Annotated in this window: 163 protein-coding genes, 5 tRNA genes and 3 pseudogenes (1 of these 171 running past the window's edge); 110 read left to right on the top strand and 61 right to left on the bottom strand. The window is 64.6% G+C overall.

The features are described 5' to 3' along the window. Positions 1 to 189 precede the first annotated feature (189 nt). The 4 genes from KVY23_RS11010 to KVY23_RS10995 all read right to left on the bottom strand — a co-directional run bounded on the left by KVY23_RS11010 (position 190) and on the right by KVY23_RS10995 (position 5578). Positions 190 to 2295: a 3-hydroxyacyl-CoA dehydrogenase NAD-binding domain-containing protein gene (locus KVY23_RS11010; protein ID WP_230556416.1), complete on the bottom strand. Its 2106-nt coding sequence runs from the start codon at positions 2293 to 2295 to the stop codon at positions 190 to 192. Further along, on the bottom strand, positions 2292 to 3551 hold the full coding sequence (locus KVY23_RS11005) for a thiolase family protein (protein WP_230556415.1): 1260 nt from the start codon (positions 3549 to 3551) through the stop codon (positions 2292 to 2294). The genes KVY23_RS11010 and KVY23_RS11005 overlap by 4 nt, the downstream gene beginning before the upstream one ends. A 72-nt stretch (positions 3552 to 3623) precedes the next feature. Continuing rightward, complete coding sequence (locus tag KVY23_RS11000; protein WP_230556414.1) at positions 3624 to 4937, bottom strand: ribonuclease D; 1314 nt, start codon at positions 4935 to 4937, stop codon at positions 3624 to 3626. Between the two features lie 41 nt (positions 4938 to 4978). Further along, positions 4979 to 5578, bottom strand: a complete 600-nt coding sequence (locus KVY23_RS10995; RefSeq protein ID WP_075840194.1) for a DUF3000 domain-containing protein — start codon at positions 5576 to 5578, stop codon at positions 4979 to 4981. A 149-nt stretch (positions 5579 to 5727) separates the two neighbouring features. Here KVY23_RS10995 and hemE point away from each other — a divergent pair, with 149 nt between their 5' ends. Genes hemE through KVY23_RS10970 form a run of 5 tightly spaced genes read left to right on the top strand, consistent with a single transcriptional unit; the run spans position 5728 to position 11892 of the window. Continuing rightward, positions 5728 to 6792 carry a uroporphyrinogen decarboxylase gene (gene hemE, locus KVY23_RS10990; protein WP_230556413.1) on the top strand — a complete coding sequence of 355 codons (1065 nt, stop codon included), beginning with the start codon at positions 5728 to 5730 and terminating at the stop codon, positions 6790 to 6792. Then, positions 6789 to 8150: a protoporphyrinogen oxidase gene (locus KVY23_RS10985; protein ID WP_230556412.1), complete on the top strand. Its 1362-nt coding sequence runs from the start codon at positions 6789 to 6791 to the stop codon at positions 8148 to 8150. Before hemE ends, KVY23_RS10985 begins: the two co-directional genes overlap by 4 nt. A gap of 4 nt (positions 8151 to 8154) precedes the next feature. Continuing rightward, entirely contained in the window at positions 8155 to 8850 is a 696-nt protein-coding gene (gene hemQ / locus KVY23_RS10980) for a hydrogen peroxide-dependent heme synthase (RefSeq protein WP_075840020.1), read from the top strand. Continuing rightward, positions 8847 to 9539 carry an HAD family hydrolase gene (locus KVY23_RS10975; protein ID WP_230556411.1) on the top strand — a complete coding sequence of 231 codons (693 nt, stop codon included), beginning with the start codon at positions 8847 to 8849 and terminating at the stop codon, positions 9537 to 9539. The genes hemQ and KVY23_RS10975 overlap by 4 nt, the downstream gene beginning before the upstream one ends. 52 nt (positions 9540 to 9591) lie before the next feature. After that, positions 9592 to 11892, top strand: coding sequence for a molybdopterin-dependent oxidoreductase (locus KVY23_RS10970; RefSeq protein WP_230556410.1), 2301 nt, complete (start codon positions 9592 to 9594; stop codon positions 11890 to 11892). Here KVY23_RS10970 and KVY23_RS10965 read toward each other — a convergent pair. From KVY23_RS10965 to KVY23_RS10945, 5 genes are all read right to left on the bottom strand, one after another. Next, complete coding sequence (locus KVY23_RS10965; RefSeq protein WP_230556409.1) at positions 11873 to 12331, bottom strand: MaoC family dehydratase; 459 nt, start codon at positions 12329 to 12331, stop codon at positions 11873 to 11875. The two genes, KVY23_RS10970 and KVY23_RS10965, sit on opposite strands and share 20 nt — an antisense overlap. A 47-nt stretch (positions 12332 to 12378) precedes the next feature. Next, on the bottom strand, positions 12379 to 12807 hold the full coding sequence (msrB, locus tag KVY23_RS10960) for a peptide-methionine (R)-S-oxide reductase MsrB (protein ID WP_230556408.1): 429 nt from the start codon (positions 12805 to 12807) through the stop codon (positions 12379 to 12381). A 9-nt stretch (positions 12808 to 12816) separates the two neighbouring features. Then, positions 12817 to 14073 carry a glycosyltransferase family 87 protein gene (locus KVY23_RS10955; protein WP_230556407.1) on the bottom strand — a complete coding sequence of 419 codons (1257 nt, stop codon included), beginning with the start codon at positions 14071 to 14073 and terminating at the stop codon, positions 12817 to 12819. Between the two features lie 85 nt (positions 14074 to 14158). Further along, a complete protein-coding gene (locus KVY23_RS10950) occupies positions 14159 to 15721 on the bottom strand; it encodes an alpha/beta hydrolase (RefSeq protein WP_230556406.1) in 1563 nt (520 codons plus the stop codon). Positions 15722 to 15734: 13 nt separating this feature from the next. Beyond that, a complete protein-coding gene (locus KVY23_RS10945) occupies positions 15735 to 16553 on the bottom strand; it encodes a pyrimidine reductase family protein (protein ID WP_371829850.1) in 819 nt (272 codons plus the stop codon). Positions 16554 to 16587: 34 nt separating this feature from the next. Here KVY23_RS10945 and zapE point away from each other — a divergent pair, with 34 nt between their 5' ends. After that, positions 16588 to 17604, top strand: coding sequence for a cell division protein ZapE (gene zapE, locus KVY23_RS10940; RefSeq protein WP_230556404.1), 1017 nt, complete (start codon positions 16588 to 16590; stop codon positions 17602 to 17604). A 35-nt stretch (positions 17605 to 17639) separates the two neighbouring features. Here the strand turns inward: zapE and KVY23_RS10935 are convergent, their stop codons facing one another. The 11 genes and pseudogenes from KVY23_RS10935 to KVY23_RS10890 all read right to left on the bottom strand — a co-directional run bounded on the left by KVY23_RS10935 (position 17640) and on the right by KVY23_RS10890 (position 22321). Continuing rightward, positions 17640 to 18170 (bottom strand): GNAT family N-acetyltransferase, encoded by a 531-nt coding sequence (locus KVY23_RS10935; protein ID WP_075840004.1) that lies wholly within the window; start codon positions 18168 to 18170, stop codon positions 17640 to 17642. After that, complete coding sequence (locus KVY23_RS10930; RefSeq protein WP_075840003.1) at positions 18167 to 18619, bottom strand: hypothetical protein; 453 nt, start codon at positions 18617 to 18619, stop codon at positions 18167 to 18169. The genes KVY23_RS10935 and KVY23_RS10930 overlap by 4 nt, the downstream gene beginning before the upstream one ends. Positions 18620 to 18684: 65 nt before the next feature. After that, entirely contained in the window at positions 18685 to 19362 is a 678-nt protein-coding gene (locus tag KVY23_RS10925; protein ID WP_230556403.1) for an alpha/beta family hydrolase, read from the bottom strand. After that, entirely contained in the window at positions 19355 to 19582 is a 228-nt protein-coding gene (locus KVY23_RS10920) for a hypothetical protein (protein WP_075840002.1), read from the bottom strand. The genes KVY23_RS10925 and KVY23_RS10920 overlap by 8 nt, the downstream gene beginning before the upstream one ends. Before the next feature lie 134 nt (positions 19583 to 19716). Beyond that, positions 19717 to 20634 carry a DUF6596 domain-containing protein gene (locus tag KVY23_RS10915; protein WP_230556402.1) on the bottom strand — a complete coding sequence of 306 codons (918 nt, stop codon included), beginning with the start codon at positions 20632 to 20634 and terminating at the stop codon, positions 19717 to 19719. Between the two features lie 93 nt (positions 20635 to 20727). Next, positions 20728 to 21039, bottom strand: a pseudogene (locus KVY23_RS25265) (sigma factor); the annotation flags it as partial. Then, positions 20982 to 21332, bottom strand: a complete 351-nt coding sequence (locus tag KVY23_RS10910; RefSeq protein ID WP_075840001.1) for a YciI family protein — start codon at positions 21330 to 21332, stop codon at positions 20982 to 20984. The gene KVY23_RS10910 and the pseudogene KVY23_RS25265, both read right to left, overlap by 58 nt. Positions 21333 to 21395: 63 nt before the next feature. Further along, positions 21396 to 21845, bottom strand: a complete 450-nt coding sequence (locus KVY23_RS10905; protein WP_230556401.1) for an SRPBCC family protein — start codon at positions 21843 to 21845, stop codon at positions 21396 to 21398. 198 nt (positions 21846 to 22043) lie between these two features. Then, positions 22044 to 22118: transfer RNA gene (locus KVY23_RS10900), tRNA-Val, on the bottom strand. A gap of 42 nt (positions 22119 to 22160) precedes the next feature. Continuing rightward, positions 22161 to 22231 (bottom strand) — tRNA-Cys (locus KVY23_RS10895). A gap of 18 nt (positions 22232 to 22249) precedes the next feature. Then, positions 22250 to 22321 (bottom strand) — tRNA-Gly (locus tag KVY23_RS10890). A gap of 236 nt (positions 22322 to 22557) precedes the next feature. Between KVY23_RS10890 and KVY23_RS10885 the strand changes: the two genes are divergently transcribed. From KVY23_RS10885 to pdxS, 9 genes and pseudogenes are all read left to right on the top strand, one after another. Continuing rightward, a tRNA-Val gene (locus KVY23_RS10885) sits at positions 22558 to 22629 on the top strand. Between the two features lie 167 nt (positions 22630 to 22796). Further along, positions 22797 to 23190: pseudogene (locus KVY23_RS10880) on the top strand (TIGR02611 family protein). A 102-nt stretch (positions 23191 to 23292) separates the two neighbouring features. Next, positions 23293 to 25386: a threonine--tRNA ligase gene (gene thrS / locus KVY23_RS10875; RefSeq protein ID WP_206511087.1), complete on the top strand. Its 2094-nt coding sequence runs from the start codon at positions 23293 to 23295 to the stop codon at positions 25384 to 25386. Positions 25387 to 25388: 2 nt separating this feature from the next. Then, on the top strand, positions 25389 to 25931 hold the full coding sequence (locus tag KVY23_RS10870) for an HIT domain-containing protein (protein WP_075838634.1): 543 nt from the start codon (positions 25389 to 25391) through the stop codon (positions 25929 to 25931). Positions 25932 to 25956: 25 nt separating this feature from the next. After that, positions 25957 to 26643 (top strand): phosphatidylinositol phosphate synthase, encoded by a 687-nt coding sequence (gene pgsA / locus KVY23_RS10865; protein WP_230556400.1) that lies wholly within the window; start codon positions 25957 to 25959, stop codon positions 26641 to 26643. After that, positions 26640 to 27545, top strand: coding sequence for a phosphatidylinositol mannoside acyltransferase (locus KVY23_RS10860; RefSeq protein ID WP_206510705.1), 906 nt, complete (start codon positions 26640 to 26642; stop codon positions 27543 to 27545). Before pgsA ends, KVY23_RS10860 begins: the two co-directional genes overlap by 4 nt. After that, on the top strand, positions 27542 to 28666 hold the full coding sequence (locus KVY23_RS10855) for a glycosyltransferase family 4 protein (RefSeq protein WP_230556399.1): 1125 nt from the start codon (positions 27542 to 27544) through the stop codon (positions 28664 to 28666). Before KVY23_RS10860 ends, KVY23_RS10855 begins: the two co-directional genes overlap by 4 nt. Further along, positions 28666 to 29691, top strand: a complete 1026-nt coding sequence (locus tag KVY23_RS10850) for an NUDIX domain-containing protein (protein ID WP_206510704.1) — start codon at positions 28666 to 28668, stop codon at positions 29689 to 29691. The genes KVY23_RS10855 and KVY23_RS10850 overlap by 1 nt, the downstream gene beginning before the upstream one ends. A 115-nt stretch (positions 29692 to 29806) precedes the next feature. Further along, positions 29807 to 30781, top strand: coding sequence for a pyridoxal 5'-phosphate synthase lyase subunit PdxS (gene pdxS / locus KVY23_RS10845; protein WP_075838637.1), 975 nt, complete (start codon positions 29807 to 29809; stop codon positions 30779 to 30781). A gap of 32 nt (positions 30782 to 30813) precedes the next feature. Here the strand turns inward: pdxS and KVY23_RS10840 are convergent, their stop codons facing one another. After that, positions 30814 to 31449 carry a hypothetical protein gene (locus tag KVY23_RS10840; RefSeq protein WP_230556398.1) on the bottom strand — a complete coding sequence of 212 codons (636 nt, stop codon included), beginning with the start codon at positions 31447 to 31449 and terminating at the stop codon, positions 30814 to 30816. A 63-nt stretch (positions 31450 to 31512) separates the two neighbouring features. Here KVY23_RS10840 and KVY23_RS10835 point away from each other — a divergent pair, with 63 nt between their 5' ends. The 12 genes from KVY23_RS10835 to KVY23_RS10780 all read left to right on the top strand — a co-directional run bounded on the left by KVY23_RS10835 (position 31513) and on the right by KVY23_RS10780 (position 44669). Further along, on the top strand, positions 31513 to 32364 hold the full coding sequence (locus tag KVY23_RS10835; RefSeq protein WP_075838638.1) for an acyl-CoA thioesterase II: 852 nt from the start codon (positions 31513 to 31515) through the stop codon (positions 32362 to 32364). Then, a complete protein-coding gene (pdxT, locus tag KVY23_RS10830; protein ID WP_230556397.1) occupies positions 32361 to 32963 on the top strand; it encodes a pyridoxal 5'-phosphate synthase glutaminase subunit PdxT in 603 nt (200 codons plus the stop codon). The genes KVY23_RS10835 and pdxT overlap by 4 nt, the downstream gene beginning before the upstream one ends. Before the next feature lie 84 nt (positions 32964 to 33047). Continuing rightward, positions 33048 to 33803 carry a YebC/PmpR family DNA-binding transcriptional regulator gene (locus KVY23_RS10825; protein ID WP_075838639.1) on the top strand — a complete coding sequence of 252 codons (756 nt, stop codon included), beginning with the start codon at positions 33048 to 33050 and terminating at the stop codon, positions 33801 to 33803. 118 nt (positions 33804 to 33921) lie between these two features. After that, complete coding sequence (ruvC, locus tag KVY23_RS10820; RefSeq protein WP_075838640.1) at positions 33922 to 34551, top strand: crossover junction endodeoxyribonuclease RuvC; 630 nt, start codon at positions 33922 to 33924, stop codon at positions 34549 to 34551. Then, a complete protein-coding gene (ruvA, locus tag KVY23_RS10815; protein WP_230556396.1) occupies positions 34548 to 35156 on the top strand; it encodes a Holliday junction branch migration protein RuvA in 609 nt (202 codons plus the stop codon). Before ruvC ends, ruvA begins: the two co-directional genes overlap by 4 nt. Further along, on the top strand, positions 35153 to 36280 hold the full coding sequence (gene ruvB, locus KVY23_RS10810; RefSeq protein ID WP_230556395.1) for a Holliday junction branch migration DNA helicase RuvB: 1128 nt from the start codon (positions 35153 to 35155) through the stop codon (positions 36278 to 36280). Before ruvA ends, ruvB begins: the two co-directional genes overlap by 4 nt. A gap of 128 nt (positions 36281 to 36408) precedes the next feature. Continuing rightward, on the top strand, positions 36409 to 36816 hold the full coding sequence (gene yajC, locus KVY23_RS10805; RefSeq protein WP_230556394.1) for a preprotein translocase subunit YajC: 408 nt from the start codon (positions 36409 to 36411) through the stop codon (positions 36814 to 36816). 176 nt (positions 36817 to 36992) lie between these two features. Beyond that, a complete protein-coding gene (gene secD / locus KVY23_RS10800) occupies positions 36993 to 38741 on the top strand; it encodes a protein translocase subunit SecD (RefSeq protein WP_230556393.1) in 1749 nt (582 codons plus the stop codon). A 1-nt stretch (position 38742) separates the two neighbouring features. Next, entirely contained in the window at positions 38743 to 39951 is a 1209-nt protein-coding gene (gene secF / locus KVY23_RS10795) for a protein translocase subunit SecF (RefSeq protein ID WP_230556392.1), read from the top strand. Next, entirely contained in the window at positions 39951 to 41627 is a 1677-nt protein-coding gene (locus tag KVY23_RS10790; protein WP_230556391.1) for an ABC transporter substrate-binding protein, read from the top strand. The genes secF and KVY23_RS10790 overlap by 1 nt, the downstream gene beginning before the upstream one ends. Continuing rightward, positions 41624 to 42178 carry an adenine phosphoribosyltransferase gene (locus tag KVY23_RS10785; RefSeq protein ID WP_230556390.1) on the top strand — a complete coding sequence of 185 codons (555 nt, stop codon included), beginning with the start codon at positions 41624 to 41626 and terminating at the stop codon, positions 42176 to 42178. Before KVY23_RS10790 ends, KVY23_RS10785 begins: the two co-directional genes overlap by 4 nt. A 100-nt stretch (positions 42179 to 42278) precedes the next feature. After that, positions 42279 to 44669: a bifunctional (p)ppGpp synthetase/guanosine-3',5'-bis(diphosphate) 3'-pyrophosphohydrolase gene (locus KVY23_RS10780; protein ID WP_230556389.1), complete on the top strand. Its 2391-nt coding sequence runs from the start codon at positions 42279 to 42281 to the stop codon at positions 44667 to 44669. A 71-nt stretch (positions 44670 to 44740) separates the two neighbouring features. Here KVY23_RS10780 and KVY23_RS10775 read toward each other — a convergent pair whose 3' ends face one another. Together KVY23_RS10775 and KVY23_RS10770 are read right to left on the bottom strand one after the other, a co-directional pair. Beyond that, positions 44741 to 45535: a peptidylprolyl isomerase gene (locus KVY23_RS10775; protein ID WP_230556388.1), complete on the bottom strand. Its 795-nt coding sequence runs from the start codon at positions 45533 to 45535 to the stop codon at positions 44741 to 44743. Next, positions 45532 to 46401, bottom strand: a complete 870-nt coding sequence (locus KVY23_RS10770; RefSeq protein ID WP_230556387.1) for a peptidylprolyl isomerase — start codon at positions 46399 to 46401, stop codon at positions 45532 to 45534. The genes KVY23_RS10775 and KVY23_RS10770 overlap by 4 nt, the downstream gene beginning before the upstream one ends. Positions 46402 to 46594: 193 nt before the next feature. Here KVY23_RS10770 and KVY23_RS10765 point away from each other — a divergent pair, with 193 nt between their 5' ends. Genes KVY23_RS10765 through KVY23_RS10755 form a run of 3 tightly spaced genes read left to right on the top strand, consistent with a single transcriptional unit; the run spans position 46595 to position 49183 of the window. Further along, complete coding sequence (locus KVY23_RS10765) at positions 46595 to 47290, top strand: MBL fold metallo-hydrolase (RefSeq protein ID WP_230556386.1); 696 nt, start codon at positions 46595 to 46597, stop codon at positions 47288 to 47290. A gap of 2 nt (positions 47291 to 47292) precedes the next feature. Then, on the top strand, positions 47293 to 48564 hold the full coding sequence (gene hisS / locus KVY23_RS10760) for a histidine--tRNA ligase (protein WP_230556385.1): 1272 nt from the start codon (positions 47293 to 47295) through the stop codon (positions 48562 to 48564). Then, a complete protein-coding gene (locus KVY23_RS10755) occupies positions 48554 to 49183 on the top strand; it encodes a hypothetical protein (protein ID WP_230556384.1) in 630 nt (209 codons plus the stop codon). The genes hisS and KVY23_RS10755 overlap by 11 nt, the downstream gene beginning before the upstream one ends. A gap of 4 nt (positions 49184 to 49187) precedes the next feature. On the opposite strand, the gene KVY23_RS10750 is transcribed toward KVY23_RS10755, so the two are convergent. Then, positions 49188 to 49655, bottom strand: coding sequence for a DUF3237 family protein (locus tag KVY23_RS10750; protein ID WP_075838648.1), 468 nt, complete (start codon positions 49653 to 49655; stop codon positions 49188 to 49190). 112 nt (positions 49656 to 49767) lie between these two features. On the opposite strand from KVY23_RS10750, the gene KVY23_RS10745 reads away from it, so the two are divergent. Further along, the gene (locus KVY23_RS10745; protein ID WP_230556383.1) at positions 49768 to 50817 is read left to right on the top strand and encodes an Rv2578c family radical SAM protein; all 1050 of its coding nucleotides are present in this window, start codon (positions 49768 to 49770) and stop codon (positions 50815 to 50817) included. Positions 50818 to 50827: 10 nt separating this feature from the next. Here KVY23_RS10745 and KVY23_RS10740 read toward each other — a convergent pair whose 3' ends face one another. Then, a complete protein-coding gene (locus tag KVY23_RS10740) occupies positions 50828 to 51757 on the bottom strand; it encodes a neutral zinc metallopeptidase (protein ID WP_230556382.1) in 930 nt (309 codons plus the stop codon). A 170-nt stretch (positions 51758 to 51927) separates the two neighbouring features. On the opposite strand from KVY23_RS10740, the gene aspS reads away from it, so the two are divergent. Continuing rightward, entirely contained in the window at positions 51928 to 53748 is a 1821-nt protein-coding gene (gene aspS, locus KVY23_RS10735; protein WP_230556381.1) for an aspartate--tRNA ligase, read from the top strand. An 89-nt stretch (positions 53749 to 53837) separates the two neighbouring features. On the opposite strand, the gene KVY23_RS10730 is transcribed toward aspS, so the two are convergent. The 3 genes from KVY23_RS10730 to KVY23_RS10720 form a co-directional block, all read right to left on the bottom strand. Further along, positions 53838 to 54752 carry a hypothetical protein gene (locus KVY23_RS10730; protein WP_230556380.1) on the bottom strand — a complete coding sequence of 305 codons (915 nt, stop codon included), beginning with the start codon at positions 54750 to 54752 and terminating at the stop codon, positions 53838 to 53840. A 169-nt stretch (positions 54753 to 54921) separates the two neighbouring features. After that, the gene (locus tag KVY23_RS10725; protein ID WP_230556379.1) at positions 54922 to 55899 is read right to left on the bottom strand and encodes a hypothetical protein; all 978 of its coding nucleotides are present in this window, start codon (positions 55897 to 55899) and stop codon (positions 54922 to 54924) included. 175 nt (positions 55900 to 56074) lie between these two features. Continuing rightward, positions 56075 to 56674 (bottom strand): RDD family protein, encoded by a 600-nt coding sequence (locus tag KVY23_RS10720; RefSeq protein WP_230556378.1) that lies wholly within the window; start codon positions 56672 to 56674, stop codon positions 56075 to 56077. 205 nt (positions 56675 to 56879) lie between these two features. Here KVY23_RS10720 and KVY23_RS10715 point away from each other — a divergent pair, with 205 nt between their 5' ends. From KVY23_RS10715 to aroB, 13 genes and pseudogenes are all read left to right on the top strand, one after another. Continuing rightward, positions 56880 to 60281 (top strand): DUF2126 domain-containing protein, encoded by a 3402-nt coding sequence (locus KVY23_RS10715; protein ID WP_230556377.1) that lies wholly within the window; start codon positions 56880 to 56882, stop codon positions 60279 to 60281. 120 nt (positions 60282 to 60401) lie between these two features. Next, complete coding sequence (locus KVY23_RS10710) at positions 60402 to 63098, top strand: circularly permuted type 2 ATP-grasp protein (protein ID WP_230556376.1); 2697 nt, start codon at positions 60402 to 60404, stop codon at positions 63096 to 63098. Continuing rightward, positions 63095 to 63994: a transglutaminase family protein gene (locus KVY23_RS10705; protein ID WP_206510686.1), complete on the top strand. Its 900-nt coding sequence runs from the start codon at positions 63095 to 63097 to the stop codon at positions 63992 to 63994. The genes KVY23_RS10710 and KVY23_RS10705 overlap by 4 nt, the downstream gene beginning before the upstream one ends. 86 nt (positions 63995 to 64080) lie before the next feature. After that, on the top strand, positions 64081 to 65238 hold the full coding sequence (locus KVY23_RS10700; RefSeq protein WP_230556375.1) for a kinase: 1158 nt from the start codon (positions 64081 to 64083) through the stop codon (positions 65236 to 65238). A gap of 8 nt (positions 65239 to 65246) precedes the next feature. Then, a complete protein-coding gene (locus KVY23_RS10695; RefSeq protein WP_230556438.1) occupies positions 65247 to 66638 on the top strand; it encodes a replication-associated recombination protein A in 1392 nt (463 codons plus the stop codon). Positions 66639 to 66726: 88 nt separating this feature from the next. Then, complete coding sequence (alaS, locus tag KVY23_RS10690) at positions 66727 to 69396, top strand: alanine--tRNA ligase (RefSeq protein WP_230556374.1); 2670 nt, start codon at positions 66727 to 66729, stop codon at positions 69394 to 69396. Further along, entirely contained in the window at positions 69380 to 69997 is a 618-nt protein-coding gene (gene ruvX / locus KVY23_RS10685) for a Holliday junction resolvase RuvX (protein ID WP_230556373.1), read from the top strand. The genes alaS and ruvX overlap by 17 nt, the downstream gene beginning before the upstream one ends. Positions 69998 to 70074: 77 nt before the next feature. Further along, positions 70075 to 71298 (top strand): annotated as a pseudogene (gene mltG / locus KVY23_RS10680) (endolytic transglycosylase MltG); the annotation flags it as partial. Between the two features lies 1 nt (position 71299). Continuing rightward, the gene (locus tag KVY23_RS10675; protein ID WP_230556372.1) at positions 71300 to 72109 is read left to right on the top strand and encodes a shikimate dehydrogenase; all 810 of its coding nucleotides are present in this window, start codon (positions 71300 to 71302) and stop codon (positions 72107 to 72109) included. A 122-nt stretch (positions 72110 to 72231) separates the two neighbouring features. Continuing rightward, a complete protein-coding gene (locus tag KVY23_RS10670; protein WP_230556371.1) occupies positions 72232 to 72810 on the top strand; it encodes an A24 family peptidase in 579 nt (192 codons plus the stop codon). A gap of 12 nt (positions 72811 to 72822) precedes the next feature. Further along, positions 72823 to 74010, top strand: coding sequence for a chorismate synthase (aroC, locus tag KVY23_RS10665; protein ID WP_230556370.1), 1188 nt, complete (start codon positions 72823 to 72825; stop codon positions 74008 to 74010). After that, positions 74007 to 74534 carry a shikimate kinase gene (locus KVY23_RS10660; RefSeq protein ID WP_230556369.1) on the top strand — a complete coding sequence of 176 codons (528 nt, stop codon included), beginning with the start codon at positions 74007 to 74009 and terminating at the stop codon, positions 74532 to 74534. Before aroC ends, KVY23_RS10660 begins: the two co-directional genes overlap by 4 nt. 61 nt (positions 74535 to 74595) lie before the next feature. Beyond that, positions 74596 to 75708, top strand: coding sequence for a 3-dehydroquinate synthase (aroB, locus tag KVY23_RS10655; RefSeq protein WP_230556368.1), 1113 nt, complete (start codon positions 74596 to 74598; stop codon positions 75706 to 75708). 87 nt (positions 75709 to 75795) lie between these two features. Here the strand turns inward: aroB and KVY23_RS10650 are convergent, their stop codons facing one another. Next, a complete protein-coding gene (locus tag KVY23_RS10650) occupies positions 75796 to 76389 on the bottom strand; it encodes a B-4DMT family transporter (protein WP_206510677.1) in 594 nt (197 codons plus the stop codon). Between the two features lie 101 nt (positions 76390 to 76490). Here KVY23_RS10650 and KVY23_RS10645 point away from each other — a divergent pair, with 101 nt between their 5' ends. The 34 genes from KVY23_RS10645 (at position 76491) to ppc (ending at position 113761) form a co-directional block, all read left to right on the top strand. Continuing rightward, on the top strand, positions 76491 to 77594 hold the full coding sequence (locus KVY23_RS10645; RefSeq protein WP_230556367.1) for a Xaa-Pro peptidase family protein: 1104 nt from the start codon (positions 76491 to 76493) through the stop codon (positions 77592 to 77594). Positions 77595 to 77702: 108 nt separating this feature from the next. Then, complete coding sequence (efp, locus tag KVY23_RS10640) at positions 77703 to 78266, top strand: elongation factor P (protein ID WP_075838659.1); 564 nt, start codon at positions 77703 to 77705, stop codon at positions 78264 to 78266. 31 nt (positions 78267 to 78297) lie between these two features. Next, the gene (gene nusB, locus KVY23_RS10635) at positions 78298 to 78843 is read left to right on the top strand and encodes a transcription antitermination factor NusB (RefSeq protein ID WP_206510675.1); all 546 of its coding nucleotides are present in this window, start codon (positions 78298 to 78300) and stop codon (positions 78841 to 78843) included. Positions 78844 to 78959: 116 nt separating this feature from the next. Continuing rightward, positions 78960 to 79577 carry a bifunctional pyr operon transcriptional regulator/uracil phosphoribosyltransferase PyrR gene (gene pyrR, locus KVY23_RS10630; RefSeq protein ID WP_075838660.1) on the top strand — a complete coding sequence of 206 codons (618 nt, stop codon included), beginning with the start codon at positions 78960 to 78962 and terminating at the stop codon, positions 79575 to 79577. After that, positions 79574 to 80554: an aspartate carbamoyltransferase catalytic subunit gene (locus KVY23_RS10625; RefSeq protein ID WP_075838661.1), complete on the top strand. Its 981-nt coding sequence runs from the start codon at positions 79574 to 79576 to the stop codon at positions 80552 to 80554. Before pyrR ends, KVY23_RS10625 begins: the two co-directional genes overlap by 4 nt. Further along, a complete protein-coding gene (locus KVY23_RS10620; RefSeq protein ID WP_230556366.1) occupies positions 80551 to 81873 on the top strand; it encodes a dihydroorotase in 1323 nt (440 codons plus the stop codon). Before KVY23_RS10625 ends, KVY23_RS10620 begins: the two co-directional genes overlap by 4 nt. A 4-nt stretch (positions 81874 to 81877) precedes the next feature. After that, positions 81878 to 82390, top strand: a complete 513-nt coding sequence (locus tag KVY23_RS10615; protein WP_230556365.1) for a transporter — start codon at positions 81878 to 81880, stop codon at positions 82388 to 82390. Beyond that, entirely contained in the window at positions 82387 to 83520 is a 1134-nt protein-coding gene (carA, locus tag KVY23_RS10610; RefSeq protein ID WP_230556364.1) for a glutamine-hydrolyzing carbamoyl-phosphate synthase small subunit, read from the top strand. The genes KVY23_RS10615 and carA overlap by 4 nt, the downstream gene beginning before the upstream one ends. Then, a complete protein-coding gene (carB, locus tag KVY23_RS10605; RefSeq protein WP_230556363.1) occupies positions 83520 to 86879 on the top strand; it encodes a carbamoyl-phosphate synthase large subunit in 3360 nt (1119 codons plus the stop codon). The genes carA and carB overlap by 1 nt, the downstream gene beginning before the upstream one ends. After that, positions 86876 to 87703 carry an orotidine-5'-phosphate decarboxylase gene (gene pyrF, locus KVY23_RS10600; RefSeq protein ID WP_230556362.1) on the top strand — a complete coding sequence of 276 codons (828 nt, stop codon included), beginning with the start codon at positions 86876 to 86878 and terminating at the stop codon, positions 87701 to 87703. Before carB ends, pyrF begins: the two co-directional genes overlap by 4 nt. Positions 87704 to 87859: 156 nt before the next feature. Continuing rightward, entirely contained in the window at positions 87860 to 88180 is a 321-nt protein-coding gene (gene mihF / locus KVY23_RS10595; protein WP_075838663.1) for an integration host factor, actinobacterial type, read from the top strand. 29 nt (positions 88181 to 88209) lie between these two features. Further along, the gene (gene gmk / locus KVY23_RS10590) at positions 88210 to 88806 is read left to right on the top strand and encodes a guanylate kinase (protein ID WP_206510670.1); all 597 of its coding nucleotides are present in this window, start codon (positions 88210 to 88212) and stop codon (positions 88804 to 88806) included. Between the two features lie 79 nt (positions 88807 to 88885). After that, positions 88886 to 89191 carry a DNA-directed RNA polymerase subunit omega gene (gene rpoZ / locus KVY23_RS10585; RefSeq protein WP_068376118.1) on the top strand — a complete coding sequence of 102 codons (306 nt, stop codon included), beginning with the start codon at positions 88886 to 88888 and terminating at the stop codon, positions 89189 to 89191. A gap of 20 nt (positions 89192 to 89211) precedes the next feature. Continuing rightward, positions 89212 to 90453, top strand: a complete 1242-nt coding sequence (coaBC, locus tag KVY23_RS10580; RefSeq protein WP_230556361.1) for a bifunctional phosphopantothenoylcysteine decarboxylase/phosphopantothenate--cysteine ligase CoaBC — start codon at positions 89212 to 89214, stop codon at positions 90451 to 90453. A gap of 141 nt (positions 90454 to 90594) precedes the next feature. Then, positions 90595 to 91809 carry a methionine adenosyltransferase gene (gene metK / locus KVY23_RS10575; RefSeq protein WP_230556360.1) on the top strand — a complete coding sequence of 405 codons (1215 nt, stop codon included), beginning with the start codon at positions 90595 to 90597 and terminating at the stop codon, positions 91807 to 91809. A gap of 43 nt (positions 91810 to 91852) precedes the next feature. Further along, a complete protein-coding gene (locus KVY23_RS10570; protein WP_374108716.1) occupies positions 91853 to 93892 on the top strand; it encodes a primosomal protein N' in 2040 nt (679 codons plus the stop codon). A gap of 85 nt (positions 93893 to 93977) precedes the next feature. Next, positions 93978 to 94637, top strand: coding sequence for a PadR family transcriptional regulator (locus KVY23_RS10565; RefSeq protein WP_230556359.1), 660 nt, complete (start codon positions 93978 to 93980; stop codon positions 94635 to 94637). Positions 94638 to 94754: 117 nt separating this feature from the next. Then, positions 94755 to 95693, top strand: a complete 939-nt coding sequence (gene fmt, locus KVY23_RS10560) for a methionyl-tRNA formyltransferase (RefSeq protein ID WP_230556358.1) — start codon at positions 94755 to 94757, stop codon at positions 95691 to 95693. Beyond that, positions 95690 to 97183, top strand: coding sequence for an RsmB/NOP family class I SAM-dependent RNA methyltransferase (locus KVY23_RS10555; RefSeq protein ID WP_230556357.1), 1494 nt, complete (start codon positions 95690 to 95692; stop codon positions 97181 to 97183). The genes fmt and KVY23_RS10555 overlap by 4 nt, the downstream gene beginning before the upstream one ends. A gap of 61 nt (positions 97184 to 97244) precedes the next feature. Beyond that, positions 97245 to 97922 (top strand): ribulose-phosphate 3-epimerase, encoded by a 678-nt coding sequence (gene rpe / locus KVY23_RS10550; protein ID WP_230556356.1) that lies wholly within the window; start codon positions 97245 to 97247, stop codon positions 97920 to 97922. Beyond that, positions 97922 to 99010, top strand: coding sequence for a bifunctional diaminohydroxyphosphoribosylaminopyrimidine deaminase/5-amino-6-(5-phosphoribosylamino)uracil reductase RibD (gene ribD, locus KVY23_RS10545; protein WP_230556355.1), 1089 nt, complete (start codon positions 97922 to 97924; stop codon positions 99008 to 99010). Before rpe ends, ribD begins: the two co-directional genes overlap by 1 nt. 65 nt (positions 99011 to 99075) lie before the next feature. After that, positions 99076 to 99696 carry a riboflavin synthase gene (locus tag KVY23_RS10540; RefSeq protein ID WP_230556435.1) on the top strand — a complete coding sequence of 207 codons (621 nt, stop codon included), beginning with the start codon at positions 99076 to 99078 and terminating at the stop codon, positions 99694 to 99696. A gap of 119 nt (positions 99697 to 99815) precedes the next feature. Next, positions 99816 to 101093, top strand: coding sequence for a bifunctional 3,4-dihydroxy-2-butanone-4-phosphate synthase/GTP cyclohydrolase II (locus KVY23_RS10535; RefSeq protein WP_075838669.1), 1278 nt, complete (start codon positions 99816 to 99818; stop codon positions 101091 to 101093). Beyond that, positions 101090 to 101587: a 6,7-dimethyl-8-ribityllumazine synthase gene (ribH, locus tag KVY23_RS10530; protein WP_230556354.1), complete on the top strand. Its 498-nt coding sequence runs from the start codon at positions 101090 to 101092 to the stop codon at positions 101585 to 101587. The genes KVY23_RS10535 and ribH overlap by 4 nt, the downstream gene beginning before the upstream one ends. Then, positions 101584 to 102039 (top strand): PH domain-containing protein, encoded by a 456-nt coding sequence (locus tag KVY23_RS10525; RefSeq protein ID WP_230556353.1) that lies wholly within the window; start codon positions 101584 to 101586, stop codon positions 102037 to 102039. Before ribH ends, KVY23_RS10525 begins: the two co-directional genes overlap by 4 nt. Before the next feature lie 48 nt (positions 102040 to 102087). Then, positions 102088 to 104340, top strand: coding sequence for an excinuclease ABC subunit UvrC (uvrC, locus tag KVY23_RS10520; RefSeq protein WP_374108715.1), 2253 nt, complete (start codon positions 102088 to 102090; stop codon positions 104338 to 104340). Between the two features lie 26 nt (positions 104341 to 104366). Further along, on the top strand, positions 104367 to 105281 hold the full coding sequence (rapZ, locus tag KVY23_RS10515) for an RNase adapter RapZ (RefSeq protein WP_230556434.1): 915 nt from the start codon (positions 104367 to 104369) through the stop codon (positions 105279 to 105281). Then, entirely contained in the window at positions 105278 to 106348 is a 1071-nt protein-coding gene (gene yvcK, locus KVY23_RS10510) for a uridine diphosphate-N-acetylglucosamine-binding protein YvcK (RefSeq protein WP_083667545.1), read from the top strand. The genes rapZ and yvcK overlap by 4 nt, the downstream gene beginning before the upstream one ends. Then, entirely contained in the window at positions 106339 to 107322 is a 984-nt protein-coding gene (whiA, locus tag KVY23_RS10505) for a DNA-binding protein WhiA (RefSeq protein WP_206510662.1), read from the top strand. Before yvcK ends, whiA begins: the two co-directional genes overlap by 10 nt. A gap of 130 nt (positions 107323 to 107452) precedes the next feature. Further along, complete coding sequence (gap, locus tag KVY23_RS10500) at positions 107453 to 108472, top strand: type I glyceraldehyde-3-phosphate dehydrogenase (RefSeq protein ID WP_075838672.1); 1020 nt, start codon at positions 107453 to 107455, stop codon at positions 108470 to 108472. Between the two features lie 4 nt (positions 108473 to 108476). Beyond that, on the top strand, positions 108477 to 109688 hold the full coding sequence (gene pgk, locus KVY23_RS10495) for a phosphoglycerate kinase (RefSeq protein WP_206510661.1): 1212 nt from the start codon (positions 108477 to 108479) through the stop codon (positions 109686 to 109688). Positions 109689 to 109691: 3 nt separating this feature from the next. Continuing rightward, positions 109692 to 110477 carry a triose-phosphate isomerase gene (gene tpiA / locus KVY23_RS10490; protein ID WP_075838674.1) on the top strand — a complete coding sequence of 262 codons (786 nt, stop codon included), beginning with the start codon at positions 109692 to 109694 and terminating at the stop codon, positions 110475 to 110477. A 170-nt stretch (positions 110478 to 110647) separates the two neighbouring features. Further along, positions 110648 to 110881: a preprotein translocase subunit SecG gene (secG, locus tag KVY23_RS10485; protein ID WP_075838675.1), complete on the top strand. Its 234-nt coding sequence runs from the start codon at positions 110648 to 110650 to the stop codon at positions 110879 to 110881. 57 nt (positions 110882 to 110938) lie between these two features. Further along, complete coding sequence (gene ppc, locus KVY23_RS10480) at positions 110939 to 113761, top strand: phosphoenolpyruvate carboxylase (RefSeq protein WP_230556352.1); 2823 nt, start codon at positions 110939 to 110941, stop codon at positions 113759 to 113761. A gap of 440 nt (positions 113762 to 114201) precedes the next feature. Here the strand turns inward: ppc and pgl are convergent, their stop codons facing one another. From pgl to tkt, 5 genes are read right to left on the bottom strand one after another with little or no spacing between them, the layout of a single operon-like run. Continuing rightward, positions 114202 to 114948, bottom strand: a complete 747-nt coding sequence (gene pgl, locus KVY23_RS10475; protein ID WP_230556351.1) for a 6-phosphogluconolactonase — start codon at positions 114946 to 114948, stop codon at positions 114202 to 114204. After that, complete coding sequence (gene opcA / locus KVY23_RS10470) at positions 114941 to 115849, bottom strand: glucose-6-phosphate dehydrogenase assembly protein OpcA (protein ID WP_230556350.1); 909 nt, start codon at positions 115847 to 115849, stop codon at positions 114941 to 114943. Before opcA ends, pgl begins: the two co-directional genes overlap by 8 nt. Then, positions 115846 to 117402 (bottom strand): glucose-6-phosphate dehydrogenase, encoded by a 1557-nt coding sequence (gene zwf / locus KVY23_RS10465; protein WP_230556349.1) that lies wholly within the window; start codon positions 117400 to 117402, stop codon positions 115846 to 115848. The genes opcA and zwf overlap by 4 nt, the downstream gene beginning before the upstream one ends. Positions 117403 to 117405: 3 nt before the next feature. Then, positions 117406 to 118530 carry a transaldolase gene (gene tal, locus KVY23_RS10460; protein WP_075838680.1) on the bottom strand — a complete coding sequence of 375 codons (1125 nt, stop codon included), beginning with the start codon at positions 118528 to 118530 and terminating at the stop codon, positions 117406 to 117408. A 3-nt stretch (positions 118531 to 118533) separates the two neighbouring features. Then, on the bottom strand, positions 118534 to 120633 hold the full coding sequence (tkt, locus tag KVY23_RS10455; RefSeq protein WP_230556348.1) for a transketolase: 2100 nt from the start codon (positions 120631 to 120633) through the stop codon (positions 118534 to 118536). A gap of 316 nt (positions 120634 to 120949) precedes the next feature. Between tkt and KVY23_RS10450 the strand changes: the two genes are divergently transcribed. Then, positions 120950 to 121984, top strand: a complete 1035-nt coding sequence (locus KVY23_RS10450) for a heme o synthase (protein ID WP_230556347.1) — start codon at positions 120950 to 120952, stop codon at positions 121982 to 121984. 65 nt (positions 121985 to 122049) lie between these two features. Here KVY23_RS10450 and KVY23_RS10445 read toward each other — a convergent pair whose 3' ends face one another. Further along, positions 122050 to 123015, bottom strand: a complete 966-nt coding sequence (locus tag KVY23_RS10445; RefSeq protein ID WP_230556346.1) for a quinone oxidoreductase — start codon at positions 123013 to 123015, stop codon at positions 122050 to 122052. Between the two features lie 71 nt (positions 123016 to 123086). Between KVY23_RS10445 and KVY23_RS10440 the strand changes: the two genes are divergently transcribed. After that, a complete protein-coding gene (locus KVY23_RS10440) occupies positions 123087 to 123464 on the top strand; it encodes a hypothetical protein (protein WP_230556345.1) in 378 nt (125 codons plus the stop codon). 114 nt (positions 123465 to 123578) lie between these two features. On the opposite strand, the gene KVY23_RS10435 is transcribed toward KVY23_RS10440, so the two are convergent. The 4 genes from KVY23_RS10435 to mptB are packed head-to-tail and all read right to left on the bottom strand — an operon-like array spanning position 123579 to position 128053. Next, positions 123579 to 124598, bottom strand: coding sequence for a heme A synthase (locus tag KVY23_RS10435; RefSeq protein WP_230556344.1), 1020 nt, complete (start codon positions 124596 to 124598; stop codon positions 123579 to 123581). Between the two features lie 55 nt (positions 124599 to 124653). Further along, positions 124654 to 125454: an ABC transporter permease gene (locus KVY23_RS10430; RefSeq protein WP_230556343.1), complete on the bottom strand. Its 801-nt coding sequence runs from the start codon at positions 125452 to 125454 to the stop codon at positions 124654 to 124656. Beyond that, a complete protein-coding gene (locus KVY23_RS10425; protein WP_206510652.1) occupies positions 125451 to 126395 on the bottom strand; it encodes an ABC transporter ATP-binding protein in 945 nt (314 codons plus the stop codon). The genes KVY23_RS10430 and KVY23_RS10425 overlap by 4 nt, the downstream gene beginning before the upstream one ends. After that, positions 126392 to 128053 carry a polyprenol phosphomannose-dependent alpha 1,6 mannosyltransferase MptB gene (mptB, locus tag KVY23_RS10420; RefSeq protein ID WP_371829769.1) on the bottom strand — a complete coding sequence of 554 codons (1662 nt, stop codon included), beginning with the start codon at positions 128051 to 128053 and terminating at the stop codon, positions 126392 to 126394. Before mptB ends, KVY23_RS10425 begins: the two co-directional genes overlap by 4 nt. A 270-nt stretch (positions 128054 to 128323) precedes the next feature. Between mptB and KVY23_RS10415 the strand changes: the two genes are divergently transcribed. Genes KVY23_RS10415 through KVY23_RS10385 form a run of 7 tightly spaced genes read left to right on the top strand, consistent with a single transcriptional unit; the run spans position 128324 to position 134728 of the window. Next, the gene (locus tag KVY23_RS10415) at positions 128324 to 129076 is read left to right on the top strand and encodes a metalloregulator ArsR/SmtB family transcription factor (RefSeq protein WP_230556432.1); all 753 of its coding nucleotides are present in this window, start codon (positions 128324 to 128326) and stop codon (positions 129074 to 129076) included. Next, positions 129073 to 130518 (top strand): Fe-S cluster assembly protein SufB, encoded by a 1446-nt coding sequence (gene sufB, locus KVY23_RS10410; RefSeq protein ID WP_206510651.1) that lies wholly within the window; start codon positions 129073 to 129075, stop codon positions 130516 to 130518. The genes KVY23_RS10415 and sufB overlap by 4 nt, the downstream gene beginning before the upstream one ends. Beyond that, entirely contained in the window at positions 130515 to 131738 is a 1224-nt protein-coding gene (gene sufD, locus KVY23_RS10405) for a Fe-S cluster assembly protein SufD (RefSeq protein ID WP_230556342.1), read from the top strand. Before sufB ends, sufD begins: the two co-directional genes overlap by 4 nt. A gap of 29 nt (positions 131739 to 131767) precedes the next feature. Beyond that, positions 131768 to 132544: a Fe-S cluster assembly ATPase SufC gene (gene sufC, locus KVY23_RS10400; RefSeq protein WP_230556341.1), complete on the top strand. Its 777-nt coding sequence runs from the start codon at positions 131768 to 131770 to the stop codon at positions 132542 to 132544. A 2-nt stretch (positions 132545 to 132546) separates the two neighbouring features. Next, positions 132547 to 133821 (top strand): cysteine desulfurase, encoded by a 1275-nt coding sequence (locus tag KVY23_RS10395; RefSeq protein ID WP_230556340.1) that lies wholly within the window; start codon positions 132547 to 132549, stop codon positions 133819 to 133821. Further along, complete coding sequence (sufU, locus tag KVY23_RS10390; RefSeq protein ID WP_230556339.1) at positions 133821 to 134324, top strand: Fe-S cluster assembly sulfur transfer protein SufU; 504 nt, start codon at positions 133821 to 133823, stop codon at positions 134322 to 134324. Before KVY23_RS10395 ends, sufU begins: the two co-directional genes overlap by 1 nt. Further along, positions 134321 to 134728, top strand: coding sequence for a metal-sulfur cluster assembly factor (locus KVY23_RS10385; RefSeq protein ID WP_230556338.1), 408 nt, complete (start codon positions 134321 to 134323; stop codon positions 134726 to 134728). The genes sufU and KVY23_RS10385 overlap by 4 nt, the downstream gene beginning before the upstream one ends. A gap of 27 nt (positions 134729 to 134755) precedes the next feature. Here the strand turns inward: KVY23_RS10385 and KVY23_RS10380 are convergent, their stop codons facing one another. Genes KVY23_RS10380 through KVY23_RS10370 form a run of 3 tightly spaced genes read right to left on the bottom strand, consistent with a single transcriptional unit; the run spans position 134756 to position 137714 of the window. Continuing rightward, the gene (locus tag KVY23_RS10380) at positions 134756 to 135745 is read right to left on the bottom strand and encodes a Ku protein (protein WP_230556337.1); all 990 of its coding nucleotides are present in this window, start codon (positions 135743 to 135745) and stop codon (positions 134756 to 134758) included. Positions 135746 to 135750: 5 nt separating this feature from the next. Next, the gene (locus tag KVY23_RS10375; RefSeq protein ID WP_230556336.1) at positions 135751 to 136929 is read right to left on the bottom strand and encodes a lycopene cyclase family protein; all 1179 of its coding nucleotides are present in this window, start codon (positions 136927 to 136929) and stop codon (positions 135751 to 135753) included. Continuing rightward, positions 136926 to 137714, bottom strand: a complete 789-nt coding sequence (locus tag KVY23_RS10370) for an SDR family oxidoreductase (RefSeq protein WP_230556335.1) — start codon at positions 137712 to 137714, stop codon at positions 136926 to 136928. Before KVY23_RS10370 ends, KVY23_RS10375 begins: the two co-directional genes overlap by 4 nt. A gap of 166 nt (positions 137715 to 137880) precedes the next feature. Between KVY23_RS10370 and KVY23_RS10365 the strand changes: the two genes are divergently transcribed. Together KVY23_RS10365 and KVY23_RS10360 are read left to right on the top strand one after the other, a co-directional pair. After that, positions 137881 to 139512: an ABC-F family ATP-binding cassette domain-containing protein gene (locus KVY23_RS10365; protein WP_206510646.1), complete on the top strand. Its 1632-nt coding sequence runs from the start codon at positions 137881 to 137883 to the stop codon at positions 139510 to 139512. A 103-nt stretch (positions 139513 to 139615) separates the two neighbouring features. Next, positions 139616 to 139876 (top strand): helix-turn-helix domain-containing protein, encoded by a 261-nt coding sequence (locus KVY23_RS10360; RefSeq protein ID WP_268994954.1) that lies wholly within the window; start codon positions 139616 to 139618, stop codon positions 139874 to 139876. Between the two features lie 13 nt (positions 139877 to 139889). On the opposite strand, the gene KVY23_RS10355 is transcribed toward KVY23_RS10360, so the two are convergent. Beyond that, positions 139890 to 140468 carry a TetR/AcrR family transcriptional regulator gene (locus KVY23_RS10355; protein ID WP_075838702.1) on the bottom strand — a complete coding sequence of 193 codons (579 nt, stop codon included), beginning with the start codon at positions 140466 to 140468 and terminating at the stop codon, positions 139890 to 139892. A gap of 130 nt (positions 140469 to 140598) precedes the next feature. Then, the gene (gene acnA / locus KVY23_RS10350; RefSeq protein WP_230556334.1) at positions 140599 to 143403 is read right to left on the bottom strand and encodes an aconitate hydratase AcnA; all 2805 of its coding nucleotides are present in this window, start codon (positions 143401 to 143403) and stop codon (positions 140599 to 140601) included. 356 nt (positions 143404 to 143759) lie between these two features. On the opposite strand from acnA, the gene KVY23_RS10345 reads away from it, so the two are divergent. The 8 genes from KVY23_RS10345 to KVY23_RS10310 all read left to right on the top strand — a co-directional run bounded on the left by KVY23_RS10345 (position 143760) and on the right by KVY23_RS10310 (position 152677). Beyond that, on the top strand, positions 143760 to 144311 hold the full coding sequence (locus KVY23_RS10345) for a DUF6676 family protein (RefSeq protein ID WP_075838686.1): 552 nt from the start codon (positions 143760 to 143762) through the stop codon (positions 144309 to 144311). A gap of 450 nt (positions 144312 to 144761) precedes the next feature. Then, the gene (locus tag KVY23_RS10340) at positions 144762 to 146375 is read left to right on the top strand and encodes an NlpC/P60 family protein (RefSeq protein WP_374108714.1); all 1614 of its coding nucleotides are present in this window, start codon (positions 144762 to 144764) and stop codon (positions 146373 to 146375) included. Between the two features lie 156 nt (positions 146376 to 146531). Next, the gene (locus tag KVY23_RS10335) at positions 146532 to 147818 is read left to right on the top strand and encodes an AAA family ATPase (protein WP_374108713.1); all 1287 of its coding nucleotides are present in this window, start codon (positions 146532 to 146534) and stop codon (positions 147816 to 147818) included. 32 nt (positions 147819 to 147850) lie between these two features. Then, entirely contained in the window at positions 147851 to 148843 is a 993-nt protein-coding gene (locus KVY23_RS10330; protein WP_230556428.1) for a DUF58 domain-containing protein, read from the top strand. Further along, complete coding sequence (locus KVY23_RS10325) at positions 148840 to 149832, top strand: VWA domain-containing protein (protein ID WP_206510644.1); 993 nt, start codon at positions 148840 to 148842, stop codon at positions 149830 to 149832. The genes KVY23_RS10330 and KVY23_RS10325 overlap by 4 nt, the downstream gene beginning before the upstream one ends. Positions 149833 to 149918: 86 nt before the next feature. Next, entirely contained in the window at positions 149919 to 150641 is a 723-nt protein-coding gene (gene fabG1, locus KVY23_RS10320) for a 3-oxoacyl-ACP reductase FabG1 (protein ID WP_075837182.1), read from the top strand. A gap of 39 nt (positions 150642 to 150680) precedes the next feature. Further along, positions 150681 to 151505 carry an NADH-dependent enoyl-ACP reductase InhA gene (gene inhA, locus KVY23_RS10315; protein ID WP_075837181.1) on the top strand — a complete coding sequence of 275 codons (825 nt, stop codon included), beginning with the start codon at positions 150681 to 150683 and terminating at the stop codon, positions 151503 to 151505. A gap of 101 nt (positions 151506 to 151606) precedes the next feature. Beyond that, a complete protein-coding gene (locus KVY23_RS10310) occupies positions 151607 to 152677 on the top strand; it encodes a ferrochelatase (RefSeq protein ID WP_230556333.1) in 1071 nt (356 codons plus the stop codon). 10 nt (positions 152678 to 152687) lie between these two features. On the opposite strand, the gene KVY23_RS10305 is transcribed toward KVY23_RS10310, so the two are convergent. Next, complete coding sequence (locus KVY23_RS10305) at positions 152688 to 153509, bottom strand: hypothetical protein (protein WP_230556332.1); 822 nt, start codon at positions 153507 to 153509, stop codon at positions 152688 to 152690. A 110-nt stretch (positions 153510 to 153619) separates the two neighbouring features. On the opposite strand from KVY23_RS10305, the gene KVY23_RS10300 reads away from it, so the two are divergent. The 3 genes from KVY23_RS10300 to KVY23_RS10290 are packed head-to-tail and all read left to right on the top strand — an operon-like array spanning position 153620 to position 156090. Continuing rightward, positions 153620 to 154396 carry a DUF3097 domain-containing protein gene (locus tag KVY23_RS10300; RefSeq protein ID WP_230556427.1) on the top strand — a complete coding sequence of 259 codons (777 nt, stop codon included), beginning with the start codon at positions 153620 to 153622 and terminating at the stop codon, positions 154394 to 154396. Between the two features lie 58 nt (positions 154397 to 154454). Next, complete coding sequence (locus tag KVY23_RS10295; protein WP_075839762.1) at positions 154455 to 154886, top strand: NfeD family protein; 432 nt, start codon at positions 154455 to 154457, stop codon at positions 154884 to 154886. Positions 154887 to 154890: 4 nt separating this feature from the next. Beyond that, on the top strand, positions 154891 to 156090 hold the full coding sequence (locus KVY23_RS10290; protein WP_230556331.1) for an SPFH domain-containing protein: 1200 nt from the start codon (positions 154891 to 154893) through the stop codon (positions 156088 to 156090). An 8-nt stretch (positions 156091 to 156098) separates the two neighbouring features. Here KVY23_RS10290 and KVY23_RS10285 read toward each other — a convergent pair whose 3' ends face one another. Genes KVY23_RS10285 through KVY23_RS10275 form a run of 3 tightly spaced genes read right to left on the bottom strand, consistent with a single transcriptional unit; the run spans position 156099 to position 158054 of the window. Then, positions 156099 to 156659 carry a hypothetical protein gene (locus tag KVY23_RS10285; RefSeq protein ID WP_230556330.1) on the bottom strand — a complete coding sequence of 187 codons (561 nt, stop codon included), beginning with the start codon at positions 156657 to 156659 and terminating at the stop codon, positions 156099 to 156101. Next, positions 156656 to 157285 (bottom strand): hypothetical protein, encoded by a 630-nt coding sequence (locus KVY23_RS10280; protein ID WP_230556329.1) that lies wholly within the window; start codon positions 157283 to 157285, stop codon positions 156656 to 156658. The genes KVY23_RS10285 and KVY23_RS10280 overlap by 4 nt, the downstream gene beginning before the upstream one ends. Before the next feature lie 31 nt (positions 157286 to 157316). After that, the gene (locus tag KVY23_RS10275) at positions 157317 to 158054 is read right to left on the bottom strand and encodes a TVP38/TMEM64 family protein (protein WP_230556328.1); all 738 of its coding nucleotides are present in this window, start codon (positions 158052 to 158054) and stop codon (positions 157317 to 157319) included. A 170-nt stretch (positions 158055 to 158224) separates the two neighbouring features. On the opposite strand from KVY23_RS10275, the gene mutA reads away from it, so the two are divergent. From mutA to meaB, 3 genes are read left to right on the top strand one after another with little or no spacing between them, the layout of a single operon-like run. After that, entirely contained in the window at positions 158225 to 160093 is a 1869-nt protein-coding gene (gene mutA, locus KVY23_RS10270; protein WP_230556327.1) for a methylmalonyl-CoA mutase small subunit, read from the top strand. Positions 160094 to 160095: 2 nt separating this feature from the next. Continuing rightward, on the top strand, positions 160096 to 162408 hold the full coding sequence (gene scpA / locus KVY23_RS10265) for a methylmalonyl-CoA mutase (protein ID WP_230556326.1): 2313 nt from the start codon (positions 160096 to 160098) through the stop codon (positions 162406 to 162408). 2 nt (positions 162409 to 162410) lie between these two features. After that, positions 162411 to 163427 carry a methylmalonyl Co-A mutase-associated GTPase MeaB gene (meaB, locus tag KVY23_RS10260; protein ID WP_230556325.1) on the top strand — a complete coding sequence of 339 codons (1017 nt, stop codon included), beginning with the start codon at positions 162411 to 162413 and terminating at the stop codon, positions 163425 to 163427. On the opposite strand, the gene KVY23_RS10255 is transcribed toward meaB, so the two are convergent. From KVY23_RS10255 to KVY23_RS10230, 6 genes are all read right to left on the bottom strand, one after another. After that, a complete protein-coding gene (locus KVY23_RS10255) occupies positions 163421 to 164437 on the bottom strand; it encodes a nucleoside hydrolase (protein WP_230556426.1) in 1017 nt (338 codons plus the stop codon). The genes meaB and KVY23_RS10255 overlap by 7 nt on opposite strands. Positions 164438 to 164526: 89 nt before the next feature. Further along, positions 164527 to 165948, bottom strand: a complete 1422-nt coding sequence (locus KVY23_RS10250) for a CoA transferase (RefSeq protein ID WP_230556324.1) — start codon at positions 165946 to 165948, stop codon at positions 164527 to 164529. After that, on the bottom strand, positions 165930 to 167213 hold the full coding sequence (locus KVY23_RS10245) for a trans-acting enoyl reductase family protein (protein ID WP_230556323.1): 1284 nt from the start codon (positions 167211 to 167213) through the stop codon (positions 165930 to 165932). Before KVY23_RS10245 ends, KVY23_RS10250 begins: the two co-directional genes overlap by 19 nt. Positions 167214 to 167261: 48 nt before the next feature. Then, positions 167262 to 168758 carry a glutamate-cysteine ligase family protein gene (locus tag KVY23_RS10240; protein ID WP_230556322.1) on the bottom strand — a complete coding sequence of 499 codons (1497 nt, stop codon included), beginning with the start codon at positions 168756 to 168758 and terminating at the stop codon, positions 167262 to 167264. 101 nt (positions 168759 to 168859) lie between these two features. Then, positions 168860 to 170344: an SDR family oxidoreductase gene (locus KVY23_RS10235; RefSeq protein ID WP_230556321.1), complete on the bottom strand. Its 1485-nt coding sequence runs from the start codon at positions 170342 to 170344 to the stop codon at positions 168860 to 168862. 129 nt (positions 170345 to 170473) lie between these two features. Further along, a tRNA-Leu gene (locus KVY23_RS10230) sits at positions 170474 to 170562 on the bottom strand. Positions 170563 to 170684: 122 nt separating this feature from the next. Here KVY23_RS10230 and KVY23_RS10225 point away from each other — a divergent pair. Then, the gene (locus tag KVY23_RS10225; protein WP_269417642.1) at positions 170685 to 172055 is read left to right on the top strand and encodes a M20/M25/M40 family metallo-hydrolase; all 1371 of its coding nucleotides are present in this window, start codon (positions 170685 to 170687) and stop codon (positions 172053 to 172055) included. Between the two features lie 52 nt (positions 172056 to 172107). Beyond that, positions 172108 to 172635, top strand: a complete 528-nt coding sequence (locus KVY23_RS10220) for a YbhB/YbcL family Raf kinase inhibitor-like protein (protein ID WP_230556320.1) — start codon at positions 172108 to 172110, stop codon at positions 172633 to 172635. A 55-nt stretch (positions 172636 to 172690) separates the two neighbouring features. Here the strand turns inward: KVY23_RS10220 and KVY23_RS10215 are convergent, their stop codons facing one another. The 3 genes from KVY23_RS10215 to KVY23_RS10205 form a co-directional block, all read right to left on the bottom strand. After that, the gene (locus KVY23_RS10215; RefSeq protein WP_075839765.1) at positions 172691 to 173758 is read right to left on the bottom strand and encodes a quinone-dependent dihydroorotate dehydrogenase; all 1068 of its coding nucleotides are present in this window, start codon (positions 173756 to 173758) and stop codon (positions 172691 to 172693) included. Positions 173759 to 173786: 28 nt separating this feature from the next. Continuing rightward, a complete protein-coding gene (locus KVY23_RS10210) occupies positions 173787 to 174005 on the bottom strand; it encodes a DUF5703 family protein (RefSeq protein ID WP_230556424.1) in 219 nt (72 codons plus the stop codon). A 76-nt stretch (positions 174006 to 174081) separates the two neighbouring features. Continuing rightward, a complete protein-coding gene (locus KVY23_RS10205; protein ID WP_230556319.1) occupies positions 174082 to 175131 on the bottom strand; it encodes a YncE family protein in 1050 nt (349 codons plus the stop codon). 149 nt (positions 175132 to 175280) lie between these two features. Between KVY23_RS10205 and KVY23_RS10200 the strand changes: the two genes are divergently transcribed. Beyond that, the gene (locus KVY23_RS10200; protein ID WP_230556318.1) at positions 175281 to 175682 is read left to right on the top strand and encodes a hypothetical protein; all 402 of its coding nucleotides are present in this window, start codon (positions 175281 to 175283) and stop codon (positions 175680 to 175682) included. On the opposite strand, the gene KVY23_RS10195 is transcribed toward KVY23_RS10200, so the two are convergent. From KVY23_RS10195 to KVY23_RS10180, 4 genes are all read right to left on the bottom strand, one after another. Next, a complete protein-coding gene (locus tag KVY23_RS10195; protein ID WP_230556317.1) occupies positions 175675 to 176520 on the bottom strand; it encodes a heme ABC transporter ATP-binding protein in 846 nt (281 codons plus the stop codon). The genes KVY23_RS10200 and KVY23_RS10195 overlap by 8 nt on opposite strands. After that, positions 176511 to 177554 carry a FecCD family ABC transporter permease gene (locus KVY23_RS10190; protein WP_374108712.1) on the bottom strand — a complete coding sequence of 348 codons (1044 nt, stop codon included), beginning with the start codon at positions 177552 to 177554 and terminating at the stop codon, positions 176511 to 176513. The genes KVY23_RS10195 and KVY23_RS10190 overlap by 10 nt, the downstream gene beginning before the upstream one ends. Next, positions 177551 to 178519 carry a hemin ABC transporter substrate-binding protein gene (locus tag KVY23_RS10185; protein ID WP_374108717.1) on the bottom strand — a complete coding sequence of 323 codons (969 nt, stop codon included), beginning with the start codon at positions 178517 to 178519 and terminating at the stop codon, positions 177551 to 177553. The genes KVY23_RS10190 and KVY23_RS10185 overlap by 4 nt, the downstream gene beginning before the upstream one ends. A gap of 82 nt (positions 178520 to 178601) precedes the next feature. Beyond that, the gene (locus KVY23_RS10180; protein WP_230556316.1) at positions 178602 to 179534 is read right to left on the bottom strand and encodes an aldo/keto reductase; all 933 of its coding nucleotides are present in this window, start codon (positions 179532 to 179534) and stop codon (positions 178602 to 178604) included. A gap of 268 nt (positions 179535 to 179802) precedes the next feature. On the opposite strand from KVY23_RS10180, the gene KVY23_RS10175 reads away from it, so the two are divergent. The 3 genes from KVY23_RS10175 to KVY23_RS10165 all read left to right on the top strand — a co-directional run. Next, a complete protein-coding gene (locus KVY23_RS10175) occupies positions 179803 to 180645 on the top strand; it encodes an undecaprenyl-diphosphate phosphatase (RefSeq protein WP_230556421.1) in 843 nt (280 codons plus the stop codon). A gap of 26 nt (positions 180646 to 180671) precedes the next feature. Continuing rightward, on the top strand, positions 180672 to 181391 hold the full coding sequence (locus tag KVY23_RS10170; RefSeq protein ID WP_230556315.1) for a histidine phosphatase family protein: 720 nt from the start codon (positions 180672 to 180674) through the stop codon (positions 181389 to 181391). A gap of 72 nt (positions 181392 to 181463) precedes the next feature. After that, positions 181464 to 181843, top strand: partial view of a DUF3090 domain-containing protein gene (locus tag KVY23_RS10165; protein WP_230556314.1) — the 5' portion only. Its footprint extends 214 nt past the window's final position; 380 of the gene's 594 nt are visible here — the first part of the coding sequence; its start codon is at positions 181464 to 181466; the stop codon falls past the right edge of the window.

Raw genomic sequence — 181843 nt, 5'->3', positions numbered from 1 at the left:
CGACTCGCCGAAGGCAAAACCAAACGCGACATCATTCGCTGCCTCAAACGAGCCGTCGCCCGCGAAATGTTCCAACTCCTCACCCACAAAACCACCGCTTGACACTCATAGGAGCATCACATGGGGAGGGAACGAGAGAGCCCGGCACTCCTGTAGGGAGTGCCGGGCTCTTCGGTCGAGCTGGGCTACCTAGACGTTGGCTACGCCCTGGGCGAGGAACCGCTTACCGGTCACCGCTTCGGATGTGCCGGTGCGGTCGAGGTACGGGGTGATGCCGCCGTTCCAGAAGCCGAATCCACCGCCGAGTAGCAGGCAGAGGTCGATGTCCTCCGGGGCCGCGACGACGCCCTCGTCGAGCATGATGCGGATCTCGTCCGCGATTGCACGACGCGTGCGATCGAGTACCTGCTCGCTGGTCGACGGAGAGTCACCCTGGGGCCACATCTCGGCGACCTCCGGGTCGACGATCTGTCCCTCGGGTCCGTAGGTCCAGACTCCAGCCTTCTTGGCCTCGACGAGCGCGCGGAACCCGGGGGAGTCCTTGAACCGGTCGGGGTAGGCCTCGGCGAGCGTCTCGGCTGTGTGCAACGCAACCGCCGGGCCCACCAGGGCCAGCAGCGTCAGCGGGCTCATCGGCATACCGAGCTCGCCGACGGCACCGTCGGCGACCTCGAACGGGGTGCCCTCGTCGATGGCGCTGATGATCTCGTTCGATGCGCGCGTCACGAGGCGGTTGAACACGAAGCCCGGCAGATCGGCGCACAGGACGGCAGACTTCTTGAGAGTCTTCGCAGTCGCGAATGCCGTTGCCAGAGTGGCATCGTCGGTCTTCTCACCCTTGACGACCTCGAGCAATGGGAGGACGGCAACGGGATTGAAGAAGTGGAAGCCGACCACGCGCTCGGGGTGCTTCAAGTCCGCCGCCATCTTCGTGATCGACAGCGAGGAGGTGTTGGTAGCGAGAATCGTCTCGGGCGAGACGAATTCCTCGACCTCGGCGAACACCTTCTTCTTCACGTCGAGGTTCTCGAACACTGCCTCGATGACGAAATCGGTGTTGGCGAACGCCGACTTGTCGATCGAGCCGGACACCAGCGCCTTGAGTCGGTTCGCGGCATCCGGGGAGAGGCGCTTCTTGCCGAGGAGCTTGTCGATTTCGGCGTGAACGTAGCCGACGCCCTTGTCGATGCGCTCCTGATCGATATCGGTGAGAATCACCGGCACCTTCAGCTGACGGACGAACAGCAGGGCGAGCTGGCTGGCCATCAGACCGGCACCGACGATGCCGACTCCGGAAACCTTGCGAGCGAGGGACTTGTCCGGTGCTCCGGCGGGACGCTTCGCGCGCTTCTGTACCAGGTCGAATGCGTACAGCCCGGCACGCAGCTCGTCTTTGACCAGCAGGGTCGAGAGCGCTTCGTCCTCGGCTGCGAACGCCTTGTCGAGCGAGGCGGGGTCGGTGATGTCGGTGTTCTTGGCGAGTTCGAGCAATTCGACGGCGGCGACGGGGCCGGGTGCGAAGTTGTTCGTCTTGCCCGCAACGATGGCCTTGGCGCGAGTGATGGCGTCGTCCCAGGCCTGACCGCGATCGATCTCGGGACGGGTCGGGATGATCTCACCCTTGATGACCTGCGCCGCCCAGGCGAGGGACTGCTCGATGAAGTCCGCGCCACCGAAGAGGGCGTCGGCGATCCCGAGATCGACTGCCTGCTGCGGCTTGAGGACCCGGTTCTGGTTGAGCGAGTTCTCGACGACGACCGTCACGGCATTGGAGGCGCCGATGATGTTGGGCAGCAACTGAGTTCCGCCCCAGCCCGGGACCAGGCCGAGGAATGCCTCGGGCAGGCCGAGTGCAGCGGCGTTCTCCGCGACCGTGCGGTAGTGCGAGTGCAGACCCACTTCGAGTCCGCCACCGAGGGCGGCACCGTTGATGAAGGCGAACGTCGGAATCGTCGACTCGCGCAGACGCCGGAAGACCCTGTGGCCGAGCTGCCCGATCTGCAGCGCCTCGTCCTTGGTCTTGATGTTCGGCACACCGTTGAGGTCGGCGCCGACGGCGAAGATGAACGGCTTACCGGTGATGGCGATTGCCACCGGGTTCGCGGCGAACGCCTCGTCGAGGGCGGCGTCGAGCCGCGCGAGGCCGGCCGGGCCGAAAGTCGACGGCTTGGTGTGATCGAACCCGTTGTCGAGGGTGACCAGTGCGATGGAGCCGTCGAGGCCGGGCACCGAGACGATCTTGGTGTACGCGTTCGTGACTACCTCGTCCGTGAACGCTGTCGTGATGTCACTCATTTGGCTGCTCCCGCTCCATGGGTCGTTCCTGCAGGCTTCACTCCCGCGTAGTCAGCGTGATTGGGGTTTTCCCAGATGACGGTGCCGCCCATGCCGAGACCGATGCACATGGTCGTCAGGCCGTACCGGACGTCGGGCGCCTCGGCGAACTGGCGGCTCAGTTGTGTCATCAGGCGAATACCCGAGGAGGCGAGCGGGTGGCCGCACGCGATCGCGCCGCCCCACTGGTTGACGCGGGGATCGTCGTCGGCAATGCCGAAGTGCTCGAGAAAGGCGAGTACCTGGACGGCAAAGGCCTCGTTGATCTCGAACAGACCGATGTCTTCGATGCTCAATCCGGTTCGGCCGAGCAGCTTCTCGGTGGCCGGGACCGGGCCGATGCCCATGACGGCCGGGTCGACGCCGGCGAAGGAGAAGCCGACCATCCGCATGCCGATGTTCAGGCCGAGCTCGTGTGCGGTGTCCTCGCCGGCGAGGATCGCGGCGGTGGCACCGTCGTTGAGGCCTGCTGCATTGCCTGCGGTGACGCGGCCGGCGGGCCGGAACGGCGTCTTGAGCTTGGCGAGGTCCGAGGTTGTCGTGCCGGGGCGGGGCGGCTCGTCCTCGGTGGCCAGGCCCCAGCCTGCTGCGGACTTGGTGGCGATGGGGACGAGCGTATCGGCGAGCAAGCCGGCCTTCTTGGCGGCGTCGTACTTGTTCTGGCTGGCGACGGCGTAGGCGTCGGTGCGTTCCTTGGTGATGGTGGGAAAGCGATCGTGCAGGTTCTCGGCCGTGTTGCCCATGACGAGGGCGCTGGGATCGACCAGTTTGTCGGCGAGGAAGCGCGGGTTGGGGTCGGCGCCCTCACCCATCGGGTGATGTCCCATGTGCTCGACGCCGCCGGCGATGACCACGTCGTACTGGCCGAATCCGATTCCCGATCCGGTGGTGGTGACCGAGGTCATTGCACCGGCACACATGCGGTCGATGGCGAAGCCCGGAACGCTGCGGGGGAGTCCGGCGAGGAGTGCAGAGGTGCGGCCGATTGTCAGGCCCTGATCACCGGTCTGCGTCGTCGCGGCAATGGCAACCTCGTCGATCCGCTCTGGCGGTAGGGAGGGGTTCTTCCGCAGCAGTTCGCGGATGGCCTTGACGACGAGGTCGTCGGCGCGAGTGTCGGCGTACATGCCCTTGGGGCCTGCCTTGCCGAATGGGGTACGGATGCCGTCGACGAACACGACATTCCGCTGTGAATTGGTGGATGCGGGTACTGACACGCTTCGATCCTCCCGAGAAGATGCGGTCGATTGGCCCGGCCGACGCCGGGCTGCCGTCCACTCTAGCCGGTATTACCCGTCGGTAACTTGTGGAGGGGTCCCAGTCGCTCGAGGAGGGGTCCCAGTCACTCGAGGAGGGGTCAATGCCTCGACGAGCACCGGTACGACCAACTCGCGTTGCCACGGACGGGCTCGTCCCTCGGCGAGTCGATCATCGACGAGCTGGTGTGCCTCGAGCGGGTCGACGGCCGTCCAGTCCCACACCAGCCGCCGCAGAACGTCAGGCAGCAGCAGGTTTTCGACGGGGACACCGACCCTCTCGCCCAGCTCTGTCATGGCGGCTCGGACGGTGGCCAGACGCTCGGCCGCCTCCGGATCGCGCCGAGACCATCTGTTGACGGGCGGGGGTCCGTCGAACGGAGCGGCCCGGGGCGGCAGTTCCCCGGAAGGCAGACGCCTGGCTCGTTCCAGCGCGGACAACCACACCTTTGACGAGTGTCGCTGGCGTGGACCACCGAACACAGGCAGCGCGCGTAGGTCGTTCTCGGACTTCACGTCGGCAGACGCGGCGGAGATGATGGCGGAATCCGGCAGCACCCGACTCGGCGCGATGTCTCGTCGCTGCGCCAGCTCGTCACGGGCGCGCCACAGTTCCCGAACCGAGGCCAGTACACGTTGGGAGCTGATCGAGTGGATGCCCGACGTGCGCCGCCACCTCTCGGGTTTCGGCTTGGGTGGCCCGAGCGTCAGAATGTGGGCGAACTCCTGAGCAGCCCAGTCGGTCTTGCCCTGCGCCTCGAGTTCGGCGGCCATCGCATCTCGGAGTTCGAGAAGAACCTCGACGTCGAGTGCGGCGTAGTTGAGCCAGATGTCGGGGAGCGGTCGGGTCGACCAGTCGGCGGCACCGTGGCCTTTCTGCAGCGATAGACCGAGTGTCCGCTCCACGATCGGCCCCAGGCCGACCCGTTCGAAGCCCGCGAGCCGCCCGGCGAGTTCGGTGTCGAACAACGTGGCCGGGACGAGTCCGAGCTCGTCGAGCCCCGGAAGGTCCTGATCGGCGGAATGCAGCACCCATTCGAGCGGATTGATCACCTCGGCGAGCGGGTGCAGTGAATCGGCCACCGGGATCGGATCGAGAAGGACTGTTCCGGCGCCGCGGCGGCGAAACTGCAACAGATATGCGCGCTGTGAGTACCGGAAACCCGACGCCCTCTCCGCGTCGACTGCGAGCGGGCCATGCCCTTCGGCCAACTGTGCTGCAGCGGCAATGACACCGGCCGGTGAATCGACGAGGGCGGGGACACCGTCCGCGGGGGCGAGTAGAGGCACCGCCGTCGGCGCGTCCTCCGCTGTCTCCGACGGCTCGCTGGAACTGGCTGTTGACATGAGTGCAGACTCTAGGCCCTCGAGAGTCGACTTTGCGCGAACTACGTACGGTTTTTCTCACGATCGCGGAGGTCGGTGATGCCTGCCGGAGGCAGTCCGGCGGCGTAGGCGAGGACTTCGCAGAACGCTTCCACGTGGGATGCCAGTTCCACCGAACCTGCCGTCCACGACGCGCGCAACTCCAACTGGTGCGCCTTCGGTGGACCGGCGATGTCGCCGTACCGCACCGAACTCGTCGACGTCACGGTGCCGCCCAGCGCGGTAAACGGCTCGGCTCGGCTCTCGAGGGCGTCGACCAACCAACTCCAACCCACCTCGGGAAGAAGTGGGTCCGACGCCAGAGTTTCGTCGACGTCCGCCTGGATGTACGCGACGAGGCGCATCGTTCCGTTCCAAGCTTCGTCGCCGTCGGGGTCGTACAGCAGAATCAGTCGTCCGAATGCATCGCCGTCGGACTGTTCCCCGACGTCGTCACCGTCAGGATGCGCAACTTCGGCTCCGATGGCATAACTGAAGGGTGCGAGTCGCTGCGGCGGCCGAATGGGCCCGATCTCGATCGACGGGTGTACGACGGCCCGGTGCATCGCCTCGATCGCCGATCGAAACGGCGCAGGCTCGGCAGAGGATCCGGGTTTGGTCACAACATCGGACGGTAGACTTCTCAGGTTCTTCATAGTCGGAGGCGCGCCGAGCCGAGACCAACCCGCCGCTGTAACGGCGCCCGAGTGGTGAAGCTGGTGTCGCACCTGCATCGAAGACTTCTCGCCGGGACGTGGCAGCATGGACGTCGATGAACATCGACACGCCTTCGCCCCGTCGCCGACTTCCCGATGCTCCGTTGCTGGCGGCCGTTGCAGGCCGGTCGCCGACGCGCCGTCCCGTGTGGTTCATGCGGCAGGCCGGCCGCTCGCTGCCGGAGTACCGAAAGATCAGGGCCGGCATCGGAATGCTCGAGTCCTGCTTCGACGCCGAACTCGTCGCCGAGATCACCTTGCAGCCTGTCAAGCGGCACGGTGTCGACGCGGCAATCTTGTTCTCCGACATCGTGGTACCGCTCAAAGCGGCAGGTATCGATCTCGACATCGTGGCCGGCACCGGACCTGTCATCGCCCATCCGGTGCGGTCGGCAGCCGACGTCGCCGCACTTCCGAAGCTCGATGCGCAGCAGGTGGCGCCGGTATCCGACGCGGTCGGCCTGTTGGTTCGCGAACTGGGCGAGACCGCACTGATCGGTTTCGCCGGAGCGCCCTTCACGTTGGCCTCGTACCTCGTCGAAGGCGGACCCAGTCGAAACCACGAGAAGACGAAAGCGCTGATGCGTTCGGATTCGGCGACCTGGCACTCGTTGCTGGACAGGCTCGCGGACACCACCATCACGTTTCTGCTGGCGCAGCTCGAGGCCGGTGTGGACGCCGTTCAGCTTTTCGACTCGTGGGCCGGGGCGCTCTCGCTTGCCGATTACCGTGAGTTCGTACTTCCGCATTCGAAGAAGGTGTTCGACGCGGTCTCTTCTGCCGGTGTGCCCAAGATTCACTTCGGTGTCGGCACAGGTGAGCTGCTCGGGGCCATGGGGGAGGCCGGCGCCGACGTCGTCGGTGTCGACTGGCGCATCCCCCTCGACGTAGCTGCGAAGCGAGTCGGCCCGGGCAAAGCACTGCAGGGCAACCTGGATCCGGCAGTGCTCTTCGCCGGCTGGGATGCGATCGAGAGCGAAACCAGGCGCATCGTGGCCGAGGCCGACCGAGCCGTCGAAGCGGGTGCGCTCGGGCATGTGTTCAATCTGGGACACGGTGTGCTGCCCGACACCGACCCGGAGATGATCACACGGCTCGTGGAGCTGGTGCACTCGCTGTGACCGATCGATCGATCAGGGCTGCAGTCGTCGGGGGCGGCATCACGGGCCTCGTCGCGGCCTATCGATTGCGCACCACATTGGGGCCCGATGCCCACATCACGGTGGTGGAGGCATCGGATCGGCTCGGAGGCGCGCTGCGCACCGTCGATCTCGCCGGCGGACCCGTCGATGTCGGCGCCGAGGCCTTCGTCGGGCGCCGACCGGAGGTTCCAGCATTGATGGATGAGCTGGGCATCGCCGATCAGCTCGTCTATCCAGCTGGAAAACGCCCGCTCATCTACGCAGCCGGTGCGCTCCACACAATGCCCACCGACACATTGATGGGCATTCCGTCGGGCGCCGCCTCGATGCAAGAGCTCGTCGACGGTGCCACACTCGCCACGATCGAGTGCGAGCCCGAGATGGAATTCACGTGGGATCGCGGCAAGGACTGCAGCGTTGCGGACCTCGTCGCAGCCAGATTCGGCGAGCAGGTTCTGCGCCGATCGGTCGACCCGCTGCTCGGCGGAGTCTATTCGGGTCTGTCCGATTCGATCGGCGTGCGTGCCGCGCTACCGACACTCGCCGCTGCCCTGGACGCCGGGGCGAGAAGTCTGACGGACGCAGTGCGCCGCTCGCTGCCCGAGCCGAGTTCGGCTCCCGTGTTCGGCACGCTCCGCGGTGGATACGGCGTTCTCGTCGACACCCTCGTCTCAGCCGCGGACGCACAGATCCTTAGGAACACCCGGGCGACGTCGATCTGCGGCGAGCGCAAGGGGTGGATGCTCGATCCGGTCGGACACGTCGATCTCATCGTGCTGGCCATCCCGGCCCCCGAACTCGCACACGTCTTGTCCGACATCGTGCCCGACGCAGCACAGTCGGCCGCGGAGATCGAGCTCGGCTCCTCTGCCGTCGTTGCCATGGCGCTACCCCCGGGAACCGAGTTGCCGGACAACTCCGGTGTTCTCGTCGCCACCGACGCAGGCCTGGCGGTCAAGGCGTTCACATTCTCGAGCCGCAAGTGGACGCACCTCGCCGAGCGTGAGGTGCCCCTGTTACGGGCCTCGCTCGGGCGGTTCGGCAACGAAGAACCGCTGGCCTTGCCCGACGATCTCCTGGTCGAGCAGGCCATGGGAGATCTCCGATCGATCACCGGCATCGACGCCGCGCCCACCGCGACCCTCGTCCAGCGCTGGTACGGCGGACTTCCCCAATATGCGCCCGGACACCTCGATCGTGTCGCCCACATCGAGGCGGCTGTGCAGCGGTTGCCCGGCATAGCCGTCGCCGGCGCCTGGAGCTACGGAGTCGGGGTGCCCGCCTGTGCCGCCTCGGGCACCAGAGCGGCCGCCGTCGTATGCGAAGTGGCACGATAGAGCCATGGCACGCCTCGATTATTCCGCGCTCAACTCCACTCTCCGCTACCTGATGTTCTCGGTGTACAAGGTCACCCCAGGTGTTCTGGGGGAGGACCGCGCTGCGGCCGCCAAGGAAGCGAGAGCGTTTTTCGAAAGCCAGGAGGAGAAGGGCGTCGTCGTGCGCGGCGTGTACGACATCGCCGGGATGCGTGCGGACGCCGACTTCATGGTGTGGACGCACGCGGAACGAATCGAGGAGCTGCAGGCCACCTACTCGGACTTTCGACGCACCACCGCGCTCGGCAAGGCCAGCACCCCCGTCTGGAGCAACTCGGCGTTGCACCGCCCCGCCGAGTTCAACAAGAGTCACGTCCCCGCATTCATCGCAGGCGAGGACCCGGGTGCCTACATCTGTGTCTACCCGTTCGTGCGGTCCATCGACTGGTACCTGCTTCCGGACGACGAGCGACGCACGATGCTCGCTGATCACGGCAAAGCTGCGCGCGGATACAAGGACGTGCGGGCAAACACCGTGCCGTCCTTCGCGTTGGGCGACTACGAGTGGATCCTGGCCTTCGAGGCGCCCGAACTCGACCGCATCGTGGACCTGATGCGCGATCTGCGCGCCACCGAAGCGCGCCGTCACGTCCGTGAAGAAATCCCGTTCTTCACCGGGCCGCGCGTCGACGTCGAAGCACTCGTTGCGGCGCTTCCATGACGGATATGTCCTTCGATGCGGTGATCTTCGATTTCTCGGGCACCCTGTTCCGCCTCGAGGAGCAAGAATCCTGGTTCGAGGGTGTCACACACGCCGACGGCACGCCGGTGGACGGCCATCACGCAGCCGAGCTCATGCGCCGAATGACCGCACCGGTGGGTGAAGTGGTCGAGTTCGACGACGTGACCAGACATGCCTGGCGGAACCGCGATCTCGATCCGGCCCTGCACCGTCAGGCCTATCTACATGTGCTGCAGAAATCGGGAGTCGACGATCCGGGCCAGGCGAGTTCTGTGTACGGCAGGGTCATCGACCCGTCCTGTTGGACCCCGTACCCCGACACCGCCGTGGTATTGAAAAGGCTCGCGACCGCCTCGATTCCGGTTGCCGTGTTGAGCAATATCGCATTCGACATACGGCCTGCCTTCGAAGCGATCGGCGCCGCGCAGTACGTGAACGAGTTCGTGCTGTCCTTCGAGCTCGGCTTCGTCAAACCTCAACCGGAGATTTTTCGTCATGCCGTCGATGCACTCGGCGTCGACCCGAGTCGGACACTGATGGTCGGCGACAGCGAGGAGGCCGACGGCGCGGCGAGGAGCATCGGGTGTTCGTTCGCGCTCGTCGATCCCGCACCGACGCAGGATCGGCCGAGTGCACTGTCGAATGTGTTGGACAGTATCGGCATCTGAGGTGGTCCCAGCGACACACGACGGTGGCGCGCCGCGTGAGGGTGCCCAACACATGGCGCACTGGGGGATGTATCGGGCGACGGTGGCCGACGGCGAGGTGACCGCCGTTCACCCGTTTGCGGGAGACTCGAGTCCGTCCCCGGTGCTCGGGAACGTGCCGGGTTCGGTGCGCCACCGTTCGAGGATCACCGGGCCGTCCGTGCGCGCGGGGTGGCTCGAGAACGGGCCCGGCCCCAGCGACCGTCGGGGTGCGGATCGATACGTCGCCGTGTCCTGGGACGAACTGACCGAACTTCTCGCCGCCGAACTGCGGCGAGTGATCGATCGCTTCGGCAACGAGGCGATCTACGGCGGATCGTACGGCTGGGCGAGCGCGGGCCGCTTCCATCACGCGCAGAGCCAGATTCACCGATTTCTGAACTGTGTCGGCGGCTACACCGGGTCGGTGAACAGCTACTCCCTTGGTGCCACCGGCGTCATCATGCCGCACGTATTGGGAGCCCACTGGAAGATGTTCTCCCGCTCGACATCCTGGGAGGTCATCGCCCGTCACACCGATCTGCTGGTTGCGTTCGGCGGCGTACCGGTGAAGAACACCGGCACCAATCACGGTGGTACATCGGATCATCCGACCGAAGCAGCCCTCGATGCTCTTCGCTCGCGCGGCGGAAAGATCGTCTCCATCAGCCCCCTGCGCGACGACATCGGTGGCGCGGCGACATGGCTGAGCCCGCGATCCGGAACCGATGTGGCAGTGATGCTCGGTCTCGCCTACGTCCTGGCCACCGAGGACCTGCACGACCTCGCTTTTCTCGACCGGTACTGCACGGGCTACCGCGTCTTCGAACGCTACTTACTCGGAGAGACGGACGGCGTCGCCAAGACTCCGCAGTGGGCTTCGGACAAGTCGGGTCTCGCGCCGGACGTCATCGTCGATCTGGCGCGGGCCATGGCATCGAAGCGCACGTTGGTGTCGGTGACCTGGTCACTGCAGCGGATCCGCGGCGGCGAGCAGGCGCCCTGGATGGGTGTAACCCTCGCAGCGATGCTGGGGCAGATCGGAATACCGGGCGGCGGATTCGGTCACGGCTACGGTTCGATGAACGAACCGGGTCGCGCCCCCGTCCCGTACCCGCTTCCCACATTGCCGCAGGGCATCAACCCCGTGAAGACGTTCATCCCGGTCGCGGCTGTATCGGACATGCTGCTGAACCCGGGCAAGAGCATCGACTACAACGGGACGCGGGTGACCTACCCGGACATCAAGCTGGTGCACTGGGCCGGCGGAAATCCGTTTCATCACCACCAGGATCTGGGGCGCTTGCGTCGCGCGCTCGCCCGGCCCGACACCGTCGTCGTGCACGAACCGTACTGGACGCCGATGGCCAGACACGCCGACATTGTCGTACCGTCGACCACCTCGCTCGAGCGCAACGATCTCAGCTGCACCCGCAACGATCCATTGCTCGTGGCGATGCACCAGGCGGTGCCGAAATACGGCGATTCGCGCGACGACTACGACACCTTCGCGGGCGTGGCCCGGGCGATGGGAGTCGGCGACACCTTCACCGAGGGGCGGACATCGGGGGAGTGGGTCGAGCATCTCTACGGCCAGTGGCGCGGGTACCTGCGGTCGGCGGGCGTCGAGACCCCGTCGTTCGAGACGTTCTGGCGTACCGGGTCCGTTGCCATGGCCACCGAGGACGATCTGACGTTCCTCGCGGACTTTCGGGCCGATCCCGTGCGGAACGCATTGCGAACTCCGAGTGGCCGCATCGAGATTTTCTCCGACGTCGTCGACGGCTTCGGCTACGCCGACTGCGCCGGCCACCCCTCGTGGCAGGAACCCGCGGAGTGGTCGAAGGGGCCGCGTGCACAACGGTTCCCGCTTTTGCTGATCGCCAATCAGCCTCGAAGTCGACTGCACGGGCAGCTCGACCACGGGGCGGTGAGCCAGGCGTCGAAGGTGCAGGGTCGGGAACCGATCCGAATGCACCCGAGTGCCGCCGCATCCCGGAACATCTCGGCGGGGGACGTGGTGCGGGTGTACAACGACCGCGGATCTTGTTTGGCGGGTGTGCTTGTCGACGACGGGATGCTCGCCGACGTCGTGCAGCTGTCCACGGGCGCCTGGTACGACCCGCTGGACCCCGAGGACACCACATCGATGTGCAAGCACGGCAATCCCAACGTGCTGACGGCCGATGTCGGCGCATCGGCGCTATCGCAGGGATGCACCGGCCAACATGTGCTGGTACAGATCGAACGCTACGACGAGGACCTTCCGCCGATCACCGCGTTCGATCCGCCCGAGTACGTCCAGGAGGACGATGTCAGAAGACGACCCGGCTGATCGTTTCGGCGATGAGAGCCGGCTTCGCTTCGTTCTCGATCTCGAGTGTGTTGGTCGCAATTACCTGCAATGCGCCGCCGGAAACCTCGTCGACGGAGGCGAGGGTGGTGTGCAGGCGTACGTGCGCACCGACCTTCACCGGGTTGATGAAACGAACCTTGTTCGAGCCGTAGTTGATTCCGAGCTTCACGTTCTCGACCGTGTATATCTGCCAGTTCAACACCGGGATGAGCGAAAGACTGAGGTACCCGTGTGCGATCGGCCCACCGAACGGGCTTTCCTTCTTCGCACGCTCGACATCGACGTGAATCCACTGGTGATCCCCGGTCGCGTCGGCGAAGGTGTTCACCCGTTCCTGGGTGATCTGCAGCCAGTCGCTGGACCCGAGATCCTCACCGACGGCCGCCCGAAGCTGCTCTGCTGAGGTGAAAGTGCGCATCGTCACAGTATGGCTCATGGGCACTTCACCGTCGGCGAGGCCACCGACTACTCGGCGGGTTTGAGAACCAGCGAAATCGAGTTGATGCAGTACCGCTGATCGGTGGGCGTCGGGTATCCCTCGCCCTCGAACACGTGACCGAGGTGGCTGTGGCAGTTCTTGCAGACCACTTCGACTCGGCGCATACCGAGGGAGCTGTCGACCTTCAGGATGACTGCATCGCTGTCGGCCGGGTCGAAGAACGACGGCCAACCGCAATGCGATTCGAACTTCTCGGTGCTGCGAAAAAGCTCGGCATCGCATGCGCGGCACAGGTAGACACCCTCGGTGGTGGTGTCGGTGTACTCACCGACGAAGGGGCGTTCGGTACCTGCTTGGCGCAGTACCGCGTACTCCTCCGGGGTGAGCTTCTCGCGCCACTGTGCGTCGGTGAGAGTAACTGCGGGGGTGGGATCGTTGTCGGTCGCGGAACTCATGCCACCAAACTAATACGTACGAGCAGTCTTCGTCGTTTCCGCTGGTGGGCGATCCTCCAGCAAGTAGTCGGGTTCGATTCCCTCATCCAGGCGGCCATCCTGACGGGCCGCGAGGTATCGGCCGATGAGAACTCCGAAGATGACGATGATCAGCAGGCTCCACCCGAAGGTGGTGCGCAGGTAGTCGAGCGCACGCCCCTCGGTGAAGAACCGTCCGGACAGCCATCGGTCGTAGGACATGAAGCCGTAGATGGCGAGCCATGCGGGCCAGTTGCGCAGCACGGAGTTCTTCAAGACCACCGTCATCAGCAGTGGGAACAGCATCATGGAGTAGTACATCTGGCCCAGCGACCCGAGCAGCCAGTGCGCCGTCAACACCAGGCCCGAGGTGGTGGCGATGAAGAAGAGCCGATCCTCCCGGCAGTACCGGTACAGAATCCACAACGAGACGAGCACCATGATGCCGAGAACGCCTCGCATCGCCAGCACCATGAGGTCCGGGAGGCCGTAGTAGAGACCGTTACCGACGATGGCGCTGTTGAAGTAATCGCGCGTTTGAAGCAGATATGGGACTGTACGCCGGACGAAGTCCATCGGATCAGCTGCGAGCGGCCACGCAATGGCGGTGGTGACCACAGGTAGTGCGATCGCCGGGATGAACACCTTCCACTGCCTGGTCATCAGCGGGATGATCAGCAGCGGAATCAGCATAGGTTTGATCACCAGCGTCAAGCCGATCGCAACTCCCGCCCACAGGTCTCTGCGCTTGAGCAGAAATGCGATGAACGCAACTTCACCGAGCAGCACGAAGCCGTTGAAGTTGGTGAACACCAGAGTGTTGGTGACAGTCTCGCTGGCGAACGCAGCAAGCAGGAGAACTGGAGCGGCAACCGACTTCAGGTCGAACCCGAAGATGCGTAGCAGGATGTACAGCGCGACCAGGATTGCGATGGTGCTGGCGATGATGAACAGCCAACGGGAGCGTTCGGGGTCGATGACCGCAATGGGCGAGAGAAGCATGGTCGCACCCGGGGGGTACAGGTAGTGCGGATCGACCGAATCGAAGTTCGCGGTGTAGACGGGCTCGCCGTTGAGAAACGCCAGCGCCGCCCGATACACCGGGTTGTAATCGTCGGTGATGTCACCGTTCACAGCTCTGACGATCACGCGGTTGAGCACGGTCATGATGGCCAGAGGCCACAGAGCGTAGGTGACTACTTCTGCGGTGGATCGACCGTTGCGTGGCTCGAGGAAGCTAAGTGACACGTGCAGCACGCTACCTTGAGCGGTGGCCCCCGATGACCGAGACACCCCCGAGGGTTCCTCGGGGCGCAACCCGGCAGATGGCCGCTCAAGCTGGGCACACGCTGCCGTCCGGTGGCAGCGAGGCCGTTTCCCAGTAAGCCGCTGCCGCGGCTTGTGCGCACTGAGATCCACCGAGTACCGGATGGCCGGATCCCTGCCACGTCATTGCCGCCGAACGGGTACCGGTCGCCGCGATCAGGCCGGTCATGGCAGCGAACCCACCGTTCCCGACGACTGGATCGGCGCCGCCGCTGAACGAGAGCACTGGAACGGTCAGGTCGGATGGCAAGGGCGGCGCGGGTGCGGTCGGCCAGGACGAACACGCCAACGCTGCGAGGGCGGCGTCGGTGCCGAATACCGGGTACTGCTCCGACCAGGCCGGCTGAACGTCCCGCACCGCCTGCGGCGTCGGCCACTGCCTGCCGTCGGTGCAGCGTGCAACGAACTGGCCGTCGGTCCCGTACGCTGCCGCCGCGCGTGTGATCAGGCCGGCGAGTTCGGAGAAGTCTCCGTCTCGCGCCGCGCTCAGGGTGTCGGACAGGTCGAGGGCGCGCCGCGACGGGTCGGTCGCTGAGGACGCCAACGCGTAGGCGATACCGTCCAGCAGTTCGTGCGTCGATACTGGTGCCAGTTCGCCGCGGTCCGCGGCCTCGATGAGATCGGTGACTGCGGTGCGCGGATCGGGTCCGAGCGAGCATTCCAGCGCGATGCAGCGCTGGGTGAACGCCGCGAACGCCGCTTCCCTGCCCTGAGTTCTGTGCTCTGCCTTGCGTAGCTGATCGGCGGTCACGTCCGTCGGCGAGTCGAGGATCATTCGCGCCACGCGATCGGGGTAGCGCGCCGCATAGGCCAGAGCTATCGAGGCCCCGTTGCCCGACCCGATGATCCCGAGGGTTTCGACACCCCAGTTCAGCCGAAGTTCCTCGAGATCGTCGGCAGCGTAGCTCACACCGAAGGCCAACTCCTGGGGTTGAAGAAGGTCGGTGCACTCGATCGTCGCGGTCCGTCCGGCGTCGACCGCTCGATCCACGGCATCACCGTCCGATGACGCGAACTGACCCAGATCCGACAGTGGGATGCGGCTGTCGGAGGTGACGCAGTTGACGGCGCTGGAGCGGCCGATGCCCCGTCGATCGATTGCGACGATCGGATGAGCGGCGAGCAGCGTCGAACTCTGTCCGGAGGTGATGTCCGCCAGCATTTCGATGGACGCACGGTCGGCGCCCGAGGTGAACACGAGGGGAGCAGCATCGTCGGGTGTTGTGTTGAGCTTGGCGCGCATCACTCCGACGGTGAACGAGCCGAACATCTCACCGGACGCGTCTACCGGGGCTTCGAACGCCGTGCACTCGAGTATCAGTCCGGGGGTTCGCGAGGTCAATCCGAAGGAGTCCAGCGTGGTCTGCGTGCAATCGTTCCACGCGAGATCGGTGCTGGGAACTTCGAGCTCGCGTAGCTCCTCGCCATCCGGATCCTCGGAATCGGCAGGCAGCCCCGGCGAATTCTGCTCGACGGCAACGTCCGGTCGGGAGGACGGTCCGGCAGAGCACGCGGCTGCCGTCACCGACAGGCATACGACGACTGCGAGGAGCGATCGATTCGGCGTCACGCTGCGAGGCTATCTACTTTTCTGCCGCTGCACTTTTGCGGTCGACCTCGGTGCGGTGCTTGACCCATCGCGTCAGCAGCGTGCCGTCCTCGTCGGCCAGCACGTGGGCGCGCGTCATCGGGCGGATCGACGCCGACTCGGAACGAGAAATCCGTCCCGCATCACCCGCAACGAGCACTGGCGAGGTGGTGAGGCACAGATCGTCGACTGCGTCGTCGTCGAGCAGTCGGCCGAACAGTCCCGGACCGCCCTCGCACAACACACGGTGTAGACCGCGCGTGTCGAGGGCGCCGAGGATGGATTCGGTCGAGACGTCGTCGCCGGAGACTTCGACGAGGTCCGCTCCGGTGGCAGCGATTGCACGTCTGGCCTCGGACGGCGCGGACGAGGAGGTGATCACGATGGGGGCGACGTCGGTGTCGGTGAAGATGCGCGCTTGTGGGTCGATGGCCGCCGAGGCAGTCACCACGACGATCACCGGATCCGGTGACATCCCCTGCGACACACGCTGTGCTCGCGCGGCCGGATTCAGCTTGGCGCCGCCGTAGTTCTCGGCTCGCACCGTCCCCGCCCCGACGAGCACGGCGTCGGCGAGCTCGCGAAGAATCGTGAAGACCCGCTTGTCTGCCGCAGTGCCCAGGCCTGCTGATACACCGTCGGCGGTGACTGCCCCGTCGATGCTGGAGACGAAGTTCGCACGTATCCATGGCCGGCGCGGGCGCGGCGGGTACGCGTAGAGACTTCGCAGGCCGGCGTCGTCGAGAGGGCCCCGCGCCACGCGTGACACATCACGTTCAGATGTGAAGTAGGTCGCAATATCGAGTAGCTGCACGAAGTAGATAAGACCACGTCGCTAGGCTCGACCAATGCCCGCACGTCTTGTCGATCGCAATCCCGTGGTTCCGTCCGATCAGTTGATCGCTCAGATGGTTCCGCCGGCCATGTTCGACGAGGTCAGCTTCGCCTCGTACATTCCTGATCCGAACGAGCCCACGCAGGCGCAAGCGGTTGCCAAGGCCGAGGAGTTCTCGCACAAGGTCGGCAAGATCGCCGGTAAGAGCGGCAAACGAGGTCTGTTCGGTAAGAAGACTCCTCCCACCGGTGCTGGCCTGTATCTGGATGGCGGCTTCGGCGTTGGCAAGACCCACCTCCTCGCTTCGATCTACCACAGTGTTCCCGAGCCGAAGGCCTTCGGTACGTTCGTCGAGCTCACGCACGTGGTGGGCGCGTTGGGATTCGTCAAGGCGCTCGACGGGCTGTCCGACCACAGCGTGCTGTGCATCGACGAGTTCGAGCTGGACGACCCGGGCGATACGATGCTCGTCTCGCGTCTGTTGTCGGAGCTGTCCGCACGTGGTGTGTCGATCGTCGCGACATCCAACACGCTGCCCGGGCAACTCGGTGAGGGCAGGTTTGCTGCCGAGGACTTCATGCGAGAAATCAAGAAGCTCGGGTCGATCTTCGAATCGATCCGCGTCGACGGCCCCGACTACCGTCATCGGGATCTGCCACCGGCGCCGGACCCGATGTCCGAGGCCGACTTGGTCGAGCGCGCCGGTCGAATCGATGGCGCGACGCTGGACGACTTCGACGAGTTGTTGGCGCATCTGAGTACGCTGCACCCGTCCCGCTACGGCAAGCTTCTCGACGGCGTCGAGGCCGTGTTCTGGAACAAGGTGCACCCCGCGTCGGATCAGGCCGTCGCGCTGCGTCTCGTCGTTCTTGCCGACCGTCTCTACGACGCGGGTATCCCGGTCACGTCCTCGGGGGGCAAGCTCGACGAGATCTTCACCGAGGAGATGCTCGCGGGTGGATACCGCAAGAAATACCTGCGTGCGACGTCCAGGTTGCTCGCGCTCTCACGTTTCGCCGCGGTCGGCTGAAGCCCCACGCTGAGGCCCCCGGCTGAGGCTCTCGATCAGAGGGCTTTTTCCATGATGTAGTCGGTGTGGACCACACCGCCGACCGCGAAGTCTCTGGTTCCCACGCGCTCGAAGCCGTTCTTGGCGTAGAACTTCTGCGCTCGAATGTTCTCTTGATTGACCCCCAGCCAGACCCCGGCGCAGCCCCGCTCGACGGCGGATGCCAACACCGATTTCATGAGTTCGGTCGCCACTTCGCTTCCGTGGTGGCCGGGCATCACGTACAGCTTGGACAACTCCATCGTGGGGGAGTGTGCGAGGAGTGGACCGATGGCAGGATCCGAAGGGGCGCCATGCACGGCCATTGCGTAGCCCACGATTGCATCATCGACGCGCGCAGCCAGAATCGTTCGAGAAGGATCGTTGAGGTATTCACCGAAGCGCTCGTTCGAGAGCACCTCGTCGACGAATGCCTCGATGGACTCGCGTGACGTTCCAGGGGGGCAGGCCAGAGGGAAAGTGTCTGCGGCAACATCGGCCAATTGTTCGGCGTCCCACAGACCGGCGGGTTCGACGGTGACTGTCATATCCGGTCGACCGCCTCTTTGGCATCCCGCAGCGACAAACCCGTTCGCGCGCGGACAAGTTTGATGGCAGTGAGCGCACGCCCCTCTGCCTTGAGTGCACGTAACTTCGGAATGATGTCCTCCCAAGCGCCGGAATCGAGTCCATTGTCGTCGTTGTACGTGCTCGGTGTCGGAAACGGATTGCCCTGTGCCACGGACTCGACGATTTCTCTCGCCTCTTTCGAACCGAACCCGGTGCGATCTCGGAGCACTTCGACGGCGTGAATCTTCTTCTTCTCCGAGATCAACTGTTGAATCTCTTCGCGTGCTTCTGTATCCAACCCTGCCAGCTTGAACCGCATCGCGACAGCAGTGTCCTCGCGTGGGCTTTTGCGAGCGAGGAACCACGCTGCCAGCACGGCTGTGTCGATGAGGACCAACGCAACCACGAACCATCCCCATGTGGGCATGGCACAAGTAGAACACTCGGCTGCCGGAGATCGAGACGGCGGCACCGACAACCAATGGCAGAGTCCTAGGTCGAAGCTCTTTCACCCGGCTCGAAACGGAACAGGGCGGCGGCTCCGTCAAGCGCTCGATGGGCGGTGCGATGCTTGGCTGCAGACAGGTCGTGCGCGGCGCCGGGGATGTCGATGAACACGGTTTTCGCTGGAATCAGGTCGATCGCATCGCACAGTTCCGCGGGTGTGCCGAACGGGTCCCGGGTGCCCGAGACGAACAGGACGGGCATCGTGATCTCCGGTAGATGCGCAGTGCGCAACTTCTCCGGCTTCCCTTGCGGGTGAAGGGGATACGACAGCAACACAAGGCCCGCAGCGAGATCAGGATCCTCAGCGGCTGCCATGGACGCCTGACGTCCACCATAGGAATGCCCTCCGACGAGCATCGGCGCGGGGCCCCGGCTGCGAAGGTACTTCACGGCAGATCGGACGCTCTCGCGATCGGCCGCAGCCTTCGACGGATGCGGGGGACCGGAGGGCTTCGCTCGCCTGAACGCCATATCGAATCGAAGTACCACGACGCCATGTGCCGACCACGTTTCGGCCAGATCCGTCAGAACCTTCGCGGTGCAATCGCCTCCCGCACCATGCGTCACAGCGAGCGTGGCCACCGGATCGACGGCGGGGACGTGCAGGAAGCCGCGTACTCCGGGTTCATCGACACACGTGGGAGGAGGAATGCGCTCAGGCATCCGTGGTCGTATCGTCCTTCAGATCACCGTTCTCGTCGACCATGTCTGCGAAAGCGGTTCCCGACACCATGCCGCCGGTTCCTGGGAGTACGACGGTGGGCCGCGAACCAGGCGCGTACTTCTGATCTATTCCGGCGACCCGTTCCTTGGCGTTCTGCGCAACCTCGTTGTCGACCGGCACATCGGTGCCGCTGTTTACCTCGTGACGCTCGTCCGCCATGGGTGGATTCCTTCCGTAGGGGGTGTCACTCCAGAGTGCACGTCTGTGAGCGCAATCACCACCGGTTCGAGCGAAGAAGTTTCGATTGCGAACAGTCGCCGACCTCGGGCGTCATGCGCTGAACACCTCGGGCGTCATGCGCTGAACGATGTCCGAGGCTGTATCGACTCGAGGTATCGGCGGCTCGGTGCATGGGTGCACAGCGCTATCGCCCGGGCGAGCGAGTGAGCCGCGTCTGCCACGGCGCCGATGTCGAACAGGAGAGCGGCGCGGGTGGCGTGGTACGGCTGGAACGCATCGAGGGTGGGATCATTTTCGTGGAGTTCGGCGAGGATCCGCAGCCCGGTCGGGGAATCGGTGGCGTGCGCGATTGCGGCTGCTCGCGCGACAGCGGCTCCCTTGCTGGGAGTGATCAGAACAAGGGCGTCGTAGAAGTGGGCAATCGTTTCCCAGGGCGTGTCTCCGTCCTGGCGGCTTCGGGACGCATGAGCGGACTGAATGGCGGCTTGGAGTTCGTACGATCCGGGCAAGGTTGTGCGTTGGGCGCGCAGCCCGACGCGAAGCAGGTCTTCGGCGACCTGGATCAGATGGTGATCCCAATCCGCGGGGTTCTGCTGTTCGGTCGGGATGAGAACGCCATCTTTGATCCGCGCGTTGCGGCGCGAGTGCAGGTACAGCAGGAGCGCGGCCAGACCACGCACCTCGGGATTATTGGGCACGGCGGTCAGCAGCAGCTGGCTGGCATGAATGGCATGTTCGGTGACGAGGTCGATTGCTGCCGGTGGCGCGACACGCAACCATTCGATGGAGTAGGCCGCGTAGATCGCGTCGAGAACAGCATCGACGCGTTCATGCGGGATTCCGTCGGGCATTTCGAGGAAGACGTGGTTCGCCCGAAGTTTCTGCTTGGCGCGGACGAGGCGTTTGGCCAGAGTTGCTTGCGGCAGCGCGAACGCCGTGGCGATGTCCTTGGTCTGTGCTCCGATGACGACCTGCAGGATTAGTGGCGCGTGAACGGCGCGGTCCAGTGATGGGTGTACGCAGGCGAGCATCAGCACCAGAGTGTCATCGTCCCGGTCAGGGTGAAGGTCAACGCTGGGATGGGGGTCGGTTGTGTCGAGCGGACGAGTACGGGTGCGTTCGGCTGAGCGCACGATATCCCGTATGCGATTCCTGGCGACGGTGCTGATCCATGACTCCGGGGCGCGAGGAACCCCGTTCGCCCAGGTCGCCAGAGCGCGCTCGACGGCGTCGGCAAAGCCGTCCTCGGCCAGCTGAATGTCGCCGCACCATCGTGCAAGCGCGCCAACGAGACGCGCCCGCTGTTCTCGAACGAGTGTTTCGAGGACAAGATGCGGCGGACGCGAATCGTCGGAAGCTGGGGTGGGGTCGATGCTGCTCAGTCCTCCATCGCCGAGGCGCGCACCTCGACCTTGCCGTACTGGGCAGCCGGGCACTTCTTTGCCCACTCCAGTGCCACATCCAGGTCCGATGCTTCGATGACGAAGTATCCGCCGAGGGTTTCCTGAGTCTCGGCAAAAGGGCCGTCATGGACCACGGCGGCGCCGTCGGCGAACGATACGGTGCTGGCAGTCGCAGTTGGCTGAAGCCAGTCGGTAGCCAAGAAGACCCCGGCCTCCTGGAGCGCGCCGATGTAGGCACCGTAGACGGCGAGCTCCTGCTCCTTCTCCTCCGCCGTGGCCTCACCTGCAGCGCTCTGGTCGCTGTACAGCAGAAATGTGTACTTCATCGCTTCCCTTTCATCGGGGTCACCGGCCGACTCGCGACCGGTACGGAGTTTAGGCCGAGTGGCCTAGCGCCAGGTCGTGGTGGCCAGATTGCGGATTCCGCTGTCGAGCGTGGGGCCCAAGACCCTGTTGGCGACCAGGCCGAAGATCCGCAGCATCGGGTTGCGTCCTGCATCGAACGTCATCGACCATTCGACGTCGCACCCATCGTGCGATGCAGGAGTGGCGACAATCCGCTGGGTCGACTGTCCCATCGACCCCATGTCGATCGCATACTCGACGTGGTGGTCGGTCACCTCCGAAACCACCTGTGTCCCTTTGCCTCCTTTGCCGGAGAAAGCAAATCCGGAACCGACGCCGTTGGATGGACCGAACGGGGTGAGTTCCAGCTTCGGATCGGCAGTGCGATGGGGATTGATGGCCGTGAAGCCCTCGGTGGACGAGACCAGTGAAAGAACTTCCGCGGCCGCGGCATCGATTCGACCTGCGCGGGAGATGGTGGTGTACCTGCTCATGATTGTCCCTCTCGTTGGACGGCGATTGCACGCTCATCAAGAGGACGAACGACGAGTGCGCGCGAGGACACAGTTCCGGAAATGTTTCTGCTGTGGTTGCTCGGGGCGGACGACGCCGCAGAGACCATGAGTTGCATGCTTATTGCATGAAACACAAATAAGGCCCCCTCGAAAGGGGGCCTCACCTGCATCTTTACGTGGTGCGCGATACTGGGATTGAACCAGTGACCTCTTCCGTGTCAGGGAAGCGCTCTCCCGCTGAGCTAATCGCGCAGGTATTTCAAAGGGAAGGCTGGGAACCTTCGCTTCGTTACGAGGTGGAGACGGGAATCGAACCCGTGTGCACGGCTTTGCAGGCCGTTGCCTCACCACTCGGCCACTCCACCATGGGCCCTAGTCCCTCGAGCGGATGACGGGATTCGAACCCGCGACCCTCACCTTGGCAAGGTGATGCGCTACCACTGCGCCACATCCGCATGCGCCTCGGAGCGAATTGCTGTCTCCGTGGTGCGGTGAAAACATTAGACTAACTTCCGGCGAACTCACAAATCGCGTGGTCAGATAGGGATTCGGTGCATCATGCGGTCCGTGCCGGTGCTTTTCGGGTCCGGAAAGCGCGGCGAAATCGATGCCGGGGGCGATTCGAGTTTCAACTCGGCAACATGTTAATGTTCTGCCTCGTTCGAACGCGTCGTCGTGAGCGTACGAAAACGGTCCCGTGGCTCAGTGGAAGAGCGTCCGCTTCACACGCGGAAGGTCGCTGGTTCGATCCCAGCCGGGACCACAGTCACAACTGCAGCACTTCAATTCTCGAGACGAGCCCCACGTCCACGGCGTGGGGCTTTTTCGTGCGTGCTCACAGCGGTGTCGGCTCGGTAACCTGGTGGCGTGATCGCAGACGAAGCTCGAACCGACGAGAAACAGCGCGAAGATGAGGGTTTCTTTCATCGCGTGGCGCAGCGTCAGCGACGGTTCCGTGCGCGGATAGCTGCCAACTCGACGCTCGATCTTGTCTATCGGATCAGTGTCGGCATCTTCGGCGCCATTGTTTCTTGCTCTGGGCATCGTCGCTATTCCGTACCCGGGGCCAGGCTGGCTGATCGTGTTCACCGGGCTGGGAATACTCGCCTCGGAGTTCACGTGGGCGCGTCGCCTGCTCAAGTTCGTGCGCAGACACTACGACCGTTTCATGGCGTGGTTCGCGCGGCAGTCGACGGTGGTGCAAGCTGCGGGTGCGCTGCTGACCACCGTTGTCGTGCTCGCGACACTGTGGGTATTGGGCGCCCTCGGGCTCGTCGGTGGGTGGTTCGGTCTCGAATGGCACTGGATGGCCAGTCCCCTCTAGTGCCCGGCGTGGTGTGCGGGTAAGACCCGCCGGTCGTAGCCGATAGGCTGTGACCGGTCTTCCCGACCATCGAGAACAACCGAGGAGTACAACGCCGTGAGCATGCCCGTAGCCGCTGTCTTGCCAGCCCGCATCATGGTGCCGGCAGGGACGACCGCCGGAACGGCACTTCGGGACACAGGCCTTCCCAACAAGGGTCCCGACGCCATCGTCGTCGTCCGAGACGCAGACGGAAAGTTGCGGGATCTGTCCTGGGCGCCAGACCTCGACGCCGAGGTCGAACCGGTGCCCGCGAACACCGAGGACGGCCGCAGCGTGATTCGGCATTCCGCGGCACACGTGCTCGCACAGGCAGTTCAGCAGATGTTTCCCAGCGCGAAGCTCGGTATCGGACCCTTCATCAAAGACGGCTTCTACTACGATTTCGACGTCGACGAGCCGTTCACGCCGGAGGATCTCGTCGCGCTCGAAAAAAAGATGAAGCAGATCGTCAAGGCAGGGCAGCGATTCTCCCGTCGGGTGTACGAGTCGATCGAGCAGGCCCGCGAAGAACTGGCCAACGAGCCTTACAAGCTCGAATTGGTCAACGACAAGTCGGGAATCGACGACCCCGAGATCATGGAGGTCGGCGGCGGCGAGCTCACCGCGTACGACAACCTCAACCCGCGCACGGGTGAACGCATCTGGGGCGACCTGTGCCGTGGGCCCCACATCCCGACCACCAAATACGTTCCCGCTTTCAAGCTCACCCGCAGCTCCGCAGCGTACTGGCGCGGAAATCAGGACAATGCGGGTCTTCAGCGCATCTACGGCACGGCGTGGGAGTCGACCGAGGCGCTCGAGGCGCACTTGGAACTGTTGGCCGAGGCGGAGCGGCGTGATCACCGCAGACTGGGCTCGGAGCTGGACCTGTTCAGCTTCCCTGACGAACTGGGCTCGGGCCTGCCGGTGTTTCATCCCAAAGGCGGGGTGATCAGGAACGAGTTGGAGAATTACTCTCGTCAGCGTCACATCGAAGAGGGCTACGAGTTCGTCAACACCCCGCACATCACCAAGGGGCATCTGTACGAGGTCTCCGGTCACCTCGATTGGTACCGCGACGGAATGTTCCCTGCGATGCATCTCGACGCGGAACTCGACGAAGAGGGTGAGATTCGCAAACCGGGTCAGGACTACTACCTGAAGCCGATGAACTGCCCGATGCACAATCTGATCTTCCGCTCTCGTGGCCGGTCCTACCGCGAGTTGCCGCTGCGCCTGTTCGAATTCGGTTCGGTGTATCGCTACGAGAAGTCAGGTGTCATTCACGGTCTCACTCGAGTTCGCGGCATGACGCAGGACGACGCGCACATCTTCTGCACGCGCGAGCAGATGCGTGGCGAGCTGACCAGTACGCTCGAGTTCGTGCTGGGTCTGCTCAAGGACTACGGTCTCGACGATTTCTATCTCGAACTCTCTACCCGCAACCCGGAGAAGTCGGTGGGCAGCGACGAAGTGTGGGAAGAGGCAACCAACACACTCGCCGAGGTTGCTGCGGCCTCCGGTCTGACCTTGCTGCCCGATCCCGGTGGCGCCGCGTTCTACGGCCCGAAGATCTCGGTACAGGCCAAGGATGCGCTGGGGCGAACCTGGCAGATGTCGACGATCCAGCTCGACTTCAACCTGCCCGAGCGGTTCGAACTCGAATACACGGCGACCGGTGGCACCAAGGAACGTCCTGTGATGATCCACCGTGCGCTGTTCGGATCGATCGAGCGCTTCTTCGGTGTTCTCACCGAGCACTACGCGGGCGCATTCCCGGCGTGGTTGTCGCCCGTCCAGGTTGTCGGCATTCCCGTGGCAGAGGTGCACCAGGACCATCTGTTCACTGTCGTCGCGGCGCTGAAGAAGCGTGGAATCCGGGCCGAGGTCGATGCCAGCGACGACCGGATGCAGAAGAAGATCTTCAATCAGACCGCGCAGAAGGTGCCGTTCATGCTTCTGGCCGGTGAACGCGACGTCGAAGCCGGTGCGGTCAGCTTCCGATTCCGTGATGGCACACAGGTCAACGGAGTCGCGGTGACCGCGGCAGTCGAGGCGATCTCGGAGTGGATTTCCTCCCGCAACAACGCGTCTCCGACGGCCGCGCTCTTCACGAGCACGGCCGCGGACACGGACACCAACCGAGACCGCCACGACAGATCAGGAGTGAGCTGACCATGGCCGAACAGGACGCGGCGATCGTCGATACCGGTCTCGGTGAGCCCGACCGGCTGCAGCGATTGTGGACGCCGCACCGGATGTCGTACGTCGCGGAGACTCCGGGCGCGAAAAATCAATCCAGCGAGCCCTTCTCGGACATCCCGAAGATGGCGGACGAGGACGGATTGGTCGTCGCGCGTGGCGAGGAGGTCTATGCGGTGCTGAATCTGTACCCGTACAACCCGGGTCACATGATGATCGTTCCGTATCGGCGTGTGGCTGCACTCGAGGACCTGACGCCCGGCGAGAGCGCGGAGCTGATGGCGTTCACCCAGCAGGCGATCCGGACGATCAAGTCGGTCTCGCGGCCGCACGGTTTCAATGTCGGTCTCAATCTCGGTGCGGCTGCCGGCGGCTCGCTGGCCGAGCACCTCCACCAGCACATCGTGCCGAGGTGGGGCGGCGACGCCAATTTCATCACGGTCGTCGGAGGTACCAAGGTCATGCCGCAGTTGCTTCGTGACACTCGCGCGCTGTTGGCATCGGCTTGGCCGGAATGATCGGTACGCAAAGGGAGAATTGGCAGTGCTGAGCATTTTCGGGCGGGCACCGGTGTCCAAGGTGACTGCGCCGCTCGGGCGGGCGCTCAACAAGACAGGTCTGACGCCGAACTCGGTGACGCTGATCGGAACCGTGGTCACCGTCGCTGCCGCGTTGACGCTGTTTCCGGCCGGATACCTGTTCTGGGGCTCGGTCGTCATCACGGTGTTCGTGCTGTTCGACATGTTGGACGGTGCGATGGCGCGGGCGCGTGGTGGCGGCACCAAGTACGGTGCCGTGCTCGACGCGACATGCGACCGTGTCGCAGATGGCGCCATCTTCGCCGGACTCGCCTGGTGGGCGGTCTACACCGAAGGCGATCAGCCGCTGCTGATCGCGACGCTGATCTGTCTGGTCACCTCACAGGTCATCTCGTACGCCAAAGCCCGCGCGGAGGCGAGTGGCCTGTCCGCGGACGGCGGTTGGATCGAGCGTCCCGACCGCCTGGTGATCGTGCTCCTCGGAGCGGGCTTGACGGGTATCGGGCGACACTTCGACATAGCGTGGCTGGACAGCGTGATCTATCCGGCAATGTGGATTCTGGCGGCGCTCAGCGTAGTGACAGTTTTCCAGCGCGTGCTCGCGGTTCGCCGGTCGGATGGGGCTCGGGAGATCATTCGTACGACGGGGGAGTCGCCGACCGGTGAGTCCGACGGTGAGGTTTCGTCGTGACGTTGGCCGAACGCGCCACCGAGGCAGGATATGCCGCTGGATGGCGACTCGTCCGAGCACTCCCGGACGGTCTCGCACGCAAGCTCTTCGACATGGGTGCGGACTTCAGCGCATCCCGCGGAGGCGGTCCGAACCAACTTCGTCGTAACCTCGCGCGGGTATTGGGCGTGCCACCCGAGGCGGTCCCCGACGAACTGGTCCAGGCCAGTGTGCGTTCCTACGCGCGCTACTGGCGTGAGGCATTCCGGCTGCCGTCGATGAATCTCGATGCGCAGGCCGCCGTCATCGACGGCTGTGTCAGCGGTCGGGAACATCTCGACGCCGCCCTCGCAGAGGGGAAGGGTGCGGTGCTCGCGCTGCCGCACAGCGGAAACTGGGACATGGCCGGCATGTGGCTCGTGCGCTACTACGGAGGCTTGTCCACTGTGGCCGAGCGCTTGAAGCCCGAGTCGCTGTACCAACGGTTCGTCGATTATCGCGAGAGCCTGGGCTTCGAAATTTTCCCCCTCAGCGGCGGCGAGGCACCTCCGGTCGCGCTGCTGTCGGATCGGTTGCGCGATAACAAGATCGTGTGCTTGCTCAGTGAACGCGACCTGGCCCGCCGCGGTGTGCCGGTGACGTTCTTCGGCGAACCCACACGAATGGCGCCTGGCCCGGCCAAGCTGGCGATCGACACCGGGGCCCACTTGTTCCCCGTGCACTGCTACTTCGACGGCGACGGTTGGGGATTTTCCATCGCGCCGCGGATCGATGTCTCTCAGGGTCTGGAACAAGCAACTCAGAAGCTGGCCGATGTCTTCGCCGCGAACATCGCGCAGCATCCCGAGGATTGGCACATGTTGCAGCCGCTCTGGCTGGCCGATCTGTCCGAGTCGCGTCGTGCGCGAATCGAGGGCACGTGAGAATCGGCATGGTGTGCCCGTACTCCTTCGATGTACCGGGTGGAGTGCAGGCTCATGTCGAGCAGCTGGCCGAGGTGTTCATCCAGCGCGGACACCGCGTCAGCGTTCTTGCCCCGGCGTCCGAGGGGACCGTGCTGCCGGACTTCGTCGTCTCTGCCGGGGAGGCGCTGGCGATTCCGTACAACGGTTCCGTTGCTCGGCTTCGGTTCGGTCCGGTGACCTACGCACGGATCCGGAGATGGATCGCGGAGAACGATTTCGATGTTTTGCACATTCACGAGCCCAATGCCCCCAGCCTGTCGATGCTCGCGCTGAAGGCAGCCGAGGGGCCGATCGTGGCGACATTTCACACCTCGACCACGAAATCGCTGGTGTTGAGCACGTTCCAGGGCGTGCTGCGGCCGTACCACGAGAAGATCAGCGGTCGGATTGCTGTATCGGAGCTGGCACGGCGGTGGCAGGTGGAAGCCCTGGGCAGTGACGCCGTCGAGATCCCAAACGGCGTCGACGTGCAGGCATTTCGGCGCGCGCCGATGTTGCCGGGCTACCCGAGACTGGGCGGCACCGTCCTGTTTCTGGGGCGCTTCGACGAGCCGCGCAAAGGCATGGCTGTGCTGATGGGCGCGCTGCCGGAGCTGGCCGAGAAGCATCCCGAGGTCGAGATCCTCGTGGTCGGACGGGGTGACGTGGACAAACTTCGCAAGGAGGCCGGTGCGCTCGCGCATCACCTGAACTTCCTCGGCCAGGTCAACGACGAGGACAAAGCTTCGGCGATGCGCAGCGCCGACGTGTACTGCGCGCCGAACCTCGGTGGTGAGAGCTTCGGGATCGTCCTCGTCGAGGCGATGGCGTCCGGGACGGCAGTGGTGGCCAGCGAACTCGATGCCTTTCGTCGGGTTCTGCGCGACGGTTCGGCCGGTGTCCTCGTGCCTGTCGACGATTCGGCTGCGCTCGCCCGAGCGCTCGACACCCTGCTTTCCTCTGACGAGATCCGATCCGGACTGGTGGAAGCGGCGACCCGGGCCGTTGCAGAGTACGACTGGCCGGTCGTCGCCGAGCAGATCATGCGCGTGTACGAGACGGTGACCCTCGGTGGGCAAAAGGTTCGGGCGGCGAGTTGATGACGTTCTCCGCTTTGACAATTCTGGTCCTGGGCCTGGTCGCGATGTCGATTGTGGTGATCGGGCTGTGGGCGTATTCGACGGCCAATCGACTCGACAGACTGCACGTTCGTTCGGATCTGGCGTGGCAGTCTCTCGATTCGGCTCTGGCGCGTCGGGCGGTGGTCGCCAGGGCGGTATCGGCTGCGACACGGGATCGACTCGACGACAGTCGACGGTTGGCCGCCCTCGCCGACACCGCAGAGCGCGCGGACCGCGCCGACCGTGAGATGGCCGAGAACGCGGTGTCGATGGCGTTGGCTGCCCTCGATCCCGCCCACCTGCCTCCGCAACTCGTGGCCGAACTGGCCGACGCGGAGGCCCGGGTTCTGATTGCGCGCCGATTCCACAACGACGCCGTCCGCGACACCCTGGCGCTTCGCACCACGCCCGTGGTTCGGCTGCTTCATCTCGGTGGAACTGCGCCCCTGCCGACGTATTTCGAGATCGCCGAGCGTTCGGCTTCGGCGACGTTCGGTCATGGGGACCGAGCGCTGCCGCGTACGTCCTCGCGTGTGGTGCTGGTGGATGAGCAGGGCCGGATACTGCTGCTGCGGGGACACGATCCCGCAGTGCCGAACATCTACTTCTGGTTCACGATCGGCGGGGCCGTCGAATCGGGGGAGACGCTCCGTGTCACCGCTGCACGGGAGGTTCGCGAGGAGACCGGTCTCGAGCTCGATCACTCCGAACTGAAGGGGCCGATGTGGCGGCGCGTGGCGACCTTCGTGTTCAACGGCACGCTGATCAAGTCCGAGGAACTGTTCTTCGCCTACCGAACGCAGACTTTCGAACCCGAGCACGCCGGATTCACCGACCTCGAACGCAGGATGGTGGTGGGGCACCGCTGGTGCACCGAGAGTGATATCCGCTCCCTCGCCGCGACCGGCGAAACCGTCTACCCCCAGGAGTTGGCGGAACTCATCGACGAGGTCAACATCGTGCTGGCCAGACGGGTCGAGCCGGAAGTACGCGCGATTCGCTGAGCGCAGTCCAGGCTGGAGGCGACCAGGCCAGCAGATGCTCACTGGATATGGCAACGGCATCCACTTGGGCCTACTCTTGCCCAGCCGAACGTATCCACATCGCTTCGGCGCAGCTATGTACCCACACACCAGGAGTGTCGCTTTGAGTACCCCCACCCCTTCCGATAACGGCAACGTCGCAGATCCCCGCACTGCAGAACTCGGCAACAGCGGCAGAGGAACGGCGCGGGTCAAGCGAGGTATGGCCGAGATGCTCAAAGGCGGGGTCATCATGGACGTCGTCACCGCCGAGCAGGCGAAAATCGCCGAGGACGCCGGCGCCGTCGCCGTCATGGCGCTCGAGCGAGTACCCGCGGACATCCGTGCGCAGGGCGGCGTGTCGCGAATGAGCGATCCGGACATGATCGACAGCATCATCTCCTCCGTCAGCATTCCGGTGATGGCGAAAGCCAGGATCGGTCACTTCGTCGAAGCGCAGATCCTGCAGAGCCTCGGCGTCGACTATGTCGACGAGTCCGAGGTGTTGACACCCGCGGACTACGCGAACCACATCGACAAGTGGAACTTCACCGTTCCGTTCGTCTGCGGTGCAACCAACCTCGGCGAGGCGCTACGCCGCATCACCGAGGGTGCGGCGATGATTCGGTCCAAGGGCGAGGCCGGGACGGGCGATGTGTCCAACGCGACCACTCACATGCGCACGATCCGTGGCGAAATTCGTCGTCTCACTTCGCTCCCCGAGGACGAGCTGTATGTAGCGGCGAAGGAGCTGGCTGCCCCGTACGACCTCGTCGTCGAAGTTGCGCGGGCGGGCAAGCTCCCGGTCACCCTGTTCACCGCGGGCGGCATCGCGACACCAGCCGACGCCGCGATGATGATGCAGCTCGGCGCCGAAGGCGTCTTCGTCGGATCTGGCATCTTCAAGTCCGGAAACCCGAAGGAGCGCGCCGAGGCGATCGTCAAGGCCACCACGTTCCACGACGATCCGGATGTTCTCGCGAAGATTTCCCGCGGATTGGGTGAGGCGATGGTCGGCATCAATGTCGATGATCTGCCCGTCGCGCACCGCCTCGCCGAGCGCGGTTGGTGATCGAGAAGTATTTCGAGCCGGCGGTTCGGCCCTCACGGGAGAAATCCCATGAGGGCCGGACGGTCCGGATGGTCCCATCGCACCAGGAGATCGGGTCGGGTGTCCGCGTTCGAGTAGTACTCGACGAGCGGATCTATCGTCCACTGCTGGTCGGTCGGGGTCCGGCGACGTAGAGCACCCACGCTGAGTGACAGGTGCACGGTGACGGCGGCATTGCCGATACGTCCGAGCAGGGTGGGACCGGCGACTATCAGCACCTGATCCGGGGTTGCCACCTCGAGTCGTGCACGCGCGGATCGGTCGCTCGACTCGTCCCACAGTCTTGGTAGAAAGCTGCCGCGCCCGCCCGGCAGCATCGGCGCGAGCACTTCCCGGCCGAGCGCATCGAAATCGAACCAGCTCGTTCGATAGGACAGCTCGTCCGTTCGTGAATACTCGAACCGCAACGATGCCGGTCGGACGAAGTCGTGGAGATCGATCACCTCGCACGCCCGCGCGCCGGAGCGGATGCGATCGCGGACCCGACCCGCGAATTCCACGGGAGCGGCCGCGTCCGCCCCATCGATGACGACGAGCGCGCGCTCGCCGAGAGGAATACGGGCGATGATCGTCTCGACGAGAAGGTCGGGAAAGATCGGTGTGGCAACCGTCGGATCGTCGTCGGACACTCGACCATCCTGCCCGGCGCGGCGCTTGTTAGCCTTCACCGGCACTGACGAGAAAGGTGAACAATGGCCAGTATCGAGGATATTCTCGAGCTAGAGCGCATAGAGAACGACATCTTTCGCGGTCGGACTTTCCCCAGCATGCTGCACCGCACGTTCGGTGGGCAGGTTGCGGGACAGGCACTGGTCTCGGCGGTGAACACAGTGGGCGAGGACTACCGCGTCCATTCCCTGCACGGCTACTTCATCCGCCCCGGGAACCCGAACGAGCCCACCGTCTACATGGTCGAACGCATTCGCGACGGGCGCTCCTTTTGTACCAGGCGGGTCACCGGCATTCAGGACGGCAAGGCCATCTTCACGATGTCGGCGTCGTTTCACGTCGACGACGAGGGGATCTCGCATCAGGACACGATGCCGCGCGTGGTGGAGCCGGAAAGCCTCCCCGACCCGCGTGATCTACCGGGCTTCGACAATTCCTTCTACGAGGAGTGGAAGGAATGGGACATCCGCAAGATTCCCGACGAGCAGACCGAGAAGCATTCGAGTCTCGCAGCGCAGCAACGTGTGTGGTTTCGCTACCGTGACCGGTTGCCCGACAGTCAGGTCTTCCACGTCTGCACCCTGGCCTACATGTCGGACATGACACTCATCGGTTCGGCCAAAGTGCCTCATCCTGATGTGGTGACGCAGACGGCGTCGCTCGACCATGCATTGTGGTTTCTGCGACCGTTCCGCGCCGACGAGTGGCTGCTCTACGACCAGACCTCGCCTTCGGCCGACTTCGGCAGGGCTCTGGCGCAGGGCAGGATCTTCGATCGACAGGGTCGCATGGTCGCCGCCGTCGTACAGGAGGGACTCATGCGCTTCGAGCGAGACCGGACGCGGACCGTCACCGATCCGTTCGCCCCCAAGTGAGTGTTCCGCGGATCGGGGTTCTCGCGCTTCAGGGCGATGTGCGCGAGCACCTGGCGGCGTTGGAGGCCTGCGGCGCCTCGGGCACGACGGTTCGGCGGCCCGCTGAGCTCGACGAGGTGGACGGTCTGATCATTCCGGGTGGCGAATCGACCACGATGAGCACTCTGCTGTCCGTCTTCGAGCTGCTGACCCCACTGCGGACGCGACTACGCGACGGGATGCCGGCCTACGGTTCGTGCGCCGGCATGATTCTTCTCGCAAGTGAAGTGCTCGACACCCGTCCGGATGCGCAACATCTCGACGGACTCGACATCACCGTCCGCCGCAACGCCTTCGGTCGGCAGGTCGACTCCTTCGAAACGGATCTCCAGTTCGCCGGCATCGACGGCGATCCGGTCCGCGCGGTATTCATCCGTGCACCCTGGGTGGAACGAGTCGGTCCCGGGGTCGAGGTTCTCGCCTCGGTTCCCGACGGCCCCGCGGCCGGTCGCGTCGTTGCGGTGAAAGAGGGGTCGGTGATGGCAACGAGCTTCCACCCCGAGGTCACCGGAGACAATCGGGTGCACAAGAGGTTCGTGGACCTGGTGCGTTCGACCTAGCAACTGCGCTGTCCTCGTCGGACAGCGGCGCGGCCGCGCGTAAACTATGAACACTCGACTTCCGTACGAAAGGGGCGCTATCGCATGAGCGGCCACTCCAAATGGGCCACCACCAAGCACAAGAAGGCGGTGGTCGATGCCCGACGCGGCAAATCGTTCGCCAAACTCGTCAAGAACATCGAGGTGGCGGCTCGCACCGGTGGTGGTGATCCAGTCGGAAACCCGACGTTGTACGACGCCATTCAGAAGGCCAAGAAGACGTCGGTGCCCAATGACAACATCGAGCGCGCACGTAAACGCGGTGCCGGTGAAGAAGCGGGTGGCGCCGACTGGCAGACCATCATGTACGAGGGGTACGGGCCCAACGGCGTCGCCGTGCTCATCGAGTGCCTCACCGACAACCGCAACCGAGCTGCCGGCGAGGTTCGCGTCGCGATGACCCGCAACGGCGGCAACATGGCAGACCCGGGTTCGGTGTCGTACCTGTTCTCGCGCAAGGGACTCGTCACGCTCGAGAAGAACGGCCAGAGCGAGGACGATGTCCTGATGGCCGTGCTCGACGCCGGGGCCGAGGAGATCACCGACAACGGTGACACCTTCGAGATCGTCAGTGAGCCGACCGACCTGGTCGCAGTGCGTTCGGCACTGCAGGAGGCCGGTATCGACTACGACTCGGCCGAGGCCAGTTTTCAAGCGTCGGTCAGTGTCCCGGTCGACGCCGACGGCGCACGCAAGGTGTTCAAGCTGATCGACGCCCTCGAAGAGAGCGACGACGTGCAGAACGTCTACTCGAATGTCGAACTATCCGACGAGGTGCTCGCCGAGCTCGACGAGGAGTGACTTCGCCTTCGGGTGTCGCACACCGGTAGTTGCCCCGTCCTCCGCTACGCTATCGAACAACAGTTCGTAGGGTGAAAGGTGTCGACGTGGTCGTGCTCGGGGTCGTAGAGGTGGCAGTGTGCGAGTGATGGGCGTCGACCCCGGGCTGACCCGTTGCGGTCTGAGCCTCATCGAAGGTGGAGCCGGTCGCAGCGTCGTCGCGCTCGACGTCGATGTGGTGCGCACTCCGGCCGACATGGACTTGGCTCAGCGTCTGTTGCTCATATCCGAAGCTGCCGAGTACTGGCTCGACACTCACAAGCCGAGTGTTGTTGCGATCGAAAGGGTGTTCGCACAGCACAACGTGCGCACCGCGATGGGTACTGCTCAAGCCGGCGGGGTCATTGCACTGGCGGCCGCCCGGCGCGGTGTGAACGTGTGCTTCCACACGCCGAGTGAAGTCAAAGCCGCTGTGACCGGAAACGGAAGCGCGGACAAGGCCCAGGTCACGGCAATGGTGATGCGCATTCTCGGGTTGCAAACGGCTCCGACACCCGCAGACGCCGCGGATGCTCTCGCGTTGGGTATCTGTCACTGCTGGCGGGCGCCGATGATCGCCCGGATGGCACAGGCAGAAGCGATGGCCGCGGAGCAGAAACGCAAGTACGAGACCCGCTTGGCGGAGCAGCGAAAGGCGCGGGCAGCCGAGACGCGCTCGGTCACGGCGAAGAAGCTCGCGCGGGTCGCGAGAGAGGCAGGCACCCGTTGATTGCGTCGATACGCGGTGAAGTGCTGGAAATCGCACTCGATCACGCGGTGCTGGAAGCGTCCGGTGTGGGCTACCGCGTCAATGCCACCCCATCGACGCTCGGCACGCTCAGCCGCGGCGCGGAGTCGCGTCTGCTGACGACCATGATCGTCCGCGAGGACTCCATGACGCTCTACGGCTTCGAGGACAGCGAGTCGAGAGACCTGTTCTCGCTGTTGCTGACCGTCTCGGGTGTCGGACCTCGTATCGCGATGGCCACTCTCGCTGTCCTGGACCCGGTTTCGCTTCGAACTGCGTTGGCAGATGGCAACATCACCGCATTGACGCGGGTCCCGGGCATCGGCAAGCGGGGCGCGGAGCGGATGGTTGTGGAACTCCGAGACAAGGTCGACGCCATCGTGGGCGGCGCCTCCGGAGCGGCGATTCCGTCCGGATCGGGTGCCGGCAACACGATCCGTGACCAGATAGTCGAAGCACTGACCGGTCTCGGCTTCGCATCGAAACAGGCCGAGGATGCCACGGACTCCGTACTCGCCGCCCAGCCGGATGCGTCGACGTCTGCGGCGCTTCGGTCCGCTCTGGCTTATCTGGGCAAGTCCAGATGAGCGCCGACTCCAACGGGATCGAACCCGACCACAAGGATTCACACGTCACGGCGGATTCGTACGTCACGGCGGATTCACAGGTCACGGCCGGGGTCACCGCCGATGATGCCGATGTCGAGACCAGCCTTCGGCCGAAGTCGCTGGCCGAGTTCATCGGGCAACCCCGTGTTCGCGAACAGTTGCAGCTCGTGCTGACCGGCGCCAAGCTGCGCGGCAGCACACCGGACCACATCCTGATGTCCGGCCCACCCGGCCTCGGCAAGACCTCGATGGCAATGATCATCGCGCAGGAACTCAACACTTCGCTTCGGTTGACGTCGGGGCCGGCACTCGAACGGGCTGGGGATCTCGCGGCGATGCTCAGCAACCTCGTCGAGGGCGACGTGCTGTTCATCGACGAGATTCACCGCATCGCGCGACCAGCGGAGGAGATGCTCTACCTCGCGATGGAGGACTTCCGCGTCGACGTGGTCGTCGGAAAGGGTCCGGGCGCGACGTCCATCCCCCTCGAAGTGGCGCCATTTACCCTCGTCGGTGCCACCACCCGGTCGGGTGCGCTGACAGGCCCGTTGCGGGACCGATTCGGATTCGTCGCACACATGGACTTCTACGAGCCCGCGGAACTGGAGAAGATCCTGCTTCGCTCCGCAGGAATCCTAGGGGTCCCTATCGATCAAGCCGGTTGCGCCGAAATCGCGGGACGATCGCGTGGCACGCCACGCATCGCCAACCGGCTGCTTCGTCGCGTCCGTGACTATGCCGAGGTACGCGGTGACGGCACCGTCACCAAGAAGACCGCGCAAGAGGCGCTCGTGGTTTACGACGTCGATCAACTCGGACTCGACCGCCTCGACCGGGCGGTGCTGAGCGCGTTGGTTCGCAGCTTCGGTGGGGGACCGGTCGGAGTCTCGACCCTGGCCGTTGCCGTCGGCGAGGAACCAGCGACCGTCGAGGAAGTGTGTGAGCCCTTCCTCGTCCGCGCCGGGATGGTTGCCCGTACCCCCCGGGGGCGAGTTGCCACTGCGGCCGCGTGGCGGCACCTGGGCCTGGTACCGCCACCGGACCTCGCCATCGGTGGCATTTCCGTCCGAACCAACGAGGCTCAGCAGGAGTTATTCGAATAATTCGCTGATAATCCACGGGAGCGGGACAAGCGACCGCCGAGGTGATGGCACACTGGGTCGCACACGTGGCGCAAGATTGACCGCCGAACCGATCGACAACCGACTCTTGACGAGGACTGACGTAAAAGATGGAACTGCTATTTCCGCTGCTGATCGTAGCTTTGCTCGTACCTATGTTCCTCAATGTTCGGAAGCAGAAGAAGGTGCTCGCCGCCACGCAGGCGCTTCAGGACTCGCTGAAGGTCGGTGACGAGGTGGTCACCACCGCCGGGCTGTATGCCCGCGTCGTTCTCGTCGAGGAAGACAGTATCGACCTCGAGATCGCCGACGGCGTGATCACCACCTGGTCGCGCGCAGTCGTGCGTGAGGTTCTGCCTCCGGAGTCGGAGGACGAATTCGCCGCGCCCGACGATCTCTCCGGAATCGAGGGTGCAACACCGTCGCTGGAGAAGAACACCTCACTCGAGAAGAACCAGCCGTCGGTACCCGCCGACGAAACCGTCGAGCAGAGCGCGCGCCGTCTCGACAAGGAGTGACTCAGCGATGATCGCAGCCGCTGTCGGACCGGATCCGGCAGCGGTTTCGCATGCCGGGGCCTCGGCGTCCGTTTCGTCCTGATATCGGCCGACAAAGCCGCTTCTCGACGTGCGAACAGGTCCGGGAGAAACGTCGCTCGTTCTTTCTAGAACTGTCCAGAGGAGAAACACACACCGTGGCACCTTCAAGCGGATCGGTGCATCCATCCCGCTATCTCGCCGTCTTCGGGGTGATGATGGCCGTCGTCTACTTGCTGGTCTTCTTCACCGGAGATCGGTCGCCGACACCCAAGCTCGGAATCGACTTGGAAGGCGGCACCCGGGTCACCCTGACGGCGCGCACGCCGGACGGCAGTGCGCCGAACCAGGAGAGCCTGCAGCAGGCACAGGAGATCATCTCCACCCGCGTCGACGGACTCGGTGTGGCCGGATCCGAGGTGATCGTCGACGGCGACAACCTCGTGATCACCGTGCCGGGTAACGACGGCGCGCAGGCACGCACCCTCGGGCAGACCGCGCGTCTGTTCATCCGCCCGGTCATTCAGGCAACCCAGCCCGCAGCCGGTGCGCCCGCGATCGATCCTGCGACCGGAGAAAGCGAAGCCGGAACCGAGCAGGAGCCTCCCGCGGAGGCCCCAGCTACGGACGCGCCCGCGGGCGATGCAGTGCCGCAGAGTCGGCCGTTCCCCGCCCAGGACCCCAGCGGCGTCGACCAGGCTCCTTCGGAACCGTCCGCTACACCGGCTCCGACGCCGGGTACCGCCGGTGACGAGGAGACGGTTCGCACCGATGCCCAGATCACGGCCGACCGGATCGCCGAAGCGAAGGAACTGCGTCAGAGCGAGGATCCGCAGGTGCAGCAAGCTGCGCTCGCGACGATCGACTGCAACGAGCCGGACCCACTGCAGGGCAACGACGACCCGGACCTACCGCTTGTTGCATGCTCAACCGACGGAGCGGCCGTGTACCTCCTCGCTCCGAGCATCATCGACGGTCAGCAGATCACGGATGCAAGTTCGGGATTCAACACTCAGCAGGCTCGTCACGAGGTGAGCCTGAGCTTCGATTCCGAGGGCAGCACCACGTGGGCGCAATTCACCGGCGCCAACATCGGTAGTCAGGCCGCGTTCACTCTCGACTCGAAGGTCGTCAGCGCGCCGCAGATCCAGGGGGCGACACCGGCAGGCAGTGCGACCTCCATCACCGGGCAGTTCACCGCACAGGGAGCCACCGAGCTCGCCAACACGCTCAAGTACGGATCCCTGCCGCTCTCGTTCGCCGCGTCCGAGGCCCAGACGGTCTCGGCGACGCTCGGGCTGGCCTCGCTGGAGGCCGGTCTGCTGGCCGGTGCCGTCGGGTTGTTGCTGGTGCTCCTCTACTGCCTCGCCTACTACCGTGCACTCGGTTTCCTGACCGCGCTGTCGCTCGTTCTGGCGGGAGCGATGGTCTACGGCCTACTCGTGTTGCTCGGTCGGTGGATCAACTTCACACTTGATCTCGCCGGCATCGCCGGTCTGATCATCGGTATCGGTATGACTGCCGACTCGTTCGTCGTGTTCTTCGAGCGCATCAAGGACGAGATGAGGGAGGGTCGGAGCTTCAGATCTGCCGTCCCACGAGGATGGACGCGTGCGCGGAAGACGATTCTGTCCGGAAACGCAGTCAGCTTCATCGCTGCAGCGGTGCTCTACACGCTGGCGGTGGGGCAGGTTCAAGGGTTCGCATTCACGCTCGGGCTGACTACCATCCTCGACGTCGTCGTCGTATTCCTGGTGACCTGGCCGTTGGTGCACCTTGCATCGAAGTCGAAGTTCTGGTCCAAGCCCGAGGTCAACGGTCTGGGCGCCGTCGCGCAGATTGCGTACGAACGAAAGCGCGCCGCAGCCGGCAAGGCCGCAGCACCCGCGCCGATCAAGGGGGCCTGAGATGACCGACACTCCACAAGACTCCGCTGGTGCGGCACCCAACTCCACGCTGCTCGACTCAGGCGCCGACCAGAATGCCCAACCCAACAGAAGCTTCTTGAGCCGGCTGTACACCGGAACCGGGGCGTTCGACGTGGTCGGCCGACGCAAGTTCTACTACCTGTTGACGGGCGCGATCGTACTGATCTGCTTGCTCAGCATGGTCTTCCGGGGATTCACCCTAGGGATCGACTTCGAGGGCGGAACTCAGATTCAAGTTCCCGCGAGCGACGGCATTACCACCGAGCAGGTCGAAACGGTCTTCACCGACACTCTCGGCTTCGGTCCGGAACAGGTACAAACCGTCGGTTCCGGTGCCGGTGCCACCGTCCAGGTTCGGTCCGAGGCCCTCGACGCAGGCCAGACCGACGAGGTTCGGACCGCACTGTTCGTCGAGCTACAACCGGTGGACAACACCGGAACGGCGACACCCAATGCCATCAGCTTCTCCGATGTCAGTGAGACCTGGGGCGGACAGATCACCCAGAAAGCTCTCATCGCGCTGGTCGTCTTTCTCGTGATAGTCAGCATCTACATCGCTATTCGCTACGAGCGCGATATGGCCCTTGCCGCTCTGGCGGCCCTGTTCTTCGATCTCCTCGTCACCGCGGGCATCTATTCCCTGGTCGGGTTCGAGGTGACGCCGGCGACGGTGATCGGTTTGCTCACCATTCTCGGGTTCTCGCTCTACGATTCCGTTGTGGTGTTCGACAAGGTCGAGGAGAACACCCGGGGCGTGCTGCACCTCAACAGGAGGACGTATGCGGAGCAGGCGAACTTGGCAGTGAATCAGACTCTGATGCGCTCGATCAACACCACCGTCATCGGTATCCTGCCTGTCCTTGCCCTGATGGTGATCGCGGTGTGGATGCTCGGCGTCGGGACCCTCAAAGATCTGGCACTCGTGCAGTTGGTCGGCATCATCGTCGGTGCGTACTCCTCGATCTTCTTCGCGACGCCGCTGCTCGTCTCCATCAAGGAGAAGTGGGGCCCGGTGGCCGCGCACACGAAGAAGGTGCACGGTAAGCGCGCGGAAGCGGCCGAACGTGCCAGGTCCGGCAAGTTGGTCGGCGCCGGCGTTCGCGTCGACACCGTCCCTGCCGAGCCCGCGCCCGTGACACCCAGGGTGGGTGCGAGACCGACGGGGAAGCGCGGCAAGAACAGGCGGTGATGAACGTGTCGTCCGGACTCACCCGAACCGGGGCAGCAGCAGTGGCGGCAGCCGTTGCCGCCGGTGCCCTCGCCGGTTGTACCTCGGCAGAGGACAAGGTGCCGTCGATCGGGTACGCCATCGACAACACCGTCGGTACCTACAACGCGAACACCGTCGACGGCGCGACCTCGGGAGCGCGGCAAGCGTTCCCGCGGGTCCAGACCGGATTCAGCTATCTGGGACCCGAGGGTAAATCGTTGGCGGACAACGATATCGGCGGAGTATCGACAGTTCCGGCCGACGTTCTGACAGTGGCGTACACGATCGCCCCACAGGCCGTGTATTCCGACGGTGTGCCGATGACGTGCGACGATCTCGTGCTCACCTGGGCTGCCAACAGCGGCCGGTTCGTCGAGGAGGACGACGTTCCACTGTTCGACGCGGCATCGAGTGCCGGCTACGCCGATATCGAACGGGTCGACTGCGCGCCGGGCAGCAAGACCGCGACCGTCGTGTACGAGCCCGGTCGGTCCTACCAGGAGTGGCGCAGCCTGTTCGGCGCCACCGAACTGCTGCCGTCGCACGTCGTCGCACAAGCAGCCGGCATACCGAATGTGGTCGACCCGATCCTCTCGGGAGATATCGACTCCGTCCGGGCCATCGCGCAGTTCTGGAACACCGGTTGGACTCTGACACCCGGTGCGATCGACACGGCGCTGCTGCCGTCGAACGGGCCGTACCGGGTCGATTCGTACACGCAGGACGGTGGTCTGGTGCTGGTGGCCAACGAGAAGTGGTGGGGCATCGCACCCGAGACCGAACGAGTCGTCGTGTGGCCGAAGGGAACCGACCTGCAGGCCAAGGTCGATGCAGGCGACATGCAGGTGGTCGACTCCGGTGCCGGCGGCGACCTGCCGGCCGAGGGCTTCGGCCGTACCGACTTCCCGTCGCACGGCGTCGAACAACTGACTTTCGCTACTACTGGCGCACTCGGCTCGGCATCGGCACGGCGTGCGCTGGCGCTGTGCACCCCGCGCGAGCAATTGTTCGACGATGTGGGTCATCCAGGGTTCGAGCGCGCAACCGGGATCGGCTCCGGCGTGATCGACTCGCGACTGATGCAGCCGAATAGCTTGCTGTACGGGCCCGTTGCCGCGGTGGCCGACGGCGGCTATCGGCAGCCGGACGCGGCGGCATCGACGGACGCTCTCGAAGGCGAAACGGTAGCGGTCCGCATCGGCTACCTTGCGCCGGATCCGAGACGTGCTCGCATCGTGGCAGACCTCGCAGCAGCGTGCGCTCCCGCCGGAATCACCGTCGAAGATGTCGGTTCGACGACATTTGCGCCGTCGGCGCTGCGTGCCGGTGTGGTCGATGCTGTTCTCGGTTCGACGGCGACGGTGAGCGAAGCTGCGCGGTACAGCCTGCACAGCGACAACGGCAGCAATGTCGGGGGCTACACGAACAACAGGGTCGACGAGATTGTCGACCAACTGGCAGTCGAGCAAGTGGACGGCACCGCGCTGGCGATCGCCACCGAGGGCGAGCGGATTCTCTGGAACGAGATGCCGACTCTGCCGCTGTTCAATCAGCCCCGCACGGTTGCGGCGTCGGACGGGCTGAGCAACGTGGTCGTCAACGCGACCACCTCGGGTGTGGGCTGGAACATGGATCGGTGGATACTTCACCAGTGAGCGCAGACAGTCCGACCCGACCGGACCCGGCCGCCGAGGCCGCAGTCAACATCGACCGACTGGTGCGCTGGGCGGACGACTTCCCGGTAAAGGGTGTGCGTTTCGCGGATCTGACGCCGGTCTTCGCGGATGCGCGGGGTTTGTCGAGCATCATCGACGCCTTGGCTGCATCACACAACGGCGCCGATCTCGTCGCAGGTATCGATGCCAGGGGCTTCCTTCTCGGGGCAGGAGTCGCGCTCGCACTCGATTCGGGTGTGCTGGCCGTACGCAAAGCAGGCAAGCTTCCGCCTCCTGTCGTATCGCAGAGCTATCAGCTCGAATACGGTTCGGCTGAGCTCGAGATCCCCGAGAACATCGACGTAGCGGGGAGAAAGGTCCTCGTCGTCGACGACGTGCTCGCCACCGGGGGCACCATCGCGGCGACCGTCGAACTGCTCCGCTCCCGTGGCGCAGACGTGGTAGCGGCCGCTGTAGTCCTCGAGATTTCGGCTCTGGGCGGGAGAAGTCGATGTGCCGGGTACCCGCTCGCCTGCCTTCGGCTGGTATGAAGACTAAAATCGAAACATGCTGTGGTCGTGATCAGCATGTGAGAGGTCAGAGAACTCACGGCGAACACGAGGACAGTCAACGCGGCAGGAGGCGATCGCAATGACCCGTTCCGTCGACGAAGGGGTGCCCGACCAGCCCCTGCCCGAACAAGCTGAGCCCTCGTCGGAAGGGGTCTTGTCGGACGCCTCGCCTGCTGAGCCCCCGTTGGTTCTCGGCCGCGGCGCGACGCCCACGGTGCCGACGTCGGCATCGAGACGCGTGCGCGCGCGGCTGGCGCGCAGGATCACCGCCGGCCGGAACACCACCGTCAAGCCGGTACTCGAACCGCTCGTCAGCTTGCACCGTGAGCTGTTTCCCAAGGCGGACCTGGCGTTGCTGCAGCGTGCCTACGATGTTGCCGACGAGCGTCACGCGAGTCAGATGCGTAAATCGGGCGACCCGTACATCACGCACCCACTCGCCGTGGCCAATATTCTCGCCGAGCTCGGGATGGACACCACCACCCTCGTCGCGGCCCTGCTACACGACACCGTCGAGGACACCGGGTATTCGCTGGTCCAACTCACCGACGAGTTCGGGGAGGAGGTGGCGCATCTGGTCGACGGCGTCACCAAATTGGACAAGGTCGTTCTCGGTACGGCTGCCGAGGGCGAAACCATCCGCAAGATGATCATCGCGATGGCCCGGGATCCTCGAGTGCTGGTGATCAAGGTCGCCGACCGCCTGCACAACATGCGCACCATGCGCTTCCTGCCACCGGAGAAGCAGGCGCGGAAGGCGAAGGAAACCCTCGAGGTCATCGCTCCGCTCGCGCACCGACTCGGTATGGCGACGGTCAAGTGGGAGTTGGAGGACCTGGCGTTCGCAATTCTGCACCCGAAGAAGTACGACGAGATCGTTCGTTTGGTTGCCGACCGCGCCCCGTCCCGCGATACCTATCTCGAAAAAGTCAGAGCCGAGATCAATTCTTCGCTCTCGGCCTCGCGGATCAGCGCAGTGGTCGAAGGTCGCCCCAAGCATTACTGGTCGATCTACCAGAAGATGATCGTCAAAGGACGCGACTTCGACGACATTCACGATCTCGTCGGGGTGCGAATCCTGTGTGACGAGATTCGCGACTGCTATGCCGCTGTAGGCGTCGTTCACTCGTTGTGGCAGCCGATGGCGGGGCGGTTCAAGGACTACATCGCACAGCCTCGCTACGGGGTCTATCAATCACTGCACACCACGGTCGTCGGGCCTGAGGGCAAGCCCCTGGAAGTCCAGATCCGCACCCGTGACATGCACCGCACCGCGGAGTTCGGCATCGCCGCGCACTGGCGGTACAAGGAGACGCGCGGAAAGCACGGCAGCGACAACGCCGAGGTCGACGATATGGCGTGGATGCGCCAGCTCCTGGACTGGCAGCGTGAAGCCGCGGATCCGGGCGAATTCCTCGAGTCTCTACGGTACGACCTCGCGGTAAAAGAGATCTTCGTCTTCACACCCAAGGGCGACGTGGTGACGCTGCCGGCGGGTTCGTGTCCCGTCGACTTCGCCTACGCCGTTCACACCGAGGTCGGCCACCGCTGTATCGGCGCCCGCGTCAACGGCCGCCTCGTCGCCCTCGAGCGAAAGCTGGACAACGGTGAGGTAGTCGAGGTTTTCACCTCGAAAGCAGTCACCGCGGGGCCCAGCCGCGACTGGCAGGGGTTTGTCGCGTCACCGCGCGCAAAGACCAAGATCCGTCAGTGGTTCGCCAAGGAACGCCGTGAAGAGGCGCTCGAGGCCGGCAAGGATGCGATTGCCAAGGAAGTCCGCCGCGGCGGGCTACCTCTGCAGCGATTGATGAACGCCGAGTCGATGTCGACCATCGCCCACGAGCTCCGCTACGTCGATGTCTCGGCGCTCTACACAGCGGTCGGGGAGAGTCATGTCTCTGCCCAGCATGTGGTGCAGCGATTGGTCGCTCACCTGGGCGGCGTCGGAGACGTGGAGGAGGAACTCGCAGAGCGGGCGACTCCGTCGACCATCCCGACGCGACCACGTCAGGTCGGCGACGCCGGCGTGTTGGTATCGGGAACCGAAGGTGTCGTGGCCAAGTTGGCGAAGTGCTGTACACCGGTGCCCGGCGACGACATTCTCGGGTTCGTCACACGAGGCGGTTCGGTCAGCGTGCACCGGACCGACTGCACCAACGCGAAGTCACTCGGCGAGCAGTCCGAACGGTTCATCGACGTCGAGTGGGCACCGTCTGCGTCCTCGGTCTTTCTGGTGGCAATTCAGATCGAGGCACTCGACCGGCACCGGCTGTTGTCCGATGTCACCAAGGCTTTGGCGGACGAGAAGGTCAACATTCTCTCGGCCTCGGTCGCAACGTCGGGGGACCGGGTTGCCATCAGCAAGTTCACCTTCGAGATGGGCGACCCGAAGCACCTGGGGCACGTCCTCAATGTCGTACGCAACGTCGAAGGTGTCTACGACGTGTATCGGCTGACCTCGGCGGCCTGAGGGCGGCTCCGCCGCATGTGAGTGGTTTTACATAGCCCGCTATGTAAAACCACTCACATGCGCGAAGTGCCTTATGCGGTGACGGTCTCGAGTATCACGTCATCGATCGGCGCGCCGTCGCTCGCTCCGCCGGACACACCGGCTTCGGCAATCGAGTCGAGTGTGGCCAACCCCTCCTCGGAGATGGTGCCGAAGACGGTGTACTGCGGCGGCAGCACCGAATCGGCGTAGACCAGGAAGAACTGGCTGCCATTGGTACCAGGTCCGGCGTTCGCCATGGCCACGGTGCCGCGCGGGTACACCACGGGCATGGACAGCGCCGGATCCTCCGGCGCGAACGCGGTCGTGGGGTATTCGTTCGCGTACTCGTACCCCGGCCCGCGACTACCCGTGCCGGACGGATCTCCGCACTGGAGAACCTCCAGCCCGGCGCTCGTGGTCAAACGATGGCACAGGGTGTCATCGAAGTATCCCTGCGAGGCCAACGACGTGAAGCTGTTCACGGTGCACGGCGCTTCGGTTCGGTCGAGAGTGAGCCCGATCGGTCCCTGGTTCGTCGCGACGGCGACATCGACGATTCCTTCGGTAGGCACCTCGGTGGTCGCCGGCGGCACGTTCTCCTTCACGGCCGGCGACGATTCCGGGTAGCTGCACGTGGTCGTCTGTGCCAACGCCGCCGGAACCGGGGGAAGCACTCCGAATCGAGTCATGTCCAACGGCATCTGCGTGGTGCTGGCGGGAGCGGAGGTCGAGGATTGCGCGCTGCTGGTTGTCGCATCCGGCGAGTCGGTGGAGCCGGAGGAGCAGCCCGCGAGTACAAGTGCCGCCGCGCCGACAGCCGCCCACAGCACCGAAGGCCGCGTCACAGGTCGCTCACGAGGCTGGTGATCTCGACCGGCTCAGCGGGGGCACCGTCGGACGCGCCACCTTCGACGCCTGCTGCTGCAATCTGGTCCAGGGTCTGCAGTCCTGTCTCGTCGATGCTGCCGAACACGGTGTATGCGGGCGGGAGTGTCGAGTCGCCGTAGACCAGGAAGAACTGGCTGCCGTTGGTTCCCGCGCCGGCGTTCGCCATGGCCACCGTGCCGCGCGGATAGGTGATCGGGTCGTCTGCCGCGGAGTCACCGTCGGCGAACTGATCCGCTGGGAACTCGTCGTCGAACTGATAACCCGGGCCACCCGCGCCGGTTCCTGCTGGATCACCGCACTGCAGAACCTGCAGGGCGCCCCCGGTGGTGAGGCGATGGCACGTGGTGCCGTCGAAGTAGCCCTGGTTGGCCAACGAGACAAAGCTGTTCACAGTGCAGGGAGACTGTGGGTTGTTCAGCGTCAGACCGATGTTGCCCTGGGTCGTCTCCATGCTGTAGCTCAGAGTTTCCTCGCTCGTGGGCACACCCTCTGCGCGCGGAGGAGTGTTCTCCTTCGCGGCGGGCTGCGGAGCAGTGGGATACGCACAATCGACGGTCTCGGGGAGCGCCTCAGCGCGGCCTTCGGCGATGAGCGTGTCGCCGCTCGTCGCGCTCGAGGTGGCATCGGCAGCCGTCGTATCGGCATCGTCGCTGCCCCGGGTGAGCGCGACCGCGACGGCAACTGCACCTACGACGACCACGACGCCGAGAATCGATCCGGCGATCGTCAGTTGCTTACGCTTCTTCGCACGTTCGGCGCGACGTTCGAGCTGTCGCTCGAGCTTTCTCTTGGCTGCTTCGCGCCGCTGCTCGTTGCTGGGCAATTGACGTGTCCTCCTGCTAGTCCTCGATCGAGAAGTGTCCTCGATTCGGCACCATCCGAGACCGAACCGACCGTGAGTGAGTGTGCCATCACATCCTGAGAACATTCTGGTCGGGCACTGGCGACGTGCAGGTGAACACCATGCAACTACGCTGGGTCCGACCTGCCCTCACCCCAAAACAGGAGCTGCTGCCGTGCTCGTCACCGGATTCCCGGCGGGAATGTTCCAGACCAACTGCTACGTCATCGCGCACGACGATGCCCGTGAGTGCGTCGTAGTCGATCCCGGCCAGGACGCAGCCGAACCACTCATGCGCTTTCTGGACGAATCGAACATCACGCCCGTTGCGATTCTGCTCACACACGGCCACCTCGATCACACGTGGTCGGTCGAACCGTTGTGTCGGACTTTCGACATTCCGGCATACATTCACACCGAAGACCGCTACATGCTCTCGGATCCGCTTCGAGGAACCGGGCCGACGCTGGCAGCACTGCTGGGAGACGCTGAGTTCTCCGAGCCGGACGAGGTACGCGGTCTCGACGACGGTGTGCCCCTCGAACTGGCAGGGATTCCCTTCGGAGTCCTCCACACTCCCGGGCACACGCAGGGGTCGGTGGTGTTCACCATCGAGATGGATGGACCCAACGGTGACATTGTCCGCGTCGCCCTCACCGGTGACACGCTGTTCGCCGGCTCGATCGGTCGCACGGATCTCCCCGGAGGCGACCACGAGCAGCTCCTGCAATCCATTGCACATTCGTTGCTGCCGATGAGCGATGACACGGTGATCCTGCCCGGGCACGGTGGCCAGAGTTCGATCGGTTCCGAACGCGCCGCCAATCCCTTTCTCGTTGGACTGTCGGTACCCGGACAAGGAAAGCTGTGACCGTGAGCAAGCCGACCAATTTTTCTGCGCCCAAGGGCATCCCCGACTACTTTCCGCCGAACTCTGCGGAGTTCGTCGCCGTGCGCGAGGGCTTGCTCGGCGCCGCCCGTAACGCCGGATACGGCCACATCGAACTACCGATCTTCGAGGACACCGGGCTGTTCGCCCGTGGCGTCGGGGAATCGACCGACGTGGTGAGCAAGGAGATGTACACGTTCGCAGATCGGGGCGATCGCTCGGTGACGTTGCGTCCCGAGGGCACCGCCGGCGTCATGCGTGCAGTCATCGAACATGGGCTCGATCGCGGGGCGCTGCCGGTGAAACTTGCCTACGCCGGCCCGTTCTTCCGCTACGAGCGTCCTCAGGCCGGACGATATCGACAGCTGCAACAAGTAGGCATCGAGGCCATCGGCATCGATGATCCCGCGCTCGACGCAGAAGTGGTAGCCGTTGCCGACACCGGCTTTCGGAGCCTCGGACTGAGCGCTTTCCGTCTCGAGATCACGTCGCTCGGGGATGACACGTGCCGACCGCAGTACCGCGAGAAGCTTCAGAGCTTCCTTTTCGGTTTGCCGCTGGATGCGGACACCCGAAAGCGTGCCGAGATCAACCCGCTCCGCGTACTCGACGACAAGCGACCCGAGGTACGTGAGATGACCGCGGATGCACCACTCATGCTCGATCACCTCTCGGACACGGCCAAGGCCCACTTCGAGGAAGTCCTTTGTCACCTCGATGCACTCGGCGTGCCGTACGTCGTCAATCCACGCATGGTGCGCGGGCTCGACTACTACACCAAGACGACCTTCGAGTTCGTCCACGACGGCCTCGGTGCACAGTCCGGTATCGGCGGCGGGGGTCGCTACGACGGGCTCATGGCGCAACTGGGAGGGCAGGAGCTTTCGGGTATCGGATTCGGCCTCGGCGTCGATCGCACGATGCTCGCACTCGCCGCAGAGGGCAAGTCGGCTGCTTCGACGGCACGCTGTGACGTATTCGGTGTACCGCTCGGCGCCGAAGCGAAAGCGCGAATCGTCACTATTGCAGGTCAGTTGCGGGGCAAGGGAATCAGCGTGGATATGGCTTACGGCAACCGCGGAGTCAAGGGTGCGATGAAGGCGGCGGACCGCTCGGGCGCTCGATACGCCCTGGTGCTCGGCGACAAGGAGTTGGCGGCGGGCACAGTGGTATTGAAGGAACTTGCCACGGGGGAGCAGCGCGAAGTACCGCTCACCGAGGTGCTTGCACAGGTGGAGGCCGGCATTGCCAAGTGAGGGAACGTCCGTCGCACTGGATCTGATTCCCGTCGATGTCGTCGCGCCGCGCCTGAAGAAGTTCGCGGTCGGCTCGATCGTGGTGGCGGTTCTCCTCGCTGTGATTGCGAGCTTCTTTCTTCCGGTCGTCGTGGCAGTGGTTCTCGGGCTCGTGGTCGCAGTGCCTACCGCGGGCTCGGCGTGGGTGGGCATCAGGCGCCGCATCTGGCTCGCGGACAACGTTGTTCACATTCGTGGCGGGTTTCGCACGAAGCGATTGGTAGTTCCCGACGTGGTGACCGCCGAGCTTCAGGTTCGGGTTGCCCGGATCGATCAGGTGTCGCTGCGGCTCTACGACGGCAAGACCCGCGCCACTATTGCGCTGGCGCTCTACACCGGCGGGGGAGGACGGGAATTTCCGATTCTTGCGCTCCGCTCACTCGCAGACGCGCTGTGGACCACAGAACTCGTCCCTGCTGCCGCGATCGCCTCGGTGCTGGTCGATCAGCTCAAAGCGGAAGCCAGGGACGCGGGTCTGAGCGAACGTCCGCTGCATCGAGCGGTCGAACTGGTTCGTGACGCCGGCCGAACGCCCATCGCTACCTTGACCGACCGGGAAGTCGTCGAGTTGACGAGCTGAACGCTCAGGTCACGAGGAAGGCATCGAGAACGATGGAATCGACCGAGCGTGATCCGGACGTGACGACCAATGCGCGGTTGAGGTAGGTGAACTGCGGTACGGCGGTCGAGATGTCGAGCGTGCCGCGGAAGTAGTAGGTCGCTGGATCCACTTCCTCGGTGCCGCCCAGGGACTCGATGACCTCGGCCGGGCCGAACTGAAATACGCGATGTGCGAGCGAAAGATAACCGCCGTCAGCCAGTTCGAGGACGAGTTCGGTGCTCAGTTCGGTGCATCCGTCGGCCCGCGTCGTCGCAACGATCGACGACGAACCCGCCAAGGTGCCCTCGATATCCGGACCGGGTGCTGCCCCGCCCAGGATAGGTGTCACGACGCGTTCGCCCGCCGGTACCGCTCCGAGATCGATCGGGACGCCCAAGCTGAGTCCGAGCCGGAGTATCGGCTCGAGGGTGGGCGCGATGGGTGCAGTCACGTGCAGAACGCTCCTTGTTGGTGTGAGGTCGGTGGGTGGATCCGATGGTACGGCGTCCTCCGGCCCCCGAGTCGACCTTGACACGCTCTAGAACACATGTTCGACTATGCGCATGCGATGGGCCGGTCAGACACTCGACGCCGCAGACGAGGGCGCGTTGCCCGGTCTCGGGCGTGCCGGGCTCGTTCGCAGCGTACAGACACCCGAGTTCGAGGGAATCACGTTCCACGAGGTGCTGTGCAAGAGTGCACTCAACAAGGTGCAGGGGGACAACTCGCTACCGTTCACCTGGACGATCAATCCGTCCAGGGGATGCTCGCATGCCTGCCGATACTGCTTCGCCCGCCCCACTCACGAGTATCTGGATCTCGACTCGGGCAACGACTTCGACTCGCAGATCGTTGTGAAGACCAACATCGCTGCGGTGCTGCGTAAGGAGTTGGCGCGACGTTCCTGGAAGCGCGAGATGGTGGCTCTGGGTACCAGCACCGACCCTTATCAGCGTGCCGAGGGTCGCTACCGGCTGATGCCCGGAATCATCAGGGCACTCACGGAATCCGGCACACCGTTCTCGATCTTGACGAAGGGCACTCTGCTCCGACGCGACCTGCCTTTGCTGACGCTGGCCGCCGGTGAGGTCGATGTCCGGATAAGTGTCAGCCTCGCGATGGCTGATCCTGAACTGCAGCGACAGCTGGAACCCGGAACCCCCAGCCCGCGTGCGCGGCTCGATCTCATCCGAGCGATCCGTGACGCAGGCCTACCGTGTGGGGTAATGGTGGCGCCGGTAATCCCGTTCGTCACCGACGGCGCGCGGCAACTCGACGGCCTGTTCGAGGCGCTGGCCGAGGCGGGTGCGTCCTCGGTGACGACGCTCCCGATGCATCTACGCTCCTCGACCAAGGACTGGTTCATGTCGTGGTTGGCGACGAACCATCCAGCCCTGGTTCGCCGTTATCGGCAGTTGTACGGCGATGGCGCGTATGTGACGCCGGAGTACACGGCATGGCTTCGCCGGCGTATCGACCCGCTGCTGGAACGGCATGGATTCGCCGCCGAGCAGGCGGGGCCGGTCGAAGATATCCTGGCCTCCCCGTCCGATGTGCCGGCGAAATCGTCTGCGGCACCGACGGATCGCACTCCCGCGTTGACGCTGTTCTAGATCGCCTCGGTCAGCGGGTGAGCGCCGCGGGATTGTTCAGATCGACTGCGGCGAAAGTGTCGCACGCCGACACCGAGCCCGTTCGGTAGCCGGTGAGAAACCATGATTGCCGCTGCGCCGACGATCCGTGGGTCCAACCCTCAGGGTTGACCTGCCCGGTGGTCGACTGCTGGATCCGGTCGTCGCCCACCGACGCGGCAGCAGAGAGGGCGTCGTCGACATCGGCCTCGGAGAGTGGGTCGAGGAACGGAACACCGGTCTCTTCCGCGGGGATCTGCGTCGCGAAATGCGCCCATATCCCGGCGTAGCAGTCGGCCTGCAGTTCGACACGAACGCCCCCGGACTCGGGTCCCTGTGGATCGGATTGTGCGCGTCCGATGTCGCCGAGTTGGTTCTGGATGTGATGCCCGACTTCGTGGGCCACCACGTATTCCTGGGCGAGCGGTCCGCCGCTGGAGCCGAACTGATCGACGAGAACTCGGAAGAAGCTGGTGTCGAAATACGCAGTCGCGTCGGCCGGGCAGTAGAAGGGGCCGACGGCGCTGGTAGCGCTGCCGCAACCGGTGAAGGTCGAGTCGGTGAAGATGTTCACGGCCGGACGCACGTAGGCGACTCCCGTCTGCGCCGCCAGTTGCGACTGCCAGACGGTGTCCAGACTCGACACGGTGAATCCGATTCGGCAGTCGACCTTCGAGTTCGCATCCTCCTCGGTCTCGCATCCTTCGAGGGTGCCCGCCTCACCGGACCCGCCCTGCGAGGAACCGTCGACACCGCCCAGCTGGCTCAGAAGTTCGCCGGGGTCGCCGCCGAGCAGTAGGGCGACGACCAAGACGACGACACCGCCGATGCCGCCCAGTGCGACCTTCCCGCCCCGGCCTCCACCGCTGCCACCGACGGACACCCGCCCGCGTTCCATGCGTGAGCCTCTGCTGAACGTCATCGATCGAGTCCCTCTCGACGGTGCCCCGCAACGCGGGTACGACCTGAAATACCGCTGTCGGGCACCAGCTTCGCACGGCTGGTGGTATCGCGTTTCCGGTACCGATGTCGCGCTCCGTAGGATCGGTGACCGACGAACACCTATTTTCGGCTTTTCGCGAAAGGAAACCCGTGCTGCGCACCCACCTCGCCGGATCACTTCGATCCGAGCACGTCGACCGAACAGTCACCCTGACGGGTTGGGTTGCGCGCCGACGCGATCACGGCGGTGTCATCTTCATCGATCTCCGCGACGCTTCAGGGGTCGCCCAGGTCGTATTCCGCGCCGGCGATGTCGCGGAGAAGGCGCACCGGCTCCGCGCCGAGTACGTGGTGAAGGTGACCGGCACCGTCGAGCAGCGCCCCGACGGCAATCAGAACTACGAGATCCCGACGGGCGCCGTCGAGGTCGACGCCTCCGACATCGAAGTGCTCTCGGAGAGCGCTCCGCTGCCGTTCCAGCTCGATGACCAACCGGGAGAGGAAGCTCGGCTCAAGTACCGCTACCTCGACCTGCGGCGGGAAGGACCGGGCCATGCCATCCGACTGCGTTCGCATGTGAACGCGGCCGCCCGCAGTGTCCTGGCTCACCACGAATTCATCGAGGTGGAAACGCCGACGCTGACACGTTCGACGCCCGAGGGGGCTCGCGACTTCCTCGTGCCGGCCAGATTGCAGCCCGGCAGCTTCTACGCACTGCCGCAGAGCCCGCAGCTGTTCAAGCAGCTGCTGATGGTCGGCGGTATCGAGCGGTACTACCAAATTGCTCGGTGCTACCGCGACGAGGATTTCCGCGCCGACCGCCAGCCCGAGTTCACTCAGCTGGATGTGGAGATGAGCTTCGTCACGCAGGACGATGTCATGCTGCTCGCCGAGGAGATTCTGGCCGCGCTGTGGAAGCTCGTCGGGCACGAGTTCACCACGTCCATACCGCGGATCACGTACGCGGATTCGATGCGGCGTTACGGGTCGGACAAGCCGGACCTACGTTTCGAGATCGAACTGGTCGAATGCACCGACTTCTTCGCCGACACGACTTTCCGTGTGTTCCAAGCGCCCTACGTCGGTGCTGTGGTGATGCCGGGTGGGGCCTCGCAGCCGCGCAAGCAACTCGACAAGTGGCAGGAGTTCGCCAAGCAGCGCGGCCACAAGGGACTCGCGTATGTTCTCGTCGCCGAGGACGGCACGCTGGGTGGTCCGGTTGCGAAGAACCTCACCGACGCCGAGCGTGACGGGATCGCAGCGCACGTCGGCGCGAAGCCGGGTGACGCGATCTTCTTCTCGGCTGGTTCAGTCAAGACCTCTCGCGCTCTGCTCGGTGCCGTGCGTGGCGAGATCGCCCGCAAGCTCGATTTGATCGATCCGAAGGCGTGGGCTTTCGTGTGGGTCGTCGACGCCCCGCTGTTCGAGCCGACGTCCGACGCGACCGCCAGCGGCGACGTTGCAGTCGGATCGGGTGCGTGGACGGCTGTGCATCACGCGTTCACATCACCGAAGCCGGAGTCGATGGAAACATTCGACACCGATCCCGGATCGGCACTCGCCTACGCCTACGACATCGTCTGCAATGGCAACGAGATCGGCGGGGGCAGTATCCGCATCCACCGCAAGGACATTCAGCAACGAGTGTTCGCGGTAATGGGGATCGACGAAGGAGAGGCTCAGGAGAAGTTCGGCTTCCTGCTCGACGCTTTCAGTTACGGCGCACCCCCGCATGGTGGGATCGCTTTCGGATGGGATCGAATCACCGCTCTTCTCGCCGGTGTCGATTCCATCCGCGAGGTCATCGCGTTCCCGAAGTCCGGTGGCGGTGTCGACCCATTGACGGACGCTCCGGCGCCGATCACGCCCTTGCAGCGCAAGGAATCCGGTATCGACGCGAAGCCAGAGAAGACTGACGCGAAGCCGGAGACGGACGCGAAGCCGGAGAAGTCAGACGCCGAACCGGCCTAGCAGCCGCCGACCCGTGACCGTGAGGCCCCTCGAGCATCGAGGGGCCTCACCTTGTTGTGCGCGGCCGTGATCTCGTGCGCGAGAGCGACTCAGGGGGCAGTCGAGACGGTCCCGCCGGTCAGCACTCGATACGCGTAGGTCGTGGCGATCATCGTGACCGGCACCGTGAGAATCAGTCCCAGTCCGCACAACAGCGCGCCGCCGAGGTTGAGGGCCACGAGGGTCATGAAGAGCAACGCCAGCGGCCCGGGACTCGAGGCGAGCAGACGTAGGTTCGCAGCGACCGCACCCATCGCTGACGTGCCCCGGTCGAGCAGGAACTGAAGCACGAACCAGATGGCGATGCCGAAAACGAAGCTCACGAAGATCCCGATGATGGGATGTAGGGCGCCGTTCAGAACGGCGTTGAGGACCGAGGCGACGACTGCGAACACCGTCAGATTCCCCACGTTCGGCAGGCGCCAAAACGACCCGAAGGAGGGTGTCGCACCGTCCAGTTCGAGCAAGGATCCTCGAACGAGGAGCGCGGAGGCGAAGTATCCGATGATGCCTGCCACCGAAGTGCCGACGATCATTCCGGCAGAGAGACCGTTCTCGACGAATGTGGCGTCGTAGGACGGGTCGTCGTAGGCCCCCGAGGCTGTGAGGTTGTTGAACGTCACGGCGAACAGTGCCACGTAGAAGACGAGCAGGATCGCCGCGAACAGTCCCATGAAGGCAAGCCAGGTGCCGATGTTCGCTACGAATTTCTTCCAGCCGTACGAGAGCGCTTCCCCTACCCGGAGAGTCGCGGGCTGAATGTACGTCGGCTGCGGGCTGTGGCCCCAGTGATTGCCCATCGGGGGGTACTGCCCCGGCGGGTACTGATTCGGTGGGTACTGATTCGGTGGGTACTGATTCGGTGGGTACTGGCCCGAATACGGGCCGGGCTCGTACGGTTGGTTCTCGGGTCGATCATATTGTGGATCGTGGCCGCCGCCCCCGGTCGGTTGGTCGTTCACCATGTCCCTTTCATTCGAAGTGGATCGTGCGTCGATGGACGCAGATCGCCCCGAAACCATACGACGTCCGGGTGACAATTCGATACCGGAAAGTATCGTTTCAGAGTCTGCACGCGCATCGGCCCCGAATCCGATACTTGGATTCGGGGCCGATGTCGGCGTGACGCGCGCGTCAGACAGGCGCGTTGCGCGTGGTGATCCGGTAGGCATAGGTGGAGGCGATAATCGTGACCGGAATGGTCACGAGAAGCCCTACCAAGCAGGCGATGAGGCCGAGTACGTTGATGCCGAAAAGGGCGAGCGCCAGCAGGAACAGCGGGCCGGCATTGGCGGAAATCGCCTTGAAGCTGGACTTGATCGCAGTGATCGCATCCTCGTTTCGGTCGATAACGAACTGAAGCGTCCACCAGGTCAGGAATGCGAGCACGATTCCCGGGATGATCAAGAGCACGAAACCGATGCCGACCATGATGCCGACAAGGATGCTGGCGATGATGATCGAAGCGACGTTTCCGAACTGAAAGAACGAGCCGATCGCCGGCTTGTTTCCGTCGATTTCGTGGAGAGCGCCTCTGATCAGAGCGGCATTGATCAGGTAGCCGACCACCGCGGTGACCAACGAGCCGAGGATCCTCCAGGCACTGAATGAGTCGGAGAAGTCCGAGGAAGTGTCGAATCCACCGAACACGAAACTGAGCACGATCTGGATGACGCCGGCGATGAGAACGATGCCGACCCATACGCCGGCGTTGTTCTTGAAGGTGTTCCATCCGTACGAGATGGCGTCACCGACATTCAGGGTCGGCGGTAGGCCTGCCCCGTAACCGCCGCCGTAGTTGCCGGGCGGTGGTGGGTAGTTGCCGGGCGGTGGTGGGTAGTTGCCGGGCGGTGGTGGGTAGTTGCCGGGAGGCGGTGGGTAGTTGCCACCCGGTGGTGGGTAGTTGCCGGGAGGCGGTGGGTAGTTGCCACCCGGTGGTGGGTAGTTGCCGGGAGGCGGGGGGTTGTTGCCACTCGGCGGTGGGAAGTTGCCGGGCGGATTCTGTGGGTACTGAGGGTTCTGTGGGTACTGAGGATTTTGTGGGTACTGGGGATTCTGGGGCTGGTTCGGATCGGGACCATCTTGCGGACCGTCCGGTGGGTTCACGCTCACGATGCCTCTTCTCGTCGGTGGTGCGCCTCGTGCACTTGAGAGGATTGTGCACGCATGGAGCGCGTCGGGCACGTCTATCGATGGTGAATTCTCGGGTGAGAACGCGAAAACGGACCGTCGACGGTGTCGACGGTCCGTTCTCTGTCCGCTTTGTCGAGCGTGGTGCTCGCTTTGGCTAGGTCGTGACGACCTGTGTTCCACCAGCGATCTCGTCGTGCTTTCCCTGCTTGGTCGGGCTGGAATTGATCGTGACGGCGATAACGATGTACGCGACGATCACGAGCAGACCACCGAGCAGCGGCACGATGTTGAGCAGCATGAACGCGTTGCGCTTGGCGGCCTCGGCCTGTGTCGGGTTGCCGCCTGCGGCGCCGAGGGTACGAAGACCGAGAATCTGCTTGCCGAACGTCTGTCCGCGCGAGGATTCGAAGTACACGAAGTACGCGAACCCGAGCACAGCCGTCGCCAGCCCGAAAATGACCTGGCCGACGAACCCGTCCGGGGCGATCGCCCAGATGATGGCCGAGACGATTGCGATGATGACGCCGTCGATCAGGCGAGCCAGGAAGCGCATGCCCAAGCTACCCGGCTGCACGCCGCCGGGTAGCTGTGATCCCATCCCGTACCCTGCGTTGCCCGAGACGGGTGGCGGCGGGTAGTTGCCCGGGGGCGGGTAGTTTCCGGGCGGTGGGTAGTTGCCTGCGGGATTCTGCGGATATTGCGGCTCGTTCGGGTCGGCGCCGTACTGCGGTCCGTTGGGTGGGTTCACACTCACGAAAATCCCCTTGACTGACTTTGTTGTGCTTGCTGGTGGACGTCTGTAGATTTCGTCGCCGAGCGAACATCACCGGGCCGAGTGTGTCAAGGCCCCATGACGGCTCGGCGAGTGTTTTTCCCGACTCTACTCGCCGAGCGGTCACGAGCAGGGACCTCTAAGGTTGGTGGTTCTTACCCATACCGGGACACGATAGGGGCTCGCCGTGGGCATCAAGGTGGCACTCGAACACCGCACCAGCTATTCATTCGATCGCACGGTGCAGATCTATCCACACGAGATTCGGCTGCGCCCAGCTCCTCACTCGCGCACCCCGATCGAGGCTTACTCGCTGAAGATCGAGCCGGCCGAGCACTTCGTCAACTGGCAGCAGGACGTGTTCGGAAACTTCCTTGCCCGAGTCGTGTTTCCGGAGCGCACCGACCATATGTCCATCACCGTCGGGTTGGTGGCCGACATGGCTGTGATCAATCCACTCGATTTCTTCGTCGAGGACTGGGCGGAACACTACGGATTCGAGTACGAAGCGGAGGATCTGCCGGACCTCGAACCCTATCTGCGGCCCGTCGACGAAGGCGAAGCCGGCTCCGGCCCGGGACCTGTGGTCACGGCGTGGGTCGAAAAGCTGGAGGCTGCTGTTCGCGAACGCGGTGACAAGCTGCGCACCATCGACTTTCTGGTGATGGCAAATCAAGCGGTACTCGGTGACGTCGGATACTCGGTACGGATGGAGCCGGGCGTGCAATCGCCCGATCACACGTTGACCACAGCGGTCGGTTCTTGTCGCGATTCCGCGTGGCTGCTGGTGTCCATCCTCCGGCAGATGGGTCTCGCGGCGCGGTTCGTCTCCGGCTACCTCGTCCAACTCGCATCGGACATCAAGTCTCTCGACGGTCCGTCCGGGCCCGCTGAAGACTTCACAGATCTGCACGCCTGGACCGAGGTGTACCTACCCGGAGCGGGATGGGTCGGCATGGATCCCACGTCCGGCCTGTTCGCAGGCGAGGGACACATTCCCTTGTCTGCTACCCCGCACCCCTCCACGGCCGCTGCGATCTCCGGCGCCACAGGCAAATGCAAGGCCGAGCTGGACTTCGCCAACACCGTTGTGCGCGTGCACGAGGACCCACGCACCACGCTGCCGTACACCCGTGAACAATGGGCGAGCGTAGTCGAGGCTGCGACCCTCCTGGACCAGAAGATGGCCGCGCAGGACATCAGACTCACAGTCGGCGGCGAGCCGACATTCGTGGCGATCGAGAACCAGGAAGCCGCGGAATGGAACACGACCGCAGATGGCCCGCACAAGCGCCTCCTCGCCAGCGCACTTGCCGAGAGGTTGCGCACCATCTACGCGCCGGACGGGTTGGTTCAGCGAAGCCAGGGCAAATGGTATCCGGGTGAACCGTTGCCGCGGTGGCAGGTCGGACTGTTCTGGCGAACCGATGGTGAATCGCTATGGCGCGATTCAGATCTGATCGCCGATCCCTGGTTGCCGGAGGACAAGCGCCCTGACCCGGTCGAGAACGCGGCGTCGGGCGAGCTGGTTCGAAGCCTGGTCGAGGCACTCGGGCTGCCGGACGAACAAGCCCGGCCCGCATACGAAGACCCATTGGTTCGGTTGCTCGAACTGGTTCGACAGCCCTACGGCGCCCCGCCCGTCGACGACGGCGATCTCGAGCCGGGTACCGACTCCGCCGAGTCCAGGGCGGCGCTGCTCGCTCGTCTTGATTCGTCGACCGATCAGCCCGCCGCCTTCGTTCTCCCGATCAGCCGAAAGGCCGACGGAACGGGCTGGCTCAGCGCAGACTGGACGCTTCGCCGCGGCCGAATCGTGCTGCTGGAGGGTGATTCTCCGGCAGGTCTGAGGCTCCCGCTCAGTGCGATCTCCTGGGTCGGCGGCCCACCGGAGAATCCGTCGGATCCCACCGAGGCGAAGCAACCGTTGCCGGTGCATCAGCTCACCCAGCGGCCGCCGCGACCGGTCGATCCTGCGCACGCCCGCTACGCGCGTTTGGTCGAATCCAACGCTGCTGGACGGTCCAGCGTCGGCGGCGATGCGGTGACCGCTCTCGTCGCGGAAGTTCGCGATGGAATTCTGTATGTGTTCATGCCTCCGATGGACCGTCTCGACGACTTCGCCGAACTGGTCGAGAGGGTGGAGAACGCGGCGTCCGCCATCGACACGCCGGTGGTGATCGAGGGATACGGTCCGCCGTCCGATCCGCGCATCCAAACACTGACGGTGACACCGGATCCGGGTGTCATCGAGGTCAATGTCCAGCCGTCGTCGTCGTGGGCCGAACAGAACGACTTGATGGAAACCCTCTACCGCGAGGCGCGTCTGTCGCGGCTGAGCACCGAAGGTTTCGACAACGACGGCACCACGCGCGGTACAGGCGGTGGCAATCACATTACCCTCGGTGGCATCACGCCGTCGGATTCGCCGGTCCTACGACGGCCGGACCTGTTGGTGTCGCTGCTCACCCATTGGCAGCGTCATCCGTCGCTGTCGTACCTGTTCTCGGGGCGATTCATCGGCACCACGTCTCAGGCGCCCCGCGCCGACGAAGGCCGCGAGGAGGCACTGTACGAACTCGAGGTCGCGTTCAGCGAGATCGACAGGCTCACCGGTCCCGACCGCGCGGCATCTCCGTGGGTGGTGGACCGTGCGCTGCGGCATCTGCTGACCGACATCACCGGCAACACACATCGAGCCGAGTTCTGCATCGACAAGCTCTACAGCCCGGACAGCACGCGCGGACGGCTCGGACTGCTCGAACTCCGCGGTTTCGAGATGCCCCCGCACCATCAGATGGCGATGGTTCAGTCGCTGCTCGTTCGCTCGATGGTGTCGCGGTTCTGGGACACCCCGTTGAAGGCGCCGCTGATTCGGCACGGTGCCAACCTGCACGGCCGGTACATGCTGCCGCACTTCGTCATTGCAGACATCGGACGCGTGGCCGAGGATTTGCGCGAACACGGCATCGAATTCGATACCAGCTGGCTCGACCCCTTCACGGAGTTTCGCTTCCCGCGGATCGGCACCACGGTCATCGGTGACGCCGAACTCGAACTTCGCGGTGCCATCGAGCCATGGAACACGTTGGGGGAGGAGTCGACGTCATCGGGGACGGCCCGCTATGTCGACTCCTCGGTCGAGCGTGTTCAGGTGCGAATTGCCGGCGCGGACGAGGGCCGCTATCTGGTGACGTGCAACGGAGTTCCGGTGCCGATGTTGCGCACCGAGCGCCAGGACGTTCATGTGGCCGGTGTGCGGTACCGGGCCTGGCAGCCGCCGAGCGCATTGCACCCCACCATCGAAGTTCAGTCTCCGCTGCGATTCGACCTTGTGGAGAAGCAGACCGGCCGGGCGCTCGGTGGCTGCACCTACCATGTGGTCCACCCGGGTGGTAGGTCCTACGAGGGACCTCCGGTCAATTCCGTGGAGGCCGAGGCGCGTCGGAACGGACGGTTCGAGGAGGGCGGGTTCACCGCAGGCAAGGTGGACATAGCAAGATTGCTCGAGATGCATGCTCGACAGTCGATCGATGTCGCGGCCCCGGGAATGCTGGATCTCCGTCGTACGGGCGTCCATTCCAGGTAGCGACAAAGGTCGAACAACGAGTCGAAACACCGGTGACGACCATCGGGCTATTTCTGGGATCCACTCGTCGGTGGCCCTGAATCGGCACGTCGGTCGCCCGACGGAAGGAATGACGACTCGATGGTTCCCGTGGATGCGGTCGACTCCGGCGCCCGCACGGACCCCAGCTCCCACACGGCTTCCGGTCCGTTGCCCAGCGCGTCCGCGCAGGTGATTGCCGACTATCGCAACCGACTCGGCGGGTTCGTCGGCGGACGACCGCGTTATGACGAACTGCTGGATTCGGACGGTGCGCTGCGTCCGCAGTGGACCGAACTCGTCGGCACGCTCGACGCTGCCGGACCCGAGGGCGAGCGCGTCCTGCAGTCCCGCGTACGCCGGATTGTCGACGACCACGGCATCACCTACAACCCGGTTCCCGCGGACGGCTCCGACGGTGTCGTCGCGCCGGTGCGGTGGGGGTTGGACGGGCTTCCGCTGGTTCTGTCCGCCGACGACTGGAAGCTGATCGAGGCCGGACTCGTGCAACGATCCCGGTTGCTCGACGCTGTGCTGACCGACCTCTACGGTCCGATGGATACCGTGCGGCGCGGCCTCATCCCCCCGCAGTTGGTGTTCGGTGACCCTGGGTACCTGCGGGCCGCGCACGGGATCACCATCCCTGGGCCCCACCAGCTTTTCTTGCATGCCGCCGATGTCGGGCGCAGTTCGGACGGAAGCTTCCGTGTCGCAGGGGACCGGACACAGGCCCCGTCGGGGATCGGATATGCGCTCGCTGATCGACGCGTGATGTCCCGGGCGACACCCGAGTTGTTCCAGGACACCAATCCGCGGCCGCTGTCGACGTTCGCCCGCGCTGTGCGGCTCGCTCTGATCGATGCCGCACCTGCCGCGGCAGAAGACCCTGTGGTGGTGGTTCTGTCTCCGGGATCGCACTCCGAGACTGCATTCGACCAGGCGTATCTGGCAACCGTGCTCGGTTTTCCGCTTGTCGAGAATGCCGACCTGGTGGTACGCGACGGTTGCCTGTGGATGCGGTCGTTGGGGACATTGAGGCGGGTCGACGTCGTGCTGCGCCGCGTCGACGCCGACTTCACGGACCCGCTGGACCTGCGGCCGGACTCGCGGTTGGGGGTCGTCGGCCTGGTGGAAGTGCTCCGTCGAGGCGCGGTGAGCGTGGTGAACACTCTGGGCAGCGGCGTTCTCGAGAACCCTGCGCTACCGACGTTGCTGCCTGCGCTGAGCCGCGCTCTGCTCGATGAGGACTTGCTGCTGGAATCGACACCCTCGATGTGGGGAGGCGCGCAGAATGGTCTTTCCCACCTCACTGCACGCATGCGGTCGCTGGTCTTCCGGTCCGTGTCCGACCACGAGGTGGTCGTCGGACACGACCTCGACGACGCCGCCGCAGACCGATTTCGGCGCCGCTTGGCAGCCGAACCGTGGAAGTGGGTCGGCCAGGAGACCCCGGAGTTCTCCACATCCCCATCGGGATCGGGATCCGGGGGCAGAGACATCGGCGTGGCCGAGGTTGGTTTGCGACTCTTCAGCGTCGCGCAGAGCGTCGGATACACACCGATGGCCGGCGGTCTGGGACAGGTACTTGTCACTGAACCGGTCGCCGAACCGCTGATCACGGTGGCATCGAAGGACGTGTGGGTCCGCTCGGCCCATCGGGTGACACCGGCGGACTCCGCCCCGCACACCCCGCCCGCGAAGGCGGAGGAACTTCCGCATTACGCAGCCGCCGCCAACGTCGATGTCGTGAGCTCGCCGCGTGTGCTCGGTGATCTGTTCTGGCTCGGTCGCTACAGCGAGCGAGCCGAGGATATGACGCGGCTGCTGATCGCAGCTCGGGAGAGGCACCAGGATTACCGATCGATGCCGTGGCTCGACGGTAGCGACAGCCTCCCAGTACTGCTCGAGGCGGTGACCAAGGTTTCCGGTACCGGACCAGGGTTCTACAACGAGAACGTTCGAGAGAACGCGATTGCGGAGTTCCGCTCCCTGACGCTGTCCGTCGGTCGGCTCGGCTCGCTGGCTCAATCCGTTGATCGCCTGCAGCAGGCTGCACGCGGTGTTCGAGATCAACTGTCCATCGACACATGGGCGATCCTGAGCCATATCGAGCTCGCGCTGGGCGAGTTGGAGAATGCGAGCCCCGACAACGGTGCGCAGTTGGCAGCCTCTCAGGCCGATGTGCTGCGCGGGCTGTCGGCGCTGAGCGGGTTGGCGTCGGAGTCGATGGTCCGCGACCCCGGTTGGTACCTGATGGACTGCGGCAAGCGGATCGAGCGTGGTCTGCAGCTGACGGCGCTGCTCTCCGCCACCCTGGAGCACGCTCTCACGCCGTCGACGGAACAGGCCGTCATCGACTCGATTCTGTCCGCGGCGGAATCGTCGGTCGTCTACCGTCGTCGCAATCGCGGACGCGCCAGACCTGCCGCGGTCGCGCAGCTTCTGCTGTTCGACGAGGGGAATCCACGCTCGCTGGTCTATCAACTCGACCGAATCAAACACGATCTCGGGTCGCTACCGGACGCGTCGGGAACCTCGCGAGGAGAGCAGCTGGTCGAGCAGATCGCCGTGCGACTTCGACGGGTCGATCCGGGGGATCTCGAGTCCGTGGACTCCTCGGGGCGGCGCGTCGAGCTGGTCGAACTCGTCGACGGGATTCACCGTCAGTTGCTCGAGCTCTCGAACGTGGTGCTGGCGACGCACATGGTGCTGCCGGGCGGGACGCAACCACTCTGGGGAACGGTCCGGAACCGGCGGGCAGACCGGACCGGCGCAGCACAGAACGGCGAAGGCGTATGAGCAGGAATTATCGGATTCGGCACATCACCACCTACACCTATTCGGACCGAGTGACCTCGTCCTACGGCAGGGGTTTTCTCACTCCCCGTGACATGGACGGGCAGCGCTGCATCGTCAAGTCCGTCGAGGTGGAGCCGTCTCCGACGGATCAGTCGTTCGGGGTCGATGTGTACGGCAACGAGGACGTGTATTTCCATGTGAACACAGACCACGAAAAACTCGTGGTCACTGCTGATTCGCTCGTCGAAGTCGATCCGCCCGACGACACCTCGCGCGCGCTCGGCACCGTCGGCGAGTGGCGCAGTGCGCGGCCACAGGAGCCGGGAACCTACACAGCAGAGGGGGCACGTGCCGCCGCGGTCGAATTCGTCCTCGATCTCGACTCACCCGAGATCACCGACGCGGTTCGCGATTACGCCGAGGCGAGCTTCGCCCCCGGACGCGCGTTGCGCGACGTCGTCGTCGATCTGACGCATCGCATCTTCGTGGACTTCACGTATCGATCGGGTTCGACGACTGTCTCGACGAAGGTCGCGGACGTCCTGTCGGCACGCTCGGGGGTCTGTCAGGATTTCGCGCGGCTGGCGATCGCCTGTTTGCGTTCGAAGGGATTGGCGGCGCGCTATGTGTCGGGATACCTCGCCACCGAGCCTCCGCCCGGTAAGGAGAGAATGATCGGTGTCGACGCCACGCATGCCTGGGCGGCCGTCTGGACGCCCGACGACAAGTGGCTCGCATTCGACCCCACCAACGACCAACTCGTCGACGAGCGGTACACCACTCTCGCGTGGGGACGTGACTACGCTGACGTACCCCCGCTGCGCGGTGTGATCTACACCGAGGCCGACGAGAGCACTATCTCGGTGTCGGTCGACGTTGCTCCCGTCGTGACATAGCCGGTATCGAATAGTTGCCAGGTCGGACCGAAGAGGTGGGGCGACACAGCCCAGTTCGTCGTACGGACCGGGTACCTTGGTACCCGATGACCGCAATATTGGCAGATCCTGTCTCAGAGGTAGTAGCCGCCGCTCAGCGGCTGCTCACCAGGCGCACCGGCGCATCCGTCACCCTCGTCGACCCGGTCGACCTGGGGGGCAGTGGCCAGGCAACCGTCGTTCGTGTGCGCGTGTCCGCGAATCCTTTCCAACTCCCACGCACGCTGGTGGTCAAACAGGTTCGTGACAACCCCGTCGAGAGCTCGGCGGCCGACGGCGGCGGCCAATCGGCGTTTCTGCGTGAAGCCGCGTCGTACCAGTTCGCGAATGCGCTCGCCACCGACTCCAGGCCAGGACCAGAGCTCTTGGCCTACGACTTGAGCGCCCGGTTGCTCGTACTCAGCGACCTCGGCGATGCAAGCCCCATCACGGCCCTGCTCAAGCACTCCGATGCCGCTTCGGTGACCAACTCCCTGATGGCGATGGCTCAGGCGCTGGGGCGGATGCACGCTGCGACGGTGGGCAGGGAGGACGACTTCGCCGCATTGCTGCGCCGGGTCGGGCTTCCGAACACCGCCGACGGTATTACCGCACAGATTCCCGATGCGCTCGTGGCGGTGCCGCGCATGCTCGCCGACGAACTGGGCATTGCCGAGACACCCAGTGCCTTCTTCGACCGTGTCGAACGCAGTGGTCGACTCTTCGCGCATGGGACATCGCGCGCGTTCAGCCCCTCCGACCTGTGCCCGGACAACATCATCGTCAACGACGAGGGAGTTCGCTTCCTCGACTACGAGTGGGGCGGCTTCCGCGACGCAACACTCGACATCACGTACGCGCTGGCGTCGTTCCCCGGATGCCTGTGTCACTTCGATCTCTCCGCCGAGCTGGCGCAGGCAATGATCGACGCGTGGCGCTCCGAGGTGGTCGGTATCTGGCCGCACCTGGCCGACGACACCGTTCTCGCCTCGAAGATCCTCGATGCCCAACTCATCTGGGTCTGGCTCACCACGTACTGGTTCTTGCCGAACGATCACACGCGGATCGCTGCAGCGCGGGCGCACCACCTGTCGGTTCCCCGGTCGGATGCCCTGCTGTCGCGGTGGTCTGCGCTCGTCGACCAGGCCGTCACGACCGGTGACAGCGATGTCGCCGACTTCGCTCGCCGCGTCGTTGCTGCCCTCGAAGCGAAGTGGGACCGCTGACCGACACTATGGGTGCAGGGTTCGGCGACGATGACTCGGACGAACATGGCCTCTTCGACGAGCCTGGGCAACCATCGTCTGCCGCGGACGAGCAGGACGATTGGGCCGAGCCACCCCGAGCCTTCGTGCGGCCACAGGCGCCACTAGCTGTGCGAATGCGCCCCCGCACGCTGGAGGAAGTGGTCGGTCAGGCGCATCTGCTCGCTCCCGGCGCGCCGTTGCGCCGGCTGGTCGACGGGTCGGGCGCGTCCTCGGTCATGCTGTACGGGCCCCCTGGGACAGGAAAGACCACACTCGCATCACTCATCTCCGGCGCCACCGGACGCAAGTTCGAAGCGCTCTCGGCATTGTCGGCTGGTGTGAAGGAAGTCCGGGGCGTCATCGATCTGGCGCGTCGAAGGCTCACCGCGGGCGAACAGACCGTTCTCTTCATCGACGAGGTGCACCGCTTCTCCAAGACTCAGCAGGACGCGCTGCTGGCAGCAGTCGAGAACCGTATCGTTCTGCTGGTCGCGGCGACGACGGAAAATCCTTCGTTCTCGGTGGTGTCGCCGTTGTTGTCGAGATCTCTCGTGCTGCAGTTGCAGCCGCTGAGCTCGGCCGACATCGAATTGCTGCTCACCAGGGCGGCGCAGGATCCGCGTGGACTCGACGGTGCCGTGAGTATCGACGACGACGCCATGGCGCACCTCGTGCGCTTGGCGGCCGGGGACGCTCGCCGCGCACTGACGGCGCTGGAAGCGGCAGCGGGAGCCGCGACCGGCCCGACGCTGGATCTGGCAACCGTCGAGGCCAGCGTGGACAAAGCAGCGGTTCGTTACGACCGTGACGGTGACCAGCACTACGACGTCATCAGTGCCTTCATCAAGTCCATTCGCGGATCGGACGTCGACGCAGCCCTGCACTACCTGGCGCGCATGATCACCGCGGGGGAGGATCCACGATTCATTGCGCGGCGCCTCGTCGTGCACGCCAGCGAGGATGTCGGCATGGCCGACCCGACAGCGCTGCAGACGGCGACAGCGGCCGCGACTGCGGTGCAGATGATCGGTATGCCGGAAGCGCGCCTGGCATTGGCCCAGGCAACAATCCACCTGGCCACGGCCCCCAAGTCCGGCGCGGTGATCGCTGCGCTCGGCGCGGCCATGGCCGACGTAGCGGCCGGCAAGTCGGGTTCGGTCCCAGCCCACCTGCGCGACGGGCATTACAAGGGAGCCGAGGCGCTCGGAAACGCGGTGGGCTACAAGTACCCGCACAGCGACCCCGGCGGCGTCCTGCGACAGCAGTATCCGCCGGACGAGTTGGTGGGCGTGAACTATTACGAGCCGACCGATCACGGTGTCGAACGAGAGATCGGAACTCGGGTGGGCAAGTTGCGTCGTATCGTGCGCGGTCGCTGAGTCGCTGAGTCGCTTCGTTGCCCAGTCGCTGAGCCGCTGCTCCGCGGGGACTGCACAGGTCGCTCGTGCGGGACGTTAACCTGTAGGGGTGCAAACCCATGACATCCGCAGGCGTTTCCTCGACCACTTCGTCAAGGCCGGTCACACCGAAGTGCCCAGTGCCTCGTTGGTGCTCGACGACCCCAACCTGCTGTTCGTCAACGCAGGCATGGTGCAGTTCGTGCCGTACTTCCTGGGTCAGCAGACGCCGCCGTACGCCACCGCGACGAGCGTTCAGAAATGTGTCCGCACGCTCGACATCGAGAATGTGGGAATTACCACACGACACAACACCTTCTTTCAGATGGCAGGAAACTTCTCCTTCGGCGACTACTTCAAGCGCGAGGCGATCGCGTATGCCTGGTCGCTGCTGACCGGAAGTGTCGCCGACGGCGGCTACGGATTCGATCCGGAGCGCATCTGGGTCACGGTGTATCTCGACGACGACGACGCCATCGCATTGTGGAAAGAGATCGCGGAAATACCCGACGAGCGCATTCAACGTCGCGGAATGGCCGACAACTACTGGTCCATGGGCATTCCCGGTCCGTGTGGTCCATGCTCGGAGATCTACTACGACCGCGGGCCCGAGTACGGGCGCGACGGTGGCCCGGTGGCCGACGAGGACCGGTACATCGAGATCTGGAATCTCGTGTTCATGCAGAACGAGCGCGGCCAGGGGTTCGGCAAGGACGATTTCGAAATCCTCGGACCGTTGCCCAAGCAGAACATCGACACCGGCATGGGCGTCGAGCGTGTCGCCTTCCTGCTGCAGGGCGTCGACAACGTCTACGAAACCGATCTGGTGCGCCCGGTCATCGCCAAGGCGGAGGAGCTCAGCGGTCGGCCGTACGGCGTCGATCATGCGGACGATATCCGGTTCCGTGTCATCGCAGATCACGCACGCACAGCGGCGCTGCTGATCTCGGACGGCGTGAACCCCGGCAACGACGGCCGCGGCTATGTGCTGCGACGATTGCTGCGTCGAATCGTCCGCTCCGCGCGCCTGCTCGGTGCACCGGATCAGACCATGGCGGAGCTGATCACCGTCGTTCGCGACACGATGGCCGAGTCCTACCCCGAACTCGTCACCGGATTCGACCGCATCCTTTCGGTCTCGGTCGGTGAGGAAACCGCGTTCCTGAAGACGCTCACTTCCGGATCGAAGCTGTTCGACACAGCGGCGGAGACGGTGAAGTCCTCGGGGAAGTCGACGATCGGCGGCGCCGAGGCATTCGCGCTGCACGATACCTACGGCTTCCCGATCGATCTCACGCTCGAGATGGCATCCGAAGCCGGGCTGAAGGTGGATGAGGACGGGTTCCGCGCGCTGATGGCCGAACAGCGTCAGCGCGCCAAGGACGATGCGCGTGCCCGCAAGCATGCGCACACCGATCTGTCCGTGTACCGCGATTTCGTCGATCGCGGTGCGACGGAGTTCACCGGGTTCGACGAATTGTCCTCGGAGGCCACCGTTCTCGCGCTGATCTCCGGTGGCGTGCGCGTCCCGACGGCCGTCGCCGGCGATTCCATCGAGGTGATCCTGGATCGCTCTCCCCTCTACGCGGAGTCCGGTGGGCAGATCGCCGACATCGGTACGATCAGCGCCCCGGGGCTGAAGGTCAAGGTCGAAGACGTGCAGAAGATCGCCAAGAAGGTCTGGACGCACAAGGTCACCGTCGAGGCCGGCCAGATCACCGAGGGTGACGTGGTTCGCGTCGATGTCGATCCGGCGTGGCGCAAGGGAGCGACGCAGGGGCACTCCGGCACTCACATGGTCCATGCCGCGCTCCGCGAGGTGCTCGGACCGAATGCCACGCAGGCCGGTTCACTGAACAAGCCGGGTTACCTGCGCTTCGATTTCTCGTGGCAGGGTGGCCTGACCGAATCTCAGCGCGCGGACATCGAAGCGGTCACGAACGACGCGATCGGGGCCGACTATGCCGTCAACACCTCGATCACGGACCTCGACAGCGCGAAGGCGATGGGCGCGATGGCGCTTTTCGGTGAGAACTACGGGGACGAGGTGCGGGTGGTCGAGATCGGCGGGCCGTTCTCGATGGAACTTTGCGGCGGCACGCACGTCGAGCACTCTTCACAAATCGGTCCGGTCACGCTGCTCGGGGAGTCGTCCGTCGGGTCCGGTGTCCGACGCGTCGAGGCATTCGTCGGACTCGACTCGTACCGCTACCTGGCCAAGGAACGTGCCTTGCTCGCCGGCGTCGCCTCGTCGCTGAAGGTCCCCACCGATGAGGTGCCCGCGCGAATCGAAAACCTCGTGGAAAAGTTGCGGGTCGCGGAGAAGGAACTCGAAGCCGTCAAGGCTGCGTCGGTGCTGGCCTCTGCCGGTGGCCTGGCGTCGCAGGCCGAGCGGATGGGCGTGGTCCAGGCGGTCGTCGCTCGGGCACCGGAAGGGGTCGGCGGAAATGACCTGCGGGGGCTCGCTGCCGATGTCCGTGGCCGTTTGGGCAACGATCCGGCAGTCGTCGTGCTGTTCGGATCGGTCGACGGGAAGGTTCCGTTCGTGGTGTCCGCGAACAGGGGTGCACAGGACGCCGGTGTACGCGCGGGCGAACTGGTGTCGAGTTTCGGGCCTGCCATCGGCGGACGGGGTGGTGGCAAGGGCGACTCGGCGCAGGGTTCCGGAACCAACCCGCAGGGCATCGACGCTGCCGTGGACGCTGTTCGCGCGCGTATCGCCGATGCCGCAGCGTCCTGAACCCGGGCGGCGTGCACCCGAGCGCCGCGAACCCGATCGGCCCGGTGCCGACGATCCCGGTGTCGGCAGGCGGATCGGCATCGACGTCGGGAGCGTTCGGATCGGCGTGGCATCGTCCGATCCGAACGGCATTCTCGCCACGCCCGTCGAAACGGTCGCACGCTCGAAGGTGAAGGGGCCGAATGCCCCCGACGTTGCGCGCCTCGCCGCCATCATTGCTGAGTACGAGGCCGTCGAAGTGGTGATCGGCCTACCGCGCACCCTGCGCGGTGAGAGCGGTTCGGCGGTACACGCGGCAGAGCGCTTGGCTCGCGCCATGGCCAGGCAGGTGCCCGGCGTGCCGATTCGGATGGCCGACGAGCGATTGACTACGGTGAGCGCAACGCGGGCGCTGCGCGAAAGCGGTGTCCGGGCGAAGTCGCAACGGGGGGTCATCGACCAAGCTGCAGCAGTGGCCATCCTCCAGGGATGGTTGGACGAGCGAGCCTCCCACCGTGTATCGCAACCAGAGATGGTATCGCAACCAGAGATGAGTTCGAGCCCGTCGGAACAGCCCATCCAGACGGAACAACAGGGTCGCATCCCGGAGGTCGGCGAGTGAACTACAGACGGTACGAGAACGACGCGCACACCGATCCGATCGGATATTCGGTCGGTCAGGGGAGTGAGTTCGATCGTGCGGTCGTTGCGGGGGAGCCGCGTCCCACACGGCGTGCACAGAACATCCGACGGCGTGCGGCACGAAGCCGCAAGAGGCGTGGACAACTCATCGGTGCGGTGCTGGGGCTGGTCCTGCTCGTGGCTGTCGCAAGCGGCGGCTATTTCGTGTTCGACCGCCTCAGTGGCGGACCTGCGCCGGCCGAGGACTTCGCGGCCGGAAATGCCGGTGAGTCTGCGGTCGTCCGGGTCGACCCGGGTGATACCGCGCAGGAAATCGGAGTCGACGCCGTGGCGAAGGGTGTCGTGGCTAGCGCCGACGCGTTCATGGGTGCCGCCGTGCAGAATCCAGCGATGTCTTCCGTGCAGCCCGGCTACTACCTCGTGCCCACCAACATTCCGGCGTCCGAGGCGGTGAGCGCATTGGTCGATCCGTCCGCTCGGGTCGGCAGCGTCATCATCGCGGAGGGGCGTCAGCTGCACGATTCCCGGGATGTCAACACCGATGCCGTGAAGAGGGGCATCTACACCTTGCTGTCCGAAGCGAGCTGCATCGACCGAACCGGCGGTGGCACCCCGACCTGCATCTCATACGAGGACTTCAATGCCGCCGGCGCGAACGACGACCCCGCCGCTCTCGGTGTACCGGAATGGGCCATAGCCAGGGTTCAGGGCGTTCCCGATCGCGACCGGCAGCTCGAGGGGCTCATCGCGGCAGGCAGCTGGAACATCGATCCGACGGCTACAGCGGGGGAGATACTCGCCCAGTTGGTTTCGGAGAGCGCGCAGACCTACGAGAACACCGGCATTCTGACCGCCGGCGCCAATTCGGGGCTCGATCCATACGACACGTTGATCGCGGCGTCCCTGGTGGAACGAGAGGCACTACCGGCCGATTTCAGCAAGGTGGCGCGCGTGATCCTCAACCGATTGGCCGAGCCGCAGCAACTCGAGTTCGACTCGACGGTCAACTACGCCCTCGACACCACTGAGGTTGCCACCACGGATCTGGACCGCGCCACCGTGACACCGTGGAACACCTACGCCATGGAGGGTCTGCCCGCGACACCGATCGCCTCTCCCAGTGTGGCTGCTGTCGAGGCCGTCGAGGCACCAGCCGACGGTGACTGGCTCTACTTCGTGACGATCAACAACGCCGGCGAGACTCTGTTCACCCGCGAGTATTCCGAGCACCTGGCCAACATCGGTTTGGTCGAGGACGGATTCCTCGCGAGCGGTCGCTGACGTGCGCGCGGCCGTCCTGGGCAGTCCCATACAGCACTCGAAATCGCCCCAGTTGCATCTCGCTGCCTACCGGGCGTTGGGTTTGCGAGACTGGAGCTACGAACGCATCGAATGTTCGGCCGAGCAGCTTCCCGGTCTTGTCGAAGGTTTGGGGCCGGACTGGGTCGGGTTGTCGGTCACCATGCCGGGCAAGGTTGCGGCGCTCGGGTTCGCCGACGAGCGGACCGAGAGAGCGATCCTGGCAGGTTCGGCAAACACATTGCTACGTACACCGACCGGATGGCGAGCAGACTGCACCGACGTCGACGGCGTCCGCGGTGCACTCGACGAGGTCGGTCTCACCGATCTGTCCGGGCAGGCAGTGACCGTGGTCGGTGCCGGGGGAACATCGCGTCCTGCTGTGGTCGCCTTGGCCGGACTCGGCGCGAAGTCCGTCACGATCGTCGCGCGTTCGGCCGACCGCGCAGCCGACACCCTCGCGTGCGGCCGTGCCGCCGGACTGGACACGAGGTTCGTCTCCGTCGACGATCCCGTGCTCGCCGATGTCGCAGCGGCGTCGGCCGTCGTGGTCAGCACCGTGCCTGCCCCCGGCGCAGCACCGATCTCGACGGCACTGGCGCACGCGCCGGTGGTTCTCGACGCGATCTACGATCCATGGCCGACCCCGCTCGCGGACGCTGTCGCAGCTGCCGGCGGAACCATCGTGTCCGGCTTGGCGATGCTGCTCAACCAGGCCTACGGACAGGTCGAGCAGTTCACCGGGCAACCGGCGCCGAAGGCTGCTATGCGGGCCGCGATCGACGCGGCCTGATCGGAGCCGGAGCCGCTGCCACAGCGGCTGTTCCTCCACAGGCATCACGCTTGTCCACAGGTCGATTCCTGGCCTGCGGTTTTACCCGCGCTCGCGCTCGGTCGTATCCGACGATGCATCCTGTGACATGGAATTGCATCGTGATCTGGGGTGGGGCAGGCCTACTGGTCGGCCAGCTGACCGCGTGGACGGTCCATCGGATCACATCGTGGCGACCGGTGGGTCTGCCGCTGGTATCGGCCGGGCTTTGGGCAGCCGCGGCGGGGTTCGGCGGCGGCGCGCCCGCGCTCCTGCTCACGTGGTGGTGTGCATGTCTGATGTGTACGGACATCGCGTCGCGGCGGTTGCCGAATCAACTCACCGCCGCGGGCGCCGTCGGCGTGTCCGCGTACGCGATCGCGGTAGGGGATTTCGAGGCAGTACTGGTCGGCGGCGGTGTGTTGTTCGGCTGCTATCTCGCCGTCCACCTCCTCATGCCGCGCGCCTTCGGTGCCGGCGATGTGAAGCTCGCTTTCGCGCTCGGCGGACTCGCCGGCCTGTTCGGAACCCATGCATGGGTGTGCGCTGCACTGCTGGCGCCGCTGTTCACCGGTGTGGTCGGTCTTGCCTATCGAGCGCTTCGCCGTGCCGAGAGCTCGGTGCCGCACGGGCCGTCGATGTGCCTGGCCACCCTGCTGGCACTGACGGCTGCCGGGACGTGAAAAGATAGCGGCGTGCTGCGCTGGATAACTGCCGGAGAATCTCACGGCCCCGCTCTCGTGTCCATCCTCGAAGGCATGATCGCGGGCGTCGAAGTGACCTCCGAGGACATTGCCACTCAACTCGCCCGGCGACGACTCGGATACGGGCGAGGCGCGCGGATGAAGTTCGAGGCCGACAAGGTCACCATCACCGGTGGCATCAGGCACGGTCGGACGATCGGTGGTCCCGTCGCCATCGAAGTGGGCAACACCGAATGGCCCAAGTGGGAGCAGGTCATGTCGGCCGATCCCGTCGATGAGAGCGTGCTCGCCGATCTCGCTCGCAATTCTCCGCTGACGCGTCCTCGGCCCGGTCATGCGGACTATTCCGGAATGCTCAAGTACGGCTTCGAGGACGCGCGGCCGGTGCTCGAACGCGCCAGTGCCCGCGAAACCGCGGCCCGCGTGGCCATCGGCACCGTGGCGCGCTCGTTCCTGAAGCAGGCGTTGGGTGTCGACGTTGTCTCGCACGTGATCTCGATCGGTGCATCGGATCCATACGTCGGGCCCGCGCCCACGGGCGATGACCTCGACGCTATCGACGCGAGCCCGGTACGTGCGTTCGATCAGGCGGCCGAGGCGTCGATGATCGCCGAAATCGAATCGGCCAAGCGCGACGGCGACACGCTCGGCGGAATCGTCGAGGTGGTGGTCCACGGGCTCCCCGTCGGTCTCGGGTCCTTCGTCAGCGGCGAACGAAAGCTCGACGCTCGGCTTGCCGCCGCTCTGATGGGTATCCAGGCGATCAAGGGCGTCGAAGTCGGTGACGGCTTCGAAACGGCCCGACGCCGAGGCAGCGCGGCTCATGACGAGATCACTCCGGGGCCCGACGGTATCCATCGCTCCACCAACCGCGCCGGTGGCGTCGAAGGGGGCATGACCAACGGCGAACCCCTTCGAGTGCGAGCAGCGATGAAGCCGATCTCGACGGTGCCACGTGCCCTCGCGACAGTGGACATGTCCACCGGAGAGGAAGCCGTCGCAATTCACCAACGCTCCGATGTGTGTGCGGTCCCGGCGGCAGGTGTGGTCGCCGAGACCATGGTGGCCCTCGTACTCGCGCAGGCTGCGCTGGAGAAGTTCGGCGGTGACTCCATCGCGGAAACCACGAGCAACGTCGATCGCTATGTGAAGGGCACCGCCGCCCGGCCACCGCGATGACGCCGTACGCGGTGCTGGTGGGACCACCAGGTGCCGGTAAGTCCACGATCGGCCGCAGGGTGGCAGCGGCGCTCGGGAAAGAGCTGCTCGATACCGATGTGGCCATCGAACGCACGACGGGACGGACCATCGCCGATATTTTCGCCGAGGATGGCGTGCAGGCGTTCCGGCGAATCGAGGAGCAGGTCGTTGCGGATGCTCTGGAATCGCACACGGGCATCGTGTCACTCGGCGGGGGATCGGTTCTTTCCGAGCGAACTCGAGCGCTGCTGAAGCCTCTGCCCGTTGTCTACCTCGAGATCAGCGTTGCCGAAGGGCTTCGGCGGACCGGAGCCAACACTTCCCGTCCCCTCCTCGCGGGCCCGGACCCCCGGGCCAAGTATCAGAACCTGATGCGAATACGCCGTCCGTTGTACCGGTCGGTGGCGACGATCAGAGTGCGCACGGACGGTCGCAGTCCGGCTCGGGTGGTCGGTCAGGTGGTGACCAAGCTCGAGCAGCACCATGCCGGCTCCGGCACATGACGCCAGCGGGCAATGCCCTACAAGCACGAACAAGGATTTCACGAGTGGATGAGGTGAATCGATGACCGAACCAGTACGCGTCATGGTGGAGACAGCTGCCCCGTATCCGGTGATCATCGGCAGGGGACTGCTGACGGATCTTGTCGACGAACTCGTCGGGGTGGCAACGGTCGCCATCTTCCATCAACCTCCGCTCGCCGAGACCGCCGAGGCTGTGCGGGCAGCGCTCGCCGAAAAGGGGATCGACGCGCACCGGATCGAAATTCCCGACGCCGAGGACGGTAAGGAACTCGCCGTCGCGGGATTTTGCTGGGAGGTGCTGGGCCGAATCGGGATGACACGAAGTGATGCCGTCGTCAGCCTCGGCGGGGGAGCTGCGACCGATCTGGCCGGGTTCGTCGCGGCGACCTGGATGCGCGGGGTCAAGATCGTGCACGTCCCGACGACGCTGCTGGCGATGGTCGACGCCGCGGTCGGCGGAAAGACAGGGATCAACACCGAGGCAGGGAAGAACCTGGTCGGATCGTTCCACGAGCCGGCCGCAGTGTTGATCGACCTCGCGACACTGGAAACCGTGCCGCGAAACGAAATCGTCGCCGGACTCGCGGAGGTCATCAAGACCGGGTTCATTGCCGACCCGGTGATACTCGACTTGATCGAAGCCGATCCCGAGGCGGCACTCGATCCGTCCGGGGCAGTGCTTCCCGAGCTGATTCGACGCTCTGTCGAGGTGAAGGCCCGCGTGGTCGCCGCCGACCTCCGCGAGGCCAGCTTGCGTGAAATCCTCAATTACGGACACACCCTCGGTCATGCGATCGAGCGTCGCGAGCGGTACCGGTGGCGTCACGGCGCAGCGGTCGCCGTCGGACTGGTCTTCGCTGCGGAACTGGGCCGATTGGCGGGGCGCCTGGACGACGCCACGGCGGACCGTCATCGCACCGTGCTCGAGGCAGTGGGTCTGCCCACGAGCTATGACGCGGACGCTTTCGGGGACCTGCTCAAGGGCATGCAGTCGGACAAGAAGAACCGCGCCGGTGTCCTTCGGTTCGTCGTGCTCGATGGCCTCGCCAAGCCTGGACGACTAGAAGGCCCCGATCCGTCCCTGCTCGTCGCCGCGTACTCGGCCATCGCCAAGAGCGAGACCGATCCATCGCCGACGGGGATCATGCTCTAGCGCCGATCACCTTTTCGCGCCGACACAAAGCGAGACCCCGCGCACGCGCTGCGCGGGGTCTCGCTTTGTGTCGGAGATGAGAGTTGCCTATCGAGTCTTGCGCGGATCGCCTGCATCTGGGTCGACGGCTTGGAAGACCTCGGTGTCGGCATTGGCATCGCCATCGGACCACTGCGACCTCTGCTGCGGAGCCGACGCGGCACCGACGTGGTGGTGGTGTTCTGCGCGCACCTTGTCGCGTTCTTCGAGCTTCTTCTTCGCTTCGCGGTTGGCGAGCATGCGTCCGAAGAACACCGCTGCCGTTGCGGGAATGAAGACAAGCAGAATGGTGAACGCCGCACCCGAGGTCAGCTCGAACACCAACGTGTTCTGGCCGAGGCTGAAGTCGACGATCAGCTGGAGGAACCAGGTGATCGCGCCGGCTGTCAGTCCAGCGAAGACAGCTGCCTTCAACCACACCATTGCCAGATCCGCACTGTCGTCGGGATCCGGATTGGCGCGCCGATCTCTGATGCCGTCGAGCCCCGCCCACACGATCACGACCAGCAGCACAGTTGCCAACCCCAGCCAACGCATCTGCGATCCGTGCAGCGGCCACTGCGTCACAGCGGCCCCGAGCAGAATTCGCACCCCTACGTTGACCAGACACATTCCGATTCCGCGTACCACCCACCCTGTCATGGGGGACAGCCTATCCGTAGCTCGCCGTAGCTGTGTCCCACCCCACAAAACACGTCCCTACGCGCCGCAGCGAGGCCTCGCTGCGGCGGTACCTTGTAGCGATGGCTGTAGATTTTCGCGGCAGACGCGCCGCGCTCCGACGCATCATGGAAACCAACGGTCTCGCGTCCCTGCTCGTCACCGACCTGCTCAACATTCGGTACCTGACGGGATTCACCGGGTCCAACGCTGCGTTGCTCGTCTCGGCGCAGGATTCGCCGGTCAACGAGGACCACACCGTCGTCTGCACCGACGGCCGCTATGTGACTCAGGTGGCCGAGCAGGTGCCGGATCTACGTGCAGTCATAGATCGTGGCTCGGCTGCGTACCTCCTGCGCAGCGACGCAGCACCTCGCGCAGAGCGGGTCGGTTTCGAGTCGCACGTGGTGACGGTGGATCAGCACCTCTCCTGGACGCGGATCGACGACTCCTTGAATCTGGTTCGTAGTCCGGGCCTCGTCGAGGAGCTTCGAATGGTCAAGGACGAACACGAGATCGCACTGCTCCGCGAGGCTTGCCGGGCCGCCGACGCGGCGTTCGCGCAGCTGATCGAGCGCGGGAGCATTCGAGCCGGCCGCACCGAACTCGCCGTCGCACGCGAGCTCGAGGCTGCGATGATCGAACACGGCGCGGACGGCATCTCCTTCGAGACGATCGTTGCGACCGGCTCGAACTCCGCGGTTCCGCACCACCGGCCGACCGCTGCTGTGCTCGCGCACGGCGATTTCGTGAAGTTCGATTTCGGTGCACTCGTCGGGGGATACCACTCGGACATGACACGAACTGTCGTCATCGGTGCCGCGTCGGACTGGCAGAAGGACCTGTACGAGCTCGTGCTCCGGTCGCAAACCGCCGGACGCGAGGCCCTCGCCCCAGGGGTCGAGACTGCAAGCGTCGATGCGGCGGCGCGGTCGGTGATCACCGCAGCCGGCTTCGGAGAGTTCTTCCTGCACGGCCTCGGGCACGGTGTCGGACTCGAAATCCACGAAGCGCCGGGCATCGCCAAGTCGAGCACCGGTACACTGCAGTGCGGTGCAGCCGTGACCGTCGAACCGGGTGTGTACTTCTCCGGGCGCGGAGGCGTCCGGATCGAAGACACGCTCATCGTTCGTGACAACGGTCCTGAGCTGCTCACCATGACCAGCAAGGAACTTACTTTCGTCTGACGCACGGCGGTTCGTCCGTAGAAGAACCTACGGCCTTGGTCACGACCGAGATTCCAGACCCACTTGCGCCTACCGCGCACACGAGAACACGAGGAGACGTCAGAACCTGTGGCTTCCACCAGCGATTTCAAGAACGGCCTTGTCCTGAGCATCGACGGACAGCTGTGGTCGATCATCGAGTTTCAGCACGTCAAGCCGGGCAAGGGCCCTGCGTTCGTGCGCACGAAGCTCAAGAACGTGCTGTCGGGCAAGGTCGTCGACAAGACGTTCAACGCCGGTGTGAAGGTGGACACCGCGGTGGTCGATCGTCGCGATATGACCTACCTGTACCACGACGGAAGTGACTACGTCTTCATGGACGGGGACACCTACGACCAGATCTCGATCTCCGAAGCGACCGTCGGTGACGGCGCGCGATTCATGCTCGAGAACATGCAGGTCCAGGTCGCCACCCATGAGGATGTTCCGCTCTACGTCGAGTTGCCGGTCACCGTCGAGCTCGAGGTCAAGCACACCGACCCCGGCCTGCAGGGTGACCGCTCGACCGGTGGCACCAAGCCGGCGACACTCGAGACCGGTGCCGAGGTGTCGGTCCCGCTGTTCATCAACACCGGCGACAAGCTGAAGATCGACTCGCGCGACGGAAACTACCTGGGACGCGTGAATTCCTAGCGTGTCCCCGAAAAACTTGTCCCCGAAGAACGTGTCAGCTCAACCGACGAAGAAGCTCGGTGCCCGACACAAGGCACGCAAGCGAGCAGTCGACTTCCTGTTCGAGGCCGAGGCGCGAGATGCCGACCCCGTCGACCTCGCCAGGGAGCGCATCGAGCTCGCACGCGGCGACGACTCCATCGCACCGGTGAGCGAGTACACCCAGACGCTCGTCGGTGGCGTTGCGGAGAACCTCGACAGGCTCGACAGCGTCATCTCGGATCACCTCAACGATTGGACACTCAATCGTCTGCCCGCCGTCGATCGCGCGATCCTGCGCGTCGCGGTATGGGAGTTGTTCCACGCAGTCGATGTGCCGCCGGTGGTGGCAGTGGACGAGGCCGTCGAGCTGGCCAAGCAGTTGTCCACCGATGATTCGCCGTCTTTCGTCAACGGTGTACTCGGTCAGATCGTATTGGTTGCACCCCAGGTCCGAGCCGCAGCCGCCGCGGTGTCCTCGCGTCCGCTCGACGCCTCCGATGGTGAGATCGAGCCGGCCGACCGGGCCGAGGACGCACACGGCGGCTCCGCGACGTAATCGTGCTCACGTCGGGCGTCCCGAGTGCGTGATGAGCGGCGTGTCATTGCTAGGCTGATGCACTGTCAGACATCCTTTAACGATCCGTCCAGAGAGGCGGAGAAGGAGGTCGTAGTTTGCCTGCGCCCGATTCATCCTCCCCATCCGAGTCTTCCCCGCTCGAGTCGTCCCAGCCTCGAGCCTCTCGTGAGCTTCTGTCCGCTGCAGATGTCGGCCGGACCATCGCTCGGATGGCGCATCAGATAATCGAGAAGTCGGCGTTGGATTCCACGGATGCTCCCCGGGTCGTCCTGCTGGGCATCCCCACCCGCGGCACGTCACTCGCCGAACGCCTGGCCGACCGGATCGAGGCGTTCTCCGGGGTGCGGCCTCCGGTGGGCTCGCTGGACATCACGCTCTACCGGGACGACCTACGCGGCAAACCGCACCGCCCCCTCGAACGCACGTCTGTTCCACCCGGGGGCGTGGACGGGTCTCTGGTGGTGCTCGTGGACGACGTTCTCTTCTCGGGTCGCACAGTCCGCTCGGCTCTCGATGCGCTCCGAGATCTCGGCCGTCCCCGCGCGGTTCAGCTGGCGGTTCTCATCGACCGCGGTCACCGGGAGCTCCCGCTGCGGGCCGACTACGTCGGAAAGAACGTGCCGACGGCGCGCACCGAGGATGTTTCGGTCGAGCTGACCGAACACGACGGCCACGACGCAGTCAGGCTGTTCGACGGGAGGACGCCGCGGTGAAGCATCTGCTGTCCGTCGCCGATCTCACCGCCGAGTCCGCCACAGAACTACTCGACGAGGCCGACCGGTTCGAGCAGGCGCTGCTCGGTCGTGAAGTCAAGAAGCTCCCCACCCTGCGCGGCCGCACGATCATGACGGTGTTCTTCGAGAACTCGACACGAACCCGCGTGTCCTTCGAGGTGGCGGGCAAGTGGATGAGCGCTGACGTCATCAACGTCAGTGCGAGCAGCTCGTCGGTGAGCAAAGGGGAGTCCCTGCGCGATACCGCCATGACCTTGCGCGCGGCGGGAGCCGACGCGCTGGTGGTGCGGCACCCATCCTCGGGTGCAGCCCATCAGATCGCTGCCTGGACGGCAGGTCAGAGTGAGAGCGGTGCGCTCGGGAGTTCCGCAGGCTCCACTTCGGGCGGACCCGCGGTGATCAATGCCGGCGACGGCACGCACGAGCATCCCACGCAGGCGCTGCTCGATGCCCTTACGCTCCGTCAGCGTCTGGGTTCGATCGCAGGCAAACGCATCGGAATCGTCGGGGACATCCTGCACAGTCGGGTCGCTCGATCCAATGCGATTCTGCTCTCGACGCTGGGCGCGGAGGTCGTGCTCATCGCGCCCCCGACTCTGCTTCCGGTCGGCGCATCGACGTGGCCGGTTCGTCTCTCGCATCACATCGATGCCGAGCTACCCGCCCTGGACGCGGTGCTGATGCTTCGAGTTCAAGCGGAGCGCATGAACGGTGGATTCTTCCCATCCCCCAAGGAGTATTCGCTCACTTACGGGCTGTCCCAGAAGAGAATGGACCTGCTGCCCGAGCATGCCGTAGTACTGCATCCGGGGCCGATGCTGCGCGGGATGGAAATAGCCGCCTCGGTTGCAGATTCCCCCAGAACTGCTGTTCTGCAACAGGTTACGAACGGAGTGCACGTGCGCATGGCGGTCTTGTTCCGATTGCTCGTCGGCTCGGACGGAGGTTCGCTGTGAGTGTGCTGCTGCGCGGGGTGTTGATCTACGGGGAAGCGCCCGAGACGGATGTTCTCATCGACGACGGCCAGATCGTCGCCATCGGATCAGATCTCGATGTCGATGGTGCGGGCGTCGATGGTGCGGATGTCGAGATTGTCGATGCCGTCGGTCACATCCTGCTGCCCGGCTTCGTCGACCTCCACACGCATCTTCGCGAGCCGGGCCGAGAAGACACCGAGACGATCGAAACAGGCTCGGCAGCTGCAGCTTTGGGTGGCTTCACGGCGGTGTTCGCCATGGCGAACACCGCACCGGTCGCCGACTCCGTGGTCATCACCGACCATGTTTGGCGTCGCGGTCAGGAAGTCGGCTTGGTCGACGTCCACCCTGTCGGTGCTGTCACCGTCGGGCTGGAAGGCAAGCAACTTGCCGAGATGGCAACCATGGCAGCCGGCGTCGGCAAGGTCCGGATGTTCTCCGACGACGGCCATTGTGTCGCCGATCCGCTGATCATGCGCCGAGCCCTCGAATACTCGAGCTCGCTCGGCGTGCTCATCGCGCAACACGCCGAGGAGCCGCGGCTCACCGTCGGTTCGATCGCGCACGAAGGCCCGACGGCGGCGCGCTTGGGTCTGGCGGGATGGCCGCGTGCAGCCGAGGAGTCGATCGTCGCTCGCGATGCGCTGCTGGCCCGCGATGCGGGGGCGAGGGTGCACATCTGCCACGCCTCGACCGCGGGGACGGTGGAACTGCTGAAGTGGGCGCGTGGACAGGGCATCTCGATCACCGCCGAGGTGACGCCGCATCATCTGCTGCTGGACGATTCCCGGTTGGAGACCTACGACGCCGTCAACAAGGTCAATCCGCCGCTTCGTGAGCCCTCGGACCTCGACGCGCTGCGGCGCGGTCTCGCCGACGGCACCATCGACTGCGTCGCGACCGACCACGCACCGCATGCCGAGCAGGAAAAGTGCTGCGAGTTCTCCCAGGCCAGGCCGGGGATGTTGGGGCTCGAGACTGCCTTGGCCATCGTCGCGCAGACCATGGTCGAGCCGGGCCTGCTCGACTGGCGCGGCGTTGCGCGCGTGATGAGCGAGCGTCCCGCGGAGATCGTCGGACTCGCCGACCAGGGGCGGCCGATCGAGGTCGGTGAGATCGCGAACCTCACCGTGGTCGATCCGAAGGCGACCTGGACGGTGACCGGCAAGGGACTCGCCAGTATCTCGGACAACACTCCCTACGAGTCGATGACGTTCTCGGCCAAGGTGACCACGACGCTGCTCCGCGGCCGAGTCACTGCTCGCGACGGCATCCCTCGCACCGGGACGGAGGCCTGACCCTATGGACAGAGTTCTGATCGTCATCGCCTTTGTCATCTTCTGGATTGCGATGATCGCCCTCATCTTCTGGGGCTGGCGCGGTCGTCAGAAGCGCCAGGCCGAGACAATTGGCGAATTGCCGGAGGTGCCGGCCGATCTGGGCGCGACACTGATCGAGCCGTCGACCGGGTTGTACGTCGGCAGCACGATTGCGCCGAGCTGGCAGGACCGTATCGCAGTCGGTGACATCGGCCACCGCGCGATCGCCGAGCTTTCTCGGCACGAGCGAGGAATCCTCCTCACCCGCACCGGAGAGTCGACCATCTGGATACCGCGCGAGTCCGTGCGCGCGATACGCACCGAGCGCGGCCTTGCCGGCAAGGTCATGAGCAAGGACGGCCTCCTGGTCATCCGCTGGGAATTGCCGACAGGAACCGAAATCGACACGGGCTTCCGCGCAGACGACAAGGGTGTGTACCCGATCTGGGTACACACCGATACCGACACGAACGAATCTAAGGAGACAACCGCGTGAGCAGCGCAGTTCTTGTTCTGGAGGACGGCCGGACGTTCCGCGGCACCACCTTCGGGGCACAGGGCCGGACGCTCGGTGAAGCCGTGTTCTGCACGGGTATGACCGGGTACCAGGAAACACTGACCGATCCCAGCTACCACCGCCAGATCATCGTCGCCACGGCGCCCCAGATCGGTAACACCGGTTGGAACGAGGAAGATGGCGAAGCGGCGAGCGCGGAGAACCCCAACAAGATCTGGGCTGCTGGATTCGTCGTTCGCGACCCGGCCCGCCGTGTGTCGAGTTGGCGCGCAACCGGTTCGCTGCAGGATCAACTCGATGCTCAGAACATCGTCGGCATCGCCGGGATCGACACCCGCGCGCTCGTTCGGCACCTGCGCACCCGAGGGTCCATGCGTGCCGGTGTCTTCTCCGGTGACGCACTCGGAACCGCGGAGGAGATGCTGGAGCACGTGGTGGGTCAGGCCACGATGCTCGGCGCCGATCTAGCCGGTGAGGTGACCACCGATGTGGGCTACACCATCGAACCCGCCGGTGAAGCGCGCTTCACCGTGGTGGCGGTGGATCTCGGCATCAAGACCAACACCCCACGCATGTTCGCCGAGCGCGGCATTCGCGTGCACGTCGTCCCGTCGGCCACCAGCATCGAACAGGTGCTGGAGTTGAACCCGGACGGTGTCTTCCTTTCCAACGGCCCGGGCGATCCGGCAACCGCCGACTCGAATGTCGCCCTGACTCGTCAGGTACTCGAGCGAGAGCTGCCACTGTTCGGCATCTGCTTCGGCAACCAGATTCTCGGTCGCGCGCTCGGACGTTCGACCTACAAGATGAAGTTCGGTCACCGAGGCATGAACATCCCCGTCATCGAACACGCCACCGGTCGCATCGCCATCACGGCACAGAACCACGGGTTCGCGCTCGAGGGTGAGGCGGGCGAGGAGTTCGACAGCGACTTCGGGCGTGCGCGGATCAGCCACACCTGCGCGAACGACGGGACAGTCGAGGGCGTCGAACTGCTCGGCGGTAGCGCCTTCTCGGTCCAGTACCACCCGGAGGCTGCGGCAGGTCCGCACGACGCCGCCTACCTGTTCGATCGTTTCACTTCAGTGCTCGAGGGAGTTGACAAGTAATGCCACGCCGCAGCGATCTGGGCCACGTCCTGGTGATCGGTTCGGGGCCGATCGTCATCGGTCAGGCCTGTGAGTTCGACTATTCCGGAACCCAGGCTTGCCGGGTGCTCCGCGAGGAGGGGCTGCGCGTCAGCCTGGTCAATTCGAACCCCGCAACGATCATGACCGACCCGGAGTTCGCGGATGCGACGTACGTCGAGCCGATCACCCCGGATTTCATCGAGAAGATCTTCGCTCGGGAGGCCGCCCAGGGCCACCCGATCGACGCCGTCCTCGCGACCCTCGGCGGCCAGACAGCTCTCAATGCTGCCGTGGGACTGCACGATCAGGGCATCCTCGCCAAGTACGACGTCGAGTTGATCGGCGCGGACTTCGACGCCATCCAGCGCGGTGAAGACCGTCAGATGTTCAAGGACATCGTCGCCAAGGTCGGTGGCGAGTCGGCCAAATCGGCTGTCTGCTACACCATGGACGAAGTGCGCGACGCCGTCGACGAACTCGGCTTTCCTGTGGTCGTACGCCCGTCGTTCACGATGGGCGGGCTCGGCTCGGGGTTGGCGTACAACGACGCCGATCTGACCCGCATCGCGGGCGGCGGCCTGTCGGCATCGCCGACCGCGAACGTGCTCATCGAGGAGTCCATCCTCGGGTGGAAAGAATACGAACTCGAGCTGATGCGCGACGGTCGCGACAACGTCGTCATCATCTGCTCGATCGAGAACGTCGATCCGGTCGGCGTGCACACCGGTGACTCGGTCACGGTCGCACCGGCCATGACGCTCACCGACCGCGAGTTCCAGAAGATGCGCGACCTCTCCATCGACATCCTCAGGGAGGTCGGCGTCGACACCGGTGGCTGCAACATTCAGTTCGCGATGGATCCGGCCGACGGTCGCCTCGTCGTCATCGAGATGAACCCACGTGTGTCGCGCTCGTCGGCCCTGGCATCGAAGGCCACGGGATATCCGATCGCGAAGATGGCCGCGAAACTTGCCATCGGTTACACGCTCGACGAGATCGTGAACGACATCACCCGCGAAACACCGGCCTGCTTCGAGCCGACGCTCGACTACGTGGTCGTCAAGGCCCCGCGGTTCGCGTTCGAGAAGTTCCCCGGCGCCGACGGCACTCTCACCACGACGATGAAATCCGTCGGCGAGGCAATGTCGATCGGCCGTAACTTCACCGAGGCGTTCGGCAAGGTGATGCGTTCGCTCGAGACCAAGCGCGCGGGTTACTGGACCGGTCCGGAGGTGAAGGCAGACAGCCTCGAGGAACTGCTGCAGGATCTCTCCGTTCCGCAGGACGGCCGGATGTACGGCATCGAGAAGGCCTTCGCGATGGGTGCCACCCTCGAGCAACTGTTCGAGGCCACGAAGATCGACCCGTGGTTCCTGGATCAGTTCCAGCAGATCCACGAGCTCGGCAACGAGCTTCGCGCCGCGGAAGACTTCGACGAGGCACTGCTGCGTCAGGCCAAGTATCACGGGCTCTCCGATCGTCAGATCGCAGCTCTGCGACCGGAACTGGTCGACGAGGACGGCGTTCGAGCCTTGCGCGAGGCGCTCGGTGTCCACCCCGTGTACAAGACCGTCGACACCTGCGCTGCCGAGTTCGAGGCGAAGACGCCGTATCACTACGGCACCTACGAGCTCGATCCGTATGCCGAATCCGAGGTTGCCGAGCAGCGCGAGCGCGAGAAGGTCATCATCCTCGGCTCCGGTCCCAACCGCATCGGCCAGGGAATCGAGTTCGACTACTCCTGTGTGCACGCGGCGCAGACTCTGTCCGAGGCCGGCTACGAGACCGTCATGATCAACTGCAATCCCGAGACGGTTTCCACGGACTACGACACTGCCGATCGCCTGTATTTCGAACCCCTGACCTTCGAGGACGTGTTCGAGGTCTTCCGCGCGGAGTCGCAGTCCGGCAACGTCGTGGGCGTGATCGTGCAGTTGGGTGGCCAGACACCTCTCGGTCTCGCAAAGCGTTTGAAGGCCGCGGGAGTTCCCATAGTCGGTACCAGTCCCGAGGCCATCGACCTCGCTGAGGACCGCGGCGAATTCGGACGGGTTCTCACCGAGGCGGGGCTCCCGGCACCGAAATTCGGGACGGCGACGACGTTCGACGGTGCCCGAGAGATCGCCGGTGGCATCGGCTACCCGGTGCTCGTGCGCCCGTCGTACGTGCTCGGTGGACGCGGCATGGAGATCGTCTACGACGAGGCCTCGCTGGCCGACTACATCTCTCGGGCCACGGAAATCTCCCACGATCGACCGGTTCTGGTCGACCGTTTCCTCGAGGACGCAGTCGAAATCGATGTCGACGCCCTGTGCGACGGCACCGAGGTCTACCTCGGCGGCGTGATGGAGCACATCGAGGAGGCGGGAATCCACTCGGGCGATTCCGCTTGCGCGCTGCCCCCGATCACCCTGGGCCGCTCCGACATCGAGAACGTGCGACGCTCGACCGAACTCCTCGCGAAGGGGATCGGCGTCAAGGGTCTGTTGAACGTCCAGTACGCGCTCAAGGACGACATCCTCTACGTCCTCGAAGCGAACCCCCGTGCCAGCCGTACCGTGCCGTTCGTGTCCAAGGCTACGGCGGTGCAGTTGGCCAAGGCGTGCGCCCGGGTGATGCTGGGGGAATCGATCGCGGATCTGCGCGCGAGCGGAATGCTCCCGGCTGTCGGCGACGGCGGCACCACCCCCCTCGACGCACCCATTGCGGTCAAGGAAGCGGTTCTGCCGTTCAATCGATTCCGTCGTGCGGACGGCACCGGGGTGGACACGCTGCTGAGCCCGGAGATGAAATCGACCGGTGAGGTGATGGGAATCGACGCCGATTTCGGCACCGCCTTCGCCAAGAGCCAGACTGCGGCGTACGGATCGCTGCCGCTCTCCGGCGCAGTATTCGTATCGGTGGCCAACAAGGACAAGCGTTCGTTGATCTTCCCGGTCAAGCGGCTCGCGGACCTCGGGTTCACGATTCTGGCCACCGACGGCACCGCAGAGGTTCTGCGACGCAACGGTATTGCGTGCGAGAAGGTGTACAAGCAGTCCGGTGAAGAGGTACCCGCTGGCGAATCGACGATCGTCGACAAGATCCTCGCCGGTGATATCGCGATGGTGATCAACACCCCGTACGGCAACTCCGGCCCCCGCGTGGACGGATACGAAATCCGCAGTGCTGCGGTTGCGCAGAACATTCCGTGCATCACCACCGTCCAGGGTGCGTCGGCCGCCGTTCAGGGAATCGAGGCCGCGATCGCGGGGGACATCGGCGTGCGCTCGCTTCAAGACCTGCACGCCGCCCTTGCCGATCAGTCCAAGCAACAGAGCTCGGCGCCGAGGACATGAGCCGTCCGGGTAGCTGGTCGGAGCGTCTTCGCGCGGCGGTGGCCGCGCGGGGGCGCCTGTGTGTGGGAATCGACCCGCACCCGTCGCTCCTGGAAGCTTGGGGATTGACTCCCGACGCGGACGGTCTCGAGGTGTTCGCCGAAACCTGCGTGGAAGCGTTCGTCGGTGAGGTGGCAGTGGTGAAGCCGCAGGTTGCGTTCTTCGAGGCGTACGGCAGTGCCGGTTACGCAGTGCTCGAACGCACCATCACGGTGTTGCGGGACGCGGGCACGCTGGTGGTTGCCGATGCCAAGCGAGGTGACATCGGCAGCACGATGACCGCGTATGCCCGCACCTGGCTCGGTGCGGATTCACCGCTGTCCTCGGACGCGATGACGGTGTCGCCGTACCTCGGATTCGACTCGCTGACCGAGACCTTCGCCACCGCCGTCGACGCCGGTAGGGGAGTGTTCGTGCTCGCTCGGACGTCCAACGCCGAGGGTGCGGCCGTACAGGGCTCTGTTACCGATGGCCGGACCGTCGCACAATCGATCGTCGACGACGCGGTCGCGTGCAACGAGGACGGCACGGAGACTGTAGGGCTCGTGATCGGTGCGACTCGGGACCACGGCCTGGATCTGTCCGCGTTCTCCGGCCCGATTCTCGCGCCGGGACTGGGAGCGCAGGGTGCGCGCGCGGATGATCTCAGGCACATATTCACTGGTTCGCGAGAGCTTCTGCTGCCCAACTCCTCTCGCGGTGTGCTGAGTGCAGGGCCTTCGGTCGGAGCGTTGCAGGACGCGGCCCGGGCTCTGCGTGACGAGATCGAAACCGCGTTGGCATAGACCATCGGTTGTTCTGCTCCGGCCGCGGGGGTGGGTTAGCCATCATCGCGCCACGTGGGTACCGTCGCTATCGTTGCTGGTTATCGCTTGTCTTACAGCAGCAACGTGCACGGAGAACACTCGTGCATGTTTCATCGACGATGAGACGGAGGAAACGTGGCGCTTCCCCAACTGACCCCCGAGCAACGTGCAGCTGCGCTGGAAAAGGCTGCCGCCGCCCGCAAGGTGAGGGCCGAGCTCAAGGAGCGCCTCAAGCGAGGCGGGACCGATCTCAAGCAGGTGCTCAAGGATGCCGAGACGGACGAGATCCTCGGCAAGATGAAGGTCTCGGCTTTGCTCGAAGCACTGCCCAAGGTCGGCAAGGTCAAGGCCCAGGAATTGATGACCGAACTGGAGATCGCACCCTCGCGGCGTCTTCGCGGTCTGGGTGACCGTCAGCGCAGAGCGCTGTTGACGAAATTCGATTTCGAGGCCTGAGTAAACAGGTGACCGCGGAGGTAGCGCACGTGTCCGACAGCGACGCGTCAGCAAGCAGGAGGGGTCGGCTGATAGTGCTGGCGGGTCCCTCCGGTGTCGGAAAGTCCAGTGTTGTCCGAGTTCTGCGACGTGTGCTGCCCGAGCTGTGGTTCAGCGTGTCGGTCACCACTCGAGATCCTCGGCCCGGTGAAGTGGACGGTGAGGACTACCACTTCGTGACTGCCGACGAGTTCGATCGCATGATCGAGGCCGGCGAGCTGCTCGAGTGGGCGAGCGTACACGGCGGCTTGCATCGCTCCGGTACGCCGGCAGAACCGGTCGAACGGGCTCTGGAGCAGGGGAAACCTGTTCTGTTGGAGCTCGACCTCGCGGGAGCCCGGGCGGTGCGCGTCTCCAAGCCGGAGGCAACGCTCGTGTTCATGGCTCCGCCGACCTGGGAGGATTTGGTGCACCGGCTGACCTCGCGGGCTACCGAGGAACCAGCCGCGACGGAGCGGAGGCTCGAGACTGCAAAGGTCGAGTTGGCGGCACAGAGCGAGTTCGACACGGTGGTTGTCAATACCGACGTCGACCATTCGTGCGAAGAGTTGGTATCCTTGTTGGTCGGTAGGTCGTCAGTCGGTTGACGCCGATCATTTTCGTGGTTCGACCTTGTACCAAGCAGCGGTTTCGCAGCACCAACGATGCAATTTCAGGAGATCAACAGTGAGCAGCACATCAGTGGCCGGTTCCGACTTCGACGCGCACAGCGCTCTCCCGGCTTACGACACGCCGCTCGGTATCACCAATCCTCCCATCGACGAGCTCCTTGCTCGCACGTCGTCGAAGTACGCCCTGGTGATCTATGCAGCCAAGCGTGCACGCCAGATCAACGACTACTACAACCAGCTCGGCGACGGCATCCTCGAATACGTCGGCCCTCTGGTGGAACCGGGTCTGCAGGAGAAGCCGCTTTCGATCGCACTGCGTGAGATCCACGAGGACCTGCTCGAGCACACCGAAGGCGAATAAGACCGGTAAGGAATCAGCCGTTGCGCATAGTGGTCGGGGTGGGCGGTGGCATCGCCGCCTACAAGAGCTGTTCCCTCATTCGTAGTTTCACCGAGAGCGGCCATCACGTTCGGGTCGTGCCCACGGAGTCCGCTTTGGAGTTCGTGGGGCGCGCCACGTTCGAAGCCCTCTCGGGTAGTCCCGTCCACACGGGCGTCTTCAGCGACGTCCCTGAGGTGCCGCACGTACGTCTCGGGCAAGAAGCGGATCTGGTTGTTGTGGCGCCTGCCACGGCAGACTTGATGGCGCGGATGGCTGGTGGGCGAGCAGACGACCTTCTCACCGCAACGTTGCTGACCGCCCGCTGTCCGGTGCTCGTGGCTCCGGCCATGCACACCGAGATGTGGGAGCACGCCGCCACAGTCGCAAACGTGGCGACACTGCGCAGTCGCGGCGTCACGGTGCTGGAGCCTGCATCAGGTCGTCTGACCGGCCGGGACACCGGTGCGGGTCGCCTTCCCGAGCCCGACGAGATCTTCGGACTCGCCATGTTGTTGGCCGAGCGCGCAGACTCCCTGCCTCGAGATTTGGTCGGCCGCAAGGTCGTGATCACCGCGGGTGGCACCCGTGAACCTCTCGACCCTGTCCGGTTTCTGGGCAATCGCAGCTCCGGGAAGCAGGGCTATGCACTGGCCCGAGTCGCGGCCCAGCGCGGCGCGGATGTGACGTTGATCGCCGGTTTCACCACGGAACTGGCAGATCCCGCCGCCGTCGATGTCGTTCGGGTCAAGACTTCCCAGCAGATGCATACCGCCGTGGACAAGTTCGGACCGGAAGCAGATGCGATCGTCATGGCGGCCGCGGTAGCCGATTTCCGTCCCACCTCGATCGCCAGCAGCAAGATCAAGAAGGGTGGCGACGAGGAACCGGATTCCATTCCGCTCACGCGCAACGAGGACATCCTCGCGGGTCTCGTCGACGCGCGTCGCGGTGGCCAGATTCGATCATCCACGGTGATCGTGGGATTCGCGGCCGAAACCGGAGACGAGCACGGTGACGTGCTCACCTATGCTCGAGCGAAACTCGCACGGAAGGGCTGTGACCTGCTGGTGGTCAACGCCGTCGGCGATGGGAAGGCTTTCGAGGTCGACCACAACGACGGGTGGTTGCTCGGATCGGACGGATCGGAGTCCGCGCTCGGTGAAGGTTCGAAAGCGCTGCTGGCCGGGCGCGTCCTGGACGCAGTGGTCTCGATTCTCCCGCCCTGTCCCACCCCGCCCTGAACGCTCGTTCGACGTCTATCGGCGTCGGACCGGGCATGCGCTCGCGCAGTTCGAATGACTAAAGTCGATGTGTCTCTTTACGCCCAGGTGCGATGCGTCGGTTGCAGTGATCGGTCGTAGGCCCAACTCGAGAGGAATTTCGTGAGCAAGTCCGGTAGTCGGCTCTTCACCAGTGAGTCCGTGACAGAGGGACACCCCGACAAGATCTGTGACGCGATCAGCGACTCGATTCTCGATGCACTGCTCGCCGAAGACCCGCGGGCGAGGGTGGCGGTGGAGACGCTCGTCACCACCGGTCAGGTCCACGTAGCCGGAGAGGTCAACACCACGGCCTGGGCAGACATCCCCAAGATCGTCCGCGAGAAGGTACTCGAAATCGGATACGACTCGTCGGCGAAGGGCTTCGACGGCAACTCCTGCGGAGTGAACGTGGCCATCGGGGCTCAGTCGCCCGAGATCGCTCAGGGCGTCGACCATTCCCACGAAGCTCGTGTGGAAGGTCTGTCGGACGACGAGATCGACCGTCAGGGTGCGGGCGACCAGGGGCTGATGTTCGGTTACGCGAACACCGACACCCCGGAACTGATGCCGCTTCCCATCTCGCTGGCGCACCGACTCTCTCGCCGTCTCACCGAGGTCCGCAAGAGTGGCGTACTGCCCTACCTGCGCCCGGACGGCAAGACTCAGGTCACCATCGAGTACGACGGCGACAACGCCGTGCGCCTGGACACCGTGGTCATTTCCACGCAGCATGCTGCCGACATCGACCTCGACAACTTGCTGACGCCGGACATTCGCAACAAGGTTCTCGACTCCGTCCTGTCGGAACTGAACGTTCCGACGCTGGACATCTCGAACATTCGTCTTCTGGTCAACCCGACCGGAAAATTCGTACTCGGCGGCCCGATGGGCGACGCCGGACTCACCGGCCGCAAGATCATCGTCGACACCTACGGCGGCATGGCCCGTCATGGTGGCGGGGCATTCTCCGGCAAGGATCCGTCGAAAGTCGATCGCAGCGCGGCATACGCGATGCGTTGGGTTGCCAAGAACGCCGTGGCAGCGGGCCTCGCGGACCGCATCGAGGTTCAGGTTGCCTACGCCATCGGCAAGGCAGCTCCCGTCGGGTTGTTCGTCGAGACGTTCGGAACGGAGAAGTCCGACCCCGCCCGCATTCAGGCGGCGATCTCCGAGGTGTTCGATCTGCGGCCCGGTGCGATCATCCGGGACCTCGATCTGCTGCGTCCCATCTATGCGCAGACGGCGGCGTACGGGCACTTCGGTCGTACGGATATCGATCTGCCGTGGGAATCGATCGACAGAGCTGACAAGCTGCGTGCCGCGGCGGGTCTCTGAGCCTGTCGGCGAATCGAACGAATCACGGCCGACCACCAAAGGTGTGCACCTGAGTGGGTCGGCGAGAGCGGCGGCACCCGAGCTTCCCGTAGCTCGGGTGCTGCCGCTTTTGCCGCTACCCCATCTGAACCGTGAGTTCGACTATCTTGTTCCGGCGGAATTCGACGAGGCTGCTGCCGTCGGGGTTCGGGTGCGCGTGCGATTTGCCGGCCGCCTCGTCGATGGGTTCATCGTCGGTCGGGTTGCCGCCTCCGATCACCCGGGCAAGCTGGGTTATCTGGATCGTGTGGTGTCCGCCGAGCGGGTTCTGACACCGGAGATCGTCGATCTCGTCGCAGCGGTCGCGCATCGCTATGCCGGGACCCGTGCGGATGTGCTGCGATTGGCAGTGCCGCCTCGGCACGCGAAGGTCGAGGCGGAGCCGGTGGTGGATCCGCCGAAAATCGCAGCGCCGGAGGTCGACCTGGACGCTTGGGCGTCCTACACCCATGGTGCCGCGTTTCTCGACGCCGTGGCCGCAGGCCGAAACCCGCGGGCGGCGTGGCAGGTGTTGCCGGGCGAGGACTGGCCTGCGCGCATCGCCGAGTTGGCCGGGACATGCGCGGCGTCCGGGCGGAGTGCGCTTGTCGTCGTACCCGATCAGCGTGATCTCGATCGAGTTGCAGCGGCGTGCGAGGCGGTCAACGGTACTGATTCGGTGGTTGCACTCTCGGCGGGTCTCGGTCCTGCCAAGCGGTATCGACGCTGGTTGAGCGCTCTGCGGCGCGAGGTTTCCATAGTGGTCGGAACTCGAAGTGCGGTGTTTGCGCCTGTCCGAAATCTCGGTTTGATCGTGTTGTGGGACGACGGCGACGATGGGTACGCCGAGCCGCGCTCGCCGTACCCGCACGCGCGCGAGATCGCGCTGCTGCGTGCGCATGGAATCGGTTGCTCAGCGGTGCTGGCGGGCCATGCCCGGACAGCAGAGGCGGAAGCGCTCGTGGATGCGGGTTGGGCACACGACCTCCTCGCGCCGCGTGCCGTCGTTCGCGAGCGCCAGCCGCACGTGGTTGCGCTGGCGGACAGCGACCATGCACTCGCTCGAGATCCCGGAGCGCGGGCAGCGCGACTGCCGGCCATCGCGTTCGATGCAGCACGTAACGCGCTGAAGAACGGGCTGGGCGTGCTCGTGCAGGTTCCGCGCGGAGGCTACGTTCCCTCGCTTGCGTGCGGAAAATGTCGCAATCCCGCGCGCTGCCGCCGCTGCAACGGGCCGCTCGCGCTGCCATCGGCGCCCGGGGCAGACGGTGCGGGAACGCCGACGTGTCGGTGGTGCGGCATCGCCGACGCCAATCATCGCTGCACGGTGTGCGGTTCGAGAACTCTGCGGGCAGTGGTGATCGGGGCGCACCGGACCGCCGAGGAACTGGGGCGGGCGTTTCCCGGCGTCCCGGTGCATACCTCCGGGGGCGCGACAGTGCTCGATTCGGTGGCGTCCGGCGCGAGCTTGGTCATCTCGACGGTGGGTGCCGAACCATCGACACCCGGTGGCTACGGTGCAGCGCTCCTGCTGGACGGTTGGGCTCTCCTCGGACGTGCGGACCTGCGGGCCGCGGAGGAGACACTGCGGCGTTGGATGACCGCTGGGGCGCTCGTGCGAGCCGGCGCGGACGGCGGCCGGGTGGTGGTGGTGGCGGAATCCGAGATCCCGACCGTCCAGGCGCTGGTTCGGTGGGATCCGGTCGGACACGCTCGCGCTCAGCTCGACGAGCGAATCGAGGTCGGGTTCCCGCCCGCTGTGCATGTCGCCGCCGTCGATGGATCGAGCGCAGCGATCGACGCCCTCGTGGAGGAGGCGGCGCTACCAGATGGCGTCGAGATCCTCGGACCGGTCGACCTTCCCGAGGGGCAGCGACATCCCGCGGGCGGGGGATCCGGGAGAGACGACGGTTTCGACGGCGACGTGCAGCGTCTGCTGTTGCGTGTGTCGCGCGGTTCGGGTGCCGCTCTTGCTCGCGCTCTCGCCGATGCGCAGGCGATGCGCAGTGCGCGTAAGAACACCGCGTCGGTTCGCGTGCAGATAGACCCCATCCGAATCGGCTGACCCCTCTGTGTCGACCGACTCATTGTCGTCGGCATTTTGCCGATATATCGTCAATATGTCACAACGATACGAAAGGGAAACAGAGATGGAGAGCTTCTTCGATATACCGCCGGGCCCCGGTGAAGGTGATGGCCGTCATGGACGCCACGGACACGGCCGCCGTGGTCCTCATCCGAAGCGATCTCACGGGGGACGAGATCGGCGCGGGGGACATGAGTTCGGACACGACCTCGGTCGCGGCCGAGGCCGCGGCGGCCGCGGACGCCGCGGCGATGTTCGGGCCGCAATACTGGTCTTGCTCGACGAATCGCCGATGCACGGATACGAGTTGATCCAGCAGATAGTCGCGCGGAGCGACGGTGCCTGGAAGCCGAGTCCGGGATCGATCTATCCCGCGCTTTCTCAGTTGGAAGACGAGGGACTCGTGCTCATCGAGAGGATCGCGGGCCGCAAGACAGCGCAACTCACCGATGCGGGTCGCGCCCACGTCGCGGAGCACCGCACCGATCTGGGATCCCCGTGGGACGAGGTCAAAGAGAGTGTCGGGGGAGACGCCATCGACCTTCGCGGCTTGATCGGACTGTTGATGGGTGCGGCCGGGCAGGTTGCCGCAGTGGGTACTGCGCAGCAGGTCAAGGAGGCAGGTGAAGTTCTGAGCTCCGCGCGCCGGAACCTGTACCGAATTCTGGCTGAGGAGGAGCGGCCTGATGCACCCGATTCGGGTTCGGACGACAGCGAAGCCTGAGAGAGGGCTGCACCGCCGGGCATAGTGCGGAGCAGTGGTCCCCAGGCGGTGCAGTGGTCCCTAGGATGGGTAGTTCATTGCAAGTAATCCGAGCTATCTAGTCGTGGGAGCCCACTGGTGCGAGTTGTGTTTGCAGGGACGCCTGATCCGGCGATTCCTTCGCTGGAGCGTCTGATCGATTCGGCCAAACACGACGTGGTGGGCGTGATCACTCGCCCCGACGCAGCTGCTGGGCGTGGCCGGAAGACTGGTCGCTCGCCCGTGGGAGCCCTCGCCGACAGTCATGGCATACCGGTCCTGACCCCGGCGCGGCCATCGGACCCGGATTTCCTCGGTGAACTCGCCGACCTCGCGCCCGATGTGTGCCCGGTGGTCGCCTACGGTGCGTTGCTGCCGCGCCCGGTCCTGGATGTACCCAAGTTCGGTTGGATCAACCTGCACTTCTCGCTTCTCCCGGCGTGGCGCGGTGCTGCGCCCGTGCAGGCGGCCATCGCCGCGGGCGACGACGTCACGGGGGCGAGCACCTTCCTCCTCGAAGAGGGGATGGACACCGGTCCGGTGCTGGGTGTCGTCACCGAAGTAATTCGATCCGTCGACACCGCTGGAGACCTTCTCGGCCGGCTCGCGCACAGCGGTGCCGCCCTGTTGGAAGCCACCCTCGATGCAATCGAGGGCGGTGAAGCGTCGGCCGTACCCCAGTCCGAGAACGGTGTGTCCCATGCGCCGAAGCTCACCGTCGACGCAGCTCGCATCGACTGGTCACGTTCGGCCGCATTTCTGGATCGTCATATTCGCGCGGTGACACCCGCGCCAGGGGCCTGGACGACGATCGGCGACTCCCGTGTGAAGGTATCGCCGATCACCATCTCTCCGCTCACCGACTCCGATGTGAAGCTCGAACCCGGGGCGATGCTGATTCGAAAAGACGGCGTATTCGTGGGTACGGCCACCGAGGCAGTCCTGCTCGGCGACGTGCAACCCCAGGGGAAGAAGTCGATGCGGGCCACCGACTGGGCTCGTGGTGCGCGCTTGACCGATACGGTGGTGGCGAAATGAGTGCGGAAAACAACAGAGACCGGGATCCACGCAGCGGCGGCCGATCCAGCGAGGGCAAACGCCAAGGCAATCGGGGTGCGCAGCCACCGCGGTCCAAAGGACCGCAGAGTAACCGACCGAGCCGCGGCAACGGTCCGGCGTCGGCGCCCGCAATCGACAGTGCCAGGCTGGCGGCACGCGACGTGCTCAGGGCGGTGCGCGAACGCGACGCCTACGCCAACCTGGTGCTCCCCGGACTCCTGCGAGAACGAAAACTCGACACGCGCGATGCCGCGCTTGCCACCGAGCTCGCCTACGGCACGTGTCGTGCTCGCGGGCTACTCGACGCTGTCATCGAGAGCGGATCCGGCCGAGAGGTGGCCGATATCGACGGCGGGTTGCTCGATATTCTGCGACTCGGTGCGTATCAGCTCCTCCGCACGCGGGTCGCCCCGCATGCCGCTGTTGCAACAGCGGTCGATCTGACTCGCTCCGAATTCGGCAGCGGCAAAGCTGGATTCGTCAATGCGGTGCTTCGGCGCGTATCGGAGAAGACCGCGGAGCAGTGGGTGGACGAGCTGGCTCCGAAGGCGGAGCAGGACCCGGTCGGAAGGCTCGCCTTCGAGTACGCCCATCCGCGCTGGATCGCCCAGGCGTTCGCCGATGCGCTCGGCGCCGATGCCGGTGAACTCGCAGCTGTACTCGAGGCCGACGACTCACGCCCGGCAGTGCACCTCGTAGCGCGTCCCGGAGAGATCTCTGCCGAGGAACTGGCCGTCATCACCGGCGGCGAAGAGGGGCTCTACTCGCCGTACGCGGTCTACCTCGACGGCGGTGATCCGGGCAAGCTCGAGGCCGTACGCGACGGACTTGCCGGAGTCCAGGACGAAGGCAGTCAACTCGTCGCCCGTGCACTCACGCTTGCCCCGCTCGACGGCGAGGATCACGGCCGGTGGCTCGACCTGTGTGCCGGCCCCGGTGGCAAGGCGGCTCTGCTGGGCGCGATCGCCGAGATCGACGGTGCTCATCTCGACGCGGTGGAACCGACGCCGCATCGTGCTGAGCTCGTGCGAAAGACCACCGGGGCGCTACCGGTGTCGGTTCACGTGGTCGACGGACGTGAGCCCGGTCTGGAGGGCGGCTACGACCGAGTGCTCGTCGACGCGCCCTGCACCGGTCTCGGCGCTCTACGGCGTCGTCCCGAGGCGCGGTGGCGTCGTTCGCCCAAGGATGTCGCCGGTCTGGTCACGTTGCAGAAGGAGCTGCTCGCGTCGGCCTTGACGCTGGTGCGTCCCGGAGGTGTCGTGGTCTATTCCACCTGTTCGCCGCATCTGGCCGAGACCACCGGTGTCGTCGCCGATGCTGTTCGACGCTACGGCGTCGAACAGCTCGACACCCGTGCGTTGCTCCCCGGGGTGCCGCAGCTCGGTGACGGAACGTCGGTGCAACTGTGGCCGCATCGACACGGTACCGACGCCATGTTCATGGCGGCTCTGCGCCGACCCCTCTGATTCCTGCCGGAACGCACGCCTGTCGAAGACGCTCCGTTCCGTCCCATTAGGCTGTTCACTCGTGGCAGCTCCGATGATCGCACCGTCCATTCTCTCCGCCGACTTCGCACGGTTGGGGGCCGAGGCCGACGCAGTGGCCGGCTCCGACTGGCTGCATGTCGACGTCATGGATGCCCACTTCGTTCCCAACCTGACACTGGGATTGCCGGTCGTGCAGAGTCTGCTGAAGGCAACAGACATCCCACTCGACTGCCATCTGATGATCGAGGATCCCGCGCGGTGGGCGCCGCCGTACGCCGAGGCAGGGGCCTACAACGTCACCTTCCACGCCGAGGCGACCGATGACCCGATAGCGGTGGCCAAGGATATCCGCGCAGCCGGCGCCAAAGCCGGTCTCAGTGTCAAACCGAACACCCCCATCGAGCCGTACCTCGAGATCCTTCGCGAGTTCGACACTCTGCTGGTGATGAGCGTCGAACCGGGCTTCGGAGGCCAATCCTTCATGCCCGAGGTGCTGAGCAAGGCCCGCCTCGTTCGCAATCTGGTCGATTCGGGTGAACTCAGGCTCATCGTCGAGATCGACGGCGGAATCAACGCCGATACCATCGAACAGGCCGCAGAGGCCGGGGTCGACTGCTTCGTTGCCGGGTCGGCTGTCTACGGAACCCAGGACCCGGCCGCAACGGTTCGCGCTCTGCGCGCGCAGGCAGCGGGAGCATCCAGGCACCTGTCTCTCTGATGAGCGAGGTGACGCTCGACCAGGCGACAGTGAACGAGGCGATGGCAACAGCCGTCGACGCGTCCGAGGCCGCCCGCGGGCGAACCAGCCCCAATCCGCCGGTCGGAGCAGTCGTGCTCGACGCCTCCGGAAACGTCGTCGGGGTGGGATCGACGCGTCCACCCGGCGGACCCCACGCCGAGGTCGTGGCGTTGCAGCGGGCTGGGGCCGCGGCGCGCGGCGGCACGGCTGTGGTGACACTCGAACCGTGCAACCACACCGGCCGAACCGGTCCGTGTTCGCGTGCGCTGATCGAGGCGGGCATCGCGCGAGTCGTCTACGCCGTCGCCGATCCGAATCCGCTGGCCGAGGGCGGCGCACGTGCCCTCGCCGAGGCAGGCGTGCGCGTCGAAGCGGGGGTGGGGGCGGATCGGGTCGAGCGCGGCCCGCTTCGGGCCTGGCTGCACAAGCAGCGCACTGGTCGGCCCCTCATCACACTGAAGTACGCGGCGAGTCTGGACGGTCGGAGCGCCGCCGCGGACGGCACTAGCCAGTGGATCACCGGCCCCGACGCGCGCGAGCACGTGCATACACAGCGCGCGAAGCTCGATGCCATCGTCGTCGGCACTGGGACCGTGCTGGCGGACGATCCACTTCTGACAGCCCGCTTTCCCGACGGTTCCGATGCCCCTCATCAACCGGTGCGAGTGGTGGTCGGACTCCGAGAGATCCCCGCCGACGCCCGGATCCGCAATGCCACGGCACCGACGGTGTTCTTGCGTACGCGCGAGGTGCAGACCGTGGTCGCCGCGCTCGCCGACCATACCGAGGTGCTCGTCGAAGGTGGTCCGCAGTTGGCCGGTGCGTTTCTCGCTGCAGGCATGGTCGACCGGATCGTGGCATACATCGCACCGGTCGTGCTGGGATCGGGCACATCCGCGCTGGAGAATGCCGGAGTCGGAACAATCGCCGATGCGCTGAGGTTTTCGATCGAGAGTGTCGAGCCGATCGGTTCGGACATCGTGATCAGTGCGGTGCCCGCCCCGCCGAAAGACCTCGCCCCGCCGAAAGACCTCGCCCCGCCGAAAGACGTCGCTCCAGCGAAATAGGTCGCAACGACGTGACATGGAAGACAGCGAGCCGATTCGGTTTCGTCGAACAGGAGTGTGGAGAGATGTTCACCGGAATAGTCGAAGAGCTAGGCGAGATCGTCGGCGCCGAAGCACTCGTTGATGCGGCCCGGTTCACAGTAAAGGGGCCGATCGTCACCTCCGATGCGCGGCACGGTGATTCCATCGCCGTCAACGGCGTGTGTTTGACCGTCGTGGAGGTGTCGGCCGAGGGGTCGTTCACCGCCGATGTGATGCAGGAAACATTGAACCGGTCGAGTCTCGGACGGCTCGAGATCGGCAGTCGGGTCAATCTCGAGCGGGCGGCCTCGTTGGGCAGTCGGCTCGGGGGCCACCTCGTGCAGGGGCACGTGGACGGAACCGGTCGAGTCGTGAGTCGGTCGCCGTCCGAAAACTGGACGGTGGTACGAATCGCCATGCCGACCTCGGTGGCCAAATACGTTGTCGAGAAGGGCTCCATCACCGTCGACGGTGTGTCGTTGACAGTGTCCGGACTCGGCCGCGACAGCGACGGTGACAACAGTCACTGGTTCGAAATCTCGCTGATACCGACCACGCTCGACCTCACTACGCTCGGCCGCGCCGAGGTGGGAACACCGGTCAACCTCGAGGTCGACGTCATCGCCAAGTACGTGGAGCGGCTGCAGACCCTCGCCGCGGAGTAGGTATACCGGAAAGTACTGTTGTGGGGTATCCGCATCGCTGTGTGGTCGCGCCGCCGTCTCATCGCGGTGTGTTCGCCTGCCGAGTCAGGGTGCGGAACGGGACGTATGGAGCGTAGGACGTGACAAGGTTCGACAGTATCGAGCGTGCGGTCGCCGACATAGCCGCAGGCAAAGCCGTAGTGGTCGTCGACGACGAGGATCGTGAGAACGAAGGCGATCTGATTTTCGCTGCGGAGAAGGCGACACCGGAACTCGTGGCGTTCATGGTGCGCTACACATCCGGCTACCTGTGTGTCCCGCTGTCCGGTGACGATTGTGATCGCCTGGGTCTGCCGCCGATGTACTCCACCAATCAGGACAAGCACGGCACCGCGTACACCGTGACGGTGGACGCGCGTGAGGGCATCGGCACCGGCATATCTGCCTCGGATCGGGCGGCGACCATGCGGTTGCTGGCCGACGCAGACACCGGCGCCAACGACTTCACTCGACCTGGGCACGTGGTACCGCTCCGCGCCAAGGACGGCGGAGTCCTGCGTCGCCCGGGACACACCGAAGCAGCTGTCGACCTGGCACGCATGGCCGACCTACGTCCGGCCGGCGTCATCTGTGAGATCGTCAGCCAGAAAGACGAAGGCGCGATGGCTCAGACCGATGAGTTACGCGTATTCGCCGATGATCATGATCTGGCCCTCATTTCCATTGCCGATCTCATCGCGTGGCGAAGGAAGCACGAAAAGCACGTCGTTCGCGTCGCCGACGCCCGAATCCCCACCTCCCATGGGGTCTTCCGAGCCGTCGGTTATCAGAGCGTCTACGACGAGGTCGAGCACGTCGCGCTGGTCAAAGGTGACATACCCGGGCCCGACGAGGATGGCAGCGATGTTCTCGTGCGCGTGCACTCCGAATGCCTCACCGGTGACGTGTTCGGATCGCTCCGCTGCGACTGCGGACCACAGCTCGACGCCGCACTCGAGATGATTGCGCACGAAGGTCGAGGGGTCGTGCTCTACATGCGAGGTCACGAAGGTCGCGGGATCGGACTTCTGCACAAGTTGCAGGCCTACCAACTGCAGGACGCCGGGTCGGACACCGTGGACGCCAACCTGCAGCTCGGACTGCCCGCCGACTCACGTGATTACGGAATCGGCGCACAGATCCTCGTCGATCTCGGTATCTCCTCGATGCGTCTGCTCACCAACAATCCCGCCAAGCGCGTCGGCCTCGACGGATACGGTTTGCACGTGACGGAACGCGTGCCTATGCCGCTGCGCGCCAACGCCGAGAACTTGACCTATCTCCGTACCAAACGTGACCGCATGGGCCACGATCTCATCGGACTCGAGGACTACGAAGTGAACTCCGCAGCCGACTTCGACGCAGGCACCAAACCGTGAGCGGCGAGGGCGAACCCCAGCTGCAGCTCGACGGCGCTGCCGATCTGAAAGTGGCGATCGTGGCGGGCCAGTGGCACCGCACCATCTCCGACGCGCTGTTGGAGGGCGCCAAGAGAAGAGTCGAGCAGGCGGGTGTCACCGACATCACCGTGGTGCGAGTCGCAGGTGCCATCGAGCTACCGGTGGTCGCGCAAGCGCTCGCCAAGTCCAATGATGCGGTCATTGCGCTGGGTGTGGTCATTCGTGGTGGCACACCGCACTTCGAGTACGTGTGCGACGCGGTCACAGCGGGACTGACACGCGTCTCACTCGACGAGAGCACCCCCATCACCAACGGTGTTCTGACCACCGACGACGAGCAGCAAGCCCTCGACCGTTCCGGTTTGCCGGGATCCAAAGAGGACAAGGGCGCTCAGGCTGCCGCTGCCGCGATCGACACAGCCCTGACGCTGAAGCACCTTCGTCGGCCGTGGACGGACCAGGAGTTTCGATGAGTGCCGAGGCGCAGTGGGACCTCGAGGTCCGTTCCAAGAAGTCGGCTCGATACGCGATCGCGACAGCCGTGGTGCTGTTGATCAGTCACCTTGCGGTCGCTTTTCTGTTGCGGATCACACCCACGGGTGTCTACTTCCGGACAGCGGACCAGATCGCGCTGGCCGGTTTGGGCGTGCTGATGGCCTCGTTGGCGTTGCTGCTGACGCGACCGCGTATCCGAGTGGGGCCAGCGGGCGTTGCGGTGCGCAACATATTGTCCGAGCGCCTCATCGAATGGGACCTCGTTCAGGGGCTGTCTTTTCCTGAAGGTGCGATCTGGGCCCGCGTCGACATCCCGGACGACGAGTTCATCTCCGTGATGGCCATCCAGGCCAATGACAACGATCACGCGGTGGCCGCTGTCCGCGCGTTTCGCTCCTTGGAGAAGAAGTACGCGGGGGCGCAGTCGTGATCGATTGCGCGCGGAACCTCGTCGGTGGCTGCGACTAGCCTGGAATTCGTGTCCGACCCAGCTACATATCGTCCGGCAACCGGAACCATCCCGGTCGAGCCCGGCGTCTACAAGTTTCGCGACCCGCACGGGCGCGTGATCTACGTCGGCAAGGCCAAAAGCCTGCGCAGCCGACTGAACTCCTACTTCGCGGATATCGCTTCCCTGCATCCGCGTACCCGGCAGATGGTCACTACCGCTGCCTCCGTCGAATGGACGGTCGTCACCACGGAAGTGGAGGCGCTGCAACTCGAGTACAACTGGATCAAGGAGTTCGATCCCCGGTTCAACGTCCGCTATCGGGACGACAAGAGCTATCCGATGCTCGCGGTCACCATGAACGAGAAATATCCGCGGTTGTTCGTCTATCGGGGTCCGCGCCGCAAAGGCGTGCGCTACTTCGGGCCCTACGCGCATGCGTGGGCGATTCGCGAGACCCTTGATCTCCTCCTGCGGGTGTTTCCGTCGCGCACGTGCTCGGCCGGGGTGTTCAAACGGCACCAGCAAATCGGGCGACCGTGCTTGCTGGGCTACATCGACAAGTGCTCGGCGCCCTGCGTCGGGCGTGTCACCGCCGAGGAGCACCGAACCATCGTCGAGAACTTCTGCGACTTCCTGTCCGGCAAGACGGACAAACTGGTCCGGCAGATCGAGAAGAAGATGCAGGACGCGTCCGAGGATCTCGACTTCGAGACCGCGGCGCGGCTCCGGGACGACGTCGGCGCGCTGCGGAGAGCGCTCGAAAAGCAGGCTGTGGTTCTCGGCGACGGCACGGACGCAGATCTCGTTGCCTTTGCCACCGACCCGCTCGAGGCGGCAGTCCAGGTCTTCCACGTGCGCGGTGGACGCGTTCGCGGCCAGCGTGGCTGGGTGGTGGAGAAGGCCGGCGAGGTCATCGAACAGCAGCACGACGACCAATCGGACCTGCCGGCTCTCGTCGAGCAGTTCCTCACACAGTTCTACGGTCAGGAAGCGGCGCTGGCCGTGCAGTCACCGAACGCCGAGGACGGGAGTTCCAACGCGGTGCCGCGTGAAGTTCTCGTACCGGTGCTGCCCGGCAATGCCGAGGAGGTGCAACAGTGGTTGTCGGCACTGCGCGGCTCCAATGTTCAACTCCGAGTGCCACAGCGCGGTGACAAGAAGGCTCTGGCGGAAACGGTCGAGCGCAATGCCAAAGAAGCGTTGCAGCAGCACAAACTCAAGCGTGCCGGCGACTTCACGTCGCGGTCGGCGGCGTTGCAGGGCATCCAGGAGGCCCTGGATCTCGATTCGGCGCCCCTGCGAATCGAGTGCATCGACATCTCCCACGTTCAAGGCACCGATGTGGTGGCCTCGCTGGTCGTATTCGAGGACGGCCTACCGCGCAAGAGTGACTACCGGCATTACGCAATCAAGGAGGCGGCCGGCGACGGCCGCTCCGATGACGTCGGCAGCATCGCCGAAGTGACACGTCGTCGTTTTCTGCGGCACACAGCGGAGTCGGGTGCGTCGACGCTGGGTGACGCCCTTTCCGGTGGTGACCTGGCTCCGGAGGCCGCATTGGATCCGCAGACCGGACGCCCGCGACGGTTCGCGTACCCGCCGAACCTGTTCGTCGTGGACGGCGGCGCACCACAGGTCGCTGCGGCCGCTGAAGTGCTGGACGAGTTGGGTATCACCGACGTTGCCGTGATCGGTCTGGCGAAGCGTCTGGAAGAGGTGTGGGTGCCGGGGGAATCCGACCCGGTGATTCTGCCGAGAACCAGCGAGTCCTTGTACCTTCTTCAACGAGTCCGAGACGAAGCACACCGGTTCGCCATCACGTTCCACCGCAGCAAACGGTCTCGCCGCATGACGGCCTCTGCACTCGACTCGGTTCGCGGGCTGGGTGAGGCTCGTCGTTCCGCGCTCGTAACGCATTTCGGATCTGTTGCGAAACTCAAGCAGGCGAGCGTCGCCGAGATAACGGAGGTGCCGGGGATCGGGGCGACCACCGCGAAGGCCGTCCTGGAGGCCCTGGGAGCGGGCGACCCGGAGGTACTGGGAGCGGGCGATCCGGAGGTACTGGGAGCGGGCGACCCGGAGGTACTGGGAGCGGGCGATCCGGAGGTACTGGGAGCGGGCGACCCGGAGGTACCGGAAGCCAGCGACCCGGGTTCCGGCACACCTGTGCCGGTGGTGGGGGATGATGGTGCCCGATACGACCGGACTCGACTTCTCGGGGATGCTCGCGATGGTGGGGGCCGGCACGAGACAACTTCGACAGGGCAGGCTGTGACGTGAGCGAATCGGATGTTCGGCGCACCGAGCTGCGGCCGGAGCCGACTGGAAGCGGGGACCGCACGAAGTCGGGGGAGATAGAGGTTGCTCTGGTCACAGGGCTCTCGGGTGCGGGGCTGCGGACTGCCGCGATGGTCTTGGAGGACCTGGGGTGGTATGTCGCGGACAATCTGCCTCCCGAATTGATCTCGAAGATGATCGATTTGGGGTTGGAGTCGCAGCCACGGATCGAGCGGCTCGCGCTGGTGATGGATGTACGAAGTCGTTTGTTCACCGGTGATCTGGGCTGGGTCGTCAAGGAACTGGAGTCCAAGGGCGTTCGAAACCGTGTGTTGTTTCTGGACGCGTCCGACGCGGCGTTGATTCAACGTTTCGAGTCCAATCGGCGCAGCCATCCTCTGCAGAACGACGGCCAGGACGGCACTCTGACGGAGGGTATCGCGGCGGAGAGAATCCGTTTGGCGCAGGTCAAGGCGGTCGCTGATGTAGTAATCGACACGACGTCGATGTCGGTTCATCAGCTTCGTCGCAAGATCGAGGCGTCGTTCAGTGGGTCTGACACCGTGATGATCGGGGTGACTGTGCAGTCGTTCGGCTTCAAGTACGGGCTGCCGATCGACGCCGATCTGGTGTGCGACGTGCGTTTTCTCCCCAATCCACACTGGGTTCCGGAGTTGAGTGCCCATACCGGACGCGAACCGGCGGTACGCGACTATGTGCTCGGTCAGGATGGGGCGCAGGACTATCTGGAGACTTATCATCATCTGCTGCGGTTGACCGTCGAGGGCTACCGGCGAGAAGGAAAGAGCTACATGACGGTGGCGGTCGGTTGCACGGGAGGTAAGCATCGCAGCGTGGCGATGTCCGAGGCGTTGGCGACAATGCTGGATGCACACGACGACCTGTCGGTGCGGGTGCTGCACCGAGACGTGGGTCGCGAATGACCCTGCGACCGACCAACGATGCACTCGCGCAGCCGGCGCCGGGCGGAGCCGACGGGGTGCCTGTCGAGCGACGGCAATTCAAAGCCGTGGCGCTCGGGGGTGGACACGGGCTGTACGCGACACTCAGTGCGGTGCGAATGCTTGCCTCGGACGTCACAGCCGTGGTGACCGTCGCCGACGACGGTGGCTCGTCGGGTCGCCTCCGGACCGAGCTCGGCATGCTTCCGCCCGGGGATCTTCGGATGGCGCTGGCGGCGCTGGCGTGCGACGAGCCGCGGACGCGAATGTGGGCCGATGTCATGCAGCATCGTTTCGGTGGTTCCGGGGCGCTGGCGGGGCACTCGGTGGGCAATCTGATTCTTGCTGGGTTAACCGAGGTGCTGGGCGATACGGTGCTGGCACTCGACGAGGCGGCGCGGCTGCTGGGGGTCGCCGGCCGAGTGGTGCCGATGGCGCCGATTCCGCTCGACATCGAAGCGGATGTGTCCGGACTCGAAGAAGATCCGCGTGTCAGCAGGGTCATTCGGGGGCAGGTGGCGGTGGCCACCACGCCAGGCAAGGTACGTCGGGTGCGGTTGATGCCGTCCGAGCCGCCCGCGACACCGGAAGCCGTCGAGGCTATCGAGGCGGCCGACCTGGTTGTTCTGGGTCCGGGTTCGTGGTTTTCGAGTGTCATTCCACACGTTCTGGTTCCGGAACTGCTGGCCGCGCTGGACCGGTCGACGGCGCACAAGGTGCTGGTGCTCAACCTGGCACCCGAGCTCGGCGAAACGACCGGATTCTCTGCGGAGAGGCATCTGCACGTACTCTCCCAACACGCGCCTGATTTCAGAGTCGACCACATCGTGGTGGACTCTGCCTTCGTGCCTCAGGGGGGCGAACGCGACCATCTCGCTCGGGCCGCGTCGCGTCTCGGAGCCGAAATCGTCTATGTCGACGTTGCTGAATCAGGTTCTCACGCTCATCATTTCGGAAAGCTGGCTGCGGCACTCGGTAGCATCGTCACCTCGGGTGACGACACCGCGACTGATGTGCCGCGCAGAGAGGGGATCACTTCGTGGCCATGACAGCGGAGGTGAAGGACGAGCTGAGCAGGCTCGTGATCACTCAGGTCAGCTGCAGGCGAGCCGAGGTGTCGGCGCTCCTGCGTTTCGCCGGAGGGCTTCACATCGTTGCGGGACGAGTCGTCGTGGAAGCCGAGGTCGACCTCGGGTCCATTGCACGGCGGTTGCGTCGTGAAATCTTCGATCTGTACGGATACTCCTCCGACGTGCACGTCCTGAGCGCAGGAGGTTTGCGAAAGAGCTCTCGTTACGTGGTGCGTGTGGCCAAGGACGGTGAGGCCCTCGCGCGCCAGACGGGGTTGCTCGATATGCGCGGCCGGCCCGTACGCGGGCTCCCCGCGCAGGTGGTAGGCGGTACGGTCGGCGACGCTGAGGCGGCGTGGCGGGGCGCGTTTCTGGCGCACGGATCGCTGACCGAACCGGGCCGGTCCTCAGCTCTGGAAATCAGTTGTCCGGGCCCCGAGGCCGCTCTGGCCTTGGTGGGTGCGGCCCGTCGACTCGGCGTGGCAGCGAAGGCGCGCGAAGTCCGCGGAACCGATCGGGTGGTGGTGCGCGACGGCGAGGCCATCGGCGCCCTGCTCACTCGGATGGGCGCGCAGGACACCAGGCTGGTGTGGGAGGAGCGCCGCATGCGCCGCGAGGTTCGTGCGACCGCGAATCGTCTCGCGAACTTCGACGACGCCAATCTGCGTCGTTCGGCCCGCGCCGCGGTGGCTGCCGCTGCACGCGTGGAGCGGGCATTGCTGATACTCGGTGAGGACGTGCCGGATCATCTGGCCGCGGCCGGTGCGTTGCGAGTGCAGCATCGGCAGGCCTCACTGGAAGAGCTGGGTCAGCTTGCAGACCCGCCCATGACCAAAGACGCGGTGGCCGGACGAATTCGGCGGCTGTTGTCGATGGCCGATCGGAAGGCCAAGGACACCGGTATCCCCGATACCGAGTCGGCGGTCACCGCTGAACTGCTCGACGAGGCGTGAGTGTGCGGCAACGGGTGACGCGCGCGCTGGCGCCGCTCGACCACTAGGGTGGAAACCGCATGTGGGGACGTACCCGCGTGCTGAGCACGACCATTGATTCACACAACTTTCAACAACTTAGGAGCGAACAGTGACGATCCGGGTAGGCGTGAACGGCTTCGGCCGCATCGGACGTAACTTCTTCAGAGCGGTCGATGCGCAGAAAGCACTGGGCACCACCGACATCGAGATCGTGGCTGTCAACGACCTGACCGACAACGCGACGCTCGCTCACCTGCTGAAGTACGACTCCATCCTCGGCCGTTTGCCGTACGAGGTTTCGCTCGACGGTGACGACACCATCGTCGTCGGCGACCAGCGCATCAAGGCCCTCGCGCACCGAGGCCCGTTGAACGAGCTTCCCTGGGGCGAGCTGGGCGTCGACGTCGTAGTCGAGTCCACCGGAATCTTCACCGATGCCGCAAAGGCCAAGGGACACCTCGAAGCCGGCGCCAAGAAGGTCATCATCTCGGCTCCGGCCAAGGGTGAGGACATCACCATCGTCATGGGCGTCAACGACGAAAAGTACGACGGCAGTCAGAACATCATCTCCAACGCCTCGTGCACCACCAACTGCCTCGGCCCCATCGCCAAGGTCCTCGATGACGAGTTCGGCATCGTCAAGGGTCTGATGACCACGATCCACGCGTACACCCAGGACCAGAACCTGCAGGACGCTCCGCACGCCGACCTCCGTCGCGCCCGTGCCGCCGCGCTGAACATCGTTCCCACCGGCACTGGTGCAGCCAAGGCAATCGGCCTGGTTCTCCCGCAGCTGCTCGGCAAGCTCGACGGTTACGCACTGCGCGTGCCGATCCCAACGGGCTCGGTCACCGACCTCACCGCGAACCTGAAGAAGTCGGCCACCGCCGACGAGATCAATGCCGCGATGAAGGCTGCTGCAGAGGGCCCGCTGAAGGGCATCCTCAAGTACACCGATGCACCGATCGTCTCGTCCGACATCGTGACAGATCCCCACTCCTCGATCTTCGACTCGGGCCTGACCAAGGTCATCGACGACCAGGTCAAGATCGTGTCCTGGTACGACAACGAGTGGGGCTACTCCAACCGCCTCGCCGACCTCATCGGTCTCGTCGGAAAGTCTCTCTGATCACATGGCAGTCAAAACTCTGCAAGACCTGATCGACGACGGCGTCTCCGGTCGCCCGGTGCTCGTTCGTTCGGACTTCAACGTCCCGATCGAGAACGGTGTGATCACCGATCCGGGCCGGATCGTCGCGTCGGTGCCGACACTGCAGGCGTTGCTCGATGCCGGTGCCAAGTTGATCGTCACCGCGCATCTGGGTCGCCCCGACGGCAAGCCCGACGCCGCGTACTCCTTGGCGCCGGTCGCGTCGAAGCTCGGTGAACTCCTGGGTCGACACGTCCAGTTGGCCGGCGATGTCGTCGGTCAGGACGCTCAGGCGCGGGCCGAGGGTCTCACCGACGGAGACGTGCTGCTGCTCGAGAACATCCGTTTCGATGCTCGCGAAACCAGCAAGGACGACGACGAGCGCGCGCAGCTGGCTGCCGAGCTGGTGGCACTGACCGACGGCGAGGGAGCTTTCGTCTCCGACGGTTTCGGTGTGGTGCATCGCAAGCAGGCGTCCGTGTACGACGTGGCGCAGTTGCTGCCGTCCTACGCGGGCGGTCTGGTTGCCACCGAGGTCGAGGTCTTGAAGAAGCTCACCGAGACCCCCGAGCGTCCCTACGCGGTCGTCCTCGGCGGCTCGAAGGTTTCGGACAAGCTGGCGGTCATCGAGGCCCTGGCGCCCAAGGTCGACACCCTCGTCATCGGTGGCGGCATGTGCTTCACCTTCCTGGCGGCACAGGGATTGAAGGTCGGTACCTCGCTCCTGCAGGAGGACATGATCCCCACGTGCAAGGACTTGCTGGAGCGGTTCGGTGACGTCATCCATCTCCCCAAGGATGTCGTCGTTGCCGATTCGTTCTCCGCGAGCGCGGAGGCGAAGACGGTGCCGTCCTACGAGATCCCCGACGGGTGGATGGGCTTGGACATCGGTCCGGAGTCGGTCGACCGTTTCGGAACGGTGCTCCGCGCGGCGAAGACGGTGTTCTGGAACGGGCCGATGGGTGTGTTCGAGTTCGAGAAGTTCGCAGCCGGTACCAAGGGGCTCGCCGAGGCGATCGTCGGAGCCACCTCGAAGGGCGCGTTCAGCGTTGTCGGGGGCGGAGACTCGGCGGCGGCCGTTCGAGCGCTCGGCCTGCCGGACGACGGTTTCTCCCACATCTCGACCGGGGGTGGCGCGTCGCTCGAATACCTCGAAGGCAAAGCGCTTCCCGGTCTCGCAGCTCTGGAGGGCTAGAAAATGGCACGTAAGCCGCTCATCGCCGGCAACTGGAAGATGAACCTCAATCACCTCGAAGCTATTTCGTTGGTGCAGAAGATCGCCTTCTCGTTGCCCACGAAGTATTTCGACAAGGTGGATGTCACCGTCATCCCCCCGTTCACCGACATCCGTAGCGTCCAGACGTTGATCGAGGGTGACAAGCTACTGCTCACCTTCGGCGCCCAGGACCTTTCGGCACACGATTCGGGTGCATACACCGGCGAGGTGAGCGGGTCCATGCTCGCCAAGCTCGGCTGCACGTTCGTCGTCGTCGGGCACTCGGAGCGCCGTACCCACCACAGCGAGGACGACGCGACCGTCCTCGCCAAGACGAAGGCCGCGCTGAAGCACGATCTCACTCCGATCGTGTGCATCGGCGAGGGACTCGATGTCCGTGAGGCGGGGGAGCACGTCGCCTACAACGTGGCGCAGCTACGCGGATCGCTGAGTGGGCTCTCCGCGGAGGACATCGCCAAGGTCGTCATTGCGTACGAGCCGGTGTGGGCAATCGGTACCGGCCGTGTCGCCAGCGCGTCGGATGCGCAGGAGGTGTGCTCGGCGATCCGCGAGGAACTGAAGACTCTCGCATCGGCCGAGGTCGCATCAGGCGTCCGTGTTCTCTACGGCGGGTCGGTCAACGCCAAGAACGTCGGCGAGATCGTCGGCCAGCCCGATGTGGACGGCGCGCTCGTCGGAGGTGCGTCGCTCCAGGCGGACCAGTTCGCGACGTTGTCGGCCATTGCTGCCGGCGGACCTCTACCCTGACCGACATGCCCTGACGCAGCATTGCTGCGTTGAGAAGCTGACCCTAATCGGACTGCTTCTTACGTGCCCGTCGTACCTGCCGCGCCGTCACCCCCGAGGTGGTGGCGCGGCAGTGTTCGTCGTACGGGTACGCTGACACAGGTTGTGAGCTGAATCGATGTGAGGCGGATATGGCACTGTTCCTGGATATTCTGCTGGTTATCACCAGCCTGGCGCTGATATTGCTGGTGCTGCTGCACCGCGGCAAGGGAGGTGGCCTGTCCAGCCTGTTCGGTGGTGGTGTTCAGTCGTCGCTCTCCAGCTCCACCGTGGTGGAGAAGAACCTCGACCGTCTCACTGTCTTCACCGCTGTCGTGTGGTTGATCGCCATTCTCGGTATCGGCTTGGAGATCAAGTACTCCTGACCCGATAGGGCTCGGTCCCGGACTGCGCCTGGGTAGATGTTCGACGATAATCGTCATATGAGCAAAACCCCTTCCGAATCGGCTGGATCTCCCGCGTTCGTCACTCCCACGACCCGGGGCCGGGAGCTGACGGAGCCACTGCGCGAGGACATTCGCTACCTCGGCGGGATTCTCGGCGATATCGTTCGCGAACACGAGGGCGAGGATGTCTTCGATCTGATCGAACGCGCCCGCGTCGAATCTTTCGCAGTGCGCCGCGCCGAGGTCGGTCGCGACGATTCGCTCGGCATCTATGCCGACCTCGAGATCGCAAGCGCGATTCCATTGATCCGCGCATTCAGTCACTTCTCCCTGCTCGCGAACCTCGCCGAGGACCTTCACCGAGAGCGTCGTCGGGCGATACATCTGCAGCGCGAGGACCCGCCGCAGGACAGCAGTATCGATGCCACGTGGCTCAAGCTGGACGCTGCCGCGCTCACGCGTGAGCAAGTGGTCGAAGGTCTGACCGACGCCCTGGTCTCGCCGGTCATCACCGCCCATCCGACTGAGACACGTCGGCGCACGATCTTCGACGTCCAGTCGAAGATCACCGAACTGATGCGTCGCCGGGAGGTGGCAGCAGCGACCTCGACTGGCCTCGCGTCCACCGAACTCGCCGCCGTCGATGTTCAGATCAGGCGACAGATCCTGACGCTGTGGGAAACAGCGTTGATTCGTCTGTCGCGCTTGCGAATTCAGGATGAGATCGAGGTCGGGCTGCGGTACTTCGAGACTTCACTGTTCGAGGTCATCCCCGCCCTGAACGCCGACGTGCGCGCAGCGTTACGCCAGCGGTGGCCCGAGGAAGACCTGCTGTCGAGGCCGATTCTGCGCCCAGGATCGTGGATCGGCGGCGATCGCGACGGCAATCCGAACGTCACGGCCGACGTTGTCCACACGGCGACCCATCAGGCCGGCCACGTTGCGTTCTCGCACTATCTCGAGGAGCTGGTCGCTCTCGAGAAGGAATTGTCGATGTCTGCTCGGCTCGTTGCCGTCACAGACGAACTTCTCACGCTTGCAAGCCATTCCGGTGATCCGAACGACAAGCGAGACGACGAGCCGTACCGGGTGGCAGTACGGGGTGTCCGAGCCAGGCTGACCGCTACCGCGGCCTCCGTGCTCGACTCGGTTCCGGTGGCCGGGTTGGAAATCGGATCGACGCCGTATTCGACACCCCAGGAAGTGCTCGACGACCTCGACACGCTCGACCGGGCGCTGCGGGCGGACGGTGACGCGCTGATCGCCGACGACCGACTGCTCTCGCTGCGTCGATCGGTCGAAACTTTCGGCTTCCATTTGCAGGCGCTAGACATGAGGCAGAACTCCGAAACCCACGAGATCGTGGTCGCGGAAATGTTGGCCTGGGCCGGGGTACATGCCGACTATTTGTCGCTGGACGAGGACGAGCGGGTGGCTGTCTTGTCCCAGGAGTTGTCCACGCGGCGACCGCTCGTCGCGCTTGACGCCGAACTGAGCGAGTTGGCCGTCAAAGAGCTGGGGATCGTTCGTGCCGCCAAGATCGCAATCGATCACCTGGGGCCGGAGACCATTCAGAACTACATCATCAGCATGTGCCAGTCGGTCAGCGACATGTTGGAAGCGGCGGTGCTGCTCAAGGAAGCGGGCATTCTCGATCCGGGTGCGGACGGGTCCGCGCCGACCTCGACGGTCGGTGTGGTTCCGCTCTTCGAGACGATCGAGGATCTGCAGCAGGGCGCGAACACCCTTGTTGCGACTCTCGATGTCCCGGTCTATCGGGCACTGGTCGCCGGACGCGGCATGAATCAGGAGGTCATGCTCGGATACTCCGACTCCAACAAGGACGGTGGCTACCTGGCAGCGAACTGGGCGCTCTACCGTGCCGAGCTGGACTTGCTGGAGGCCTCACGCAAGACCGGAATCAGATTGCGGCTCTTCCACGGCCGCGGCGGCACCGTCGGTCGCGGCGGCGGCCCCAGTTACGACGCGATCCTTGCGCAGCCTCCGGGGGTGGTCCAAGGTTCGCTGAGGTTGACCGAGCAGGGCGAGATCATTGCTGCCAAGTACGCAGAACCGTCGATGGCGCGCCGCAATCTCGAGTCGCTCGTGGCCGGAACGCTCGAGTCCACGTTGCTCGACGTCGAGGGTCTCGGAGACAGCGCCGAGCCCGCGTATGCGGTGCTCGACGAACTGGCGGAGAAGGCGCGTGCCGCGTACGGCAGGTTGGTCCACGAAGAACCCGGGTTCGTGGAGTATTTCCGGACGTCTACACCGGTGGCGGAGGTGGGCGAGCTCAACATCGGCAGTCGCCCGGCGTCGCGGAAGCCGACCAACTCGGTGTACGACCTCCGTGCGATTCCTTGGGTGATGTCGTGGAGTCAGTGCCGCGTGATGCTGCCCGGTTGGTACGGGACAGGGTCTGCGTTCGAAGAATGGGTCGACGGCGACGACGCCAAGCTTGCTGAGCTCACCGAGCTCTACCGGAAGTGGCCGTTCTTCCGGACCGTGCTCTCGAACCTGGCACAGGTGATGGCCAAGTCCGATCTGGGGATCGCCGCACGTTACGCCGAATTGGTGCCGGACGAAGAGCTGCGCATACGGATCTTCCGGATGATCGAGGAAGAGCACGCGAGAACCATCGAGATGTACCTGAGGATCACCGGGTTCTCGCGGCTTCTCGAGGACAATCCGGCGTTGGAGAGGTCGGTGCACAACAGGTTCCCGTACCTCGAACCGCTGAACCAGATGCAGGTGGAAATGCTGCGCCGCTACCGTGCGGGCGACGAGGACGAACGAGTCAAGCGAGGAATCCTGCTCACCATGAACGGCCTTGCGACTGCCCTTCGCAACAGCGGGTAGCTCACCTCTCGTGCGGTGTGATCTTTACGCCGCGGGAACCGCACAGGGCCCCGCGGCGTAAAGATCAGATAAGGGTGAATCGACCGCATGGGGGCTCTCGAGATGGTGCAATGCGCGAACAGTGTTCAAGCGTGGCGTGACAGGACGGCGTACCGCAGCTGCTGGCGTCGAGGTCGGGGTGGGCGGGTCAGCCGCCATGATGGCGGGGGAGTGCCCGGGACACCTGTGCCCCCGAAGCCTGTGCCCCCGACACTTGTGCCCCCGAAACCAGTACCGCAGAAGCCGGTTCCTCATCAGCCGGTGGCTGTCGAGCTCTGGAACAAGGATCTCAGGCAGAGTCGGGCTTCGGACGACGGCGGCGCCGATTCGGTGTAGTTCGAGATCGGTGTAGTTCGAGATCGGTGTATCTCGCAATCGGCGCCGCGCACAGCCCTGGGCCGTCAGTCGTTGCCGAGGTGGGACGCAGCGCCCGAGTCGAGGAACCACACGGTGGATTCCGAGCCTGTTGCGCCCGCGGACGGAATGTCGTCCGGATCGGCACCCCCTACGGCGGCGGCGACGGCCTCCGCCTTCCCAGTTCCTGCTACCAACAGCCACACATGCTTGGCTCGTCGAATTGCAGGCAGGGTGAGCGTGATTCGAACTGGCGGCGGCTTGGGGGAATCCTCGACCGCCACGACGTAGTGGACCTTCTCGCGCACCGCATCGGTATGGGGAAAGAGCGAGTTGATGTGTCCTTCGCCGCCCATTCCGAGGAGGTGGATGTCGAAGGCAGGCGTGTGCTCTCCGTCCGAGTGCGACCCCAGTATCTGGGCGTATGCGGCGGCGGCGACATACGGGTCGTTTCCGTGCGGGCCGTCGGATGCTGCCATGCGAAACACACGATCGGGATGGATATCCACATGGTCCAGGAGCGCCTCCGACGCCTGCACCTCGTTTCGCTCCGGGTCACCGCCCGGGAGGAAACGTTCGTCGCCGAAGTAGATGTCGACGTTGGCCCAGTCGATGGAGCCCGAGTCTTTTCGTAGTTCTTCTAGCAGCGAGATTCCGGTGCCACCGCCTGTCAATACGATCGACGCCGAGCCGCGTTCTTGCTGAGCTGCTGTGACAACATCGACGAAGCGAGACCGTGCCGCATCGACGAGAGCCTGCGAATCCAGGTACTGCAATACCGAAGTCTTACTCATAGCTCACTTTCGCCAGTCCGTTCAGGGCCAGTTCGTAGATGTCGTCGGTATCGAGACGGCGCAACTCCTCGGCGAGACACTCGCGTGTTCCGCGTCGGGCGAGGGCCACTTCGGAGTCGGGCTGGCCGGTGCGTCGCAGTGTCGCGGTCTTTCCGGTCTGAGGTCGGGTGAGGGAGATGCTCGTGGTCCGGCGTTGCAGCTCGACCTTCAGCTCGCCTGTTCGGCGATGCACTTCGATGCCGAGTTTGGCGGCGAGCCACCCGGCGAGGATGTCGAGGGCCGGTTCCTCGGCCAACCCCGAGACGGTGGCCGATACGACGTCCTCGTGAGGTGCTTGGTCGAGCGCCGTGGCCAGGAGCCCGCGCCAGTAGGTGATTCGACTCCACGACAGGTCGGTGTCACCGGCGGTGTAACTGGAAAGCCTGCTCTTGATCGCCGCGGTGGTGTCCGGTGCGTTCGTGGCGTCGGTGATACGACGCTTGGCCAGGCGGCCCAGCGGGTCTTTCGCCGGCACCTCGGGAGCTTGGTCCGGCCACCAGACAACGATGGGTGTATCCGGCAACAGAAACGGAATCACGACGCTGTGTTCGTGATCGGCCAGTTCGCCGTTGAGACGAAGCACGACGACCTCGGAGGCACCGGCGTCGCCACCGACACGGATCTGTGCGTCCAGGCTCGATTCGGCCGTCCGATCACCGTGGGTCAGCACGATGACACGGCAGGGATGCTCGCGGCTTGCTTCGTTCGCAGCCCTGATCGCTCGCTCGGCTCTGTCGTTGTCAGAACTGGCGACGATAAGAGTGAGCACCCGACCGATGGTGACTGCGCCACCCGACTCGCGTAGCTCGACCAGTTTCTTGCCGACCTTGGCGGTCGTGGTGGCGGGAATGTCGACTATCACGGCCTTCTCCACTCTCGTCCGGTTCGATGCATCATTTCGTCGCCGGAGCTCGGGCCCCAGGTCCCGGCTTCGTACGGCTCGGCAGTGCCACCTGCTGCCCAGAAATCCAGGATGGGGTCGAGGATCTTCCAGGACAATTCGACCTCGGCGTTCACCGGGAACAGCGAGGGTTCACCGAGCAATACGTCGAGGATCAACCGCTCGTAGGCCTCCGGCGAGGACTCCGTGAATGCTTGCCCGTAGCTGAAGTCCATGCTGACATCGCGGACCTCCATACTCGAACCCGGCACCTTCGAACCGAAGCGCATGGTGACGCCCTCGTCCGGCTGAACTCGGATGACGAGCGCGTTCTGCCCGAGTTCCTCGGTCATGGTGGCGTCGAAGGGCAGGTGTGGAGCCCGCTTGAAGACCATGGCGATCTCGGTGACCCGCCGTCCCAGTGCCTTGCCGGTTCTCAGATAGAACGGCACGCCGCCCCAACGTCTGGTGTCGACCTCGAGGGTGATGGCCGCGTAGGTCTCCGTGCTGGACTCGGAGTCGAATCCTTCTTCTTCCTTGAGACCGCTCACCTTCTGGCTACCCTGCCAGCCTCCGGTGTATTGCCCACGCGCTGCCGTTTCCTCCAGTGGCTCCGCGAGTTTCGTCGCCGAGAGCACTTTGATCTTCTCGGATTGGAGTTCGGACGGGCTGAAGCTGACGGGCTCTTCCATCGCGGTGATGGCGAGCAATTGCAGCAGATGATTCTGAATCACATCGCGCGCTGCGCCTATCCCGTCGTAATACCCGGCGCGCCCTCCCAGTCCGATGTCCTCGGCCATGGTGATCTGGACATGGTCGACATAGTGCGCATTCCAGATGGGATCGAAGAGCTGATTGGCGAAGCGCAACGCAAGAATGTTCTGGACCGTCTCCTTGCCCAGGTAGTGATCGATGCGGAAGACGGTGTCCTCCGGGAAGACCCTGTTCACCACCGCGTTGAGTTCCTTGGCGCTCTGCAGATCATGACCGAAGGGCTTCTCGATGACCACGCGCCGCCACTTCTCGGCGTCGCCCTCGGCCAGCCCCGAACGTGAAAGCTGTTCGAGCACAACCGGGAATGCCCCGGGCGGGATGGACAGGTAGAAGGCATGGTTGCCGGCTGTACCGCGAGTTTCATCGAGTTCGGCCAGCGTCCGTGACAGCTCGTCGAAAGCCTCGTCGTCATCGAACGACCCCTGCACGAAACGGAAGCCCTCGGCGAGCGTGCTCCACACTTCCTCGCTGAATGGAGTGCGCGCATGATCGCGAACTGCGTCGTGCACGACCTGCGCGAAGTCCTCCTTGCCCCACTCACGGCGTGCGAACCCGACCAGGGCGAAACCGGGGGGTAGGAGCCCCCGGTTCGCCAGGTCGTACACCGCAGGCATGAGCTTCTTGCGAGCAAGATCTCCGGTGACGCCGAAGATGACCAGGCTGCACGGGCCGGCGATCCTGGGCAATCTCTTGTCACGAGGGTCACGAAGCGGGTTGTGCCACTCCGCCTGATCCTTGAGGTTCGAGTCTGCGGTGTTCACGTATCAGCTCTTCTGGCCGGCTTGGCGGAGCTGCTCGCCGGTGGCCTCCAGTAGTTCTGTCCAGGACGCCTCGAACTTCTCGACACCCTCGTTCTCGAGCGTGAGGAAGACGTCCGTGACGTCGATGCCGATCGCGGAAAGCTCGTCGAACACCGCCTGGGATTCCGGACCCTTGCCCGAGATGGTGTCCCCGTTGATCGCACCGTGGTCGGCCGCTGCGTCGAGAGTCTTCTCGGGCATGGTGTTGACCGTGTTGGGGGCAACCAGTTCGGTGACGTACAGCGTGTCCGGGTAGGCAGGGTTCTTGACTCCGGTCGATGCCCAGAGCGGACGCTGCGGCCGGCCGCCGGAGCCGACGAGTTCGTGGAAGCGCGGAGCGACCTCGAACGCCTGCTGGTAGGCAACGTAGGCCAGGCGAGCGTTCGCGAGCGCAGCCTTGCCCTTGAGCGCCTCGGCGTCGGGGGTACCGATCTTGTCGAGCCGCGCGTCGATCTCGGTGTCGACGCGGGAGACGAAGAAGGATGCCACCGAGTGGATCGTGGACAGGTCGTGGCCGGCTGCTCGGGCCGCCTCCAGTCCGTCCAGGTAGGCGCCGATCACGGCTTCGTACCGCTCGACGGAGAAGATCAGTGTGACGTTGACGCTGATGCCCTCGCCGATGACCTTGGCGATTGCCGGTATACCCGCCTCGGTGGCGGGGATCTTGATCAGCACGTTGGGGCGATCGACGATCTTCCACAGTTCGACAGCCTGGGCGATGGTCGCCTCGGTGTCATGTGCCAGACGAGGGTCGACCTCGATCGACACGCGTCCGTCGACTCCGGCCGAGGACTCGTACACCGGCGCGAAGATGTCGCAGGCGTTGCGAACGTCGTCCGTGGTTACTGTACGGATGGTGGCGTCGACGTCGGCGCCGCGCTCGGCGAGCTCGTTGACCTGCGCGTCGTATGCCTCGCCCTTGCTCAGCGCAGCCTGGAAGATCGACGGGTTCGTCGTGACTCCGACGATGGACTTGCTGTCGATGAGCTCCTGCAGGTTGCCGGAGGAAATGCGGTCGCGGGAGAGGTCGTCGAGCCAGACGGAAACTCCGGCCGCGGATAGGTCTGCAAGATTCTTGTTCTGGGTCATGATTTATCCCTTCACGTTGGTGATCGAGCGCTGCGCGGCGGCGGTCACGGCCTCGGCGGTGAAGCCGAACTCGCGGAAGAGCGTCTTGGCATCCGCGGATTCGCCGAAGTGCTCGAGCGAGACGATTTCGCCGAAACCACCGACGATCTTGTACCACGGCATCGCGATGCCGGCTTCGACGGAAACACGTGCTTTGACCGTGGGCGGAATGACCTGGTCGCGGTAATTCTGATCCTGGCTCTCGAACCACTCCACGCACGGCATGGAGACCACGCGCGCAGCTATACCCTGAGCCTCGAGCTGCTCTCTCGCCTCGACTGCGTACTGCAGTTCCGAACCCGTGCCGATGAGGACGACGTCCGGCGCTGCCTTCGATGATTCGACGAGGATGTAGCCGCCCTTGGACACACCCTCGTAGTTGGTGCCCTCGAGGATCGGGATTCCCTGGCGGGTCAGTGCGAGTCCGACTGGACCGCTGCTGCTCGACCTCGCGAGGACGGACTGCCATGCGAAGGCCGTCTCGTTCGCGTCACCGGGTCGCACGACAGACAGATTCGGGATGGCCCGCAACGCTGCCAGATGTTCGACGGGTTGGTGCGTCGGTCCGTCCTCGCCGAGGCCGATCGAGTCGTGGGTCCACACGTAGATGGGATCGATGTCCATCAGCGAAGCCAGTCGTACCGCAGGACGCATGTAGTCACTGAACTGCATGAACGTGCCGCCGTACGCGCGGGTGGGGCCGTGCATCACGATTCCGGAGAGGATTGCACCCATCGCGTGTTCGCGAATACCGAAATGGAGGGTGCGGCCGTAGGGCTCGGCGTCCCAGTCGTCGGTGGAGATCGATGTCGGACCGAAGGACTTGGCGCCCTTGATGGTGGTGTTGTTGCTGCCTGCGAGGTCGGCGGAGCCACCCCACAGTTCGGGGAGAACCGGTCCGACGGCATTGAGGACGGCACCTGATGCCGCGCGCGTCGCGATGGCCTTGCTGCCTGGCTCCCAGGTGGGGAGGACCTCGGTCCACCCTGCGGGGAGGTCGCCGGCGGTGAGGCGGTCGAGGAGTGCGCGACGCTCGGGCTCGCGATCGGCCCAGGCCTGGAATGCCTCGTTCCACTCCGCGTGTGCCTTGCGACCGCGCTCCTGCAGCGCGCGGGTATGCGCGATGACCTCGTCGGTGACCTCGAACGTCTTGTCGGGGTCGAATCCGAGTGCGTTCTTCACCGCTGCGACTTCTTCGTCGCCCAGCGCGGCGCCGTGCACGGCGCCGGTGTTCATCATCGTGGGTGCCGGGAAGCCGATGATGGTGCGCAGACAGATGATCGACGGCTTGTCGGTGACGTCTTTGGCTGCCTCGATGGCCTCTTCGATGGCGGTGACGTTCTCGCCGCCTTCGACGACCTGCACGTGCCAGCCGTACGCCTCGTAGCGCTTGGCGACGTCCTCGGACAGGGCGATGTCGGTGTCGTGCTCGATGGAGATCTTGTTGTCGTCGTAGAACAGGATCAGGTTGCCGAGCTGCTGTGTGCCTGCCAGCGACGACGCCTCGGAGGTGATGCCCTCCTCGATGTCTCCGTCGGATGCGATGACGTAGATGAAGTGGTCGAACGGGCTTTCGCCGAGTGCGGGTTCCGGGTCGAACAGCCCGCGCTCGCGACGAGAGGCCATGGCCATACCGACTGCCGAGGCGAGACCTTGGCCGAGCGGGCCGGTTGTGATCTCGACACCGTCGGTGTGCCGGAACTCGGGGTGGCCGGGCGTCTTCGATCTGAAGGTACGCAGCGCTTCGATGTCGGCGAGCTCGAGACCGAAACCGCCGAGGTACAGCTGAATGTAGAGCGTCAAGCTCGAGTGCCCGCACGAGAGGACGAAGCGATCGCGTCCGATCCAGTGCGTATCCGTCGGGTCGTGGCGCATCGTGCGTTGGAAGAGTGTGTAGGCGAGTGGAGCGAGGCTCATCGCCGTACCGGGGTGACCGTTGCCGACTTTTTGTACCGCGTCCGCAGCGAGGACTCTGACGGTATCGACCGCCCTGGTATCCAGGTCCGTCCAGTCGCTGGGGTGGTGCGCCGTGGTGAGGACGTCAATATCGTCTGTGATCGACACGAGCAGAGATCTCCTGACATTGGTGCGGTTGAGGTCAATGCGTGCCCGATCGGGGTGGATCGAAAAACACGCCTGCTACCAGCCTAGTTCCGTTGGTGCCTGCTGTCGTGCCTTCCCCCCGTCCTCGAAGGACGCCGAAGGACCGTGCGACTGGCCGCCTGGCATCGCCCGTGCGGTGGCTTTGGGTGCCCTGCGAATTGGTGAGGAGCTGGGCGACGTCTACCATCGCTTGTAGTAGTGCGCCCTTTCGGCCGTTGGGGTCGATATCGAGGGCGCACCCGAAAGTTCATGTGTCGAGCCCGTGCAAGGAGACGTAGTGCGAATTGGGCAGCAGCCGGGCGGCCACGGATTCGCAGGCGGCGCTCGGGCAGGCGCCTCCCGAGCGGGTGACACACAGTCAGGAGATGCTGTCAGCGATACGACGGCATCAGCACCGGCCGAGTCTGCCCCTCGGCGCGCATTGGCGCTGTTCATGGCGTACGTGGCGCTGACCAAGCCGCGCGTCATCGAACTACTCCTTGTCACCACGATCCCGGCGATGCTGCTGGCCGATCGTGGTCAGGTGCAGCCGATGCTGATCTTGACCACCCTGTTCGGTGGAATGTTGGCTGCGGCCAGCGCGAACTCCCTGAACATGGTGGCCGATGCCGATATCGACAAAGTCATGGCCCGCACCGCCAAACGGCCGCTGGCCCGCGGCGCGATGCCGGTATCGCACGCTTTCGTGTTCGGTGTGACCCTTGGTGTCGTCTCGTTCTTCTGGCTCTGGCTCACCACGAACCTGCTGTCCGGCGTGCTGGCGGTCGTGACCATCTGCTTCTACATTTTCGTCTACACGCTGGTGCTCAAGCGCAGGACTTCACAGAACGTCGTGTGGGGCGGCGCGGCCGGGTGCATGCCCGTGATGATCGGTTGGTCGGCTGTGACCGGGACGATCGGCTGGCAGGCCGTGGTGATGTTCATGGTGATTTTCCTGTGGACGCCCCCGCACACCTGGGCCCTGATGCTCCGGTACAAGGAGGATTACCAGGCCGCCAACGTCCCCATGCTGCCCGCCGTGGCCTCCGAGACGAAGGTGACCAAACACATCGTTCTGTACGCCTGGGCCACAGTCGCGGCGACGCTCGCACTGACGCCCGGGTCGGGCATCATCTACTCCGTCGTGGCTGTCGCCTCCGGCATCTGGTTCCTCGTGGTTGCGCACCGTTTGTATGCCGGAGTTCGCGCCGGGACTCCGGTCCGGCCGCTGAAGCTCTTCATTCTCTCCAACGAGTATCTGGCCTTGGTCTTCTGTGGTTTGGCCGTCGACTCCGTAATCGGGTGGGACACCCTCGCACAGTTGCTCGGCTGATCGACTGCTCGGCTGACCGGCCCTGCTGAACCCGATATCGGCCCGCGCGTGTCGCGGGTGAGCGGCTATGGGACGAGCACGCTCGACCCGGTGGTACGCCTGGCTTCGAGGTCCCTGTGTGCCTCGGCTGCGTGGGACAGTGGATATCGCGCGCCCACTCGGATGTCGAGCACCGCGTCCGAGACTGCTCTGAACACCTCACCTGCACGCCATTCGAGCTCGCTGCGGTCGCGAATGTAGTGCGCCAGTGACGGACGGGTGAGATAGAGCGAGCCTGCCGCGTTGAGACGCTGCGGATCGAAGGGGGGCACTGGGCCGCTGGCCGCGCCGAACAGGGCAAGTGTTCCTCGGATGCGCAGCGAAGCGAGACTGCGCTCGAACGTGGCCGCGCCAACACCGTCGTACACGGCATGGACACCCTCGCCACCGGTGAGGGAGCGCACCTGCGTTGCGAGGTCGTCGTCGTATCGCAGCACCTCGGCGGCGCCCGCAGCTCGCGAGATCGCCTCCTTCTCGTCGGTGGACACCGTCGTGATCACTCGCACGCCTTTGGCGGCGGCAAGTTGCGTCAGGATCAGTCCGACGCCCCCCGCGCCCGCGTGGACGAGGATCGAGTCGCCCTCGGCTGCCGGATACGTCGACTCCAGCAGATAGTGCGCTGTCATGCCCTGCAACAGAGTGGAGGCGGCCTTGTCGGCGGGGACTCCGTCCGGTACTGCAACGGCAACATGCGAAGGTACGACAGCCTTTTCGGCGTATGTCCCGGTGCCGGTCGCCCAGGCCACGCGCTGCCCGGCGCAGAATTCGGTCACCGACGGGCCCACCTGCTCGATCACTCCGGCACCCTCGGCTCCGGCAACGTAGGGAAGCTCACGCGGGTACAGGCCACTGCGGAAGTAGGTGTCGATGAAATTGATCCCGGCAGCCTCCACGCGCACGAGGAGCTCACCCGGCCCCGGGACAGGATCGGGAACATCGACGACGAGCAGAACGTCGGGACCGCCGGTCTCACGAATTTCGATGGCACGCATGGTGTCGTTTTTACACCGGCACTCCGGCGGGTAGTGCGGCCGTCATTGTTACCGAGCGGTATTGTCGATTCATGGCGACCGAAGCGAAGAACACCACAGCAGAAGATGCGACGGCAGAAGTGAAGGTGCCCGGCGGCGTGTTATCCGCAGTCAAGACCTTCGTCGGAGAGCACGGAGGCTCTGCCAGCGTCGTGATCGCACCGATCGGCCGAGCCGGGTACCGGATCACCCTGGTCGGTGCGGACGGCGTCCTGGGCGATCAGGTTGTCAAGAGCGAGGTCATCGCGCGCGCTGTCCTCGCTTCGGTCGACTCGCTGACCGAAGCCGAGTGGGATCGCGAGCTCGTCAGTTCCGTCAATCCGGCGCCCGGGCACTACCGCAAGATGGCGGGATGGGTCGCCAATCAGAAGCGCTTCCCTGCGGCACGAAACGCATCGTTCGCAGAATAAGCGTCGTACCGGGCAGCATTCTCGTCAAGAAATTCGGCGATCGATGGAACCGCTGGGCGGTTCGGCGCGTCGAATCAAGTGGAGAGGTAGTCGGTCATCTGAGGGGGAGACCGGCTACCTCTCCTCTGTCGTTGCAGGACCGACCGCTGCAGGACCGACCGATGCCGATGGCCTCTGTGCGGCCTCGGCGTCTTGTCCGTAGGTCCGAGTACGGCACGCGGCCCACACTGCAGCCGTTGCGGCGGTGCATATCCCAGCACCGGCGACGTGGATCGCCACGAGCGCGGCCGGCACGTCAGTCCAGTACTGCACGACCCCGACCAGTGACTGTGCGAGGACGACCCCGATTAGAATCTTCAGGCGCTTGGTGATCGGTTCGGGTGCCCGCACCGCGTAGAGGGCGAAAGCGAGTCCTACCAGTAGTGCCAGGTAGCCCACGAGCAGCTGGGAATGTAGGTGCACAAGGGTGACGATTTCCACCTCGAGGCGGGGGACCGGCTCCTCGATGCTCTTGTCGCCCGCATGTGGCCCGGCTCCGGTCAGCGTCGTGCCGGCCACGAGAACGCCCGCGAGCAGGATGGCCGACAGTCCAGTGAGCAAGCGCAGCGGTTCGGGAACTGTGCCCACGACAACCGTTGCCTCGTCTGGTTCACCCACCTTGAAATACAGCAGGGTCGCCAGCCACACCATTCCCATCGAGACGACGAGGTGGATGGCGACGGTCCACCACAGCAGACCGGTCAGCACGGTGAATCCGCCGATGATCGCCTGCAGGACGGTACCGAGCGGCATGAACCAGGCGAACCACAGGACCCCGCGCCGTCGGCGCGCCCGAGTCACCGCCAACACGACAGCTGCGGCAGCGAGCACGACGACGAAGGTGAGCAGTCTGTTGCCGAACTCGACTGCCTGGTGCAGGAATGGAACCTCGGCCACTCCGACCGGGGTGAAGCTGCCAGGAAAGCACTGTGGCCAGGTCGGACAGCCGAGGCCCGACGCCGTTACTCGCACGATCGCGCCCGTCACCGCGATACCGCCCTGGGTGAGAATGACGATGATCGCCAGCATTTTCTGGGTCCGCAGCGATGGCAACGGCAACCGGTCGACAAGGCTCAAGAACGCTCGATACAGCACCTAGCGATGGTAATCGCCGCACAACTACACGGCGTCGTTGACCCCGGATGCGCGATCAGACGAAGCGGAAGGTTCGCACGGCCATCGATCCGCACAGCACTGCCCAGCCGGTGAGAACAGCGACGCCGAACCAGTCCCAGGACCCCTCGACGGCCTGACCGAGTGCCTCGGCGAGCGCACCGGACGGAACAACTCTGGCTACGGAGTGCAGGGCCATCGGGAGATCGTCCGCAAGAACGACGAGCGAGCCGATGCCCAACATGATGAACCAGAGGATGTTCGCCAGAGCCAGCACGATTTCTGCGCGTAGTGTGCCGCCGAGCAGCAGACCCATGGTCGCGAAGGTGACTGTTCCCAGGGCGATGACGATCGCGCCGAGGAGTAGCCCTTCCAGGGCCGGCCGCCAGCCGAGGCCGACACCGATCGCGCCCAGCACCACCGATTGCAGAATGACGACGGACAGTACAGCCGTCGATTTGCCCGCGATGATGCCCCATTTGGGCAGCGCGGTGGCGCCGAGCCTTTTCAGCGCACCGTAACGACGGTCGAACCCCACCGCGATAGCTTGGCCGGTAAATGCCGTCGACATCACCGCGACCATCATGACAGCGGGAACGACCTGGTCGACGGGGTGATCGCCCATCGCCCCCAGTGGCAGCAGAGTCAGTCCGATCAGGAGGGTGATCGGGATGAACAAGGTGAGGAGAAGTTGCTCACCGTTGCGCAGCAGCAACTTCAGTTCGAGGGCCGACTGCGCCGACAGCATGGCCACGGGCGAACTCGCCCGCGGCGCGGGTGTGAACTGTCCGGCCGCGAACCGGCTGTCGGCGAGACGGACATCCTTGCGCGAGGTCATCTCCGCAACTCCCTGCCGGTCAGCTCGAGGAACACGTCTTCCAATCGTCGTTGATCGACCTGCAGTTCGGTGGCCAGGACATTCTGCTCGGCACACCAGGTGGTGACGGTGACGAGAACGTGTGGCTCGATGACACCCTCGATGACGTACGAGCCCTGGGTTTCCTCGACCGGGCGATAGCCGGGGGGAAGCGCTGCATCGAGTAGCGAGAGTTCGAGTCCGGGTGGCGCGGTGAATCGCAGCCGACCTTCCGCGCCCTGTTTGGTCAACTCCGATGCGGTGCCAGAGGCGACGATCTTCCCGTGATCGATGATGACGAGTTCGTCGGCCAGTTGCTCGGCTTCGTCCATCAGGTGCGTGGTCAGCAGGACGCTGACACCGTCTCGACGAAGGGCATCGATCAGTTCCCAGACGAGCAGTCGCGCTTGGGCGTCGAGGCCGGCGGTCGGTTCGTCGAGAAAGACGAGTTCGGGGCGGCCGACGATTGCGCACGCGAGGGCGAGGCGCTGCTGCTGACCACCGGACAGTCGCCGGTACGGAACGTGCACTGCCTGCTCGAGTCCCAGGCAGTCGAGCAGCCAATCGGCATCGAGCGGGTTTGCCGAGTACGAGGCCACGAGTCGCAGCATTTCCCCGGTCTTCGAGCCTGGGTAGGCCCCGCCGCCCTGCAGCATCACGCCGATACGTGGCCTGAGCTGGGAAGACTGCGTGATCGGGTCGAGGCCGAGCACCCGCACCGAACCCGAGTCCGGCGTGACGAACCCCTCGCACATCTCCACGGTGGTGGTCTTTCCCGCGCCGTTCGGACCGAGGAGCGCAAGCACCTGAGCCTGTTCCACGATGAACCCGAGCCCGTCGACCGCGGGCACCCCGTCGTACGACTTGCGGACGTCGGTTACCTGGACTGCGGGCTGCGCCGACTTCGGCGCCTGGGCGATCACGAGGAACCAGCGTATTCCCCACCGACCCGGTCCGGTGTCGACGGTCCGGTGTGCGGGCGCCACGGTAGAGACGACCGTGTTGCCAGGAACAGGATTCCGATGGTCAGAATCGTCATCACCGCGGCCTGAACGATCTGGAACGGCAGATACTCGCTCCCGTTGGGCATCAGGATGACGCTCACGATCGACGAGACCACGATCGCTGGCCCGCGGAATGCCCGTGTGGTGGCCCACGCCGCAAGAGGAATGACGGCCCAGAGTAGGTACCAGGGCTGTACGACGGGAAAGAGGAGTACGAGCGCACCGAGCGAAACACCCAGTGCCCCCACTGGGTGCAGGCGACCCTTCAATACTGCGACCAACATGCGCACCGCGATGAATCCGGCTACTGCGGCAGCGATTGGTCGTGTGAGACTCAACACTGCAGTGGTGTGATCTCCGAGGCCGAGGAGAACTCCGACGAAACCGGTGCCGAGTCCCAGAATCGTGGGTAGCGACATCCAGCTTCGGACCGCACTGGCGGTGTTCAAGGTATTGATCCACCCGAAACCGAGGCCGCTGACGACACTTACTCCGCCGATGACGACGACAGCGATCGCGGCCAGCAGAGCCGCCGATGTCAGTACCGCCCGAAGTGATCCACCCCATCGACGCGCGAGTGCCATGCCGATGAATCCCAGTGCCAGCAACGCTGGAATCTTGATCGTGGCCGCCAGTGCGATCAACGCCACCCCGGACAAGAGCAACCACAGGGAAGTGCGGCGAATCGGCGCGGAGGGTTCGATCGCCCGCAGAGCCAATTCCGTTCCGGCGAGCATCAACCCGATCATCATGGCTTCGTTGTGGATGCCGGCGACGAGGTGAAAGAGCAGCAGGGGGTTGGCTGCTCCCAGCCAGAGTGCGCTGACTGCCGCGACGCCGCATCGACGTGCGAGCCGGGGTAGCGCCCAGACGATCAAGGCGATCCCCGCAAGCGCGAGAATGCGATGGAGAAAGATCCCGGACACGATGTTCTCGCCGGTCAACCAGGTGATGCCGCGGCCGATCCACAGAAACAGCGGACCGTAGGGCGCCGGGGTGTCGCGCCAGATGTTGGGCACCGTCCGGGTCAGCACGTTGTCGACCCCGAGTGCGCCGGCGGGACCCACTTGGTAGGGGTCGAGTCCCCGCGCGGTGATCTCGCTCTGCGCGAGATAGGAATAGACATCCTTGCTGAACATCGGCGGCGCAACACACAGCGGCAGGATCCACAGCAGCAGAGTGCGGTCCAGCTGCGACCGGGTCAGTCTTCGCGGTGGGCCGTGACGAAGGCGCCCGACCGCAAATCTGCCGAGTAGAAGCCATGCGAGAACCACCATGACGGTGCCGGTCATTGTCACCGTCAGCGCCGTGCTCGCCATACGTGAGGGAAGGCTGAGTATCCGGATGCCCACCACGGGGTTTTGCAGCACGGGCTGGGCGCCCGCCCCGAGCGCCCCTACAGCCATGAGGATTGCTCCGGCCGCACCGAACTGCCGGACTCTGCGCAGTTGCACAGTCTCGGTTTCGTTCAGGCCGGGTGATTCGTGCTCGTCACCGTGCAGGATCGACACTTTCGATTGCCGCTGGTCGGGATCGAGGCCGATGAGGCGACTGACCGGTCGAGTCAGCTGTTGCAGGCGCGACGCGGTGCGAACGGGAGCGGTGCTCGCCTCCGGTCGAACCGCAGACGGCGTCGGCGATGTCCCGGCGTTCTGATCGTCTGCGGTCGGTGGCACGCTTGGCAGCGTAACGGTGCGGACTCCGGTCCTTGGCAGCGCCGACGACGAAGGGCACCCTTGCTGGACCGCTCTGCGTAATTCCGTCACACTGGTGTTGTGAAAACATCAGCCAGTTCCACGCGCGGGGACGTCGATGCCGACGTTCAGCGTCATGTGGGTGCAGACGCCTTGCGGCAGACGCGGGCTGTCGCAGGTCACACAGGGTCCAACGCCCACGACGGCCAGACACGAGGAGCAGTGGTCGCGCTGCTGCTCGAAGAGGGCCCGATCACCGCATCTGACATCGGAACACGGCTCGGTCTCAGCGCAGCCGGTGTTCGACGTCACCTCGACGCACTGATCGACAACGGGGAGGCGCGCATAGCCCCGGCGGCAGCACTTCGTCGTCGCGGACGAGGTCGCCCGGCCAAGCACTTTCAACTCACCGCCATCGGCCGAAGCAGGCTCGGGCATACCTACGACGATCTGGCGGGTGCCGCAATGCGGCAATTGCGCATCATCGGCGGTGACGCCGCGATCGAGACGTTCGCACGAGAGCGCGTCGACGCCATCGTCGCCGACGTGGAGCCTGCAGGCGGTGGTCGTCCGGCCGATGTCGAGCAGACCGCCGAAAGAATCGCCGACGCCTTCACGGCCGCCGGGTTTGCTGCCTCCACACGCGTCGTCGGCAACGGCGTCCAGATCTGCCAGCATCATTGCCCCGTTTCGCATGTCGCATCGGAGTTTCCCGAACTGTGCGACGCGGAACGTAAGGCATTCTCCGATCTGCTGGGAACACACGTGCAACGTCTCGCGACCATCGCGAACGGCGACTGCGCTTGCACGACGCACGTACCGCTGAACACCACTTCCAACTCAGCAACTCCCGGTGCGCAGCCTCGCACCGGCACGCGCACAAGCCTCCGGAAGGAGCTCGCATGACTGTCACACCCGATCAGGTGGCGCCCGCATCGCCGATGACTCAGGACGAGACCATCGCGTCCCTGGGCACGTACGGCTACGGCTGGTCCGATTCCGATGTTGCTGGATCGAGCGCGAAGCGTGGTCTTTCCGAGGCAGTGGTTCGAGACATCTCCGACAAGAAGAGCGAGCCCGAGTGGATGCTCGAGGCGCGCCTGAAGGCGCTCAAGACCTTCGATCGCAAGCCCATGCCGAACTGGGGTTCCAACCTCGACGGAATCGACTTCGACAACATCAAGTACTTCGTGCGTTCCAGCGAGAAGCAGGCTGCGACGTGGGAGGACCTGCCGGAGGACATCAAGAACACGTACGACAAGCTCGGCATCCCCGAGGCGGAGAAGCAGCGCCTGGTCTCCGGTGTCGCCGCTCAGTACGAGTCCGAGGTGGTCTACCACTCGATCCGTGAGGATCTCGAGGCGCAGGGTGTGTTGTTCCTCGACACCGACACCGCACTCAAGGAGCAGCCGGAGCTGTTCCGCGAGTACTTCGGCACCGTCATCCCCGCAGGCGACAACAAGTTCTCCGCACTGAACACCGCGGTGTGGTCCGGTGGATCGTTCATCTACATCCCGCCGGGCGTACACGTGGACATCCCGCTGCAGGCCTACTTCCGGATCAACACCGAGAACATGGGTCAGTTCGAGCGCACGCTGATCATCGTCGACGAGGGCGCTTACGTGCACTACGTCGAGGGCTGCACTGCGCCGATCTACAAGTCGGATTCCTTGCACTCCGCCGTGGTGGAAATCATCGTCAAGAAGGGCGGCCGTTGCCGCTACACGACCATTCAGAACTGGTCGAACAACGTCTACAACCTGGTCACCAAGCGCGCCAAGGCTGAGGCAGGCGCAACGATGGAGTGGGTCGACGGCAACATCGGCTCCAAGGTCACCATGAAGTACCCGGCGGTGTGGATGACGGGGGAGTACGCCAAGGGTGAAGTTCTCTCGGTGGCGTTCGCCGGCCCGGACCAGCACCAGGACACGGGTTCGAAGATGCTGCACCTGGCGCCGCACACGTCCTCGAACATCGTCAGCAAGTCGGTCGCCCGAGGTGGCGGTCGTACCTCCTACCGCGGTCTCATTCAGATCAACAAGGGCGCATACGGCTCCCGTTCGACGGTCAAGTGCGATGCCCTGCTCGTCGACACGATCTCGCGTTCGGACACCTACCCCTACGTCGACATCCGTGAGGACGACGTCTCGATGGGTCACGAGGCGACCGTGTCCAAGGTGAGCGACGATCAGCTGTTCTACCTGATGAGTCGCGGTCTGACCGAGGACGAGGCGATGGCCATGGTTGTCCGCGGGTTCGTAGAGCCGATCGCGCGTGAACTCCCCATGGAATACGCGCTCGAACTCAACCGGCTCATCGAGCTCCAGATGGAAGGATCGGTCGGTTGAGCAACCCACTTACAGGAGTCCAGGGCGCTGTTGCCTCGGAGAACCCGAGCACGGTCGTCGGCGCAAGAGAAGACAAGTCGAAGCTGGTTCCGAACAAGGGCGCGCAGTTCACCTCCTACGACGTCGATGCCTTCGAGATTCCGTCGGGACGTGACGAGCTCTGGCGCTTCACTCCGTTGCGTCGACTCCGCGGCTTGCACGACGGCTCGGCGGTTGCCACCGGTGAAGCCGACATCGCGGTTGCTGCCACCGACGGTGTGACGGTCGAAACGGTCGGTCGTGACGACGCACGCCTCGGCGTTGCCGGTGTCCCGGCGGATCGTATTGCCGCGCAGGCGTACTCGTTCTTCGGCCAGGCAACGGTCGTGTCCGTGGGAACGGAGACCGAGGTCGAGGAGCCGGTGCAGATCACGGTCACCGGACCGGGCGTCGACGGCGTCGCCTTCGGGCACCTCCAGGTGCGCCTCGGTGCGTTCGCGAAGGCCACCGTTGTCATCGACCAGGTCGGTAGCGGTACATATGCGGAGAACATCGAGTTCGTCCTCGGTGACAACGCGAACTTGTCGGTCGTGCTGATCCAGGACTGGGAGTCCGACGCCGTGCACGTCGGAGCGCATCATCTGCGGCTCGGCCGCGATGCGATGCTGCGTCACTACAACGTCAGCCTCGGCGGCGATCTGGTTCGCGTGAGCCCCACAGTGCACTACGACGCCCCGGGTGGTGACGCCGAACTGCTCGGTGTCTATTTCGCGGACGCCGGGCAGCACCTCGAACAGCGGCTCCTCGTCGACCACACTGCGCCCAAGTGCAAGTCCAACGTGCTCTACAAGGGTGCGTTGCAGGGCGAAACGGGCCCCGGCAAAGTCGATGCCCGCACCGTCTGGATCGGCGACGTGCTCATCCGAGCCGAGGCGGAGGACACCAGCACCTTCGAGTTCAACCGAAACCTCGTGCTCACCGATGGGGCGCGTGCCGACTCGGTACCGAACCTCGAGATCGAGACCGGGGAGATCCTCGGGGCCGGTCACGCCAGCGCGACCGGGCGATTCGACGACGAGCAGCTCTTCTACCTGCGGGCACGCGGGATCTCCGAGTCGGCGGCGCGCCGGTTGATCGTGCGCGGTTTCTTCCACGAGATCATCGACCGCATCCCCGTTGCCGCGGTCCGCGAGCGCCTCGACGCCGCGATCGAGGCCGAACTCGCCATCACCGGCGCCTGAGTCATCACACGAGACTGCTAAGGAATTTCATGTCCACGCTCGAAATCCGCGACCTGCACGTCAGCGTCGCCAACACCGATGTCACCGCCGAGTCGATCAACATCCTCAACGGTGTCGATCTGACGGTGAAGTCCGGCGAAACACACGCCATCATGGGACCCAACGGCTCCGGGAAGTCGACGCTGTCGTACGCGATCGCGGGTCACCCCAAGTACAAGGTCACCTCGGGCACCATCACCCTCGACGGTGAAAACGTGCTCGAGATGAGCGTCGACGAGCGCGCGCGGGCCGGCCTGTTCCTCGCGATGCAGTACCCGGTCGAGGTGCCGGGGGTGTCGATGTCCAACTTCTTGCGCACCGCAGCCACCGCTGTTCGCGGCGATGCACCGAAGCTGCGGCTCTGGGTCAAAGAGGTCAAGGCGGCCATGGCTGAGCTCGACATCAAGGACGAGTTCGCTGAGCGCAGCGTCAACGAGGGCTTCTCCGGCGGCGAGAAGAAGCGCCACGAGATCCTTCAGCTCGGATTGCTCAAGCCGAAGATCGCAATTCTCGACGAGACGGACTCCGGTCTCGACGTCGATGCTCTGCGGGTCGTCTCCGAGGGCGTCAACTCGTACAGGGAGCGCGAAGACGGCGGCGTCTTGCTGATCACGCACTACACGCGGATCCTGCGCTACATCAAGCCCGACTTCGTGCACGTGTTCGTCGGCGGCAAGATCGTCCAGTCCGGTGGCGCGGAACTCGCTGACGAGCTGGAGTCGAACGGCTACACCGCGTTCACCGAGGCCGCGACAACGGGAGCGTGATCATGGCTGCACCTGCAGCTTCTTCGGACACTGCGTTGGATGTCGCATCGATACGGAAGGACTTCCCGATCCTGGGCCGAACGGTCCGGGACGGCAAGCCCCTCGTTTATCTGGACTCCGGAGCGACATCGCAGCGTCCCGTTCAGGTGCTCGATGCCGAACGTGATTTCCTGCTCACGTGCAACGCGGCGGTGCATCGCGGGGCGCATCAGCTCGCCGAGGAGGCGACGGACGCCTACGAGGACGCCCGCGCTGCGATTGCGTCATTCGTCGGTGCGCACGTCGACGAGATCGTCTTCACCAAGAACGCTACGGAAGCGTTGAATCTCGTCACTCACGTTCTCGGTGACGACAGGTTCGACCGTCACGTAGGCCCGGGTGACGAGATCGTGATCACCGAACTCGAACACCACGCGAACCTGGTGCCGTGGCAGGAGCTGGCGCGGCGAACGGGAGCGACGTTGCGCTGGTACGGCGTCACCGACGAAGGCCGCATCGACCTCGATTCGCTCGAGCTGACCGACGCGGTGAAAGTTCTTGCGTTCACCCACCAGTCGAACGTCACCGGCGCAGTCGCACCGGTGGAGGAATTGGTCCGGAGGGCACGCGCCGTCGGGGCGCTCGTGGTGCTCGACGCATGTCAATCGGTTCCGCACATGAGCGTCGACTTCCACGAATTGGACGTCGATTACGCCGCGTTCTCGGGGCACAAGATGCTCGGGCCGTCCGGGGTCGGCGTGCTCTACGCGAAAGCCGCGCTGCTCGCCTCGATGCCGCCGTTCATCACGGGTGGTTCGATGATCGAAACCGTCACGATGGAGAAGTCCACGTACGCCCCGCCTCCCCAGCGGTTCGAGGCCGGCGTTCCGATGACGAGCCAGGTGGTCGGGTTGGGCGCGGCAGTGCGATACCTCGAGCGGGTGGGTATGGACGCCATCGCCGCACACGAGCACGCGCTGGTGGCGAAAACGCTGGACAAGCTCGCCTCGCTGGACGGCGTGCGGGTGATCGGGCCGACCGACAACGTCCAGCGAGGATCCGCGGTGTCGTTCGTCGTGGACGGCGTCCACGCACACGATCTCGGCCAGATCCTCGACGACGATGGGGTTGCCATTCGTGTCGGACACCATTGTGCTTGGCCACTGCATCGGCGTTTCGATGTCGCAGCCACGGCACGGGCGTCCTTCGCGCTGTACAACACACTCGACGAGGTGGATGTGCTCGTCGCGGCCATCGAGCGGGCGCAACAGTTCTTCCTGAGCGGAGCGTCCGTCTGATGCGTATGGAGCAGATGTATCAAGAGGTGATCCTCGATCACTACAAGCATCCCCACGGGCGCGGTCTGCGCGAACCGTTCGGTGCCGAGGTTCACCACGTCAACCCCACCTGCGGCGACGAAGTGACCCTGCGGGTCCACATCGACGACGCCGGAATCGTTGCCGACGTCTCCTACGACGGTCAGGGCTGTTCGATCAGTCAGGCAGCGACGTCGGTCCTCACCGACCAGGTGGTGGGCCTACCAGTCGAGCGGGCGTTGACTGTCGTCGACGCGTTCAGTGCGATGGTGGGTAGCAGGGGTAGCGTCGACGGTGACGTCGATGTCATCGGAGACGGAATTGCATTCGCCGGAGTATCGAAGTATCCGGCTCGTGTGAAGTGTGCACTTCTGGGATGGATGGCTTTCAAGGATGCGGTTGTTCGCATAGTGGAGGCCCCTGCAGGATCTACAGGGCGCAAAAACGACGAGGAATCCGCACGATCCGGAGGACAGTGGACATGACCGAAACGCAGCAAACACAGCCGACGGAATCGACTCCAGCCGAATCCAGCCCAGCCGAATCGACTCCAGCCGAGTTGTCTATGGAGGAGATCAAGGTCCTCGAAGATCTCGAGGAGGCGATGCGCGACGTCGTCGACCCCGAACTGGGCATCAATGTCGTCGATCTCGGACTCGTCTACGACATCAAGATCGACGCCGAGGACATCGTGACCGTGGACATGACCCTGACCTCGGCGGCCTGTCCGCTGACCGATGTCATCGAGGATCAGGCGCGTGGTGCGTTGGTTCGAAGTGGCCTTGCCGCCGACCTCAAGATCAACTGGGTCTGGATGCCGCCATGGGGGCCGGACAAGATCACCGACGACGGGCGTGAGCAGCTCAGGGCGCTCGGTTTCACCGTCTGACACAGTCTCCGCCGATACGACCCAGGTTTACGCGCCTTTGCGAGCCTGGGTCGTTTTCGTGTCGGTGCCCTCGTCCGCGCTCTTCGCGGCAGGCTTCTTTGCCGGTGCCTTCTTGGTCGCTGCTTTCTTGGCTGGTGCTTTCTTTGCGGCGGTCTTGTTCGAAGGCGTCTCTTTCGCGGTGGTCTTCTTCGGGGTGGTCTTCTTTGCAGTGGCCTGCTCGGTCTTGGAATTCCTGCCGGCTGCCTCCACACTGCGTTGAAGCGCGGCGACCAGGTCGACGACCTCGGCATCCTCGCCGTCGTCGGAGGACTGCTGTTCGGTGTGGAAGACCTTCTCGCCGCCGTTGGCGATGGTGTCGTCGATGAGCTTGCGCAGTTCGATCTGGTAGTCGTCGGTGTATTCGGTGGGATCGAAGTCGGCGGACATACTCTCGACCAGTGTGGTCGCCATCTTCACTTCTTGCGGACGCGGTTTCGGGGCATCGTCGAGCGAAGGGAACTCTGCTGCTCTCACCTCGTCGGGCCACAGCAGGGTCTGGATCACCAGTGTCTCTCCGCGCACGCGCAATGCAGCCAGACGCGTCTTCTGGCGCAGGGTGAAGTGCACCAGTGCAGTGCGTTCGGTCTCGAGCAGGGTCTGACGGAGGAGGACGTATGCCTTGGGCGAGGACGAATCCGGCTCCAGGAAATAGCTCTTGTCGTAGATGATCGGATCGATTTGTTCGGTCGGAACGAACTCGAGCACCGGAATCTCGTGCTTCTCCGCTGCAGGAAGCTTGTCGAAATCCTCGTCGGTGAGCACGACTCGGTCGCCGTCGGGGGAGTCGTAGGCCTTGTCGATGTCCGCGAATTGCACGGAATTGCCGCATTCGGAACAGATTCGGTCGTACTTGATCCGTCCGCCGTCCTTGGCATGCACCTGGTGGAATCGGATGTCGTGCGTTTCCGTCGCCGAATAGACCTTGACGGGGACGTTGACGAGGCCGAAGGCGATCGAACCCTTCCAAATGGAACGCATGGGACTCATGATTCCCGAGAAGCGACCGAGATGTCGACCTTTGTGCCGCGATTTCCCTTTCCGATGAGGGTGCGCGCAATCGCCAGGCGTGCCGCAGTGGGCAATGACGGGAACATTCTCGTCATTGCGTGAGCCGTGCCGACGGCATCGGAACGTCCGGACAAATAAGCCCTCTGCAGCGAGGTCGGTAGGTCGAAGAAACTCGCGAAGAACTCGGGCACCAACTCGGGCGCGAGACCCAGAGTGGTCCTGAGCCCCAGATCACGCAGACGTCCCACCGCCCAGGTCGACACCGATCTGGTCCGACGCTGCGTGCGCAACGCATCGACGACGCCGTCGGTGGCGCAGAGTGCAGCGGCGACGCTGTAGCCGGTCGCGGGATGCATCGCCGAGGACCTGGCACCGATCCGCAGCACACCGCGCTCGCCCGGCTCGCGGGGCGGCGCCTGAACCGGAAACCGAACACGCTCGATGTCCTCGGTGCCTGCCAAGGTGACACCTCGATTGGCCAATCGCGTCTGCAGTCTCGCGTGCAGTTCTCGCGGGTCGAGCGGAGGCCTACCCACGAGGCAGGTCTCCTCGAGGAGAAACGAGTCCGATCCGAGCGAGACCGCGTAGAGAAAGCTGGGCACGGCGGCGGAATCGGTGCCGTTGTCCGGGCGCCAATCCATGAACCAGGCCCCCGACCCCTCCAGGACCGGTTCACCGATTTCGCGATCGACGATCACCCCGAACGCGGTCTGCTCGGCGAGACCGGCCACACCGGTGGACCCGCGCGCGTCGACAACCGTCCGCGCCCGGATGAGTGTCCCATCGGTGAGAATCACCGATGTCGGCGTGACGGCGGCGGCCGTGCCGGTCAGGGTCCGTGCCGTCGGGGCCGTGAGCGCATCTTGCAGGGCAGAAGTGTCGAGCACACAGTAGGTGCGGTCGATGGCGTGGCGTTTGGTGGTCCAAGCCGCGGGTGTATCGGTTACCGACGCGATCACGGCACGCGGCAGCCACTCGGGCAGCTCGTCCAACCACGCGGAGTACGTCGGAGTCCAGCGCCTCGCCGGGTGCGTATCGATCGCGATGACGTCCAAGCCCGCAGCGGCGGCACGGTGGGTCAGGGCACGACCGGCCGGTCCCAGACCCAGGACGACCACTTCGGCGCTGTGCGAGCCTGGCAACGGAGCGCTCACAGTCCGCCGGTTGCGAGCAACCCGCCGTCCACCCGGATCGTCTCGCCGGTGATCCACGACGCCTCTTCGGAGACGAGGAACCCGATGAGGCTCGCAACATCCTCGGGAGTGCCCAGCCGCTTCATCGGATACACCGAGGCGGCTGCGTCCTCACCGGCGGCGACCAGCGCCTCCGCGAACTTGGTCTTGACCACTCCCGGCGCGACCGCGTTCACCCGAATGGCTGGGCCGAGCTGCCACGCGAGTTCCTCGGTGAGCCGAATGAGAGCAGCCTTCGATGCGCCGTACGCGGCGATGACGCCCGTGGAGCGAAGGCCTGCAACGCTGGCCACATTGACGATGGCGCCGCCGTGTTCGCCCATCCAACCTCGATATGCTTCCTGCACGAATCCGAGGGTAGCCACGACGTTCGTGTCGAACAGCTTCTTCACGGCATCGAGGTCGGCGTCCATCAGCGCGCCGTACACCGGATTGATGCCGGTGTTGTTGATGAGAATGTCGAGCGAGCCGAACTTGTCGATGGTGTCGGCCACGGCACGGCCTCTCGAATCGCTGTCGCCCGCGTTGCCCGGTAGTGCGAGCACCTCGGCGTCCCCGGCGGCGGCGGTCTGCAGTTCGCGTGCGGCTTCGACGAGCGGTTCGGGCTTGCGGGCGGTGATCGTCACATTGGCGCCGCGGCGCAGCAGCTCGGCGGCGACGGCCTTTCCGATACCTCGGCTGGCTCCGGTGACGAGCGCCGTTCTGCCGGTCAGATCCATGCCGTGATGTGTCCTTGCCTCGCTCATGCGCCAGACGTTACCGGGGTCACCCTCCGAGATGGTCGAAGCACGCTGCGCAGGGGGTTAAAATGAGTGGTTGCTCGGGCCGCTGCAGGCCATCATCGATTCGGATCGCAGCCGGTACGGTCGGCAACAGTTCTGCACATGATCGACAATCGCTAGGAGTTCACGCGTGATTACCGCCACCGACTTGGAAGTTCGTGCCGGTGTCCGCACGTTGCTCACTGCTCCCGGACCCGCCCTTCGAATCCAGTCGGGCGATCGAATCGGTCTGGTCGGACGGAACGGGGCAGGCAAAACCACCACCTTGCGCATCCTTGCCGGTGAGGGTGAGCCGTACGCCGGATCGGTCGTCCGTACGAGCGACCTGGGCTACCTGCCGCAGGACCCCAAGGAAGGCGATCTGGACGTTCTTGCGCGTGACCGAGTGCTCTCTGCTCGCGGACTCGACACTCTGTTGCACAAGATGGAAAAGCAACAGGCCCTGATGGCCGAGGTTGCCGACGAGGCTCGACTGGACAAAGCAGTACGCAAATACGGCGAACTCGAGGACACCTTCTCCTCGCTCGGTGGGTACGCGGCCGAAAGTGAAGCAGCGAGAATTTCGAACAGTCTCGGTCTGCCCGATCGCATCCTCGGCCAGCCGCTGCGCACTCTTTCCGGTGGTCAGCGCCGACGCGTCGAGCTTGCGCGCATCCTGTTCTCTGCCTCCGACGGTAGTGGCGGTCGGTCGGACACCACACTGCTGCTCGACGAACCGACAAACCACCTCGACGCCGACTCGATCACCTGGCTGCGTGGATTTCTCCAGAATCACGAGGGTGGTCTCATCGTCATCAGTCACGATGTCGAGCTTCTCGGTGATGTCGTGAACCGCGTGTGGTTCTTGGACGCCGTTCGCGGTGAAGCCGATATTTACAACATGAACTGGAAGAAGTACATCGACGCGCGCGCCACCGATGAGCAGCGGCGTCGACGCGAGCGCGCGAATGCGGAGAAGAAGGCAGGTGCACTGCGCGTCCAGGCTGCGAAAATGGGCGCCAAGGCCACCAAGGCCGTTGCCGCACAAAACATGGCCAAGCGCGCCGACAAACTGATGGCCAATCTCGATGCGGAACGCGTGTCCGACAAGGTGGCGCACATTCGGTTCCCGGAGCCTGCCCCATGCGGGAAGACGCCGCTCATGGCCAAGAACCTGACGAAGATGTACGGCTCGCTCGAGATCTTCGCAGGCGTCGATCTCGCAATCGACCGCGGTAGCCGGGTGGTGGTTCTGGGGCTCAACGGTGCAGGCAAGACGACGCTGCTGCGTATTCTGGCCGGCACCGAGCGTTCGGATTCAGGGCAGATCGAACCGGGCCACGGTCTGCGGATCGGATATTTCGCGCAGGAACACGACACTCTCGACGATCGCGCCTCGGTGTGGGAGAACATTCGTCACGCGGCCCCCGATACCGGCGAACAGGAGCTTCGCTCGTTGTTGGGCGCGTTCATGTTCACCGGGCCCCAGCTCGAGCAGCCGGCCGGCACCCTGTCCGGAGGTGAGAAGACTCGTCTGGCGCTCGCCGGATTGGTCTCCTCCGCCGCCAACGTACTGCTCCTCGACGAGCCGACCAACAACCTCGACCCTATCTCGCGTGAGCAGGTCCTCGACGCACTGCGCAGCTACAAGGGCGCCGTCGTTCTGGTCACACACGATCCCGGTGCCGCGGAGGCTCTCTCACCCGAACGAGTCATCTTGTTGCCGGACGGCACCGAGGACCATTGGTCACAGGAATACCTCGAGCTCATTCAGCTCGCCTGATCCTCGCAACGGATTCGGCTGTTCGTCCCTGGCCGACGAGCTCGTCCTCTACCCTTGGTACACGGGGGTCTCAGTAAGTGGTGTGTCGCTGACTGGAGGGACCATGGCGGTAACGCGAGCGCGAAAAGCCGGATCCGGTGAAGGCCGCGATTCGTCTCGATTGTACGCCAAAGGTACTCGTATCACCGGTGATTCGCGCGACCGTCTTCAGTCGACGCTGAAGAAACAATACGAGGCCGGCGCCAGCATTCGGTCATTGGCCGAAAGTACCGGGCGATCCTACGGATTCGTGCACAGAGTGTTGGAAGAATCAGGCACCGTACTTCGCTCGCGCGGCGGACCGAACCGAAAGCGCGCGCTGTAGCGAAACGTCGCTGCTACGACGCCGATGTGTCGTTCTTGCGCACCGATTCCTCGACGAGGTCGAGCACCGCCGATAGGTTGTGGCCACCTTGACCGGATGCGATACGCGCGACCAAGCCGTCGAGTACTAGATCGAGGTAGTCGACCATGACGTCCTGGGGGATGTCGTCCCGCAGACGACCGGCAGTCTTCTGTCGCTCGAGGCGGGCGTGAGTGGCGTCGGTCAACTCTGCCGACTTCTCCGCCCAGCTCCTTCTGAAGTCCTGATCGGTTCGTAGCCTTCGCGCGATCTCGAGCCGCGTTCCGAGCCACTCGAAGCGATCGGGTTGCTCGAGAATGTCCCGCATCACCTGCACCAGACCCTGGGTCGCTGCCACCTCGGCCATTCGACGAGCATCTTCCTGCGCGAGAGCGAGAAACAGGCCGTCTTTGTCCTTGAAATGGTGGAAGATCGCGCCCCGTGACAGTCCGGTGGCGTCCTCGAGGCGCCGAACTGTCGCGCCCTCGTAGCCGTACTCGGCAAAGCATGTTCGCGCACCGTCGAGGATTTCGCTCCGCCGCGCAGCCAACTGGTCTTCACTGACCTTGGGCACCTGTTCGTTCCTACTCTCGGTACAGGCGCTCTTGGTTGGAGCGCTCTCGCGGACGTGCACGAAGGACGATGGGCCCGGAAGCAGCACTTCCGGGCCCATCACAGTGTCGGCAGTTCGGTTACCTGACCGGTCAGCCCGCAACCATGTTGCGCAGCACGTACTGCAGGATGCCACCGTTGCGGTAGTAATCGGCTTCGCCGGGGGTGTCGATTCGAACGACTGCCTCGAACTCCACCTTGGTGCCATCGGTCTTCGTGGCAGTCACGGTGACCGTCTTCGGTGTGGTTCCGTCGTTCAGCTTCTCGATGCCGACGATGTCGAAGGTCTCCGTGCCATCCAGCTTGAGCGACTTCGCACTCTCGCCCTCGGGGAACTGCAGGGGAACGACGCCCATTCCGATGAGGTTGGAGCGGTGAATGCGCTCGAACGACTCGGTGATGACGGCCTTGACGCCGAGCAGCGAGGTGCCCTTGGCGGCCCAGTCGCGCGAGGACCCGGAGCCGTATTCCTTGCCGCCGATGACGACGAGAGGGATGCCGGCCGCCTGGTAGTTCTGCGAGGCGTCGTAGATGAATGCCTGCGGGCCACCGTCCTGGGTGAAGTCACGCGTGTAGCCACCCGACACGTCGTCGAGCAGCTCGTTCTTGAGCCGGATGTTGGCGAACGTACCGCGGATCATGACCTCGTGGTTTCCACGACGCGAACCCAAGGAGTTGTAGTCCTTGCGCTCGACACCATGCGAGTCGAGATACTGAGCGGCGGGCGTTCCGACCTTGATGGGACCTGCCGGGCTGATGTGGTCGGTGGTGACCGAGTCGCCGAGCAACGCCAGCACGCGTGCACCCTGAATGTCCGATACAGGTGCCGGCTCCATCGTCATGCCGTCGAAGTACGGAGGCTTCCGAACGTAAGTGGAGTTTTCGTCCCACTCGAATGTGTCGCCCTCGGGGGTGGAAAGATTCTGCCAACGGCTGTCTCCGGCGAAAATCGTCTCGTACGAGTTGCGGAACATGTCCTGGCTGATCGACGACTTGATCGTGTCGTCGATCTCCTGTGCAGAAGGCCAGATGTCCTTCAGGTACACGGGATTGCCCTCGTGGTCCTTGCCCAGCGGGTCGGTCTCGAAATCGAAGTCCATGGTGCCTGCGAGCCCGTACGCGATGACGAGTGGCGGCGAGGCCAGGTAGTTCATCTTGACGTCGGGGGAGATGCGGCCTTCGAAGTTTCGGTTGCCGGACAGTACCGCGGCGACCGTGAGGTCGTTGTCGTTGATGGCCTTCGAGACGGACTCGGGGAGCGGCCCGGTGTTGCCGATACACGTCGTGCATCCGTAGCCGCCGAGGTAGTAGCCGAGCTTTTCGAGGTACGGCCAGAGACCGGCCTTCTCGTAGTAGTCGGTGACGACCTGCGAACCCGGAGCCATGTTGGTCTTGACCCACGGCTTGGTCGACAGACCCTTCTCCACGGCATTGCGTGCAAGCAGCGCCGCGCCGAGCATGACCGATGGATTCGAGGTGTTGGTGCAGGAGGTGATGCCCGCCACGACGACTGCGCCGTGGTCGAGAACGAACTCGCCGAGTTCGTCGGAGACCACCTGGATGGGCTTCGACGGACGTCCCTCGGCGCCGTTGGCGGCCGACTGAACGTCGACGGCGCCATCGTCGGCGAAGGTGAGCGTGGCGGGGTCGGACGCGGGGAAGGACTCCTCCACTGCCTCGTCGAGCTGGGTGTGCTCGGTGGGGTAGTTCTCCTCGACGTAGTTGTGGATGTCCTTGCGGAACGCCACCTTCGATTCGGAGAGGAGGATGCGGTCCTGTGGACGCTTCGGTCCCGCGATGGACGGCACCACGTCACCGAGATCGAGTTCGATGTACTCGGAGTACACCGCTTCGTTCTCCGGGTCGTGCCACATGCCCTGTTCCTTGGCGTACGCCTCGACGAGTGCGAGTTGCTCGTCGCTGCGGCCGGTGAGGCGCAGGTAGTTGATGGTCTCTTCGTCGATCGGGAAGATTGCTGCGGTGGAACCGAATTCGGGGCTCATGTTGCCCAGGGTTGCGCGGTTCGCGAGGGGTACCTCGGATACGCCCTTGCCGTAGAACTCGACGAACTTTCCGACTACGCCGTGCTTGCGGAGCATCTGAGTGGCCGTGAGCACCACATCGGTTGCGGTGACGCCCGGCTGAATTTCGCCGGAGAGCTTGAATCCGACGACACGGGGGATGAGCATGGAGACCGGCTGGCCGAGCATGGCTGCCTCTGCCTCGATGCCGCCGACTCCCCAACCGAGGACGCCGAGACCGTTGACCATGGTGGTGTGCGAGTCCGTGCCGACGCAGGTGTCGGGGTAAGCCTGGCCTCGGCGCGTCATGATGGTCGGCGCGAGGTACTCGATGTTGACCTGGTGCACGATTCCCATGCCCGGGGGGACGACCTTGAAGTCGTCGAACGCGCCCTGGCCCCAACGCAGGAACTGGTAGCGCTCACCGTTGCGCTCGTACTCGAGGTCGACGTTGCGCTCGAGCGCATCGGACTGGCCGAAGACGTCGAGGATGACCGAGTGGTCGATGACCATGTCGGCCGGGGAGAGCGGGTTGACCTTGTTCGGGTCACCGCCGAGGGTGGTCACTGCCTCGCGCATGGTCGCCAGGTCGACGATGCAGGGCACTCCGGTGAAATCCTGCATGATGACGCGGGCCGGGGTGAACTGGATTTCGATACTCGGGTCGGCGGAAGGGTCCCACGACGCAATCGAGCGAATATGGTCGGCGGTGATGTTGGCACCGTCCTCGGTGCGAAGGAGGTTCTCCGCGAGGACCTTCAGTGCGTAGGGCAGCTTCTCGGCGCCGGGCAGGGCGGAGAGGCGGAAGATCTCGTAGGAGTTCTCTCCGACTTGGAGGGTGCCCTTTGCACCGAACGAATCATTACTGGCGGTCACTTCAGCTCCACTCGTCTTGAGGCACACCGCCGACAGGGCTGTGTCGACGGTTGAAGCGAGGCGTACCTCGCTACCGTTGGGCGCGGGTTGACGTCTCGACTTTCGAGTCTAACAGTACGCTTGTCCTGTTGAACTGGAGGGCATACCCGCATTGCTGCACGAATGTCCTCGCGATGACGATCTTCGTGCAGTTCCACCCTGTTCGCAATGCAGGGGAGCCTCACTCGTACCGGGCGGTGCAACGGGAGTCGCGGGCCGAGTGTGGCGGTGACGTAATGTTCTGCCGGTGAGCCCTCGCTCACCGCGAAGTGCCTCGTTGCCCCGCCGACTCCGCTACACCCGTCTGGACGAAATGAATGCCTGAACCGATCCTTACCATTGTTCCGCTGGCGGCCGACGTTCCACCGGACGTCGACGTCGACGCCATCGTGGCGGACGTCGCCGCGACAGGTGTCAGCGCGCCGGCGTCGATCGAAGGCGAGTTGCAGGCCGCCGTTGCCAGAGCCGAGGACAATGGCATCGACCTTGCAATAGTCGTCGTGGAGAACAGTGTGGGGCACGACTCGCAGCTGCGGGATCTCGCAACGGCCGTCGGAGCAGAGGATGGCGGTACCGTCCTGGTGCTGGGCCCAGGCCAGGTCGGCAGCTTCAGTGACTCCATCAGTCGAGTGGTCCTCGAGGCAGGACAGGATCGCACGTATACCGGCGATCCGGCGGTTGCAGCCGACAACTTCGTCGACACGCTCGTCGGGCCGCAGGAGCCGTGGGCGTTGATCACGGGTGTACTGATCCTGTTCGTCGCCGGATGCGCAGCGGCGACGGCCGCAGTGAAGGTGCGCCGAAGGTCTGTGGGAATCTCGCACCCGCAGGCGCCGAGCGAGGACAGTGTCAGCGTCGGCGATCGCTGAGCCACGCGGCACGAATGGTCTCGCGCGCTGAACAGGCGCCATTTTCGACAATGCCCCGGCCGGACGGTCGGGGCATTGTCGCGTTCATGAGCAGCCCCTGGGAAAAAGTCGCAAAAATTGTTTCCGATAAACGCCGAGTTCAGCGCATTTCCGCACGTCGAATTACATATGTGTACTTTGTGACTGGAGTTTCATTAGGGTGCAAAGTGTCGTACGGTGCCATTGGCACTGCTGGGGAAGGAGTGTCGCAGAAGGGCTGAGGTCCACTCGAGTTGACTCGGGGGGCCGATGCTTCGGGTGTTGCCGACGGTGGCACCTGTCGTATTGCTGCGTGCTCTCTCCCTGCCCGGCGCGCTGAGAGTCATCCGACTAGCGTCTCGAACTCTCCGTGGTCCGGCGTCGACGTTTCCTGTGGAACCGTCGCGAGCGCCGGGACCGAGGGAGACATTTGTGAGACCACGAGCTTTCGGCGGCACCCGCCGCAGCCAGTTCTCGAGATCTGCGCGCGTGATTGTCGGTGCCGGCGTCGTCGTCGCGCTGATGTGCGCCGTGTCCGGTACCGCCGCTGCCGTACCGCCGCCACCCCCCAATCCGTCCGACACCGCCATCGTCGCGGCCGGAACCCGCGTCGAACAACAGCTCGGTACCGTCGGCGCGCTCATCGACCAGGTCGCCTCAGCCAATCAGCAACTGGCACAACTCGACGCGGACGTCGCGATCAAGCGTGAGGACGTCAACAAGGCACTCGTCGACCTCCAGAACGCCCGCAGTGCTGCCGACGTAGCGGCGCAACTGGTAGTCACTGCGCAACAGGCGCTCACCGATGCAGGCGTGCAGATCCAGGCGGCCCAGAAGAAGTTCAACGATTTCGCGGTGTCGAGCTACACCCAGGGAACCGGTGTGGCATCGGTCTCGTCGTTCCTGGGTTCGACTGGCCCGGATGACGTGCTCGATCGCGCTCAGGTGCTGGCGATGTTGTCCAGCAGTCAGAACGCCGTCCTCGACGGGCTGCAACGCGCGCGAACCGAGCAGGCCAACCGCGATTCGGCAGCCCGAGAATCCCAACAGCAGGCTGACGCCGCCGCCGCCGAGGCCGAGGCCAAGAAGGGCGAGGCAGAGCAAGCCATCGCGACCGCACGTGCCGCGCTGCAAGCCCAGGCCGAGCAGAAGGCCGCGATCGAAACCGAGCGAGATTCGGCGCAGAGCCAACTCGCCGCAGCGCGATCGGACGTCGCAGGTCTCCAAGGTCAACGGGTGGCGTACACGGCCTGGGAGCAACAGAAGGCCGCCGAGGATGCGGCGATCGCTGCCGCAGCTGCCGCGGCGCGGGAAGCCGCCGTCGAGGCCGCAGCTCGGGTGGCGGCCAACCAGGCTGCCGCCGCAGCAGCGGCAGCCGCAGCGGCTGCCGCGGGGCAACGTTCGCATACCGATATCGACGACACCGACGACACCGACGACACCGACGACACCGACGCCAGCTCACCCTCGTCGACCACCCAGCCGTCCACCACCCAGCCGTCCACCACCCAGCCGTCGACCACCCAGCCGTCCACCACCCAGCCGTCCACCCAGCGGAGCGTGACTCCGTCGACACCCGGGACGTCACGTGACTCCGGGCGGTCCGATTCCTCACTCGTGGGCAGTGCGGCCATCGAGTTGGTCATCGACCGGGGCATGTCGCAGCTGGGTGTGCCCTATTCATGGGGTGGCGGTGACGAGAACGGTCCAACGAAGGGCATCCGCGATGGCGGGGTCGCCGATTCCTTCGGTGATTACAACATCGTCGGTTTCGATTGTTCCGGACTGATGATCTACGCATTCGCCGGTCTCGGAATCTCGTTGCCGCACTACACCGGCTATCAGTACACGGCGGGCAAGCAGGTTCCCTCATCCGACATGAAGCGCGGCGACATGTTGTTCTACGGTCCGAACGCGAGCCAGCACGTTGCGCTCTACCTCGGTGACGGAAAGATGCTCGAGGCTCCTCAATCCGGCAGCATCGTCAAGATTTCCCCCGTGCGATATGGGGGGATGACCCCGTACGCCGTGCGGATGGTCTCCTGATATACGGGTGAGGACGCACTGCAACGCAATGCTCCGAGACGTGCGCCGGTACCGTGGGCAGTGACCGACGCCGCAGGGCGTCATCACCTGGGATAGTCGACGGGGGAGCGCAGTACGTGCCCGCGACTCGGTACGAGCGAAAGCGGTGGATTCTTGGTGGCATCACGTGAGGGCGGCAGTTCGGCGAGCGGCAGTTCGGCGAGCAGCAACTCTGCGAGCGGCAACTCGTCGAGGCCCGAGTCGAACGCGCAGGGCTCGAGCCGTGCCGAAGTGGCCGGACTGGAGCAGGACGTCCGAATCCTCGAAAAGGCCGTGTACGAAGTCAAGCGGGTGATCGTCGGCCAGGATCGTCTTGTCGAGAGGATCCTCGTGGGGTTGCTCGCACGCGGGCACGTCCTGCTGGAAGGCGTTCCGGGCGTCGCGAAGACGCTTGCTGTGGAGACGTTCGCGAAGGTCGTCGGCGGTTCGTTCTCCCGTGTGCAGTTCACCCCCGACCTGGTGCCCACCGACCTCATCGGCACCCGCATCTATCGGCAGGGGCGCGAGGAATTCGACACCGAGCTCGGTCCTGTAGTCGCCAACTTCGTGCTCGCGGACGAGATCAACCGTGCACCCGCGAAGGTTCAGTCGGCGCTCCTCGAGGTCATGGCCGAACGCCACGTCACCATCGGCGGTAGGACGTTCCCGATGCCGGATCCGTTCCTGGTGATGGCAACTCAGAACCCGATCGAGAACGAAGGGGTCTACCCGCTCCCGGAAGCGCAGCGCGATCGGTTCCTGTTCAAGATCGTCGTCGATTACCCGACGGTCGAAGAGGAACGCGAGATCGTCTACCGCATGGGAACGGAGGTTCCAACGCCCAGACAGATTCTCGACCCGGAAGAGCTGGTGCGGCTACAGAAGGTTGCAAGTTCGGTATTCGTCCATCACGCCCTGGTCGATTACGTTGTCCGTGTCATTGCCGCGACCCGAAAGCCCGAGGATCTCGGCCTGCACGATGTCGCGAGCTGGATCGCATACGGCGCCTCGCCCCGCGCAACGCTGGGCATCATTGCGGCCTCGCGCGCCCTCGCGCTGCTTCGCGGCCGGGATTATGTCGTTCCCCAGGACGTGCTCGAAGTCATTCCGGACGTTCTGCGGCATCGTCTCGTGCTGTCCTACGACGCGCTCGCGGACGAAGTGACGCCCGAGGATGTCATCACCAAGGTGCTGCAAACCGTCGGGCTTCCGCAGGTGGCGCCGCAGGCTGTCGGTGGCGCGCAGAGTGCCCCCCAGCAGCCTCCACCGATGCAACAGTCGCCCATGCAGCCCCAGCCGATGCAGTCGCAACCCATGCAGCCGCAACCCATGCAGCCGAAGCCGATGCAGCCGTCTCAGGCGGGTGGACCCATGCTGGACAAGTCTCCCGGAAACAGTCCCGCCCCGGGTAGCCAGCAGCAGTGACCGGGGCATTGGGCGGGAGCGCCGGCCGCGATGTGGGCCAGTCGTCCGAGTACACCGACGCTCCCCGACACGAGGGTCGTCCACCCTCCTTTCGAAGTGGTGAGCTACACGATCCCACCCTCGCTGCCGCGCTGCGCACCCTCGAGTTGACGGTTCGTCGCCGACTCGACGGGGTGCTGCACGGTGATCACCTCGGGCTGATTCCCGGACCGGGATCCGAACCCGGTGATGCGCGTGAATATCAACCCGGTGACGACGTTCGTCAGATGGACTGGTCGGTGACCGCGCGCACGACGCATCCGCACGTGCGCCAGTCCGTCGCCGATCGAGAGCTCGAAACCTGGATGGTGGTGGACCTGTCCGCCAGCCTCGATTTCGGCACCACAGGTTGCGAGAAGCGAGATCTCGCAGTTGCCGCAGCTGCCGCCATCACTCACCTCACCGGCGGTGGCGGCAATCGAGTCGGCGCTGTGGTCGCGACGGGTGCCCGAACCACCCGGATCCCTGCGCGAGGTGGCCGAACCCATGCTCAGGCGATGTTGCGGACCATCGCGACGACGCCCAGTGCGGCAGACGGCGTTCGGGGGAATCTTCGGGAGGCCATCGAGTCGCTTCGGCGACCGCAGCGTCGGCGGGGGATGGCTGTCGTCATCAGTGACTTCCTCGGCCCGATCGACTGGGAACGTTCACTACGCGCCATCTCCGCGCGACACGACGTGCTGGCAGTGGAGGCGCTCGACCCTCGCGACCTCGAACTTCCCGATGTAGGAGATGTCGTGCTGCACGATCCCGAGACCGGGCGCACCCGCGAGTTCAGCACCACCCCGCGCCTGCGTGCGGATTTCGCGGCGGCTGCGGCGGCGCACCGCTCGGACGTGGAGCGCGCACTGCGTCGGTGCGGCGCACCTCGACTGACCCTTCGTACCGACGGTGACTGGATCGCCGATGTCGTGAAGTTCGTATCCGCTCGTCGGCACACCATGGGAGCCAGTGCCGTCAATACTGCTCGGGCAGGTCGCCGGTGAGTCTGTCGCAGTTCTCCTCACCGTGGTGGCTTCTGTTCCTGATCGTCGTCATCGGCCTCGTCGTCGGGTACGTCCTCATGCAGCGTCGACGTCAGAAGCACACGCTGCTGTTCTCCAACATGGAATTGCTCGAGACCGTCGCGCCCACCCGCCGCGGGTACGAGCGTCACGTCCCCACCGCCCTCGTCCTGGTGGGCCTGATGCTGTTGACGGTGGCGCTCGCCGGGCCGACCTCGGATCAGCGCGTCCCGCGCAACCGCGCCACAGTCATGCTCGTCATCGATGTGTCGTTGTCGATGGAAGCCACCGACGTGGAACCGTCGCGGCTGGCGGCGGCTCAGGAAGCCGGAAAATCGTTCGCCGACGGTTTGACACCCGGCATCAACCTCGGTCTCGTTGCGTTTGCTGGAACGGCCTCGGTACTGGTATCGCCGACAACCAACCGTGAAGCGACCAAAGCGGCCATCGACAAATTGCAGCTGAGCGAACGTACGGCTACGGGCGAGGCCATCTTCACCTCTCTGCAATCCATCGACACGCTCGGTGCGGTGCTGGGTGGCGGCGAAGCAGCTCCGCCAGCTCGCATCGTTCTGTTGTCGGATGGCAAACAGACTGTGCCGGAGGAACCCGACGATCCCCGCGGCGCCTACACCGCGGCGCGCGCGGCCGCCGAGAGGGACGTGCCGATCTCCACCATCTCGTTCGGGACCAGCTATGGAACTGTCGACATCGAGACCGAAGCGGGCTCGGACAGAGTGCCCGTCCCGGTGGACGACCCCTCACTGCGTGAGATCGCCGATCTGTCGGGCGGTAGCTTCTTCACTGCATCCTCACTCGAGGAGTTGCGCGCGGTGTACGACACCCTCGAGGAGCAGATCGGGTTCGAGATCACCCGTGGCGATGCGAGCCGTCCGTGGTTGATCCTGGGAGTTCTGTTCACCGCCGCGGGCTTGGGTACGGCTTTAGTTCTCCGCCAAAGACTGCCCTGACTTTTGAGAAATTTTGCCTGATTTGCTGTTAGTAATCACCAGTAGTCCTACTTTGTCTCCGACGCACCAACAGATAGGTTGCAGGCATGTCTTCACCCGACTTCACCCCCCGTTCGGTACTCGTCACCGGAGGTAATCGAGGCATCGGCCTCGCCATCGCGCAGCGTCTCGCTGCAGACGGCCACAAAGTTGCTGTCACACACCGCGGTTCAGGCGTCCCAGAAGGCTTGTTCGGTGTGATCTGCGATGTTACCGATTCCGAGTCCGTCGACTCCGCGTTCAAGGAGGTCGAGGAGAAGCAGGGTCCGGTAGAGGTCCTCGTGGCAAACGCCGGCATCACCGACGACACGTTGCTGATGCGGATGACGGAAGATCAGTTCCAGCGGGTCATCGATGCGAATCTGACCGGCGCTTTCCGGGTCGCGAAGCGTGCGAACCGTGCGATGCTGCGTGGCCGTTGGGGCCGAATGATCTTCCTGAGCTCCGTCGTCGCACTGGGCGGTGGACCCGGTCAGATCAACTACGCGGCGTCCAAGGCCGGTGTCATCGGTATGGCCCGCTCGATCACGCGTGAACTCGGTTCGCGTTCGATTACCGCCAACGTCGTTTCTCCAGGCTTCATCGAAACCGACATGACTGCCGAGTTGCCCGACGATCTGCGTAGCAAGGCCAAGGAATTCATCCCGCTTCAGCGTTTGGGCCAGCCCGAGGACGTGGCTGCAGTGGTGAGCTTCCTCGCAGGACCCGACTCCGGGTACGTCTCGGGCGCTGTCATCCCGGTCGACGGCGGTATGGGCATGGGTCACTGACCTGCTTTTCTCATTTCATTCGATCTGTTAGGAACACACATGGGCGGACTGCTCGAAGGCAAGACCATTCTCGTGACGGGCATCATCACCGATGCTTCGATCGCGTTCCACGCCGCTGCTATGGCGCAAAATCAGGGCGCGAAGGTGATCATCACCGGCTTCGATCGGCTGCGGCTGATCGACCGAATCGCGCAGCGCCTTCCCCAGCCGGTGCCGCCGGCCATCGAACTCGATGCCACCAACGAGGAGCATCTCGCTGCGCTGGCCGACCGGGTACGCGAGTTGGCACCCGAGGGTATCGACGGTGTGCTGCACTCCATCGCGTTCGCACCGCGCACACTCATGGGACCCGACGCCAAGCCGTTCCTGGACGGCCCTGGCCCGGACGCGTCGAAGGCGTTCGAAATCTCGGCGTGGAGCTACGCCTCGCTTGCCCGCGCCGTCCTTCCGGTCATGAACGAGGGCGGTTCCATCGTCGGCATGGACTTCGATCCGCGCACGGCGATGCCGTACTACAACTGGATGGGAGTGGCGAAGGCCGCTCTGGAATCGGTCAACCGCTATGTAGCCCGAGAGGTGGGGCAGGCCAAGCGGATTCGGTCGAACCTCGTCGCAGCCGGTCCCATCCGCACTCTCGCAGCGAAGGCTATTGCCGGAACCGCCACCGATGATGCGAAGAAGATGCAGCAGCTCAACGAGTACTGGGACGGCGCGTCACCGATCGGTTGGAACTACGACGATCCGACCGTAGTGGCCAAGTCCATCGTGGCATTGTTGTCCGACTGGTTGCCCGGAACCACCGGTTCGATCATCTACGTCGACGGCGGCGCCAGCCACAACACGTACCTGCCCGAAGGTATGTGAGCCCGCGCGCTCGAGGGTGAGATCCCTGGCTGACCATGGGCTTTCACCCTCGAGCGCAGCGCGTTTTTCGGTCACATGCGGGTTTGGCGCACAATGGAGAGATGACGACGTCCTCGGCATACGACGCCCTTCTTCTCCTGTCGTTCGGTGGCCCCGAAGAGCCCGCCCATGTTCGCCCGTTCCTCGAGAACGTCACTCGTGGCCGCGGCGTGCCCCCCGAACGGCTCGACGCAGTCGTCGAGCATTACATGCATTTCGGTGGTGTCTCACCCATCAATGCGCTCAACCGCGACATCATCGGCCGCATCGAAGCCGAATTGGCTGCCGCGGGAATCGAACTGCCGGTGTACTTCGGGAACCGCAATTGGCATCCGATGGCGGAGCACACCGTTGCGCAGATGAAGGCGGACGGGGTCGAGCGAGCACTCGTGTTTCCCACATCCGCGTGGGGCGGCTACTCGGGATGTCGGCAGTATCACGAGGACATAGCGCGCGCTCGAGCCTCGGTGGGTGACGGTGCCCCTGACATGGTGAAGATCAGGCAGTATTTCGATCACCCGGTGATGATCGCGTCGTTTGCCGATGCCATCGAGGCCGCGCTCGCCGCGCTGAACCCGGCGGCACGAGCAGGGGCCAGGCTGGTGTTCACCGCACATTCGATTCCCAGTGCCGCCGATGCCCACGCAGGCCCTCCTGCCGACGGCGGTCACCTCTACAGCCGTCAGGTCGCCGACGCGTCGAGGCTCGCCGCGGCTGCAGCCGGGATCGACGACTACGACGTGGTCTGGCAGTCCCGTTCCGGCCCGCCTCAGGTTCCATGGCTCGAACCCGATATCTGCGACCATCTGGAAAAGTTGGTCGGCACCGGCGTCGAGGCGGTGGTTGTCTGCCCGATCGGCTTCGTGTCCGACCATCTCGAGGTGGTGTGGGACCTCGACACCGAAGCGGAAGCGAAGGCGAAAGAACTATCGATGGACTACGTCCGAGCGGCCACCCCAGGCACAGACGTCCGTTTCGCGAAAATGGTTGTGGAACTGGTCCGTGAGTACACCGACGGCGCCGACGCGCGCGGTATCGGCGCAGTGCCGGGCTACGGTTCGACCACCAATGGGGCGCGGTGCGCCGTTGGGTGTTGTGAGCAGCCGACACGACCGGCACGGCCGTCGGCCTGATCTCAGCCGATCATGTGCGCTGCACGCACGTCTGCACCGTCGCTGCGACGGCGCTGAGTCTGGCAGATCGGACGGCACCCCACAACGGTCGCAGCAAGTCTTCTCGGGCAGCTGCCGCGCCGGCGGTGGGCGCCTCGGTGGGGGCATGACGCTGGGCGACCGACAGAATCGCTGCGACGCGGTCCGCGGACTCCATCACTCGAAGAACTCGCTCGGATGTGCCGTCCGGATAGCGGTGGCGAGCCATCTCCGACATCGCACTCTCGATCCGAGCGCGCGCATTGCCGTCCGCGGATCTCGTCGGTAGTACCTGCATGGATCCCAGGGCGTCCGCGGCGCCGCGGACAGCGTCACGCATGGAGTACTCGGCTTGACCGAGCGAGTACTCGCGCACGTAAGGAGAGGTGATGGGGACCGAGAAGACCGTCCAACGAAGAACATCCGGACCTTCGACTGTCGGTACGAAGCCGAGGCCCGTCGTATCCGAGTGCCCGACCACCACAGCCTGCCCAGCAACAAGGGCTGCGCGAGCGAAGTCGCTGTTCGGGGGTAGGTTCTCCACCGCTCCCGGCGCCGGCAGAAGTAACTCGATCACAGCGTCGGCGCTGGTGCGCGGGACGTGTTTGCGGACAGCCGTCAAGAGCGCGGCGACGCCGTCCGCGCGGGGACTCGGCCACGACAGTCCCGTAGCGCCCGCGGTCCGATCGTCGGCCGCCGCGATCAGGTGCATCGGCGCCCACTCGGACAAGGCGTCGATGACGTCGTCGGACGCGCTGACACCGGCCAGCCACGAGCTGGCCCACAGGGTGAGGCTTGCGCTTGGAGAACTCACGACTGCCAAGCATAGGTCGGCGTGGCGCGCGGCGCTTCCTACACGGGGTCGCTACGGTGTCTGCCGTGGCAGACATCTATGGCGGCGACATTCTTTCGGGGCACAGCCGTATGCGCAAGGTTCCAGCGCCCGAGGTGCCTGCGGAGCGAGGTCTGGTTGTCGAGGACGCCGCCAGTGGGTTCTGCGGTGCGGTTGTCGGGTTCGAGAGAACGTACGACGGTGACTTTGTCAGGCTCGAGGACGCTGCGCGTACGACGCGTCTGTTCGCGTTGCGTGAGGCGGCGTTCCTGATCGACGGCAGACGAGTGACGCTCGTGCGCGTTCGCGCTGCAGCGAAGAAACCAGCGGACACCCGGTCGGCGTCCGGTTCGACGAAAGTCGAGGGCGTCCGGGCGCGGACTGCTCGGGCAAGCCGAATCTGGGTGGAAGGGGTGCACGACGCCGCCCTCGTCGAACGGGTGTGGGGGCACGATCTGCGCGTCGAGGGTGTTGTGGTGGAGCACTTGGAGGGCTTGGACAACCTGGGGGAGCGGCTCGCCGATTTCGGGCCCGGGCCGGGACGTCGTGTCGGCGTGTTGGTCGATCACCTGGTGGAGGGATCGAAGGAGTCGAAGCTGACCACCTCCCTCGGACCGCATGTGCTCGTTACCGGTCATCCGTACATCGACGTGTGGGAAGCTGTGCGGCCCAAAGCGGTTGGTATTTCCGCATGGCCGAAAATCCCGCGCGGGCAGGACTGGAAGACCGGTATCTGCCGGGAGCTCGGGTGGGGGTCGCCGAGGGATGGTTGGCGACGCGTCTATTCGTCCGTGTCGTCGTTCCGCGACCTCGAGGCACCCCTGATCGGTGCGGTCGAGCGTCTCGTGGATTTTGTGACAGAGCCGTAGTTTCCAGGTCGTAGCCTGGTCCACCGCCAGCTGTCCGATTTGTGGTTGTATGGACTCTGTGGCGGCGATTATCTGGCTCATCGCAGGAGGTCTCCTTGCAGCGGCCGAAGCGCTGACGGGAGATTTTTTCCTGCTCATGATTGCCGGCGGCGCGTTGGCGACCGCCGGCATCTCCGCGGTGACGGACTTTCCGGTGTGGGCAGATGCAGTGATCTTCGCGCTCGTGTCGTTGGCCCTCGTGCTCGGTGTGCGTCCGATACTGCTTCGCAAGTTCGCGTCGCCCCCAATCCTGACCACCGGCGTCGCCGCGCTGTCCGGCAAATCGGCGCTGGTGCTGGCCCAGGTGTCGGCAACCGAAGGTCAGGTCAAGATCGATGGTGACGTGTGGACTGCTCGCCCGCTCGACGACACCGAGGTGTACGCGCCGGGGACGACCGTGACCGTAATGGAAATTGACGGCGCAACAGCTGTCGTATGGAGGGGAATCTAGTTTCATGGAAGCACTGATAGTTCTGGGCGTCATCGTCTTTCTCGTAGTCGTCCTGCTCGCCAAGTCCGTTGCACTCGTCCCGCAGGCAGATGCAGCCGTCATCGAACGGCTCGGCCGCTACTCCAAGACCGTCTCCGGTCAGCTCACGTTTCTCATTCCGTTCGTCGACCGCATTCGTGCCAAGGTCGATCTCCGCGAACGTGTCGTCTCGTTCCCTCCCCAGCCCGTGATCACCAAGGACAACCTCACGGTGTCGATCGACACGGTCGTCTACTTTCAGGTGACCAACCCGCAGGCCGCGGTCTACGAGATCAACAACTACATCGTCGGTGTCGAGCAATTGACCACCACCACGCTTCGCAACGTCGTCGGCGGAATGACGCTGGAGGAGACGCTCACCTCGCGTGATTCGATCAATGGCCAGCTGCGCGGCGTACTCGACGAAGCCACGGGTCGATGGGGACTGCGAGTGGCACGTGTCGAGCTCAAGAGCATCGACCCGCCGCCGTCGATTCAGGAATCGATGGAGAAGCAGATGAAGGCCGACCGTGAGAAGCGTGCGACCATCCTTACCGCCGAGGGTCATCGGGAGTCTTCGATCAAGACGGCGGAGGGCGACAAGCAGAGCCGCATCCTCGCGGCGGAGGGTGCCAAGCAGGCGTCGATTCTGACTGCCGAAGGTGAGCGCCAGTCCAGAATCCTTCGTGCACAGGGTGATCGCGCTGCGAAGTACCTGCAGGCCCAGGGGCAGGCCAAGGCCATCGAGAAAGTATTCGCCGCGATCAAGTCCGGCAAGCCCACGCCCGAGCTCCTGGCCTACCAGTACATGCAGACACTTCCGCAGATGGCGCAGGGCGATTCGAACAAGGTGTGGATGATTCCCAGCGACTTCGGCGATGCGTTGAAGGGTTTCGCGAAGACGTTGGGTGCACCCGGCGAGGACGGCGTTTTCCGCTACGAGCCGAGTGAAACCTCCGGTGACGAGACGAAGCCCGTCGACGACTCCGAAGAAGTTGCCGAGTGGTTCGAGACGAAGAGTGATCCGGCGGTGGCAGAAGCCGTCGCGGCCGCCGAGGCTGTGGCCAGAACGCCTGTCGATACCTCGCTCAAGCCCGATCCGAGCCTGGCCAAGGGCCTGGGTCTCGGTCTCGGTGAACTGGAGCCGGGTCTGCCGGAGCAGTCACCTCTACCGGAACAGCAGTAGGCACCAGCTCAGCTCACTAGGCCGAGGCCGATACCGCAGACCGCGACGGCCCACATGACGCTGGCGAAAGTCCCGATGATGAATTGTTCGGACGCCGACGACACCTGTGTCGTCGGCGTTTCGGTCGGCGGATCTGTTCCACGCAGTTCCGGATAACGCGCAAGGCCCTTGACGGCCAGGACGATCGCTATTCCCTCCGGCCATCCCGCCAGAATCGACACCGCCACTGCGGTTCGTTCGAGGGCCCCGATCGTCTTCCCGCCGTGCAACGGTCCAGCCGATGCTGGTCCAGGGGGTCCGCCTGGTTCTGGTGCGCCGTCTCTTCGCGCTATCCGGAAAACAGCCGTGACGATCGCAGATCCGCCGACGACGGCAGCTGAGACGGTGACGACATATGTTGCGGCCAGTGCGAAACCCTGTGCCGGGTCGGTCATGGCGCCGGTGATCGCGGCCAGTGCCAACAGGGCTGCAGACACGGCGGCGTTTACCCAGTGCGGTATCGACGGGCGTGAGGGAACGACGGTTGCGGCTGCGGAGAGCACAAGTAGCAGCAGCGTTATGAAGGTCATGTGTCTCCCGGCTGTTCGTTCGAAGCATCGCTGGTGTCGGTGAGAAGGTGTTCGACCAACGTGCGACCGTTGGCTTCGATACTCCACCTCGCCACCGACAATCGTTGCGACATCGCCTGCTTGGAGATCCCGAGTAGGTCTGCCGCGGCGGTCTGGGTGTGCCCCGCATCCATCAATTCGCAGGCCTGGTGCCCCTGTTCGGTGCGGTCCAGGATGAGCATCGCCAACAGCGTCAGTGCAGTCTCGGCGTCGAGAGCACGACCTGTCGTGCGTGAATCCGCAGCGGTGATCGCGAGCCTGGCCGGCGCATTCTTTGCCCGAGTGACGGCGTCGCGGGCTGCCTCGAATGCCGGGCCGCGTCCGGCACGCGTGCTGGTCGGTAGCGGGCGCTCGACCGAACCGACTCCGATTCCCACGCTCCAGTTACCTGTGCGAACCAGAGTCAGTGTGATGTCCACGACGGTGCGGGCGCCTGCCGGTGTGCCGTCGACTACAGCCTGTACCTCGTCACCTGCGGTTCGCTCGAACGGCCGGCGGAGCTGAAGGTGGTGCATGTCTGCGAGCAGGTCCTCGACGCGGTCGACATCACGTCGACTCCGTCGCTGGTCGATCGTCAACACGAACATCAGTCAAGGCTATAAGCTTGAATATGAAGAGTCAACTATCAGGGCTTGACTGCTCGAAATCCAGTGTCTTGGCTTGATGTGCCGCGTCTGAACTCGACCCGGAACTCGACCCTGAACTCGACATTGAACTCGACATTGTCAGCCACCAGTCGATGAACAAGCCGGCCAGACCGACCGCGATGAAGGCCCCGGACAGGGCCAGCATCAGTGGATCGGCGTCACCTCCGAGCGCATCGCCGAGGAGCACAATTCCAACAGTGCCCGGAATCACACCGACCGCGGTCGCGGCAGCGAACGGAACAGTGCGGATCGAGGACACCCCGCAGCAGTAGTTGACTACCGAGAAGGGGACCGGGGCGATCAACCTCAGCGACCCCACCGCCAGCCATCCACGACGAACGAGGGAGTCGTCGATCCTGCGCACCGCCGGGTGCGTCATGCGCGCCGAAAACCAATCGCGACCGACCGCGCGAACCAACAGAAGCGCGAGCACAGCGCTCAGAGTCGATGCGCCCACGGTCAGGCCCAGCCCGGTGAGGGGGCCGAACAACACACCTGCGGAGAGGGTGAACAACGTCCGGGGCACCGGTGCCACCGTCACGATGGTGTGGACCGCGAAGAACACCAGGGGAAAAGTGGGTCCGACCGCATGGGCCCACTCGCGGATCTGCTCGATCGACGGGTGCGGTGCAATCGAAGCGACCACTCCGAGCGCGACGAACAGCGCGACGAGGCCGAATACCCGAAGACCTCGTGAACTGTTCACCACGTTCGCCAACTCTACCGGCGCGGATGTGCACCTCGCCGTTAACAAAACCACCTCCCGTGCAAACGTGAGGTGATCCTCACGATACTGTCGAAGCGATCGCGGTCGGCATCACAGAAGAATCGCACTGTGTCGATCGGCAGCGAGTCAGTCGAGTCGAGGGAGCATTCATCGTGTCCGTTGCTACACAAGAAGACGCCTCACGCAACGCGTATACGGCGTGGCAGAAGGCTGTTGCAGGTGTACTCGCGAAATCGCGGAAGGTCGATATTGCCGACCTGCCCGAGGATCCCGAGCATTTGCTGGATTTCACGACGTACGACGGGGTGACGGTGTCTCCGTTGTACGGCGTGCGCGACGAGCTACCGGAGAATCCTCTTCCGGGCGCATTCCCGTTCGTGCGGGGGCGCGACGCGACGCGCGACGTCAACGCCGGGTGGAAGGTCAGCGTTCGCTTCGGCGCCGGGTCCTCGGACGCCGAAAGCGTCAACCGTTCGATCCTGGACGGACTCGACAACGGTGTCAGCGCGCTGTGGTTGCAGGTGGCTTCGGGCGGCATTTCCGTCGATGACATCGGTCGCACGCTCGACGGAGTTCTGCTCGATCTGGCGCCACTGGTGCTCGACGCCGGGTCCGATACCGTAGCCGCCGCAGACGCTCTGTTCGCGGTACTGGACGCGGCGACAATCGCCGATCGTCGCGCCGTCGACATCAGGTTGGGTGCCACGCCGCTGACGTCTCGTTTCGTCGATCCAGACGGCGACGTTCCGGATCTCGCCGCGATGGCCGCCCTTGCACGACGCTCGATCGACCGCGAGGAGCGCATACGCGCGATCACCGTCGACGGCACCGCTTTTCACAACGCCGGTGCGAGCGATGCTCAGGAAGTGGGGGCGGCTGTCGCCGCAGGGCTCGAGTACCTGCGCACGCTGACCGAGTCGGGTTTGACCGTGGGCGAGGCGCTCGGGCAGATCGAGTTCCGGTATGCAGCCACCGACGATCAGTTCCAGACGATCGCGAAGTTCCGGGCCGCTCGGGCGGCCTGGGCTCGGGTCGCCGATGTGTGCGGCGAGCCAGACCGCGGCGGTGCTCCGCAACACGCGGTGACATCGGAAGCAATGATGGCTCAACGTGACCCGTGGGTGAACATGCTTCGTACGACGCTCGCCGCGTTCGGCGCAGGGATCGGTGGCGCGGACGCAGTGACCGTGCTGCCGTTCGATGCAGCGCTCGAGGGCGGCGCGGCGGGTGTGTCGAAGACATTCGCGGGTCGAATAGCGAGGAACACACAGCTGTTGCTGCTCGAGGAGTCCCACCTGGGTCGCGTACTCGACCCAGGTTCGGGGTCCTGGTACATCGAACAACTCACCGAGGACATCGCCGACAAAGCTTGGGAATTTTTCCAGCTCATCGAGGCGGACGGCGGATACACCTCGGCACTGAAATCCGGCGCCATTGCGGCAGCGATCGACGAGGTCGAATCCACGCGCGACGCGGACATCGCACACCGACGATTGCCCCTCACCGGTGTCAACGAGTTCCCCAACCTTGCCGAAGCCCCCCTTTCGGCCCCGGGGAAGTCGTCCTCCTCGGTCGCTCGGTACGGCGCTGCGTTCGAAAGACTGCGAGACCGGTCGGATGCATATCTGCTCCGCCGCGATGCTCGGCCTCTCGTGTTGCTGGCTCCGTTGGGCTCGGTGGCAGAGCACAACGTGCGTACCACCTTTGCGGCGAATCTCCTTGCCTCCGGCGGCATCGAAGCGCAGAACCCCGGCCCGTTGACCGCCGAGACCATAGCCGATGCAGTGCACAGTTCGGGGGCACGGATCGCAGTTCTGTGTGGGACCGACAAGCGTTACGCGGAGGAGGCACGCGCAGCCGTGCAAGCGCTACGCGAGGCCGGCATCGACCGCGTATTGCTCGCCGGTTCCGGCGCGAGCTTCACCGATATCTCCGGCCCCGAGCGACCCGATGATTTCCTCACGGCGAAAGTCGATGCTGTCGCTGTCCTCACCGATCTCCTCGACCACCTGGGAGCATGATCATGACCACCGACGAGACCGCCGAAGTGGCCGCGCCGCAGCAGTCCGAACCGAACAAGCGGGTGATCGGCAGCTTCGCCGACGTACCCCTGAAAGACCAGCAGGCGACTCCAGCGGCCGCTCCATCCAGCGATGATGTTGCCGCGCACATCGAGGCGGGTGCGAGGGCGAACAACTACGCCGCCGAGCAGGTGGTTTGGTCGACCCCCGAAGGTATCGACGTCAAGCCCGTCTACACCAAGGCCGACCGCGACGCCGCCGAGGCGGAGGGCTATCCACTCGACTCCTATCCCGGTGCACCACCATTCGTACGCGGTCCGTACCCGACGATGTATGTGAACCAGCCGTGGACCATTCGTCAGTACGCGGGATTCTCGACCGCAGCCGAATCGAACGCCTTCTACCGCCGAAACCTCGCAGCCGGCCAGAAGGGCCTATCGGTCGCGTTCGATCTCGCGACGCACCGAGGCTACGACTCGGACCATCCCCGTGTACAAGGTGACGTGGGCATGGCAGGGGTCGCGATCGATTCGATCTACGACATGCGTCAGCTCTTCGACGGCATCGATCTCGGCAGCGTGTCGGTATCGATGACGATGAACGGGGCAGTGCTGCCGATTCTTGCCTTGTACGTTGCTGCGGCCGAGGAGCAGGGCGTCGGGCCGGACAAACTCGCGGGCACGATCCAGAACGACATTCTCAAAGAGTTCATGGTTCGCAACACCTACATCTATCCGCCGAAGCCGTCGATGCGGATCATCTCGGACATCTTCGCGTACACGAGCGCCGAGATGCCCAAGTACAATTCCATCTCCATCTCCGGGTATCACATCCAAGAGGCCGGTGCGACAGCAGATCTGGAGCTGGCATACACGCTCGCGGACGGCGTCGAGTACATTCGCGCCGGCTTGGATGCGGGCATGGACATCGATACCTTTGCGCCGCGCCTGTCGTTCTTCTGGGCTATCGGAATGAACTTCTTCATGGAGGTTGCCAAACTTCGCGCTGGGCGTCTCCTCTGGTCGGAACTGGTGCAGAAGTTCGAGCCGAAGAGTGCCAAGTCACGCTCGCTCCGCACCCATTCGCAGACTTCGGGATGGTCGCTCACGGCGCAGGATGTATTCAACAACGTCGCCCGGACCTGCGTCGAAGCCATGGCGGCGACACAGGGCCACACTCAGTCGCTGCACACCAACGCTCTCGACGAGGCACTCGCACTACCGACGGACTTCTCTGCGCGCATCGCACGAAACACTCAGCTGTTGATCCAGCAGGAGTCCAACACCACGCGTCCGATCGATCCATGGGGTGGCTCGCATTACGTCGAGTGGCTCACCCACCAGCTTGCCAATCGGGCCCGAGCCCATATCGCCGAGGTCGAAGCGGCGGGGGGCATGGCGCAGGCGATCGGTGAAGGCATCCCCAAACTGCGTATCGAAGAGGCCGCCGCACGAACGCAGGCCCGCATCGACTCGGGTCGCCAGCCACTCGTCGGCGTCAACAAGTACGTGCCCGACGAGCCGGACACGATCGAGGTTCTCAAGGTCGAGAATTCGAAGGTGCGCAAGGAACAAATCGACAAGCTCGCCCGGCTGCGCGCCGAGCGCGACTCCGGCGAGGTCGAGGCGGCGCTGGCAAACCTGACCCGGGCCGCAGCGTCGGATCAGCCCGGTATGGAGAACAATCTGCTGAATCTGGCGATCGATGCGGCCCGCAAGATGGCCACCGTCGGCGAGATCTCCGAGGCGCTCGAGAAGGTCTACGGGCGCCATCAGGCAGAGATCCGGACAATCAGTGGTGTGTACCGCGACGAAGCAGGCAAATCCAAGAACCTCGCCCGGGCGACCGAGCTGGTCGAACAGTTCGCCGAGGACGAGGGGCGCCGCCCACGTGTGCTCGTATGCAAGATGGGCCAAGACGGCCACGACCGAGGGCAAAAGGTCATCGCAACGGCGTTCGCGGACATCGGGTTCGACGTCGACGTCGGCCCGCTGTTCCAGACGCCGGAGGAGGTGGCGCGTCAGGCGGCCGACAACGACGTTCACGTCGTCGGTGTGTCCTCCCTTGCCGCCGGTCACCTGACGCTGGTTCCGGCCCTGCGGGAGGCTCTGGCCGCAGTCGACCGCCCGGACATCATGATCGTCGTCGGCGGTGTCATCCCACCCGGTGACTTCGAGGAGCTTCATGCCGCAGGCGCGGCTGCGATCTTCCCGCCGGGGACGGTGATCGCCGACGCCGCGATCGGTCTGGTGGAAAAGCTCTCCGTCCAGCTCGGTCACGCACCGCATCCGTCCGAGCGTGAGGCCAGCGCCTGAGTATGAGCGCTCCGAAACGCCCGGCACGCACGGTGGACATCGACGTCGTAGCAGCGTCGGTACTGGCAAACGAGCGGTCCGGTCTTGCTCGCGCCATCACACTCGTCGAGTCCACCCGTGCCGACCATCGTGATTTGGCCCAGCAGCTACTGCTGCAGCTTCTGCCGCATGCCGGCGCGTCTCATCGCGTCGGCATCACAGGCGTTCCAGGGGTGGGGAAATCAACATTCATCGACACCCTGGGCATGTACTTGATCGAGCGTGGGCATCGGGTTGCGGTGCTCGCCGTCGATCCGTCGTCGACCCGCACAGGCGGGTCGATACTGGGAGACAAGACCCGCATGGCCCGGTTGGCGGTCGAGAAGGACGCCTACATCAGGCCGTCGCCGACATCGGGCACACTCGGCGGCGTCGCTCGGGCAACGCGCGAGACCATCGTGCTGCTCGAGGCCGCAGGCTTCGATGTGATTCTCGTCGAGACAGTCGGTGTTGGGCAGTCCGAGGTGACCGTGGCGAACATGGTGGACTGCTTCACTTTTCTCACTCTCGCGCGTACGGGTGACCAGCTGCAGGGCATCAAGAAGGGTGTTCTCGAGTTGGCCGATCTGGTCGCCGTGAACAAGGCCGACGGCAAGCATGCCGTCGAGGCGGAAAGCGCGGCCCGCGAACTGGCCGGCGCACTGCGGATGATCTATCCACACGATGCCATTTGGCAGCCGCCGGTTCTGACGATGAGCGCTCTCGAGGGGACGGGCATCGCGGAGTACTGGGACACCGTCGAAAGACACCGTCAGGTGCTCACCGATGCGGGCGAGTTCGCAGAGAAGCGTCGCAAACAGCAGGTCGATTGGACCTGGACGATGGTCGATGATCAGTTGCTGCGGCGCCTGGCGCAGAACCCGGCGGTCAAAGCGATCCGGTCCGATGTCGAACAGCGTGTGCGTGCCGGCTCGTTGACCGCTGCGCTGGCCGCACAGGAGCTGCTCGACGCGTTCGACGGTCGCTCGCCCGCTCAGTAGAGCCTTTCGGCCATCCCGCCGACGCGGTCGATCAGATCGTCGAAGAACCGCACTGGATCCGTCGTCGTGGCGATCGCCGCGTTGGGCTCGCGGCCCCACATGCCCCGCCAGTCCGCGACCGTGGTTCCGCGCGTGAGTGTCCCGGCCAGTTCGACGTCCACGGTGGCGACGCGGCACGTCACGATGGAGGGGTCGAGTGCGACGGCCGCGGCGAACGGATCATGCATGTGTGCCAGGAATCCCTGGTCGTGGTCTCGGTGAAACTCCATGTAGAACCGGACGGCGTCGGAGAAATGACGAATGACGGGGTTGGAGGCCGCTGAGCGCGTGGTGGGTGCGTGGTGGTCGGCGATGACCTCCGCTGGGGAACTGCCGGCGCGCTCGGCCAGTCGAGCGATGTGATCGGGGCGCATCTCCATCGTCTCCGTGATGTCGAGCGGGCAGACTATCGGTAGGCGGTCCGCCGGTAGTCCTGCGAACGCCGCGAAGACCTCGGCAGCGGCTTCGGGGTCGACGGCGATGTTCCATTCGCTGGTCGGGGTCGTGTTGCCGGGATGATGAAAAGCGCCACCCATCACGACAAGCCTTTGCAACAGACGAGGCAGGGCCGGCTCGATCCGAATGGCCATCGCCAGGTTCGTCAGCGGCCCGGTCACGAGGCCGGTGATCTGCCCAGGTCGCTCGCGAACGAGTTCCACCCAGGCGTTGGTCGCGTTGCGGTTGGAGAGCTTCCGCTGCGAAACCGGTAGTTCGGCGTATCCGATGCCCTGGGGCCCGTGCGTGTCCTCGGTAGTCATCAGGGGCGCGAGCAGCGGCGTCTGTGCGCCGAGGGTGACCTCGATATCGCCGGCTTTGCACAGATCGAGCCAAGCGAGATTGTTGGCGGCGACCTGATCGACGGGTACGTTCCCGGCGGTCGAGGCGATCGACAGGATCTCTGCCCGCGGATGCGCCAGCAGGTAGAGCAGGGCGAGGGAATCGTCGATCCCGGTGTCGACATCGACGATCATCGGCACCACACTCTGCTGGCTTGCCGAGGCCGACCTCTCGAACGATGGGGGAGTAGTGCGCACTTGTCCATCGTGCACGTGCGCAATGATCAACTGCTCATCGGGCTCGGACCATCAGGTACGTCGAACACAGGCACGTCGCTGCCCCACGCATGCGCTGGTGAGCGGTAGTCCGCATACTCTGCCAGAGCAGGTTTGGCGGACCTGATAGCGCCGTGAACGGTGGTGGTAGTGGTTGCCGGGGGGAGAGTCGGCGAGGGTGGGTCCGTGCGTCGACCGGGAGCGGACAGCAGCCATGCCGCTGTTCGCTCGAGCGAGACCGCCACATGGTTTCCGGGTGCACCCGTTTCGATGTCGGCGAGTGAGTCCACCACCCCCGCCGCGAGCAGGTATCCGCTCGCGTGGTCGAGCGCCTGCGCAGGTAGCGCGCCGGGACGCCCGTCGGTGTGTTCGATCAGCGCGATCCCCGATGCGGCCTGCACGATGCTGTCGAATCCCCGCCGCTGGTGCCATGGCCCCGGACTCCAGGCGGACACTGTCGCGTGCACGATCCGAGCGGGGACGCGGGGCAGCACGGACTCGATCGATCCCGGCCGGTATCCGGTGACGAGGACGTCGGCCTGAGTGAGGAGCTCGGTCAGGATCCGGGCGCCGCGGGCGGAGGTCGCATCGACCGTCGCGGAACGCTTTCCTTGACCGTTCTCCAGATGCTGCCACTCGATCTCCGGCAACCGCGGTGCGTCGATGCGCAGCACCGACGCACCGAGCAGAGCCAAGGCCCGCGTAGCAACGGGGCCGGCGATGACCCGCGTCAAGTCGAGTACTCGAAGCCCGTCCAGCGGTCGCTCCGCGCGCACGCGTGCGCGTTGCACCTGCGCTCCTTGCTCGAGATCCGCTTGCTCGAGATTCGCTTGCTCGGTGTTCGCTGGGACGAGGCGCGCGGTACGGCGCACCAACGGGCCGCGACTTGCCTCGGCGCCTTCGGCGCAGATCCATTCGTCCTCGGTACGCACCCGCACAGCGATGGCGTTGCCACGCGCGCAACGGTGTTCGATCTCCGACCCCGGCAGTTCTGCCAGCCGCGCCGACAACCTTTCGCACTCGACCTCGGGCGCGAGGCCCAGTGCCTCGGTGAGCGCGCGCTTGTGGTGTGGATAGTTCGCATGCGTGCGCACCCATCCGTCGGCGCTTTCGAAGAACCCGGATAGCTCCGAAAACGCCTGCACCGGCTCGCCTTCGATTCGAAGCATCTTTTCGCCCGAGAACGACGCCGTGATCCGGTTCGGATCGAGCAGCCACCTGGAACTGGGCAGATTTCGGCTCGCGCGAAAGCGGTCGATGGCGGCAGCGAGGCACGCGACCGAGTCCGCGGCCAGTTCGCGCACGGGTAGTCGCGCGGACAACCCGGTACCCCATCGGAGTTCGTCGATCCGACTCCCGGTGGAGTCGGTGCCGAGGGCTCGGTCGTAATCGCGGAGAAGGCCCGCGTGGATCAGATCTTCTTCGCCCATATTTCGAGTCCGGCTCCGCGCAAACGGGATACGAGTGCATCTCCGATACCAGTTGCAGGCGTGAGAACGCCGCTGGAGTCGGGCAACTCGTCCCGATTGTGCACGAGGGCGAGCGCGGATTCGCCGAGCATCACCGATGTGGCCTTGTAACCCGGGTCTCCTGCGGCCTTGACCCGGGACTGGTATTTCGCACCGTTCGTCGCTGTGGTGTATAGATCGACGGTGAAGTGCCCGCTTTCCTGCGCCTCGGGGCTGGGACCGTCGCCCGGCTTCGGCAGAACGCGATCGAGGATCTTGCCGGGTAGGAATGTCATCCCCAGGACCACTGCCCCCAGGCCAGCAGAGACCACTCCGGCTATGACCGGGGACGCGATCGACGAGCCGACCGACATCACTTCCCGGTAGCGGAACTTTCGGCCGTAGGCGTAATCGCGTAATGCATTGCTACGTCGCACGATCCGAGTGTTGTAGGACGCCATGACGAAGGGTGCCTTCCAGCCGCGCAGGTTGGGGGCGATCTCGGTGCCGTTGACCAATGTCACATCGGATTGACGGCCGAGATCCGGTTCCAGGGACCGGTCGGGGCTCAGTGAGTACGGACTTGCTGCGAGCTTGCGGAGGGCGCTGTCCTTCTTGACCTCCTGGATCTGTGTTCGAAGCGAATCGATGGTGCCGCCGCTCACACCGCCGCGCATCGAGCTGACGACCAGGGTGGTGTCCGTCAGTTCGCCGGCAGCGTCGGCGACGGTAGCAGCGTGGAGCACATGGACACCGATATCGGACGGTATGGAATCGAATCCGCACGAGTGCACGATTCGGGCGCCGGTACGCTTCGCGATCTCGTGGTTGGTGTCGATGCTCTTGCGAGCGAACAGCACCTCTCCGGTGAGGTCGACGTAATCGGTACCGGATTCTGCGCAGACCGTGGTGAGCGGCAGACCGTACTTGGCGTACGGTCCGACCGTGGTGATCACCACGCGAGTGGACTCGGCCATGCTTCGCAGCGAGTCGATGTCGGTGGCATCGGCTTCGACGAGGGGCCACTCGGCGGCGGTACCCGGAAGCGATCGGCGTGCAGCGACGAGCTTCGAGCGCGAACGCCCGGCCAGCGCGATCGCGGTGCCCGCCGGCGCATGCTCGGCGAGGTACGCCGCGGTGAGGCGCCCGACGAAGCCGGTAGCGCCGTAGACGACGATGTCGTACTGGCGTGATGCCGCAGCTTTGTCGGTCGGCTCGGTGCCGCTGTTCGTGTCGCTGGATGTCATGCAACCGACACTAACGCGGATCACCGACGGAGTCGAAGACGCCGACCTTCAGAGCGGCCAAGTATGAACCGGCTTCCCCTCGTCCATCAATTGCACGTAGTCGGCGAGCATTCCGGCGAGAGCGGTCTCACGGCTGTCGCCCGCGCGTTCGCGGGCCGCCACGGATTCGCGCTGCCATACCGACCCTGAGCGTTTGCTCAGGCAGCGGGCCTCGATAACTCCCAGATACCTCTCCCGCACAGCTGTGTCGACGCCGTAGGCGGCCAGTCCCGCGTCCGCCATCGGAAGCAATCGTCGGAGCACCAGTTCCTGTGGAGTCACCCAGCCGACCTCCGGCCAGTACAGGCGCGAATCGAAGCCGCTCCGCGCCGCCGAATGCAGGTTCTCGATCGCGGCGTCGTAAGACATCTGCGTCCACAGGGGCCGGTCGGCGTCGGCGAGCGATTTGACCGTGCCGTAGTAGAACGCCGCATCGGCAAGGGTGTCGATCACCGACGGCCCAGCAGGTAGCACGCGGTTCTCGAGGCGAAGGTGGTGACCGCCGCCGGTGCTGTCGTAGATGGGACGGTTCCACCGATACACGGTGCCGTTGTGCATTCGGAGTTCCGATAGTTCGGGGGTACCTCCCGCGGCGAGTACTTCCTTGGGGTGCTCGGCACTGCACACCGGCAACAACGCAGGGAAGTAGCGAGAGTTCTCCTCGAAGAGGTCGAAGATGGAGGTGATCCACCGTTCACCGAACCACACGCGTGGCCGCACGCCCTGATTCTTCAGCTCGAGTGGTCGGGTGTCGGTCGCCTGTTCGAACAGCGGCAGTCGCGTTTCGTGCCACAGTGCCTTGCCGGCGAAGAACGGTGAGTTCGCGGCGAGGGCTACCTGCACTCCTGCAATTGCCTGGGCTGCGTTCCAATAGGAGGCGAACTCGTCGGGGTCGACCTGCAGATGGAGTTGAACGGACGTGCACGCCGCCTCGGGGAGAATGGTGTCGGTGACGGTCGAGAGTTCCTCCGCGGCAGCGGCCCCGGGAAGCCGCACGCCGGAGATCTGCAGTTCGATGTCCTCGCCGCGCGCTGCAAAGATCTGTTGATTCAACAGATCGTAGCGGGGACTCGCGGACAACCAACGATGTTCGAAGTGCTTTTCCGCCAAGGTAGGCAACATGCCGATCATGACGATTCGGCTACCGGAGGTCCGTGCTCGTTCGTTGGCGGCGTTGAGTGAACGACGCAGATCGTGTTCGAGATCGGCCATGCTGCGACCGTGCAGTGGGCGCGGCGCGACGTTGATCTCGATATTGAACTGACCGAGTTCGGTCTGATAGTCGGGATCGGCGATGGCATCGAGAACGGCGGCGTTCGCCATCGACGGCGCCATCTCGGCGTCGATCAGGTTCAGTTCGACTTCCATCCCGATCTGCGGTTCGCCCACGTCGAAGGTCCGCTCTGCGAGCATCTCCGCCAAGGCATCGAGGCAGTCCTGAACCTTCTGCCGGAACCTGTGTCGATCCTGCCGGGTGAATTTTCGCTGTTCGACCTCTTGGCCCATCGACGATCACCTTGCCTTCCACACCGTCCGAGCACCCGAAAGGTCCGTATAGCCGCGAGTATTGCAGCGCAAACGTCGCAGGTCACGAAGGGGTGCGCGAGTCACCAGGGGGACGGCGAGAAGTCCTTCAGAAACTGGCCGTACAGATCCACACCGAGTTCGCCCTGAACGATGGGGTCGTAGACGCGCGCAGCACCGTCGACGAGGTCGAGTGGTGCGTGGAAACCTTCGTCCGCGAGTCGCATCTTGGTGTGGTGTGGGCGCTCGTCGGTGATCCAGCCGGTGTCCACGGCGCTCATCAGGATTCCGTTCTCACGCATTTCCTTCGCGCTCGTCCTGGTCAGCATGTTCAACGCGGCCTTGGCCATGTTCGTGTGGGGGTGCCCAGGGCCTTTGTACGCCCGGCTGAACTGGCCTTCCATCGCGGAAACGTTGACGATGTACTTCCGCCGGGACGGTGATGCTTCCATCGCAGCTCGCAGGCGCGATACCAGAATGAACGGGGCGACCGAATTGCACAGTTGGACTTCGAGGAGTTCGACCGGATCCACCTGATCCACGGTGTGGATCCAACTGTTCGTCTCGGCCAGGTCGGGGACCAGGCCGCCGGCATCGATGGCGAGACCCTGTTCGATGCGTTCGGCGGTCGCCGAACCGGCAAGCAGAGCAAGCGAACTCACCGACACCGCCATGCTCGCGCTGACGGCGCCGCCGATCTCGACCGGGGTTTGCGGAAGAGAAGTCGCAAGCGAGCTGGGATGAGCCTCGCTGGTCTTACCGAAGGTGATGACCTCGGCGCCGACGCCCTCGGGCAACGCGAGAGCCTCCGCATCGATCAGTGCGCTGTACGACCCGGCGGAGCGCTTGACCGTCTGTGCCGCGTTGTTGATCAGTATGTCGAGTGGACCTTCGGCCGCCACCGAGTCGGCGAGCGCGACCACCTGAGCCGGGTCCCGCAGGTCGATTCCGACGACTCGGAGTCGATGCATCCACCGGTCGCTGTCGTCCATAGCCGAGAAGCGCCGAATCGCATCTTTGGGGAAACGTGTGGTGATGGTGGTGTGGGCGCCGTCGCGCAGAAGGCGCAGCGCGATGTACATGCCGATCTTCGCCCGTCCGCCTGTCAGCAGCGCTCGCCGCCCCGACAGATCCGTCCTCGCGTCACGCTTGCTTCGATTGAGCTCCGCGCAGTCGGGGCACAGTTGGTGATAGAAGGCGTCGACGAGGGTGTATCGCTGCTTGCAGATGTAGCACGGTCGCGGGCGAACCAGCGTTCCGGCGTATTCACCGGATGCTCGCGCGGTCAGCGACAACCCTGCTGTCTCGTCGTCGATCCGTTCCGGCGAGCCTGTCGCGGTGGCAGCCACCACGGCCCGGTCCGCTTCCGAAATGGCGGTCCGAGCCGCAACTCGGCGCGACTTCTTCAAGTTCTTGAACATCCGGCCCGATGCTCGTTGCACCGCAATCGAATCGGGATGGCTGCTGTCGAGTTCTCCGACCTGCTGCAGCACGCGCAGGCACGTCGCCAGGTCTGCCGGATCCACCGACCGACCGTCCGAAGCATCATCGTGCACGGGTGCGGTCATGAAAGCTGTCCTTTCGGCGGGCTCTGCAGCTCGGGTTGGACCCACAGACGAGACAAGCCCCGATTCGCGAAGAATCGGGGCTTGTCTCGTCTGTCTCAACACAGAACTTGCGGATCGTGATTCGATCGCTGGTGTCCGAGGGGGGACTTGAACCCCCACGTCCGTTAATAGGACACTAGCACCTCAAGCTAGCGCGTCTGCCATTCCGCCACTCGGACCAGTTCATGCTCTGCCGCAGCTGCTCGCTGCGTGCTGGACAAAGATATACGACACGATGCCGAACGCCCAAATCCGCACGTCAGTTCGTACGTGGAACGTCGGTGGGTGGTAGGAACAAGGTGTGTCTCCTGCCGATGAAGCCGATAGAACCCCCGAAAAATCCGCACGTACCTCCGCGCTCGACGAGGTTGTCGACCTCGTCAGTGCCCTCATTCGATTCGACACCTCGAACACCGGTGAACTCGAGACCACCAAGGGTGAGAAGGAGTGCGCCGAGTGGGTGGCGCACAAGCTGGCCGAGGTCGGCTACGAGACCGAGTACGTCGAATCCGGGGCGCCGGGACGCGGCAACGTATTCGCGACGCTCGCGGGCGCCGATCCTGCTCGCGGAACGCTGCTGATCCACGGCCACCTCGATGTGGTGCCCGCAGAACCGGCTGACTGGAGCGTGCATCCGTTCTCCGGTGCGGTCGAGGACGGCTACGTCTGGGGCCGGGGTGCGGTGGACATGAAGGACATGGTCGGGATGGCCCTCGCGTTGGCGCGCCAGTTCAAGTCGAACGGGACGGTGCCGCCGCGTCCCATCATGTTCGCCTTCCTCGCCGACGAAGAGAACGGTGGGCGGTGGGGATCCCACTGGTTGGTGGAGAACCGTCCGGATCTCTTCGAGGGTGTCACCGAGGCAGTGGGGGAGGTCGGTGGTTTCTCGCTGACGGTCGCTCGGCCCGACGGTACCGAGAAACGCCTCTACATGGTCGAGACAGCCGAGAAGGGTCTCGGTTGGATGAAGCTGACCGCGAAGGCGCGGGCCGGGCACGGCTCGTTCCTGCACGATGAGAACGCAGTCACCTATCTCGCCGAAGCCGTCGCGAAACTCGGCAATCACACTTTTCCGTTGGTGATCTCCGATTCGGTGGCGGAATTCCTGTCCGCGGTGGCCGAGGAAACCGGTCTGGACTTCGACCCGGCGTCCCCGGATCTGGACGGAACGCTGCGCAAGCTCGGAAGCATCGCACGCATCGTGGGTGCGACGCTGCGCGATACCGCCAATCCGACGATGTTGAAGGCCGGCTACAAGGCAAACGTGATTCCGCAGACGGCCGAGGCAGTGATCGACTGCCGCGTCGTTCCCGGTAGGCAGGCGGAGTTCGAGCGCGAGGTCGACGAACTGATCGGTCCGAATGTCGAGCGGGAGTGGATCACCGCCCTCGACTCGTACGAGACCACCTTCGACGGCCATCTCGTCGACGCCATGAACGCTGCAGTGCTCGCACACGACGAGAACGGTCGGACTGTTCCGTACATGCTGTCGGGCGGGACCGATGCAAAGGCTTTCGCGAAGCTGGGTATTCGGTGCTTCGGGTTCGCACCGCTCAAGCTGCCTCCCGAGCTAGATTTCGCTGCCCTGTTCCACGGTGTCGACGAGCGTGTGCCGGTGGAGTCACTCGAGTTCGGTACACAGGTGTTGGAACACTTCCTGCTCCACAGCTGAGAATGACCCACGCTGCGGAACGACCATGAAGAAAGTACCGAAAGGAATGTCGATGACTCACGACCCCTACGAAGCGCTACCTGATTTGCCCTCGTTCGAACTGACCTCGGAGGATCTCGCGGAAGGCGCCACGCTGTCGGCCCAGCAGGTCAGCGGAATCATGGGCGCGGGAGGACACGACGCGTCGCCGCAGCTGTCGTGGTCCGGGTTCCCGGACGGGACCAAGAGCTTCGCGGTTACCGTCTTCGATCCGGACGCGCCGACGGGGTCCGGCTTCTGGCACTGGGCCGTCGCGAACATCCCGGTGACCACAACATCACTCGTCTCGGGTGCCGGGGACGACACCGGAACCGGTGTCCCTGCCACTGCGGTGACGTTGAAGAACGACGCGGGTCTGTTCCGGTACATCGGTGCGGCCCCGCCGGCCGGGCACGGACCGCATCGATACATCTTCGCGGTGCACGCTGTCGATGTGGACCGCTTGGAGGTCGACGAGACGGCGACGCCTGCGTATCTCGGGTTCAACCTGTTCTCGCACGCCATCGGCCGCGCCCTGCTGACCGGTGTGTACGAGGCCTGACAGGCTTCGACCGGCGGCGATGGCCTGGATATCGCTGCCGGTGCGGGTTCGCCGGTCAGCGCACTCCCGCGCCCACTGCCTCGCCGACCGATGCGAAGCCCGCGGCCCGAACCCGTGCTGCGATGCCTCGATTGATGGACCGCATCCAGAATGGCCCGCCGTAGATGAATCCTGTGTACCCCTGGACCAGCGATGCGCCACTCAGAATGCGTTCCCAGGCCTGATCCGCAGTCTCGATTCCGCCGACCGAGACGATTGCGATCTGCGAACCGACCCGGCCGTAGAGTCTGCGCAGAACCGCCAGTGACCGGTCGGCGAGCGGTGCGCCCGACAGTCCACCCGCGCCGATGCTCTCGATGGTGTCGGCGTCGGTGTGGAGGCCGGTTCGACCGATCGTGGTGTTGGTGGCGACGATGCCGTCGAGCCCGAGTTCGACCGCGAGATCTGCGACCGCGTCGATGTCGTCCTCGGAAAGATCGGGTGCGATCTTGACCAGAACGGGCACGGTCGCTACCTGCTGTACGGCGATGAGAATCGGCCGCAGCGATTCGACCGCTTGCAGGTCACGTAGACCAGGGGTGTTCGGTGAGCTGACGTTGACGACGAGGAAGTCCGCGAGAGGACCCAGCAAAGTAGCGCTGACGGTGTAGTCGTCCGCGGCCTGCGCCGCAGGCGTCACCTTGGTCTTGCCGATGTTGGCGCCGATCGGGATTCCGCCGCGCCGAGTGCGCAGAGTGTTCGCTGCACTCCCTGCGCCGTGATTGTTGAAGCCCATGCGGTTCACCAGAGCCCGGTCGGCGGGCAACCGAAACAGTCTGGGAGCGGGATTCCCCGGTTGCGCCTGAGCCGTCACAGTGCCGATCTCGGCGAATCCGAAACCCATGGGCCCCCAGACATCGACACCGTCGGCGTTCTTGTCGAAGCCAGCGGCGAGCCCGAGGGGCGCGGGAAAATCGACTCCGAACACGGTGTTTCTCAGTACCGGGTCTTTGACCGCCAGGATTCTCGCAACGAGTGAGCGCAACGGGCCGAGTGAGGTAGCTGCTCGCATTGCCGAGAACGCGAGATGGTGAACGCGTTCGGGCGGGAGCAGAAACATCAATCGGAGAACAGCGCGATACACGGTTTGACCCACAGTCCTACTTTCTTCTTCAGAGGCCCGGATCCGGGACATGATGCGCGGTCTTTTTGCGTTTGAGAAGGACCTTGCGGCTGCCATCGGTGTACAGGCGCACACGGGAGAGCTCCCAGCCGCCGAACTCGGCCTGGATGGCGAGCCGCATCGATGCGGTCACCCGGGTCACGTCGGGTGGCAACTTCAGCGGGACGTACTCCCAGTCGTCCGAAGCCGACTCCCATTCCGTCGGCATACGGCTGCGCACGCTCTTGTTCTTCGACACCGTGGCTGCTGCCCCTTTTCGCTCGCGTGGTCGGGGACGAGAAGGCTCAGACCACGCCCTCGACCGAGATGCGTTGCAGTCCGCTTCCCGACGCCGACCCGACGAACAATGTGCCCGTATCACTGTCCACGGCGATGGAATCCGGCTGCCTCACCGTGGCGAACCTGCCCACTTCGACAGGAATTCCCGTGTCCAACGTGTATCCGACCACCTGGTTGTCTCCCGGGGTGCTCACCCAGACCACGTTCGTGACGTCATCGTAGGTGACCGCCCACGGCTGTGCGCCGACTGGGAAACGCTGTCGGAGCAGAAGGTCGTCGGACGAGAATACGAGAAGCTCGCTCCCTGCGGCGTCGGTGACCAGAATGCGCCCGAAGTTGTCGGTGTCGAGTTTCGCCGCGCCGGTACCGGCGCGCAGGGCGATCGAGAGTGACTCGGCTTCGATGTCGACCTGGGTCAGCGAAGTCTGTCGTCGGTCCAGTGCCGCCATTCCGAATTCGGTCACGGCCAAGGCGTCCACGGACGTCAAGCCGTCGACAACCTGTGACTCGTTCGTGGCCGGGTCGATCATGTGAATCGAACCACGATCGTCCCCGGCAGCGATGCGCCCGTCGTTCAGCATCGCGGCGCTGAGCAGATTTCCGTCGACACTCAGAATGTCGATGGAGTCGTCCCCGATATCGGCGCTCGAGCTGCGGAGATCCACCCGCGCGAGTTGGTCCTGCATCGGCAACAGAACAGAGCCGTCGCCGACGGTCACGATGTCGGATGCCGCCGCGGGCAGCGTGATCACTCTCGGCGCCGCGTCGGCCAGGTCGGCGTCGAACACTTGCAGCGACCTCGAATCGTCCGTCAGCGCAACGACACTGCGCGTCGAGGCGTCGAATGTGGTGGAATGCAGACCGGAGGGGGACGAAGTGATCGAACCGCTCGGGGGAGCGGAAATCTCGGGCGAATCGATGCCGTCGAGCGGTTGCAGGCTGGCAGGATCGAATCCGTCCGCACCGTTGTCGCCGGAACACCCGACAGCCAACAGACACGCCGATACGGATGCAACCACGACGAGCATTCGCCGTGACGTGGGTCTGTCTTCCATCAATCCAGCTCCAATGGTGCGCTCGGTACGAGAATGGGTCGTCGGTTCAGACTGCCTGATCGGGTCCCGGGCGACACTCCCGGACCACCGAAACGGTCGGGGTGCACTGGCGGCGTACCGTGTCATACGGGGAAACACGAGGAGTCCAGTTGGATACCGAGGAGATTACGAGCGGCGTCGAGGCCGGGTTCAGACCTGGACGACCGTCCAAGGATGCACGATTCACCGTCGAGCAGATCACCACCGGGCCGCACGCGAGCGGGTTCGGGTCCACCGACGATTGTCGCCCTTTCTCGTTTCGCGTCCGTAAGAGCACTCTGTACCTGGAGCTGTATCGCGCTGATCTGAACACTGCGATGCCGGACAGTTCCGATGTCACCGCTGTGTCGGAGCAGTCGGTGACGGAGATCGATCTGACCGACGAACGCAGCATCGTCGCGGCGGTTCGCGACGCCGTCGGCACCGCCGAGGAACTCGGCACCGGCTCGCGAGACTCGTCGGCCGTGCGAACCCTGCTCGATCGCGTGGATTCGCTCATCAAGATCATCTAGTCCTCGCAGGCCGGGTGCGCACAGGAAGCACGAGAAGCTCACCAGTGACCGGGTGGTCGAACACCTCTACGGGATAGCCGTAGACACGTGTCAGGCGCCGTGCATCGAAGACTTCTCGCGGCGTTCCGACCGCGTCGATCCGCCCGTTGTGCAGAACCGCAATCCGGTCCGCGTACGCCGCCGCGAGTGCCAGATCGTGCAAGACCACGACGACGGCATCGGCGTTCGCCGCCCGCGTGCGTGCCACAGCCATCACTGTTTCCTGATGTCCGAGATCGAGCGCCGCGGTCGGTTCGTCGAGAAGGATGGTCGATGTTCGCTGGGCCAGTACCCGCGCCAGTGACACCCGGGCACGTTCACCGCCGGAGAGTGCAGCGAAGGGTCGGTCCGCGAACCGTTCCACATCGCAGTCGGCCATCGCGCGCACCACTGCAGCGTCGTCGTCCACCGCTTGCGGCGTCCGTTGCCACGGTGACCGGCCCATTCGGACGACTTGCTCGGCCGTGAACGAGAATCCGACGGTGTGTTGCTGCGGCAGGACGGCGCGACGCCTCGCGAGTCGAAGATCCGACCACGTCCGCACTTGGTAACCGTGAATCTCGACGCTGCCCGAGCTGGGTGCGAGTTCACCGGCCAGTACCGCGAGCAGAGTCGACTTTCCTGCGCCGTTGGGGCCCACGAGCGCGAGCACTTCACCGGCGACGACGGTCAGGTCGACGGAATCGAGAACAGCACGTCCGGATCGTTCCGCGCCGACACTGCGCGCCTGCATCGTCACGAAACCGGGGGTGACCGACGCGATCTCGTCGGGGTAGCGGGTGAACAGGTTCATGCCCATCCACCTTGCTGTGCGCGGGTGCGCCGCAACATCCAGAAGAAGAACGGCGCGCCGATCAGTGACGTGATCATGCCGAGTGGCATGTCGACGTTGTCGACAAGGGTACGGGCGAGCAGGTCGGCGGCGAGCAGGACGGCGGCCCCACAGAGCGCACTGGCGGGCACCAGAATGCGATGAGCCGGCCCGAGGATCATGCGCATCAGATGAGGGACTACCAGACCGACGAACAAGATGATGCCGGTGAACGCGACACCCGATGCCACGAGCACGGCAACGACGACGATGGCGAACTGTCGAAGTCGTTCCACATTCACTCCGAGATGGCGGGCCACGCTCTCGCCGAGTGCGAGCAGATCGAGTCGGTGAGAGATGGCGATCGACGCGCCGATGCCCACGGCGGCGAGCGGGGCGACCACGGCCACTGCTTGCCAGGTGGCACCGGCCAGCGAGCCGAGTTGCCAGAACACGATCTGTTCGCGTGCGGCGGGCGAGGCGACGAAGGTGAAGAACGCGATGAGTCCACCAGCGAATGCGTTGATCGCGACGCCGGTGAGGATCAGTGTGACCACCTCGGTGCGGCCCCCACCGCGTGCGAGGGAGTACACGAGAATCGTCGTCACGAGCCCGCCGGCGAATGCTGCTGCCGCTACCGTCCACACGCCGGAGAACGCGCTTCCCAGCACGAACACCGACGAGGCTCCCACTGCCGCACCGGAGGAGACTCCGATGACTCCGGGCTCGGCCAACGGGTTCGCAAACACGCCCTGCAAGAGCGCTCCAGCGCAGCCGAGACTTGCTCCGACGACCGCGCCGAGCACGACTCTCGGGAAACGGACCTGCCACAGAGTCACGTCCCCGCTGGGATGGGCAGGCATCGGACCGATGTTCAGTCCGAGTCGGTGAAAAACACTGCCCAGCACCTCGGCAGGCGTCGTCGGAACCTGTCCGATGCATGCAGAGAACACGGCCAGCGCGAAACACAGTAGGACGAGAGCACCGAATACCAGCGTCGTCCGTGCCCGGTGTCGACTCACGTCGCCGGTTCGTAAACGGCTCTGGCCAGGGCATCCAACACTTTGCCCGTATTGGGTCCGAAGCTCAGTATCACCCCGTCGGCCATGTCGACGATTCGCTGAGACCGACCCGCTGGTGTCTGGGCAATGCCGGGGATCTGCTCGAGCCCTTCGACACCGCCGATGGAGTCGAGGCCTCCGGTCATCATGAGAATCACATCGGGGCCGGCAGCGATGAGGGCCTCGCTGGTGACTGGAACGAACTGCGCCGTGAGACCGGCGGCCGTGCCGGCGTCCTCGGCACCGAGGGCTTCGACGAGTTCGTCGGCTCCCGAGCCGGGGCCTGCCAGCATCTTGATCGCTGGACCGCGCATGTACAGAAAGGCGATTTTCACTGGGTTTTCGCCCCTGGGTGCCAGTTCACGCGCCCGCGCGATCTCCTCTGCGGTCCTGGCAGCGAGAGATTCGCCCTCCGCGGATACTCCGAGTGCGTCGGCGACGGCTTGGATCTGGGCCGATACCCCATCCAGCGTGCGCGAAGGATCGAAATACACCACGGGGATTCCCGCGGCACGCAATTGCTCCTGCACGGCTCGGGGACCGATGCTGGTGTCCGTGAGAACAACGGTTGGATCGAGCGCAAGGATGCCCTCCGCGCTCATCGAATGCCCACCCGGCGTCACGTCGACGACATCGGCGACCGCCGGGAACTCCGCTGAGCTGTCCCGACCGACCAGATTGTCTCCGAGTCCCAGTGCGTAGACCGTGGTCGTCAGCGTCCCGTACTGATCGGCCGCAACGATACGGCTGGTGTCGGTGACGGTGACATCGGTGCCGTCGAAGCTGCGCACGGTAACGGGGAGTTGGGCCGCGGGGGACGAGGTGATGGGTTCGGGATCAGGGTCTCTGAGCACTGCGGTCCGCGGTCCGACCGTCTGGGAGGACAGTGCGGGCTCCGGTCCGGCGCATGCGACGAGCAAGCACAGTGTCGTCGCGGTGATCGTGACCGTCGCCACACGAGGGAAAGCCGTCTTCACGTTCACGCAGACAAGGTTAGCCTGTGCAGGGTTAGCTGCTGACGTCGTCGAGAGCCGACGCTATCGCCGACGGAAGCTCCAGCTCCTCGGATACCAGAATTCCAGTGAGTTGAGCGAGGTCACGCGCGCCGACGATGGCCGAGCTGACACCGGGTCGGTCGCGCGCCCAGGCCAGCGCAACCGCCAAGGGCGAGGTCTTCAATCCGCTGGCCGCGGTGGCTGCTGCATCGACCACGTTTTCGGCGGTGTCGGTCAAATATCCCCGGATCCACTCCGCATGCGCGTCGTCGGCCCCACGGGAGTCCGCCGGGGTGCCCTTCCGATACTTGCCCGTCAGAACACCGCCTGCCAGCGGCACGGCAGCCAGCACCCCCACACCGTGGTGGTCGGCTGCAGGCAATAGTTCGTCCTCGATGCCGCGCGCGAGCAGCGAGTATTCCGCCTGCGTCGCGATGATGCGACCCGCTCCGGCGGCACCGGAGGCGGTAGCGAGCTGCCATCCCAGGTATCCGCGCGCACCGACGTAGCGGGCCTTGCCGCTGGTGACGGCATAGTCGAGCGTCGAGGCAACCTCGTCGACCGGAGTGTGCGGATCCCAGGCAGCGATCTGCCACAGGTCGAGGTGGTCGGTGCCGAGCTCGGCGAGCGTTGCGTCGAGCTGATCGAGCAGGGCGCGTCGTGAACAGTCGATCCGTGAGCGACCGCCGCGAATCGAGATTCCGGCGGCGCTGCTGACGATCAGTTCGCGGCGCGGAACGACATCGTCGAGCACCTCGGCGAGCACCCGTTGCGCGCGACCCTCGCCGTAGGCCGGCGACGTGTCGATCAGGGTTCCACCGGCTTCGGCGAAGGCCGCGAGCTGCGCGGCAGCGTCGTCTCCGTCGGTGCCGCTGCCCCACCCCAGCGTCCCGAGGCCGAGTCTGGACACACGCAGGCCGCTCGAGCCGACAGATCTCTGCTTCATCGTTGTGAAAACTTTCCTCTACGGTCGTCGGACGCGAAGGCGCCAGGTGAGCACAGTAGTGTGCCGATCGGCAACGTGCGAGCCTGCCGCGCCGTTCACCGCAGCTCCGAAGTCCGACTCTCGTGCGGTGCACACTGCATCTTCCGAGTACGGTCATGGCCGTGAATTCAGTTGACGGCGTGCGCCGCATCCATCGCTACGGGAGGGCAACCCGCACTTGGGCGGGCACCGAGACGGCCACCGCACTCGTGGGAGCGGTCGGGCGGTGATCGGCGAATCCATGACCTGGGTGCAGGCCATAGTGCTGGGAGCAGTGCAGGGACTGACCGAATTCCTGCCGATTTCCTCCTCGGGCCATCTCCGAATCGTCTCCGAGGTCTTCTTCGGTGCCGATGCCGGTGCGTCCTTCACCGCGGTGAGCCAACTCGGAACCGAGGCTGCGGTGCTGCTGTTCTTCTGGCGTGACATCGTTCGCATCGTGCGTGCCTGGTTCGTGGGTATGCGCCACGCGTCCGAACGAAACCTCGATTATCGGCTCGGGTGGTATGTGATTATTGCCACCATTCCGATCGGTGTGCTCGGGTTCCTGTTCAAGGATCAGATTCGAACAGGGGCTCGCAATCTGTGGCTGATCGCCACCATGCTGATCGTGTTCGCGATCGTCATCGCTCTCGCTGAATACGTCGGCACCAAGCGTCGGCCGATCGAGAAAATCACCACTCGAGACGGAATCGTCATGGGGTTCTCGCAGTGTCTGGCGTTGATCCCGGGTGTATCCCGATCCGGCGCCACCACGAGCGCCGGGCTGTTCATGGGTCTCGATCGAGAAGCGGCTGTCCGATTCTCGTTTCTGCTGGCAATTCCAGCGGTGACGGCCTCGGGGCTGTTCTCGCTTCCCGACGCGTTCGCGCCCGCCGGCGAAGGACTCAACGCATCCGGTCCGCAGCTGCTCGTGGCCACCTTGGTTGCCTTCGCCCTGGGATACGCATCGATCGCCTGGCTCCTGAAGTTCGTGGTCAATCACTCGATGTACTGGTTCGTCGGCTACCGGATTGCACTCGGAGCTGCAGTGATGGCACTGCTCGCGACCGGAGTCGTGTCTGCGACCTGACCGCGCTGCGACCGTAGGCTGGTGTCATGACGGTGATCCTGTTGCGGCACGGCCGCTCGACCTCCAACACGGCTGGGACGCTCGCAGGACGGTCACCGGGCGTCGATCTGGACGAGCGGGGACGCGAGCAGGTGGCGCTGGTCACCGAACGGTTGGGGGCACTCCCGATCGAGGAAATCGTGCGTTCGCCGTTGCAGCGATGCGAGCAGACCGTCCGGCCCCTCTCCGAACGCAGGGGGCTTGCCCCGGTGGTGGACGATCGGCTGGCGGAAGTCGACTATGGATCATGGACGGGCCGCACCATCAAGGAACTGCTCTCCGAGCCGTTGTGGAAGGTCGTTCAGCAACATCCGTCTGCGGCCGTGTTTCCCGGCGGCGAGGCTCTGGCTCACATGCAGGTCCGTGCTGTCACGGCTGTCCGTGAGCACGACGCACGACTCGCCGAGGAGTACGGCCGGGACGTGTTGTGGGTGGCGTGTTCGCACGGCGATGTGATCAAGTCGATCGTCGCCGATGCCGTCGGCTGCCACCTCGATGCATTCCAGCGCATCGTCGCCGACCCCGCATCGATCAGCGTGATCAGGTACACCGCCACGCGGTCTTTCGTGCTACGCACGAACGACACTGGCTCCGATCTCTCCAGCCTGGCACCGGCCCCGGCGGCGGCCACGGACGGCAATGCCGAGCGGGACGGGGCCGCTCCATCGAATTCCGACGCAGTTCCCGGCGGCGGTTCCGGAACGTAGCGCCGAGATAGCGGATAATGGCGAACAGGGACCCGAACGAGGGGTTCTTCGATACGAGACGCAGGAGGTGCAATGCCGCGCGCAATACATGTTTTCCGCACCCCTGATCGATTTGTTGCGGGGACCGTGGGTCAACCCGGCGACCGATCGTTCTTCCTCCAGGCCGTGCACGACGCCCGGGTGGTATCGGTAGCGCTCGAGAAGCAGCAGGTGCAGGTTCTCGCCGACCGAATGGGACTGCTGCTAGAAGAGGTGCATCGCCGTTTTGGGGCCGAAGTGCCGCCGGAGGAGACACAGGTCGGCGACACCAGTCCTTTGCTGACGCCCATCGACACCGAGTTCAGAGTCGGCACGATGGGACTGGGTTGGGACGCGGACGCAAACGCTGTCGTGGTCGAACTGCTCGCGATCACCGAGACGGAGATCGACGAATCGGTGGTACTCGACGATAC

It is taken from the genome of Rhodococcus sp. I2R (assembly GCF_020889545.1).
Lineage (GTDB): Bacteria > Actinomycetota > Actinomycetes > Mycobacteriales > Mycobacteriaceae > Rhodococcoides.
Note: the sequence above shows the minus strand (reverse complement) of the source record. Positions and strands in the feature narration are given on the sequence as shown.

Excerpts from the sequence above, each read along its gene's own strand:
- KVY23_RS10925 (WP_230556403.1), bottom strand. The coding sequence starts at position 19,362 with ATGCCTGAGCGCATTCCTCCTCCCACGTGTGTCGATGAACCCGGAGTA.
- hemQ (WP_075840020.1), top strand. The coding sequence starts at position 8,155 with ATGGCACGCCTCGATTATTCCGCGCTCAACTCCACTCTCCGCTACCTG.
- hemE (WP_230556413.1), top strand. The coding sequence starts at position 5,728 with ATGAACATCGACACGCCTTCGCCCCGTCGCCGACTTCCCGATGCTCCG.
- KVY23_RS10170 (WP_230556315.1), top strand. The coding sequence starts at position 180,672 with ATGACGGTGATCCTGTTGCGGCACGGCCGCTCGACCTCCAACACGGCT.
- KVY23_RS10740 (WP_230556382.1), bottom strand. The coding sequence starts at position 51,757 with ATGACGTTCAGCAGAGGCTCACGCATGGAACGCGGGCGGGTGTCCGTC.
- KVY23_RS11000 (WP_230556414.1), bottom strand. The coding sequence starts at position 4,937 with ATGTCAACAGCCAGTTCCAGCGAGCCGTCGGAGACAGCGGAGGACGCG.
- ruvX (WP_230556373.1), top strand. The coding sequence starts at position 69,380 with ATGCCGCAGCGTCCTGAACCCGGGCGGCGTGCACCCGAGCGCCGCGAA.
- KVY23_RS10345 (WP_075838686.1), top strand. The coding sequence starts at position 143,760 with ATGCCTGAACCGATCCTTACCATTGTTCCGCTGGCGGCCGACGTTCCA.
- KVY23_RS10220 (WP_230556320.1), top strand. The coding sequence starts at position 172,108 with ATGACTCACGACCCCTACGAAGCGCTACCTGATTTGCCCTCGTTCGAA.
- ppc (WP_230556352.1), top strand. The coding sequence starts at position 110,939 with ATGAGCAAAACCCCTTCCGAATCGGCTGGATCTCCCGCGTTCGTCACT.
- KVY23_RS10280 (WP_230556329.1), bottom strand. The coding sequence starts at position 157,285 with ATGTTCGTGTTGACGATCGACCAGCGACGGAGTCGACGTGATGTCGAC.
- KVY23_RS10965 (WP_230556409.1), bottom strand. The coding sequence starts at position 12,331 with ATGCGCACTTTCACCTCAGCAGAGCAGCTTCGGGCGGCCGTCGGTGAG.
- KVY23_RS10935 (WP_075840004.1), bottom strand. The coding sequence starts at position 18,170 with ATGACAGTCACCGTCGAACCCGCCGGTCTGTGGGACGCCGAACAATTG.
- KVY23_RS10380 (WP_230556337.1), bottom strand. The coding sequence starts at position 135,745 with ATGCGTTCCATTTGGAAGGGTTCGATCGCCTTCGGCCTCGTCAACGTC.
- KVY23_RS10300 (WP_230556427.1), top strand. The coding sequence starts at position 153,620 with ATGCGCAAGGTTCCAGCGCCCGAGGTGCCTGCGGAGCGAGGTCTGGTT.
- KVY23_RS10210 (WP_230556424.1), bottom strand. The coding sequence starts at position 174,005 with ATGCCGACGGAATGGGAGTCGGCTTCGGACGACTGGGAGTACGTCCCG.
- KVY23_RS10180 (WP_230556316.1), bottom strand. The coding sequence starts at position 179,534 with ATGAAGCAGAGATCTGTCGGCTCGAGCGGCCTGCGTGTGTCCAGACTC.
- pgl (WP_230556351.1), bottom strand. The coding sequence starts at position 114,948 with ATGAGTAAGACTTCGGTATTGCAGTACCTGGATTCGCAGGCTCTCGTC.
- secF (WP_230556392.1), top strand. The coding sequence starts at position 38,743 with ATGACCGACACTCCACAAGACTCCGCTGGTGCGGCACCCAACTCCACG.
- tal (WP_075838680.1), bottom strand. The coding sequence starts at position 118,530 with ATGACCCAGAACAAGAATCTTGCAGACCTATCCGCGGCCGGAGTTTCC.
- KVY23_RS10555 (WP_230556357.1), top strand. The coding sequence starts at position 95,690 with ATGAGTGCGGAAAACAACAGAGACCGGGATCCACGCAGCGGCGGCCGA.
- sufB (WP_206510651.1), top strand. The coding sequence starts at position 129,073 with ATGACTGTCACACCCGATCAGGTGGCGCCCGCATCGCCGATGACTCAG.
- pgk (WP_206510661.1), top strand. The coding sequence starts at position 108,477 with ATGGCAGTCAAAACTCTGCAAGACCTGATCGACGACGGCGTCTCCGGT.
- KVY23_RS11010 (WP_230556416.1), bottom strand. The coding sequence starts at position 2,295 with ATGAGTGACATCACGACAGCGTTCACGGACGAGGTAGTCACGAACGCG.
- KVY23_RS10395 (WP_230556340.1), top strand. The coding sequence starts at position 132,547 with ATGGCTGCACCTGCAGCTTCTTCGGACACTGCGTTGGATGTCGCATCG.
- meaB (WP_230556325.1), top strand. The coding sequence starts at position 162,411 with ATGAGCGCTCCGAAACGCCCGGCACGCACGGTGGACATCGACGTCGTA.
- KVY23_RS10790 (WP_230556391.1), top strand. The coding sequence starts at position 39,951 with ATGAACGTGTCGTCCGGACTCACCCGAACCGGGGCAGCAGCAGTGGCG.
- pdxS (WP_075838637.1), top strand. The coding sequence starts at position 29,807 with ATGTACCCACACACCAGGAGTGTCGCTTTGAGTACCCCCACCCCTTCC.
- KVY23_RS10930 (WP_075840003.1), bottom strand. The coding sequence starts at position 18,619 with ATGCCCACATGGGGATGGTTCGTGGTTGCGTTGGTCCTCATCGACACA.
- ribD (WP_230556355.1), top strand. The coding sequence starts at position 97,922 with ATGAGCGAGGTGACGCTCGACCAGGCGACAGTGAACGAGGCGATGGCA.
- KVY23_RS10700 (WP_230556375.1), top strand. The coding sequence starts at position 64,081 with ATGACCGCAATATTGGCAGATCCTGTCTCAGAGGTAGTAGCCGCCGCT.
- KVY23_RS10255 (WP_230556426.1), bottom strand. The coding sequence starts at position 164,437 with ATGATCGTCGATGTCGACACCGGGATCGACGATTCCCTCGCCCTGCTC.
- scpA (WP_230556326.1), top strand. The coding sequence starts at position 160,096 with ATGACCACCGACGAGACCGCCGAAGTGGCCGCGCCGCAGCAGTCCGAA.
- KVY23_RS10915 (WP_230556402.1), bottom strand. The coding sequence starts at position 20,634 with ATGCTCGCCTGCGTACACCCATCACTGGACCGCGCCGTTCACGCGCCA.
- KVY23_RS10645 (WP_230556367.1), top strand. The coding sequence starts at position 76,491 with ATGGCTGTAGATTTTCGCGGCAGACGCGCCGCGCTCCGACGCATCATG.
- KVY23_RS10360 (WP_268994954.1), top strand. The coding sequence starts at position 139,616 with ATGGCGGTAACGCGAGCGCGAAAAGCCGGATCCGGTGAAGGCCGCGAT.
- KVY23_RS10710 (WP_230556376.1), top strand. The coding sequence starts at position 60,402 with ATGGTTCCCGTGGATGCGGTCGACTCCGGCGCCCGCACGGACCCCAGC.
- sufU (WP_230556339.1), top strand. The coding sequence starts at position 133,821 with ATGCGTATGGAGCAGATGTATCAAGAGGTGATCCTCGATCACTACAAG.
- KVY23_RS10615 (WP_230556365.1), top strand. The coding sequence starts at position 81,878 with ATGGACAGAGTTCTGATCGTCATCGCCTTTGTCATCTTCTGGATTGCG.
- KVY23_RS10540 (WP_230556435.1), top strand. The coding sequence starts at position 99,076 with ATGTTCACCGGAATAGTCGAAGAGCTAGGCGAGATCGTCGGCGCCGAA.
- msrB (WP_230556408.1), bottom strand. The coding sequence starts at position 12,807 with ATGAGTTCCGCGACCGACAACGATCCCACCCCCGCAGTTACTCTCACC.
- KVY23_RS10780 (WP_230556389.1), top strand. The coding sequence starts at position 42,279 with ATGACCCGTTCCGTCGACGAAGGGGTGCCCGACCAGCCCCTGCCCGAA.
- KVY23_RS10525 (WP_230556353.1), top strand. The coding sequence starts at position 101,584 with ATGAGTGCCGAGGCGCAGTGGGACCTCGAGGTCCGTTCCAAGAAGTCG.
- KVY23_RS10310 (WP_230556333.1), top strand. The coding sequence starts at position 151,607 with ATGACGACGTCCTCGGCATACGACGCCCTTCTTCTCCTGTCGTTCGGT.
- KVY23_RS10910 (WP_075840001.1), bottom strand. The coding sequence starts at position 21,332 with ATGAAGTACACATTTCTGCTGTACAGCGACCAGAGCGCTGCAGGTGAG.
- sufC (WP_230556341.1), top strand. The coding sequence starts at position 131,768 with ATGTCCACGCTCGAAATCCGCGACCTGCACGTCAGCGTCGCCAACACC.
- carB (WP_230556363.1), top strand. The coding sequence starts at position 83,520 with ATGCCACGCCGCAGCGATCTGGGCCACGTCCTGGTGATCGGTTCGGGG.
- KVY23_RS10205 (WP_230556319.1), bottom strand. The coding sequence starts at position 175,131 with ATGGAAGACAGACCCACGTCACGGCGAATGCTCGTCGTGGTTGCATCC.
- ruvB (WP_230556395.1), top strand. The coding sequence starts at position 35,153 with ATGAGCGCCGACTCCAACGGGATCGAACCCGACCACAAGGATTCACAC.
- KVY23_RS10195 (WP_230556317.1), bottom strand. The coding sequence starts at position 176,520 with ATGGGCATGAACCTGTTCACCCGCTACCCCGACGAGATCGCGTCGGTC.
- KVY23_RS10730 (WP_230556380.1), bottom strand. The coding sequence starts at position 54,752 with ATGGTGAACGACCAACCGACCGGGGGCGGCGGCCACGATCCACAATAT.
- fabG1 (WP_075837182.1), top strand. The coding sequence starts at position 149,919 with ATGTCTTCACCCGACTTCACCCCCCGTTCGGTACTCGTCACCGGAGGT.
- pyrF (WP_230556362.1), top strand. The coding sequence starts at position 86,876 with ATGAGCCGTCCGGGTAGCTGGTCGGAGCGTCTTCGCGCGGCGGTGGCC.
- KVY23_RS10440 (WP_230556345.1), top strand. The coding sequence starts at position 123,087 with ATGGCGACCGAAGCGAAGAACACCACAGCAGAAGATGCGACGGCAGAA.
- KVY23_RS10430 (WP_230556343.1), bottom strand. The coding sequence starts at position 125,454 with ATGACCTCGCGCAAGGATGTCCGTCTCGCCGACAGCCGGTTCGCGGCC.
- KVY23_RS10825 (WP_075838639.1), top strand. The coding sequence starts at position 33,048 with ATGAGCGGCCACTCCAAATGGGCCACCACCAAGCACAAGAAGGCGGTG.
- KVY23_RS10250 (WP_230556324.1), bottom strand. The coding sequence starts at position 165,948 with ATGGGCGAAGAAGATCTGATCCACGCGGGCCTTCTCCGCGATTACGAC.
- KVY23_RS10705 (WP_206510686.1), top strand. The coding sequence starts at position 63,095 with ATGAGCAGGAATTATCGGATTCGGCACATCACCACCTACACCTATTCG.
- KVY23_RS10905 (WP_230556401.1), bottom strand. The coding sequence starts at position 21,845 with ATGAGCAGGTACACCACCATCTCCCGCGCAGGTCGAATCGATGCCGCG.
- secG (WP_075838675.1), top strand. The coding sequence starts at position 110,648 with ATGGCACTGTTCCTGGATATTCTGCTGGTTATCACCAGCCTGGCGCTG.
- yvcK (WP_083667545.1), top strand. The coding sequence starts at position 105,278 with ATGACCCTGCGACCGACCAACGATGCACTCGCGCAGCCGGCGCCGGGC.
- KVY23_RS10565 (WP_230556359.1), top strand. The coding sequence starts at position 93,978 with ATGGAGAGCTTCTTCGATATACCGCCGGGCCCCGGTGAAGGTGATGGC.
- KVY23_RS10240 (WP_230556322.1), bottom strand. The coding sequence starts at position 168,758 with ATGGGCCAAGAGGTCGAACAGCGAAAATTCACCCGGCAGGATCGACAC.
- KVY23_RS10290 (WP_230556331.1), top strand. The coding sequence starts at position 154,891 with ATGGAAGCACTGATAGTTCTGGGCGTCATCGTCTTTCTCGTAGTCGTC.
- KVY23_RS10445 (WP_230556346.1), bottom strand. The coding sequence starts at position 123,015 with ATGCGTGCCATCGAAATTCGTGAGACCGGCGGTCCCGACGTTCTGCTC.
- KVY23_RS10835 (WP_075838638.1), top strand. The coding sequence starts at position 31,513 with ATGGCCAGTATCGAGGATATTCTCGAGCTAGAGCGCATAGAGAACGAC.
- KVY23_RS10235 (WP_230556321.1), bottom strand. The coding sequence starts at position 170,344 with ATGACCGCACCCGTGCACGATGATGCTTCGGACGGTCGGTCGGTGGAT.
- thrS (WP_206511087.1), top strand. The coding sequence starts at position 23,293 with ATGCCCGTAGCCGCTGTCTTGCCAGCCCGCATCATGGTGCCGGCAGGG.
- aroB (WP_230556368.1), top strand. The coding sequence starts at position 74,596 with ATGACCGAACCAGTACGCGTCATGGTGGAGACAGCTGCCCCGTATCCG.
- KVY23_RS10370 (WP_230556335.1), bottom strand. The coding sequence starts at position 137,714 with ATGAGCGAGGCAAGGACACATCACGGCATGGATCTGACCGGCAGAACG.
- tpiA (WP_075838674.1), top strand. The coding sequence starts at position 109,692 with ATGGCACGTAAGCCGCTCATCGCCGGCAACTGGAAGATGAACCTCAAT.
- inhA (WP_075837181.1), top strand. The coding sequence starts at position 150,681 with ATGGGCGGACTGCTCGAAGGCAAGACCATTCTCGTGACGGGCATCATC.
- KVY23_RS10975 (WP_230556411.1), top strand. The coding sequence starts at position 8,847 with ATGACGGATATGTCCTTCGATGCGGTGATCTTCGATTTCTCGGGCACC.
- KVY23_RS10285 (WP_230556330.1), bottom strand. The coding sequence starts at position 156,659 with ATGACCTTCATAACGCTGCTGCTACTTGTGCTCTCCGCAGCCGCAACC.
- KVY23_RS10970 (WP_230556410.1), top strand. The coding sequence starts at position 9,592 with ATGGCGCACTGGGGGATGTATCGGGCGACGGTGGCCGACGGCGAGGTG.
- KVY23_RS10850 (WP_206510704.1), top strand. The coding sequence starts at position 28,666 with ATGACGTTCTCCGCTTTGACAATTCTGGTCCTGGGCCTGGTCGCGATG.
- KVY23_RS10385 (WP_230556338.1), top strand. The coding sequence starts at position 134,321 with ATGACCGAAACGCAGCAAACACAGCCGACGGAATCGACTCCAGCCGAA.
- KVY23_RS10745 (WP_230556383.1), top strand. The coding sequence starts at position 49,768 with ATGCGATGGGCCGGTCAGACACTCGACGCCGCAGACGAGGGCGCGTTG.
- zapE (WP_230556404.1), top strand. The coding sequence starts at position 16,588 with ATGCCCGCACGTCTTGTCGATCGCAATCCCGTGGTTCCGTCCGATCAG.
- KVY23_RS10660 (WP_230556369.1), top strand. The coding sequence starts at position 74,007 with ATGACGCCGTACGCGGTGCTGGTGGGACCACCAGGTGCCGGTAAGTCC.
- KVY23_RS10695 (WP_230556438.1), top strand. The coding sequence starts at position 65,247 with ATGGGTGCAGGGTTCGGCGACGATGACTCGGACGAACATGGCCTCTTC.
- KVY23_RS10650 (WP_206510677.1), bottom strand. The coding sequence starts at position 76,389 with ATGACAGGGTGGGTGGTACGCGGAATCGGAATGTGTCTGGTCAACGTA.
- yajC (WP_230556394.1), top strand. The coding sequence starts at position 36,409 with ATGGAACTGCTATTTCCGCTGCTGATCGTAGCTTTGCTCGTACCTATG.
- KVY23_RS10870 (WP_075838634.1), top strand. The coding sequence starts at position 25,389 with ATGGCCGAACAGGACGCGGCGATCGTCGATACCGGTCTCGGTGAGCCC.
- KVY23_RS10245 (WP_230556323.1), bottom strand. The coding sequence starts at position 167,213 with ATGACATCCAGCGACACGAACAGCGGCACCGAGCCGACCGACAAAGCT.
- KVY23_RS10920 (WP_075840002.1), bottom strand. The coding sequence starts at position 19,582 with ATGGCGGACGAGCGTCACGAGGTAAACAGCGGCACCGATGTGCCGGTC.